Here is a 228,421-nt window from a genome sequence, read left to right on the forward strand (position 1 = left end):
AGAAGAGGCTGTCGTCGCTCCCGGAGAGGATCCCGTCGTTGAGCTTCTCCAGCTGGTTGGCGCCGAACGCCTGCGAGGCGTAGCCGGTGACCGGTGCCCACATCTCGCCGTTCTTGTACGTGCGCTTGTACATGAAGTCACCGGAGTCGGTGGTCGTGGAGCCGGTGACCGGTTTGCCGTCCACGATGATGTTGCCGCGCGGGATGCTGTAGCGCTCGATGGCGACCCGACGGTTGTGCGGGTCGTTCTTCAGTTCGTCGGCCTGGACGAACTGGACCCAGTTGACGCGGACGAGCAGAGCGAGGATCAGCAGGCCGCAGAAGATCGCGACCCGGCGCAGGGGCTTGTTCACGGGCGGACCACCTGGGTCATCTCGGCGTCGGTGGACGGGGCGGGGGCCGGCGCGGGCCGCCGCGCGGTGTCGCTGATACGCAGCAGGATTCCGACGAGCGCCCAGTTGGCGATCACGGACGACCCGCCCTGGGCCAGGAACGGCATCGTCATACCGGTCAGCGGGATCAGCCCCGTCACACCGCCGGCGACGACGAAGACCTGCAGCGCGAACGCGCCGGACAGACCCACCGCGAGCAGCTTGCCGAACGGGTCGCGGGCGGCCAGCGCCGTACGGATGCCGCGCTGGATCAGCAGGGCGTACAGCAGCAGGACGCCCATCAGCCCGGCGAGGCCGATCTCCTCGCCGACCGTGGCGAGAATGTAGTCGCTCTTGGGCGCGATACCGCGGATGAGGCGTGAGTAGCCCTGGCCGAGACCGGAGCCGAGGATGCCGCCGGAGCCGAAGGAGTACATCGCCTGGGCGGTTTCCGTGACACCGCCGTCCTGCAGCTCCAGCGGGTTGAGCCAGTTGTGCACACGGGTCTGGACGTGCGACTCGAACGTGGCCACCGCGACCGCGCCGCCCGCGCTGAGCAGCAGACCGAAGACGATCCAGCTGGTGCGCTCGGTGGCGACGTACAGCATCACGACGAACAGGCCGAAGAACAGCAGTGAGGTGCCCAGGTCGGTCTCGAAGACCAGGATCATCAGGCTCAGCGCCCAGATGACCAGGATCGGGCCGAGGTCGCGGCCGCGCGGCAGGTAGAGCCCCATGAAGCGGCGGCTGGCCAGCGCCAGCGCGTCCCGCTTCACCATCAGATAGCCGGCGAAGAAGACCGCGATGATGATCTTCGCGAATTCGCCGGGCTGCAGCGAGCCGAGACCGGGAATCGTGATCCAGATCTTGGCACCGTTCACGCCGGGGAAGAACATCGGGGCGATCAGCAGGACCAGCGCCACGACCATGGAGATATAGGTGTAGCGCTGCAGGACACGGTGGTCCTTGAGGAAGATCAGCAGGGCCAGGAAGAGCGCCACGCCGAACGTCGACCACATCAGCTGGTTGGGCGCCATCGCCGAGCCCAGCGTGGGCTCCTGGTCGAGCCGCCAGATGAAGACCAGCCCCATGCCGTTCAGCAGGGTGGCGATGGGCAGCATCAGCGGGTCGGCGTACGGCGCCCACTTGCGGACGACGAGATGCGCCACACCGGCCAGCAGCCCCAGGCCCAGTGCGTAGCCCAGGACGCCGGCGGGCACCGAGTGGTCCTTCGCCAGGCCGACGTTGATGTACGCGAACACCGGGATCAGCACCGCGAAGACGAGCATCGCCAGCTCGGTGTTACGGCGGCTCGGGGCGCCGATGGTGCCGATGGTGGTGGTGTTGGTGGTACTGCTCATGAGATGTCCGGCCCCCTACGCCCTCACTGCTGGGTGCTGCAATTCTTTTCCAGCTTCCGCTGCTCCTCGGTGGGGGCCTGGCCGGTGGTGGGTGCGGGAGTGGCGGACGGGCTCGCGGCGAGCGTACCGGCGGTCGCGGAGGAGCTCGGCTTGCCGCTGGGCGCGCCGGGCTTGCCCGCGGGTGTCCCGGTCGTGCCGCCGGCCTGGCCCTCGCCCTTCTCCCGCGCGGCGTCGCGCTCGGCGGCCTGCCGCTGCTCCAGGATGCGGCAGGCGCTGGCCTGCTTGCCCAGCTCGATGACCTTCTCGCCGGCCCGGGCGCGGCTGTCGACCGCGATCGTCTCCTTGACCTGGTTGCGCTGGTACGGCGGCAGGTACTTGAGTTCGATCTCGGGGTGGTCCTCGTCCACATCGCTGAGCGAGATCCACGCCAGGTCCTGGCTGAGGCCCCGGTAGAGCGCGACGTGGTTGTCCTTGGCGCCGACGAAGTACTGCGTCTGCGTCCAGCGGTAGCCGGCGTAGAGCCCGCCGCCGACGACGGCCAGCACGAGGGCGATCAACAGCGACCGCTTGATCCATCTGCCGCGCTTGGGCTTGATGAAGTCCTCGTCCATGAACGCGCCGAACGAGCCCTGCGGCCCGCCGACCTCGGGACCGCCGCTTCCGGGCGGGCCGAAGGCGCCTCCGGGCGGCGCGGGCGGCTGGTCCCGGCGGCCGAGCTCGGCGGCGCGGGCGGCCGGCGTCTGCAGCGTGCTGGGGTCGTTGAGCTGGTGCTGGTTCTCGGCGACGGCACCCACGATGACCGGGGTGTCGTTGAGCTGGCCGGTCATCGTGTCATTGGCGTCCACGTCCAGGACGTCGGCGACGATGCAGGTGATGTTGTCCGGCCCGCCGCCGCGCAGCGCGAGCTGGATCAGCTCCTGGATGGTCTCGTGCGGCCCGTGGTAGCCGGCCAGGGTCTCTTCCAGCGTCTGGTGGCTGACGACCCCGGACAGCCCGTCCGAGCAGATCAGATAGCGGTCGCCGGCCCGCACCTCGCGGATCGACAGATCCGGCTCGACATGATCACCGCTGCCCAGCGCCCGCATCAGCAGCGAACGCTGCGGGTGGGTGGTGGCCTCCTCCTCGGTGATCCGGCCCTCGTCGACGAGCCGCTGCACCCAGGTGTGGTCCTGCGTGATCTGCGTGAGCACGCCGTCCCGCAGCAGGTAGGCGCGCGAGTCGCCGACGTGTACCAGGCCGAGCCGCTGCCCCGTCCAGAGCAGGGCGGTCAGCGTGGTGCCCATGCCCTCCAGCTGGGCGTCCTCCTCGACCATGACGCGCAGCTGCTCGTTGGCGCGCTGCACGGCGCTGCCGAGGGAGGTGAGGATGTCGGAGCCGGGCACATCGTCGTCGAGCTGGACGAGGCTGGAGATCACCTCCGAGCTGGCGACCTCACCGGCGGCCTGGCCGCCCATGCCGTCCGCGACGGCGAGAAGGCGGGGCCCGGCGTAACCGGAGTCCTCGTTGCCCTCCCGGATCATGCCCTTGTGCGATCCGGCGGCGAAGCGCAGTGACAGGCTCATGCGCACCTCACCCGTCGGTTCGGGGTACATCCGCACGGTGCCCACCCTCCGGTCGGGAGCACGCCGGGGTCCGCCGAGTGGACCGTCGCGGCTCGCTCGCTCCGCTCGCTCATTGTCGTACTACTTCCGCAGCTCGATGACGGTCTTGCCGATGCGGATCGGGGCTCCCAGCGGAATCGGTGTCGGGGTTGTCAGTCGGGTCCGATCAAGATACGTGCCATTGGTGGAACCGAGGTCCTCGACGATCCACTGGCCGTCACGGTCCGGGTAGATCCTGGCATGCCTGCTGGACGCGTAGTCGTCGTCCAGCACGATCGTGGAATCGTGCGCCCTGCCCAGGGAGATGGTCTGGCCTTGGAGGGCGACCGTGGTACCGGACAGCGAGCCTTCGGAAACCACCAGCTTGGTGGGGGCCCCGCGACGCTGGCGGCTGCCGCCGCGGCCGCCGTCCTGGCGCCGCTGCTGCTGGGGCGGCGCGGCCTGGCGCTGCGTACGCGCTTCCTGCCCGCCGCGCCGGGCGGCGCCACGCTGCGTGACACGCGTGCCGAACAGATCGCTGCGGATGACCTGAACGGCCACGATGACGAACAGCCACAGTACGGCGAGGAAACCCAACCGCATGACCGTGAGGGTCAGCTCTGACATTGCCCCCGCTTCACCCTTCGGCTTGCCGGTAAACGATGGTGGTGCTGCCCACGACAATTCGTGAGCCGTCGCGGAGATTAGCGCGAGTGGTGTGCTGCCCGTCCACCACGATGCCGTTCGTGGAGCCCAGATCCTGAATCGTGGGGGGCGGTCCGACCCGGATCTCACAGTGCCGCCGCGAGACACCCGGGTCGTCGATCCGTACGTCCGCGTCGGTGCTGCGGCCCAGCACCAGGGTGGGCCGCGAGATCTGGTGGCGGGTGCCGTTGATCTCGATCCAGCGCCTGGTCTGCGTGTAGGGCTGCGGCCCCGCGCCGGCCGGTGCGGCACGGGGTGCGGGGTGTGCGGCGCCGGGAGGCGGGGACGAGGGCATGGGGGGCGGGCCCACGTGACCGCCGCCGAGGCCGCCACGGGGCGCCACGGTGGCGCGCGCCGCCGCTGCCTGGCCCGGCTGCTCCTGCGACGTGCTGGCGGCGAGGGTGCGGCTGCGCACGCGGTACAGGCCGGTGTCGAGATCGTCGGCCTTCTCCAGGTGCACCTTGATCGGGCCCATGAAGGTGTAGCGCTGCTGCTTGGCGTAGTCGCGGACCATGCCGGAGAGCTCGTCGCCGAGCTGCCCGCTGTAGGGGCTGAGCCGCTCGTAGTCGGGAGCGCTCAGCTCGACGATGAAGTCGTTGGGGACGACCGTGCGGTCGCGGTTCCAGATGGTCGCGTTGTTGTCGCACTCACGCTGCAGCGCCCCGGCGATCTCAACGGGCTGCACCTCGGACTTGAACACCTTGGCGAAGGTGCCGTTGACGAGACCTTCGAGACGCTGCTCGAAACGCTTCAGTACTCCCACGGGGCACCTCCTTCCTCAGTCTTCGTCGGGGTCGGCCTGGTACTGCTTACTGATCGTATCCACGCGGCGGGAAATCGGCTGGTTCCCCTTTCCCGCCTGGAGGACGAGTGTCGCCCCTCACAAGGTTGCCCGGTGCTGATGTCTCCCTGCTCACTGCTTGCCCACTGCTTGTGCACTGCGATCGTAGATGTGCCCCGGAGACAGTGTCCCGCAACCGCAGACCTCGCCCGCCGGGAGGGGAACCGGAGCCTTCCGGCCGTGCCCGGTCCGGTGATCCTTCCGGCGGCCCGCGTCCCCGGGGCCGGTGGTCCTTCCGGCGGCCCGCCGTCCTGGGATCGGAGATCCGTCCGGCGGCCCGTGTCCTCGATGGCGGACACCGTGAGTGTGAACCCTCGCCGGGTCGCCTGGCGAACCCCCGGCGAACGGCGGCCGCCCGCCCCGGTACGGCCCGCAGGGCGGGGACCGGGGGAAAGGCGTGTGAAGGCACCCTCGGCACCGTGCTAATCTTCTGGATGTCGGCAGGCGCTCGCACAAGACCCGGACGGAACAGTCCGGATCATGTGGGAGAATCCATCGGCAACACCCATGCGCGGGTGGCGGAATAGGCAGACGCGCTGGATTCAGGTTCCAGTGCCCGAAAGGGCGTGGGGGTTCAACTCCCCCCTCGCGCACTGAGGAGCACCGTAGGTGCTTCTGAGCAACGAAGAAAAGGTCCTCATCGTGACGATGGGGACCTTTTCGTTTTGGCTTCTGTGTGGGCTTCTCGGCTTCGCGGCGGCTTCGTCGTGGCGCTCATGCGCTCCCTCCGGCAAGCCGGGGAATTGCGCGCAGGCTGTGGTCGCAGGCGGCCCGGCTCTGCAACCGGCCGGGATGAAGGATGAGCCCGCCCAGGGGTGAGGCCGATGAGGGATGAGTCCTACGTCACATCCGGGATTGCTGTGTCACGGATGGTGGCCCGTGATGGTGGCCGGGGGCGCACCGTAACGGCCGGCGCCTCGCGCGGCATCCCTCACCGCGGCCGGCCGCGGTGAGGGATGCCCGGCTCCGTGCCCTTCTGTGGACGGCGGGCTGGGCGGCGTGTGCGTGGGCGGTGCTTGAGGCGTACTTGGGCGTCGGCCAGACCCTGCCACGCGGCTGACCTTGCCATTCGGCAGCTCCGGTCTCTCCTCGCCCTCCCGTTCCCGCTCCCCACCCTCCCCCTCCGCGCACATTTCCCCTCTTCCTCCCTTCATCCTCCGTCCTCCCCCCGGCCCCTCCGCGGAGAGTTATCCACAGGCTCTGACGGACGGCGGCGGCTGTCGGTACCGTCGTCGCAGTCGATTCGGAGTCGGCCGGCAGGCCGGTCAGGTGCAGGTCGTGAAGGGGGAGGTGGCCCGCGATGTCGCGTGTGCCGTACGTACCGGGGTTCGCGGAGGCGGATGCGGAGGGACCGTCGGCCAAGGGTGTGGGCAAGGCGCTGCGGGAGCGGATCCCCCGGAGGGAGCAGGCAGCGCTGTCGCTCTCGGCCGGGCGGCCGGACGCGGTAGCGGCGGTAGAGGAGTCCAACGCGGGGCGGCTGCCGGAACTGACCCCGATACGGGTCGGACGGATGGCCGCCAGCCCCTTCGCCTTCCTCCGCGGCTCCGCCGGCCTGATGGCGTACGACCTGGTCGGCGCGCCCGTGACCGGCATCGGTGCGCAGATCTGCGGGGATGCCCACGCGGCCAACTTCGGCCTCTACGGCGACGCCCGCGGTGGCCTGGTCATAGACCTCAATGACTTCGACGAGACCTTGTACGGGCCGTGGGAGTGGGACGTGAAGCGGCTCGCGACATCGCTGGTGCTGGCGGGCCGGGAGGCGGGTGCCGCGGAGGACGAGTGCCGGAAGGCGGCGCAGGACGCGGCGGGCGCGTACCGGCGCACGATGCGGCTGCTGGCGAAGCTGCCGGTGACCGAGGCGTGGAACGCGATCGCCGATGAGGAGCTGGTCTCCCACACCGACGCCCGGGATCTGCTGGGGACGCTGGAGCGGGTCGCCGCCAAGGCGCGCAAGAACACCAGCGCACGGTTCGCGGCCAAGGCCACGGAGCGGACGCCGGACGGCGGTCGCCGTTTCATGAACGCACCGCCGGTGCTGCGGCAGGTGCCGGACGAGGAGGCGGCGGCAGTGGCTTCGTCGCTAGCCGGCTATCTGGAGACGCTTCCGGAGGACCGGCTGCCCCTGCTGGCCAGGTACGCCGTGCACGATGTGGCCTTCCGTGTGGTGGGGACGGGCAGCGTGGGACTGCGCTCGTATGTGGTGCTGCTGCTGGACCACCGGGGCGAGCCGCTGGTGCTCCAGGTGAAGGAGGCGCGCGGCTCGGTGCTGGCACCGTTCGTGGAGAAGGCGGGCTTTGAAGTGCCGTCGGTGGCCCACGAGGGGCGCCGGGTGGTGCTCGGGCAGCAGCGGATGCAGGTCGTCAGTGACACGCTGCTGGGCTGGACGACGGTGCCGGATGTGGCGGCGTCCGGCGTGTCGGATGTGGCGGGGTCCGGCGGGCGCGGCATAGGCATGGGGAACGGCCGTAGGGAAGGGCTGTCGTTCCAGGTGCGGCAGTTCAGGAACCGCAAGGGCAGCGTGGACCCCGCCGAGCTGTCCGGTGACCAGATGGACGACTACGCACGGATGACCGGTGCGCTGCTGGCGCGGGCACACGCGCACAGCGCCGACCCGCGGGTGGTGGCCGGCTACTGCGGCAAGGGGGAGGAGCTGGACGAGGCGATGGCGGAGTTCGCGGTCTTGTACGCGGACCGCACGGAGGCGGATCACGCGGCCCTGGCCGCGGCGGTGAAGAGCGGCCGCATCGCGGCAGAGATGGGGGTGTGACGGAGCCTGGCCTGACATGGCCCGGTTGTACGGCGGGCTGATACGGGTTACAGGTGTGGCGATTTACAGGTGGCGATCCGGGTTATCCGGGATTGGTGGGCGCGGGTGGGCTTGGCGGGGGCCTGATCGACGCGTGGGGTCCGGCGGACGTCAGCCGGGGCCGGTGGCTGCCGGGCCGGCCGTGGGGTGGGCCTCGGGCTGATGCGGCGGGGCTGATGTGGGGATGGGGGGTGGTGGGTGGGGCGGGGGGAGGGGAGGCCCCCGGGGAACGGTTGGGCGGCTGCGGCTGTGGAGTGCGTCGCCCTCCATGGGCCGTACGCTGACCGGGTGACGAACTCGCACGCGGAGAACGCGCACGACGGCCAGGACGCCCCGACCCCTCACGATGCCGAGGGCGCCGCGGACCACCAGGCGGCCCAGGACGCCGCGACCCGGCGGCTGGCGAAGGCCGTGCTGGCGGCCGAGCAGGCGCTGATCGAGTTTGAGATCGCGGTGGAGACCTTCCGGGTGGAGGTGGAGAACTTCTCCCGTCTGCACCATCAGCGGCTCGGCCCGATGTACGCACGGCTGGATGAGCTGGACGCGCAGATCGCTGAGGCCGTCGCGGCGCGTACGGGGGCGTCCGAGGACATCCGTAAGGCCGAGGAGGCGCGGGCCTCGGTGCTGCCGATGCCGGATGTGGAGGAGCTGTTCCACGGCTGGATCGGGTCGGAGGGGCTGTTCCCCGAGTCGCAGGCGATGCTCACCGAGCAGTCGGTGCGGCCGCCGCAGAAGGTGCGGCCCAGTGAGGAGGCCCGCAAGGTCTACCGCGACCTGGTGCGTCAGGCCCATCCGGACCTGGCGCGGGACGATGCGGAGCGGGCCCGGCGGGACGCGTTCATCGCGCGGGTCAACATGGCGTACGCCCAGGGCGACGAGGCCGCGCTGCGGGAGCTGACGCGGGAGTGGGCGGCCGGTCCGGCGCCCGCCGAGGCGCGGCTTTCCGAGAGTGAGGAGCTCTACGCGCGGCTGGAGTGGCTGGCCGAGCGCAAGGAGCTGCTGGCGGCCGTTGCTGCCGAGCTGGAGCAAAGCGCGATCGGCGCGATGATCAAGATGGCGCCGCAGGATCCGGACGGACTGCTCGATGAGATCGCCGAGAAGCTGCTCGCGGATGTGGCGGAACGCGAGGCGTATCTCGCGCAGCTGGTCGGGTAGCGTCGGAGACATGCAATTCGGTTCTGTGCCCACGGTCGGTGTCGACGCTCTGACGTTGGAGGACTTCCTCCTGGACGTGCGTGAGGACGATGAGTGGGAGGCGGGGCACGCCGAGGGCGCGCTGCACATCCCGATGAGCGAATTCGTCGCCCGCTACGGTGAATTGGCCGAGGCGGCGCCCGCGGACGGCAAGGTCTATGTCCTGTGCCGGGTCGGCGGTCGTTCGGCGCAGGTGGCGCAGTATCTGATCCAGCAGGGTGTCGACGCGGTGAATGTCGCCGGCGGTATGCAGGCATGGGAGGCCGCCGGCCGCCCCGTGTCCGACGGCAAGGGCGGCTCGGGAACGGTCGTCTAGATCTTGACGGTGAGATCTTGACGGTCGGATCTCCACGGTGGGATCTCGGTTGTAGATCTACAAGATCTTGTCGATCTCGATGGTCTGGTGGACGGTCCGCTGAGGGCGGGACTGCTGCCGGGGCGGACCCTCGCCCTGTTCGAGCGGTGACCGCGCGCCGATGAAGGGCGGCCTCCTCGCTCCGGCGGAGCGCCTTCCTCAGCTCAATGGCGCGGGCTCTTCAGCCCCCAATGGATGCGCCGCGAGCAGATCGCCGAGAGCCTCTTCGTGTGCGGCGGCCGGGCGCAGGGAAAGTTCGAGTCGCTTGGCCCAGGCGTGGTAGCGGTGCAGCTGGTAGCCGGTGTCGGCGCCGAAGCCGCCGTGCAGGTGCTGGGCGGTCTGGACGACGCGGCGTACGCCCTCGGAGGCCCAGATCTTGGCGACGGCGACATCTCCCGCGGGTGGTAGTGGGCCGGCCGCGTCGGTGGTGATGTGCCAAGCGGCCTGCCAGAGCGTGGCTTCCATGGCGCGCAGGTCGATGTAGCGGTCGGCGGTCTGGACGGCGACGGCCTGGAAGGTGGCCACGGGGAAGCCGAACTGTTCGCGTTTGCTTGTGTAGTCGCTGGTCATGGCGAGGACGCGTTCCCCGAGGCCGAGGGCGAGTGCGCAGGTGCCCGTGGTGAGGATGTTACGCAGTGTGTCCCAGGCGGCGGGGGTGTTGATCATCTCCTGCGCGCTGATGCGTACGGAATCCAGCCGGACCTCGGCGAGGCGCTCTCCGTTGGTGGAGATCTGGTCGTCGAGTGTGACCCCGGGGTGGGTGCGGGGGACGAGGGCGAGGACGGCGTGGCCGTCGGGTGTGTGGGCGGGGAGCAGTATCCGGTCGGCGGTCTGGGCCCAGGGGGCGGTGGTCTGGGTGCCGTCGAGGATCCAGTGGGTGCCTTCCTGGTGGGCGGCCACGGCGAGTTCGGCCGGGTCGTGTCCGGTGCGGCCGCCGACGGCGACGGTGATGACGAGGTCACCGGTGGCGATGCCGGGCAGCACCTCGGCTCGTAGTCCGCTCGTCGCGTGGTGCTGGAGGGTGAGCGCGGCGGCGCTGGTCTCCAGGAGTGGGACGCGGGCGAGCACCTTGGCGGATTCGCGCAGCACCAGGCAGAGCGCGATCGGGTCCAGTCCCGCGCCGCCGTGTTCGGGTGCGATCAGCAGGCTCAGCAGGTCGGCGTCGGCGAGCTTGCGCCAGAGCGTGCGGTCGAAGTCGTCGGCGACGGCTCCGGGGGTGAGCGCCGGGCTGGGCACGCTGTCGGGGGCGACGCCCCCGAACACGGCTTTTGCCGCCTCGGCTGCGGCCTGCTGCTCCTCGGTGAAGGTGAAGTCCACTGGTCTGTCCTCCCACGCGGCCGCTGAACTGACGCCGCGTCAAGATAGAACAAGTTGCAGGAATTGGGAATGGCCGCCGGTGAGGCCGAGGGGGCGGTGCGCATCAGGAACCCGCAGCGAACAGGGGACGCCGAGGGAATCGATCCGAAGCAAGGGAACCAAGGAGCCGGAGGGGACCGGGCGCATCAGGAGACTGAGGAAGCCGGAGGAACCGAAGGAACTCAGAAAACCGAGGAAACCGAGGGATCGGAGCCGTTGCAGCGTCGATTGCCTTGGACGCGTGGGAGCGCCGATTGCCCCGGATCCTTCGCAGTGCCCGTTGCCCCGGCCCCACCGCACCCGGTTGGCCGCCGTGTCAGCGGTCGAAGTCCAGCTCGACCTTTTCGGTGACCGGGTGTGACTGGCAGGCCAGTACGTACCCGGCGTCGACCTCGTCCGCCTCCAGCGCGAAGTTGCGATCCATGCGTATCTTGCCGGAGACCAGGAACGCCCGGCAGGTACCGCACACTCCGCCCTTGCAGGCGTACGGGGCGTCTGCGCGATTGCGCAGCACCGCGTCCAGCAACGATTCGCCGTCGTGCACCGGCCAGTTGCCGGAGCGTCCGTCGAGGGTCGCGGTCACGGTGCTGTGTGCGGGGGCGGAGGCGGCGGGGACCGGTGGTGCGGCAGCAGCGCCGTTGTCGACGTGGAAGATCTCTTCGTGGATGCGGCTGCGGGGCACCTTCAGGGAGCGCAGGGCGCGCTCGGCGCCCTGGACGAGGCCGAAGGGGCCGCACAGGAACCAGCCGTCCACCGACTCGACCGTCAGCAGCGCGGGCAGCAGAGACCGCAGCCGGTCTTCGTCGAGCCGGCCGGACGGCAGCCCGGCCTGCTGCTCTTCGCGGGAGAGGACGGGGATGAGCTGGAAGCGCTGTGGACAGCGGTCCTTCAGGTCGGCGACTTCCTCCAGGAACATCGTCGAGGCCGCGGTGCGGTCGCTGCGGATGAGGCAGAAGCGGGCGTCCGGCTCCTGGGCGAGGAGCGTGGAGACGATGGAGAGTACGGGGGTGATGCCGCTGCCGCCGACGATCCCCACGAAGTGGCCGGGGCGTGGTTCGAGGGTGAACCGGCCGGCCGGGGGCATGACTTCCACTGTGTCGCCGACCGCCAGCTCCTTGAACGCATAGGTCGAGAACGCGCCCTCTTCGATCAGGCGGATGCCCACCCGCAGCACGGGCTCGTCGGTGGCCGGGGTGCAGATGGAGTAGGTGCGGCGGACCTCCTGGCCGTCGACCGTCCTGCGCAGTGCGATGTGCTGCCCGGGGGTGTGCCGGAAGGCCGCGCGCAGCTCGGGCGGTACGTCGAAGGTGACGGCCACCGCGTCGTCCGTGAGCCGCTCGGTCTCCCGGACCCGGAGCGGGTGGAACATCACAACTCCTTGAAGTGGTCGAAGGGTTCGCGGCAGGACTCACAGCGGCGCAGTGCCTTGCACGCCGTGGCGGAGAACCGGCTCAGCAGGGTGGTGTCGGTCGATCCGCAGTGCGGGCAGCGGATCGCGAGGTCGACGGCGACCGGTCCGGGCGCGGGGCCGGTGGGGCGCGGTGGTGCTATCCCGAATGCGGCCAGTTTCCGGCGGCCTTCGGCGGTGATCTCGTCCGTGCTCCAGGGCGGGCTGAGGACCGTACGGACCTCGACCTCGGGTATGCCGTGGTCGTGCAGCACGCGCTCGATGTCCGCGGACATCGCCTCGACGGCGGGGCAGCCGGTGTAGGTGGGGGTGAGCCGCACCTCGACCCGGCCGGGGGCGGTCAGCCGCACCTCACGCAGTACGCCGAGCTCGGCGAGGGTGAGGACCGGCAGCTCGGGGTCGGGCACGGAGCCGGCCAGCGCGCGCAGTTCCTCTTCGAGGGCTGTGGTGGTCACCATGTCGCTCCCGGGTGGCTGCGGTGGAGGTGCTGCATTTCGGCGAGCATCCGCCCGAAAGGCTCGGTGTGCAGGCCCTGGCGTCCGGCGCCGGCGGTCCATGCCCCGCGCTGTGGGCCTTCGGGGGCGCTGAGTGCGGCGCGCTCCAGGATGCTGGTGATGCTTGCCGTCCAGTCGTCGTGCAGCGCGGACCAGGAGACGTCCAGCCCGGCCACCGGCTCGAACAGCTCGCCGGTGAACTGCCACAGGGCGTCCAGACCGCGCCGCATCCGGGCGTGGCTCTCGTCGGTGCCGTCGCCCAGGCGCAGCGTCCACTGCTCGGCATGATCGCGGTGGTAGGCGGTCTCCTTGACCGCCTTCGCGGCCAGTGGTGTCAACTCACTTTCCTGTGCCGCGAGTTGGGTGAACAGCAGCTCCTGGTAGGTGGAGAAGTAGAGCTGGCGGGCGATGGTGTGGGCGAAGTCGCCGTTGGGCTGCTCGACGAGCTGGAGGTTGCGGAACTGCCGCTCCTCGCGCAGATACGTCAGCTCGTCCTCGTCGCCGACGAGGGAGAGCAGGACGCGGGCCTGGCCGAGCAGATCAAGGGCGATATTGGCGAGGGCGACCTCTTCCTCCAGGACGGGCGCGTGCCCGGCCCACTCGCCCAGGCGGTGGGAGAGGATCAGGGCGTCGTCCCCGAGGGGCAGGGCCGGGGGGACCGTGGCGTTCGTCACAGGTGATGCACCCCGTCCGGGATGTCGTAGAACGTCGGGTGGCGGTAGGGCTTGTCGCCGGCCGGTTCAAAGAACGCGTCCTTCTCGTCCGGGGAGGAGGCGGTGATCTGGGCGGCGGGCACCACCCATATCGAGACGCCCTCCGAGCGACGGGTGTAGAGATCGCGGGCGTTGCGCAGCGCCATCTCGGCGTCCGGCGCGTGCAGGCTGCCGGCGTGGGAGTGTGAGAGTCCGCGGCGGCTGCGGACGAAGACCTCCCACAGCGGCCATTCGGCGGGCCGCGCGGTCGTCCCGGCGGCCGTCTGCGCGGTCGTCCCGGCGGCCGTTTCCGCGGTCGTCCCGGCGGTGGTGTCGGCAGCGGTCCCCGGGGTGGTCCCGGCCGGTCGTGATGTCGTCATCGGGTCGCCTCCCGCTGCTTGGCCGCGTGCGCGGCGGCGGCCTCGCGCACCCAGGCGCCGTCCTCATGAGCCTGTCGCCGACGGGTGATCCGGTCTTTGTTGCAGGGGCCGTTCCCCTTGAGGACGTCCCAGAACTCGGTCCAGTCGATCGGGCCGAAGTCCCAGTGGCCCCGCTCCTCGTTCCAGGTCAGATCCGGGTCGGGGAGGGTGAGGCCGAGGGCTTCGGCCTGGGGGACGCAGATGTCCACGAAGCGCTGCCGCAGCTCGTCGTTGGAGTGCCGCTTGATCTTCCAGGCCATGGACTGCGCGGAGTGCGCCGATTCGTCATCCGGCGGGCCGAACATCATCAGCGACGGCCACCACCAGCGGTTCACCGCGTCCTGCGCCATGGCGTGCTGCGCTTCGGTGCCGCGGCTGAGGGTCAGCAGGAGTTCGTATCCCTGGCGCTGGTGGAAGGACTCCTCCTTGCAGATGCGGACCATCGCGCGGGCGTACGGGCCGTAGGAGCAGCGGCACAGCGGGACCTGGTTCGTGATCGCCGCGCCGTCCACGAGCCAGCCGATGGCGCCGACGTCGGCCCAGGTCAGGGTCGGGTAGTTGAAGATCGACGAGTACTTCTGGCGGCCGGAGTGCAGCTTGTCGAGGAGTGCGTCGCGGCTGGTGCCGAGGGTCTCGGCGGCGCTGTAGAGATACAGGCCGTGGCCCGCCTCGTCCTGCACTTTCGCCATCAGGATCGCCTTGCGGCGCAGTGACGGGGCGCGGGTGATCCAGTTGGCCTCGGGCTGCATGCCGATGATCTCGGAGTGGGCGTGCTGCGCTATCTGCCGCACCAGCGAGGAGCGGTAGCCGTCCGGCATCCAGTCCCGCGGCTCGATGCGCTCGTCCGCGGCCACGGTGGCCTCGAACACGGCCTCCGGTGCGGTGTCTTCCGGCGCGATCGTCGTCATGTGGTGCCCCCTCGCTCCCGACCGACCGATCGTTCGGTTCAATGGTGAGTGGGGTGCCCTGCGGTGTCAACCCTGTGGATAACCCGCGGTGCCAACTCTGTGGATAACCAGGGGAAGGTGTGCCGGGCGGGGCCGCGTAGGTACCGTTCCGTGGCGGAGTCATCCAAAGGATTTCTGGGAACGGGGCGGGAATGCAGTCATACGGGGACGAAACGCGGCCTTTGGCCGCGCTCTCGCTGCCCTCGCGGATCGTCATAGGCGTCGCGGCCTGCGCCGTCGCCGCAGTCGTCGCGATTCATCTGGCCATGATGTTTCTGCACGTCGCGCCGGCGAACACGCTCAGCAAGCACCAGAGCGAGCTGATCGGCGACTACGTCTATCCCGAGTACGAGCAGAACTGGAAGCTGTTCGCGCCCAATCCCCTCCAGCAGAACATCGCGGTCCAGGCCCGCGCGCGGCTGCGCACCGAGGACGGCACCACGCGGACCACCGGATGGATCGATCTGACGGCCCGCGACGGACAGGCCATCGTCCACAACCCGTTGCCCAGCCACACCCAGCAGAACCAGCTGCGCCGCGGCTGGGAGTTCTTCCTCAACTCGCACAACGCGCAGAACCGCCCCACGGGCATGCGTGGCGAGCTGTCCGAGCGCTACATACGGCGCATCGTGATGCACCGGCTCGACGGGGAGTGGACCGCCGCGGGCGGGCGGGTCGAGCAGATCCAGGTCCGCTCCAAGACGACGGCCGTCAGCCCGCCGCCGTGGAGCACGGAGAAGATCAGCGACAAGCCCACATTCCGCGTGCTGCCCTGGTGGCAGGTCACCGCAGACGACCTGCCCGAGGGGGCGACGAACCAGTGACCTCACCGACGCCGAAGCAGCCGACGGAAGCGTCCCGGCAGACGCAGACGCCGCAGGCACCCCAGGCACCCGAGGGACCCCAGGCATCCCTGACACCCCAGGCATCCCCCGACGCTCCCCAGCCCGCCCCCGCCCAGGACGACGTGCTCGAGGAGACCCGTATCGAGCGCGCTATAGGCCGCGGCTTCGCGCGCGTCAGCAGCCGGGCGATGGGCCCGTACCAGAGCGCCGTCATACGGATCGGCTTCGCCGCGACCTGGCTGCTGTTCCTGCTGCGGGAATGGCCCAACCGCGATGCCCTCTACGGGCCCGACAGCCCGTGGGACCTGGACATGGCGCGCCGGCTCCTCGGCTCCAACCACGCCTTCTCCGTGCTGCCGTGGTCGGACAGCAGCGGCTGGTTCGAGTGCGTCTACATCCTGGCGATCGTGGTCAGTGTGCTGCTGATGCTCGGCTGGCGCACCCGCACCATGTCGGTGCTCTTCATGGTCGGTGTGCTCTCGCTGCAGAACCGCAGCATCTTCATCGGGGACGGCGGCGACAACGTCATCCACCTGATGTCGATGTATCTCGTGCTGACCCGGTGCGGGCAGGTCTGGTCCCTGGACGCGCGCCGCGCGAAGCGGGCGGCCGCCGGCACCCCGGGTGAGGTCACCGCCGGCCGGGACCTCCCCGGCATCGTCCTGTGGACCGTGCTCGGCCTCGCTCTGGCCACGGCCCAGCTGCTCGGCCGTGACGGCCTCACCTGGTTCGAGCACGGCCCGTTCCCGCACGTCGGCTGGGCCCTGATGTTCTGGGCCCTGTGGGCGACGCACGGCCTGTGCTGGGCGGTGCGGCGGTACGCTCCCGGGGAGCCGCGGGTCGTACTGGACACCCTCGCCAAGCTCGCCCACAACGGCGCACTGCTGGTGATCATGGTCGAGGTCTGTCTGATCTACGCGACCGCCGGCTGGTACAAGATCCAGGGTTCGCGCTGGCAGGACGGCACCGCGGTCTTCTACCCGATGCACCTGGACTACTTCTCCCCGTGGCCGGCGCTGTCCGAGGCGCTGGGCAGCAACGGGCTGATGGTCATGCTGATCACCTACGGCACCGTGATCGTGCAGGTGGCCTTCCCGTTCACCCTCTTCAACCGCCGCCTCAAGAATGTGCTGCTGGTCGTGATGATCTGCGAGCATCTCTCGATCGCGTTCCTGCTCGGGCTGCCCTTCTTCTCGCTCGCGATGATCACGGCGGACGCGGTCTTCCTGCCGACGAACTTCCTGACCTGGCTTTCCGCCCGGATCTCGGGCCTGCGCAGGCGGTTGTTCCCGGCGGCCGGGGCCCCAGGGCCGGCCGGCGAATCCGAGGGCGGTGCGGCACAGGCCCGTACGCATTCCGGCGGCGGTGGCCCTACGCTCGTGGGGTGAGCAGCGAGACCACCGCCCCGAGCAGCGAGAAAGCCGTCCAGGGCGGCGAGACCACCATCCAGGACGGCGAGCAGACCGTGCCCGGCGCCGCCTCCGTCGGCGCGCAGCGGGCCGCCGCCGAGCAGCGGGCCCCGGCCGAGTCGGTCCAGTACGACGAGGGCTACGGCCCCGAGATCGGCGTCGGCCCGTATCCGGAGCCCTGGCCGCAGGACGACCGCTACGACCCCGAGCTGCTCGCCCACGGTGACCGGCGCAATGTCGTCGATCCCTACCGCTACTGGACGCGCGAGGCGATCGTCGCCGACCTCGACACCCGCCGCCATGACTTCCATGTGGCCGTCGAGAACTGGGGCCATGACTTCAACATCGGCTCGGTCGTACGGACCGCCAACGCGTTCCTGGCCAAGGAGGTCCATATCGTCGGGCGGCGCCGCTGGAACCGCCGCGGCGCGATGGTGACCGACCGCTACCAGCACCTGCGCCACCACCCGGACACCGCGGACCTCACCGCCTGGGCCGCCGCCGAGGAGCTGCCGATCATCGGGATCGACAATCTCCCCGGCGCCGTCCCGCTGGAGACGACCGCGCTGCCGCGCCGCTGTGTGCTGCTGTTCGGGCAGGAGGGGCCGGGGCTCACCGAGGAGGCCCGCCGGCACGCCTCCCTGGTCTGCTCGATCGCGCAGTTCGGCTCGACCCGGTCCATCAACGCGGGTGCCGCGGCCGCCATCGCCATGCACTCCTGGATCGTCCGTCACGCCCGTATCGAGGCGCCGGGCGCACCCTGAGGCACGGGGCCGGCTTACGGGACGACGGGGGCTCCCGGCCGGTGCGGGCCACAGCCCCCACGCCCTCACACATCCCGGCGCAGGTCACAAGCCCCCACGCTGCCCGGCGCAGGACACAAGCCGCCATGCCGTTACGCCTCCCGGCGCAGGTCACAAGCCCTCACGCCTCCCGGCGCACCTCCACCGTCCGGAAGCGGTTCGCCACGAACGCGTCGTCGCACAGCGCCGCGTTGGCCGCCGGATTGCCACCGGAGCCATGGAAATCGGAGAACGCCGCGGTCTGGTTCACATAGACCCCGCCGGTCAGGTTCAACGACAGCTGGGCGCACTCCTCCAGGCAGGCTTCCTCGATCAGCTGCTCCACCTCGGCGGACGTGGTGTACGCGCCGACCGTCATGGCGCCCTTCTCCCGGACCGTGCGCCGCAGCAGGTCCACCGCGTCGGCCGCGGAGTCGACCGCCACCGCGAAGGACACCGGGCCGAAGCACTCCGACAGATACGCCGCCTCGGCGTCCGGCTTGCCGCCGTCCATCTTGACGATCACCGGCGTCCGGACCGTGGCCCCCGGGAACTCCGGATGGACCACCTCACGGGAGGCCAGCGCCACCTCACCGAGCCCCGGCGCGGCCTCGATCCGCTCCTTGACCTGCGGGTTGACCAGTGCGCCCAGCAGTGCGTTGGCCCGTGCGTCATCGCCCAGCAGCCCGCTCACCGCATCCGCGAGATCGCTGACCACCTCGTCGTACGCCTTCGGCCCGGCGTCCGTGGCGATGCCGTCGCGCGGGATCAGCAGATTCTGCGGGGTGGTGCACATCTGGCCGCTGTAGAGCGACAGCGAGAAGGCGAGATTGCTGAGCATGCCCTTGTAGTTGTCCGTCGATTCGATGACGACGGTGTTGACGCCGGCCTTCTCCGTGAAGACCTGCGCCTGCCGGGCGTGCGTCTCCAGCCAGTCGCCGAAGGCGGTCGAGCCGGTGTAGTCGATGACGCGGACCTCGGGGCGGACGGCCAGCGTCTTGGCGAGGCCCTCGCCCGGCTTGTCCACGGCCAGGCACACCAGGTCGGCCGGGAAGCCCGCCTCCTCCAGGACCTCACGCGCGACCTTGACGGTCAGCGCCAGTGGCAGCACGGCCCGCGGATGCGGCTTGACCAGTACCGGATTGCCGGTGGCCAGCGAGGCGAACAGGCCCGGGTAGCCGTTCCACGTCGGGAAGGTGTTGCAGCCGATCAGCAGCGCGACGCCGCGCGGCACGGGGGTGAAGGTCTTGGTGAGCTCCAGCGGGTCGCGCTTGCCCTGCGGCTTGGACCACGGCGCCCGCTCCGGGGTGCGGACCTGCTCGGCGTAGGCGTACGCCACCGCCTCCAGGCCGCGGTCCTGGGCATGCGGCCCGCCCGCCTGGAACGCCATCATGAACGCCTGTCCACTGGTGTGCATCACGGCCTGTGCGAACTCATGGGTGCGCGCGCTGATCCGCGCCAGGATCTCCAGGCACACCGCCGCGCGCGCCTCCGGGCCCGCGTCCCGCCAGACGGGCAGCGCGGCCCGCATCGCCGGCAGCAGCACCGCCACATCCGGGTGCGGATAGCTGATGCCCAACTCGGGGCCGTACGGCGAGACTTCCTCGCCCGCCCAGTCGTCCGTGCCGGGCTGGTCGAGCTCGAACCGCTTGCCGCGCAGCGCCTCGAAGGCGGCCAGGCCGTCGGCGGCGGCGTTCTCGCCGTATGCCTTCGGATGCTCGGGGTGCGGGGACCAGTACGCACGGCTGCGGATCGTTTCCAGCGCCTGGTCAAGGGTCGGGCGGTGCTTCTCGATCAACTGCGCTGTGGTCACTTCGGCGGCCATCGTTGACCAACTCCTCGTCGAGCCGGGCGGAAAGCGGATGGGGCGGTGCGGAGAGGACGGAGCGGACGGAGAGAGAACGGATGGGGGGTCGGGGGCTGGGAGCGGACAGGTAACGGAGTTAGAGTAACCGAACGATCGGTCGGGGCAAGAGGGTCCGGCGGGCCTGTGGACAACTCGGTCTGGGAGGATCAGTCGGCATGACGGCAATCGAGACCAGCGGGACCGTGGCCGTGGTGGGCATCGGCACCATGGGACAGGGAATTGCGCAGGTGGCGCTGGTCGCCGGCCACCGAGTACGCCTCTACGACGCGGCGCCCGGGCGCGCCGAGGAAGCCGCTGCGGCCATCGTGCGGCGGCTGGATCGGCTCGTGGAAAAAGGCCGGATCGCTACGCATGAGCGCGACGCCGCCCGCGACCGTCTCTCCCCCGCCGCCGCCCTCGCCGAGCTGGCCGACGCCGCGCTCGTCATCGAGGCGATCCTGGAAGATCTCCCCGCCAAACAGGAGCTGTTCACCGCCCTGGAGGAGGTCGTGCCGGCGGACTGCCTGCTGGCCACCAACACCTCCTCGCTGTCCGTGACCGCCGTCGCGGGCCGGCTGCGCCACCCCGGCCGCTGTGTGGGACTGCACTTCTTCAACCCCGCTCCGCTGCTCCCCCTGGTCGAGGTGATCAGCGGCTTCGCCACCGACGAGGCGGCCGCCACCCGCGCCCACGAAACCGCCGCGGCCTGGGGCAAGACCCCGGTGCGCTGCGCCGACACCCCCGGCTTCATCGTCAACCGGATCGCCCGCCCCTTCTACGCCGAGGCACTGCGCGCCTACGAGGAGCGGGTCGCCGACCCCGCCACGATCGACGCCGTGCTGCGCGACGGCGCCGGCTTCAAGATGGGGCCCTTCGAGCTGACCGACCTCATCGGCCAGGACGTGAACGAAGCGGTCACCCACTCGGTGTGGACGTCCTTCTTCCAGGACCCGAAATTCACGCCCTCGCTGGCGCAGCGGCGGCTGGTGGAGGCCGGGCTGCACGGCCGCAAGTCCGGGCGCGGCTGGTTCGACTACGCGGACGGTGCAGAGCGTCCGGCGCCGCGGACCGCCGCGCCCTGTCCCGCGCCCGAGACCGTCGGCCTGCACGCCAGGCTCGAAGGCCCCTCCGCGGTGCTGTGCGAGCTGATCGAGGAAGCCGGCATCAAGATCACACGTGACCGCACGCCAGGGGAGTCCGAGGGCTTCATCGGGCTGCCCGGCGGGGCCCGTCTGGCCCTGACCGACGGCTGTCCGGCGACGAGCGACGTCCACGGCAGGTACATCCGCTTCGATCTCTCGCTCGACTACCGGGCCGCGACCCGGATCGCGCTCGCCCCCTCGCAGGCCGCGTCCGAGGCGGACCTCGCGGAGGCCGTGGGGCTGTTCCAGGCGCTGGGCAAACAGGTCAGCGTGATCGAGGACGTCCCCGGCATGGTCGCCGCCCGTACTGTCGCGATGATCGTGGACTTCGCCGTGGACGCCGCGGCCCGCGGGGTCGCCACCCCGGAGGACATCGACACCGCGACGCGGCTGGGCGTGAACTACCCCGGTGGCCCCATGGAGTGGGCCGAGCGGCTCGGCGCCCGGTGGGTGCGGGATCTGCTGGACTCGATGCACCACCAGAACGCCGGCGGCCGCTACGCACCCTCCTGGGCGCTGCGGCGCCGCGCGGACCTCCAGGGACAGGTGGTCTAATCATGCCCATGACCAAGCGCGACACCTATACGCCCGATTCGCTGCTCGCGGTCGCCGTCCAGGTGTTCATCGAGCGGGGCTACGACGGCACCTCCATGGAGCATCTGTCCAAGGCGGCCGGCATCTCCAAGTCCTCGATCTACCACCATGTGCGCAGCAAGGAGGAGCTGCTGCACCGGGCGATAAGCCGCGCCCTGGACGGCCTCTTCGGGGTGCTGGAGGAGCCGGGCGCCACCGAGGGGCGGGCGATCGAGCGGCTGGAGTACGTCACCCGGCGCGAGGCCGAGGTCCTGATGGACGAACTGCCCTACGTGACGCTGCTGTTGCGGGTGCGCGGCAACACGGACACCGAGCGCTGGGCCATGGAGCGCCGCCGCGAGTTCGACCACGAGGTCGCCGCCCTGCTCAAGCAGGCGGCCGCCGATGGTGATCTACGGGCAGACGTCGACATCCGGCTGGCCACGCGTCTCCTCTTCGGCATGATCAACTCGATTGTGGAGTGGTACCGGCCGGGGCGCGGCGGTGCGGCCAGCCGGGACGAGGTCGCCGAAGCCGTGGTGCGGACGGCGTTCGCGGGCCTGCGCAAGCCCTGAGCCGCCCGTAGGAGGACACCCGCCCGCCACTCGGGTTCCTAGCCCTGCTCCGGCCCGAGATCGGTCTCCTCGAAGACCAGCAGGGTGCGGGTGCTGAGCACTTCCGGGATGGACTGGATACGGGTGAGGACCAGTTCCCGCAGCTCCCGGTTGTCCTTGGTGTGGACGAGCAGCAGCACATCGAAATCGCCGCTGACCAGCGCGATGTGGGTGGCCCCGGGCAGCGCCGTGAGCTGCTCGCGCACGGTCCGCCAGGAGTTTTGCACGATCTTGAGCGTGACATACGCGGAAGCGCCCTGGCCTGCGCGTTCCTGATCGACGCGGGCGCCGAAGCCGCGTATCACGCCGTCGTCCAGCAGCCGGTTGATCCGGGCGTAGGCATTGGCGCGCGAGACATGGACCCGTTCGGCGACGGAGCGTATCGAGGCCCGGCCGTCGGTCTGCAGCATGCGCAGGATCGAGCGGTCGATGGTGTCCAGGGGGCGGGCGGGCGGCGCGGGCGGGGAGGAGGCCGCCGGTGACTGTCCGCCGGGATTGGCCATCTGTTCGTCCTGCATATGGTCCCGCCTCCCCTTGGTGGACGTCCTGTCTTCATCTCAAGCTGTGGAGAACCGTTTGTCCACAGGCTTTGCCCGCCTGTAGCCAAAATGCATCAGCGACCGAACAATCGGTAGGGAAGGCTCACCCGCCCGACCGGTTCCATCCTGCCCAACCGTCGTCCGCCCGCCACCCCATATGAGGCGCTTCGCGCCACCCCTTCGATTCGAGGAGGTGCTCGTCATGACGGTCCTTGAGCAGCCCGGCAGCAGCAGGAACACGAGCGACCTGCCCGGCCCGCCGCCCGCCTGGCGGCCGCGCGTCGATCCGGGGCCCCTCCTGCCCGACGCCGAGCCGTACCGCCTGCTGGGGACGGACGCCGCCGGCCGGCTCGACCCCGGCCTGCTGACCCGGCTGTACGCCCAGCTGGTCCGCGGCCGCCGGTACAACGCCCAGGCCACGGCGCTGACCCGGCAGGGCAGGCTGGCGGTCTACCCGTCCTCCACCGGGCAGGAAGCCTGCCAGGTCGCCGCCGCGCTCGCGCTCGAGGACCGGGACTGGCTCTTCCCCAGTTACCGCGACACCCTCGCGGCGGTGGCCCGTGGTCTCGACCCCGTACAGGCGCTGACGCTCCTGAGGGGCGACTGGCACACCGGCTACGACCCGCAGGAGCACCGCATCGCCCCCCTGTGCACCCCGCTGGCCACCCAACTCCCGCACGCCGTCGGCCTGGCGCACGCCGCCCGCCTCAAGGGCGACGACGTCGTGGCGCTGGCGGTCGTCGGTGACGGCGGCACCAGCGAGGGCGATTTCCACGAGGCGCTGAATTTCGCCGCCGTCTGGCAGACGCCGGTCGTCTTCCTCGTCCAGAACAACGGCTTCGCCATCTCCGTCCCGCTGGCCAAGCAGACCGCCGCCCCGTCCCTCGCCCACAAGGCGGTCGGCTACGGCATGCCCGGCCGCCTGGTCGACGGCAATGACGCGCCCGCGCTGCACGAGGTCCTCACCGAGGCGGTGCGGCGGGCCCGCGGAGGCGGCGGCCCCACCCTCGTCGAGGCCGTCACCTACCGCATCGAGGCGCACACCAACGCCGACGACGCCACCCGCTACCGCACCGACTCCGAGGTCGAGACCTGGCGGGAACACGACCCGATAGCCCTTCTGGAGCACGAGTTGAGGGACCGTGACCTGCTGACCGAGGAGTTCGTCCGGACCACCCAGGAAGGCGCCGAGGAGCTGGCGGCCGGCCTGCGGGACCGGATGAACGCCGACCCGGAGCTGGACCCGATGGATCTGTTCACCCACGTCTTCGCCGAACAGACCAGCCAACTGCGCGAGCAGGCGGCCCAGTTGCGTGCCGAGCTGGCCGCCGAGGCCGCCGGACACCCCGAGCACACGGAACACGGCGCCCTCGCCGGAGAGCCGGCGGCCGCCGGCCGGTCCGCCCAGGAGACCAGGCCATGACGACCACCGCCCCGGAGACCGCCCGCAAACCCGCCACGATGGCGCAGGCGCTGACCCGCGCCCTGCACGACGCCATGGCCGCCGACCCGTCCGTCCACGTCATGGGCGAGGACGTCGGCACCCTGGGCGGCGTCTTCCGGGTCACCGACGGCCTGGCCAGGGAGTTCGGCGAGGACCGCTGCAGCGACACGCCGCTCGCCGAGGCCGGCATCCTCGGCACGGCCGTCGGCATGGCCATGTACGGGCTGCGGCCGGTCGTCGAGATGCAGTTCGACGCCTTCGCCTATCCGGCGTTCGAGCAGCTCATCAGCCATGTCGCACGGATGCGCAACCGCACCCGCGGCGCCGTTCCGATGCCACTGACCATGCGCGTCCCGTACGGCGGCGGAATCGGCGGGGTCGAGCACCACAGCGACTCCTCCGAGGCGTACTACCTCGCCACCCCCGGCATCCAGGTCGTCACCCCGGCGACCGTCGCGGACGCCTACGGGCTGCTGCGCGCCGCCATCGCCTCCGACGACCCGGTGGTCTTCCTCGAACCCAAGCGGCTGTACTGGTCCAAGGACGACTGGTCGCCCGACGCGCCCACACAGGTCGCCCCCATAGGCCGCGCCGAGATCCGGCGCCCCGGTGCGAACGCCACGCTGATCACGTACGGCCCGTCGCTGCCGGTCTGTATGGAGGCCGCCGAGGCCGCCCGTGCGGAGGGCTGGGACCTCGAAGTCGTCGATCTGCGCTCGCTGATGCCGTTCGACGACGACACGGTGTGCGCCTCGGTGCGGCGCACCGGGCGCGCGGTGATCGTCCATGAGTCCAACGGGTTCGGCGGTCCCGGAGGGGAGATCGCCGCGCGGATCACGGAGCGCTGCTTCCACCACCTGGAGGCGCCGGTGCTGCGCGTCGCCGGTTTCGACATCCCGTATCCGCCGCCGATGCTGGAGCGGCACCATCTGCCGGGCGTGGACCGGATTCTGGACACAGTAGCCCGCCTCCAGTGGGAGTCGGACTGGACCGAGGGGTGTGGTGCGTAATGGCCGTGGTCCGTGAATTCACCCTCCCCGACCTGGGGGAAGGGCTCACCGAGGCGACGATCGTGCGCTGGCTGGTGGAGGTCGGCGAGGTGGTGGCCGTCGACCAGCCGGTGGTGGAGGTCGAGACGGCCAAGGCGATGGTGGAGGTGCCGTGCCCCTACGGGGGCGTGGTCACCGCCCGCTTCGGCGAGGAGGGGGCCGAGGTGCCGGTGGGCGCACCGCTGGTGACGGTCGCCGTGGGGGCGGCAGCGGACGCCCCGGAGGGAGGCCGGGCGGAGCCGGGGGGCAGCGCGGCGGGGGCGGCGGATGCCGGGGCCGCGGACTCCGGATCGGGGAATGTGCTCGTCGGGTACGGGACGAGCGCGGCCGCGGCGCGGCGGCGGAGGATCCGGCCGGGGAGCGGCGGGGGGCCCGCGGCGGCGGCCGGGGCTTCCGGGGCTGTGAAGGAGGCGGCTGGCGATTCGGAGGCGCCAGGCGAGTCGCGAGCTCCGGACGGGTCTTTCGGCTCCGTCGGGCCGGAGGCGCCGGGTGAGCGGGAGGCGCCGGGTGAATCGCCGGAGCCGGACGGGTCGGGGGCGCCAGGCGGCCCGGACGCGCTGGACGGGTCGGGGGCGGCGGACGCGGAAGGCCGTATGGTGGCCGCGGAGAGCCGTACGGTGGCCGTCATCTCGCCGCTGGTGCGGCGGATGGCGCGGGAACACGGTGTGGATCTGCGGGAGTTGACGGGCTCCGGGCGGGACGGGCTGATTCTCCGTACGGACGTCGAGCGGGCGATCCGGGCACGGGAGACGGCGGGAGCGGCGGGCACGGCGGGAGCCGGTGGGGCGGCAGCGGTGGGGGCCGCGCCCGTCTCCGGGGCCGCGGCCGCCACCGGCGCCGTACCGGACGGTGAGCGCATTCCGCTCCGGGGGATGCGGGGTGCCGCCGCCGAGAAGTTCAGCCGCAGCCGTCGGGAGATCCCGGACGCGACCTGCTGGGTGGACGCCGACGCCACCGAACTCCTCGCCGCCCGTAGGGCGATGAACGTTCCGGGCGCCCCCAAGGTGTCGCTGCTCGCGCTGTTCGCCCGGATCTGCACGGCCGCGCTCGCGCGGTTCCCCGAGCTCAACGCCACCGTCGACACCACGACCCAGGAGATCGTCCGGCTGCCCGCCGTCCATCTGGGCTTCGCCGCGCAGACCGACCGCGGCCTCGTCGTACCGGTGGTACGGGACGCGCACGCCCGGACGGTCGAGGAGCTGTCCGCCGAGATCACCCGGCTCACCGACACCGCCCGCTCCGGCGGGCTGTCCCTCGCCGAGCTGACCCACGGCACCTTCACCCTCAACAACTACGGCGTCTTCGGGGTCGACGGCTCCACGCCGATCATCAACCACCCCGAGGCCGGCATGCTCGGTGTCGGCCGAATAGCCGCCAAACCCTGGGTGCACAACGGCGAGTTGGCCGTCCGGCAGGTCGTCCAGCTCTCGTTCACCTTCGACCACCGGGTGTGCGACGGCGCCACAGCGGGCGGTTTCCTGCGGTTCGTGGCCGACTGTGTGGAGCAGCCCGCAGTGCTGCTGCGCACGCTGTGACGGCGTGCACCTCACTCCGTGCACCGTGAAAGCTCTGGCTCCGAGAACCACACTCCGTGCGCGGGCAAAGCTCTGACACCGTGACGGCTGTGTGATCGCGGTGTTCGCGGTGATACTCATGGGGTGAGCGACCACACCGACTACGACGCCATCGTGCTGGCCGGAGGCGCGGCCCGCCGGCTCGGCGGGGCGGACAAACCCGCCCTGTCCGTCGGCGGCCGCCCGCTTCTGGACCGGGTGCTCGCGGCCTGCGCCGACGCGGCGATCACCGTCGTCGTCGGCCCCAGACGCCCGGTCGCCCGCCCCGTCGTACGTGCCCTTGAGGACCCGCCCGGTGGCGGCCCGCTCGCCGCGCTGGACGCCGGCCTGCGGCACATCACCGCCCCGACCGTCCTCGTGCTCTCCGCCGACCTGCCGTTCCTGAACCCGGCCACCGTACGGAGCCTCCTGGCGGCGGCGACCCGGCCACAGCGGGACGGGGCGTTGCTGCAGGACGCGGAGGGCCGCGACCAGCCGCTGGTGGCCGCCTACCGGGCCGAATCGCTGCGCCGCGAGCTGGCCCTGCTGCGCAGCGAACACGGCACCCTGACCGGGCTGCCGCTCCGCGCCCTCTCGTCCGAGCTGGTGCTCGAACGGGTCCCGGACGCCACCTCCATGGCCTCCTTCGACTGCGACACCTGGGAAGACATCAGCGCGGCACGCGCGCGGATCAGGGAGCATGGCAACGTGTTGGACGAATGGATCACCGCAGTCAAGGCCGAGCTGGGCATCGAACTCGATGTCGACACGGCGGTACTTCTCGACCTCGCGCGGGACGCGGCGCACGGCGTGGCCCGCCCGGCCGCACCGCTGACGACCTTCCTGGTCGGTTACACGGCGGGCCGGCAGGGCCGGGATGTGACGGAGCTTTCCCGCAGGGCGGCCGAGCTGGCCAACCGCTGGGCCGCCGAGGACGCGGACACGGGCGGCGCCGGCGGCGCCACGGGTGGCGAAGCGAAGCCCGCGGAATGACCGAGGGGGAGTTCGACGCCGCGCTGGATGCGCTCGCGCCGGCCAACGGCGGGGCGGGCGGTCCGGTCAGCCGCCCCGGTGACCGTATGCATACCCACCCGCGCGTGCACACGGACGCGGATACGTATGTGCATACGGACACGTATGCACATACGGGTACGCATGGGCATACGCCTCAGGACACGGTGGCGGGCATGTCCGCGACGTGCGCCGCACACCACGCATCCGGCTCCGGAGAACCGTCCGGCACCGGCCCCGGCGGACCGTCCGGCACCGGCCCCGGCGGACCGTCCGGGACCGGCACAGGCCCTGGCGGACCGTCCGGGACCGGCCCCGGCCCCGGGGTACCGTCCAGCCCTGGCGACCGGTCCGGCCCCGCCCCCGGCTCCGGCGACCCCGCGCGTCCGAAAGCCCCCACCACCTCCGGTCCACGCCCACCCCGCCCCATCCCTCCCGGGCCCCGTGCCCACTCCACCCCCTGGCGGACGGCCCGTGAAATCGCCGGGCGTGCGGTGTCCGGGCCGCCCGTGCCCACCGCATCGCTGCTGGCCGACGCGCTCGGCCGGACGCTCGCCGAGCCCCTCACCGCCCTCAGCGACCTGCCGTCCTTCGACACCTCGGCGATGGATGGCTGGGCGGTCTCCGGCCCCGGCCCCTGGTACATCGACCGCCCCGGGGGCGACCGGACAACGGCCGAGGCCAAGCAGCCGACGGACGCGATCAAGGAGCCGGCCGACAAGACCGCCGACACCACCGACACCACCGACAAGACCGCTCACGACACGGCTCACGACACCGCCCACCCGGGGATCCTCGCCGGACACGCCCCCACCGAACCGCTCCCCGATGGTCATGCGATCCGGATCGCCACCGGCGCGCGCGTCCCGCCGGGCGCCACCGCCGTGCTGCGCAGCGAGCACGGCGAGGTCCGTGACCTGGCCGACGGCCGGACGCGACTGTACGCGCCGCGGCCCGTGTCGCCGGGCCAGGACATCCGTCCGCGCGGCCAGGAGTGCCGCCGCGGCGACCAACTGCTGCCCGCCGGCACCCTGGTGACCCCCGCAGTCCTCGGTCTGGCCGCGGCCGCCGGCTACGACGAGCTGACCGCGTACCCCCGCCCGCGCGTGGAAGTCCTCGTCCTGGGCGATGAGTTGCTGCAGCACGGACTCCCCCAGGAGGGCCGGATCCGCGATGCGCTCGGCCCGATGATCGCCCCCTGGCTGCGTGCCCTGGGAGCCGACGCGGCCCCGGCACGCCATCTCGCGGACGACGCCGACACGCTGTACGCCGCCATCGCCACCTCCACCGCCGAGGTGCTCATCACCACCGGGGGCACGGCGTCGGGCCCCGTCGACCATGTGCACCCCACGCTGCGCCGCCTGGGCGCGGAGGTGCTGGTGGACGGGGTGGCGGTGCGCCCCGGGCACCCGATGCTGCTCGCCCGCCTCGGCCCGCGCCGTCATCTCGTCGGCCTCCCCGGCAACCCCCTCGCCGCGGTCTCCGGCCTGCTCACCCTCGCCGAACCGCTGCTCCGCACGCTGGCCGCACGCCGTCCCGCCGCGGCGCGCCGTACACCACTGTTCGGCTCCGTGCACGGTCACCCGCACGACACCCGGCTGGTCCCGGTCGCCCATCGCGACGACGCCCGCTACGGCCTGACGGCGGAGCCGCTGCGCTTCCACGGCCCGGCCATGCTCCGCGGGATCGCCGCCGCCGATGCGCTGGCCGTCGTCCCGCCCGGCGGCGCGGACCGCGGCACCGAGGTCGAACTCCTTGAACTCCCCTGGTCAGCAGGCGGATTGACGGACTGGTCCAGCTCCGACGGATGGTCCAGCTCCGACGGGTGATACGACCCCGGCGCCCGCACGGACCCGGAGGATTCCACCGGAGACGCCGGGGGAAGCTCCCGTCCCAGGAAGCCGCGGCGCAGCGTCCTGCCGGCGATCAGCATCCTGCGCGCGCTGTCCGACCCCGGCGACGACGAGACCCCCTTCCTGGTCGGCTTCCTGATGAAGGGCGACGGCCTGATGCGCCTGTACGTGCAACACCCCGGCCGCACAGGCACCATCGGCGCCGACATCCACCTGACCGACATGCTCACCGCTGATCGCCTCACTCCCTCCCTCATCGAGGAAGAGGAACGCCACCAGCCGGCCCCGGACGGCCCGCACTGCGATCTCCTCGTGGACCTGACCGCCTGGTAGGGCTACTGCACCTCGACCCAGCGCTTTCAACCCATCCTCTTGTTCCACTCATGCGCGAAGATCCGGTACGCGGTCATCCGCCGCGAACCGGACCCGTCGAAGCGGGGCACTGCCGCCGGTCGGCACTGTTTCGAGCTCAGACCGCGCGGTCGCTCGACGCAGCAGCCCGCCGAATGGTGATGAGCCGGTCCGTGAGCTGGAGCGTCGCGGCCTCCGGATGGGTGTAGTCCAGCACCCTGTGCCCGCGTACGACGGCCACGACCAGGTCATCGCACTCACGGGGGGAACCCCCTGCCTCGGCCTTCGTCACCGGACGCTCTTTGAGGTCCAGTCCGCCGCCGGAGGTCATCAGATCTTCCAGGACGGTGCCTGCGTGCGGACTGGCCATCGACACACCGAGCAGGCGACCCGCTGAACTGGAACTCGTGACCACCGTGTCGGCCCCGCTCTGCTTCAACAAGGGAACGTTCTCGTCCTCCCGGACCGCCACCACGATGGAGGCACGCTTGTTGAGCTGGCGTGCCGTGAGCGTCGCCAGGGCTGCGGTGTCGTCTCGCTGGGCTGCGATGACGATCTTCGAGGCCCGCTGCAGCTCCGCCCTGCGAAGAGTCTCGGAACGGGTCGCATCCCCGAGGACGCCCACCAACCCGTCGGCGCTTGCGGCATCCACCACCTTCTGCTGAGGATCGACCACGACGATCTGTTCCTTGGGAACGCCCTGACCGACCAAGGTTTCTACGGTGTGGCGACCCTTGGTCCCGTACCCGATGACAACGACGTGATCTCGCATACGGGACCTCCAGCGGTGAACACGTACCTGCTGCCGAGTACGTTCGGTGAGCACTTCGAGCGTGGTGCCGACCAAGATGATCAGGAACAGGATGCGCAGTGGCGTGACCGCCAGGGCGGTGATCAGTCGTGCACCGTCGCTGACGGGTGTGATGTCACCGTAGCCCGTGGTCGACAGGGACACGGTCGCGTAGTACACCGCATCAAGGAGATCGACATCCCCGTCGGCGTTGTCGTGGTACCCCGCTCGGTCGATCCACACGATAACCGTCGTGAGCGCCAGGACCAGGAGTGCCATGACAAGCCGACGGAGGACCTGTTGGAGCGGTGGCGTCAGGCGTTGGACGGGCATGACGATGGACCGCCCGGCCTCGGTCGCTTCCTCTGTCTCGGTGCGTGAGCGGGACCAGAGCGAGCGGAAAGCAGAGAATCTACCCGTCCTGAGCGGCGGCTTTACTTGTCTCATCCAGCCAACTCCTCGGGTGTGGCGTGAGGCAGGGAGGTCTGAGTGCACGGCATGCCGCCATGCTCTGGGATGCAGATTGCCGATGCCTGATGCAGACGTTGTCGCGGCGCGTCTCGCCGGCCGGCGGTTTGGCCGTGCTCCAGGTACTGGGGGTGAGCCTGGGCCCGCGCCGTAATTGCCGCCTTCACTCGGCGGGAGAGTCGCGGGATCAAGAGGTGAGCCCAGCTCTTCCTTCACCTCACGCTGACAGACGGCCAGCGGCGACTCTCCGCGCTCGATGTATCCGCCGGGATCTCCCACATGGGCTTGTACGAAGGCTTGACCAACAGGACTTGGTCTTGACTGTTGGAGAACAGCGCGCCCGCTGCCATGCGCGGGGTCGCCATACGTCGCACCTGCTCGCTCTCGGCCATGAAGCGACCCTACCGGCCTGCTCTCGGCGCCTCTGAGCTGCCTTGTCACCTCGCCGATGCGTTGCGCGTCCACATCGAAGACCTTCAGGGCGCTCCGGCCCTGCGCGGTGTCGGCCGACTGACGTACCGTCCGCCGCGCGACTCGACGAACGACCGGTTGTCCTTCTCCTGCTCGTCGCGGCTCTTGATGTCTCGGCCGGTCATGGGCCGGAAGGCGGACGTGGCCTCGGTAGCGTCGTTCTCAGCGGTAGCGGGGCCCTCGTCGGCCTCGAAAGCCAGGCGGACCAGGCCGCCCAGTTCTGATCTTTGAGATCGCCCCAACGGGCATGCTGCACAAGCTCGTTGTCCCTGAACTTAGGTTGCTTTCGTCAAAATGCTGGAGATACGCCTTGCGTGACCACACCGTCGTCGTCGGCTTCGGCACCAAGGGCCGGTCCGCCGTGCAGACCCTCTGCGCCACGGGCACGAGCCGTGACCGCATCGTCGTCGTCGATCCGCTCCCCAAGGTAGTAGAGGCGGCGGTGGCCGAGGGCTTCGCGGGGGTGGTCGGCGACGCGACCCGCAGCGATGTGCTGGTACGGGCCGAGATCCAGCGTGCCCGCCAGGTCGTGATCGCAACCCAGCGCGATGACACCGCCGTCCTGGTCCCGTTGACCGCCCGTCAGCTCAACAAGGAGGCCAATATCGTCGCGGCGGTGCGGGAGGAGGAGAACGTCCCACTGCTGCGGCAGTCCGGCGCCGACGCCGTGATCACCTCGGCGAGCGCGGCGGGACAGCTGCTGGGGCTCTCCGTCCACAGCCCCAGCGCGGGCACCGTGCTGGAGAATCTGATCCAGCAGGGCAGCGGTCTCGACCTCATGGAACGGCCGGTGGTGAAGGCCGAGGTCGGCAAGTCCGTCCGGGAGACCGACGACCTGATCGTCGCCGTCCTGCGCGGCCACCGGTTGCTCGGTCACGACGATCCGGCGGCCGGTCCGCTGCAGACCACGGACCGGGTGATCGCCATCATCGGTGCGCCGGTGACGGAAGAGCCGGACAGCACCGGCGGGAAGGCGGCCAGGCCGAGGCTTCCCGGCACCGGCGTCGCCCCCATGCGCCGGTCGGACGGGTGACCCGGGCGTCGGACGGGTGACCGGGTGCGGGGCCGGGCAGGTGCCCGCGCACCGGGGCAGACGTCGTCCGGCGCCCCTGTGGTCCGTACCCCACGCGGTGGCCACCGGCCCCCGCACCGTCGCCTCGTGCGCGGGCGGCGAGTAGCCTCGCGCTCATGCGAGCGATCACTATCCCCGAGCCCGGTGGCCCCGACGCACTTGTCTGGGCGGACGTGCCCGATCCGCAGCCCGTCGAGGGCGAGGTCCTGATCGAGGTCGCGGCCGGCGCCGTGAACCGCGCCGACCTGCTGCAGCGCCAGGGCTTCTACGACCCGCCGCCCGGCGCCTCCCCGTACCCCGGACTGGAGTGCTCCGGCCGGATCGTCGCGCTCGGCCCCGGTGCGCACGGCTGGGCCGTCGGCGACGAGGTGTGCGCGCTGCTGGCGGGCGGCGGCTACGCGGAGCGGGTCGCCGTCCCGGCCGGGCAGGTGCTGCCGCTGCCGACCGGTCTCGATCTCGTGTCGGCCGCCGCGCTCCCCGAGGTCGCCTGCACGGTCTGGTCCAACGTCTTCATGGTCGCGCACCTGCGGCCCGGTGAGACGCTGCTGGTGCACGGTGGCGCCAGCGGCATCGGCACGATGGCGATTCAGCTCGCCAAGGCGGTCGGCGCGCGGGTCGCGGTCACCGCGGGCGGCCCCGAGAAGCTGGCCCGCTGTGCGGAGCTGGGTGCGGACATCCTCATCGACTACCGCGAGCAGGACTTCGTCCAGGAGATCCGCAAGGCCACCGACGGCAAGGGCGCGGAAGTCATCCTCGACATCATCGGTGCCAAGTATCTGCAACGGAACGTGAAGGCGCTGGCGGTCAGCGGACGGCTCGCGATCATCGGCCTGCAGGGCGGGGTGAAGGCGGAGCTCAATCTCGCCGCCCTGCTGAACAAGCGTGCCGCGATCACCGCCACCAGCCTGCGGGCCCGCCCGCTGAACGAAAAGGCGGCCATTGTCGCGGCCGTACGGGAGCATGTCTGGCCGCTGATCGGCAATGGCCAGGTCCGGCCGATCGTGGACCGTACGCTCCCGATGGCGCAGGCCGCGGAGGCGCATCGCGTGGTGGACGCGAGCGTGCACGTCGGCAAGGTCGTGCTGACGGTCTGAGCCCTGCCCCTCCCGCCCCGGCAGCCAGGGGCCTTCCGACCCTGACCCTCGGATATGCCCCATCGGCCAGGCCCTAACCCGACCGCCATACCCAAAGTGCCGGGATGGTCGCGCCGTGTGAATCTGAGCATGTCACTCGACGGCTCGGCACGGGAGGGGCAACGGCTGTGGCTCCACGATTCCGTTCGCGCATCACCACCGGTCTGCTGGTGGCCGCCACCGTCCTGCCCGTCCCGCTGGCAGCCACCGCGGCAACCGCCTCGGGCGGGTGGGCGACGCCGGTCGACCGCCCTCCGGACCTGGTCCGCCCGCAGGTCTCCCGTCCCCACGTCCCGCCCGACACCTATGCGGAAGAACCACCGCTGGCCGGCAGCCTTGCGGGGGCCGGCCGGCGCCACCCCGGCCGTCCGGAGACGACGGCGCACTCGGCACAGCGGCCGGACTCGGACGCCGTCTCCGCGCGGCCCGAGGTTCCCGGCCGGGCGGAGAACCCGGAGGGGCTATCGGACCGCCCGTCGCACGTCCCGGATGAGCCGTCCGCGCAGGCACTGCGCCCCGAGCGCCCGCCGCCCCCTTCCGGACCGGACGCCACCGAGCCCTCCCCGTCGCACACCGCTCCGGAGCCGAGCGACTCCGCCACCGGCGTCCCGGACTCCCCGGACCTGACGAGCCCGCCCGCCGGCGAAGGCGCGGAGCTCCCACCGAGCCCCTCCGCCCCTTCGCCGCCGGCCTCCGACGAGGCCGCGGAGCCGTCCGCACAGCCGCCCCCCGAAGAGCACCGGGATCTCTCCGGCCGTCCGGTCCAGAGCCCCTATGAGCCGCTGTCCCCGCCGCAGTCGCTCACCACCCCCGAGCAGCGGTCCGGCTCCGCGCCGGCGACCAGGGACAACGAACCGGCCGCCACGGCAAGCCCCTACGCGCTGGACGCCCCGGCCTCCCGCGTCGAACGTGTCCTCCCGCTGGGCGCCGGCCTCGCTTTCACCGGCCTCGGCCTCGCCTTCCTCGGCCTCCGGCTCCGCCGCCGCTGACTCCTGCCGTTTCACGTGAAACCACGTCGAAAACGTCCCGCCGTTTCACGTGAAACCATTTCGACATCATGTCGCCGTTTCACGTGAAACCAGCCTCGAAGCGGCAACTCCCGACCTGGCAGCCCCGCCGTGACGGAGCTCGACCTGGCGGACCCTGGAACGGCCTCGACACGGCGCCCGGCACGCCGCATCGTCGCCCCTTGGAAGGTGGATCACCCTGTTCTGGGGGCACCACCGTTCTTGAGCGCCGATACGAGAGAATGGCGGCATGGATATGCCGATGAACGAACGGTCGCAGGAGAACCCGCACGTCCTGGTTGTCGGCCCGGACGGCATGGCGCTCGGCAGCGCCGGCTCCGGTGGCGGGGAAGAGGGGGAGGAATCCCGCGAGATTCCGGTGACGGAGATGGTTGAGCAGCCTGCGAAGGTCATGCGCATCGGCAGCATGATCAAGCAGCTGCTGGAAGAGGTGAAGGCCGCTCCCCTGGACGAGGCCAGCCGGGTCCGGCTCAAGGAGATCCACTCCAGCTCGGTCAAGGAGCTGGAGGACGGACTGGCGCCCGAACTGGTGGAGGAGCTGGAGCGGCTCTCCCTCCCGTTCACCGACGAATCGGTGCCGACGGATTCGGAACTGCGGATCGCCCAGGCCCAGTTGGTGGGCTGGCTGGAGGGCCTCTTCCACGGCATCCAGACCGCGCTGTTCGCCCAGCAGATGGCGGCCCGCGCCCAGCTGGAGCAGATGCGCCGTGCGCTGCCGCCGGGTGCCCCGATGAACGCCGATGAGGAGGGCCTCGGTCACGGCGGTGCCCGCTCGGGCCCGTACCTCTAGCGACCGGTAGCAAGGCCTCCCGCGCCCCGCAGCAAGAAAAAGGGGCCGGCACGCAGGGTGCGTGCCGGCCCCTTCCGTATGTGTACGCCCGGGTCAGCTGGGGTCTTTTCCAGTGGCGACGGTCAGCTGGACCGTCTCACCGCTCTTCGGGTCCCACCGGTCAATGCCGCGGGGCGACTGGTCCAGGATGTAGTTCCTGGCGGAGAAGGTGTCGTCCTTCTCGATGATCTTGTACTTCCAGCCCGCGGCGTCCAGGCACGCCTTCACCGAGTCCAGGTTCTTGCCCCGGAGGAACGGGAAGTAGATCTTGTCCGGCTCGCTGTAGGGATGGTCCGGATTGGTGCACTTGGTCGTAGGGATCCGCGGCGAGATGGTGTCCACGGCCCGGGTGCTCGCGCTCGGCGAGGCGGATCGGGTGTACGCCGGGCCGTCGTCGGGATCGCCGCTGCTGCTGCCGCCGGCGCTCAGGCCGATGCCGATGGCTATCGCGGTGACCACGACCACGCCGACGATCGCCGAGACGACGATCACCGGGGTGTTGTTCTTGCGCGGCGCGGGGCCGCCGGGGCCACCGGTCGACGCCATCGAGGCCGTCACGGGCGGCGGGGTGTACGGCGCGGGGGTCTGGAAGCCGCCGTTGTTGAACGGGGTGGGCGCCGGCGCGGGCGCCGGGAAGGCGTTGTTCACCGGCGGCGGCGTCGAGGGGCCGAAGGGGGCCGCCTGCGTCGGCTGGTAGGGCTGCTGCACGTTCGGCGGTGCCGGGGTGTTCGGATTGCCGCTCGCCGTCGGGAACACCGCCGAGGAGACCGACGAGCCGCTGGTGCGCGCCTTCGGGCCCTCGCCGATGATCAGCGGCGTCGCCCCCGACTGTGCCGAACCGGCGATGCGCAGACATTCGTCCTGCATCGCCTCGGCGGTCGGAAACCGTTCGTTGGGGTTCTTCTTCAGCGCGCGGGCCACCAGGGCGTCCACGGCCGGGGGCACCGAGCGGTTGATGCTCGACGGGGCCGGCGGCTCCTCCTGGACGTGCGCGTAGGCGATGGCGAGCGGGGAGTCCGCGTCGAAGGGCAGCTGGCCGGTCAGCAGCTCGAAGAGCATGATGCCGACCGAGTAGAGGTCGGAGCGGGCGTCCACACCACGGCCCAGCGCCTGCTCGGGCGACAGATACTGCGGGGTGCCGACGACCATGCCGGTCTGCGTCATGGACGTCACGCCGGACTGCATGGCGCGGGCGATGCCGAAGTCCATGACCTTGACGACATTGCGCTTGGTCATCATGACGTTGCCCGGCTTGATGTCCCGGTGGACCAGGCCCATCTCATGGCTCGCCTCCAGGGCGGCGAGCACATCGGCGGTGATTTTCATCGCCTTTTCCGTCGGCATCGCGCCGTGCTGGGCGATGTCGGCGTCGAGCTCCGAGCGCAGCGGCTTTCCGGAGACGTACTCCATGATGATGTACGGGACCATGCCGCCATCGAGCTCGTCCTCGCCGGAGTCGAAGACCGAGACGATATTGGTGTGTGTGAGTTTCGCCACGGACTGTGCCTCGCGGCGGAAACGCTCGCGGAATGCCTGCTCGCGCCCGAGTTCGGTGTGCAGTGTCTTGATCGCGACCTCGCGATCGAGCACAGTGTCATAGGCGAGGTGCACGGACGCCATTCCGCCGACCCCGAGAAGATCACGAAGCTGGTAACGTCCTCCGCCGACCGAACGGCCCTCGTATGGGCCTTGAGCGCCGTCCTGGCTCATGGTTCCGTTTCCCCCTGGGCGCACTGCCCGTACATATAGCGATCAAAGTCTGGAATTCCGCAGCCAAGTCTGCCCGAGGGCACGGACACGTCAAGCTGTGTGCCCGTTCCGTGACCAGATGTGCAAGATCCGGTCACGGTGGTGAGACGTTTCGCGGCTTCGATTACCCCTGGTGAACTTGCCACACCTGGGATCGGGAAGGTTTGATGGCCGGTCCGCGACGGACCGGCGGGTGTCGCGGAACCTGTAGCGTGCTCTAGCGAAGACCGAGACCTTACCGCTGTTACGCGGATCGATTCGACGGCGAGGACCGATGGCACCGACGCAGAGCCCGCAGGGGCCGTCCGATCCTGATGCCACCGGCGCCAACGTCCCGGATTCACCGGAGATGTGGGGCAACGGCGGGCTGGTCGGTGACGGCCGCTACCGGCTGACGCGCCGACTCGGCCGGGGCGGCATGGCGGAGGTGTTCGCCGCCGAGGACGTACGGCTGGGCCGTACCGTCGCGGTGAAGCTGCTGCGCGCCGATCTCGCCGAGGACCCGGTGTCGAAGGCCCGCTTCACGCGTGAGGCACAGTCCGTGGCCGGGCTGAACCACCACGCGGTGGTGGCGGTCTACGACTCCGGTGAGGACCTCATCGGCGGCAACACCGTGCCGTACATCGTGATGGAGCTGGTCGAGGGCCACACCATCCGTGATCTGCTGCTCAACGCCGAGGCTCCGCCGCCGGACCAGGCGCTGATCATCGTCTCCGGTGTGCTGGAGGCGCTGGCGTACAGCCATCAGCACGGCATTGTGCACCGTGACATCAAGCCCGCGAACGTGATCATCACACACAGCGGCGCGGTCAAGGTCATGGACTTCGGCATCGCCCGCGCCCTGCACGGCGCGCAGTCCACGATGACCCAGACCGGCATGGTCATGGGCACCCCTCAGTACCTCTCCCCGGAGCAGGCGCTCGGCAAGACCGTCGACACCCGCTCCGACCTCTACGCCACCGGCTGTCTGCTCTATGAACTGCTGGCGCTGCGCCCGCCGTTCACCGGTGAGACCCCGCTGTCGGTCGTCTACCAGCATGTGCAGGACATGCCGGTGCCGCCGTCCGAGGTCGCCGATGCGGTGCCGCCGGAGCTGGACGGCCTGGTCATGCGGTCGCTCGCCAAGGACCCCGACGACCGCTTCCAGACCGCGGAGGAGATGCGCGGACTGGTCCAGTACTCGCTGCAGATGCTGCAGGAGCTCGGCGGGCACACGGGCACCTGGAACACCGGGCCGGTCGCCGTGCACGAGGGTGGCAACACCCCGGCCATGGGCACCGCCGCCACCACCGCGCTGCCGCATCCGGAGGCGGGGACGACCGCGGCGAGCCCGATCCTGCCGAACGGTATGCGGGCGGACGACGGCGGTTTCGAGGGCGGGCCGCAGCCCGGCAAGGGCGGTCGCGGCAAGCTCTGGCTGATCGCGGCGCTCGCCGTGATCGCCATCGTGGTGGGGGTGGCGTTCGCGCTGCAGAACACCGGCGGTACGGACAAGAAGACGGAGACCCCGGCCTCGCAGTCTCCGTCGCCGTCGAAGGAGGACAAGTCCAGCGAGCCGTCGACGGAGCCGCCGACGACGCCGGAGACCCAGCCCGGCAATGTGTCCGGTGGCCCCACGTACTCCGAGCCGCAGACTCAGCCGCCGACCACGCCGGAGACGTCGGAGCCACCCACGTCGGAGCCGCCGACGTCGGAGGCGCCCACGACGCCGGACCCCTCCGAGAGCAGCGACGGCGGGACCACCGACGGCGGCACCACGACCGGGAGCACGGACGGTGGCACCACGACCGGGACCGACGCCGGGACGAGCGCCGGCCAGGAAACCGGCTCGACGACCGCCGGCCAGGACTCCGGCTCGACGACCACCGGCACCGGCTGACCGGGGACAGCGGTCCGCGAACGGCGGGCCGGGCTCCAGGAACTCCCTGGGCCCGGCCCGCCGTTCCGTTCATCCGGGCCAGCAGCCCGTGAACGCGTCCCGCACCGCCGCGTACTCCCTGGTCCACCACACCGCCAGCGCGGCCGCCGCCGGGAACTGCGGATCGGTGCGCCGGTCGCCCAGGCGGTAGCGCCAGGTGAGCATCCAGAAGTCGTTCAGCCGTTCCCACCAGACCCGGTGGACGGCCGCCGCCAGCTCGTCGGCGCCGGCCCCGCAGGCGCTGCGGTAGGCGCCCGCGTACGCCGCCACCTTGGCCAGGTCGAGGGTGCCGCAGGGGCGTACGAAGAAGATCGCGGCGGCGCGTACCGCCTCCTCGGCGCGGGGCTGGACGCCCAGCCGGTCCCAGTCGACGATCGCGGCCGGCTCCGCGCCCCGGTAGAGCACGTTCAGCGGGTGGAAATCGCCGTGCACCCAGCCCGCGGCGGGTTCGCCGCCGGCCGCGGGGCGCCGGTGGGCCTGCCGTGCCAGCAGGGCCCGGCGCTCCAGCAGCCGGTGCTCGGCGAGCTCGTCGAAGCTGGTGCGGGGGCGGGCACCGCGGGCCAGCGCCAGCAGCTCGTCGATCATCTCGAAGGTCCGCGCGGGATCGGCGGCGGCGTCCGCGTACGGCGGCTTCGGCGGGTGCGGGGCGTCCGCCATGACCTGCTCCAGGGCGGTGTGCACCAGTCCGAGCAGGGCCCCGAGCCGGCGGGACTGGCCGCGGGTGAGCGCGGCGCCGCCGAGGTGCCGGCCCTCGACCCAGGGATGCAGCGCGTAGCAGCGGCCGTCGAGGACGGTGACGGTACGGCCGTCCGGGTCGGCGACCGGCGGGGCGACCGGCAGGCCGAGGGCGGCGAGCCGGAGGGTGGCGCGGTGCTGGCGGGTGATGGCGGAGCGGTTGCCGTCGAGGTGGTGCTTGAGGAAGTAGCGGCCGCGGGTGGTGGCGAGGAAATAGCCGTGGTTGAGCAGGCCCTCGGCGACCGGTTCGCACGACAGCGGCTCCCCGGCGCCGGGGTAGCGGCGCAGCAGGGATCCCAGGGCGTGCTTGTCGGGCGTCGCCGCCGTCCGGACTACAGATGAGCGCAGCACGCGCCAGATGTTAGATCAACGGCGCCAGGCGGAGGAGGTATAGCGCAGAGCCTCACGCAGCGTGGCCGTAGGGGCCGGTCTTACGCGGACTCCGAGTACCGGAAGACGGGCACGTCAGTAAGGCGGTGCAGGGTCACGAACTCGGGCGTGAGGCGCAGGAAGACCGGGTCGAAGGGCACTCCGTCGGCCAGCCGGGGGGTGCGGCCGAAGAGTGCGCGCTCGGCGGGGGCGGGGGTGACCACATGGGCGGTACCGGTGAACTGCACGGTCCAGGCGTCGCTCGCACCGGTGTCGGCGTTGTCCGCCTCGTAGGCGACGACGCTGCCGTCCAGATGCCGGTGGTAGCCGTAGCCGCGGTGCAGCCGCAGGACCAGCCCGCCGTCCACGACGAGATGCCGGGTGACGGTGGTGAAGGGCAGTGCCCGGCGGCTGGCCGAGACCCGCCCGTAGGGGGTGCGGCTGAGCAGCTCGATGGCGCGGAGGTCGTCCGAGAGCATGATCCTCAGACTGGCGGTCGGCATCGGTCGAAAGTAGGGGCCGGGGCCCCGAGAAGGAGGGACGTTGGTCCCGAATGCCGCGCGCGGCAATGCCGTCACCGCGGCCGTACTCGGGGCGGAAAGGTCAGGTCATCCCCGGTCCACAGGCCAGGTCCGCGCCCTGTTCACACGCGAGGTCGGCTCCGGATCAAAGGCGAGATCGGCCCCGGTTCAGTGGCTGCTCAGCGCTTTTCCGCCTGCATGCGCGCTACATACGCCGCGGCTTGGGAGCGGCGTTCCATGCCGAGCTTGGAGAGCAGGCTGGAGACATAATTCTTGATCGTCTTTTCGGCGAGATGGAGCCGCTCGCCGATGGCGCGGTTGGTCAGCCCTTCGCCGATCAGATCGAGGATCTTGCGTTCCTGTTCGGTGAGGTTCGCGAGCCGGTCGTCGCCCTTCGCGGTATTGCCGTCGCGCAGCCGTTCCAGGACCCGGGCGGTGGCCACCGGGTCGAGCAGCGATTTTCCGGCCGCCACATCGCGTACCGCGGACAGCAGTTCACTGCCGCGGATGGCCTTGAGGACATAGCCGGCCGCGCCTGCCATGATCGCGTCGAAAAGCGCCTCGTCGTCCGCGAACGAGGTCAGCATCAGACACTTGATGTCCTCGTTCTGCGAGCGGATCTCGCGGCAGACCTCGACGCCGCTGCCGTCCGGCAGCCGGACGTCGAGTACCGCGACGTCGGGGCGGGTCGCGGGGATTCTGACCAGGGCGTCCGCGGCGGTGCCGGCCTCGCCGACCACCTCGATGTCCTCTTCGACGGACAGCATTTCGTGGACCCCGCGCCGGACGACTTCGTGATCATCGAGCAGGAATACCGTGATTTTTCCATCTTCGGGCACGGGCCCAGTCTCACACACGAAGTCTTCCCGTGGTCCAGGTCACCGATATAACGTGCCGTTGTCCCGGCGGCCTGCGACGCTGTGACCAGGAGTTGTTCCCAGCCCCTCGCGATTTACTTGGAAATCCAAGCAAAATCGCAGGTCAGGGCCGTTTCCGCTTAGGCTTTGACAATGGGTAACGTGCAATGAGCAGGCCGCTTCCGGGGCGCTTTGTTCCATCCGGATCCGGCCGCGTTCGCACACACCCCGTGCGCCGTATCGGATACCGGGTGAGCCGCAATACGGCCACCGGCGGACCCCGGGGGCCGGACAGACGGAGGAGCAGCACGTGACCGTGGAAGGCACTGCCCAGCGGAATACCACCCGCGCCGGCAGCAAGCGCACCACCGCCAAGAAGGCGTCGCCGGCCAAGAAGGCGGCCCAGGCCAAGGCCAAGAACACCGGCCACACGGACCAGGCGGAGCAGGACCAGCTCGTACAACTGCTGACCCCGGAAGGGAAGCGGGTCGAGCACCCGGACTACGCGATCGACCTCGCCCCCGAAGAGCTGCGCGGTCTCTACCGGGACATGGTGCTGACGCGGAAGTTCGACGCCGAGGCGACCACCCTCCAGCGCCAGGGCGAGCTGGGCCTGTGGGCCTCGCTGCTGGGCCAGGAAGCCGCCCAGATCGGCTCCGGCCGCGCGCTGCGCGACGACGACTATGTCTTCCCGACCTACCGTGAGCACGGTGTGGCCTGGTGTCGCGGCGTCGACCCGGCGAACCTGCTGGGCATGTTCCGCGGGGTCAACAACGGGGGCTGGGACCCCAACAGCAATAACTTCCACCTCTACACCATCGTCATCGGTTCGCAGACGCTGCACGCGACCGGATATGCGATGGGCGTGCAGAAAGACGGCACGGATTCCGCGGTCATCGCCTATTTCGGTGACGGAGCCTCCAGTCAGGGCGATGTCGCGGAAGCCTTCACCTTCTCCGCGGTCTACAACGCCCCGGTCGTGTTCTTCTGTCAGAACAATCAGTGGGCGATTTCCGAGCCCACCGAAAGGCAGACGCGGGTGCCGCTCTACCAGCGCGCCCGTGGCTTCGGCTTTCCCGGCGTACGGGTCGACGGCAATGACGTCCTGGCCTGTCTGGCGGTGACCAAGGCCGCGCTGGAGCGGGCGCGTACCGGCCAGGGGCCCATGCTCATCGAGGCGTTCACCTACCGCATGGGCGCGCACACCACCTCCGACGACCCGACGCGGTACCGGGCCGACGAGGAGAGGCTGGCCTGGGAGGCGAAGGACCCGATCCGGCGGCTGCGGACGTATCTGGAGGCCGAGGGCATCGTCGACGACGCCTACCTCGCCGCCATCGACGAGGAGAGCGAGGCCCTGGGCAAGCGGGTCCGTGACGCCGTCCGGGCGATGCCCGATCCGGATGTCATGGCGATCTTCGAGAATGTCTATGCCGACGGGCATGCGCTCGTCGATGAGGAGCGCGCGCAGTTCGCCGCGTACCAGGCGTCGTTCGCCGACGCGGATGCCGTCGCGGAGGGGAACTGACCATGGCCGTCTTCGAGAAGATCACCATCGCCAAGGCGATCAACGAATCGCTGCGGACCTCCATGGAGGCCGACCCCAAGGTCGTCGTCATGGGCGAGGACGTCGGCAAGCTCGGCGGCGTCTTCCGCGTCACCGACGGCCTGCAGAAGGACTTCGGCGAGGACCGGGTGATCGACACCCCGCTCGCCGAGTCCGGCATCATCGGCACCGCGATCGGCCTGGCCCTGCGCGGCTACCGCCCGGTCGCCGAGATCCAGTTCGACGGTTTCGTCTTCCCCGCCTACGACCAGATCGTCACCCAGCTCGCGAAGATGCACGCGCGGGCGCTGGGCAAGGTCAAGGTGCCGGTCGTCATCCGCATCCCGTACGCGGGCGGCATCGGTGCGGTCGAGCACCACTCCGAGTCCCCCGAGGCGCTGTTCGCGCATGTCGCGGGCCTCAAGATCGTCTCGCCCGCGAACGCGTCGGACGCCTACTGGATGCTCCAGCAGGCCATCGCGGGCGATGACCCGGTCATCTTCTTCGAGCCCAAGCGCCGCTACCACGACAAGTCGCGCCTGGACACCGAGGCGATCCCGGACCCGCTGCACAAGGCCCGGGTCACCCAGGCCGGTTCGGATCTCACGCTCGCTGCCTACGGGCCGATGGTGAAGGTCTGCACGGACGTCGCGAAGGTCGCGGCGGAGGAGGGCAAGTCGATCGAGGTGCTGGACCTGCGCTCGATCTCGCCCATCGACTTCGACACGATCCAGTCCTCGGTCCAGAAGACCGGCCGACTGGTCGTGGTCCACGAGGCCCCGGTCTTCTTCGGCAGCGGCGCGGAGATCGCCGCCCGCATCACCGAGCGCTGCTTCTACCACCTGGAGGCCCCGGTCCTGCGGGTCGGCGGCTTCCACGCCCCGTATCCGCCGTCCCGGCTGGAGGACGAGTACCTTCCGGGACTGGACCGGGTGCTCGACGCCGTCGACCGTGCGCTGGCGTACTGAGGGTTAGAGGAGAGTCGTGACCATGACTGCAGGAACCGCCGGCGCCGCGAACACACAGCGCTTCCGCGAGTTCAAGATGCCGGATGTGGGCGAGGGCCTCACCGAGGGCGAGATCCTCAAGTGGTACGTCCAGCCGGGCGACACCGTCACCGACGGCCAGGTCGTCTGTGAGGTCGAAACGGCCAAGGCCGCCGTCGAACTGCCCATTCCGTACGACGGGGTGGTGCATGAGCTGCGCTTCGGCGAGGGCGAGACCGTGGATGTCGGCACCGTGATCATCACGGTGGACACCGACCCCGGTGCCGGGCCCGTCCAGGAGCAGCCCCCGGCGCCGCCGACGGCCGAGACCGGGCCCGCCGCGTCGGCCGAGGAGGACGCGGAGCCGCAGGGCCGGCAGGCGGTGCTTGTCGGCTACGGCGCCGCCCCGTCCTCGACCAGGCGCCGTGCACGCAAGCCGCAGCCCGAGGTGCCGACGCAGCCGGAGCCGGTACGCGGCGGGCCGCAGGCGGAGCTGAACGGGCACACGGCGGGCGCGTCGGCCGCTCCGGCGCCGGTGGCCACCCCGTCCGGTGGGCGGCCGCTGGCCAAGCCGCCGGTGCGCAAGCTCGCCAAGGACCTCGGCATCGATCTGGCGACGGTCGCGCCGACCGGGCCGGACGGCACCATCACCCGCGAGGACGTGCACGCGGCCGCCGCACCGGCTCCGGCGCCGTCCGTTGCCGCGCCGGTCGCCGAGGCGGCCGCCCCGGCCGAGGGGCCCACCTTCGACACCGCCGCCCGCGAGCGCCGGGTACCGGTCAAGGGCGTACGGAAGGCCACCGCTCAGGCGATGGTCTCCAGCGCCTTCACCGCGCCGCATGTCACGGAGTTCATCACCGTCGATGTGACCCGCACGATGAAGCTCGTCCAGCAGCTGAAGCAGGACCCGGACATGGCCGGTCTGCGGGTGAACCCCCTCCTCCTGGTCGCCAAAGCCTTCCTGGTCGCCATCAAGCGCCACCCGGAGGTCAACGCGGCCTGGGACGAGGCGCGGCAGGAGATCGTCCACAAGGACTATGTGAACCTCGGGATCGCGGCGGCCACCCCGCGCGGGCTGATCGTCCCGAACATCAAGGACGCGGGTGTCAAGACCCTCCCGCAACTGGCTCAGGAGCTGGGCGAGTTGGTGTCCACCGCCCGCGAGGGCAAGACCTCTCCGGCGGCGATGTCCGGCGGTACGGTCACCATCACCAATGTCGGCGTCTTCGGCGTCGACACCGGCACCCCGATCCTCAACCCCGGGGAGTCGGCGATCCTCGCCTTCGGCGCGGTCAAGCTCCAGCCGTGGGTCCACAAGGGCAAGGTCAAGCCGCGCCAGGTCACCACGCTGGCGCTGTCCTTCGACCACCGCTTGGTCGACGGCGAACTGGGCTCCAAGGTCCTCGCGGATATCGCGGCGGTGCTGGAGCGCCCGAAGCGGCTGATCACCTGGGGCTGAGCCGGCCCGGCCACGGCATAGGGCAGCAGGGGCGGTGTTTCACGTGAAACAGTTTCACGTGAAACACCGCCCCTGATCGTTGTCCGTCAGATGACGACGGGCGATCGCCCCGGTCCCGCCCCCGCTCCCCGGTTCCCGGAGGCGATCAGCCCCGGATGAGCTCCACCGCACGGCTGAAGTGCGCCACCGGTCCGGTCGGGCCGGACTCGTCGGCGTGCGCGGCGCCACGGGTCAGCGTTGCGGCGGCCCACAGCGCGGCGACGATCAATGCCACCACGACCGCGTTCCGTGTACGACGGCCGGCGTTCGTCCTGGGCTGCATGGTCAACTCCCCTTGGATTGCGGAGCCTCCCGGCCCCTGCCTCCATTCACCCATGGGATGCGCCCCGGATCCGTACGCGTCAGGTACGGACTCTCGTCAGACTTGAGTCTGACGCGTCATACCCCTCCGGTCAGATGCAGTGCGCGCCCGCCCGCGCACGCCGTTTCTCCGAGGCATGGGCTTCACGGAGCGCGCGCGGCGGGTGGACGCCGGACGGCCAGGTGCTGATCGCCTTGGAGCGCCCCACCCCGAAGACCGTGTCATGGCTGCATATGCGCGAGGGTCGGCTGCTGAGCGTGCGGACCCCCGGGGCAATGACATGTTCTCCCCACCCGGCGGCAAGAGGCGCGTACCCGCCGCCCGTCCACAGCGGAGCCGGCGGGCCGTCCACGCAGAGCGGGCGACAGGCCCGTCCACACAGAGCGGACGGGCCGCCGCAAACCGACCGAACGGGGAGCAAGAGCAGCTCTACCAGGACAAACGCCCTATTGACCGTCCGCATCGCGGGACGGAATGCCAACGCATACCTGTTGTATCTATGCTGTGCACATGTCGCCCGTACCCGCTCCCGCCCACCCCGCGCCTGCCAAACAGCCCCCCGCCGCCGAGCGGGTCTACGCCCATGTCAAGGACGCCGTCCTGGACCGCCGCTACGAGGGCGGAATGCTGCTCACCGAGGGGGAGCTGGCGGAGACCGTGGGCGTCTCGCGGACACCGGTGCGGGAGGCGCTGCTGCGCCTGGAGGTCGAGGGGCTGATCAAGCTCTACCCGAAGAAGGGCGCACTGGTGCTGCCGGTCTCCGCGCAGGAGATCGCCGATGTCGTCGAGACCCGGCTGCTGGTGGAGAAGCACGCGGCGGCCAAGGCGGTCCCCGCGAGCGAGGCGTTGCTCGACGAGCTCACCGAGCTGCTGGACACCATGCGGGAGCAGGCCGCGTCCGGCGACCTGGCCGCCGTCTCCGTCGCGGACCGGGCCTTCCACGCCGCCATCGTCCGCAGCACCGGCAACCAGATCCTGGACCGGCTCTACGAGCAGCTGCGCGACCGGCAGCTGCGCATGGGCGTCGCCGTCATGCATGCGCACCCCGACCGGATCGCCAAGAACATCACCGAGCACGGGGAGATCCTTGAGGCGCTGCGGGCCGGTGACGCGGACGCGGCGACCGAATCCGTGCACCGGCACGTCAGCTGGGTGCGCAACCTGGCCCAGGGGGACGTGCGGTGAGCGAGCGCAGCATGGGGGTCCCCTCGGCCGGAGTCCCCCGGCTACCGCTGGGGGACTCCGGCCGAGGGGACCCCAGGGGGACAGTCATGGAGAGGTACGCGCCTCGCGCACGCGGTGCCTCGCGTAGCGAGGTGTCGGCATGAGCGGAGGCGGAACCACGGGTGGGTCCGCTCGGCTGCTGCCCTCGGATCCGCCCGGTGGCCGCAGGGCCATGGCCGTCTGGGGCATCGGCGTCGCGGTCTACTTCGTCGCGATCACCTACCGTACGAGCCTGGGTGTGGCCGGCCTGGACGCCGCCGAGCGGTTCCACATCAACGCCTCGGAGCTGTCCACCTTCTCGATCCTCCAGCTGCTCGTGTACGCGGGCATGCAGATACCCGTGGGCCTGCTGGTCGACCGGCTGGGGGCCAAGAAGGTGCTGACCCTCGGGGCCGTGCTCTACACCCTCGGCCAGTTCGGCTTCGCGCTCTCGGAGACGTATGCCATGGCGCTCGGCTCCCGCGCGCTGCTCGGTTGCGGTGACGCGATGACGTTCATCAGCGTGCTGCGGCTGGGCTCACGCTGGTTCCCGGCCCGTCGCGGCCCGTTGATCGCCCAGATCGCCGCGCTCGTCGGGATGGCGGGCAACCTGATCTCCACCCTCGTCCTCGCCCGGCTGCTGCATTCCCTCGGCTGGACCCCGACCTTCGCCGGCAGCGCGGTCGGCGGCATCGTCGTCCTGGCCGTGCTGCTGGTCTTCCTCAAGGACCACCCCAAGGGCTTTGAACCGCCGCCCGCGCCCGCCCGGCACACCGGTGCCGCGTTCGTCCGCCGCCAGATCGCGGACGCCTGGCGCGAGCCCGGCACCCGGCTGGGTATGTGGGTGCACTTCACCACCCAGTTCCCCGCGATGGTCTTCCTGCTGCTGTGGGGCCTGCCGTTCCTCGTCGAGGCGCAGGGCCTGTCCCGTGGCGCCGCCGGTGACCTGCTCACCCTCGTGGTGCTCGCCAACATGGCCATCGGCCTGATCTACGGCCAGGTCATCGCCCGCCACCACGCGGCCCGTACGCCGCTGGCGCTCGGCACCGTCGCGGCCACCGCCCTGATGTGGGCGCTCACCCTGGCCTGGCCGGCCGATCACGCGCCCGTGGCGCTGCTGACCGCACTCTGTGCGGTGATGGGGGCCTGCGGTCCCGCCTCGATGATCGGCTTTGACTTCGCCCGGCCCGCGAACCCGCCGGAGCGCCAGGGCACCGCCTCCGGCATCGTCAACATGGGCGGCTTCACGGCGTCGATGACGACCCTGCTCGCTGTCGGCGTGCTGCTGGACGCCACCGGTGACAACTACCGGATCGCGTTCGCCTCGGTCTTCGTCCTGGAGGCGCTCGGCGTCTCGCAGATCCTGCGGCTGCGCCGTAGCGCGGCGCGACGCGAGCGGGAACGGATGGTCGTGAGCCGGGTCGAGGCCGTCCACGTTCCTGTGTGACGACGGACCGGCCCCTTATGCCGCCGTCGTCGCCGTACGGGCCGGTCCCCTGTGGCGCGTCGGCCGCGCGGTGCCCAGGAGGCTTTCCGGTGGTGCCCCGGACCTTCCGGTCGTCCTCCAAGGCGCTGTATCCGGCGCCCAGTTGGCGAGGACGCCGGCAGTGGCGTTGTTTCACCTGAAACGGTCCACCGCGTTTCACGTGAAACGGCCCACCGCGCGGTCGGCCATGGCGCTGATGGCGTCCCGCATGGCACTCCGCCTCCCGGTTCTCCCTACGGCGTGACGGCGAAGTTGTCCAGGATCCGCCCGGCCAGCTCGCGATCGCCCTCGATCTTGACCTGGTCGGCGACGGCCGCCAGGCGGCACCGGCCGCAGGCCAGCCGCATGAAGGTCTCCCAGTCCAGGGCCAGCGTCACGGTCGGGCCGAGCGAGACACTGCCGTTGATCGTGCCCTTCCCCTCGGCGTCCACCCGGACCGTCCGCATGAACTCCACCGGGCCGCTGACATCGAAGACCACCACGGAGTCCGCGGGCGCCTGGGCCCGCTCGGCGACGACGCCGGGCAGCACCTTCATCAACAGATCGCGCGTCACATGCGCGCCGGGGGAGTCGAGGTTGCCGGGCTTGCCGAGCGCCCGCCGCAGGTCCTGCTCATGCACCCAGACGTCGAACGCCCGCTGCTGCAGAACGAATTCCAGCGTCCGGTCCTCGTCGAGCGGACTGCGCACCACGGCGTCCGGTCGACGGGACTCGTTACGCAGCTGCCGGGAACGGCGGATGACGGTGTATTCCAGCTCGCTGAGCATCTCCGGCGCGGTGTGGTGACGCCGGACGTCCACCTGCACCTCCATGCGGCGGGCGGACTCGGTGCGCACATGGTAGAGATCGCGCGGCAGGGTGTGGATCGGACGCGGGTCGCCGAGCATCTCGCATTCCAGGCCGATGACATGCGAGATGATGTCGCGGACGGACCACCCCGGGAGGTCCGTCGCCCTGTTCCACTCGCCCTCGACGAGTGGCGTCACCAGCTCGGCTATCGCTTCTATGGAGTGCGTCCAGGCATCGATGGAGGACTGAAGGCTGGGATGGACGGTCACGGGACCCCTCGGACGGTTCGTACGCGGGCATGCTGTCTGTGCAGTTAAGTTACGCTGCGCACGGGCACCCCGGCAGTGCTTTTGGGGGACCATCGTAGGTGGATGTTTGACTGACGGCCCGGTTCGAATGCTTAGGCGGTGGTACTGTGCGCGCCTCACTGATCCAGATGGGTGTGGATCCGGCGGAATCGGTCAATTCCCGGCGTGAAAGGGCGGCTTCGCTCGTCCGCGCACGGGCGGCCAGCGACCTCGTCGTCCTCCCCGAGCTGTGGCCGGTCGGCGCGTTCGCCGCCGATCTCTTCGACGCCGAGGCGGAGCCGCTGACGGGGCCGACGCATGCGGCGATGTCGGCGGCCGCGCGGGACGCCGGGGTCTGGCTGCACGCCGGATCCATCGTCGAGCGGGCCGCGGACGGCACCCTCTACAACACCTCGCTGGTCTTCTCCCCCGACGGCCAACTCGTCGCGTCCTACCGCAAGATCCACCGCTTCGGCTTCGACCAGGGTGAGGCCGTGCTGCTGGGCGCCGGTGACCGCGCGGTCACGGTCGCCTTGCCGCAGACCACGCTGGGCCTGGCCACCTGCTACGACCTCCGCTTCCCGGAACTCTTCCGGCAGCTGGCGGCGGACGGCGCCCAGATGCTGGTCGTGCCCGCCGGATGGCCGGCCCGCCGCCGTGCGCACTGGTCGCTGCTGGCCCGCGCCCGCGCCGTGGAGAACCAGACGTATGTGCTGGCCTGCGGCACCGCGGGTACCCATGCCGACGTCGAACAGGCCGGCCACAGCGTCGTCGTCGACCCCTGGGGCGAGGTGCTCGCCGAGGCCGGGCCGGACGAAGAGGTGCTGACCGTGGACCTCGATCCGTCCGAGGTCGCCAAGACCCGCGCCGACTTCCCCGTCCTCCGCGACCGCGTGCTGGGCCTCGACCGCCCCTGACGCCCGTAACCGGGGCTCGGGCCCGGGCCCTCATCGGAGCCCCTGTGGAATGTGCGGGCACCTGAGTGACGTTGAATGTCCACATGGCTTCTCGTGCGCGCGTCCGGGCCCCCGAGCTGATCGGCAAGGGCGGCTGGCTGAACACCGGCAATAACGATCTGACCCTCTCCGATCTGCGAGGACGCATTGTCATCCTCGATTTCTGGAAGTCCTGCACACTGTGAGGAACTTCCGGGAGGGGACGTGCACCACCACACGTTTGCTGATCTCTACCTCCGACTGTCGCTAGACAGGGACGGGAAGACAGCGATCGAGCGCCAACAACACGACTGTGAGGAGTAGGCCAGGAGGAACGGCCTGTCGATACGACAGGTGCACATCGACCGTGGACGGTCCGGATACAAGCACGTCACCCGCAAGGGGTTCGACGCCGCCAAGGCCGCCTTGGCTGCGGGCGTGGTCGGAACGTTGATCGTCTGGAAGCTGGACCGCCTGTCGCGCAAGGGCATGGGAGAGATCGGGCTACTGCTGGACCAGCTCGACAAGGCGGGCGGCCGGCTGATCTCCGTCGTGGACGGCTTGGACTCCAGCAAGCCGAACGCCCGCCTGATCATGGCCACACTGTCGGAGCTGGCGCGTGCGGAGTCCAAGACACTCGGCGAACGCGTCGGGCATGCGAAGCAGTACCTCCGGGGCCAAGGCCGATGGATCGGCGGACAACCCCGTACGGGTTGATGATCGACCCGGAGACAGGACAGCTCACACCTGATCCTGAGACAGGCGTCTACGCGCGACTCATCGCGGACGAAGCCCTGGCGGGTGTGCCGCTCGTCAAGGTCGCCCGACTGTTGAACGAATACGAGATCCCCGGGCCCCGTGGCGGACTCTGGCAGGTCAACACGCTCTCCCAGTTGCTCCAGCAAGACGTACGCGCGCTAGGTGTGATCCTATTTTTTTGAGCGGTGCTTGCTCGCTGACCAGGGGGCATGTTCCGAAACGTGGTCGAGAACGACCTCGTGAAGGGGACAGTAACGCCCCCGAGCGCCCTGTGAATGGCCTGGCAGTCACGCCACGTTGTCGAGTAGGGCGCGCACTTCGGGCACGTCCTTGAACGCTTCCAGCCGTGCGAGCACGACTCGTACCCGCTCCGATGTCCGCTCGCTGGCCACGTCGGCGGACAGCGTGATGACTCGCTCCGCTGTAGACGCCGCTTCCTCCGGCTCATTGGCGTCTGCGAGAGCGACGGCAAGCCAAGACAAGTAGAGCGCGAGTTCCCGCGTGTGCGTCGCGTCATACCGGCTGAGTACGTCCCGCAGCAACGGCACGGCCCGAAGCGGTCGGCGTAGCTCGGTGTAGACGCGGGATTCCATGACCTGTAGCTCCCCGGCATCCACCCAATACAGGTAGGCAGGTTCTTCCTCCCCGTCGTGCTGGGCGAGCGCTTCGCTTGCTTCCCCGAGTGCGCGCATGGCGGGCTGAGCCTCCCCAGTCTGCGTGTGGGCCCACGCCACGCGATCGAGGTACAGGGCGCGCGCCCGTGGCGGGGCTTCGCTGGCGTTTACCAGTGCTGCCCGAGCCATGGTGAGCCCTTCCTTCACATCCCCTGTGTTTGTCCGCTGGTAGGCCAGGGAGCCGAGTAGATGGCCCGCCAGTGTCGCGTCACGGGCCTTGTCCGCTGCCGACAGGCCTAGGCGGTAGATCCGCTCTGCCTCCATGTGCTGCCCGGCGTCACTCGCAATCCATCCCGCAATTTGCGCCAACTCGACAATTTGGATGAGGAGTTGACGGCCTACGTCCTCAGTGTGTGTGGCTTCCCGGTAGATACGTACGGCCGACCGGAGTTCCCGTAGTGCGGGGCGCATGAGGTCGCCCCCGGCTAGTACGTCATCGGCGAGTCGAAGGCCGTGGGCACGCTTCTGTAGATCGTCCGCCGTGCCGGCTCCGATGCGTCGCCCCGTACGGGCGCTGAGAGGGGCCAGCGGGTCTTCCTCGGGCAGGAAGTCGGCGAGCGTCGGCAACGGGGTCTCAGTGGGCGCCTGTGGTGCCGTGAGCGCTTCTGCGGAAACACCGAGGGCGGCAGCGAGGAAAGGAAGCCACTCACGCGGCGTGCGCTTCCCGGTCTCCCACCGGCTGACTTCCTGGCGGCCGACGGGTTCGCCCTGGAGGCCAGCGACCCGGCAGACCTCCCGCGCCAGGCGTGCCTGGCTCCACCCGCGCTGTTCGCGCAGATGTCGGATGTTGGCCCCGATCGTCCCGGTCATGGGTCAAGTCTGGCCGACAGTTGGCCTACACGGGGCCGCTAGTCGTAGATGCGCTCCGGGCGGAGGCTGCCGACATGACAGAGCCGACGAGATTCCTCACGGCGCCGGTAGAGCTGCCGTTACGGAGGGACCTGGAGCCCGTGCCCGTGGACGGCTGCGATGTGTGTGGCGCGCTGGCCAGGGAGCGGGAAGCTGCATGGCTCGCCGGAGACGGCTCGAAGGTCTCTGACTGCAATGTGGAGATCAGGAAACACCCGCACGCCAAGCGGCGGCGCCCGTGATCTTGGAAGGGGACATTGGCAAGCGCGTCCAGGACTCTGCTGGACGCGTGGGCATCCTGCGCGACGTAATCCTGGACTACGTAGACCCCGCCGACCCGCCCCAGGAGCGCCGCAAGCGGCCTACGGCCTTCCTGTGGCCCGAAGGTGGGGGCGCTGAGTGGCTGGTCTCACCGGACACCGTGAGACCGGCCTAGACAGTCCCCGGCCGGACAAGCCCTGAGCGCGGGCAGACGTGCCCAATCTGAGCTGACGGGCTCAGGCTCTCGCCCCAATCCGCCCCTTAACTGGGGTGCTGCCCTAGGCAGTGAGGAAAGCCGCTTCGGACCTAGGGCAGCCGAAGCACCCAAGCACCCGCCCCGGTTGGTGGAAACCCTGGACAGGTCGAGCAACCGGGGCGGGCCATTGAATCCACACCAGGGAGGAAACGCACATGAATGATGTACGCGAATTACTCACCCCTGCTGCGTTCGGGGGAGTCGTCGCAACAGTCCTCGACAACAACCCCGGCATGGACGAGCCTATGGCCGCTCGGATCGTGACGGAAGCGCTCAAGTTCGTGGACGCTGCTGCGAAGTTCCCCACGATGAAGATCGCCCCATCGCAGGTGGTGGACGAGGGCTGACACGCGCTGATCCTGCACACAGGGCCGTACGCCAAGCTGTGTGAAGGGCTCGGACGGTTCGTCCACCACTACCCCGAGCGCCCGGACCCGGAGCGCCACCACCCGCAGGTGCTAACGCGGACTGTGGCCCTGATCGAGGAAGCCGGACACGAGGTAGACAGCGAGCTGTGGACGGGGCCGGACAAGGTCTTGGTGTCAGTCGCAGCGAACTGCAACCACACCCCAAAGCCCGGAGGCTGCGGCCCCATCAACCCGGGGAATTGCGCAACGCATGGCGGTGGGGGTAGCTAGGCTGCCCGGCATGAACGCGGAAGAAGCCCGGCAGGTGGATACGGCGTTGAGGCGGCTGGGTGTCCCCGGAGTGGTCGCGCCGGAAGATCCAGACAACCCGGCGGGGGAATGGCGCGTGTACGACACGGCCGACCCCACGACCCGCAAGGACACGACCGCTAATGCCCTGGTGGCCGTTGTGGCGAAGTTCCGGGATGCCAACCCGGAGCCCACCCGACGCGGACCCACGCGTGGCTTCATCATCCCGCCCGAGGAAGACTGACTGCTCGAACCGGCCCCGTCTGTGCGCTCCCCATGGTGCGTGGGCGGGGCTCTGCCATGCCCCGGTCCGCTGTCCGCAGATGGCCCGTGCATCCTGGACACATGAGCAACCAGGAACAGCCGACGGTCCGCCGCCGTCCCCGCGTCCGCGCCCCTGAGCTGATCGGCAAGGGCGGATGGCTGAACACGGGCGGAAAGAACCTCACGCTGGCCGACCTCCGAGGTCGTTGCGTCGTGCTAGATTTCTGGACCTTTTGCTGTGTGAATTGCCTGCATGTCCTGGACGAACTGCGGGAGCTGGAGGAGCGGCACCGCGACACCGTCGTGATCATCGGGGTGCACTCGCCGAAGTTCGTCCACGAGGCCGAGCACCAGGCGGTCGTGGACGCCGTCGAGCGCTACGGCGTCGAGCACCCGGTGCTGGACGATCCGGAGCTCGCCACCTGGAAGCAGTACGCGGTGCGGGCCTGGCCGACGCTCGTGGTGATCGACCCCGAGGGGTATGTCGTCGCCCAGCACGCCGGTGAGGGCCATGCGCACGCCATCGAGAAGCTCGTCGAGGAGCTGACGGCCGAGCATGCGGAGAAGGGCACGCTGCGACGTGGATGGGGGTACCGCCCATGCCATGAAGGCTATGGGGGAGGGCCGTATGTACCGCCCGAACCGGTGGCCACCGATCTGCGCTTCCCCGGCAAGGCACTGCGGCTGCCGGGTGGCACCTTCCTCGTCTCGGACACCACCCGGCACCGGCTCGTGGAGCTGGCGGCGGACGGCGAGCGGGTGCTGCGCCGGATCGGCAGCGGCGAGCGCGGCCTCGGCGCGGACTCCTTCAACGAGCCGCAGGGCCTGGCGCTGCTGCCCGACGGCAGGGTCGCCGTCGCGGACACGGTCAACCACGCCATCAGGGTGTTCGACCCCGGGAGCGGCGCCCTGGAGACGGTGGCCGGCACCGGCAAACAGTGGTGGCAGGGCTCGCCGACCTCCGGTCCGGCCCGCGAGGTGAACCTCTCCTCGCCCTGGGACCTCGCCTGGTGGCAGGACCGGCTGTGGATCGCTATGGCCGGGGTGCACCAGCTGTGGACGTACGACCCGGCCGCCGGCACGGTCGAGGTCGCGGCCGGTACCACCAGCGAGGGGCTGGTGGACGGCCCGGCCGCAGAGGCGTGGTTCGCGCAGCCCTCGGGGCTCGCGGCGGCCGGCGACCGGCTGTGGGTCGCGGACTCGGAGAGCAGCGCGGTGCGGTGGGTGGAGCGCTCCGAGGAGGGGGACGGATATGTCGTCCGTACGGCCGTCGGCACCGGTCTCTTCGACTTCGGGCACCGCGACGGCGCCGCCGGTCAGGCGCTGCTGCAGCACCCGCTGGGCGTGACGGCGCTGCCCGACGGCTCGGTCGCCATCGCGGACACGTACAACCATGCGCTGCGCCGCTTCGACCCGGCGAACGGTGAGGTCACGACGGTGGCGACGGATCTGCGCGAGCCGTCGGGCGCGGTGCTCGCCGACGACGACATCGTGGTGGTGGAGTCGGCCCGGCACCGGCTGACCCGGCTGCGGCTCCCCGAGGAGGCGGTCCGGGTCGAGTCGGTGGCGCACCGAACGCAGCGCGCGGCCACCGAGATCGCGCCGGGCACCCTCCGTCTCGATGTGGTCTTCCAGGCACCGGCGGGCCAGAAGCTCGACACCAGGTACGGGCCCTCTACGCGGCTGCTGGTCAGCGCGACACCGCCGGAGCTGCTGGCCGAGGGCGCGGGCGCGGACACCGACCTCAGCCGCGACCTGGTGCTGGCGGACGGCGTGACCGAGGGCGTCCTGCATGTCTCGGCGATGGCCGCGTCCTGCGATGACGATCCGGGCATCGAGTACCCCGCCTGCCATGTGCACCAGCAGGATTGGGGTGTACCGGTCCGTGTCGTCGATGACGGGGCGGCCCGGCTCGGGCTCGTGCTGGCGGGGCTGGACGCCGGGTAGCCGAAGCCGGGCGCGTGGTCGGGCGGTATGCCGGATGGGGCCGACTACTTCCCGGCCTCCGCCTCGGCGCCGCGGAGGCTGGAATTCCAGTTGGTGACCTTGGTGTTGCCGACGGAGATCGCGTCGCTGTTGTGGCCCCGGCCCGTCCCGAGCTTGATGTCGGCGGTCATGTTGGCCGAGGTGTCGCTGTCATCCACGCCGCCCATGAAGGTGACCTTCACGGTCTTCTTCTCGGTCCCCTTGGCGGCGGCGGTGCTGGTCGGGATGACCGCGTACGCCTTGCCCTTGGGGGGAACGGCGATGCTGTGTCCCAGCATGCCCTTGTCGTCGTTCACCAAGGGCAGCGGCTTCGCGGCGTTGTCGAAGCGCAGCAGCGGTGCGTCGTAGAGCCTGCAGGGGCGGCTGAGGCTGTTGACGAACTTCACGATCACGCGGCCATTCGGGTTCGCAATCTGCGAGAACCGGACCTTGTACGAGCTGGGCTTGCAGGTGGTCGTCCTGCGCGATGCCGCGCCCGCCCCCGCGCCCGCCGCGGTCCCGCCGCCACCGATGATCTTGCGCTTCTTGCTCTTGGACGATGACGAGGTCTTCTTCGACTTCTTGGATGTGCTGCTGTTGCAGCCCGTCAGCGCGAGCGAGCCGCACAGGGCCAGGGCGAGCGCGGCGTACGCGGCGGTGCGGCGGCGGGAGCGGCGTGCGGTCATGGGTGGGTCCCCCAGTAGGTCACTGCGATCAGCACAGCGTGTCTGTCATGGCACCGCCACGATATCGATGGCCGCCAGATAGGCCAGGGCGGGTTGGGCGACGGCGAATCACCGCAGGCAGAGGGGTGTTGGCGACAGTGCGCGGCATTCTCGGCGAATCGGGATCAGTCCGGGTGGCCAGGATGGGGACCAGTCCGGGCAGCGACGATCGGGATCAGCCCGGGCAGCTGGGCAGCGAGGTGTTCTCCATCTGCTCCGGCCGGATGCGGATGCCCGGCACCCAGGCCCGCTCGCCGTCGTTCTCGACCCGGAACCACAGGCTGCTGTGCCCGCCCACCTCATCGGTCACCGTGATCCCGTTGGCGACACGGCAGACGGCGTGCAGCACATCGCCGTGCCAGACATGGCCGACGACGTTGGAGCGGCGATAGGGCAGGAACGGGTCGCGGGAGAGGCCGAGCGCGCAGTCCCTGGTGCGCTTGTGCTGACAGGCTTTCTCGACGTTGTGGACGGTGATCCGGGCGGAGCCGGTGCCCGACTCGGAGGTCTGTGAGCCCTGAATCCCCTGCGTCCGACCGCCGTTCGCCGATCCGTCCGTCGAGCCGCCCTGGTCCCCGCCGGTCAGTGCCGGAACGGCGATCGCGGTGGCGGCGAGGACGGCGGCGGTGCCGAGCCCGGCGAGCACCAGCCTCAGCCGGCGCCGGACGGGCGGCACCTGGGGCGTGTCCCGTGGAGCCGTCGGCTCCTCGTCTGTCCGCTCCGTATGCGGCGGGTCGTCGTGCTCGCCCGCGTCCGCCGCCTCGTTGGCGTGGTGCAGCAGTTCGACGAGGGCGGGCAGCCGGTCCTCGCCCGTGAAGGAGAGCTTGCACCACTGCACCAGTAAGCGTTCGTCGGGCAGGCTCTGGCCGCGCAGGTAGCGCGACAGGGAGGAACGGCTGGCAGGTAGCCGGCCCTCCAACTCCTTGAGGCTGTAGCCGAGTTCGCCATGCATATGGCGCAGGGCGGCGACGAAGTCCCGTGTGGGTCCGGAGAGTTCTTCGGGAAGGGGAGCCAGTGGTTTTCGACGGATGTTCGCGGCGTGGTTCGGATTGCCAGACACGTCTCGCATTCCAGCACAGCCACCATGCCCGCACGAGGGGCACTTCCGCTCCCCTGCGACGGAAGTGCCCCTCGTCACACGATCCGGATCGGACCCGGATCAATCCGTGAAATCTCTGCGGCTGGTTACCTTGCTGTGGGTCAGGTCCTGATGAATCAGGTTCCTGATGAAATGCGGCGGGCTCAGTCGCCGAACTGCACAGGGCGGTACGGCTTGAACTCCGCGTCGCCGCCCGGCAGCCCGTAGGTCAGCGTCCGGTGATCGGTCCCGTGTCCGCCGCGCTGCTCGAAGGCGGTGTACGACGTGTGCGCGTCGTTGTTCCACTTCTCGAAGATCACGGCATGCCGGTTGTTGTTGTCGCCGGCCGCGTCGATGAGCAGGTCACCGGGCTTCAGCTCGCCCACCGAGATGGGCCGCGTGATGCTGCGGTTGGTGGCGAGGCCCACGGTGTTGGTGCCGGGCGTCGGCAGGCCGAGCGCCATGGACACATAGCCGGAGCAGTCCTGTCGGTAGCCGTCCTTCCAGACCTTGGCCTGGCTGTACGGGACTTGGGCACCGTTGTTGGCGGTGAGCCAGGCGGCGGCGCGGTTGAGCATCTCCTGCCGGGAGCCGCTGGGCTGCGGGGGCGGCGGGCCGTCCTGGACCGGCACGCCGGGCAGCCGGTCCTGCGGTATGTCCACCGCCACGACGCTGAGAAAGCCCTTCACCGGGCCGGTGATATGGGCCATGAAGGTCGAGCAGGCGTTGCCCTCGCACACCTTGCGGCCGGTGTCGACCTGGTAGTCCGCGGTGATCCGGTCCTGCCCGGGGGCGGACTTGTTGATCATTCCTACGGAGGGCGAGTGGACGTCCGCGCTGGCGTGCACCACCCAACGGGTGCCCCAGGTGGGGAAGTCGGCGGCCGCGGCCTGGCGTATGGAGCCAATGTTCGCGCCGCGGGCGGTGGGGGTGGAGACGGTGTCGCGGGAGAGCGCGGTCTTGGTCCCCGTCCGTCCGCCGGCTGCCGTGTCGGACGGCTCGCCGCCATGGGCGAACCCCGCGAACCCGGCGACGCCGATGCCGGCCGCGGCGACCGTGGGGAGCACCTTGCGCAGCACGGTCCTGCGCAAGGGGGAGCGGCGTCGGTGGGCCCGGCCGTCCGTGCTCCGCATGGTGTCGGCAGGACTTGTGGTGTCCACCGGCTGCGTGGTGCTGTGCTCGTGCATGACGATTCCCCTCCACGTCTGGCTGTTGGACGCCGCCCGGTCGGTGGCGGCGTTTCACGTGAAACATCGCCGGTCACGTGAGTCGTCGCCGGACGGTCGGGGCCGCGGCGACGGGACCCATCGTGTGGTGGGGTACGGCAGTTGATCGGCGTTTCCGTGTCCCATGGGACGTCCCATCCGCGCGCACATCTGTGACCTGCGAAGGCGTCAGGAGCGCGGGTCGAGCGTGGGACGCCGGACCCGGGCCGGCGGGACATGACGGGACGGCCCGCCGCAGGGGGGAGCCGTCCGGACACGCCGAAGGGCGCCTGTTAGGGGATACGGGCGCCCTGGTTCGTGGAGGTGTCGGCAGGTGATCTACCACTATCGACTGCTGACCTACGGCGGATCTGCGGGGGATCTACGGCGGATCTGCCGCCGGTGGCCTACCAGCTGGCGGCGTCGCTCGGGTTCGGCTGCCAGTACGTCACCCATGCGCTGTCGTCGACGTACACCGAGCCGCCCGGCAGCGGCACGTGTGCCGAGCCGCCGACGCTGCCCTTGCCGTCGCGTCCGGGGAGGCCGGCCGTCAGCGACGTCCTCGTGCCGCCGTGGTGGCCGGAGCCGTCGGCGGCGGAGGTCATCACCGCCGCGTAACCGCTCTCGCCGGGGGCGAGGGTCACCACGGCCTGCGGTTTGCTCTCGGGGAGATCGGCGACGGACGCCTGTGCGTCGTCGAACCGCAGGCGCGGGTAGCCGTAGAGGTCGCAGGCGGTGCCGGTGGTGTTGGTGGCCTCAAGCAGCACGTGGTTGACCGGCCGGGGCAGCCGCTTCGCCACGATGCGCATCGTGGCGGCGTCGCAGGCGGAGCGCCGGGTGGTGGCGGTCTGGGCACGGTCGTCCTGGCCGCTGTGGTACCCGGCCGCTGCCGGCTCCGCCCCGGCCGCCGTCTCGGCTGCCGGGTGGAACGGCTTGGCGGGTGCCGTCTTGAGTGCGTCCTCCTGGCTGCCGCACGCGGTGAGGGTGAGCGCGGCGACGGCGGTCAGCCCGGCCACGGCGGTGCGCAGCACGCGGCGGCGGACGGTCCGGCCGGTGCGGGCATCACAAGTGGTACTGGCGGTGGCGTCGGTGCGCGGCATTCCGGCCTCCCCTGTAGGCGATACGTCCTGCGGAACGGCGCAGCCCCGCATGGTGTCCACAAGGCCGTGTCCCCGAGGCTGCGTCGACAAGGCTGCCGCCCGCCGCTGCCGTGTCACTAACGCTTGCCTAACGCCCCGTGCGACCCGCGTGCCGAGGCCGTCGTACAGAGCCGGTCGCACCGTGTCCGTTGCACCGGGGCCGGTCGTACGGAGTCCGTCGCACCGAGCCCGCCGCCCCCGCCGGTCACTTCGCCACGTCGCCCCCGCGCCCCTCGCCCCGCTCGTCCCGCGCGAACAACTGGGTGAGCGTACTGATCGTGTAGACATCGGTGGCCTCTTCGTCGACCAGGTGCATCTCCGCCAGCCGCTCCAGGCCGTCCTGCGTACGCTCCGGGTCGTACCCGGCGAGCGCCGCCGCCACAGAAGCGTTGAGGTGCCCGTCCGCGCTGGTCGCCAGCGCGCTGAGCAGCCGTGCGTCGTCCGCCGACAGCCGGGCGACGGACATCCGCAGCGCCTTCGCGATGCCGGTGTCCTCTGCCGACAGCAATGCCAGACGCCGCCGTTCGTCGCGTAGCGCGGCCGTGAGCCGGGCCAGCCGCCAGCGCGGCCGGGCGGTCAGCTGAGCGGCGGCGGCCCGCAGCGCCAGCGGCAGACCGTCGCACAGATCGACGAGTTCGCGCGCCGCGGCCGGGTCCTCGTCGACCCGCTCGGGGCCGAGCATCGCGCCCAGCAGCGCGGCCCCTTCCTCGTGGCCGAGCACCTGGAGGCCGACCGGCCGGGCGCAGTCGGTGGCGACCAGGCCGTCCAGGCGACTGCGGCTGGTGACGACCGTGGCGCAGTGCGGGCCGCCCGGCAGCAGCGGCCGGACCTGCGCCGAGTGGCGGGCGTTGTCCAGGACGACCAGCAGCCTGCGGTCCGTGACCAGCGATCGGAACAGCGCGGAGGCGGCCTGCGCGGAGGTGGGTACCCGCTCCGGCGGAGTGCCGAGCGCGAGCAGGAAGTCGCGCAGGATCTCGGTCGGCGGGGCTTCGTCGCCCTCGCCGAAGCCCCGCAGATCGGCGAAGAGCTGGCCGTCCGGGAAGGCCGCGGCATGCAGATGCGCCCACTGCACGGCACAGGCGGTCTTGCCCACGCCGGCCGGTCCCGCCACCACCGCGAGGGGGCTCTCACCGGTCGTACGGTCGGACAGCGCGTCGGTCAGCACGGCGAGTTGGTGTTCGCGTCCCAGGAAGCGGGCGGGGGGTCTGGGTAGCAGCCGCGGCGTCGTCCCGGCCCGCCCGGCCCCTTCGCGCGCACCGGCCGTCCCGCCCTCCGTACCAAGGGAGACACCCCCACCGCGAGCGGCGTCCACCCCACCGGCATCCACCCCACCGGCGGCATCCACCCGCGCCGCGCCCGCCGCAGGAGAGACGCCCACCCCGGCGCCGCCGCCCTGCACCGGCACCCGCCGGCGCTCCCCGCCCGCCACGGAACGCCCGCCGGCCGTGGCCCCGGCCGGCCGCCCGCTCGCCGCCTCCGCCCGCAGAATCTCCTCGTACGCGCCGCTCAGCCGCTCGCCGGGATCGACGCCCAGCTCCTCGTTGAGCAGCCGGCGGGTGCGGTGGAACCACTCCAGCGCGTCGGACTGCCGCCCCGTACGGAACAGCGCCCGCATCAGCGCCGCGATCAGCCCTTCCCGCAGGGGGTGGTTGACCGCGGCGGAGTAGAGGATGGCCGCGGCCTGCTCATGCTCGCCGAGCGCGCCGTGCGCCCGCGCCAGTGCCTCCACGGCGGTCAGCCGGCGCTCCTCCAGCGCATGCGCGGCGGCCGCGAACGGCGGGCTGGTGACCGTGCCGGTCAGCGCCGGGCCGCGCCACAGCCCCAGCGCCTCGCGCAGCAGCGGGACGGCATCGCCCGGCGCCTGCTCGGGCCGGGCCAGCGTCACCAGCTCCCCGAACCGGTGGGCGTCGATCAACTCCTCGGGCAGCCGCAGCAGATACGCGGAGCCATGCGTGGTGAGCTCGATGCCGTACCCGTTCGCGCCGCCCTCGGCGAGCGTCGCGCGCAGTCGTGAGACATGCCCCTGGACGACCGTACGGGCATGCTCGGGCGGCTCGTCCTCCCACAGGGAGTCGATCAACTGCTCCAGTGGAACGGTCGTGTTGGGCTGCAGCAGCAGCAGCGCCAGCACACTGCGCCGCTTGGCCGGCCCGAGCGACAGCTCCCCGGAGCCGGTCGTGACGGCGATCGGGCCCAGCAGTGAGAATTCCAACTCAGCACTCCAGGAAGGCCGTCAGGGCGTTCGCCAGCAGATACGGGTCGTCGGCGCCGCACAGTTCCCGTGCCGAGTGCATGGAGAGGATCGCGACGCCGATGTCGACGGTCGCGATGCCGTGCCGGGCGGCGGTGATCGGTCCGATCGTCGTCCCGCACGGCATCGCGTTGTTGGACACGAAGGACTGCCACGGCACGCCTGCCCGCTCACAGGCCGCCGCGAACACCGCCCGGCCGCTGCCGTCCGTCGCGTACCGCTGGTTGACGTTGACCTTGAGGAGCGGGCCGCCGTTGGGCAGCGGGTGATGGCCCGGGTCGTGCCGCTCGCTGTAGTTGGGGTGCACCGCGTGGCCGGTGTCGGACGACAGGCACACGGTGCCCGCGAAGGCTCGGGAGCGGTCCTCGTACGAGCCGCCGCGCGCGTAGACAGAACGTTCCAGCACCGTGCCGAGCAGCGGGCCGTCCGCGCCGGTGTCGGACTGGCTGCCGCTCTCCTCGTGGTCGAAGGCGGCCAGCACCGGGATACCGGCCGGCGCGCGGTCGGCGGTGGCCGCCGCGGTCAGTGCGGCCGTACCGGCGTGCACGGACAGCAGGTTGTCCATCCGCGGTCCCGCAACCAGCTCGCGGTTCCGTCCCAGATAGGCGGGTGGCTCCACGCTGTGCACCATCAGGTCCCAGCCGAGCACCTCCCCGGCCGGGACGCCGATCTCCTCCGCGACGAACGCGATCAGCTCGCCCTCGGCCACCTCGCCCAGGCCCCAGACCGGCGTCATATGCCGCTGTTTGTCCAACTTCAGGCCCTCGGTGTTCACCGTCCGGTCGAGATGCACGGCCAGCTGTGGCACTCGCAGCAGCGGCCGGTCGACATGCATCAGCCGGTCGCTGCCGTCCCGCAGGGTCACCCGGCCGCTCAGCCCGAGGTCGCGGTCGAGCCAGGTGTTGAGCAGCGGCCCGCCGTAGACCTCGACGGCGATCTGCCGCCAGCCGCGGGTGCCGGTGTCCGGAATCGGCTTGACCCGCAGATTGGGAGAGTCGGTATGAGCCCCCACAATCCGGTACGGAGTCGTCGCGGCGGCACCCTCCGGTACGTACCACGCGACGATCGCGCCGCCCCGGAGCACATACTTCCCGCCGCTGCGCCCGTCCCATGAGTCGGTCTCCGCGACCTGCCGGAAACCGGCCTTCTCCAGGCGCTCCGCCGCGTTCGCCACCGCGTGGTACGGCGAGGGACTGGCCGCGAGAAAGGACATCAGGTCGTCGGTGTGGCCGCGATCGAAGCGGGAGGAGTGGCTCATGTCTTCAGCATAAGGAGCCATCCCCCGCATTCCTCGTGCCTGCGCAACGTGAGGCCGCTTCCTTCCGGCCACGATTCCTGCGACCGGTACCGGATCCCCCACCGGAACCCGGGATTCCGGGGCCGGCCGGCCGCCCGGCCTCTCGACCGCCCGGCCGTCCGGGGCGGGCTTCCGCGCACACAACGATGCCCGTCTGCCCGGGGGAAGGGAGGCGGGCATCGTCATTGTGGGCGTCGATTCTGAGAGCCCTCTCAGAACGTGCCGGCAGGGCGCGTGCCCAGGACGCGGAGGGCTCGTCAGAAGCGTTCCGAGAGGCTCAGAACGCGGCCTCGTCCAGCTCCATCAGGGACTGGTCGACGGACTCGGCCAGCGAGCGCTCGACGGCGACGCCCGGCAGGACGTTGTGCGCGAAGAACTTCGCGGCCGCGATCTTGCCCTGGTAGAACGCCTTGTCCTTGGAGGACGCGGTCGCCAGCTTCTCCTGGGCCACCGCGGCGCCCTTCAGGAGGAGGTAGCCGATGACCACATCACCCGAAGCCGTCAGCAGGCGGGTGGTGTTGAGGCCGACCTTGTAGATGGATTTGACGTCTTTCTCGGTGGCGGCGAGGTCGGTCAGCATCGCGCCGACGATCGCCTCCAGGTCGGCGGCGGCCGTGGCCAGCTCGCCGCGGGCGCCCTCCAGCTCCGCACCGCCGACGGCGTCGGCCAGGAACTTCTTGATGGTCTCGGAGAGCTGGGTGAGCGCCGCGCCCTGGTTGCGGACGATCTTCCGGAAGAAGAAGTCCTGGCCCTGGATCGCGGTGGTGCCCTCGTAGAGGGTGTCGATCTTGGAGTCCCGGATGTACTGCTCGATCGGGTACTCCTGCAGGTAGCCGGAGCCGCCGAAGATCTGCAGCGACTGCGCCAGCTGCTCGTAGGACTTCTCCGAGCCGTAGCCCTTGACGATCGGCAGCAGCAGGTCGTTCAGGGCGTTCTCGGCGGAGGCGTCCTCACCGGCCGCCTCCTTGATCATGATCTCGTCCTGCACGGTGGCGGTGTAGAGCACCAGCGCGCGCATACCCTCGGCGTACGCCTTCTGCGTCATCAGCGAGCGGCGCACGTCGGGGTGGTGGGTGATGGTGACCTTCGGCGCGGTCTTGTCGGTGAAGGCGGCCAGGTCCGGGCCCTGCACCCGCTCCTTGGCGTACTCCAGCGCGTTCAGGTAACCCGTCGACAGGGTCGCGATGGCCTTCGTGCCGACCATCATGCGGGCGAACTCGATGATCATGAACATCTGGCGGATGCCGTCGTGCTTCTCACCGATGAGCCAGCCCTTGGCGGGGTGCTTGTCGCCGAAGGTCATCTCGCAGGTGTTGGACGCCTTCAGGCCCATCTTGTGCTCGACGTTGGTCGCGTAGACGCCGTTGCGGGCGCCCAGCTCGCCGGTCTCGAAGTCGAACTCGTACTTCGGGACGAGGAAGAGGGAGAGGCCCTTGGTGCCCGGACCGGCGCCCTCGGGACGGGCGAGGACGTAGTGGAGGATGTTCTCCGTCATGTCGTGCTCACCGGAGGTGATGAAGCGCTTCACGCCCTCGATGTGCCAGGAGCCGTCCTCCTGCTGGACGGCCTTGGTGCGGCCCGCGCCGACGTCCGAACCCGCGTCGGGCTCGGTCAGCACCATCGTGGAGCCCCAGCCCTTCTCCACGGCGATCTTGGCGATGTGCTTCTGCTGCTCGGTGCCCTCCTCGAAGAGCACACCGGCGAACGCGGGGCCGGAGGAGTACATCCACAGGGCCGGGTTGGAGCCCAGGATCGTCTCGGCGAAGCCCCACAGCAGGGAGCGCGGCGCGGTGGTGCCGCCGATCTCCTCCGGGATGCCCAGACGCCACCACTCGGCGTCCATGTACGCGTGGTAGCTCTTCTTGAAGGAGTCCGGGATCGGCGCGGTGTTGGTCTCCGGGTCGAAGACCGGCGGGTTCCGGTCGGCGTCGGCAAACGAATCGGCCAGCTCGTTCTCGGACAGCCGGGCGATCTCGGACAGCACGCTCTTGGCGGTGTCGACGTCCATCTCCGCGAACGGTCCGGTGCCGTACACGCTGTCACGGCCGAGCACCTCGAAGAGGTTGAACTCGATGTCGCGGAGATTCGACTTGTAGTGCCCCATGGGTACGGCTCCGTAAGGATTCGGGGAGGAAGGCACCTCGAAACGAGGCGGTGACCTCAAAACGCAATACCAGCAAGTAGCCAAGATAATGCTACCCGCCGGTAATAAGAAGCAACCCCTAACCACCCATCTGTGACGAGCGTCCCCCGCCACACCGCCGAATCAGTACGCTGTGCCGCATGTACGGCTACGACCAGAACACGGGTGCCGGGCAGCAGTACGGTGCGCCGCCGCCCCCGCCGCAGCAACCGTCCCCCGGGGGCTACGGCGAGCAGCCGCTGTATCCCGAGCCGTCCCCGCCCTCCCTCGCCGACGCGGTGCGCGCGTTCACGACCGGCTCGATGTCGGCCGAGGACTTCCAGGGCATCTTCTCGACGTCCAAGATCTACTGCCCGCGTGGCGAGAACCCCGGCTTCCTGGCGCTGCACAACACCCAGCAGCCGGTGATCCCGATGTTCACCTCGCTCAAGGAGCTGCGGCGGTACGCGGGCAAGGAGTCCAAGTACTTCGTGATCACCGGCGCCGAGGTGCTCGACCTGCTGCCGACAGGCTATGGCTTCGTCCTCGACATGGAGGGTGACCACCGGATGGTCTTCGACGCGAAAGCCGTCGAGGAGATGGTCGACTTCGCCATGCGGCGCATGTACGGCTAGGGCCCGTCCGAGGGGCGGGGCCGGAAGGCACTGGCTCGTCCGCCCCTGGTCCGTCCTCCTCTTCCCATCCTTCCGGCCTGCGGAAACGCAGGCGGGAAGGTGGCCTGCCTTGCTTTTCGTTAAGGGTTCAACTAAATTGGACGAGCGACCGAGGAGGCCGTCATGCCCGCAGTGACCGTAGAGAATCCGCTGAGCCTGCCGCGTGTGGCCGCCCCCGTCGCGTCGCGTACCCGCCCCGTCACGGACGTGGTCACCGCGCCCAGCGGATTCGAGGGGGAGGGCTTTCCGGTGCGCCGGGCGTTCGCCGGCATCGACTACCAGCACCTCGACCCGTTCATCATGATGGACCAGATGGGCGAGGTGGAGTATCGGGCCGGGGAGGCCAAGGGCACCCCCTGGCACCCGCACCGCGGCTTCGAGACGGTCACCTATCTGATCGACGGGACGTTCGTGCACCGGGATTCGCACGGAGGCGGCGGCGTCATCAACGACGGCGACACCCAGTGGATGACGGCGGGCTCCGGTCTGCTGCACATCGAGTCGCCGCCGGAGTCCCTCGTGGTGTCCGGCGGCCTCTTCCACGGCCTCCAGCTGTGGGTGAACCTGCCGCAGAGCGACAAGATGATGGCCCCCCGCTACCAGGACATCGGCGGCGGCAAGGTGAAGCTGCTGACCTCCGCTGACGGCGGCGCGCTGCTGCGTCTGATCGCCGGTGAGATCGGCGGCCACCGGGGACCGGGTATCACCCACACACCGATCACGATGACGCATGTGACGCTGAATCCGGGCGCGGAGCTGACGCTGCCCTGGCGTGCGGACTTCAACGCGCTGGCCTACGCCCTGGCCGGGCACGGCACGGCGGGCGCGGACGGACGGCCGTTCCGGATGGGCCAGTCGGTCGTCTTCGGTGGCGGGGGAGACTCGGTCAGGGTCCGGGCGCACGAGACCCAGGAGTCGCGCAGCCCGAACTTCGAGGTCGTGCTGTTGGGCGGGCTGCCGATCCGCGAGCCGATGACGCATTACGGACCGTTCGTGATGAACACCCACGCCGAACTGGCCCAGGCATTCGAGGACTTCCAGGCCGGTCGTCTCGGGACGATCCCGGCCGACGCGCACTGAGGACAACACGGCGGCGGGGGGCGAGGTTTCACGTGAAACCTCGCCCCCCGCCGTGATGTCGTGCCCGATCCGGAGGACCCCGTACGCCGCGCATTCCGGTCGCCCGCCGCTGCGCCGTGGTGGACTGGCCAGGTGCGAAACGACTCGGATCAAGACCGGCGCGGCCCCGGGCACGGTCAGCCGCTGCTCCCGATCGAGGCCCGGCGGGCCGCGGCCTGGTGCGGGGTGGTGCTGCTGGTCGCGGCCGTGGTGGCGCTGGCGGTGTGGCTCGCCGTCTGGCTGAGGGCGGCGGTGGTGCCCGTGCTGCTGGCCCTGCTGGGGAGCGCGCTGCTCGGGCCGCTGTACCGGCGGCTGGTGGCGATGAGGTTCAACCGCTCGCTGGCCTCCGGACTGACCTGTGCCGCCTTGCTGGTCGTGGTCGGCGGCGTGGGCTACATCGTCGGCAGCGCGCTGGTCGAGAGCGGAGACCAGATCATCGCCTCGCTCAAGGACGCCGCCGAGGGCGTCTCCAAGTACTTCGGCATGGCCGGCACCTCACTCGACGACCTTGCCTCCAACGCCAAGGACCTGGCCAGCAGGTTCGGCAGCAGCGCGGCGTCCGGGCTGCTGACCGGTGTCAGCGTCGTCGGCCAGGCCATCGCCGCGGCGGTGCTCGCCCTGCTGCTGACGTTCTTCTTCCTGCGCGACTCGGGCAAGGCGGTACGTGCCCTGCACGGCTGGGCGCCCGGCGAATCGGCACCGCTGCTGGAGCGGATGGCCCGTCGTGGCTTCCAGTCCATCGAGGGCTTTATGCGCGGCACCACCTTCATCGCGCTGATCGACGCCCTGTTCATCACCGTCGGCCTGCTGATCCTGAAGGTGCCGGGGGCGTTCGGCCTGGGCGCGCTGGTCTTCGTCGGCGCCTACATCCCCTACCTCGGTGCGTTCATCTCGGGCGCGGTGGCGATCCTGGTGGCGTTCGCGGACCGCGGCTTCGTGATCGCGCTCTGGGCGCTCGGCGTCGTCCTCGCCGTGCAGGTGCTGGAGGGCCATGTCCTGCAGCCGGTGATCCAGAGCCGTACGGTCCAGATGCATCCGGCGACGGTGTTGCTGGCGATCACGGCCGGCGCGAGCGTCGCCGGGATCCTCGGCATGCTGCTGGCGGTACCGCTGACCGCGGCCGTCTCCGGAGTGCTCCACGAACTGCGACTGCACTACGCCGCGGGCTCGGGCACCGGCTCCCCGGGATCGGACGGACCGGCGGGGCCGGACGGACCGGAAGGCCCGTCCGGCCCCCATGGTCCCGCCGACGCGGCACCGTCCGGGGACACCGGCCCGGCGGCCGCTCCCCCGTCGCCCCCGTCCTCGTAGATCTCGAACCACGTCGACTTGCCGTCTCCGCGCGGTTCCACCCCCCACGCCCCGGCCAGCAGCTCCAGCAGCACCAGACCGCGTCCCGAGGACGCCAGTTCGCCGGGGCTGCGGCGGTGCGGCAGCTCATCGCTGCCGTCGGCGACGTCCACACGGATGCGCCGGCTGCCCCGCTCGCCCGAGATCTCGGCGACCAGCAGCGCGTCCCCGTCCGTGTGCATCAGGACATTGGTGACGATCTCGGAGACCATCAGCACCGCGGAGTCGACCTGGTCCGCGTCGGCCCAGTCGTGCAGCACGTCCCGGATCTGCCGGCGCGCCTCGGCTATCCGCTCCGGTTCGGCCTGCGCGACGGTCAGGACGGTACGGCGTACGGGCTGCCGCGGCCGCGGGCCGCCGGTGCCCACCGCACAGCTGCCACCCTCACGGAGCAGCAGCAACATCGCGATGTCGTCCTCGCGGCGGTCGGCCAGCGGCCCGGTGGTGTGGTGCGAGGACGGCCCGTGCACCGCCTGGACCAGGGCATCGGCCAGCCGCTCCAGGCTGTCGGCGTCCTCCCCGCCGTCATACGCCTCGATGATGCCGCGCAGCCGCGCCCAGCCGGTCTCCAGGTCGTGGCCGCCGGTCTCGATCAGCCCGTCGGTGCACACCATCATGGTTTCGCCGGGCTCCAGCACGAACCGGGTGGTGGGGTAGTCGGCGTCCGGGTCGATGCCCAGCGGCAGCCCGCCCGCGGTGGGACGGATCAGCATCGTGCCGTCGCTCATCCGGATCGCCGGCTCGGGGTGGCCGGCCCGTGCGATGTCCAGCAGCCCGGTCGCCGGGTCCACCTCGACGTAGAGACAGGTCGCGAAGCGCGGATCCTCGCCCTGGCCACGGGCCGCGGTCTCGTTGATCCCGACCAGGAAGCGGGAGGCGCGGGAGAGTACCGCGTCGGGGTGATGGCCCTCGGACGCGTAGGCCCGCAGCGCGATCCGCAGCTGCCCCATCAGGCCCGCGGCCCGTACGTCATGCCCCTGGACATCCCCGATGACCAGCGCGATCCGGCCGGACGGCAGCGGGATCATGTCGTACCAGTCGCCGCCGACCTCCAGCCCGCCGCCGGTCGGGACATAGCGGGCCGCGACCGTCATCCCGGGGATGTCCGGCTGCACCGTCGGCATCATGCTGCGCTGCAGTCCGACCGCCAGCTCCTGCTGCGACTCCTGCACACCGGCCCTGGCCAGCGCCTGGGCCAGCATCCGGGCGACGGTGGTCAGCACCGAGCGCTCGTCGGGGGTGAAGGCGACCGGATGGCCGAACCCCGCCATCCAGGCGCCGATCGTCCGGCCCGCGTTGACCAGCGGCAGAAACGCCCACGAGGTGCGGTTGAAGGGGGCGGCCATCGGCCAGGTGGCGGGGTAGCGGCGGCGGTAGTCCTCGGGCGTGGGCAGATAGACCGCCCGGCCGGTCCTTATCACCTCGGCGGCCGGATAGTCGGTGTCCAGCGGCATATCCAGAAAGGGCCGCTCGTCACCCGGCTCATGGCCGTGGTGGCCGATCACCGAGACCCGGTCGCCCTGTATACCGAAGACCGCCAGGCCCTCCGGCATGAACCCGGGCATGGAGAGCCCCGCCGCCACCCGCAGCACCTCGGCGGTGGACCGCGCCTCCGCCAGCGCCCGCCCGGCGTCCAGCAGGAACGCCTCACGGGAGCGCCGCCAGTCGCCGGTGATCGGGGTGTGCGCGGCGGAGGTGCCGGGCTGCGGCTCGGGGACCTCCTGGAGGGTGCCGACCAGCTCGTAGTCGCCGTCGACCATCCGGGGGCGGGAGCGGGAGCGGACGATACGCAGCACCTTGCCGTGCTCGTCGACGATGCGCAGCCGGGCCTCGGCGACCGTCTCCTCGGCCACCGCGAGCTGGATGACGCCGTTGATCTCGGCGAAGTCGACGGGATGAAAACGGGAGCGCACGGTCGCCGCGCTCAGCTCCACCGGCACGGCGGGAAGCCCGAGCAGCCGGGCCGCCTCGGCGTCGAGGGTCACTCGTCCCGCTGCGTTGTCCCAGCGCCACAGGCCGGTCGCGATGGCGGCCAGGAGGTCCTTGGTGCGCATTGCCTTACTTTAGGCAGATGCGAAGGGGCCGACCAATGAGCGGAACGTGACCGAGGGTGACCGGGCGCGACCATGGGGGCAGCTGTGGCCCCTGACCCACTTCGGCTCGGCCGTGCTGGGCATCGGGGGCGGCCGTGATGGTACCGGGACGACCGCGACGGCACGTGAACGGCCGTGACCGGCACCGGGCGACCGTGATGTGTATATGTCAATGAACGGCGCGGGGCCGGGACGGTAACCTGGAGCGGTTATGTCAATCCTGGGGTGGCCTTTCCGGTGATCCGGGTGCTCCGGGTGACACAGCGGGTGACCGGGCGAAGGCCCCGGCGTGCGCGGTGTCTCCCGCCTCTCCCCGTATCCCCCGGCAACTTCTCAACTCCCCACCTCGACTCGCGACGACTTGGATGAGCGATGCATCGGTACCGGTCCCATAACTGCGGCGAGCTCCGGGCCGCGGACGTCGACAAGGACGTTCGCCTCAGCGGCTGGCTGCACAATCGACGTGACCTGGGCGGCATCCTCTTCATCGATCTCCGCGACCACTACGGCATCACACAGCTCGTCGCCCGCCCCGGCACCGCCGCGTACGAGACCCTCGACAAGCTCAACAAGGAGTCGGTCGTCCGCATCGACGGCACGGTCAGCTCCCGTGGCGCCGAGAACATCAACCCCGAGCTGCCCACCGGTGAGATCGAGGTCGAGGTCTCCCAGGTCGAGCTGCTGGGCGGCGCACAGCAGCTGCCGTTCCAGATCAACACCGACGACGGGGTGGGCGAGGAACGGCGTCTTGAGTACCGCTTCCTGGACCTGCGCCGCGAGCGCATGCACCGCAACATCATGCTGCGTACGGCGGTCATCTCGGCCATCCGCCAGAAGATGACCGCGCTCGGCTTCAACGAGATGGCGACCCCGATCCTGACCGCGACCTCCCCCGAGGGCGCGCGCGACTTCGTGGTGCCGTCCCGGCTGAACCCCGGCAGGTTCTACGCGCTGCCGCAGGCCCCGCAGCAGTTCAAGCAGCTGTTCATGATCTCGGGCTTCGACCGCTACTTCCAGATCGCGCCCTGCTTCCGCGACGAGGACGCCCGCGCCGACCGTTCGCCGGGCGAGTTCTACCAGCTCGACGTCGAGATGTCCTTCGTCGAGCAGGAGGACGTCTTCCAGCCCGTCGAGAAGCTGATGACCGAACTCTTCGAGGAGTTCGGCAACGGCCGCCACGTCACCTCGCCCTTCCCGCGGATCCCGTTCCGCGAGGCCGTGCTGAAGTACGGCTCCGACAAGCCGGACCTCCGCGCCCAGCTGGAGCTCGTCGACATCACGGACGTCTTCGAGGGCTCGGAGTTCAAGGCGTTCGCCGGGAAGCACGTGCGCGCGCTGCCGGTGCCGGACACCGCCTCCCAGACGCGGAAGTTCTTCGACGGCCTCGGCGACTACGCCGTCGAGCACGGCGCGAAGGGCCTGGCCTGGGTGCGGGTCGGCGAGGACGGCTCGCTGACCGGCCCGATCGCCAAGTTCCTCACCGAGGAGAACGTCAAGGTCCTCACCGAGCGTCTGTCGCTCGCGCCGGGCCACGCGGTCTTCTTCGGCGCGGGTGACTTCGACGAGGTCTCGAAGATCATGGGCGCGGTCCGCGTCGAGGCCGCCAAGCGCGCGGGCCACTTCGAGGAGGACGTCTTCCGCTTCTGCTGGATCGTCGACTTCCCGATGTACGAGCGGGACGCGGACACCGGCAAGGTCGACTTCTCGCACAATCCCTTCTCCATGCCGCAGGGCGGCCTGGAGGCCCTGGAGACCCAGGACCCGCTGGACATTCTGGGCTGGCAGTACGACATCGTCTGCAACGGTGTGGAGCTGTCCTCCGGCGCGATCCGGAACCACGAGCCCGAGATCATGTTCAAGGCGTTCGAGATCGCCGGGTACTCGAAGGAGACCGTCGAGCACGAGTTCTCCGGCATGCTCCGCGCCTTCCAGTACGGCGCCCCGCCGCACGGCGGTATCGCCCCGGGCGTCGACCGCATCGTGATGCTGCTCGCCGACGAGCCCAACATCCGCGAGACGATCGCCTTCCCGCTCAACGGCAACGCCCAGGACCTGATGATGGGCGCGCCGACGGAGCTGGAGGAGGCGCGGCTGAAGGAGCTGCATCTGAGCATCTACCGGGGGCCGGCCAAGCCGACGCCTTACAAGCCGACGAAGTAGGCGCTGCGCCCGGCTCGCGCCGACGTGGTGGTCCGCTGCGCCTGGCCCGGGCCGACTTGGTCGCTCGCCGTTTTCGGTTGGCCCGCCGTGGGGGTTTCGCCTGCGGCGGGCCTCGCCGTGTTCGGCTTTCCCTCCGTGGGGGTTGCTGTGGCTGTGTTCCGCTGCGCGGGGCTGTTCGGCAGAGGTGCCGGAACTCCGGACTCCGTCGTGCGGTCCGGCACCTCCCGAGGGTGGATGGTGGAAGACGGTGGGGGCGTGCCTCGGCCGCCCCTCGCGGGCGTCCGCCCATGGCGATGCCCCTGGACCGGCCTCGGTCCAGGGGCATCGCCAGTGGTTACGGGTGCCGGTTACGCGTCCCCGTCCTCGCCCCCGCCGAACTGCTCCCGGTAAGCCGCCAGATCATCCTCGGTGATCTTCGCGAAGAGCACCGGCGGCACCGTGAACGGCGTCCCGGCGGGCACCGACGACAGCGTCTGCGCCTCCTCCTGGGACACCCACACCGCCGTGTCGTTCTCCAGCGCGAACGCGCTCCGCATCGCCTTCGCCGAGGAGGGGATGAACGGCTCGGACACGATCGCGTACAGATGGATCAGGTTCATCGCGGTCCGCAGCGTCAGCGCCGCCGCGTCCTTGTCCGTCTTGATCTCCAGCCACGGGGCCTTCTCCTCCAGGTAGGAGTTGCCCGCGCTCCACAGGGCACGCAGCGAGGCCGCCGCCTTACGGAACTGCAGGGCCTCCATGTGGCCCTCGTACTCCGCCAGCAGCCCCGCGATCTCCTCGCCCAGCTTCTGCTCCGCGGCACCGGCCGGCGCGCCCGCCGGCACCTCGTCCCCGAAGCGCTTCCGCGAGAACGAGAGCACCCGGTTGACGAAGTTGCCGAGCGTGTCCGCCAGGTCCTTGTTGACCGTGGAGGCGAACAGCTCCCAGGTGAAGGAGGTGTCGTCCGACTCCGGGGCGTGGGCCATCAGGAAATAGCGCCAGTAGTCGGCCGGCAGCAGCTCCAGTGCCGCGTCCGTGAAGACCCCGCGCTTCTGCGACGTCGAGAACTTCCCGCCGTAGTAGTTGAGCCAGTTGAACGCCTTCAGGAAGTCGACCTTCTTCCACGGCTCGCGGGTGCCCAGCTGCGTCGCCGGGAACATGACGCTGTGGAACGGCACATTGTCCTTGGCCATGAACTCCGTGTACCGGACGTCATCGGCGTCGTACCACCACGACTTCCAGTCGCGGTTCTCCGGGTCGACGTCCGCCCACTCCTTCGTCGACCCGATGTACTCGATCGGCGCGTCGAACCAGACGTAGAAGACCTTGCCCTCGGCCGCCAGCTCCGGCCACACATCGGCCGGCACCGGAACGCCCCAGTCCAGGTCGCGGGTGATCGCGCGGTCCTGGAGGCCCTCCGTCAGCCACTTGTGCGCAATGGAGGAAGCGAGCGTCGGCCATTCCTTGCTGCCGTTGCCGTCCAGCCAGCCCTCGACCTCGTGCTGCAGCTTCGACTGGAGGAGAAAGAGGTGCTTGGTCTCGCGTACTTCCAGGTCGCCGCTGCCGCTGATCGCCGACCGCGCGTCGATCAGATCCGTCGGGTCCAGCACCCGGGTGCAGTTCTCGCACTGGTCACCACGCGCCTTGTCGTAGCCGCAGTGCGGACACGTGCCGACGATGTAGCGGTCCGGCAGAAAGCGCTGGTCGGCATTCGAGTAGACCTGCCGAATGGCGCGCTCCTCGATGAAGCCGTTCTCGTGCAGCTTCCGCGCGAAATGCTGGGTGAGCTCGACATTCTCCGGCGAAGAACTCCGGCCGAAGTAATCAAACTCCAGCCCGAATCCCTCGTAGATCGCCTTCTGCCGGTCGTGCTGCTCGCCGCAGAACGCGTCGACCGACCGCCCGGCCTCCTTCGCGGCCAGCTCGGCGGGGGTGCCGTGCTCGTCCGTCGCACAGATGTAGAGGACGTCGTGCCCGCGCTGCCGCATATACCGGGCATAAACATCGGCCGGGAGCATGGACCCCACCATGTTGCCCAGGTGCTTGATCCCGTTGATATACGGAAGGGCGCTGGTGATGAGGTGTCGAGCCATTGCCGGCTGCTCCCAAGTCGCTACGGTGAGTGAGTATTTGCTTTACGGAACGTCAATATCGTACTGGACCGGGCGGGGGGTGGCGGCGCGGGCGGCCGTACGGGCTCGCCGTGCGGGAGGCGGCCGGTGCCGCCGAAGCAGGCGGGGTGGCGGATGAACTCTTCGGGGCGAGGGGGGAATCCACCGCCCGGGCCGACTTCCTCATACCCGCCGCCGGTCGCTGACCGGCGGCTCCTCCTCCGTCACCGGGCCCTGCTTCGCCGTCCGGGTCGTGATCATCAGGCCGGCGATCACCGCGGCCAGCAGCATGATCAGCGAGCCGACCCCGATCGCCACGTTGAACCCGTGGACGACTCCCTCCTTCACGACGGCGTCCCGCAGGGCCGGCGTCAGACGGCCCTCATTCCTTCGCGCGGCGTCCGCGAGGCGGGACGCGATGTACGTTGCGCCGGTCGATGTCGCGATCGTGTTGAGCAGCGCCGTGCCGATCGAACCGCCCACCTGCTGCGCCGTGTTGACGGTCGCGGACGTGACGCCGGAATCGCGTAGCGCCACCCCGCCCGTGGCCGTTGCCATCACCGGCATGAAGATCAGGCCCATGCCGAGGCCGAAGAGGAGTTCGGTGGGCAGGACGTGCGAGGCGTACGCGGGGCGTGCGGTCAGGAACGTCAGCAGAAACAGGCCCACGGCGGCGGTCAGCGCCCCGGGAACCATCAGCATCCGGGGCGCGACGCGGTGCAGTAGCCGCGCCGAGATCTGCGTCGCTCCGACGACGATCGCCGCGACCATCGGCAGGAACGCCAGTCCCGCCTTGACCGGCGAATAGCCGAGCACGACCTGGAAGTAATAGGTCATGAACAGGAACATTCCGAACATCGAGATGACGGCCAGGCCCATGGTCAGGAAGGCGCCGGCGCGATTGCGGTCGCGAACGATATGCAGCGGGAGCAGCGGGTGGCGGGCGCGCGTCTGCCACCACGCGAAGACGCCCAGCAGCGTCACGCCGCCCGCCAGCAGCCCGAGGACCCGCCCGTCGTCCCAGCCGCGCGGCTGCGCCTCGCTGCATCCGTAGACGATCGCGACCAGGCCGGCGCAGCCCAGCGCCGCGCCGCGTACGTCCAGATGGGCGGGGGCGCGGACCGGCTTGTCGTGCAGGAATACGGCCGCGCCGGCGAACGCGAGGGCCGCGATGGGGACGTTCACGTACAGACACCAGCGCCAGTTCAGGTACTCGGTCAGCAGCCCGCCCGCGATGAGGCCGATGGCGGCGCCACCACCCGCGATCGCGCCGTAGATACCGAACGCTTTGCTCCGCTCTTTCCCGATCGTGAAGGTCGTGGTCAGCAGTGAGAGCGCGGACGGGGCGAGCAGCGCGGCGAAGGAGCCTTGCAGGGCGCGCGACCCGAACAGCATCCCGGGGCTGGTGGCCGCACCGCCCAGCCCGGAGGCGAGGGCGAACCCGACCAGCCCGATCATGAAGGTCCGCTTCCGGCCCACCAGGTCCGCGATCCGCCCGCCGAGGAGCAGCAGGCCGCCGAAGGCGAGGGTGTACGCGGTGATCACCCACTGCCGGTTCGCGTCCGACACTCCGAGGGCCCGCTGGGCCGACGGCAACGCGATATTCACGATGGTCGCGTCCAGCACCACCATCAACTGCGCGATCGCTATCACGACCAGTCCCCACCAGCGACGCGGATCAGCCGCGGGCTGGGTGGGCCGGCTGGGGGTGACCGGTTCACCCTTCACCCATTCAGCGTAGGCGGGGTGGCGGTGGGGCGCCTGGTGGTGCGGGGGTGTGCCGGGGCGCGGCCTGGCTCCCGGCTCCCGCATCTCGACTCCCGGATCTCGGAATCCGAGCCCCGAGATCCGAGCTCTCATTCGTTGGTCTTTGGTCGGGTTTGGGGTTGGCTGGTAATGCCCCACAACCAACCCCAACGGGCGTGCCTACCACGGCGGATCACTTTTCGTCACTGAGCAAGGACGACGGCCGTGGTGGGCCCGATGGGGCCCACCACGGCCGTGGGATGGAGAGTTGAGCGCTGTGGGGTGGGTCAGTTGTCCTTGAGGACGCCGGTGGTGCGGGCCTCGGTGAGCCACTCGGGGAACTCGACCATCAGCTGCTGGTAGAGCTCGTCGGCGGAGAGGCTGCGGGGGTCGCGGCCGGCGTGGAAGAAGCCGGCGTTGTCGACGACGCGCTTCTCCGGGACGGCCAGGTCGTCCAGCTTGCGGAGGAAGTCGAAGCCCTTTGCGTCCGGGTCGCCGAAGCCGATGAACTGCCAGAAGATGGGGAGTTCGGCGGCCTCGCACAGGGCCTTTTCGGCGGCCGGCTTGGAGGTCGGCGCGCCGTCGGTCTGGAAGATGACGAACGCCGGGGCCTCGGAGCCGGACTTCTTGTAGTGCTCGACGACGGCGTTGATGGCCCAGTGGTAGTTCGTACGGCCCATGTGGCCGAGGCCGGAGTGCAGTTCCTCGATGCGGCCCTCGTAGTTGGTGAGGTCGAGGTCGGTGGTTCCGTCGACGTCGGTCGAGAAGAACACGACCGGGACGATGCCGTCGTCGTCGAGGTTGGCGGAGAGGCCGAGGGCCTGCTCGGCAAGGTGCTGGACCGTGCCGTCCTTGTAGTAGTTGCGCATCGAGCCGGAGCGGTCGAGGACCAGGTAGACGGCGGCGCGCTGGGTGGCGAGGCCGTGCTTCTGGAGGGTGACGCCCGCGGACTTGTAGAGGCTGACGAGGCCGGGGGCCGTGGACTCGACCTTCGTGAGGGAGATGGCGGGAGTGGCGGACGCGGTGTCGGGGGTAGTGGCCTTTGCGGGGGTCGGTTCCGGCGCGGGGGCGTGCATTGGCTCCGCCTCCACCATCGGTTCCGGCTTCGGCTTCGGCTTCGGCTCCGCCTTCGCCGGTTCGGTGGCAGGCTCCGGGTCGGCCGCCACCGGTGCCGGGTTGTCGAACGCCCGGCTCACCAGATCGGAGATGGTGTCGGCCTTGGGCTCCACAGCGATCTCAATGGGCGACGCGGACTTGAGCTCCTCAGTGGCCTCAGCGGTTTCAGCTGCCTCAGTGGCGTGAGTTGCCTGAATTGCCTCAAGAGGCGCTACGGGCTCCTCGGGCGCATCGGCAGCCGGGATGGCGGTCGAGGAGGCGGTCGCAGCCGTGCCGGCGGTCGCGACGACCTCCTCCGTCTGCCCCACCCCCTCCGTGGCGGCCGTAGCCGCCGTAGCCGCCGTCGTCTTCGGCTCCGCCGTCCCGCTGTCCACCGGGCTGCCCTGTGCCGGGAGCGTGGCGGTCGTCGGCGTCGGCTCCGGCTCCGGGGCGGGGCTCTCGGCGGGAGCCGTGCGGGCGGCGGGTACCTCGGGTTCCGGGGTCGGGGTGGCGGATACCGGCGTGGACTCCTCGCGGGCCTCCGGGATCGTCGCCGACTCCGGCGTATCGGCGCTGCTCGGTGCCGCGCCGGTCTCTTCACGGGTCGCCTTCGAGCGACCGAAAGCGTTGCGCAGCAGACTCCGAATGCCCATCGGCGAACCTCTCTTGCGTGTGGTGGGTGCGGCGAATGTCCGTGAAGCACAGACATGTCCCTGACCAGGACGGATACGTAAGGGTAGCGGCCTGCACCGGGCTCATCGTGGGACCCCGCGCCTTGTGTGGTGGGCCATCCGGGGGGCTGATGGCGGGATGCGGTTTCGGCCAGGGGGTGTGCGTTGTGGCGGTTCGGTGAATGGCCGACGGGCCGGCTGCGTTGCACCTGGTCGGAGGTGGGGCCGGCCGCCTGCGTCGTGCCTGGTCAGCTCGCTGCGTTGGGTCTGGTCGGAGGTGGGGCAGTCGGCCATGGGTCCCTCGGGCTCGTAGTCCCCTCGGATTCACCTTCAGTTCACGCTCACGATGCCGTCCGGCGGGCCGGCGCCCTTACCGTCACGGCGAATCGAGCGAAGCGAACAAACTGAACGACGCGGATGGCGCGTTCGGCGCGTATAGCGCGTTACGGAGGAGAAAAGCGTGCGCAAGTTTCTGCCGCTGATCGGCTCGCACCCCGGCGGGCGTTCGGCCATGACGTGCCGGTACCGCTGCGGCGACGCCTGTTTCCATGAGACGCCCAATGTGAGCGACAACGAATATGTCGGTGATGTCATCGCCGGTGCGCTGTCGCGGCGTTCCATGGTGCGGGCGGCCGCGGTGGTGACGGTCGCGGCCGCGACCGGCGGTGCCGTGTTGACCGGGGCGGGGGCACCGCAGGCCGGCGCCGCGACCGCCGCGGGCCCCGGCGACCTCCGTGGGAGGGGCGGGAAGAGCGGGAAGGCCGCGCGTGGTCTGCGGTTCCCGGTTGTCGCGCCGAATACCGTCGACGATGTCACGGTGCCCGAGGGGTATGCGCACAATGTCGTCATCCGATGGGGTGACCCGATCCTGCGTGGTGCCCCGGCCTTCCGTCCCGATCAGCAGTCGGCCAAGGCGCAGGCGGGGCAGTTCGGTTACAACAACGACTACATGGCCGTGCTGGAGGTGCCGGGTGAGCGGCACCGGCAGCTGCTGGTGATCAATCACGAGTACACGGACGAACAGTTGATGTTCGCCGGGTACGATCCCGAGAAGCCGACGCGTGAGCAGGCCGAGATCGGCTGGGCGGCGCATGGTCTGTCCATACTCGTCGCTCAGGAGGAGCGGCGCACCGGTCGGCTGACCGCGGTGACGCGTCACCACCTCAACCGTCGGATCACCGGGACCACACCGTTCGAGGTCACCGGCCCGGCGGCGGGCAGCGAGCTGCTGAAGACGTCTGCGGATCCCGAGGGCACCCGCATTCTCGGCACGCTCAACAACTGCGGTGGCGGTATCACGCCGTGGGGCACGGTGCTGTCGGGCGAGGAGAATTTCCATCAGTATTTCGCCAATGGGGATTCCGTCACCGATCCGGTAGCGGCGGCCCGGCTCAAGCGGTACGGGGTGGCCGGGGCCGCCAGTGAGCGGAAGTGGGAGCGGTTCGACAAGCGCTTCGATGTCGCACGCGAGCCGAATGAGGTGAACCGGTTCGGGTGGGTCGTGGAGATCGATCCATTCGATCCCGAGTCGACGCCGCGGAAGCTGACGGCGCTGGGACGGTTCAAGCATGAGGCGGCCGAGCCCCGGCTGACGGACGATGGCCGCCCGGTGCTCTACATGGGCGACGACGAGAAGTTTGATTACTTCTACAAGTTCGTCTCCGCGAAGCGGATGAAGCGGGGCAGCACACCGCACGTCCGGGAGCACAATCGGACGCTGCTGGACGAAGGCACGCTGTACGTCGCCAAGTTCACCGGCGACAGCGCCGGGGAGATCGACGGCTCCGGGAAGCTGCCGGAGGACGGCGAGTTCGACGGCTCCGGGAAGTGGATTCCGCTGGCCAGCGGCCGTAGGTCGTATGTGCCGGGGATGACGGCGGAAGAGGTGTACGTCTTCACGCGGATGGCCGCCGACAAGGTGGGCGCCACGAAGATGGACCGGCCGGAGGACGTCGAGCCCAGCCCGCGCACCGGACGGGTCTATGCCGCCCTGACGAACAACAGCGACCGCGGAAAGGACGGGAAGGCCGCCGCGGACGAGGCCAATCCCCGGAACGCCAACAAGCACGGACAGATTCTGGAGTTGAGCGAGCACTGCGGCGATCCGTCGTCGGAACGCTTTCACTGGAATCTGTTCCTGGTCTGTGGCGACCCCGAGGACCCGGCCACGTACTTCGGTGGATTCCCGAAGGATCAGGTCAGCCCGATTTCCTGTCCGGACAACATCACGTTCGACGCGTACGGAAATCTGTGGATCTCGACCGACGGCAATGCGCTGGGCAGCCATGACGGGCTGTTCGGGGTGGCGACCGCGGGCGAACGGCGCGGTCAGGTCTTGCAGTTTCTGACCGTGCCGAAGGGGGCCGAGACCTGCGGGCCGATCGTCCAGGACCGCAGGGTCATGATCGCCGTGCAGCATCCGGGCGAGGTGGACGGCGCGAGCGTGGAGAAGCCGGCGTCGCAGTGGCCGGACGGTGCCGGGGCGCTGGTCCGGCCGTCCGTGGTGAGCGTGTGGCGGGAGAACGGGCGGGACATCGGGGTGTGAGCTCCGGGTCCGTAGGGCCATAAGGCCCGTAGGCCGCAGGGCCGTACGGCGCGTAGGCCCGTGAACCGCCGATGATCTGGGCGCCCCTTTTGCGGGGGGGGGGAGGGGCGCCCACCGGCGTACATCTGCCCCGGCATCACATCGCGCCGTGGAGCCCCGGCCGAAGAGTTCGTTCAGTCAGTTCGTTTCGTTCAGTCAGTTCGTTCGGATAGTTCGTTCAGCTATCCGATGCGCAGTCGTGCCCGTTTTCTCCGGTGACCATTGTCCGGACCCGTCCGTTGTGCCACTAGGCGGCCGATATGAAGGCAAGAAGCCTTTCTGGGTGACGGGAGATGTGGGCGCATGGGGCTGACCAGTCAGTCGCTCGGATACACGGGGATCGTGCTGGCATTGGCCTGCGTGGCCGTCACGGTGTGGCTGTGGCCCCGGTTGGCACGGCAGGGCCTGCGGCCCGTCCTGGGCAGGCTCGGCGCCATCGTGATGACCCAGCTCTCCATCCTGTGCGCGATCGGCATCGTGGTGAATTCCCACTTCGAGTTCGTCGGCACCTGGGATCAACTGCTGGGCAATAACGACAAGGGCCCGGTGTCCGTGAACGAGGGTGGCGGGGGATACGCCGCCGTCGGCGACATGAAGGGCGGTTTGGTCCAGCCGGCCGGTCCGCAGGGTCTCGATCGGGTGACCGGGCTGCCGCAGGGTACTCCCGACAAGGTCGGCAAGGTCGAGTCCGTACGGTTCATCGGCCGCCGGTCGCGGGCCATCAACCCGGGATTCGTCTATCTTCCGCCGCAGTATTTCCAGCCGCAGTTCCAGCGGCAGCGGTTTCCCGTCATGGTCGTCATCAGCGGATATCCCGGCGGAATCATGAATCTCGCACAGCATCTTCAGGTGCCGCAGAACGCGGGCAGACTGATTGCGCAGGGCAGGATGCAGCCGACGGTGATCGTGATGGTCCGGCCGACTATCGCGCCGCCGCGGGACACCGAGTGTGTGGATGTGCCGGGCGGGCCGCAGGCCGAGACGTTCTTCACCAAGGATCTGCCGGACGCGCTGAAGTCGGCCTATCGGGTGGGCCGTGACCCCAGTGCCTGGGGCGCATTCGGCTATTCGTCCGGTGGTACCTGCTCGCTCCAGCTGGCGATGCGTAATCCGACGGTCTACACGTCCGCGGTGTCGCTCTCCGGTGACTTCGTCGTCAAGGACGACCTGACCACCGGCAGTCTTTTCGGTTCCGGTAAGGCCGCCGCGCAGCGGCGGCGGGAGCACGATCTGCTGTGGCGGCTGAAGCATCTGCCGGCGCCGCAGATTTCCGCGCTGGTCGCCAGCAGCCGCAAGGGCGAGCAGGGATATGGCGACACGATGAAGTTCATTCGTGCGGCGAAGGCGCCGATGCGGGTCGACTCGATCATCCTGCCGCAGGGCAGCCATCAGTTCACGACGTGGCGGCGGGAGGTCGTCCCGGCGCTGGAGTGGCAGAGCCGCCAGCTGACGTTCCCGCAGGACACGGAGCCCGTCCCGCCGAGCACGCCGCAGCCGAGTCCGGGTTCGGAGAAGGGGGCGGATTCGAAGAAGGGGTCGGGTTCGGAGAAGGGTTCGGATTCAGGGAAGGAGTCTGATCCGGAGGAGGAATCGGATCCGGAGTAGGAGTCGCGCGCGATGGCCTCGGCCTCCCCGCCTCACGGCCGGTAGACCATCCCCGGCTCCGGCTTCGCGGGTGACAGCAGCTGGGAGACCGTGACGATCGTGAAGCCGCGCTTCTTGAGCTCCTTGAGGATGCCCGGGACGGCCGGCACGGTGCCCTTGTAGATGTCGTGCAGCAGGATGACGCCGTCCCGCTCGGTCTGCTCCAGCACCCGCTTCGTGATCAGCGCGGAGTCGGTGGTCTGGTAGTCCTTCGCGGTCACGCTCCACAGCACCTGCGCCAGACCGAGCTCGCGGCTGATCTTGGAGACCTCCTCATCGGTCCTCCCCTGCGGCGGGCGCATCAGCGTGGGCTTCTTGCCGGTGATCTTCTGGACCGCATCCTGGGTACGGGACAGCTCCCGCTTGGCTTCGGCCGGTTCGATGTCGGTCAGGATCTCGTGCGACCAGGTGTGGTTGGCCAGTTCGTGGCCCTCGGCGTCGATCCGCCGGACGTCGGCCGGGCGCTTGACGACGTGGTTCTTGCCGAGCATGAAGAAGGTGGCGTGCACCTTCTCCTTCTTCAGGATGTCCAGCAGCCGGGGCGTGTTCTCGCTGGGGCCCGCGTCGAAGGTGAGCGCGACGCACTTGGCCTTGCGGCAGTCGACGTCGTCGCCGTCCGCGCTCTTGCCCTGCGCGGCTGCGCCCTTACGTCCACCGCTCCGGGCGTCCTTGGCCTTGACATGGGTGGCCGAGGCGTTGTCACGCGCGTCGGCCGGTGCGGTGACGTCGTAGGTGGCGCAGCCGCTGAGGGCCAGGACGAGGGAGGTGGCGGTCAGCAGTCCGGCCAGGGATGCACGGCAAGGCGTGGATATCTGCTTCGGCTGCTTCGGTTTCTTGGGCTTCTTCGGCATGCGAGGCACTATACATAGTGAGTATGCATCGCTTGTATACATAGGGTGTGTGCAGGGGGTTTACGCAGGGTGGGTGCGGGGAGGCGTATGCCGGCGCCCCGGCCACCCCGATCGGACGCGCCCCGCGCGACACCCCGTCCCCGCCCGGGATGGACTCGTACCGTGACCGCCCCGCCGGACGACTGCCTGGCCCGTAACGACTGGATCTGCGGCGACTACCTGAGCACCCGCCGCGAGATCCTGCTCGACGCGGTCGTCGAGCATGTGCAGCTGACGGCGACCGCTGTGGGTCTCGGGCTGGCCGTCGCGGTTCCGCTGGCGTTGCTGGCCCGCCGCAGACGCTGGACGGCCGGGCCGGTACTGGGCCTCACCACCGTGATCTACACGATCCCGTCGCTGGCGATGTTCTCGCTGCTGCTGCCGCTCTACGGGCTCTCCGGCACGCTCGTCGTGGTCGGCCTCGCCCTCTACTCCCTCACACTCCTGGTACGGAACCTCCTGGCGGGGCTGGCCGGCGTCCCGGCCGAGGCCGAGGAGGCCGCGCGCGGCATGGGCTACGGCCCGATGCGCCAACTGCTCACCGTCGAACTGCCGTTGGCGGTGCCGACCGCGATGGCCGGGCTGCGGATCGCCACCGTATCGGCGGTCTCGCTCGCCACCATCGGGGCGATCGTCGGACATGGCGGCCTGGGCAACCTGATCTACGCCGGCATGAACTCCTTCTTCAAGGCGCAGGTGCTCACCGCGTCCGTGCTGTGCGTGATCATCGCGGTCGTCTTCGACGTCCTGCTGCTCGGTGTGGAGCGACTGCTCACGCCGTGGCGGCGGCAGTCGCGGCGCAGGAGCCGGCCGCGCGTGCGGACGGCGGGTCGGAAGCCGCCGGTCACCGCCGGTATGGCTGCCGGCGGTACGGCCCCCGACGGTGCATCGTCCCACCGACCGCCGCCCCCCGACGGTGCATCGTCCCGCCGACCGCCGCCCCCCGACGGCACGGCTCCCGGGCGGCGCACATGAACACCCTCTCCGAGGTGTGGTCTTGGCTCACCACCGCCGCCAACTGGTACGGCGAGAACGGAGTCTGGAACCGGCTCGGCCAGCACCTCCTCCTGACCGTCGTCTGCCTCGTCATCAGCTCCCTGATCGCACTGCCGATCGCGGTCACCCTCGGCCACCTCGGGCGCGGCGGCGCGCTCGCCGTCAACCTCGCCAACATCGGCCGCGCGGTGCCGACCTTCGCCGTCCTGGTGCTGCTTCTGCTCACCCCCATCGGGCGGCACGGGGAGTGGCCGACGGTCATCGCACTGGTGCTGTTCGCCATCCCGCCGCTGCTGACCAATGCCTACGTGGGGATGCGCGAGGTCGACCAGGACGTGGTGCGGGCGGCGCGGGGCATGGGGATGACCGGTACGCAGCTGGTGCGGCGGGTGGAGGTGCCGCTCGCGTTCCCGCTGGTGCTGACCGGCGTACGGATCGCCGCCGTCCAGCTTGTCGCGACCGCCACACTGGCCGCGCTGGTGGGCGGCGGCGGGCTCGGCCGGATCATCACCGCGGGCTTCAACCTGGCCAGCACTCCGCAGGTGGTGGCCGGTGCGCTGATCGTCGCGGTGTTCGCGCTGCTCATGGAGGCCGCGTTCGAGATCGGTGAGCGGTGGGGCACGCCGCGGTGGGCGCGGGGGAGGAATCGGTGAGGCCGGGGAGGTGGGCGCGTTACGCGTGCGCCGCGCTACTGCTGCTGCTCACCGCCTGTGCCGTCGGCCCCTCACTGGAGAACCGTGGTGCGGTCACCGCCCCGCCCGGCGACAGTCGTCAACTGTCCATCGGCTCGGCCGGCTTCACCGAGAGCGAGCTGCTCGCCCAGATGTACGCGGCGCTGCTCGACGACGCCGGGTACCGGACCGACATCCTCACGGTCGGCAACCGGGAGCTGTATGAACCCGCCCTGGAGAGCGGCCAGATCGATGTCGTGCCGGAGTACGCCGCCACCTTCGCGGACTGGCTCAACGCCAAGGTCAACGGGCCGAAGGCGGCCCCGGTGGCCTCGTCCGACCTTGCCGCCACCATGGCCGCGCTGCGCAGGCTGGCCGCCCCGCGCGGCCTGACCGTCCTCCCGGCGGGCCGCGCCGTCGACCAGAACGCCTTTGCCGTGAGCGCCGCCTTCGCCGCCAAGCACCGCCTCAAAACCCTCAGCGACCTGGGCCGCGCCAAGCTGCCCGTACGGCTGGCGGCGGGCGATGAATGCGTTCAGCGGCCGTCCTGCGCGCCTGGGCTGAAGAAGACCTACGGCATCGAGGTGACCGCTGTCGATCCGAAGGGCGTCGGGACCACGCCCGCCAAACAGGCCGTCCAGAACGGTCAGGACCAGATGGTGCTGACGACCAGCACGGATGCCACCCTCGACCAGTTCGGCCTGGTGGTGCTAGCCGACGACAGGAAGCTGCAGAACGCCGACTATGTCGTCCCCGTCGTCAACCGTGCCCGTGCCGGCGGCAAGCGGGTCGCCGCCGCACTCAACCGCCTCAACACGGTGCTGACCACCGCCGACCTGGCGCGCCTCAACGAGCAGGTCGACAGCTGGCGGCGGCTGCCGGCGGATGTGGCCCACAACTACCTTGAGGAGAAGGGACTGTTGGAGAAGAAGTGAGGGACCTGCGGGCGGTGGACCGGCCAGCGGAGGACCGGCCGGGGGGCCTGCGGGCGGTGGGCGAGCCGGGGGCGGCCGGGCCGGGGGCGGTCCTGCGGGTGGCGGGTGAGCCGGCTGCGGGATATGCGCGGGTTGATCATTCTGCGGCATCCGTCCGTCGGCGCGCCGTCCGTGCCCCGTCGCCCATCCGGTAGCCCGCGCCCGGGACGGTTTCGATCACCGGTGGCTCGCCGAGCTTGGCGCGCAGTTTGCCGAGCGTGACGCGGACCGCGTTGGTGCGGTAGCTGGTGTGCTCCTCCCAGACCTCCTCGATCAGGTCATCGCCGCTGACCACCGCCCCCTGGGCGCGCACCAGCACCTCCAGGACCCCGAACTCCTTGCGGGAGAGGGCGAGCCGCCGGCCGTCGCGGACGGCGAGCCGACGGGCCGTGTCGACGCAGACACCGGCCCGCTCGATGACCGGCGGCAGCGCGGGCCGGGCGCGCCGGCCGAGCGCCAGGACCCGGGCGAGCAGCTCCTCGTACGCGAAGGGTTTGGTCAGGTAGTCGTCGGCGCCCAGGTCCAGGCCGTCCACCCGGTCGCGCACCGTGCCGGACGCGGTGAGCATCAACACGCGGGTCTGCAGCCGCTGTTGGACGAGGTGGCGGTAGACCTCGTCACCGTGCGGACCGGCCAGATCGCGGTCCAGGACCAGTACGTCGTAGGCACCGAACCGGAGCTTGGCCAGCGCCTCGCGGCCGTCGTGGGCGACATCGGCCGCGATCGCGTCGCGGTGCAGCCCCTCAGCAATCATTTCGGCGAGGAATTCCTCGTCCTCCACCAGCAGAACGCGCATGGCGTCATGTGTACCCGAGGACCACCTTTCGTTGAGGTAAGCATCGCCTTTGTCTGTGCGTTTCCTTTCCCTGCCCTTTTTCCCCTCACTGTCCGCTTGCTGTCCCCCGCCTGTGTCATTCCCGTCCGCTCCCGCCCTCCCGTTAGAAAAAGGAAATGCGGCCCGGTGCCGGCCTCTGCCACGTCGGTCGCATCCGTATTCGACGTGGAGGAAAACCATGAGGCAGCGCAGGGCGTCGGACGCGGCGGCATCGTTGACGGCGGATCTGGCGATATGCGCCACGATCCGTCCTCGGCGTTCCAGGCCAAGGCGGCGACCGAGGGCGCGTTCACCGGTCTGCTGCTCGGGCTGGGCGCGGTGGCGCTGCCGGTCCTGCAGGCCGCGTAGGGCGTACGGGGACGGGGCGGGGCGGGGCGGGGCCGGGCGGGCGAGGTCCGGGCCGGGTGTGGGGCCGGTGTGGGGGCCCGGTCCGGACCTCACCCGAGGGGCGGGCCCGGTCCGGAAGCCGATGGCATGTACCTGACCTCATGGAGTCGGCGTCCTGGTGTCGGCATGTACGTCCCATCGAACGGCCGCCGGATCGGTCCCGGACGGGGGGCCGTACGAGTTGCTTCCGTGGCACCGCCTCCCGTCCTGCCGCATCCGGCCCCACCGCCGTGCTTACGATCCACACCGGCCACCGGTCGGAAGGGTGGAAGGGAACGCCACGATGAGAGCCGTAGCAGTCAGCGCATTCGGCGAACAGCCGCAGCTCATGGATCTGCCGCAGCCCGAGCCAGGGCCGGGGGAGGTTCTGGTGCGGCTGGCGGCCGCCGGACTCAACCCCGTCGACTGGAAGATCGCCGACGGGATGTTCGGCGACGCCAAACCGGCCTCCTTCCCCCTGGTCCTGGGCACGGACGGGGCGGGCGAGGTGGTCGGGATCGGCACCGGCGTACGGCGGTTCACGGTCGGCGACGCGGTCTTCGGCCAGTTCCAGCGCCCGGAGCAGGGCGGCGGCTCGTACTGCGAACTGGCGGTCGCCGACGAGAACTCCATCGCCCCGGCGGCCCGCAGCGTCACCTACGCCACCTCCGCCGCCCTGCCGACGGCAGGCATGACCGCGTACAACCTCGTCGAGGAGACCCGGGTCAGCGAGGGCCTGCGGGTGCTGATCGTCGGCGCGACCGGCGGCGTCGGCACCCTCGCCACCCAGCTAGCGCACGGCCGCGGCGCCGACGTGATCGCCACCGCCCGTCCCGTCAACGCCGATCTGATGATGACGCTGGGCGCCACCGAAACCGTCGACCACACCCAGGGCCCCGTCGCCGACCAGGTCCTCGCCCGCCACCCCGAAGGCGTCGACGTCCTCCTCGATCTGACCAGCGGCCCCGAGGAGTTCGACGCCATGACCCGGGCCGTACGGGACGGCGGCACGGCCGTCTCCACCATCGGTTCGGCCGACGCCGACGCCCTGACCGAGAAGAACCTCCGCGGCTTCAACTTCGCCAACCGCCCCTCGCCCCAGCTCCTGGAGATCCTCGCAGGCCAGGTCGACGCGGGTCGTCTGACGGTTCTGGTGGGCCGCGAGGTCCCGTTGGAGGAGGCCCCCGACGCCCTGGAGCTCAGCCGCAGCGGCCGGGCGCGGGGGAAGACGGTACTGGCGATCACGGGCTGACGGGCTGGTGATACGGGCTGAGGCGTCTGGCGGTTACGGGCTGACCTGCCGCCCGGGGATGCGCACCCCTTGCTCGGCCGGTGCCGCCTTGAGGTAGCCGGTGACGCCGGGCCCGGAAGCGGGTGTGACCGGTGCGGCCGACGTGCCGCAGGCACCAGTCCTGGGGCCCGCCCAGGCGTCGTCCCGGCCGGAGGACGCGGCGCAGACGGGTGCAACCACACCCGCCCCGGAGCGCGATTCGACCCCGCCTTATGTGCCGGAAACTGCGCGATCTGCGGCCGGACCGTCGGTGCAGAGCCCGGTCAGCCAGTGGCGCAGCACCAGAAGCCGGACGGCGGCAACGAGATGTGCCCCGGTTCGGGCACTCCGGCTGTCTAGGCAGGAGCCTGTGAGGACCTCGGTTGTGGCTGGGGGCTTCCATGCGCCCGGACCTTGTGTGTGAGGTCTCCTCGGCGAGGTCAAGAAGAATCGTCAGGCCGTGACGGCGGCGGGCCGGTGTCACGCCACCGCTCAAGCGTCGGGTCCCGGCGCGCGTCGTACACACCACTGCCCCGGCAGTGTTTGCATTCGGCCGCGCGGTGGACGGTCTCGGCCGGGCCATGGAACGGGTCCACGCCGGAGGAGTACGCCAGTGCCCGCGTGACATAGCCGGTGCCGCCGCACCAATGGCACATCGTGTCGGCCGGTTCGGGGGTGTTCTTGCGGTCGTTCATCGCGCTTGCCCTCCAACGTCACCCAGCGTAGAACGCCGCGCGCCAGGTGAGGCGATCGCGCCGACGTCGTGCGTGCGGCTAGGCGCGCCGGGCGCGCGTCCGGGACGGCGAACGCAGTGCACGGGCGATCGGCGGTACCACGGCGGCCAACGTCGCCGTCAGCAGCGCGATGAAGACGACGACCCAGATGCCGGTGCGCAGGGAACCGGTGAGCACGTCGAAGCACGCCTCGGCGGCCGGGCGGGAGACCACGGCGGGCAGGGCGTCCAGGGTGCGGGTACGGATCAGTGCGAGCGCCGCGGCCAGCAGCGCGGCCGCCGTCGCGCAGATCGACGCCGTCCAGATCAGGGCCCGTCGTCGGCGTCGCGCCAGCAGCAGCCCGGACAGCAGACAGAGCGCGGCGACCGGTGGCAGCATCACCGCGCCGCTGCGTACGGCCTGGTAGGCGGCGCGGACGCGGGGGATGTCCGGGGACTTCAGCAGCACGACCCGGGTGCCGGTGCGCGGCACCCGGCGGGCGATGTCGATGCCCAGGCCGTTCCCGGACAGCTGGTGTTTGACGCGGGCGATGACCGGTGTGAAGTCGAGCGTCACGGGTGTGTTGCCGGACGCGGTCAGGGTGTCGTCCAGGGCCTGGTGCGCGGTGCGGTGCACACCGTTCCAGACGCTCGGGAAGGAGCGGCTGGTGACGACCTGGCGCACTTGTCTGTCGACGAACTCGCGGATGCCGCGGGTGAAGCGCAGACGCTGCGCGGGCCGTTCGGCGCGCGGGATGACCTTGAGCAGCCCGTCGAGCCGGACGTGCTGCATCACCCCGGTGGTGACGTGATCGACGATGGCGTCCTGGACGGCGTGGTTCGCGGCGAGCGGGGCGACCGTGTTCACGTAGCGCTTGGTGTCGGTGAGTTCGGCGCGCGCCCACGCGGCGGGCAGGCTCAACGGCAGCAGCAGCGCCCCGATCAGCAGCAGCATCCCGACGCCGAGCGCACGTCCGGGGCGCCGGGTCCGCGTCGGCAGGCGTTCCGCCTCCACCTCCTGCCCACCGGCGCGTACCGGTGCGCTCGCTGACATCGCGTCGTCCTCCCGTGAGCCTGGCCCTGCCGTACGGCCACCTCCCAGGCAAGTCCGTACGGTGCCCGTCCGCGAGCGGGGCGGTGCCAATGGGTGACCGGAGGGCGGCGGCGGGCTCAGCGTGACTCTGGCCGGTGTGGTCGGCGCCGGTGTGGTCAGTGACGATGCGGTCGGTGCCGATGTCAGTGCAGGTGCGGACCCGGGCGGTGTACCGGGCCGTGGGTGTCCTCGCAGTAGTCGGGGTCGGGCTGCGCCGTGTCGGGGCCGGGGCGTGGACTCAGCGTCAGGACATCGTCCGTGTCGCCGTTCTCACCGACGTGGTCGACCTGGAGGGTCGCGTGGGTGATGCCGTACCGCCGGCTCAGCAGCTGCTGCAGGCCGCGGCGGACCTTGTGGCAGTCGCCGCCGGGCGCCACCAGGATGTGCGCGGAAAGCGCCGGCTGCCCGGAGGTGATCTGCCAGATGTGCAGATCGTGGACCTCGACGACCTGGTCCTGGGCGACCAGATGATCTCCTATCGCGTCCGGGTCGATGCCGGCCGGTGCGGCCTCCATGAAGATCCGGCCGGACTCGCGGACGAGACCCGTACCGGCCTTCAGCATCAGCGCGACGACCACCAGCGTGGCGATCGCGTCGGCACGGGCGAAGCCCGTCGTCATCACGACCAGACCGGAGACGGCGGTGGCGATGAAGCCGAACAGGTCGGTGAGGATGTGCTGGTAGGCGCCCTCGATGTTCAGGCTGGAGCGGTTGGCCTTGGAGATCAGCCAGACGCAGATCAGGTTGATGACGATGCCGGAGAGCGCGGTGACCAGCACCAGTCCGCCGGTCACGTCGGGCGGCGCGATCAGCCGGTCGACCGCCTCGTAGGCGAGCCAGACCGACAGCAGCAGCAAGGTGATGCCGTTGGCCTGCGCGGAGAGGATCTCGGCGCGCTTGAGGCCGTAGGTGTAGCCGCCGCGCGCCGGGCGGGCCGCCAGCCGCATCGCGATCAGGGCCAGCACAATGGAGACGGCGTCGGTGAGCATGTGGGCGGCGTCCGAGATCAGCGCCAGGGACTGGGCGATGACGCCGACGGCGACCTCGACCGCCATGTAGGCGGTGAGCAGGATGAGCGCGGCACGCAGCCAGCGGCGGTCGGCGTCCGCGGAGAGGCCGTGGGTGTGGCTGTGCGCGTGGCCGCGGGACTGACCGTGCGAGTGGCCGGGGGACTGGCTGGGCGAGTGGCCGTGGGAGTGGTTGTCCGTCTGGCCGTCCCCCCGGCCGTCCGCGTGGCTTTCCGTGGGGGCCTCGTTCCCGTCGGTCCCGTGGGCGTGCTTGGTCATGGCGCGCTCCTTCCTGGGTCGTCGCAGCGAAGCAAACCGCACTTCCGCGAAAGATCCAAAGGCTGCAGCGGTGACCGTTGTCATTACCGTCGAACGGGCTATCGTGCCTGGTCAGAGCGGTGCGTCAGGGAATGGGAAAGGGACGGGGAGGGGCAACTCTACGCAATCGTGTGGTAGTTGAGAGTGACCGGGCTTCTTCGGGTACGGGTATGCACCCACACTCATACCCATACCCGCAGCCGCTGACCTGGGGTCGTGACCGGAAGGAGCGCCACCGTGCCCGACGCCAACATCCGCGTCCCCATCGACCTGAGCCCATGAGGACCTGAGCCCATGAGGACCTGAGCCCATGAGGACCGTCCGCCTCTGAGGCCCCTCCGCCCCTCAGATGGTCCGTGTCCCGATACCGGCCATCGAACGTCCCGCCGAACGTACCCCCGAACTTCCCGCCCCCGGATGCAACGCCGCATACTCCAGCGGCGCCGACGGGTCGATCGAAACGTCCAGCGGGGCGGGCTCCGCGCCCGCGCGAACCAGCAGGTCGCCGACCGCGGCGATCATCGCGCCGTTGTCCGTGCACAGCCGCAGCGGCGGTACGCGCAGCGTGATGCCCGCCGCGGAGCAGCGTTCCTCGGCCAGGGAGCGGACGCGGGAGTTGGCCGCCACACCGCCCACCACGACGAGGGTCCGTACGTCGTGTTCGGCGCAGGCGGCCACCGCCTTGCGGGTGAGGACATCGGCGATGGCCTCCTGGAGCGAGGCCGCGCCGTCGGCGAGCGGCAGCGGCCGGCCCGCGGCGCGGTGGGCCTCCGCCCAGCGGGCGCCCGCCGTCTTCAGGCCCGAGAAGGAGAAGGTGAAGCGGTTCGCGGGTGCGCCCGTGGTGAGCGGGCGGGGAAACGGGACAGCGCGCGGATCCCCCTCGCGCGCTGTCCGGTCGATGGCCGGACCGCCGGGATACGGCAGCCCGAAGACCCGGGCGACCTTGTCGAAGCACTCTCCCGCGGCGTCGTCCAGCGTGTCGCCGAGGTGGGTGATCGGGTCGCGGACCAGGTCGCGGACGAGCAGCAGCGAGGTGTGGCCGCCGGAGACGATCAGCACCACGCAGGGGTCGGGCAGCGGGCCGTGTTCAAGGGTGTCGGCCGCGACATGACCGGCCAGGTGATGGACGCCGTACAGCGGGACACCGAGCGCGTACGCCAGCCCCTTCGCGCCGGCCAGCCCCACTTGGAGCGCGCTGGACAGCCCCGGCCCCGTCGTGACCGCGACCGCGCCGATGTCGGCCGTCCGCAACCCCGCGTCGGCGAGCGCACCGCGTACGACCGGGGTCAGCGCGTGCACATGCGCGCGGGCGGCGATCTCCGGCACCACCCCGCCGAACCGGGCGTGCTCGGCCATGCTCGACGCCAGGGCCCGACCGAGCAGTCGGCCGTCCCGCACCAGGCCCGCGCCCGTCTCGTCGCAGGACGATTCGATCCCCAGTACCACCGGTGACCCCACAGCGGACCGCTCCTTCTTGCCCCTCGACCCTTGACGCTTATTGCAATCTATATGCAATAAGGGCCGCTTGCCCATGAGGGTCGTGCTTTCTGCCGTGAGGGGTGTGTGCCTTCTCCCGTGAGGGGTGCGTGTCTGCTGCCGTGAGGGGACGCGCTTGCTTCCGTGCGGGGTGGGCGGGGATGAGCCCGCCCCCGGGGATGCCGCCGACCGCCCAGTAGAGTTCGGCTGCCGTCCACCGTCCCCGCCGCCCGTCCGTCCCCTCCCGACCTCTGAGGTACTCGGCAGTGAGCCCCGCACCACCCCTTCCGCACCCGCTCACCGTCGTCGGCATCGGGGCCGACGGCTGGGGTGGACTGCCCGCCGCCTCCCAGCAGGCGCTGCGCGAGGCCGAGGTGCTGATCGGCGGCCCGCGCCAGCTCGCCCTGCTGCCCGGTGAGTGCGGCGGCGAGCGGATCCCGTGGCCCTCGCCGCTGCGCCCCGCCGTCCCCGGACTGCTCGCCGCGCACGCCGGCCGCCGGATCTGCGTACTGGCCAGCGGCGATCCGCTGTTCTACGGGATCGGGCGGACGTTGACGGAGGTGCTGGGGGGCGGGGCGCCGACGGGTGAGGTGCCGGCGGGTGAGGCGGCCGCCTACGGAACCGAACGCTCCCAAGGGGCCGAACGCTCCGAAGGGGCCGCGTCCGGGGCGTCGCTCCGCGTCCTCCCCCACCCCTCCTCCGTCTCCTACGCCTGCGCCCGGCTCGGCTGGCCCGTGGAGGACACCGAGGTCATCACGCTGGTCGGCCGGCCCGCCGAGAGCCTGGCCGCGGCGCTGCACGACGGCCGACGGCTGCTGGTGCTGTCCACCGGTGCCGGCACCCCCGCCGAGGTCGCCGCGCTGCTGCGTGCCCACGGCTTCGGCCCGACCCGGATGCGGGTCCTCGAACAGCTCGGCGGGGAGCGGGAGTCGACGGCCGAGGGCACCGCGGCCGACTGGGCACGGCCGCCCGGCGACCCGCTGAACGTCATCGCCCTCGACTGCGCCCGCGAGCCCGGCGCGCTGCGGCTGTCGGCCGTGCCCGGTCTGCCCGACGCGGCCTACGAGCACGACGGCCAGCTCACCAAGCGCCATGTCCGCGCCGCCACGCTCGCCGCGCTCGCGCCCGCGCCCGGCGAACTGCTGTGGGATGTCGGCGGCGGCTCCGGCTCCATCGCGATCGAGTGGCTGCGTGCGCACCGCAGTTGCCGGGCGATCACCGTCGAACGCGATCCCGTACGCGCCGAACGGATCGGCCGTAACGCACGGTCGCTCGGCGTACCGTCGCTGCGCGTCGTCCACGGTCCCGCGCCCGCCGCGCTGGACGGCCTGCCGACGCCGGACGCGGTCTTCATCGGCGGCGGGCTGACCGCCCCCGGCCTGCTGGCCGCCTGCTGGGAGGCGCTGCCGCCGGGCGGCCGGATCGTCGCCAACACGGTGACGCTGGAGTCCGAGGCGCTGCTCACCGACTGGTACCGGCGGCACGGCGGCGAACTGGTCCGGCTGGCGGTCGCCCATGCGGTGCCGGTCGGCGGCTTCACCGGCTGGCGACAGGCGATGCCGGTCACCCAATGGGCGGCGGTCAAGCCTTCGTCGTCCCGGTCCGCCCGTCCCACGGAAGACGCCAACGCCACGGAAAACTGAAAACGCCGACCCCATGGAACACGCGCATCCACATACCACGCATATCGCGCACATTCCGTGGACCTGGAACCCGTTCAGGAGCCCCAAGAACCATGACCGTTTACTTCATCGGCGCGGGCCCCGGCGCCGCCGACCTGATCACCGTGCGCGGCGCCCGCACCCTCGCCGCCTGTGGGGTCTGCCTGTACGCCGGCAGCCTCGTGCCGCGTGAGCTGCTCGCCGAGTGCCCGCCCGGGGCCCGGCTCATCGACACCGCGCGGCTGGACCTCGACACCATCACCGCCGAGCTGGTCCGCGCCCACCGGGAAGGCCGAGACGTCGCCCGGCTGCACTCCGGCGATCCGTCCGTCTTCAGCGCGGTCGCCGAACAGATGCGGCGCCTGGACGCGGCCGGTGTGCCGTACGAAGTCGTGCCCGGCGTCCCGGCGTTCGCCGCCGCGGCGGCCGCACTCAAGCGCGAGCTGACCGTCCCCACCGTCGGCCAGACCGTCATCCTCACCCGCGTCGCCCAGCGCGCCACCCCCATGCCCGAGGGCGAGGACCTCGCCACCCTCGGCCGCAGCGGCGCGCTGCTCGTACTGCACCTGGCCGCCATGTACGTCGACCGTGTCGTCGACGAACTCCTCCCGCACTACGGCGCCGACTGCCCGGCCGCCGTCGTCGCGATGGCCTCCCGCCCGGACGAACTGGTGCTGCGCGGCACGCTCGCCGACATCGCGGACCAGGTGAAGGCCGCGGGTGTGGTCCGTACGGCCGTCATCATGGTCGGCCGCACCCTCGGCGCCGAACAGTTCCGCGACAGCCATCTGTATTCGACGGAGCGGGACCGGGGGGATTGCGGAACGGCGGCCCGGGACCAGGGCGGGACGGCGGCCCGGGACTAGGGCGGGACGGCGGCCCGGGACGGGCCTGTCCGGTGGAATACGCCGTGCGGCCGCCGCGTTGTGGCCTGCAAGGTGCGCCCGCACCCCTTAGGGGATCTGTTCGACTACGCCCCTAAGGGTTTTTGCCCCCACCCCCTAAGGCTCGTTCCCCCACTCCTAGCTCCCTCCCGGCCCCCGCGCCTCCGCCTGGCCCACCACCATCCCCGCCCGGTCGATGCAGATGACATCGACCGCGACCGGTGCGCCGCGCAGCACGGCCAGCGCCTCGTCGCGCGCCGCGGCGGCCACCAGGTCGCCGAGCGGGACGCCGGCCGCCGCGCACAACTGGAGCGCGGCGAGGCCGGTGTTGGCCTCGGCCACCGCCCTCGCCAGCGTCTCGTCCGCGCCGCCGCGCCGGGCCAGCTCGGCGAGGAACTCCTTGTTCACCTGGGACCGCGCGGAGTGCAGATCCAGATGCCCGGCCGCCAGCTTGGACAGCTTGGCGAATCCGCCGCAGACGGTGAGCCGTTCGACGGGATGGCGGCGGATGTACTTGAGCACCGCGCCCGCGAAGTCCCCCATGTCCAGCAGCGCGTCGTCGGGGAGCTTGTGCACCGCGACGGCGACCTTCTCCGACGTCGAACCCGTACAGCCGGCCACATGACGCCGTCCCGCCGCACGTGCCACATCCACCCCGCGCCGGATGGAGTCGATCCAGGCGGAGCAGGAGTACGGGACGACGATCCCGGTTGTCCCGAGGATCGACAGACCGCCCAGGATGCCCAGCCGCGGGTTCCACGTACTGCGGGCGATCTCCTCGCCGTGATCGACCGAGACTTCGACCTCGACGTCCCCGTTTCCGCCGTACCGGGCGGCGACCTGCGCGAGGTGGTCGCGGATCATCTGCCGCGGCACCGGGTTGATGGCGGGCTCGCCGACGTCCAGCGGCAGTCCGGGTCGGGTGACGGTACCGACGCCGGGCCCCGCCTTGAAGACGACCCCGGAGCCGACCGGGAGCGCCCGCACCGTCGAGCGGATCAGCGCATCGTGCGTCACATCCGGATCATCACCGGCATCCTTCACCACCCCCGCCGTCGCACTGGTCCGCCCCGCCGCCAACTCCTCCACCGCGAGCGCGAACGACGGCGTCTGCCCCTTGGGCAGCGTGATCGTCACCGGATCCGGGAAATCGCCGCTCAGGAGGGCGGTGTACGCGGCCGTGCTCGCCGCCGTCGCACAGGCGCCGGTCGTCCAGCCGTGCCGCAGGCCGGTGTGCGCGAGCTGGGCGCTGCGGCCTCCCGCGCCTCCCGTAGCCTTCGGTTGCGCCTCAGCCATGGAAGAACCCGCCGGCGACGGCCGACAAGACGAAGGCCGGGAAGACATAGGCCAGGAAGGCGAAGGCCAGCAGGACGTAGGCCGGCAACCCGTCGAAGACGATGACCGGGAACCCGCCGACGAAGGCCGACAGCCCGCCGAAGACGATGACCAAGGACCCGCGAACGATGACCGAGGACCCGCTGGCGATGACCGATGACGCCCGGTCGGCGTGCCTTCCTGCCCACGTCTCCGACCGGGCCTCCGCAAGTGCCCCCGGGCGGCGCCCCGGCAAGGCCCCCCACGTGCTGATCCTCGGCGGTACGACCGAGGCCCGCCGCCTGGCCGCCGAGCTGACGGCGGCACCACCCTCGCCCAAGCTCTCAACTCCTCCCCCACTCCCCACTTCGTTCGAGCGGGGGGACCCCCATGAGCAGGGGGTGCTTCCACCGCGGTTCCACGTCACCACCTCCCTCGCCGGCCGCGTCGCCGCGCCGCGGCTGCCCGCCGGGGAGGTCCGCATCGGAGGGTTCGGCGGCCCCGAGGGCCTCGCCCGCTGGCTGCGCGAGCACGCGGTGGACGCGCTCATCGACGCCACCCATCCTTTCGCCGGCACGATCAGTTTCCATGCGGCGCAGGCCGCCGCCACCGCCCATGTTCCCCTGCTGGCTCTGCGCCGACCCGGCTGGGTACCGGGCCCGGACGACACCTGGCACCCGGTCGCCTCCCTGGATGAGGCCGCCGCCGCCCTCCCCGCCCTCGGCACTCGTGTCTTCCTCACCACCGGCCGCATGGGCCTCGCCCACTTCGCCCACCTCACCGACCTCTGGTTCCTCGTACGCTCCGTGGATGCCCCCGAGCCTCCGCATCCGCCCCGGATGGAGACCCTTCTCGACCGTGGCCCCTTCACCGTTGCGGGTGAACGGGACCTCCTCCGTCGCCATCGCATCGACGTCCTGGTCACCAAGGACAGCGGCGCCGCCGCGACCGCCGCGAAACTGACGGCAGCGCGTGCGGCGGGCCTCCCGGTCGTGGTCGTCCGCCGCCCGCCGGTCCCGGAGGGTGTACCCATCGCGGCGGATCCGGCGGAGGCCGCGGCCTGGGCGCGCCGGCTCCTCGGCTGACCGTCCTCGGTGTCGCCTTGCCTTGGAGCGCACTCCACCTCCTAACGTCAGACGCACGACGACCCGGCATCAACTGCCGGCAGCCGGCAGCCGGCAGCCGGCAACCGGCAACCGGCATCCGGCAAGCGGCGGCCGAGCTGAGTTGATGGCGCCTCAGGTCTCGCCTCACCTGACGAAAGGGAACGGGAACATTTCGTGCGTTACACACTTTTCGGCAAGACCGGCCTGCGAGTGAGCGAGCTGAGCCTCGGTGCGATGACCATCGGCGGCGACCAGGGCACTCCCAAGGACACCAGCGGCCGCATTCTCGATATGTACGCCGACGCGGGCGGCAACTTCGTCGACACCGCCGACATCTACACAGGCGGCGCCTCCGAGACGCTTCTCGGGGAGCTGCTCGAAGGCCGTCGGGACACCTTCGTACTGGCCAGCAAATACACCTGCGCGACCCGTCCCGGCGAGGTGAATTCGGGGGGTAATCACCGCAAGAATCTCGTCCAATCGGTGGAGGCGAGCCTGGCCCGGCTGCGTACCGACCGGCTTGACGTCCTGTGGGTGCACGCCCGGGACAACTTCACGCCGGTCGAAGAGGTCATGCGGGCGCTGGACGATCTCGTACGTACCGGAAAAGTGCTCTACATCGGGGTTTCCGACTGGCCCGCCTGGGAGATCGCACAGGCGAACACCCTCGCCGATCTCCGGGGCTGGACTGCCTTCGCGGGCTCACAGCTGCGCTACAACCTGCTGGAGCGCACGCCGGAGCGCGAATTGCTCCCCCAGGCCCGCGCCTTCGACCTGGCGGTGCTGGCCTGGGCCCCGCTCGCGGCGGGCAAGCTCACCGGCAAATACCGCCGTGGTGAGACGGGCCGACTGGACGCGGAGGGTGCGGGCAACCGGGCGGACGGCCGCGAGGACGCGGTCATCAGCGCGGTGCTGGAGATCGCCGAGCAAGGTGGCTGGAGCCCGGCCCAGGTAGCGCTGGCCTGGCTCCGCGAGCAGCCCGGCAACATCATCCCGATCACCGCCGCCACGAAGGAGAGCCAGCTCGCGGACAATCTCGCCAGTGTCGGGGTCACGCTCGACGCGGCTGCCGTCGCACGGCTCGATGAGGTCAGCGCGGTGCCGCTCGGATTCCCGCACGCGTTCCTGGCGGACCCGGCGGTACAGCAGAACGTCTACGGCGACCGCGGGCCGGACATCGAGGACCGCCGCTCCACGTACCGCCGCACGATGACCGCGATCCGCTAGCCCGACAGGGCACAGGTCAACAGGGCACAGGTCGACAGGGCTTGGGCCGGCGCCGTCCACACAACGTTTCTGCGCCGGCTGTGCCGCTCACCCCGAACACCTGCGCAGCACCTCCGCGAGCCGGCGGGCGACCTCGGGTGCGCAGCGGCCCAGGTCCACGAGCGGACGGGGGAAGTCCCCGGCCAGCGAGACCGCGTCAAGGGACAAGGACGGCAGGGTGATTCCCACCCCTTTCAAGGCAGTACGGAGTTCGTCACGGGCCTCCTGGGCTTCCCTGATCTTTCCGGTGGCCGGACGACGTTCTGCCATTTCCATGCCTGCTGCTCCGTTCTCGTCCTGACTGGTCTGTTAATGCCCCTTGCGGGGTACTTCAGTCGCCCCTCGCAAGCAGCTCGACAGGTGCTTGGTGCCTGCTGTTGTCACCGCACGGGCCGACAAGGGGAGTTGACGTGGTCGAACGAATGTACGAGATCGAAGCCTGGCTCGTGCGGCGCCGGCCCGCCAACTCCGTCGGCTGGCTGCGACAAGTGTCAGGGAAGTAACTGGCGCAGTCGGCCGAGGACACGAGCTACGGCCTCACCTATCCGTGCGGAATCACCAGGTCCTGCGGACGTCTCCCCGCTGTCTCTTGCGGATGCGGGGGCGCCGACGCGGGGCCGCGGCCCGTCCGCGCACCCCGTGCGCCACGGCCCCTGCTCCCGAGGCAGGGGCCGCCGCCGGTCCCTACCCCTCCGGATACCTCCGTGGCGTCCACACGACCTCCGTGCCGTCGTCGCGCCGTACCGCCCGGGTCTGGGAGGAGCCGACCAGCAGGATCGTGCGCATATCGACCTGGGTGGGGTCGAGGTCGGCGAGGCGGACGGTGCGTACGGACTCCTCGGGGCCGCCGATGTCGCGGCCGAGAACCACCGGGGTGTCGGGTGCGCGGTGTTCCAGGAGGAGTTCGCGGGTCTTGCCGACCTGCCAGGTACGGCTGCGGGAGCCGGGGTTGTAGAGCGCCAGGACCAGATCGGCGGCCACCGCGCGGCGCAGGCGTTCGGCGATGACCTCCCAGGGCTTGAGGCGGTCGGAGAGGGAGATCACCGCGTAGTCGTGGCCGAGCGGGGCGCCCGCGCGGGCCGCGGCGGCGTTGGCGGCGGTGACACCGGGCAGGACCCGCACGGGGACCGAGCGGTAGGGGGACTGGCAGGCCACTTCGAGGACGGCGGTGGCCATGGCGAAGATGCCCGGGTCGCCGCCGGAGACCACGGCCACCCGCCGCCCGCGCCGGGCCAGGTCGAGGGCGAGTTCGGCGCGCTCGGACTCCACCTTGTTGTCGGAGGCGTGGCGGCGCTGGCCGGGGCGGACGGGGACGCGGTCGAGGTAGGTGGTGTAGCCGACCAGGTCCTCGGCGGCGGCGAGGGCACCGCGGGACTCCGGGGTGAGCCAGAGGGGGCCGGCCGGGCCGGTGCCGACGACCACGACCTCGCCGGGGGACGGTGAGCGGTCCGCCGGGGCCGGTTCCGGTTCCGGGGCGTCCAGGGCCGGGTTCGGTTCCGGTTCCGGAGTGTCCATGGCCGTGGCCGCATCCCGGGGCACGGCCGGTGTCCGGCTCTCGCCCTGCCGCTGCTTCTCGTGCGGCCCTTGGTTCTCGTCCTGCTCCCGGCTCTCGCCCTGCCCCTGGTTCTCGTCCTGCCCCCGGCTTTCGTCCTGACCCTGGCTTACGCCTTGTTCCTTGCCCTCGTCCCGCCCCAGGCTCCCGTTCGCGATGCGGCTGGGGAGGACCGCGACCGAGAAGTACGGCACGGTGTCCGCGTCGATGGCGGCCAGGCGGTCGGTGCGCTCGCCGGGCATGGTGGCACGTTCGACGTAACGGGCCTCCGGCATCCGGCCGGAGCGTTCCATGGCGCGGCGGACGGTGGGGAAGGTCCGGCCGAGCTTCATCACGACCGCGGCGTCGGTGGCGGTGAGACGGGCGGTCAGTTCCTCTTCCGGGAGGGTGCCGGGGAGGATCGTCAGCACCTCGTCGGCCTCGGCGAGCGGGGTGCCCAGGCGGGCCGCGGCGGCGCTGACGGAGGTGACGCCGGGGATGACCTCGGTCGGATAGCGGTGGGCCAGCCGCTTGTGCATGTGCTGGTACGAACCGTAGAACAGCGGGTCGCCTTCCGATATGACGGCGACCGTGCGGCCCGCGTCGAGGTGTGCGGCGAGCCGGGCGGCCGCCTCCTCGTAGAACTCGTCCAGCGCGCCCCGGTAGCCGCCGGGGTGATCGGTCGACTCGGTGGTGACCGGGTAGACCAGTGGTTCCTCGATGTGGTCGGCACGGAGGTGCCCGGCGGCGATGGAGCGCGCGATCGAGCGTCCGTGCCGGGCGCTGTGATACGCCACCACATCGGCCGCGGCGATGACCTCCACGGCCCGTACGGTCATCAGCGACGGGTCACCGGGGCCCAGCCCGACGCCGTAGAGACGGCCGGTGGGGTTGGTAGGACCTGTGGGGTTGGTAGGACTGGTGGGGTTGGTGGGATCGACGGGCGAAGCGTCCGTCGTGCCGCTGTTGGTGGTCCGGCCCTCGCCCATGGCGTCGCCGTGGGCCTGCTGCTCGCTCACGCTTACTCTTCCTCGCTCGCCAGGGCGTTGATCGCGGCCGCGGTCATGGCGCTGCCGCCACGCCGCCCGCGCACCACGATGTGGTCCAGCTTCGACGGGTGGGCGATGAGCGCGTCCTTGGACTCGGCCGCACCGATGAAGCCGACGGGGATCCCGATGACGGCGGCGGGGCGCGGCGCGCCCTCCTCGATCATCTCCAGAAGGCGGAAGAGGGAGGTGGGTGCGTTGCCGATCGCGATCACCGCGCCCGCCATGCGGTCGCGCCACAGCTCCATGGCGGCGGCGCTGCGGGTGGTGCCCATACGGGCGGCCAGGTCCGGGACGGACGGGTCGGCCAGGGTGCACAGGACGTCGTTGCCGGCCGGCAGCCGCTTGCGGGTCACGCCGCTGGCGACCATGGTGGCGTCGCACAGGATCGGGGCGCCGGAGCGGAGCGCCGCGCGGGCGTTCGCCACCACCTCGGGGGTGTAAGCGAGATCGCGTACGAGGTCGACCATGCCGCAGGCGTGGATCATCCGGACCGCGACCTTGCTGACGTCGGCGGGCAGGCCCGTGAGGTCCGCCTCGGCGCGGATGGTGGCAAAGGACTGGCGGTAGATCGCCGCCCCGTCCTTCTCGTAGTCGAACACTGTCACTGTGCCTTCGGGGTGGTGGGTCGGGAGGTGGGTACGGGGTTGGTGGCGGTAGCCGCAGTTGTTGCTGCGGCTGTGGTTGGTGGCGCGGTTGGCGCGTCTGCGTTCGCTGCCCTTGTCGCCGCCGCGATGGCCGTGGCGACAAGGGGGAGGGGGACGTCCTCCGGTGGCAGGTGATCCGGCCGCACGTCAGGTCGTACCTCCTGCCCCACCGCGGACACCCGATAGCCCTCGCCCGTCGCCAGGACGTCGATCCACCTGCCCTGCGGATGACCGCACCGGCGTTCGCAGCCGGACCAGTGGACGGGGAGCCGGCGGGCGCCCTCCACCGGCATGCCGCTGCCCTCCACCGGCATGCCGGCATCCTCCGTCGGCGTGTGGGTGCCCTCCGCGGACGCGCGGGCGCCCTCCGCCGACTCGGCGGCCGTGGCCCGACCGAGGGCGGCCGCCGCGTCCGCGCGTACGTCGGAGCGGGACTTGACGCACCCGGGGCGGCCGGTGCAGGCGCCGATCCGGTGCCAGGGGGAGTCGGGGTCGATGATCAGCCCGGCGGCGGCCAGTTCGTGCAGCCGGGGTCCGGCAGTGGCGGCCGTCAGCCCGGGGACGAGCACACCGCGCCAAGGGGTGACCCGCAAGTCGCCGCAGCCGTCGGCGGCCGCTACGGCGGTCAGCAGGCGCCACTGCGCGACGGTCAGCCGGCCGAGCGGTGCGAGGACGCAGAGCGCACGGCGGCCACCGGGGCCTTCGACGACGCCGGGAAGGGGGCCTCCGGGGGCAGCGGCAGGCACCGGCTCGGCCCCCGCCGCAGCGACGTACTCCACGCCAACTCCCGCCTTCCGCAGCCCATCCGCCACATCACGTGCGTTCAGGGCATATCCGGCAGGGAGTTCGCGTACACGCCACGCGCCCGTGCCGCTCGCCTCGGCGGCGGTGAGGAAGGATTCGGCGGCGATGAGCGCCGTGCGCGGTACGTCCGGGCCGGCGATCCGTACCGCCGCCGGATCGTCGCCGATACGCAGCAGCGCCCCGCCGCCTCCGGAGCCGTCCGCTTCTGCGACCAAGGTCACATCCCCGCCGAGCGCCGCCACATCGCCCCGTCCGTCGTCCAGGACGAACAAAAAACGGCCGGAAAGGGCAGTCGCGGACGCGCTCGCGCACAGCAGCGCGTCCAGTCGTCGGGCCCACAACTGCACGTCAGAGGGGGTGTGCTGGTCAAGGCCGGCCAGCGGGGAGGCGAGGATGTTGCGGATGCGTTCATGGCGCGCGGAGGGCAGCAGGCCGGCCTCGCGCAGTACGGCCGCCAGCTCCTGGCCGCAGGCGTCCGGGAGGCCGCGGAGTTCCGTGTTGCCGCGTGAGGTGAGGGAGAGGTGGCCGTCGCCGAGACGCTCCGCGGCGTCGGCCAGCGCCGCTGCTTGACGTGACGTCAAACAACCGGCAGGTAGCCGCACTCGCGCGAGATGACCGTCGGCGGCGGAGTGCAGCCGCAGCGCTCCCGGGCAGGCGTCACCGCGATCCCGTACGGGCGGTTCGGCCCCATGGGGGCGCGGCAAGGGGGAGGGCGGCATGGCGGCGAGCATACCGACGTCGGGGAACGCCGGATCCGCGCTCCGACGGACGGAGAGCTGAACGGAGATCCGGCGGAGATATGGAGGAGATTCGGGCGGAGATACGGCCTTTCCGCCCGGAAGAGACGGAGATACGGACGTTCCATCCAGAAGATACGGACTTTCCGTCCAGAAGAGGTGTCCGTCCCACCCGAGACGGGGCGCCCTACCCACCCAAAGCGCCGGGCGAAGAGCCGCGCACCCCCAACCGGGCAGCCGCACACCCCCTACGCCAGGCGCCCCCGCCCACCCGTTCCCACGACCCCAGGGCCCCCTCCCCCGCCCCGCCCCCAGCCCTTACTATGCAGGTCGGTGGGTCAGCTGGCCCGCCGACGCCAGCGACGGCGCCGGGCCCTACGGCCCAAGGGAGGAAGCCCGGTGAGAATCCGGCGCGGTCCCGCCACTGTGAACCCGGCCACCACCGGGTGAGTCAGGAACTCCCGCCGTCCTCACGACCACCCGGGGCGCGGACACCCCGAGGAAGGCCTGCGCTCGCATGCTCCTGCTGCTGTCGACCTCCGACACCGACCTGCTCAGCGCCCGCGCTGCCACCGGTCCCGTGCCGTACCGGCTCGCCAACCCCGCCCGCCTCGAACTCGACGAGCTGCCCGCGCTGCTGGACGGCGTCGATCTTGTCGTCGTACGACTCCTCGGCGGTATCCGCGCCTGGCAGGAGGGCCTCGATCTGCTGCTGGCCGAGGACCAGCACCGGCCGGTCGTCGTCCTCACGGGTGAACAGGCCCCCGACGCCCAGCTCATGGAGGCGTCCACGGTCCCGGTCGGTATCGCGGCCGAGGCGCACGCCTACCTGGCGCACGGCGGCCCCGCCAACCTCGACCAGCTCGCCCGCTTCCTCTCCGACACGGTGCTGCTGACCGGCCACGGCTTCGAGCCGCCGGCCCCCGCCCCCACCTGGGGACGCCTGGATCACACCCCGCTGCCCGGCGTCGCCGCGGACGCCCCGCTCGTCGCCGTGCTCTACTACCGCGCCCACCACATGAGCGGCAACACCGGCTTCGTACGGTCCCTGTGCGAGCAGATCGAGCGCGCCGGCGGCCGGGTCCTGCCGCTGTTCGTCGCCTCGCTGCGCGCCCCCGAGCCCGAGCTGATCGAGGAACTCCGCGCCGCCGACGCCATCGTCACCACCGTCCTCGCCGCCGGCGGCACCAAGCCGGCCGAGGCATCGGCCGGCGGCGACGACGAATCGTGGGACGCGGGCGCGCTTGCCGCCCTGGATGTGCCGATCCTCCAAGCGCTCTGCCTGACCGGAACGCGCGCCGCCTGGGAGGAGAACGACGAGGGCCTGTCCCCGCTGGACGCCGCGAGCCAGATCGCGGTACCGGAGTTCGACGGGCGCCTGATCACCGTCCCGTTCTCCTTCAAGGAGGTCGACGAGGACGGTCTGCCGGTGTATGTCGCCGACCCCGAGCGCGCCGCCCGGGTCGCCGGGATCGCCGTACGCCACGCCCGCCTGCGCCATATCCCGGCCGCCGACAAGCGCCTGGCGCTGGTCCTCTCCGCGTATCCCACCAAGCACTCCCGTATCGGCAACGCGGTCGGCCTGGACACCCCCGCCAGCGCCGTCGCCCTCCTCCGCCGCCTCCGCTCCGAGGGCTACGACTTCGGCACCGAAGAGGTGCCCGGCCTCGCGTCCGGCGACGGCGACGAGCTGATCTACGCCCTTATCGAGGCCGGCGGCCACGACCAGGAGTGGCTCACCGAAGAGCAGCTGGCCCGCAACCCGGTCCGTATTCCCGCCGCCGACTACAAGCGCTGGTACGCCACGCTGCCGCAGGAACTGCGCGACGCCGTCGAGGAGCACTGGGGCCCGCCGCCCGGCGAGATGTTCGTCGACCGCAGCCGGAACCCCGAGGGGGACATCGTCCTGGCGGCCCTCCGCCGCGGCAACCTCCTCATCCTCATCCAGCCGCCGCGCGGCTTCGGCGAGAACCCGATCGCGATCTACCACGACCCCGATCTGCCGCCGTCGCACCACTACTTGGCGGCCTATCGCTGGATCGCCGCCGCGCAGCGGGACGGAGGCTTCGGGGCGGACGCCATGGTCCACCTCGGCAAGCACGGCAACCTGGAGTGGCTGCCCGGAAAGAACGCGGGCCTGTCCGCCGCCTGCGGCCCCGACGCCGCGCTCGGCGACCTCCCCCTCGTCTACCCGTTCCTGGTCAACGACCCGGGCGAGGGTACCCAGGCCAAGCGCCGGGTGCACGCCACCCTCGTCGACCATCTCGTCCCGCCCATGGCGCGCGCGGAGTCGTACGGCGACATCGCCCGCCTGGAACAGCTCCTGGACGAGTACGCCGCGATCTCCGCCATGGACCCGGCCAAACTGCCCGCCATCCGCGCGCAGATCTGGACCCTCATCCAGGCCGCCAAGCTCGACCACGACCTGGGCTTGGACGAACGCCCCGACGACGACGGCTTCGACGACTTCCTGCTCCACGTCGACGGCTGGCTGTGCGAAGTCAAGGACGCCCAGATCCGCGACGGCCTGCACGTCCTCGGCAGCGCGCCGACCGGAGAGGCGCGGGTCAACCTCGTCCTCGCCATCCTGCGCGCCCGCCAGATCTGGGGCGGCACCTCCTCCCTCCCCGGGCTGCGCGAGGCCCTCGGCCTGGACGAGTCCGGGGCGACGCGCACCACGGCCGACGAGGCGGAGGCCACGGCCCGCGCGCTGGTCCAGGCGATGGAGGACGCCGGCTGGGACCCGACTGCGGTGGCTTCCGTGACCGCCGGCCACGGCCAACAGGTCGCCGACATCCTCGACTTCGCCGCCCGCCAGGTGGTCCCCCGCCTCTCCTCGACCACCGACGAACTCGACCACGCCGTGCACGCGCTCAACGGCGGCTTCGTCCCGGCGGGCCCGTCCGGCTCCCCGCTCCGCGGCCTGGTCAACGTCCTGCCGACGGGCCGTAACTTCTACTCCGTCGACCCCAAGGCGGTCCCGTCCCGCCTCGCCTGGGAAACCGGGCAGTCCCTGGCCGACTCCCTCCTGGAGCGCTACCGCACGGACAACGGCGACTGGCCGGAGTCCGTCGGCCTCTCCCTCTGGGGCACCAGCGCCATGCGGACCTCCGGCGACGATGTCGCCGAGGCCCTCGCCCTGCTGGGCGTCCGCCCCGTCTGGGACGACGCCTCCCGCCGCGTGACCGGCCTGGAGCCCATCCCCCTCCCCGAGCTGAACCGCCCCCGTATCGACGTCACCCTCCGCGTCTCCGGCTTCTTCCGCGACGCGTTCCCGCACGTCATCGGCCTTCTCGACGACGCCGTACGGCTCGCCGCGTCCCTCGACGAGCCCGCCGCCGACAACCACGTCCGCGCCCACACCCAGGCCGACCTCGCTTCCCACGGCGACGAACGCCGGGCCACCACCCGCATCTTCGGCTCCCGCCCGGGGACCTACGGCGCGGGCCTGCTCCAGCTCATCGACAGCCGCGACTGGCGCACGGACGCGGACCTCGCCGAGGTCTACTCGGTGTGGGGCGGCTATGCCTACGGCCGCGGCCTGGAAGGTCGTCCGGCACGCGACGAAATGGAGACCGCCTACAAGCGGATCGCCGTCGCCGCCAAGAACACCGACACCCGCGAACACGACATCGCTGACTCCGACGACTACTTCCAGTACCACGGCGGCATGGTCGCCACGGTCCGGGCGCTGCGCGGCCACGCCCCCGAGGCGTACATCGGCGACTCGACCCGGCCCGAAACCGTCCGCACCCGCACCCTGGTGGAGGAAACCTCCCGCGTCTTCCGCGCGCGCGTCGTCAACCCCCGCTGGATCGAGGCCATGCGGCGCCACGGCTACAAGGGCGCCTTCGAACTCGCCGCGACCGTCGACTACCTCTTCGGCTACGACGCGACCACGGGAGTCGTGGCCGACTGGATGTACGACAAACTCGCCCAGACCTACGTACTGGACCCGGAAAACCGCGCCTTCCTTCAGGACGCCAACCCCTGGGCCCTGCACGGCATCGCCGAACGCCTCCTGGAGGCCGAATCCCGCGGCATGTGGGAAAAGCCGGACGCCGAGACACTGGCGGCGCTGCGTGAGGCGTTCCTGGAGACGGAGGGGGACTTGGAGGGGGAGGACTGAGGACGGCTGGGGCTCCGGGGGGCGGGAGTTTCGCCCCCCGGAGCGCCGGAAGTCCTAGGGGGCGGCCGTGCTGAGTCAGCGGAGGCCGCTACTCGACCGGGTACATGACCCCGGTGGGCCTCCGCACCCAAACGCGCTCGCTGGTCTTGGTGACCGTCAGCCCCATATCAGCATCGGTGGGACGATCCAGCTCGTCCCACTCGCGCCAGACCGCCTCCACGTCACCCCACAAGCTGCACTCCCCGAACTCGGTGACGGTGCCGTCGGCATCCGCGATGGCACCCGAGCCTCGACTGTCGTGCACCCACACGCGGGGGTCTGTGCCCTGGCTCCCTTCAGTACGCCCTTCAATGAGCGTGACGTCGGGAAGGCGGGCGCCCGCGTACAGCGCGAATCCGAGCGTGAGCGTCTCCTGAGGAAGGACCTCGGTGGACCGCGAGCGGGGCGAGGAGGTGTCCGGGGTGACGCCGGTGGTGCCCCGGTGGGAGCGCATCGGCATGTAGGCGGCACTCCCCGCGAACGAGCCCGACGCGGTGCCGTCCTCGTCGGCGGTGGCCTCGTCGGCAGTGAGGCGGACCAGGGCGCCGCACCAGAAGTCGCCCATTCTGGGCGCCACCAGCACCCCACCCGGCCGTAGTTGCTGGACCAAGGCGTACGGAACATGTCGCAGAGCGCAGGTCGCGATGATCCGGTCGTACGGCGCGCCGGCCGGACAGCCGTGCTCCCCGTCGGCGACGACCAGCCGCGGCCGGTATCCGGCGGCCGACAGATAACGCTCCGCGTGCGCCGCCAGTGACGCGTCGATCTCGACGCTCGTGACGCGGTCGTCGCCGAGCCGGGCCGACAGCAACCCGGCGACGTGGCCGGTGGCGGTGCCGATCTCCAGGACCTGCTGCCCGTCGCGCACATCGAGCAGGCCCAGCATTCTCGCCACCATCGACGGCATGCTGTTGGACGAGGTGGCGACCCCGGGGCCGTCCGCCGCTCCGTCGTCGACCTGCGTGACGACTGGTTTATCGGAGGACACCAGGGCACCGCGCTCTTCGGCCGTCGTGACCGGACGGCATCGGTCGGGGTCTTGCCGCCAGACCTGCTCAGGCAGATACGCCTGACGCGGGGTGCGTTCCCATACGGCGCGCCACTCGGGGGTCAACAGGCCGCGCTCGTCCAGAGACCGGACGAGCGCGGCGTGCCCCTCTTGGGGGTCGGTCATCGGCTCATGCCACCTTGGGCCGGTCGCCGTCGGGTGACGGCGGGGTGGGCGGAGGCGTCCACGGCTTGTCCTCCGGCGGACCGCCGTGCCTGCCGCTGTCCGACATCTGTGTGAAGTGCACGATCTCCTCCTTCTGGTTGGGGTTGCTCACTTCTGGTTGGGGTTTGATTGCTGCCCGGACGCGCAGAGCGCTGGCGGTCGGGGGACGGCGGTGGGGCCGCAGCCCCATGTGCGTCGTCACGGTGTCGAGCATCTCCCGCAAGGGGAGGCTGTTCTCCGCCTGGAGGACTTCGTGCAGTTGGACTGCCAGCAGAGCGCATTCGGGGCAGTGACCAGGGTCGGTGGAACCAGGCGCAACGTAGACGTCGGCTGCGGCCTCGCTGTTTTTCCGCGTGTTGGTCGTCAACGGCGCACCGTCTTCGGGTGGGGGTGGCTGCGGATCTCGATGTTGTAGTCGGTCGCTTTCGACTTGTCCCCGACGGCGTGCGCCTTGGCGCGCTGTTCGGCCAGGGCCATGCACACATCGCACCCGGCGACCGGCACCGGCTCCGACGCCGGTTCCTTGAGGTGAACGGGGTGGCAGATGCGGGCCATCAGCTCACCACCTGCACGCTGTGAATCCAGCGCGGGCCTGCGTCGATTCCGTGGACGGCCAGCCACAACACCCGGCGCCGCTTGCGTCGCAGCCGCCGTTCCTGAAGCTCCTCTCTGGTGAGCACGTACGGCCGGACGAGGGGCGAGTCCTCGCCACGTAGTAGTACAGGCTGCCGGACAGGTACGTGGCTCGGGTGCGGTGGCGGTACGTCTTCGTGGCGCGGGGCACGCAGTGAGCCCACCACCCGGTGGCGCCCGCGCGCGGGCAGTAACAGCCGTAGCAGTAGCTCGATGAGCCTTCGGCTAGGCTCGCTCATGTCGTCAACCTCCAGGGGGTTGGTGGCCACGCCCCCGGACCGGTCGCGCGGTTGCGGGGGTCATGTGTGTGGCGCGTGTTTTCGTTTGGAAGTGAGTCATGCTCACGCACGCATCGAGAAGGCGCAGTTGTCAGTGCAGGCCAAGGTTTTCCTGTGGTCCTGGCGCCTGACGGTCATTGCAACTGTGGTCGCAGCGACCGCCATCGGCTCGATGACATGGGGGAGTTGAGGGCATCGGTAGTCGTGTGCGCACTCTGCGTATGTGCGTGACTCCACACTGGACCGGTGGACCGGTCCAGTCAAGATGTGCCGTCAGCTTTCCTCGCCCATCGGGTAGGTGTCGGTGCGTTTCCAAAGGGCGGAGGGTGTGACGCCCTCCTCGCAGACCAAGGCGCTGCCGTGCTGGTCGTGAGCGGTATGGAGGTCCACGGCGACCGCGGCGGGACGTTTCACCCCCAGGAGTTCCGCTTCGTGCTTCGTTGCGAGGCGGACGGTGGTGATGTCCGTACCCTGCACCGGTCCGCGGCCGGTCTCACGGCGCACATAGTGTGTGGTGCCTTCGGCGATGGGCCCCGACTGTGCGAGGCGGGGGCAGACTTCGGCGATGTCCGGAGGGAACCATGCGACCACGTACGACATGGGCGTGCCGTCATCGTTGAGCACGAGCCGGGCGCGGTGCAGGGCCTTTTGCCGTGGGGAGAGTGTGAGTGCGTCGGCGATGTGAGCCGGAGGTGTCAGCATCTCCGGATTTCCCAGTCGGCGGAAAGGGCGCCCTCCAGTAGTGCGGCTGGTGCCGGCACGCCGGGAGCCTGCTGGTCGGGCGAGCGGAGTTTCGGTGACCGTGAATCCACGCCCTTGGTGAGGGATGACAAGGCCGTCGCCCCGCAGTATCTCCATGGCCTTGATCGCTGTGGCACGGGAGACGCGCCACTGTTCGCACAGGTCACGGCTCGATGGGAGGAACTGACCGGGGGCAAACTCGCCGTCGGCGATCCGCGCGCGAAGGGACTCAGCGATCTGTTCGTACTTGAGTTGCGGCATGCGGGGCTGCACTTCCGTAGGAGGGCTGACCGGTCAACCGGTCAGGTTAGGGTCTGGCGTCGGCTGTGGACCAGTGGCCAGACTGCGTCCATGACCACACAACGAGACCGCCTCGCCGTCGCTCCCGAAATCCTGGAGTTCTATGGCGAGACCAGCAACGAAGCCGAGCGGCTGACTGGGTCCGCCGACGGTGTTCTGGAGATGGTCCGCACCCAGGAACTGCTTCGGCGCTTCCTGCCTGAGCCGCCCGCTCGTGTGCTGGATGTCGGGGGCGGCCCGGGGGCGCATGCCCGATGGCTTGTGAAGGACGGCTACACCGTGCATCTGGTCGACCCGGTGCCGAGGCATGTGGAGCAGGCCAAAGAGGCCGGGGCCACGGTGGAGCTGGGGGACGCGCGGGAGCTGACCGCCGATGACGATTCGTACGATGCCGTGCTGGTCCTCGGCCCGCTCTACCACCTGCTCGACCGTCGCGAGAGACTGAAGGCCCTTCGAGAGGCGCGCCGGGCGGTACGGCCGGGTGGCCTGGTCGCCGCTGCGGCAATCGGCCGGTACGCCTCACTGTTCGAGCACACGGCTACCACATGGCTCGGCACAAAGGACCGGGTACGTGATGCGGTGGTGGACATCCTCGCGTCCGGTCGTCACGACCCGGGTCGCAAGGGCTTCACCGCCGCGTACTTCCACACGGCTGATCAACTCGCCGAGGAGATGACCGCCGCCGGACTGGCGGGGGTGACGGTGCATGGGATCGAAGGCCCCGCGTGGGGGGCGCTGAAAGCCACAGAGCAACACACCGGCCAACACCTCGCGGACTCTTCGTTGTTCGATGCTGCTCTTGAAGCGGCGAAGCTGGCGGAGCCGTACCCTGAGCTCCTCGCCGCTTCATCGCACATGCTCGCCGTGGCGCGGGCATAGAACCATCCCCCTCTTAGCGGCAGCGGGCCACGGCGGACGCGGTCGGGCCGACGAGCGGTCTCTGTTCCCGGACTCGTTCACCATGCGCTTGCGGGACAGACTTGGCGCCACTGGAAGGAGTGCTGATGAGCGAAGGTTTCGCGCTGTTCGTTCGCTTTACGTTGCGCGACCAGGACGCGGCAACTGCCTTTGATGATCTGTGTGCTCGCACCTTGGAGGGGATCAAGACGCAGGAGCCCGGCACGCTCGCGTACGTCACCCACATCCCCGTGGATGAGCCCCTGATCCGCGTTTTCTACGAGCTGTACGCCGATCGCGCCGCGTTCGAGGCACATGAGGCGCAGCCGCACACCAAGCGGTTCCTGGCCGAACGCGAGCAATACCTGTCCGGTGTCGAAGTGACGTTCCTGGACACCATCGCGGGGAAGGTGGCGACGGTCTAGCCCCCCACTGCCGCGAAGTCCGGCCCCACCGTCAGCGTGACCTCCCCCGCCGTCGCCTCCGCCGACCGCTTCAGCTCAGTGTCGGGGAAGCGGGAGGCCAGCACCTGGGCCTGGGGCTTGAGCGGGGCGGGGTAGCCGATGGTGGTCTTGTCGGTGGCCGGGGCGTTGCCGGTGGCCGTGACGGTGAAGCCGAGTCCGCGCAGGCGGGCGGCGGCGGTGGCGGCCTGGCCCGCGACGCCGGTGCCGTTGAGGACGCGGACCCGGACGGAGCGCGCGGTCACCGGGTGCTTGGCGGCCTCGGCGAGCTTCTTCTTCCCCGCGGGGCCGATCTCGCGGTCGTGCGCGACGTCGCTGAACAGATCGCCGGCCTGCGGGTATTGCCAGATGACATTGGCCTTGTCGGTCGGGACGTCGGCCTCGCGGTAGTAGTTGGGCACGGTCAGGAAGGTGAGGCGGTCGCTGGGGATGTCCTTGACCGTAGCGGCGAGGTCGTAGAGCGGCTTGAGTCCCGCCAGATCCTTGTCGGTGGTGATCGACTTCGTTGCCGAGTCGAGGAAGCCGTAGAGATCGCCGGGGCTGGTGAGTTTGGCCTGGGCCTTGGTGAGCAGCGCCTTCATGAACTCCTGCTGGCGACCGATGCGGCCGAGGTCGGATCCGTCGCCGACGCTGTAGCGGGTACGGACATAGCCGAGGGCCTTCTCGTCCCGGACGGTCTGGCAGCCCGCGTCCAGGTCCAGATGGGCCTTCTTGTCGTGGATGGCGTGCTTGGGGCAGACCTCGATGCCGTCCAGTGCGTTGACCATGCCCTTGAAGCCCTGGAAGTCGATCGAGGCGAAGTTGTCGATGCGCAGGCCGGTGTTCTTCTCGACGGTCTTGATGGTGCAGGCGGCGGCCTTGCCGATGTCGCCGCTTTCGCCGCCGATCGAGAACGCCTCGTTGATCTTGAAGTGGTGCGGGGTGGACCGCGAGCCGTCGCCGCGCTCGCAGGCGGGTATCCGCACCCAGGAGTCGCGCGGGAAGGACAGCGCGGTGGCCCACTTACGGTTGGCGGCGATGTGCAGCAGCATCAGGGTGTCCGACTGCATGGTGGTCAGGCCCTTGCCGTACTTGGCGTTGGCGCCCGCGCGGCTGTCCGAGCCGACGACCAGGATGTTCTTGGAGCCGGGGCTGAGGTTGACGGGCCGGTCGCCGTCGAGCCCGATGTCCGCGCCCTGGATGTTGCCGTCCAGTGTGAAGTAGACCCAGGCGCCGACGCCGGCCGTGCCGAGCAGCAGGACGCCGAGGAGGCCGCCGGTCCAGGCGACGATCCGGCCGCGGCGGGTGATCCGCAGCTTGCCGTTGCCGGAGCCGGTACGGGGGCCGGTGCCGTTGCCGGATGCCCGGCCCGCCCTCCGGGAGCCGCCGGCGGCCCTATGGGACGGGGCATCGGCCCTATGGGACGGGGCGTCGGCCCTGCGGGAGTTGGGGCCCGCGCTTCTGCGGCGGGGCGCGCCGGACGTATCCGCCCCGTCGCCCGGGGGCCCGGTGCCCCGCCGGGGCGTCGCCTGCCTCTGCGGCTGCCCCTGCGATTGCCTTCGCGGCTGCCTGCGCGACTGCCTCTGTATTTGCCTGTCATGCACGCCGGTGGCCCTTCTGGTCCTTCACATGCTTCGTGGGGGAGGGAGCGGCATCGGCGGCCGGAGGCGGCAGCAGGGGCGAGCTCGGAGAGCTCGGCGGGAGGGGGCCGGGGGTCAGATGCCGGTGCTGGGGAGGAGTCGTACGGACTCGGAGTCGTAACGGAGCCATCGCGGACGGGGGCCGCCGGAGAGGGTGCGCAGCCGGCACCACTCGTCGCCGGTGTCGTCCGTCCACCAGGCGCTGATCCGTCCCAACTCCCATGTGCCGTCGGGGTATTGGACCTCCACGGGCTGGTATACCCATCGCACCTCCGCCTCTGGAGGCGGACAATCCCAGGTCAGGAGTCCGCGTTCCGTCGCCATCTCCCCCTTCGGCCGCGCCTGTTGCATGTGTCCGACGCAAATTCTACCGATCGTATCTACAGTGTTGTAGAAGTTGTCCGATTGTGCAGTGGATCACAGTCGAGGAGGCGGATCGCTGCTCAGGGCAGTGGATCACAGCCTAGGCTGCGGAGCGTCAGGTGTTCAGGCACAGTCGGTGGGCCAGTTGTGGATCAGCCCGAACGTGGACCGGCCTGAGCGTGGACCAGCCCGATAGCGGAAGCCCGAACGTGGATCAGTCTGCCGTCGCGACGGCGTCGCCGCCTTGAGAACGACGAACAGTGCGGGCGGTCAGCTGCCGCCCCGGCCGGGGCTCTGGCCGGGCTCCTGGTCGGTGTCCTCGGCGGTGGCGCGGTCCAGGAGGGTGCGCAGCAACTGCTCGTCGTGCGCCGAGAGCGCGGAGACGAAGCTGGTGAGGACGGCGTCCCGGTCCGGTTCGCCGTCCAGGACACGGCGCATCCGCAGCGCGGCGAGCCCGGCCTCGTCGGCGGCCGGGGTCCATACGTACGCGCGGCCGGCGCGCTCGCGGGTGACGGCCTGCTTCGCGTGCAGCCGGGACAGGATCGTCACCACGGTCGTGTACGCGAGATCGCCGCCGAGCCGTTCCTGGACCCACGCGGCGGTGACCGGGCCGGGTGAACGGTGCAGCGCGGCCAGCACCTGGGCCTCCAGCTGGCCCTGCCCGCGCCGGCGGCCGCGGCCGTGTCCGGCGGCCTTGAACCGCCCGCCGAAGTCGGCACCGCCGAGCGAGTCCCCGACCGAATTGCCGGGGGCCTTCCCGAGGGGCCTGCCGCCCATGCTGTCGCCTCCCGTCGCGCCGGGTGCCCCGCTGGCCGGGACGTCGGGGCATTTTACTGAGCGCCCGGGTATGCGGAGGGGGTCCGTACGGCATGTTCCCGGCGCGGCCTCTCGCCTGGCACGCACTCGTCATCTCCCCGCGGCCACAACTTCTACGCTCCTGTAGATTTCAGGTTCCTGCACGCGGACGCGATGCCCGGACGTGGGTGCGGCGCCTGGACGTGGGGCCGGCTCCCCGGACGTAAAGAGACGTGGGGCCGGCTCCCCGGACGCGAAGAGGGGGTGGCCACGGCCACCCCCTCTCGTCCGTCCCTCGGAGGTCGAGCTCAGAGATCGAATTCGGCCGGCGCGATGCCCAGCGCGAAGCACACCTCACGCACCAGCGCCTGCTCCGTCTTGTCGAAGTCGCCGTCGGCGCCGCCGATCACGATGCCGATCTGGATCACGGCTCGCGCCTCGACCGGCTTCTTCTTCACCTTGCCGACCTCCTGCATGACGGCGACCTTGCCGAAGTCGAAGTCGGCGGTCAGCTTGTCGAGATAGCCGTCGAAGCGCAGCTGGAGATCGTCCGCGGGGAAGTTCTGCAGCACCTCGTTCGTGGCGATGAGCTGGGCCACCCGCCGGCGCTCCGACGCGTCGACGGTGCCGTCCGCGGCGGCCACCAGGGCGCACATCGCCATGCTCGCGTCCCGGAAGGCGCCGCTCTTGAGGTCGTTCTTCTTGGCGACGAGCTGGTTCTGCATCGTCTGGGCGGATTCCTTGATCCGGTCCCACAGGGCCATGGGGTTCTCCTAGGTCATCGTCTGTGAACACGGGTCATGCGCAAGCAAAATCTACAGGCTTGTAGAAGTTACCCGACGGGATGGTCCCCACCTGGGTAGATCGGTAGGATAATCGTCTCTTTTGTGGTGATTTGGCGGTCCGGGTTCGCGTACGGTGGAAGCATCGAAGGGAATTCGTATTCCGGCGGCCGCGCCGGACTCGTCGCAAGGTGCCAGAGGTGAGCACCCATGCAGACTTTTTTGACCGTGATCGTGCTGCTCGCGCTGGTCGCTCTGGGGATCCTCTTCCTCATGAGGGTCAACGCCCAGACGACCGGACGGCCCGTCCACCACCACAGGCACCCGTCCCCACACCCGTCGTTCCGCCTGCGGCCACACAAACGGTCACGCGGCGACACCACCCACGCCGGGTCGCGTGAGGCCGGGCCACCGCCCCCTACTCCTAAGGCAGGCGACGACTTGTGACGTCCACCGCACGCAGCGCCCCGTCCAGCCGGCCGTACGACGGGACGTCGCCGTTCCCGACCGAAGACCATGTAGCCCCGCCGACCGGCGGCCGCCGGATGTATATGGCGATCACCGGCATCATCGTCATCGCCCCGTTCGTGGGCCTCGCGCTCGCCATCCCCCTGCTGTGGGGCAGCGTGGTACGCCCCACCGACCTCGTCCTCGCCGCCGTGTTCTACGTCGTCACGGGCCTCGGCGTGACCGTCGGGTTCCACCGCGGCCTCACCCACGGCAGCTACACCGCGACCCCCGCGCTACGGATCGCGCTCGCCATCGCCGGGTCGCTGAGCTTCCAGGGCGATGTCATCGACTGGGTCGCCACCCACCGCCGCCACCACGCCTTCACCGACCGCCCCGGCGATCCGCACTCTCCGTACCGCTACGGCACCAGCCTGCGCGGACAGCTGCGCGGGCTCGTCCACTCGCACATCGGCTGGCTCTTCGGCGACGACCCCACCTCGCATGAGCGCTACGCGCCCGATCTGCTCGCCGACCGCGGCATCCGCGCGGTGGACCGGGCGTTCCCCGCGCTGTGTCTGCTCACCCTCGGCCTGCCGTTCGCGCTGGGCTGGGCCATCGGCGGGTCATGGGTCACCGGCCTGACCGCCCTGCTGTGGGCGGGCTTCATCCGGATCGCGCTGCTGCACCATGTCACCTGGAGCGTGAACTCCCTCTGCCACGTCATCGGTGCGCGGCCGTTCCGCACCCGGCGCCACGATCGGGCCACCAACCTCTGGCCGCTCGCCCTGCTCTCCTTCGGCGAGAGCTGGCACAACCTGCACCACGCCGACCCGACCTGCGCCCGGCACGGCGTCGACCGCGGTCAGGTCGATCCGTCCGCTGCCCTCATCCGGCTCTTCGAACGCGCCGGCTGGGTGCGCGATGTGCGCTGGCCGGACCCGGCCCGGGTCGCGGCCCGCCGCGTCCAGGCGGCGGGCTGAGGGGTGTTGGCCGTGCTGCGCCGCCCGTGACGCACCGCCCGTGACCTCCTGCCAGGAGCACACCATGACCACCGCCTCCGGTGCTCACCCCGAACACCCGGCCCCGCCGCCCGTCGCCCGCCTGGCCATCGCCCCGCACAGCGGGACCGCACGCCGGATCGACGGGATCTGGTGGCCGCACTCGACCGATCTCGTCACCGAACTGCCCGAGTTGCTGGCCGCGTTGCCCTTCGACTGGCCGCGGATGACCCATGTCACGGTGAACGGCGCGAGGTGGCCCAAGCTGCCCTGCCACATCCTCGTCGGGGGCCATGTGGTCCGGCTGCGCAGAACCGCCAACCGGCCCGGCCCGGACACCGTCTGCCTGGTCTCCACCGGCGTCGGGCGGTGGGATCTGCTGTTGCTGCCGCCGGATACGCCGGAGGCGGAGGCCATTCGGGCCATGTCGGATGTGGCGGGCCTCGCGGGGCGGTAGCCCGCTCGGTTGCTCGCCGTTGTCGGCCGTCCGGCCCCGGGGGGCGCCTGCGGCCGGCCTGCGCCCCACGTTGTCGGCTTTCCCGGCGGGGGGGGGGGGGCGCCTGGCCTGCGTCGTCTTCGGCTCTCCCGCCGTTGCGCCGTTGCGCCTGCGGCGGGCGTTGTTTTTCGGGTGCGGTGACGGGCCTCCGGACTCCGTCCTGCGACCGTCCCCTCCCGACTGTGGATGGAAAGGCCGGTGGGTACGCCTGATGCCGATCCGTGGTGCATACGGGTGGGTTTTGTCCGAAGAACGCCACCCCGGGGCGTCGCTCCCCGGTTCCTCGCATTGCGTACTCATCATAAGAAACCGCAACAGATCTTCCCGTCGGCGAGATCTCTACCGAAAGCGAGGGGCCGTGGCTGCGACCAAGGTCATGAAGTTCTGGGCGGTGTGTCTTGCCGTACTCGGCAAGCTGCTGGCCTCGCTGGGGGTCTCCGCCGCGGCGTCGGCGGCGCGCCGGGAGGCGGCGGTGTACGAGGACGGTGTGAGGGACACTGCGCCGGACGCCGCGGGGGACACCGAGCCGGACCGTGACCGTATGCCGCTTGACGGCCATCCCCCCTTCGGCCGACGGACGGTCGGGGTCGATGCGCAGCTGCCGCCCACCATCAAGCAGCGCATCCGCGCCGAGGCGCACGGTGCCTCGCCCACCGCGCGTACCCGGCTCGCCACCGACGTCGAGCCGTTGCACACCGTCCCCGCGGGGGCCGTGCTGGACACCGGCACCGACGCGGACAAGATCCCCGCGACCATCCCGGCGGCCCGCCGCCGTACGCCCGCGAGGATCCTGGCCTGACGGATCGCGAGGACCCGGCCCCGGTTGCACGAGGGCCCGGCCCCGGCTGTGCCCGCAATCGTGTCCACAGGGTGTGGATCGGTGCCGGCCCAACGGCCGGCACAGTGAATCCCGTGGTCGGACAGGGTGAATGCGGGGAACCGGCCGCTGGTCACGCTTGGTGGATTCCGGGGTGCCCAGTAGCAGGACCGCGGGTATCAACCCCGAGGGGCAGGACCACACCGTGACGAAGAGGGAGGCGTTTTCGTGCGGTGAGTTGTGGTGGGTTGCGGTGGGCTATGGTCCGCTGCGGTGGGTGGCGTAACCCTGTCAGAGGGGGAGGAGCTGGCGGCCGTGACGGTGGCCGGGACCGTGACCGTCGACGATCCGCTGGATGTCGCTGCTGCCCACCTGGCCGCCCTCGACCGAATGGGCGCTGTTGGTGGACCCGTTGGTGCTTTCGATGTTTCCGCTGTCGTTCGGGTTCCCGCGATTGAGGAAGTTGTTGCTGTTCACGCTGAAGCAGGCGAGTGGCCGGCTTACAGGTGGGCAGCTTGCTCACAGCAGCAGGCGCTCCGGCATCGGCTCTTCCACGCCGTCCAGCTCCAGCGTGCAGTGCGGCGGGGCCGGGACGAGGCGCGGTTCGCGGATCCAGACCCGGAACGGGCGGACGGGGTCGTCGGGCAGCTCGCCGGTCAGCGCGGTCGTCCCCCGGCCGTGCTCCTTCTGGTACGCGACCACTTTGCCGTCGACCAGGAGCTCGATCTCTCCGTCCCGGCCGGGCCCGATGTTCACGGTGATCGAGTGGGCGGCCCGGTCCAGATGGAAGTGGTGGCTGTGTCCCATGACGCACCTCCGGCAGCGCCGTCCCGTCGGCAGTGCCGTCCGTCCAGCCGTGCCGTCCGTCCAGCCGTGGTGTTCGCCCAGCGGTGGTGTCGTCCGGCAATGCCGTCCGTAGAGCAGTGATGTCCGTACGTTCCAGAGTAGGGCGTGCGCGCCGAAATACGCCGGGTCGGGGCGCCGGCCGAGCGGTGCGGCGGGGTGCCGGTCAGGCGGCCTTCTGCCAGGGCATGGATCAGGCCGTGGCGGGTGTCGTCGGTCGTGGTGTCGGCAGATCGTCGGGCAGGTCGTCGGTCCACCCCGGCGGCGGCACGGAGGACTTCCGAGGGACAATTGTGGTGGACGGGAGAGGTGATGAACGGGTCGGTCCGTGTAGGACATGTTGTCGGAGTACCGCTGCGGATGCACTGGAGCGTGCCGCTGCTGGTGGGCCTCTTCGCGTATGGACTCGGCAGCCGGACCCTTCCCGTGTGGACTCCGGGGCGCTCGGACACCGTGTACGCCCTCGGCGGCGTCGCGGGGGCCGCGCTGCTCATGGGCAGCCTGCTGCTCCACGAGGCGGCACATGCCGCCACCGCCCTGCGGAAGAAGATCTCGGTCGAGGACGTGACGCTGTGGGCGCTGGGCGGGATGACCCGGATGGGGCGTCCGAAGACCGCCGGTGCGGCCTTCCTGGTGGCCGTCAGCGGGCCGCTGACCAGCCTTGTCATCGGCGGCGCCGCGCTCGGCGCGGGCCTCGGGCTGCATGCGCTGGCCGGCTGGGCGGCGGTGCCCGCCGTCGTCCTGGTGTGGCTCGGCTGGGCGAATCTGTTCCTGGGGGTGTTCAATATGCTGCCCGCCGCGCCCCTCGACGGGGGACGGGTGATACAGGCACTGCTGTGGTGGCGTACCGGGGACCGGGACCGCGCGGAGCTGGCGGCCTCCCGGAGCGGCCAGGTCATGGGTGTGCTGATGGTGGCCTTCGGCTGGATCTCGGTGCTGCGCGGGGCGCCGGGCGGACTCTGGATCGTCTTCGTTGGGCTCTTCATCATGATCATCGCCGGGGCGGAAAAGCGCCGCACCGCGATGAACACCGCCGTGGGGGACGTACGGGTGGGCGAGGCCATGTCCAGCCCGGTGGCAACTGGCGCCGACTGGCTGACCGTCCAGCGCTTCATCGACGAGGTGGCGGTGCCGGCCCGCCATTCCGTGCTGCCGCTGCTCGACTTCGAGGGCCGGCCCAGCGGAATCGTCCAGGTGGGCAGGCTTGCGGGGATTCCGGAGGTGCGCCGGGAGACGCTGCGGGTGCGTGAGGTGGCGACACCGCTGTCCCAGTGCGCCGTCGCCGCTCCAGACGATCTGCTGAGCGAGGCGCTCGACAAGCTCAACATGCGTACCGGCATGCGCATCCTCGTCGTGGACGCGGGGCACCTGGTGGGGATCGTCACCGGGAAGGACATCGACCGGCTGATGCAGCGGCACACGCTGGGCGGCAGGTGGACGGGCAAGGGGGACGGCGGCAGCGGGACTGGTGAGGGGACCGGCTGGGGGTTCGGCAAGCAGCCGCCCGGTGACGGGACCGGCTGGGGGTTCGGCAAGCGGCCGCCCGGTGACGGGACCGGCTGAGTCCGTGGGAGGGCGATGCGAATGCGGTATGTAACGGTCACTGCGCTGAGTCATCCCGGGCTGATGCGTGAGCACAACGAGGACAGCCTGGTGGTCGGTCCGTGGACGCTCTGCGGCACCGTGACGGAGAACCCGCAGACGCTGGTCTTCCCGCTCGGCAAACCGCTCGTCGTCGCGGTCGCCGACGGAATGGGCGGGCAGCCTGGGGGCGAGGTGGCCAGTGCCCTCACCGTCCGGCACCTGGCGGCGTACGGCCCGTCGTTGGACAGCGAGGAAGCCGTCCGGGACGTCCTGAAGCTCTGCAATCACGCGGTGTACACGGCCGCCGACCGCGATCCGGAGCTGACCACCATGGGCACCACCGTCGCGGGCGCCGTCGTGCTGCCGGATTCGACGCTGGTGTTCAACGTCGGCGACAGCAGGGTGCTCGACGCCCGGGACGGCCTGCGGCAGGTCAGCGTGGACGACAGCCCGCCGCTGCCGCCGGGGCAGCGCAGCACCCCCGTCATCACCCAGTCACTGGGCGGCTCGACCCGCTTCAACGCCGTCACCCCGCATGTGCGGACCTCGCCCCTGGCCACCGGCGATCGCTATCTGGTGTGTACCGACGGCCTGACCGACCCGGTACCGGAGGACGATGTCGCCGGCCTGCTGCGGGCCCACGACAACGGGAGGGCCGCCTTCGAGCTGTGGAAGTCCGCCATCGAGGCGGGCGGCCCGGACAACATCACGCTGGCGCTGATCGGGATCGGGGGGACATCGGAGTGACGGGGGCGGGGCAGGGTATCGACGTGCTGCTCCAGCCTGGTGGCATGGGCGGTGATGTGATCACCGTGTTCCTCTGCGGTGATGTGATGCTGGGCCGCGGCGTCGACCAGATCCTCCCGAATCCCGGTGACCCCGCGCTGCGGGAGTGGTACGTCCACGACGCCCGGGACTATGTCGCGCTCGCGGAGGCGGTGAACGGCCCCATCCCCCGGCCGGTCGACTTCGCGTGGCCGTGGGGAGAGGCGCTCCAGGTGCTCGATGACGCCGCGCCCGCCGCCCGAGTGGTCAATCTGGAGACCAGCGTCACGGGGGACGGCATCTTCGCCCCCGGCAAAGAGGTCCACTACCGGATGAGCCCCGGCAACCTCCCCTCCCTGGCAGCCGCTCGCCCCGACGTCTGCGTACTGGCCAACAACCACGTCCTGGACTTCGGGCACCGCGGACTGGACGAGACGCTCGACGCCCTGGCGGGCGCGGGTCTGCGGACGGCCGGCGCGGGCCGCGACGCCGAGGCGGCCGGCCGTCCGGCGATCGTGCCCGTCGAGGGGGGCCGCCGGGTCGTGGTGCTCTCCTTCGGGATGCCGTCCAGCGGTATCCCGGGCACCTGGGCCGCGACCGGACGCCACGGCGGGGTGGACTTCGTGCCCAGGCCCTCGGACACCGCCGCGGACGCGATCCTCGCCCGGATACGGCAGGTGAAACGGCCCGGCGACATCGCGGTGGCCTCGGTCCACTGGGGCTCCAACTGGGGCTATGAGGTGCCCCGTGACCAGGTCGCCTTCGCGCGTGCGCTGATCGACGGCGGGGTGGACGTGGTGCACGGGCACTCCTCGCACCACCCCCGTCCCCTGGAGGCGTACCGGGGAAAGCTCATCCTCTACGGGTGCGGCGACTTCATCGACGACTACGAGGGCATCACCGGCTACGAGCAGTACCGGGACGATCTGCGGCTGGTGTACCTCGCCTTGCTGGAGCCGGACACCGGCCGGCTCCGTGACCTGCGGATCACACCGCTCCAGGCCTGGCGGATGCGGCTGCGGCACGCGTCGTCGGAGGACGCGCGGTGGCTGCGGGCGCTCTTCGACCGGATCGGCTCCGGCTTCGGCCCGTGCGGGACGGGCGAGCCGGAGGGGACGCTCGTACTGCGGCCGGCCTGAGCGGGCCGGCGGGGACCTCGACGACCGAGGTGATCCGATGCCGCACAGCCGCACAGTTCACCACCCACCATCCGGTGTGTCAGCACCCGCCATCCGGTGTGTCAGCGCGTTCCTGCGGTGTGTCATCGCGTTCAAACGCCAGCCGGTCGACCACCTCCACCACCCCGTCCACGCTCTCGCAGAGCCGTACGACGATGGGGATCAGGCTCTTGCGCTCCAGGGTGCCGCTGAGCGTCACCTTGCCGTCGGTGACGTCGACCGTGAGGGCGGCCGGCGACAGGCCGAGGGTGCAGGTCAGGATGTCCTCCAGGATCTCCTCCTGGATCGCGCGGTCACGCCGCAGGAACAGCTGCAGGATGTCCCGGCGGCTGATCACGCCGATGAGGCGGCCGGAGTCGTCGACCACGGGAAGGCGCTTGATCTTCTTCTCGTCCATGGTCCGTGCCGCGAGCACCGCGCTCCACTCGGGCCGCGCCACGATGGCGGGGCTCGTCATGAGTGTCGCGGCCGTGCTGGGCCCTTCCTTCGACTGTCTGCGCAGCAGATCCGCCTCGGACACCACGCCCACCGTCCGCTCGTTCTCGTCGACGACCGGTACGGCGGTGATGCCGTATTCGTCGAGCAGGCGGGTGATCTCCTTGAACGTGGTGCCGGGCTGGGCGGTGACCGCGTTCGGCGTCATCAGGTCGGCAACGCTGCGGTTCCTCATCGCTGGCCGTCCCTTCGAGGCGGCGGGTGTCCCGTACGGAGGCGTGCGTGGGACTCGTGCATGGCAGGTGTCCCGTATGTACGAGCCTGCACCGCACGTCGGCCCGCGGGTAGGGCCGAGCGGACCGCGCGCCGGACGTGCCCCGGACGGACCACCGGGCAGGGCACGCGCCGATCGCCGGATGTGTACTTGCTGGAGAGCCTTGGAACTGGAGAGCGCTGAGGAACGCACTGAGGAATGCGCCGAGGAACGCACTGAAGGACCCATGCCGGTAAGCGAGAACCCATGCCGGTAAGCGAGGGGAGCGGCCGTGTCGTCGTCGGATGCCGCTGCTCACCCGGCCAGGCCCGACCAGATGTTCAACCGGGAGGCCGAGTGGGACGCCCTCGCGCGCTTTGTGTGCGACGAGCGCCCGGGGGCCACGCTCGGCCTCGTCTCCGGACAGCGCAGACACGGCAAGACCTACCTGCTGGAAGCCATGATCAAGGCCACCGGCGGGTTCTACTTCGACGGCCAGGCCGCGGCACAGGCCGAGTCCCTGCGCCGTCTCGCCGACCGTCTTGCCGCATACACCGGTGCGCCGCAGCCGCCCGACTGGCGCCGGTGGGAGGAAGCCGTCGACGCGCTGCTGGCGCTCGGCGATGAGCGCCCCGCCCCCGCCGTCATCGACAACTTCCCCGACCTCGTCGGCCAGAGCCCCGCGCTCCCCGCCGTCATTCACAGTGCGTACCGCCGCCTGCACAAGGAACGTCCGCACAACCGGGCGCGCTTGATCCTCAGCGGCGGCAGCCCCTCCATCGTGACGAGACTCTTCTCGGGCCCCTCCTCGCTGCACGACCTCGCCACCTTGGAACTCGTGGTGCGGCCCTTCGACTTCCGGAAGGCGGCGCGGTTCTGGGGCATCGACGACCCGCGACTCGCGGTTCAGGTCCATGCTGTGGTGGGCGGAACTCCCGCGTACCGGGGCGACTTCGTATGCGACGACGCGCCCGCCGGCCCGGACGACTTCGATGCGTGGCTGTGCAGAACCGCTCTCAATCCGCGGGTGCCCCTCTTCTGGGAGGCGCGCCATCTGCTGGAGGAGGAGGCGGACCACGCCGACCGGGCGCTGTGCCACTCCGCGCTGGTCGCGATCGCGTCCGGCTGCTCCACCCGTGGTGAGATCACCGAATGCGTCGAGGGCTCGCTGAACGATGTGTCCCATGTGCTGGCGGTGATGGAGAACCGTCATCTGCTGTACGGCGAGCCCGACGCGTTCCGGCCGGGCCTGACGCACTACCGCATCGCGGAGCCACTGCTGGCCTTCGAGCACGCCGTCGCCTGGCCCAACCGTGTGTCGCTGGAGCAGGAGGACGTGGCCGAGGTCTGGCGCCGGGCCCGTTCGGGCTTCGACTCCGCCGTGGTCGCACCGCACTTCGCCCAACTGTGCCGGAACTGGGTAATGGAGTACGCCGCCTCGGACACCTACGGTGGCGTCCCCGAAGCGGCCGTATGCGGCACGGTCCCCGATCCCGCGCGGCACGCCCGCCTCGATGCCGATGTGGCGGTACGCGGGATGACCGACGGACGGCCCGGGGTCCTGCTGTCGATCGGGCTCGCCCGCTGGGACGAGACCATGGACCTCCGCCACCTGGACCGCCTGCGCCATATCCGCACCGTCCTCGCCGCCTCCGGGGAGGACACCGGCCAGACCCTCCCGGCCTGCTACAGCGCGACCGGTTTCACCCCGGAACTCCGCGCCGCGGCGGGCGAGGGCGAGGTGCTGCTGGTCGGGCTGGAGCGGTTGTACGGCGGGGAGTGAGGGTCCAGGGGCCGGGGGGCTGATGGTGGGCGGGGCTGGCGCCGGTTCGGTGATGCGTGGTGCCACCATGACGCCGCGAGCGCCACCCTGGCGCCCCAATTGTGCCCGCCCTGACGCCACGTGCGGCCCTGACGCCATGTGGCGCCAGCCAGGCGCCATGAAGGCTTGCGATGGCGCCATAGCTGGTGCCATGATGGGGCCATGGACCTCACGCCGTACGTCGACAACCTCCGGGACGAGCTCGCGGTCGCCGCGGACGCGGGCGGGGACGAAGCCCGCGCCCTGGCCGAGCGGCTCACCACACCCCTGGAATCGGCCGCCCGCCTCACCTTGCTCAACGCCCTGTCCGCCGCCATGGGGGAGGTCACCCGCGAACTGGCGCCCGGCTCGGTCGACGTACGGCTGCGCGGGCTCGACCCCGAGTTCGTGGTGATGATGCCGCCGGGCCATGAGCCGTTCGAGGAGGCGGAGGCCGAGGAGCGGGAGAGCATGCCCGCGCCGCCACCGGTTCCCTCGGCGGTGCCCCCGGAGGGTGACGAGGGCGGCACCGCGCGCATCAACTTCCGGCTCCCGGCCCACCTCAAGGCCCGGGTCGAGGACGCCGCCGGACAGGAGGGCCTCTCCGTCAACGCCTGGCTGGTACGGGCCGTCGCCACCGCCCTGGAACAGCCCGGCGAGCGGACGCGACCAGCCGCCCGCAGCCGCCGGCGGGGCCAGCAGGGCTTCACGGGCTGGGTCCGCTAGCCCGCACCGCACTACCGGCCCACCCTCCGGCCCCACGTCCTTACGCACTCCCCGTACTTACTCATTCGCCCGCCTGACCAGCGGGAACTCACACCACAGTCATGAGGACGGCACAGCCATGCCTGATTTCGACACACCCGAACCGATCTCCGTCACCCTCGAATTCGACCTGGGCACCGCCCGCGTCACCGCGAGCAAGCGCACCGACACCGTCGTCGAGGTGCTGCCGAGCGATGGCGCCGACGACGTCGACGTACGGGCCGCGCAGCAGACCAAAGTCACCTGCTCGGGCGGCAAGTTGCTGGTCAAGGGGCCCAAGAAGCGCTCCCTGTTCGGCAAGAGCGGCTCGCTCGACGTGACCATCGAGCTGCCGGCCGGCTCGGACCTCCTCGGTGTCTCTCCCATGGCGGACCTCGTCTGCGAGGGCCGGCTGGGGGAGTGCCGGCTCAAGACCTCGCTCGGCGACATCCAGGTCGACGAGGCGGCAGCCGTCGATCTGCGGACCGACCACGGCGGTATCGGCGTGAACCGTGTGACGGGAGACGCGGAGATCGCCGGGGCGGGCCGGATCGACATCGGCGAGATCGCCGGGGCGGCGCTGGTGAAGAACCTCAACGGCGAGTCCGTGATCGGCGAGATCGCCGGTGACCTGAAGGCGAGCTCGTCCAACGGCCGTATCTCCGTGGACACCGCGCGTGCCTCGGTCGAGGCCAAGTGCGCCAACGGCGCCATCCGCATCGGTGAGGCGGCGCGTGGCCGGATCATGCTCCAGGCGGCCGTCGGGGATATCGAGGTCGGCATCCCGGAGTCCACCGCCGCCTGGCTCGACGTCCAGACCCGCTTCGGCAAGGTGCGCAATTCCCTCGGCCCGTCCGAAGGCCCCGGCGACGCCGGCAGCACCGTCGAGGTACGCGCCCGCACCGGCGTCGGCGACATCATCATCGGCCGGCCCTGACCACATGAGCCGGGGGCACCTCCCATGCCCGTTCAGGCTATGGGGGAGGCTCCCGCCCGCGTGATCCGCCCGCTCCGGCCTGCCACGACAACAGCACAGAGAGGGACCTGTCATGACCATGGCTTCTACGCAGGGCGCCGCGTCGATGCCCACGTCCGCATCCGTGACCCCGCCCACGCCCGCCGTCCCGCCCGCGATCACCGTCACCGGGCTGGCCAAGTCCTACGGCGACACAGTGGTGCTCGACGGCATCGACCTGCACATCCCCGAAGGCACGATCTTCGCGCTGCTCGGCCCCAACGGCGCCGGCAAGACCACCACCGTGCAGATCCTCTCCACCCTCATCCCCGCCGACGCCGGCCAGGCCCGGCTGGCGGGTCACGACCTGGTCCGCGAGGCCGATGCGGTACGCGCCGCGATCGGCGTCACCGGCCAGTTCGCAGCGGTGGACAACCTGCTCACCGCCGAGGAGAACCTGCTCCTCATGGCGAATCTGCTCCATCTGCCCCGACGCGAAGGCAGACGGCGCGCCGCCGACCTGCTGGGCCGCTTCGAGCTGACCGAGGCGGCCGGCAAGCCCGTCTCCACCTTCTCCGGCGGTATGCGGCGCAAGCTCGACCTGGCGATGACGCTGGTCGGCAAGCCGCGCATCATCTTCCTTGACGAGCCGACCACCGGCCTTGACCCCCGCAGCCGCCGCACCATGTGGGAGATCATCCGCAGCCTGGTCGCCGACGACGGCGTCACCATCTTCCTGACCACGCAGTATCTGGAGGAAGCAGACCAACTCGCCGACCGCATCGTGGTGTTGGACCACGGAAAGCTGGTCGCCCAGGGGACGGCGGACGAGCTGAAGCGGCTCATCCCAGGCGGCCACATCCGCCTTCAGTTCGCCGACACCAACGCCCTCGAATCGGCCGCCACCCTCTTCGGTTCCACCGCGTACGACAGTGAATCGCTCACCCTGCACCTCCCCGGCGACGGCGGCATCCCCACCCTGCGAGCTGTCCTCGACCGCCTGGACCACGCGTCGATCGAGGCCGAGTCGCTCACCGTGCACACCCCCGATCTCGACGATGTCTTCCTCACGCTCACCGGACGTCCCCAGCGGTCCGATGACGCGGCCAACTCCCAGAAGGAGAACGTCCGATGAGCACCATGTCCCACACCGACACCACGTCCCGCGCAGGCACCATGCCCCACGCCGGCGGTATCTCCGACGCCGCCAGAGACTCGATGACGATGCTGCGGCGCAATCTGAAGCACGCGCTGCGCTATCCGTCCATGACGGTCTCGGTCGTCGCGATGCCGCTCGTGATGCTGTTGCTCTTCAACTATGTCTTCGGCGGCGCCCTGGGCAGCGGCATCGGCGGTATGCCCACCGGCAGCGACGACTACATCGACTATGTCGCCCCCGGCATCATCCTGATGGCCGCCACCTCCGGCTCCCTGTCCGTCGCCGTCAGCGTCTGCTCCGACATGACCGAAGGCATCGTCAACCGCTTCCGCACCATGTCGATCTCCCGCGCGGCCTTCCTGACCGGACATGTTCTCGGCGGCGTCCTCCAGACCCTGGCCAGCATCGCACTCGTCGTCGGCGTCGCCCTCCTGATGGGCTTCCGGCCCCACGCCGCCCCCGTGGAGTGGCTCGCGGCCGTCGGCTTCCTCACCCTGCTCGTACTGGCGCTCACCTGGCTCGCGGCCGCGATGGGCCTGGTGGCCAAGAACGTCGAGACCGCCAGCAATATGCCCATGCCGCTGACGTTCCTGCCCTTCCTCGGCAGCGCCATCGTCCCGCCGGAGTCGATGCCCACGGGGCTGCGCTGGTTCGCCGAGTACCAGCCCTTCACACCTGTCATCGAGACCCTGCGCGGTCTGCTCATGGGCACCGGCATCGGCAACAGCGGAATCGTCGCGCTCGCCTGGTGCCTCGGCCTCACCCTGGCCGGCTACCTGTGGGCCCGTACGGCCTTCGACCGCGGCGCCAAGCGGTAAGCGGCCCGCCGCTCAAGTCCCCATGCGCACAAGCCACGTGCCCCTGGCGGCGCACCGCGGCTCGCCGCACGTCCCTGCGCACAAGGACGTCACTTCTTACCCGGCACGTCACTTCGTACCAAGCACCGGAGGACACCATGAACGACGCACCGTCACCGTCACCGTCCACCACCACCGCCGGACCGGCCCCGATCGACGGACTCCCGACGAACCGCACCACGGGCCGCCGATCCATGCTCCGCGCGGCACTGGAGGACGTCGAGGTGGACGGCCGGGTGATCAAGGCCGGGGAGACGGTCGTCTGCTCGGTCCAGGCCGCCAACCGCGACGCCCAGCGGTTTCCCCGACCCCGACACCCTCGATCTGCACCGCAAGGCCATCGGCCACCTGAGCTTCGGCCACGGCGGCGGCCGGAGCTGGAGCACCTGTGCGGCCGGGCCACATCCGACGCCGCGAGCCGTTCGTACAGCCGAGAGCCGTTCGTACAGTGGTAGAACGATCGCAGAGCGATCGGAGAGCCGCGTTCGAGCGATCGCGTCGAGTGGCCGCGTCCGAGCGACTGGAGCCCGCGTCCGAGCGACCGGAGACCGCGCGCGGAGCGCAGAGAACCACAAAGAACCGCGGAGAACCACGGAGAACCGAGGCCCCATGGCACCCCAGAAGGCATCATCCCGCCTCGCCCGGGGCGACCTCGTTCTCATCCTGCTCGGCCTCCTCGTGACAGCCCTGGTGGTCGGCGGAGTGCTGTGGGCGAGGGGCCACACGACATGGATCAAGGAGAAGGCGGGCGGGAGCGCCTGGTACCTCACCTATGAGGGCGAGTCCGTGAGTGGCGAGCCCCGGGCCACCGCCGTGCGCTACCGGCACAACCCCGACCGGTACGAACCGGAGCACCGTGTCGAGCGGCTCGGCCCCACCAAGCTCCCGTGGAGCACGAAGGTCACCGTCAACACGGGCGAGGAGGCCCGCGTGGAGGTGACCCCTGCCAGAGACGGGATCGCGTCCTGCCGCATCCTGCTCGACGGCGTGCGGGTGGTCGCCGAGGGTAGGTCCCCGGGCCCCGGAACGCCCGCGGTCTGCCATGTGGTCACCAGCAGTACGCCCGAGAAGTGGCCGCGATGAGGCCGTAGCGGACCGATGCCGGTAGGGCTGCCGGTACGACGCGCCCTAGCAGGGGCTGGCCGTCACCGCGGCGGCCCCATGTGGTGAACGTCTGACCACGCGCACGCTCATCACCCTGCCACGTCACCTCAACTTGTACCGAGAACTTGACACAAGATCCCGGCTGCGGGCATCTTGTGCTCAGTACTTGATACAAGTGCGGGCTGAGCGCGGCTTGCGGCAAGCAGCGCCCGCCGCCCACTGGCCACCACTGGGCACACGCCGCGCAGCCATCACCACTCACGGGGTCCACACATGCTCGATATCGTCCCGCCCGAAGCCCGTCTCCGCGCCCGCGCCGACCGCTACGCCCGCTGGTCCGGTCTGGCCGCCGGCGCCGTGGTCGCACAGCAGCTGGCCACCATGGACGGCACCGGGCTCGGCGTGACCTTCCTGTACGCCCTCGCCGGCTTCGGCCTGTGCGCGGTGGGCGGCGTCCTGCTCGGTGACGCCCTCACCCCCCGCCCCCGGGAAGCGGTGCGCACCGCCGACCTCGCCCCGCGCCGGGTGCGAGACCATGTGCCGCCCCGTATGACCCGCCTCCTTCTCCTCCAGACGGCGTCCCTCGTCGTACTGCTGGTGACCGCGGCCGCCGTGGCCTCTCCCGACGACCTGGGCCGGGCGGGCCGGGCCTTCACCGTCACCTGCGGCGGTGTGACCGAGGGCCACGGCCCCTGGCCCGGCAGCCACTACGGCATCCCGATCCTCACCTCACTCGCCGCCGGAACCGTCGCCTGCGCCTGGGCCCTGCGCCGCATCGCCCACCGCCCCGGCGGCGAACAGCAGCGCCGCGACCGCTCGTCGGCGATCACCGCGGCCTGGGGGCTGCTGGTCTCGGCCCAGTTGCTCGGTGTCATCGTGACCATCACCGGCGCACTGACGAGCACGGCCTGCGACGGCACGGTGGGCACCGTCGCCACCTGGCTGCTCTACTCCTTGGGCCTGCTCGCCCTGCCCACCCTGGCCTGGTCCCTGCTCACCGTGGTGTCGCCCCGGGGGGCCCGAGGATGACCGGCCCCGCCGTCCGCGTCGACACCACCAGCCCGGTACCTCCGTACGAGCAGATCCGCGCCCAGCTCGCCGCCCTGATCACCGCAGGCCGACTGACCGAGGGCGAGCGCCTGCCGACCGTGCGACAGCTCTCCGCCGACCTGGGCCTGGCACCGGGCACCGTGGCCCGCGCCTACCGCGAACTGGAGACCGCTGAGCTGATCCGCACCCGGCGCGGTGCGGGCACCCGCGTCGCGCCGCTCCCGCCCCGACCCACGCGCTCCAGTCCAGCCCAACTCGCCACACTGGCCCGCGACTTCACCACGGCCGCCCGCGCTCTGGGCGCCGACACCGAAGCCATCCTGGCCGCCGTGCGCAAGGCCCTGGACTAGCTAGTAGGGCTCCGTTAGGTCGGTGTGGGTCTTGGCGGGCGGCGTCTGCCTGATCGTCTGGGCAGGGGGCGGTGGCAGGTGGTGCAGGTGCCGGTCCAGCAGTTCAGCAGGGTCTGGAGGGCGTCCAGGACCTGGTAGAGCGTGAGGCCGGTGTGCGGGCTTTTGGGGAGAGCCGCTGTTCGGTGAGGAAGGCGTGGGCGGCGGTGACCAGGGTGACGTGGTGGTGCCAGCCGTTCCAGGAACGTCCCTCGAAGTGGTCCAGGCCCAGGCCGTGCTTGAGTTCCCGGTAGTCGTGCTCGATGCGCCAGCGGATCTTAGCCAGGCGGACCAGTTCGGCGAGCGGGGTGTCCTCGGGCAGGTTGGACAGCCAGTAGTCGGTCGGCGCTGCGGCGCCTTCGGGCCACTCGACCAGCAAGGTGACCTCGGGCAGGACACCGTCCCAAGAGCCGTGCCCGGCGACGGCGGCGGACTGGGTCAGACGACGGACCCGCACTCCGGCCGGCCGGACCCGCAGGGCCAGGAAGCGTGAACGCATTGGTCCGCGTGAGCCTTCACGCCAGGTAACGTCGGTGAAAGCCTGCCGTCCATGGCTGGTGGCGAGTGCGGCTACTGGGGGCGGCTTGTCGCGGTAGCGGGGCTGCGGTTTGCGGCCGTTGCCGGACCACGGCGGTGCGGTGGGCACCGCATCGTGCGGGTGGACGGTCACATCCGAGCGGATGGCGACGACGTACTTGATGCCGCGGCCCTCCAGGCCGTCGCGGAAGTCGGCGTTTTGGCCGTAGCCGGCGTCGGCCACCACCACCGGCGGCGCCAGGCCCCACCCGGCCAGCTCGTCCAGGATGTTCAGGGCCAGGCGCCACTTCTCCTGGTGCCCGATGTCCTCGGGGATCCCCGTCTTGTGCCGCCGGTCGGCGTCTGCGGCCCACTCTTCGGGCACGAACAGGCGCCACTGCAGCGGGCACGACGCGGTGTCGGTGACTGCGTGCATGCTCACCGCGACCTGGCAGTTGGCCTGCTTGCCCAGTGCACCGCAGTACTGGTGGGCGACCGCCACCGACATCCGGCCGTCCTTGGGGAACGACACGTCATCGACTGCCCAGGCATCCGGGCCGATCAGCGGCACCATCCGCTGCGCGATCCGTCGCCGCACCGGCACCGGATCCCAGGTGGACTGGTTCACGAACTGCTGCAGGTTCTGCTCGTTGCCGTCCGGCAGCCGCTCAGCCATCGGCTGGATCGACTTGCGCCGCCCGTCCAGCATCAATCCCCGCAGATAGCAGTCCCCCTTCGCCCGCTGATCCTTCCGCGGCACCGATGCGAACACATCCGCCACAAACGCTGATAACCCCGCCCGCAAACCCTGAACCTGCCGCACGTCCATCCGACCAACATGCTCCCCCCGAACTTGATCGGGAAGACCTAACGGAGCCCTACTAGGGCCTGTGTCGGAAGTCCGGCCTGCCCCGCGGCGCGGCCTCGGGTGCGGGAGACGCCGGTGGCCGGGAGGATGGAGGTGTGCCCGATCCGAGGAACACCGAGCGGTTGCGTCGTTACTGGGACAAGCACGCCCGCTCGTACGACCGGCAGATGCGGTTCTTCGACCGCACCCTGTTCGGTGAGAGCCGCGCCTGGGTCTGCTCCCAGGCCAGTGGCGACGTCCTGGAGGTCGCCATCGGCACCGGCCGTAACCTTCCCCGCTACCCGCCCGGCGTCCGGTTGACCGGGATCGAGTGGAGCCCGGAGATGCTGGCCCTCGCCCGCCGCCGCGCCGACGAGCTCGGTCGGACGGCTGACCTGCGGGAAGCCGACGCGCAGGCGCTTCCGTTCCCCGACGCCTCCTTCGACACCGTGGTCTGCACGCTGTCCCTGTGCGCCATCCCCGACGACCGGCGCGCCGCCGACGAGATGATCCGCGTACTCAAGCCCGGCGGCAGGCTCCTCCTGCTGGATCACGTCCCCAGTACCGCCTGGCCCGTCCGCGCCTTCCAGAGGATCACCGAACTCGTCACTGTTCCGCTCGGCGGCGAGCACTTCCTGCGCCGCCCCCTTCGGCGCGTGCAGGAGGCGGGCCTGGAGATCGAGCAGCGGGACCGGTTCAAGCTCGGCATCGTCGAGCGCCTTGCCGCCAGGAAGCCCGTCGGTACGCCGTAGCACAGGCCCGCGAGCCCCTCCGCGCAATGCGACTCGCTTCCCTGAGGCCTCAGCCGCCGCGGCGCCCGGCATCGCCGCCTGACGTGGATCTTATCGAGCCTTTATGTACCCCTTCACTACCGTCAGGTAAGTCCGATTTGTGGCATGAGATGTCTCTGTGTGATGCGACAGCCACTTACAAGGAGATTCAGTGCATCTGTCACCCGACCCTGACCCGCCCGCCGACACCACGAGGTCCGCCCGTCGCCGCATCCACCCGATCGCGCTCCTGGCAGGGGCCGCGGCCGCCGGCTTCGGCGCTCTTTACGTGGCGGGTCTGCTGGCTTCCGGTGATGATGTGCCGGCGGGCACGCGGGTGCGCGGCGTGGACATCGGGGGGCTGAGCCGCTCACAGGCCCAGGAGAAGCTGGACCAGCAGATAGGCAGGACCTGGACGGAGCCGGTGACGGCGCGCATCGGCGACCGTACCGCCACCATCGACGCGCGTGCGGCCGGCTTCTCCCTGGACAGCGCGCAGACCGTCGCCCATGCCGCGCGAGCGGGCGCCGACCCGCTGACCGTGATCGGCCGCCTGTTCACCGGCGGTGACCGCGACATCGAACCGGTGATCCGCGCCGACGAGGCGAAGGCCCGCGCGATGCTGACCAAGACGGCCGAGCGGTACGACAGTACGCCCCGGAACGGCGCGATCTCCTTCGAGCAGGGCAAGCCGGTGCCCGTAGAGCCGCGCGACGGGCAGTCCCTCGATATGCGCGGCGCGGTCGAAGCGCTGCGCTCGGCAGTCCTCAGCCGGCAGGCGGGACCGGTCGCGCTGCCGGTCCGGCAGCGCGAACCCTCCGTCGACACGGCAGAAATGAACCGCGCCATGACGCAGTTCGCCAGGCCCGCGATGTCGGCCCCGGTCACGGTGACGGTGGGCGGACGGCAGATCCCCATCAGCCCCGTGACGGTCGGCAAACACCTCACGATGAAACCGGACAAGACCAACCGGCTCACCCCCGAACTCGACGGCAAGGCGCTCCTGCGGGATCCGGCGGTGGCCCGCCCCCTGGCACCGGTCACCGGCAAGATGGCCGAGGCCGAACTGCGTCTGGACGGCGACCGGGTGGTGGTGGCCTCGGACGGCAAAACCGGCCGGGAGGTCACCGCCAAGGGGATCGAACAAGCCGTGCTGCCCCTGCTGACCAAGACCGGCGCGGCCCGTACCGCAGCGGTGGCCGCCAAGGAGACACAGCCGAAGCTCACCCGTGACACCATCGGCGCACTGGGCATCAAGGAGAAGATGTCCACCTTCACGGTCAACTTCGAGCGTGCCCCGTACCGCACGACGAACGTCGGCCGCGCCGCGGAACTGATCAACGGGTCGGTCGTGCTTCCCGGCGAGACCTGGAGCCTGAACCGCACGGTGGGCGAGCGGACCAAGGCCAATGGTTTCGTGGACGGCACCATCATTCTGAACGACCAGTACACGAAGGCGTCCGGGGGCGGCGTCTCCTCCGTCGCCACCACCGTCTTCAACGCCCTCTTCTTCGCCGGCGTCAAACCCGTGGAGTACGGGGCCCATTCGTTCTACATCGAACGCTACCCGGAAGGCCGGGAGGCGACGGTGGCCTGGGGCAGTCTCGACCTGAAGTTCACCAACGACTCGGGCAACGCCCTCTACATCCAGGCGAGTGCTACGGACACCTCCGTCACCGTCACCTTCCTCGGCACCAAGAAATACGACTCGGTCGAAGCGGTCACGGGCCCTCGCACCAACGTGAAACAGCCGGGAAGCCGCCCGGGGGCCGCGAAGGACTGTGTGCCGCAGACCCCGCTCGAAGGCTTCGACGTCAACGTCGACCGGGTCTTCCGGTCCGACGGCGAGGAAGTCAAGCGAGAGACGTTCAAGACCCGCTACGTGCCCCGCGACGAAGTCACCTGCGGGCCGGAAACCTCCGACTGACCGGCCGACGACGACCGCCCGACGACGACCGCCCGACTGCTTCCCCACACGAAGGCCGGCGGAGCGGCCGGAGCCGGGCCTGGGAGGTGAGTGGGCGACCCGGCGAGCGCGGTGCACGGGGCCCGGGGGCGGGCGGAAGGCGCTGTGGCGGCGGGGGCGGCGCGTCCGGCCGTGCGGCCGACACGGTCGGGGCACGGTGCGCGGGTGACGGGCCGACCGGGATCGTCGGAGCATGACCTGTGGGTGACTGTACGGGCACGGCATGGGACGGGCCTCCCCGTAGACGGGGGCGCCCTTCGCGGCGTACGCGGCGACTCGCCCGAGTGCGAAGACGTCCGCTGCTGGCCGAGTTCCCGACCGGCGGCCTGCTCGGGCGACAGGCAGGCGGGCGTGCCGACAGCGGCACCCGTATGCGGCACCAGGTCCCCGGCCGACCCGTTCGGCGGCCATGGCAACCAGCCCACCGCGGTACGAACAGTGTCAAGGCGGTGTGCAGTGTGCCCGGCGGCCGTAGCGCACTGCGGCGGTGGAGGGAGAGGGATGAGCTGACGTGAGGGTTCCGGCTGCGGGCGCGTGGGGCACGGTGCTGGGGCTTCCGGTCGCAGTGGCCCGTGTGGCGTCGGTGCTGGCCGTAGGGGGTGCGGTGTCCGGCGCAGCCACGTCGGCGCGGATTGCGGTTCGGGCGGGTGAGCAGGCCGCCGAGATCGTCTCGGCAAGTGCCGGTATGGCGGCTGCCGCGCTTCCGTTGGCGGATGCGGTTCCCGGGCTGCTTCGTCCGCCCGGCGTCCGCGTGCCGTCGTCCGCGTCATCTGCTGGGCGTACGGGCTGGTCGGCCGTGCGAGATCTGACCGAAGGCCGGTTGCAGGGGGTGGGGCGTGCCGTAGGAGCGCTGCGGCATCTGGCGGATGGCAAGCGGCGGCGGGTGTGGGCGCGGGCCGGTCGTGCGCATATCCAGGCGCACGGTCTGACCGGGAACGGCGAGCGGCACCACCTCTACGTGCGCGCGCTCACCGGGGCACTGCACCGGATCGAGGGTGTTCGCTGGGCCGAGGTGAACGCGGTCACCGGGCATGTGCTCGTTGCCTACGCCGAGGGCTCGGTCGGTCTTGACCGTTTGGTGGAGACGATTGAGGCGGTGGAGGAGGCGCACGATGCGCAGCGCGCCGTCGCGGATACGGACGGGCGGCCCCCGGACAACGATCTGGCCGCCTCGGCCGCGGCGGTGGCGCTTGCCGCGGACTGTCTGGGAATGGGCGCGGCACTGCTGTGCCGGCGGATCGCGCTGCCCGTTGTCCCCAGTCCCGTACGCGCCGCGGTGGCGCTGGTGGATGCGCTGCCGCGGGCGCGGCAGCTGCTGGAACGGCGGATGGGGCGCACACGTACGGACGTGCTGCTCGCTGTCGTGAACGCGGCCGTGCAGGGGACGGCTTCCGGCGTGACGCCGCTTGCCGTGGATGCCGTGTACCGGGGGTTTCAGCTCTACGAGATCCTGGCGCGTCGGCGGGCCTGGAGTCTGCGTGAGCCGGAGTTGGTCGCGCCGGGCGGTGCGGCGCCGCCACAGGAGTGCGTGGGGCGTACCCGGAGGCCCCGTCCGCTGCCGCCCGGGCCGGTGGAGAAGGCCGCCGGCCGTACCGGGCTGGGGCAGCTGGTGGGCGGCGCCGCGGTCTTGCTCAGGACCCGTGATCCCGGCGCGGCGGGGGACGCGATTCTGGCCACTGTTCCGAAAGCGGCCAGGCTGGGGCGTGAGGCGTTCGCCACTGTGCTCGGCCATGACCTCGCCCGGCGCGGTGCGGTGGTGCTCAATCCGGACGCGTTGCGTCGGCTGGACCGTATCGACGCGGTGGTCATCGACTCCTCTGTGCTGTGCGACGGGGAGCTGCGGCTGCTTTCCGCCGTCTCGACGAGTGAGGCGTTGGACGATGCGGAGGTGTGGAGGCTCGCGAGCGGCCTGTTGGGCGCCTGCGGGGAGGCCGACCTTCGTGGCGACGGCCCCTGGCCGGAGCAGAGCGGGTCCGACGGAGGCGTGGGCGACTGCCCGGATGTCGGGAAGAGCGGTGGCTGGCGGCTGGCGCGGGCGAAGGACGCGCCGTCGGGCGGCGGCCCGGCTCATCCGGCCGGGGTCACGCTGGATCTGGTGGACCGTGCCGGACGGCGTGGCGGCCGGGTGCGGGTGGGCACCTGTCTCGATCCGCTGGCGGAGGCGGTGCTCTCGGCGGCGTACGAGGCCGCGGGCACCGTCGTCCTGACCCAGCACGCCAGCGTGGCCGAACTGCTCGCCTGGGGCGATGAGTCCGCGCCCGACGCCGACCGGCTCACCGAGCAGGTCCAGGCCCTGCAGCGGGACGGCCACGGCGTGCTGGTGATCGCGCACGACAAGCAGCGGGCCCTGGCTGCCGCCGATGTCGGCGTGCACGTACTGCGTCGTTCCGGGGCGACCGACTGGGGCGCCGATCTGGTGTCCGGGCCGGGTCTCGCCGAGGTGTGGCGGCTGGTGGACGCCGTGCCCGCCGCGCACCGGGCTGCCGGGCGGGCCGCCCGGCACTCGCTCAGCGGCTCGGCGCTCGGCGCACTGCTCGTCGCCGGTCGACGACGCCGCCACGGCCGGGGACCGATGCGGACGGTCCCCTCATGGCGCGACCTCTCACCGGCGCATGCCGCCTGCCTGACCGCCATGCTGGCCAACGCCCTCACCGCCCGCCGACTGGATCACCGGCCGCTGCCCCCGCCCGTGGTCCGTGACGCCTGGCACGCGCTTGACGCGCACGAGGTGTACCGCCGACTGCACCACTGCGGTACGGCAGCGGAGTCGGACGTCACGGATGCCAGGGGGCCCGCGACGGTCCTACGGAACTGCGTCCACCGGATCGTGGAACGGTGCGGAGCCGGCACCGTGTGGGGCTGGGCCGTGCTCACTCCCGTCCGCGGTGCGGTGCGGCTGGCCGCCGCCGCGCGCCAGGAGCTCGATGACCCGTTGACTCCCGTACTCGCGCTCGGTGCCGGCGCATCGGCCATCGTCGGTTCCGGTGTGGATGCACTCCTGGTCGTCGGTGTGATGGCCGGCAACGCGGTGATCAGCGGAGCTCAGCGCATGCGGGCCGAGCGGGCCCTCGGGGAGCTGATGCTCGGTCAGCAGGTGACGGCGCGGCGGCTGCAGCCGGACGAGCGGGAGGGCCTGCGGCAACCGCTCGCGCCTCTCCTCCGCGCACCGTGCGAACGGATCCCCGCCGAGCAGCTGCGGACCGGCGACCTGATCGCGCTGCGCGCCGACGACATCGTGCCGGCCGACGCCAGGCTGCTGTTCACGGAGGCGCTGGAAGTCGACGAGGCGGCGCTGACCGGTGAGCCGGTGCCGGTGGAGAAGACTTCCGAGCCGGTGCCGGGCGCCGATCCGGCCGAGCGTCGTTGCATGGTCTACGAGGGCACCACGGTGCTGGCCGGCAGCGGTATCGCCGTCGTCGTGGCCACCGGCGCGGCCACCGAGGCAGGGCGAGCCACCACCGTCGCCGGGCACGTCGATGCCTCGTCCGGTATGCAGGCCCGGCTCGCCGAACTCACCCGGATCGCCCTGCCCGCCACCGGCGTCGCCGGCGCCGTGGTGACCGGCCTCGGGCTGCTGCGCGGACTGCCGCTGCGCCAGGCACTGGAGTCCGGGGTCGCGGTGGCGGTGGCCGCTGTGCCCGAGGGGCTTCCGCTGGTCGCCACCGTCGCGCAACTGGCCGCGGCCCGTCGGCTGTCCCGCAGCGGTGTGCTGGTCCGGTCCACCCGGGCGCTGGAGGCGCTCGGCCGGGTGGACACCCTGTGCTTCGACAAGACCGGCACGCTCACCGAGGGCCGGCTGCGGGTCACCCGGTTGGCCGGGCCCTTTGCCCCCCAGCCGCCCGACGGGCCGGTGGGCCGGCGTGTGCTGCGCAGCGCGGCCAGGGCGTGCCCGCCGACCGAGCACCGGGCCCCGCCGCTTTCCCACGCCACCGACCGGGCCGTCGTCGCGGCCGCCCACGACGCCGACGACGACACCGCCTGGACGCTCGTCGAAGAGCTGCCGTTCGAAACCGGCCGCGGATACGCCGCCTCACTCGGTCGGGACGGTGATCCGGCGGTGCTCGCGGTGAAGGGCGCCCCCGAGGTCGTCCTCGCGCGCTGCACCCGAGTAGCCGGACCCGGTCACGGCCACCGGGAGGAACAACCGCTCACCGTCCTCCGACGCAGAGCCGCCACGCGTACCGTGGGCCGCCTGGCCGCCCAGGGGCTGAGGGTGCTGGCCGTCGCCGAACGGACGGTCCCCGACATCGAATCGGTCCGCGGCCGGCTCACCGAGCATGTGGACGAGCTGACACTGCTCGGATTCGTCGGCATCGCCGACCCCTCGCGGTCAACCGCGCAGGACACCGTGCAGCGGCTGAGCGAGGCCGGGATCCAGGTCGTCATGATCACCGGCGACCACCCGGACACCGCCACCGCCGTCGCCACCGAGCTCGGCATCCCGCACGCCGAGCGGGTCCTCACCGGCGCGGAACTGGAGCTGCTGCCCTCTCCCGACCGCATTGCCGCGGTCACCGAGTCCGCCGTCTTCGCCCGGGTGTCGCCCGCGCAGAAGGTGCGGATCATCAAGGACCTGCGCAAGGCCGGCCGCGTGGTCGCGATGGCCGGGGACGGCGCGAACGACGCCGCCGCCATCCGCCGCGCCGACGTCGGCATCGCGGTCGCCGGGCGCGGCTCCGGTTCCGCCCGCACGGCCGCCGACCTCGTCCTCACCGCCGCCGACACCGGGCTCGTCCTGGACGCGCTGCGCGAGGGCCGCGCCCTGTGGGACAGCGTGCGCGACGCCGCCGCCATCCTGGTCGGCGGCAACGCGGGCGAGGTCGCCTTCACCGTGCTGGGCACGGCCCTCGGCGGACGTGCACCACTGGGCTCCCGTCAACTCCTCCTGGTGAACATGCTCACCGACATGCTCCCCTCCCTGGCCGTGGCCCTCACCCCCGCCAGACGCGGCGGCCCGCCCGAAGACCGCCCGCTCGGCTCGGGCCCGGCACGCGGCTTCGCCGGCACGGACATGGCCCGCGCCCTGGCCGTACGCGGCGGCGCCACCGCGCTCGCCGCACTGACCGCCTGGCAGATCGGCCGCCTCACCCGCCTTGTTCCCGGCGGCAGCCGCCGCGCCTCCACCATGGGCCTGGCCGCACTCGTCGGCGCCCAGCTCGGACAGACACTGCTCACCCGCTGGCACAGCCCCCTCGTCCTCGGCACCAGCACCGCTTCCGCAATCGTGCTCCTCGCCCTCATCGAAACGCCGGTGGTCAGTCAGTTCTTCGGGTGTACGCCGCTCGGGCCGTTCGCCTGGGCGGTCGTCACCGGTTCGGCTACCGCCGCCACCCTCGGAGCGGCCCTCACCTCGCGGCGTCTGCCGCAGAACTGAGCGCCGACAAGCCGGTGGACACGCGGTTGCCCGGTGGCCGGCTCGCGCTGCGCGTCGGTACGTACAGGTAGCCGACCCGGCGCGTCGTTGCTGCGGCCTGGCTTCGTTACCTCGTTGTGCGTGTTGCGATCGTGTGCCGTTGCACGGTTGTGAGGCCGGTGAGAAGCACGCTCCGTAGCGTTCATTTCGTCCTTCCGAACACCGAACACTCAGGAACTGGTATGAACATCGCGCTCCTCAAGCGTCCTCGGGTCCGGCGTATAGCGGCTGCGTCACTGATCGCCGCCACGGCACTCGGCACGACGGCCACCGCCGTCCACGCCGCGACATCCTCCACGGACCACACCCCGGCCCGTACGGTCGCGGCCAAGCCCTCTGTCTCCTCTTCTCCGGGAGGCAAGCAGGAGACCGCCGAGCGCTCCCAGGGACAGGACGGTGTCACGGGCACGCTGTCGGGGACGTTGACGTACCTGGCGCCCGGGAAGCTGACGGTTGTCTCGGATTCCGGGGAGGAGCAGGCGTTCTTCGTCTCCACCGACACCAAGGTGCGCTACGGCACGGAGTCGCCCACTCTCGCGCAGCTGGAGCAGGCCGCCAAGCAGGGCGGCGTCGAGGTCCGCGTGCACGTCGTGGATGGGGTGGCCACCGACATCACCGAGCGCTGACACCCCTGAGTCATCCCGGCGGGCTTGCGTGCCGCCCTCCCTCTGCCACTGCCGCCGCCTCGGTCCTTCGCCGGGACGTGCCGAGGTGGCGGCCTGGCGGCGGGCGAGGACGGCCATCAAGGGGCGGTGGCCCGGCGTCCTTGATGCCGGCACCCCGTGCACGGCCTGGCCCCTGGGTCAGCAGCGTGCCGTGTACTGGTCATCCATGCTGCGCCGGGCAGCAGCCCGGTCCGGACTCTGCCCTTCAGGGGCTCTGGGAGGTAATGGAACCCTTTCAGGTGTTGCTGTAGATTCACTGCGTCTTGCTCCGAAATGGGAATTCCGTGCTTTCGCTCTCTTCGGTCGCGCAGGTCAGACGCCTGTTTCTCCTGCCGGCGGTGCTGGCCGCGCTGGCCGGTGCCGCGGTGGCCGGCTGCGGATCCAGCGGAGAGCTGGTGAGCGACGGGAAGGCCGCGCCTGTGGCACCGCCCGAGCGGTTGTGGCCCCACCGGTCTCCGGCGCCGATGTCGACGGAGCAGGCCGACGTGACGGTGGCTCCTCTGAAGATCCCCAACGTGCGCGGAGCCGCTGCGGGCAACGTCCGTGCCCTGGTCCCGTCCGATGTCTTCGCCGCGGAGGTCGCCGCGACGACCGAAGGCCCCATGAACACCTTGGAGCCGTATCTGGACAAAACCGTCTGTACCGCGGGCAAGCCGGGCTGTCCGGTCCTGGAGCCCGTCTACCACGACCTGACCGGTGACGGTGAAGAGGACCTCATCCTCGGCTTCAGTCTGGAAGACCCCATTCTGAACGTGCGCTGCTACGCCTTCTTGGACGGCCGGCTGACCCGCATCCTCGACATCGGGGTAGCGCCCCGCTCGGTGGAACTGGCCGACGGCAAACTGCTCGTCAACCAACCCGCAGACGCCCCGGGTTACGTCATGCGCACCGAGTACGTCTGGGACGCGCACCGGGGCTCGATGACATCCAGCACCGACGAGATCCGACGCGCGGACAAAGGCGCCACGCCCTCCCCAGGCGCCACGCCGTCCCCAGGCGCCACGCCGTCCCCAGGCGGCCACCGATGACGCACAGCTCGTCCGGCGAGCACGGGCCCCGTCCTGACGGCCCTGAGCGCGACGCGCCTCGCGCCGGCCGTGCCGAGCGGCGCCGCCTCCCGGCGCGTTGGCCGGCAGGCATCCGGCCTCGCTCATTGCGCTGGAGATCGGTGCTGTTCCTGGCGGCCGTGTGCTGCCTGGTGGCCGGGCTGCTCGGCGTCCTGGTCCATGTCATCGTCACCGGGCAGACCGTCAAGCAGGCCCGCACCCAGGCCCTGACCCGCCTCGAAGCCGCCACGCGCGCCTACACCAACGGCGCGCCTCTGCCGGCGCACGCCTCCCTCGACCCGCCCGCCCTGCCCACCCAGCTGCGCGCGCTCGCGCACCGCGGTGAGCGCGGCACCGCCCTGGGCACCTTCGCCCAAGCCCCGACCATGTGGGCTGCCATCCCGGCGCGCGGCGGCAAGGCGCTGGCTGCCCGATACGACTACACCGCAGGCGCCGCAACCATCCGGGGCCTGGACCAGGCCATCGGCCTGTCCGCCGCACTCGCCATCGCCACCACCGTCGGCGTGGGCGCCTTCGCCTCCTCCCGCGTGACCCGTCGCCTGCACCACACCGCCGATGTCGCCCGCCGGATCAGCGCCGGCGACCTCGATGCCCGCGTCGCCGACCCGAGAACCGACAACGGCGCAGGCCGGTGCCTGGACGAGATCGCCGCGGTCTCCGCCGCCCTCGACGCGATGGCCACGACCCTGCAGGGCAAGCTGCACAGCGAGCAGCGCTTCACCGCCGACGTCGCCCACGAACTGCGCACCCCCCTCGCCGGCCTGCACGTGGCCGCCGGCCTGCTGCCTCCCGGGCGCCCCACCGAAATGGTCACCGAGCGGATCCAGTCCCTGAACCAGCTGACCGAGGACCTCCTGGAGATCTCCCGCCTCGACTCCCAGACCGAGCAGGCGGAACTCGACTTCCACCAGATCGCGGACATCGCCGAACGGGCCGTACGGGCCTCCGGGACGCCGACCGAGGTGCGCATTCTGCGCGGCGCCTGGGTGGAGACCGACCGGCGCCGCCTGGAGCGCGTACTGGGCAACCTGATCATCAACGCCCATCGCCACGGCACACCGCCGGTCACCCTCACCGTCGACGGACCGGTCCTCACCGTTCGCGACCACGGCGCCGGCTACCCCGACTACCTCCTGGAAAGCGGCCCCCGACGCTTCCACACCTCCCGCCGCGGCAAAGGCCACGGCCTCGGCCTGACCATCGCCACCGGCCAAGCACGCCTCATCAACGCCGAACTCCACTTCGCCAACGCCCCCGACGGCGGCGCCCTCACCACCCTCACCCTCCCCACCCCCACCGACACGCCACAACCACCACCCGAGCCAGGTACGTGACGGCCAGGGCACGGAGCGGCGAAGGCCGGACGCGCGAGAGGTCACGCCTGAGAGGTCACGCCTGAGGGAGGGCTTCGACGGTCTTCGCCCGGCTGACACGACTCCGTTTCTACGACCTGCGGCACACCGGCAACACCCTGGCGGCGGGGAAGACCGGAGGCCTCAGCTGGGCCGACGAGCAGTCGGCCCAGCTGAGGGGCGCCCGGCTGTGATCTCGGCGCTTCGTCATCGGCGTAGTCGCGCGGGGGGAAGACGGCCCAGATACGCCCTCCCCATCGGGTGCGCTCTGGCGCGCCTGAGTCGTCGGCTCCGCCTGGCGGGCCGAACGGAGGACACGGCCTCAAGGACGGAAGATCATGCAGGTGGTGGTGGCGTGGGCGACCAGCTTGTGCTGGGCGTCCAGCACCTTGCCTTCGGCCGTGGCCGTGCGGCGGCCCGTGTGGATGACGGTGCCTTGGGCGGTCAGTTTCCCGGCGTCCAGGGGCACGGTGCGGATGTAGTTCACCTTGAGTTCGAGGGTGGTGTAGCCGACGCGGGGCGGGAGGGTGGTGTGGACGGCGCAGCCCATCACCGAGTCGAGCAACGTGGCGGCGATGCCGCCGTGCACGGTGCCGAGCGGGTTGGCGTGATCGGGCTTGGTGTTCAGGGACATGACGACGCGTCCCTCTTCCGTCTCGTCGATCTCCATGCCCAACAGGCGTCCTATGGAGGGGAAGGTGGGCTGCTCCTGCTGCTTCTTCTGTGCCCAGCGCAGGAATTCCAGTCCGGACATGGCAGCGGTGTCGGCGGGTGGCATGGCGGGTTGTCTCCTCGTTCTCAGGGATTGACGGTGAGTGTGCGGGGCGATCGGGCGTCAGAGTTTGCCGAGGAAGCGGGCGTGGTCGAGTTCGGCCGGGCCGCGGGTCTGGGTGCCGAGTTCGAGCAGGCGGCGGAGGCGTGCCCGGGTCTGTGGGCGGGCCAGGGCGAGCTTGGTCTGCCGCCACTCCTCGGCCAGTGCGTTGCTGTCGGGCAGAGTGATCGGGTCGACCATGCCTTTTGCGGCGGCGACGGCTTCGGGTGGGAAGGAGGCGATCCGGCGGGCGAGGCGGTCGACGAAGGCGTTCAGTTCGGCGTCGGGCAGGGCGCGGTTGATCCAGCCGTAGCGCTCGGCGAGTTCGGCGTCGAAGTCCTCGGCACCAAGAATGATCTCCAGAGCACGGGCCCGGCCGGCCAAGGCGGGGAGCCGCTGGGTGCCGCCGCCTCCGGGGATCAGGCCCACGCTCACCTCGGGCTGCGCCAGGATGGCCCGCTCGGCGGAGGCGAACCGCATATCGCAGGCCAGGGCGATCTCGCTGCCCGCGCCGCGGGCCCGGCCGGCGATCTTGGCGATCGAGACCTTCGGCAGTGCGGCCAGCCGCTGGAGCACCTGCGGCAGGGGCGGCAGGTCGTGCGGAAGGGCCTCGCCCACGGCGGTCAGGTCCCAGTGCGCGAGGAAGAACTCCGGGTGGGCGCTGTCCAGGACGATGACCTGCACCGCCGCGTCGTCGGCGGCCTCGTCCACCAGGCGGTCCAGGTCGAAGACCATGGCCGGGTCGACGAGGTTGATCTCCGGGTTGTCGAAGGTCGCCCACAGGACGCCGTCGGCGACCCGGGTGCGCAGCGTAGTCAGCTCATATCCCATGCCTCGCTCCTCTCCACGCCCCCATTCACTATCTATTCGATAGCTACTGTTTTGAGGATAGCCGCGTGGGGCGGATGCGCAAGCCGGCGCGTCGTCCCTACGGTTCGGCGCCATCCGCTATCCGGAAGATAGTTACTCTCGGAGGGGGGATGGATGAAGACGAGGGAAAAAGGAGGAGCGCACATGGACGACGCATTGCGCCCGTACTGCCCGTACTACGCCAAGGCCGTCGAGATGATCGGACGCCGCTGGGCGGGCGCGGTGCTGCGCGCACTCCTGGCCGGCTCCGCCCGCTTCAACGAGATCGCCGCCGCGGTCCCTGGCATGACCGACAAACTGCTCTCCCAGCGACTGAAGGACCTCGAAGCGGACGGACTGATCACCCGACGGGTCCACGGCACCACCCCCGTACGGATCGAGTACGCCCTCACCGACAAGGGCGCCGCCCTGGGGCAGGTGCTCCTCGCTCTGAACCGCTGGGCCGTCGAGTGGATCGAGCTCCCCGAGGAGGCCGGGCGCCCGGCTCGATCCGGCTGACCGTCAGTCCGGCCGGATGTACGGGACTTCGTCGCCGCCCTCTGGGGTCCGGCCCGCTGATCAATGTCTGCGAATCTGCACGCCTCCATGGTCGGGTGATGCAGGTCACGCAAAATGCGGGTCACGATTCGAGGCAAGTCGGCCTGGGGGGTGCTGTCTTCACGCGCCGACGGCTCGTCGAGCAGGGCATTCGGGCGAGTTGGGGCACGCGGAGGTCCGGCGATCCCGATAAAGGCCGGGGCAACGAACCAGGCCCAGGTCTCCGACCTGGGCCTTCGCCATGGAGCGGGTGACGGGAGCCGAACCCGCGCTCCGAGCTTGGGAATCACAGCGGCTCCGGATGTGTCACTGCAGGTCAGCGGAGTGTTGTGCTGCCGAGCACGGCCTGCCGGGGGCGTCTGCGCCCCGGTTGCCCGTGGCTGACCGTCCCTACCGGTGCGGCAGTGGTGCGAGGTGGATAAATGCCGCTGTGGCCCGGCTGCTAGGAGCCGCCGGACTCACGCGGGCCGAGAAGCCGATAGCCACAGTTGCTCCAGCTCAGCCGACCCGACGGAAACAGGGAGGCCGGGTTCCAAGCCGTGGTCGGCCTGGGCGGCCGTGCCACGAGCCGCTGATCCGTGCTCGCGTTCACTGGATCGGCCGATTGCATGAGCCGCCGCCGTCGGCGTCCGATGGCCCGCATAGGCCAACTGTGCGTAAATCGTTCTCATACGGCACGTGTCGTCATCGGTTGTGTGCAGATGGCCCGAGGTTGCCTGGAGGCGCGGATGAATACGGCCGAAGGTGCGGGGTGGCTGCGCTGATGGCCGACGACCTGGTTGCGGGGACGCTCCGGGCCGGCCGCGGCGATTGGTCGCCTGCGGGTGGACCGCCGGGGCCGCGCGCCGCCGTCGGTCGGTGTGGCCGCGCCGGGCGGGTGGCAATGCCCTGCATCGGGCGGTTTCCGGGAGCGCACTGCTGCTTGTGGTGCTGCTGAAGGTGGCGAACCGATACCCCGGTTCCGGCTCTCGGCGGCTATATGCGTGGTACTCACAACCGCTGGCCCACAGGGCCCCGCACGCTCGCCCACCATGACCGGACGCTGTGCCGGCCGTCATTGAGGAGCACGTTGCGATGCCAAAGGATCAGGATCGGCAAAGCCCGCGGGACGAGGAGCCGGTGCCCGATGTGTCGGTGGTCGTCATCGTCTACAACGATGCCGATCGCCTGCCTCGGGCAGTGCGGTCGGTGCTGGAGCAGTCGCTTCGCAATCTGGAAGTGATCGTCGTCGACGACTGCTCGACCGACAGTACGTCGGCTGTCGCGGAGGAGTTGAAGGCGAGCGACCCCCGGGTCCGCTACCTCCGGTTGGCACAGAACAGCGGGGGGTGCAGTGCACCGCGTAACGCGGGTGTCGCAGTCGCACGGGCGCCGTACGTCATGTTCCTCGACAGCGACGACGAACTCCCCAGGCACTCCTGCAAATCGCTGCTGCTCACGGCGGAACGGACCGGAGCGGACTTCGTCACCGGCGAGACGACCCGGATTTTCGAGGAGACCCATACCAGCGGGCTGTGGTACCCGGAACTCTTCGACACCGTGCGCCTCGTCCAAGGAGTGCGCGAGGCGCCGGAGTATTTCCACGACCACCTCTCCACGAACAAGCTGTACCGGGCGGCCTTCCTCGCTCGCAACGGACTGCGCTTCCCTGAAGGCATCCACTACGAGGACCAACTGTTCACAGCCAGGGCCTTCACACTCGCTCGCAGCTTCGCTGTCGTCCCATGGCCGGTCTACATTTGGCGACTCGCGGCGGATCCGGCCTCTCTCTCCATCTCCTCCAGCCGCCACAAACTCCAGAACGTGAGGGACCGGGTCGCGGTGGCCCGACTGATCGACAGCTTCCTCGAAGAGAGCGGAAACGCCGACTTGCGCCCGGCGAAGGACGAGAAGTTTCTCCGTCACGACCTGCGCCTCTACCTCGGCGACCTCCCCTTCCGCAGTCGGGAGTGGACCGAGCGGTTCGCCGAGGTGGTGACTCCCTATCTTGGTGAGATCACAGCGGAGGCAGTCGGCGCGCTCCCCCGCGAACAGCGCATCTGCCAGCACCTGTTGCGCTCAGGACGCCTCGACGAGGCGATCGAGTGCGCCCGCAGTCTCGACCGCCCGAGGATCGCCCCTCGGCGGGTGACCAGGGAGGCGGGACGCGTGTTCTGGGGCCGTTCCGTCCCGGACGGCGACAGCACCGACGCGCTGGACATCAGCGAGTGGCGGCTGGACGATCAGCCCTTCGAGTCCGCACCCGTCCGGCACGAGGTGGACACGCTGGCACCGGCAGGCCCCGTGGTGCGCCTGTCGCTCCGTACGTATGACCCGGCGCGCCTGCTCGCCGACCCGGCGGAGGTGACCGCCCAGATGTGGCTCTCCGCGACCGGTGAACCGCTGAAAATCCCGTTCCGGTACACCCCCGACCCGGGCGAGCCGGATGTCTACACCGCAGAGATCGAGCTCGACCTCCGTCGCATACCCCTGGGCTCGAAGGGGTTCAAGGGGCGTCGGCATCCCGTAGTGGCGCTCACGCGAGTGGGCACCACCCGCACCGACATGGTTCTCGCCACGGGCGACGTCCCCGCGCTGTGCGCGCACCTGCCGCTGCACGGCTCGCTCGCCGGGCACGTCGTGCGGGTGGGGTGCGAAGGCAGGGGCGCGGGACGGCTGGAGTTCACCTGGACGCGGTCCGGCGCGCTGGCCCTCGCCGAGGTCCTGGCGCCTCGCCTGGAGCCGGTACGCCGCAAGGCCCGTCGGGTGCAGCGCAAGCTCACCGGGCCGGGGGCGAAGGCGATGGCCTATCACGAGCTGCTGAGACTCCCTGTGGACAAGGAGCTGGTCCTCTTCGAGGCCCTGGAAGGCCACGGCTACGCCGACAGCCCCCGCTACATCTACGAAGAACTGGTCCGTCGAGGGCTGCCGCTACGCCCTGTCTGGTCCTACTCCGGCGACCGTTCCTCCTTCCCGGACGATGTGCGCCTCGTCGAGCGCGGCAGCTGGGAGTACGTCCGCACCTTGGCCCGGGCCGGCTACTGGGTGGACTCGCACGGCTTCCCCTCCACCTACGCCAAACGGCCCGAGACCCGCTATCTCCAGACCTGGCACGGGCAGGCGATCAAGTACATGGGCTTCGACGCACCGGAGCTGCGCTTCGGCGGCCAGGAGCGGCAGCAGCAGCACCGGGACATGATTTCCCGGTGGGATGTCCTGATCTCGCCCAGTGAAGAATTCGTGCGGACCTTCGTCCGGGCCAACGAGTTCACCGGTCGGCTGCTGAGGTGCGGACTTCCGCGCAACGACGTGCTCGTGCGCTGGAACGAACCCGAACAGCGCGACCGCGCCGCAGCCGTACGCGCCCGGCTGCAGATCCCGGACGGGCGCAAACTGCTCCTCTACGCACCGACCTTCCGTGACGGGGAGCGCGGCACAGGCCGATCCATCCGGGTGGACCTGGTGGAATTGGCGGAACTGGTGGAGAGGTCCGGCCGCGAGTGGACCGTGGTCGTGCGTCCCCACTACTACGAACGCTTCGCCATACCAAGGGAGTTGGCGCACGTGTTGCGTGACGGCCGCCCGTTCTGCGACATCAACGACCTGCTCCTCGCGTCGGACGCGCTGGTCACCGACTACTCATCCGTGATGTTCGACTACGCGAACCTGGGGCGTCCCATCCTGCTGTTCACCGACGACTACGAGGAGTACAGCAACAGTTCGCGTGGCATGTACTACAGCCTGCCCGACATCGCGCCCGGCCCGATGCTGACCACCACGCGGCAACTGGCCGAGGCGCTGCGCGATCTGGACCGCGTACAAGAGGAATGGGCCGACCGGTACGCCCACTTCCAGACCATGTTCAACACCCACGAAACGGGGCGGGCGAGCAAAACCGTCGTCGACTTGTTCTTCGAAGGTGGCCACCGATGAACCGTCACATCCGTCACACCGGAAGCCCCCGCAATGTCTTCATCATCGGCATCGACGTCGATTCGATGGGCGGATCGCAGCGCGTGCTGCACACCCTCGCCCAGGGCTTCGCCGAGCGCAACCATCGCATCGACCTCATCGGTATCCGCCCGAGCTCCGAGCCGCACCGGTACCACGAAACGCCGGCGTACCGGCACACCACCCTCTACAGCCGTCCCCCGGACCCGCCCTGGCACGCCAGGCGCCTCGGTGAGCGGCTCAGTCCGGCCCAGCTGCGCCGCGCCCGCGCCGCCCGCGCCGAACGAGACCGGGCACGGACGCGTCTGAGGGTCCGGTTCGGCGCCGTGGAGGACGGTTACCTCATCATCGGCTCGCCCTGGGCCGCGGACTGGCTCGCCGGGGTGAGGTGGCCGCATCTCAAGGGCATCGGCCAGTACCACGAGTCGTTCCTCCAGGCCCAGGATTCGGCGAACCTCCGCCTGATTCACCGTCACTACCCCCGGCTGGAGAAATCGGTCTTCCTCAGCGAGGGCGATGCCGCCGAATTCCAAGCACGGCACCTGCCGAACGCCGACGTCATTCCGAACCCGCTGCCCTTCCACATCGAAGCACCGGCCCCGCTGAACACGCAGCGCATCGGGGCAGTGGGCCGCCTGGATGCGGTCAAACGACTGGACCGGCTGATCGACGCGTTCGCTACCGCCTGCGCCGATCGGCCCGACTGGGAACTTCACCTCTTCGGCGAGGGCCCCCAGGAAGCCACGCTGCGCGAGCACGCCACCCGCCTCGGTCTCGGCGAGCGGGTCCGCTTCCGCGGAAGCGTCAAGGACATGGCCGCCGCTTACCGAGAACTGTCGGTCCTGGCGCTCACCAGCGAGCGCGAGGGACGGCCCATGGCACTCGCGGAGGCGGCCGGCTGCGGCGTGCCCTGTGTGAGCTTCGACCTGTCCGCAGGAGTACGGGAGCTCATCGACGACGGCCGCACCGGCACGTTGGTGCAGCCCGGCGACACCACCGCATTCGCCGCCGGGCTACGGCCCCTCGTCGACGACACGGCATTGCGCAAGCGTTACGGCGAAGCAGCACGCGACCACGTCGCCTCACTCGAACTGCCCGTCGTACTCGACCGCTGGGAGGCGCTGTTCGACGAGATAGACCGCTAGCCTCCGCGTTTCACTTGCGGCGCGCCCGCATGGCGAGGGCGCTGCCCCTCGCCCGGCATCGGGCGAGGGGTGACAGTGGATGGGGCTTGAGTGGATGACTTTCGCAAGCGTCCCGATGTGGTTCCCCGCTGTTGTGCCCAGCTCTCCAGTGTGATGCGGCAGGCGTGGTCGAGGTGGCGCACCTCGGAGAGGTCGAGTTCGACCGGGAGGTTGTGGGGGAGCGCTTCGAGGGTTTCGCGCATGCGGGGCAGCCGGAGGAAGGTGGCGGACCCGGTGAGGGTGACGAGGAGCCGGCCGTCGGTCGGTCGTCGTACCCGCCTCGACTGCGCCAATGCCAGGGGAGTGTTCGCAGGTGCATCGTTGCAGACCACTCAGTGGCACGGGACGCAGGTCACGCAAAATGCGACTCATGATTCGAGATAACGGCCGGTCGAATCATCGGAGGGGCTTGCGGATGCCAACTCCGTGCATTAATCGGCCCCTTATGGCACGCGAATGGCACGCGACCCAAAAAGGTCTAGACAACAAGTAAGGCCCAGGTCACTGACCTGGGCCTTCGCTATGGAGCGGGTGACGGGAATCGAACCCGCGCTCTGAGCTTGGGAATCCTGTGGCGGGAGGGTGCCATGCGCGGCCCTGGCCTGTGAAAACGTCCACCTTCGTGCATGGCGGACCGCTTGATTGTTGTCCGTTGGTGACCGCTGTATACCGTCTTCAGCGACTCGGTCGCCCATTCCGGTACCGGCTTCTCAGGCTGGCCGCGGAGTCGTCGTACGGGCCGTCGGCGCCCACGCCTCGGTCACCGCGGTGGTCGGTCCGGACCTGCCGAGTGCGACCAAGGTCATGGCGTCCACGGGGAACAGTTCGCCGCAGGCCGCGGCGACTTCGTCCGCCGTCGCCTGGTGGAGCAGGTCCGGCAGGCGCTCGGCCCAGTCGACGGGTCTGCCAGCGGACACGCAATCGCGCAGCAGGTCGGCCTTGGCGGCCGGAGAGTCGAAGGCTCCGAGCAGCTGGGCGGCGCAGAAAGTGCGCATCGGTTCCAGCTCGGCTGTGCTGACCGGGTCGGTGCGGAACGTCCGCAGGGCCTCTTGGACGCCCACGATGCCCTCCGCCGCGCCCTCCTCGGGCAGGGCCGCCCTGATGTAGGCGCGGGAGGCGCCGAGACAGATGTCACGCGCGGCGTAGAGCGCGTGGTCGAGGTCGGCGCCGAGTGGCCCTGCCGGCATCCGGGACCGGTAGTGGGTGCCGACCACCGCTGTGGCCAGGTAGCGCGCCGCTGCGGTGATGTCGCCTGCCGGTTCCGGCGAGCTCAGGGTGATGTGCACCTCGTCCGATGCGTCGTGATGGAGGGCCAGCAGGCCGCCGGCCGGCGGCACGGTCCCCACGGCCGCCGCGGCCGGGCGGGTCGGCTGTCCAGAGGGCCAGGTGGATAGTGCCCGTTCGATGTCGGCGGTGAAGCGCTCGGGATCGAGGGCGCCGACGGCCACCAGCCAGCCGCCGCCGCTCCGCAGGATCGTCCGGTGCACGGCGCCGAGGTCACCGGGGGCGGCTATCGGCCGGGCGCCGCCGAGCCAGTGCCGGCGCAATGCGGTGTCCATCAGGACCTCGGGGTCGCGATGCCACAGTGGTCGTGTCTGCGGTAGCAGCACGCCGTCCACCGGCGTGGACAGTTCGCCGAGCCGCTCCAGCCATGGGCCGACCGTGCCCGAGGTGGTGTATCCGGTGACGTCGAACCACTGGCCGTCGGTGGCCACATGGAAGCTCCCGCCCACGGCCTCCGTACGGGCTGCCGCGCCGTCACGCCCGGCCAGCAGACGGACCAGGACATCGGCCTCGTCCGGCCGCTGCCACCCCAGCTCGCCCAGTGGCAGCCGCAACCGTAGCTCCACCAGGGGGGAGCGACGGTCCTGGACGGCCACGACGCGGGTTCCCCCCGCGAGCGTGGTCTCGCACCAGGGACCATGCCGGGGTGCCGGCTGTACGGCCAGCGACGGCACCGGACGGGCGCTCATCGCCGCACCGCCCGACGCCGCTGGCGGGGTGACGGGATCAGCTGCCACTGCCGCGGTCTGCGCGGGAGCGGACCCCGGCGCCGTCTGCCCGGAACCGGCGTCGCGGACCGGGGCGGGGCGGGTCCGCGTGGTCCCGGGAGCCATGATGAGGATCCCCTTGGCTGTCGTGCCCATGTGCCGGGCGGCGTCGGCTACCTGCTCCGGGGCGACGTCGGCGAGCAGGGCGGGGTACTCGTCGAGCAGCTCGGCGCGGCCGAGCAGGAGCTCCAGGCGGCCGAGGGCGCGGCTGCGGGTGTAGGCGTCGGCGTGCTCGCGGTGATGCCGCGTGATCAGGCGTCGCACCGCCTGAGGCTGTGTCCGCGCGAGGTCCGGTGCGTCCGCCCAGGGGGCCCACCGTTCGGTCATGGTGCCCACCGCCTGCCGCGGCGGGACCATCGGGGGCACCAGCGCGGTGATGACCAGGAGGTCGGGGTCCTTGGCGTCGAGCATGCCGAAGACACCGCAGGCGGCCGACACCGCCTGGAGGCCGTCCAGCCCGTCATGGCTGATCATTTCGGCCAGCACGGCATGTGCCAGGTAGCCGGTTATGTCCGTGCGGGGGTCGGGCAGCCGGTAGCCGAGCGCGATCGCCGCGGCGGTCACCGCAGGTTCGGTGCATGTCTGCCAGCGGTCTTCGGTGAGGCCGGGCTCGCGCAGGTCCGGCGAGGGCGCGAACGGGCGCGGCGGTATGTCGCCGAAATGCCGCTCGACCAGGTTCAGCAGTTCGTCGGGGTCGTGGTCGCCGACGACGGTGAGCACCGCGTTGCCAGGCGCGTAGTGGGTGTGGAAGAACTCCTCACACGCGGCGACGGTGGCCGTACGGAGCTGGTCCATCCGTCCGTAGCCGTCATGTGCGTTGGCGAAGCGGTCGAAGACCGCGCCGGGCAGGAGTGGCCACGGCAGCCCCCCATACGGGCGCGCCGTCACCGCCTGGTGGATCTCCTCCTCGATGCCGTCCAGCTGCTCGGCCAGTGTCTGCTCGGTGAACACCGGTGCCCGCATCCGATCGGCCTCGCTGAACAGCGCGCGCTCCAGCGCCGCCGCAGGGACGAGCTGGTGGTAGTCGGTGTAGTCCTGGTGTGTGGTTCCGTTGGACCGACCGCCCAGGGGATGGATGTGCTCGAAGAAGCGGCCGGGCGGCAGGCTGGCGCTGCCGCGGAACATCAGGTGCTCGAAGAGATGGGCGAAGCCCTCCCGTTCGGGCTCCTCGGACCGGTAACCGACGCCGTAGTGGACGCAGACCGCGGTGCGCGGAGATCCCGGATGGCGTTCGAACACCACCCGCAGGCCGTTCCGGAGGGTTACCTTATGCACTTTGCCCGCGACCACAGAACCCTCCTCTGTCAGAGATCGATGAGAAATCGAAGGAAATCGCAGTAGTGATCGAAGCCGTGGTCGAAGTCGTCCAGGTAGGCGGCGATGTCATGGACGTGAAGCAGGATCCGCAGGGCGGCGATCTCCTTCCACTCCGGGCCCAGGTCGCGGCCGTACCCCTCGAACAGCGCGTCGGTGAGCGACTGCCACGCTCCCTTGTCGCCGCCGACCTGCCACTGGAGCTCGACCAGCTCACCGACCACCCAGCCCAGGTCGACGTACCACGGCGCCATGCAGACGTCCTCGCCGATGAGCAGGTCGACGCCGCCTGAGTCGCGGTCGACGACGAGCGACCCGAGGCCGGCCGCACCGTGCGCGAGCGTGGTGCCGGAATCGGTCACCGTCCGGTGGTGCCAGGCGAGCACCTGGGCCCAGCGGGCCTCGCCGAGGCTCCGACGCACTTGTCCTTGGACACAGGCCGCGCGGGGGTCTGCGGCACGGCCGGCCAGCCAGTCGCCGAGCCGCGTCAGTCCGCGGGAGGGCCCGGTCCCCGGCCCCGCGGGGGGCTCCAGATCGTGGACGGCACGCAGCAGGCGGCCCATGTCGTGCAGGGGCTCCGCCAGTTCGGCGCCGGGTTCCCGGCGCAGGAGCAGACGTGCGGCGGTGACCTCACCCCGTACGTCGTAGAGCCGGACCGCGCCATCGGCGTCGCCCAGTGTGATCCGGGACTTGCCGAAGTCGCCGATGGCGCCCAGGAGTCGGTACACCTCGCCCCCGGCGGCCTGGAACGGGTTCGGAGCGAGCGGGCCGGGCACGCGGCGCCAGCGCCGGCCACCGGTGGGCAGTTCCTGGACGGACGTCCTCAGAAGGCCGGTGCCGAACTCGGTGCCAGCCGGCGGGTGCTCAAAGGTCAGATGCTCGGAGCTCAGGTGCTCAGGGCCCGGGTCTCCAGGGGTTCCGGCGGCTTCCCCGGCCCGGTGCTCCACGATCAGCCGGAGCGCCTCGGGCAGCGGCGGCGGCACCCAGGCGTCCTCGCGGCCCGTGGTCAGGCTCCGTCCGGCGACGGGCGGCACCAGCACGACGTTCGGCCGGGCCGCCAGGGCCGCCCAGTGCTGCCGCACCGCGGCGCCCTCCAGGGCGCCCGGCGGCAGGGCGGGCGCCACGGCGACCGGCGCCCGGGTGCACTGAGCCGCCAACAGGGCCGGGCCGTCCGCCAACCCCAGCGCGAGGCGTGCCATGAAGTGCAGGGTCGCCGGGTAGACGAGGATGGCCTCGGCCCACTCCGCCCACTCGACGTGCAGCGCCGCGGCCTCGTCCTCGGGCCAGGTATCGGCGAAGACGGCGCCGTCCACCCGCGCGCTGACGGCCTGTCGTGTCACGAACCGTTCCGCGCTGCGCGTCAGGACGACACGGACCTCCAGCCCAGGGCAGTGCTGACGCAGCAACTCCAGCCAGTAGGGCGTGGACCAGGCGTAGGCGGACCCCGTGACGACGACGAGAAGCCGGTTCAGGCCCAGGTCGGGAACCTCGGCATACGGCTCGTCCATCATCGAGCGACCGCCTCCAGCAGGGTTTCCAGCTCCGTGAGGGAGGCGCGCTCACCGTATTTCATGTGCACCCCGGTGACGTTCAGGACGATCTCGTCCGCGCCCGCGTCCACGTACTCCCGCAGCCGGTCGGCGAGTTCTGCCTTGTCGCCATAGAGGAAGGCATCCCCGGCCAGGAGCGCCTCGGCGTTGCCGCGTGGATCCTGGGTCGACGTCTCGATGCCGGACCGGCGCAGCATGTCGGCGTAGTGCGGCAGCATGGTGTGGCCGGTGTTGCTGATCGCCGCCAGCTCGACCGGGTTCCGCTCCGCTGCCGCGAGTGCCAGCGGGACCATCACCACCACCCGGGGCACGGGGCGTCCGGCGGCCTCGGCCCCGGCCCTGAGCGCGGGCACCACGACATCGCGGACGTACCCGGCCGGCGTCAGCCAGGTGATCGCGACGTCGGCGACCTCCCCGGCCAGCCGGGCCATGCGGGGGCGGAGGACCCCCAGGCCGATCTCCACCGGTGGCCGGGGCGCGGCGGGGAGCTTGGAGTGGCAGGTGAAGTACTCGCCGACGTGCTCGACCTCGCTCTTCTCAAGCAGGGCGCGCATCACGGAGACGTATTCGCGCACGGCGCCGAGCTGGCTGCGGTACGGGGACCCCATGAGGTTCTTCTGGAACACGACCGCGCCCGGCCCGAAGCCGGCCACTACCGGATGGCCGCTGGCCACCGCCAGTGAGTGGGCCTGGATGGCGGCCTGTTGGGGGTGGCGCAGGGGCATCAGGGTGACGCCGGTGCCGGTGGGCACGCGGAAGCCGCAGGCAGCTGCGTGCGCGAAGTCCTGGAACGGGTCGTTGCCCAGAGCCTGGCCCTGCCAGATCCGGTGCGCGTCGCTCCACTGTGTGAGAGCGGCGTACGGCAGCAACTGCTCCGGGCGGAAGGGGACGATCGGGGCCATGATCGAGTACGTGGTCATCGGTTGCCTCCAGTCAGGACTGCGGTCGTGTTCTCGAAAGTCCCGTTGCCGGAAGTCCCCAGGGCCTGTCCGCGGACCAGCTCCGCGTACATGGGACTCGTGCGCATCAGGTCCTCGTGCCGGCCCTGGGCGGTCACCTGCCCGCCGTCCATCACGATCACGTGGTCGGCGTGGAGCACGGTGGAGATGCGGTGGGCGACCACGAGCACGGCCCGGTCCCGGCTGATGTCGTCGACGAGCTTGCGCAGCCGCAGTTCGTTGATGCTGTCCAGTTGCGAGGACGGTTCGTCGAGCAGGACCAGCGGCGCGTCCGACAGGCTCGCCCGGGCCAGCGCCAGCCGCTGCCGCTGGCCACCGGACAGGTCGTGGGTACCGCCCAGGACCGTGTCCAGCCCCTCCGGCAGCCGGGTGATCTCCGCTTCCAGGCCGACGTCCCGCAGCGCACGCAGCAGGACCTCGTCGGATGCCGGCTGCTCCTGGCCGAGCGTGAGGTTGTTGCGCACGGTGTCGCGCAGCAGGGTGGCGCCCTGGTCGACGTAGGCGAGCCTCCCGCGCAGTTCGGCCAGGGACCACTGGTCCGCGCCGCGGCCGAACACCTCGATGCGCCCCTGCCGCGGGACCATGAACCGCTCGACCAGGCCGAGGACGGTGGACTTGCCGGAGCCGGAGAGCCCGACCATGGCGGTCAGCCCGGTGGCGGGGACGGTCAGATCGACCTGCCGCAGGACGGGCTCCTCGCCGTAGGCGAAGTCGACCTTCTCGAAGCGTACGGCGGGGGCGCCGGCCACCGGCGCCCGGGAGTCGCCGGGGGCCTGGGAGCCGCCGGGCGCCTGCCCGGCGGAAAGCTCCTCGGACGGGAGGGCGAACAGGCCCTCGAAGCGCTTACGGGCCGCCAGGCCCATCTGGATCGTGCTGGTCGCCGATATCGCCATCATCAGGGGCGCGGTCAGCTGGAAGAGGTAGAGCAGGAACGCCACGAACGTGCCCAGTTCCAGGTCACCGCTGGTGATCCGGGCGCCGCCGCCCAGGATGACCGCCACCAGGGCGATCTGCTGGCCCAGGTTGATGATGGGCACCATCAGGGCTTCCAACGCGGACGCGCCGACCTCGAACCGGGCGACCCGCTCGGCGCGGTTGGCCAGCTCGGCCGACACGATGCGCTCCGCACGGTGCGCCTTGATCACCGTCAGCGCCTCCATCGTCGCGACGAAGTGCTCGGTGAGCGAGCCGACCTGGTCCTGGATCGCCACGTACTTGCGGCGCAGGGCGACCACGACGACGGCGACCACGGCCAGCGCCACGAGGAAGGCCCCGAGCGTGATCAGGAGCAGCACCCAGTCCAGCACGCCCATGATCACCATGGTGCCGACCAGGGTGACCAGCGACATCGGGAGCTGGATCGGGGCGATGTCGACGATGCTCTTGACCGCGGAGGCGTCGGCGGTGAGCCGCGTCGCGAGGTTTCCGGTGCCCTCCTGGCGGGCGGCGTGCAGCCCCAGGCCGATGGAGTGGCGCATGCTGCGGACCCGCAGCCGCCCGATCAGCTGGTGGCCCATGCGGGAGAGCAGATAGGTGGCCACGGCGCTGGCGGCGGCGGAGCCGAGGCCGACCGCGACCATCAGCCACGTCCACGTGGTGAGGCCGTCGTCCTTCTGGATCGCCTCCAGCAGCTTGCCGACCGTCCACGGCAGCACCAGCGTCGCCGCCGTGGCGGCCAGGGACAGCACCAGGACGCCCGCCAGTTGGAGGCGTCGGCCGCCGAAGATCTCGCGCAGCAGGAGCAGCCGCTCGGGGGACCCGTCCGTGTTCGTGACCGGCGCGCTCATGCCCGGGACTCCTGGACCGAGAACTCGATCAACGACCTGACCGGGGTCACCGGCCCCTCCCATGTCACGCGCAGGCCCGCCTCGTGCCCGAGTCTCCTCAGCTCCTCGACGGTTCGTACCGGCGTGGGCATCATGGCGCGCAGCAGCAGCTCCATCCGGGCCGCCCGCTCGCCCCGCATGACCATCTCCAGGTTGACGTCGGCCAGCAGGACCTTTCCGGTCTCGCCCGCGGCCTCGGCGCAGCGGCGCAGAATCCGCACCGCCTGCTCGTCGTCCCAGTCACCCAGGATCGCGGAGAGCAGATAGACGTCCCGGCCCGCGGGCAGCGGGTCGAAGAAGCTGCCGGGCGCCACCTCGCACCGGTCTTCCAGACCGGCGCCGGCGATGTTCCCGGCGGCCACCCGCGCCACGCTGGGCAGATCGACGAGCGTGCCCCGCAGATGCGGGTGGGGCCGCAGCAGGCTGGTCAGGATCGCGCCGGTGTTGCCGCCCACGTCCACGACGCTGCGCACGGCCGACCAGTCGTAGGCGTCGCGGATGAGTTCCGCGTCGAACACCAGCTGCCCCAGACCGGCGCGCTCTATGGCCTCGACGTGGGTGGCGTCCTCGTTGAGGCTGTCCCAGTAGCCGCGGCCGAACAGGCCCACGTGCGCGGGCTCGCCGGTCCGGACCGTGTGGACCAGGCCCAGCAGCGCCGTGTCCGATCTGCCGGTCACGCCGTCCAGGCGCAGGGCCTCGCGCAGGGAGAGCGGGTGATCCGACAGCAACGGCGCTGCCGCGTCCCGCAGCACGTACCCGCCGTTCCCGTCGCGGTCCAGCAGCTCGAGCGAGGCCAGATAGCGCAGCAGGCTGTCGAGCACGTCGGCGCGGGTTTCGCACCGCCGTGCCAGGCCCGTGGTGTCGTGCACCCCGGCGGCGATGTGGTCGGCCACGCCGAGCGTCGCCGCCGTACGGATCGCGGCCGGTCGCACGAGGTCGGCCAGCTCCGCGAGGTGCTCGACGCGAGCGAGGTCGTCCATGGTCAGTGCCCCCAGGTGTGTTGCGGTGACGACGGTGTACGAGGGCCGGGTGCGGGCCGCGTGGCGGCGGCCCGCACCGGCGGATGACCGGGTGTCAGTTCCGGTCACCGGAGGGGATGCTCAGCAGCCGTCCCTGACGGTCTTGGCCGAGAACATGCTGGCCGCCCACGAAACGGTCGCGGCCCCGCAGACCGGGGTGCTCGCGGGAGCGTCGGCGTTCGCGTCGATCTGCAGCTCGTCGGAGTCGGCGTATGCCTCGTAGCCCGCGACGAGTTCCATGATTGCGGTGGTCTTCATCTGTTCACTCCTTTCGGCAGTGCGCAGTGGTTGAGATGGAAGGTGCGATGGGGACCGCTCAGCAGGTCCACTCGTAGGTGGCACCGCTGGCGGCGCTGACGGCGGCGCTGCACTTGACCGAGCTGGTGCGGGAGATGGCCACCGAGGCGCAGATGTAGGTGGTGGCCGGGGCGCCCGCGGCGGCGCTGACGTTCAGCTCGCCGGCCTCGGTGTAAGTGCTGTATCCGGCGACGAGGTCGGTGATGACGGTGCTCTTGTTTTCCATGAATATCCCTTTCAACGGATTCTGAGGTGAATCCAGGAGGCGCGATCACGCCCCCTGGAAAGCACCTCAGCTCGGGGACTGATCGGTTGTGTGGGGGGTGCGGTCCGGGTCGGGGGAGTCCGCGTTCCGCGACGGGTCGGCCGGGTCGATGTTGGCCTCGACCAGGCGGTCGTGGAGGACCTCGGCGAACGAGCCGGGCCTGTCGGCCGTCTCCACCAGGGCCTTCGCCAGCACGCTGGCCCGGTGCTGGCCGAAGCTCAGGCTGCCCATGCCGGGCGAGGTGTCACGCGGTTCCCACGCCATGGCCACCCCGGGACGGAGCCGGCGGGTGAAGACCGAGGTCTCCGTGCCGAGGCCGGGCAGGTCACCGACGGCTTCGGCGAGCCCCCGCGCGGCGTGGGCGTCCCGCTCGTCCAGGTAGACGACCAGGGCGTCGCGCCGCGGGTAGAGGAGCTTGCTGGAGACCACCTTCGCCCGGTAGGTGCACTGGCGCGCCTCCAGATGCTCCAGCGCCGTCTGCCACACCGTGCGCGCTGCGGTCCACTCCGTGATGTGGAGGTAGACGCGCAGCAGGTCGGCGGATCGGTGCGGCCGCTCCCCCTCGACCAGGAAGAATCCCGGTGAAAGGCCGGGCCGCATGGAGGTGTTGACCACGTCGACGACGCTGCCGGTGGAGACCGTGCCGTCGGCGTGGACCCGGTCGGCCGGTACCCGTACGCGCACCCCGCCGAGGTCGACCACGTGGGCGTTCCGGCCGGTCTCCCGTACCAGGCCGCGCGCGGTCGTCCTCCGGTGCGGCACGCCCTTGGCGAGCTCCGCTTCGAACGCGGCGTCGCGCAGCCGGAAGGGGAGCGATCCGTTCTCCAGGGACAGCCCGGCGTGCAGCTCGTGGTAGAGCGCGTCGGACAGCAGCCGCCGCAACTCCCTGGGCGTCTCCGCCTCGATCCGCCGCTCCCCCACGGTCGCCCAGGAGCGGTCCGGGGCTACGTGGACGGCGGCGGCCTCGAGCAGCGCGGGGGCAACGGGAATGTCACTCATGACGCTGCCTCAAATCCGAGAACGATGGCGAACCTGTGCGGGGTGATCAGCGCGCCACGGCCGATTCCCGCGGCGGCTCGCTCGATTCCGGACAGCCGCTGGGCCTGAGCGGCACCGGCGACCAGTCGATCGAGCAGATGCCAGCCGGCGAATGCCGTGGCCCGCGCGCCGAATCCCGGGTCGGCGGCGCGCCGCGTCAGATAGCCGCGCCAGAATTGACGAATGAGGGGGAGCAGGCGCTCGATCTTCTCGGCCCCGCGCGAGAGGACCTGCTCATGGGTCAGCTCGACATCGGGGAACTGCACATCACCGTCGCCCCGATTGGTGACGATGTCGAGAACCGAGCGGTAGAGCCATTCACCAGCGAAGGCACCGACATCACGGGCCGGATCCGCGAGGCGGAACTCCTCCCAGTCCGCGATGACGGGAGTTCCGCCGTCCACCAGGAGGAGTTGGTCCACCCGGAAGTCGCAGTGGGAGGGGACGCGGGGAGCCTCGTCCTCCCACTTCCGCAGGTTCTCCAGGCCCTCGCGGAGCGCGGCGTCCTGCTGCATGAGCCGCCACGCCTCCAGCTCGGCGAAGCTGAGTTCGTTGTAGGTGGCCAGGGGAAGCGCATGGAGCAGGCGCGGGTCCGGCAGTGCGGGCAGGGTGTCGTCCATCTCGCCGGCCGGGGAGGCGGCGTGCAGCGCGCCGATCTTCTGCCCCACGGTGAAGGCCAGTTCCTCGCTGAAGGTCTCGTCGACCATCAGCTCGGCACCGCTCTCGGCCTCGATGTGCTCGAAGGCCACCAGCCCCGCGTCCTCGTCGTGGCCGAGCAGCGCCGGAACGTGGCCGGTCAGCTCGGAGACGGTCCCGACGAAATGCTCGAATGCCAGCATCCGCCGCATCCGGGCCCGGATATCCGGCTCGGCCCCGACAAGGTGTTTCACGAACACCCGGCGGCCGCTCGCGGTACGCCCGGACCATGCGTGGTTCCGACCCACGGGCGCGGACACCGAAGTACGGTCGAAGGCGCCGAAGCCCAGCCGGTTGAGCAGGGCATCCACTTCGGGGAACGCGTCCAGATCCACCGGCCGGAATGTGGGTGTGACCTTCGTCTGCGTTTCCTTTGGGTCCGCAGTGCGGGTTCCATCGGGCCCGCCCAGGTCAAGTCCCGGCATTTCTCCCCCGTTCTCATGAGCTTGCGGTCGGCTCTGCAAGCTCATTCCTTGTTGCTGCGACAAGTATTTCCCGGTGCCGGTGTGCCGGACCAGCCGCCATTGGTCGGTTGTCGCCAGCCAAGTGGCGGTGAAATGGGGAGAGATGGCGTCGGTCGACTGGTGTGCCGGAACCACTGGCCGGCCGCGGGCCCCCGGAATGCGGTGAGCTCCGGACGGTGTCACCGCCGGAGCTCACAGGACGTGCGCTGTGCTGCCCTAAGACAGCGCGGGGGCGCTGCCGTCAAGCAGCGCTGGTCGTCGGGGGAACGCCCATGGGCAGCCGCGCCCGATAGGCGATCACCGCCGCCTGTACGCGGTTGACGACCCCGAGCTTGTTGAAGATGTCGCTGACGCAGTCCTTGACCGTCCCGGTGCCCAGCGTGAGCCGGCGCCCTATGTCGGCGTTGGACAACCCCTCGGCGATCATGGTCAGCACCTCGTGCTCCCGCGCGCTCAGCGACGCGGTCATCCGGCGGGCCTCCAACGAGGCGTCGGAGTGCTCCACTTCTTCCTCCAGTTCCGCCATCAGGAGGGAAGCGGCAAGGGTGGACAGCACGGTATTGCCGACAGCGAGCGCACGTACCGACGTCAGCAGCTCCTCGGGGCCGGTGTCCTTCAGCAGGCAGCCCGCTGCCCCGATACGCAAGGCGGTGAGAACGGACTTGCCGGCGGCGGGCGAGGACAGTACCGCCACACGGGGCGGGTTGGGCAGCTCCAGCAGGTCTTTGAGCAGTGCGAAGCCGTTCGTGGCCCCCATCCGGATGTCGAGCAGGACGACGTCGGGGCGGCAGCGCCGCGCCTCGGCGAGGGCCTCGGCTCCGCCCGCGATCTGGGCCTCAAGGTCGTTGGCCGACTCGATGATCATCCGAAGTCCGGCCCGCAGCAGAGGATCGTCATTGACGATGAGAATGAGGGTCACGACCGTCTCCTGGCAGCTCGAAAGCGGCTCATCGCCGTCTGCACGACAAGGCCGCCGACGATGACGGCCAGGGAAATCCACACTGCCTGATCTGTGATGGTCTCGGCGATCTCCACTGCCGGCTGTCCGATGGCGTAACCGAGGCCGGTATAGAGCCCGGTCCAGGCGGCCGCGCCGATCAGATTGAGAAAGAGGAAAGTCGGCAGGCGCATGCCCACCCAGCCGGCCGAGGCAAACACCAGCGGACCCGGCACCATCGGTACCTTTTCCAGCACGACGGCCGCGCCGATGAGCCACCGCCTCGCCGGTGTGTCACGGGTGAGCAGGCCGAGGCGGCGCTTGGCTCGACCTTCCTGCGCGGGACCCGCGAGGAGCCGCAGCATGTTCTCGCCCCACAGCCGGCCTGCCAACCAGAACACCCAGGCAAACTTCATCATCCCGAAGATCCCGGCGGCCACAGCCAGGGCCAGGGGGGCTTCGCCGACACGGGCGAACGCGCCCGCGGCGGTCATGGCGCTCTGCGCGCCGGTCATCGCCTCCAGCAATACGGGGTTTGTGCCGATCAACCATGGCTTGAGCGGCCACATAGCGAACGAATAGGCAAATACCAGCCAGATGCCGTACCAGCAAAAAAGGTCTTTCGACGAAGGTGCACCGCCCCACGGCAGCCAAGACTTGTCGAGAGGACGGGATTTGCCGACACGATCGCGCTGGGTCTCGGTGGTCAAGCGGGACCTCGCAGTACGAACGTATGTGAAGCGAAGTCAGTTAGCGCGGTCACGGCAGCCGTGCCCTACTGTTTCGCTAGAAGATTTCACGCAGCCAGGAATGCGGCAGAATGCTCGGAATAGTGATCGATGTGATCACTCACCGCGAGGCCCCTGGCTGGAAACGCTTCAGAGGGCGGCAAGTGTCAGAGAGCGGCAAATGGCCGTTGGCGACGTGCTCCGCACCAGTCCATCTGTGACAGTAAAACAAACATGCTTCAGCGTCCCCCACTTGCTCTTACCAGATGAAGCATTGGTCGCGGTCATACGGCATTCGAGATGTTCGCATATGCGTAAGGGTGACTCCAACGCCTTTTCGGTCACTTTGACGCCCGTTTGTCACTATCCTTGAGTGCCACCTCGGTCGCAAAGCGTACACCAAGCGATCGCAAAGTATACGCCAGGTCGCCTCGGTGCAGCGTGGTCATCGCCCGCGCCGACACCGCCACTCGCCATGATGGAAAGTGTCTTGTAGTGTTTTCCATCATGGAAAACACTTCACGCAACTCCCGTGGCCTGGACGCCGGTTCCGCACGCGAGGCCCTCGACTCCGTCGCCGCGACCCGGGCCCAGGCAGCGATACACGTCGCCAGCCCCTGGTGGTACCACGTGGGGATAGGGGTCACGCTTGCGCTGCTGTTCCTCTCGATGAGCCTGCGCATGGCCTCGTGGGCCGTTCCTCTGCTCGTCGGTGTGGTGGTCGTCCTCGGTCTGGCGGTCCGGCGGGCGACGGGCGTCTCCTTCGACCGCTATACGGCCACTCCCGGAGCCACCAGGCTTTTCGGCATCTACGCGCTGACCTCCCTGCTCGCCGTCGTGACCGGGATGTACCTGGAGTGGGGCACGGGGGTGCACTTCGCCATCGCTGGCGCCGGGCTGGTGGTCGGGGTGCTGACCATCGTCGTGGGGTACCGCGTCGACGCGGTCGCGCGGCACGACATCGAGGCAGGACGATGACTGACCCGGCTTTCGACGAGGTAATTCACGCGCCGAACCGGTTGCGGATCTGCACCACCCTCGCCGCCGTAGACGCCATGGAATTCTCCGTAGTCCGCGATGCGCTCATGGTGAGCGACTCGGTGCTGAGTAAACATGTCAAGGTCCTGCAGGTGGCCAGCTATGTCTCCGTTACGAAGGTCCGTGGCTCTCATCCGCGTACCTGGCTCGCGCTCACTCCCGAAGGCCGACAGGCACTGGCCGGGCACATCGCGGAACTTCGCCGCATTGTCGAGATGGCACAAGCGGACCAGTGAAAGCCCCGATGCCTTGACCGGGACGCTTCAGCAGCGAGCCCTCGCGAGTACCTTGCGGCAGGCCGGCCGCGAGTCCGGTGGGCACGGCCACGGCGGGAACCCCCACGTACGTCGTCGCGGTCGGCAGCCGCATCGGCGTCATCGTCGCGTCGTGCTCCTCCGGGGTCCGCGGTATCACAGGTTCGGGTGCCGGCTGTGTGGACACCGGCCCGAGCAGCAGCGGGCAGTGCTCGAAGAAGCGGGCCCACGCGCGCTGGACGCCGAGGCGTACGCCGGTCTGCCGGAGGTACTCCTCCAGGCCGACGGCCGGGTGGCGTTGCGTGTCCAGCTCGATGCGGCGGGCGCTGTCGTCGGTGAGCAGACGCCTGAGCATGGGCCAGGCCAGGGAGAACTCGGTCCGCAGGAGTGCGCCGTAGCCGTCGAGGGCGTCCTGCAGCCGTGGCACCTCCACCTCCTTGACCGGGTGCCCGGCGTCCTCCAGGGCGGCCGCCGCCGCCTCGATCGCCGCGCGCACGTCCGGGTGGACGTCACCCCGGCCGCCGGGGTCGGTCACCACGCCGACCCGCACCGGCGCCTCCGGCCGCGGCCCGTACAGCGGTGCCGGAACAGCCCGCGGGTCCTGCGGGTCCGTGCCGGCCAGCACCTCGTAGGCCGCCCGCAGGTCCGCCACCGACCGGGTCCGTCCACGGGGAAGAGCTGGTGGCTCCACCCGCACGGTTCCAGCCCCAGCAGGACGATGTAGAAGGTGAGCGAGCGCTCGATGTCCGCGACGTTCAGGACGAGGTGGTCGAGGGCGATCACGCGTAGGGGGGTCTCCGCGGGGTCGGGGCGCCGGGCGCCGGTGGTGGTACGGCGGGGCCCACGGCCCCGGACCTCGCCGGCCGAGGGCGGTGGCTGGTCGCTGACTGCTGTGGCCCGTCGTTGACTTCAGCATTGCTGAGCAGGCATCCATCGGTCCAACACATGATTGTCATCCGGTCCATGGTGTTTCACGATGGGCCAGTGGATCTTCAGCAGATGCGCTACGTGCTCGCGGTGGCGGAGACCGCGAGCTTCACCCGCGCCGCCGAGCGGTGCCACGTCGTCCAGTCCGCGCTCAGCCACCAAGTGCGCCGGATGCTGCGTCGGCCGAGTGGAAGATTCGTAGTGCTGTCGCGGGGCGGGCGGTGTCGGTAAGACAACGTTGGCCGTGGCCTTCGCGGGGCGGGCAGAACGCGAGGGCTTCGCGGTGTTCTGGATCCGCTGGGTGACTCGACTGGTCTGGCCGAACACCTGACACAAGTGGCAATCGCGTGTGGCTGCCGCGCGACGTGCTGGAAGCGGCACAGGCTGGGCAGGACAATCTGTCGGATGTGGTGTGGGGACAGCTGGCTCTGGCTGCTCGGCGCAGAGGACCCCAACGCCACTGACCCGAAGGTGGCCCGGACGCTCGTCCGGTACACCTGGGAGTTGTCGCTGGACCAACTTGACGATGAAAGCCGGCGGTTGGCACAGCCGTTACTGCGGCTGCTGTCACTGATGGCTGAAGTCCCCATTCCGCTGTCTTTGCTTACTCCGAGCCTGCTGGAACAGGCCACCGGCGAGAGCGTCACCCAAGTTGCCTTGGACACCGCCCTCTTCGGGCTGGAGCGTTATGGGCTCATCGACGCCCCGGAGAAGGGCGAAGCCCCAGCGTGGCCCTCCAGCCGCTGATCCGCGAGATCAACGCTGTTGCCTTCACCGAGACCACGGCGGCCTCGATGCCTGGCGCTGTGCCCTCTGCGACCGCCCCACTGCGGCTGTGGACGAAGTCCGCCGGGCAGGGCGCCGAGGCTTGCCCACTGCACGTCTCCTCGCGCCCCACCTGACCATGTTCCTCGAAAGCAAAGCCAGAGGGGTAGCGCACGAGGCGGCGCGCAAGCGTCCGGAATCCTGGGAGACCCCGTACTGGAGTAGGTCCTCGCCGGCGGCCAGGGGCCGGGGCGACGAGCAGTCGGCCCGGCCTTCGTCGTACCTGCCTCGGTCGTGGCAGTGCCAGGGGGAGTGTTCGCAGGTGCATCGTTGCAGACCACCCATCGCTACGTGACGTAGGCCAGAAAAACTCCGTTTCGCGACTCGAGATGCCAGCCAATCGAATAGTTCAGGAGGGGCTTGCGGATCCCAACTCCGTGCGTTGATCGGACCCTTATGGCACGCAAATGGCACGCGGCCTCAAAATGGTCTAGACAATAAGCAAGACCCAGGTCACTGACCTGGGTCTTCTGCTTGGAGCGGGTGACGGGAATCGAACCCGCGCTCTGAGCTTGGGAATCACAGGGGCTTGGGTGTGTCACCGCAGGTCAGAGGTCATGGCGTTGTCAGGCGCGGCCTGCCGGGGCTGTTGTCTGCGCCTCCGGTTGTTCGTGGCTGACCGCCTCTACTGGTGCGGCAGTGGTGCGAGACGGATAAATGCCGCTGTGGCCCGGCTGCTAGGAGCCGCCGGACTCCCGCGGGTCGGGAGGTCGATAGCCGGCAGTCGTAGCGGGGCGGACTTGAACCGGCCACCTCTTCGTCCCGGATGAGGTTCGGGCGTATACCGGGTGTCGTTCGTTATCGGATGGGGCGGCGACCGGTGCGCTGGGACCAGCGCACGGCGACGAGACCCAGCGCAGCCACAAGGACCACGATGCCGATGATCAACAAGTAGCCCAACCCCTCCGCCACAACTCCGATGATTCCCAGCACGACGGCGACCAGAACGAGAAACAGCAAGAGGGCCATGACGTGTACGCCTCCCTTGGGCGGCTGAGCGCGGGCGATCTAGCGGCGCGCGAGCTGCCGCTCGCCGCCTGCGCCCGTCTGGTAGGGCATGTCGTAGTGCTGGAAGATCGCTTCCTCTGACTCGGCGGGCAGGATGTCGTCCATGCCGACCGAGGGCGCTTTCTTCACCAGCGTCTTGGTGTAGGAGACCTTGACGTAGTCCGGTCCGAGGGTCGCCTCGTCGAGGGGGACGAAGGCCAGGTGGTGGCGGGTGGGGAGTCCGGTGCGGACCGTGGCCATGGCCGGTTCGTCGGTGGTGGTGTCGACGTAGACCGCTTCGAGTGCGCCGATCTTGTGGCCCTTCGGGTCGACGACGCTGCGGTTGCGCCACTCGCGGATATCGGCTGAATGGATCATGGCTTGCCTCCTGAGCCGTTGATCAGGGCCGGTGCGAGCCGCCCCCTGCGAACAGTCGCCGCGCGCTGAGCTCGGTAGCCCTTTGTTCTTCCAGGTTAATCCGGGGATCTCTGCGTCGTGCCCTCGCGCGGCAAGGGTTTCGACCGTGGTAGTCGACAGGCATGCTGATGAAGCCTTCCGGTGCCGCGAACCGTTCATCTTGGTTCGGTCGGCTACGTCGCGTGATCGGTCGTTCACCCGGCCAGGACCTGCGGACCACGACCGCCCTCGCCGCTTTTCGCCGTGTTCGGCCTGACCTTGGCGTGGCTCGGCGTCCTCACCGGATACCTCTTCGTCTCCGCCACCACCACGCTGCGGCGCGAACCCCTGGCAGGTGGGGCCGTGGCCTCGCTGATCGCTGATCGCGACGGTGAACATGGCTGCTGTCCTTGGCTCTCGGTTCGCACGTCGGTCTGCTTCATTTCCGTCAATTCCTGTCTGTCCCTTGGGTGTTGGGGTCGGCCGGGTGGTGCCCACTCGACGTGGGCACCACCCGGCGCGCATGTGGTCAGCGCCTGAACGCGTCCTTGGCCTTGTCTCCGGCCCGCTTCAGGCTTCCGGAGACCCGATCGGTCCTGCCTTCGCGCTGCAGTCCCCGATTGCAGGTGGTCCGGCCGATGCGTTCGGTGATCCGGCCCTTGAATTCCTGTGTCTTGTGCTTGATCGTCTGTCCGATGCTCATGACTGTCCTCTGTGTGTCGGCGGTTGGAGGGGCTCCCGGGCGTGATCGCCGTACAGGCCGTCGTTCCCGCGGGGTGAGATGGGGCGTGGAGTGGATTACCTGCGGCCGCGGCTGTACCGGCGGCGGCCACCGCTGCGCCCGCGCTTGGCGAAGCCGACGATCCAGAGGACCAGCAGGACGGCCGCGACCCACCACAGGATCTGCGTCGTGAAGCCGAACCCGAAGACCACCAGGATCAGCAGAAGGAGAAGAATCCAGAGCATTGCCGGGCCTCCAGATCGCGGGGGTGCCTTGATTCCGCGGGGTCCGGGCGAAGCGGGAAGGTGGAATGCTGCAACCGAATGATCCGGAGTGGCATAGCCCTACGCCGTGCTGCCAGTCAACGCCCGGCAACGTCCCTTGTCAACGCAGTATCGATACTGAGGAGTTCTGGGGGCTGGGCAGGGGCCGCTGGGGTGAACGGAGCCTCGGCGAGGGCTTCGACCGGCCCGGCCGGCGGCGTCGGCAGGATGTGGTCCTCCCACCAGGACAGGCCCAGCACGGTGGCGAGCAGGACGAAGGGGACCGAAGCGGGAACGATCAGCGCGTACATGTGTACCGCCTGGTGTGGGATGTGCGCGACGTGGCGGGCAGCAGATCGGTGCCCGCTCGGGGCGCATCGGGGCGTGCCGGGATCGCGTGACGATGGGCGCGTACGGGGAACAGCCTCGCTCGTGACGCGGCGGGTTCCGGCACCGATGCGCAGGGTGCGCCCTCGGGGGGCGCGTTGGCGGTGCGACGCTGCCGGGGGCAGGGGCGGCCTGTCCCACGCTAGCCCTGGCAGCAGTTCCCCGACAGGTGTCAAGTAGCCATCCCTGCCGGACAGGACGCGCTGACGTCGCACGGTATACGCATCCTTTGGGGAGTACTACGCTGTGGGGTGAGGCCCCAGACCCCGGTATCGACGCTGTGTCACGCTCCCGGGGAGGCCCTCTGTGTTCGTCCTGCTTCTCGTCCTCATCGTGGCCCTGTTCGGCTTCGGTTTCCTCAATCCCATCTGGTGGGTGGTGGCCGCGGCGGCGCTGGTCTACGGCGTCACCCACCACGGCCGTGATCGTGGCGGAGGCCGGAGCCGTAGCGGCAGTTCCGATCTCGGGGACTACCGGGACTACCGGGAGCGCCGGGATCGTCTGGAACGCTGGGACCGCCGCTACAGCCGTCAGAACCAGGCGCGTTGGCGGCGCGAGGACCGTCGGGACCACGAACGCCGCGGGTGAGCCGTGGAGTGGACCGGCAGCCACCGGCTCCAGCCAGGCAAGGACGTCGAGATCGTCAAGGGGTGCATGCCATGCAACGCACAACCGTGATCCCACAGGAGTGGTGGGATCTGCGGACCGAGGCCACGTGGGGGAACGCACCTGCGGGAGAGGACGTCGTCGCACTGCGCGCAGAGAACGATCAGCTGCGGCGGGCGCAGGCGGGCCGTGCGGTCATCGACCAGGCCCGCGGCATGATGATGGTCCTGACCCCCTGCCGCCGCGGGCCGGCCAGGAACCTGCTGGTGGATGTCTCACGGCAGTGCGACGCCGGACTTCCGGAGGTGGCCGCGGCCCTGGTCGCCGCCTGGGAGGGCAAGCCGTTCCCGGAGCGGATGGAACGGGCGCTGCGTCGTACGCTGCGGCGATTTCACGTGGAAAACCAGGGGTGCGACTCACGGCCCTCAGGCCAGTCGTCCAGGCAGGGAGAGGTCATGATTCACGCAGCCGACGTCCGAGAATGGCGCAACCGCGATGTCGTCGACACCGAGTCGCACAAGATCGGTGTCCTCGAAGCGGTCTATGTGGACACCACCACCGATGAGCCGGCCATGGCCACGGTACGGACCGGACTGCCCACCCGGCACCGTCTGGTCTTCGTACCTCTCGATGATGCGGTCGCCGGGCCGGACTATCTCAGGGTCGGCTATGTCAGAACGTTGGTGAAGCAGGCCCCTTCGATCGGCACCGACGACGTCCTGCCCGCCGAGCAGGAGGAAGCGATCTTCAAGCACTACGGACTGGCCTACAAGCCCGGTGCGGCCGGAGAACGGCAACTGGCGCGCCGCTGACCACCTATGGACGGCTGTGCCTTCGGCGGGGCTCGCGGCTCTGCTGGCCGAGGTCGTCGAACTGCGCGCCAGAAGCGAGCAGGTGGGGCGGGCGCTGGCGAGCCGTGCGGTGATCGACCAGGCACGCGGCATGGTATGGCCCTGGCGCCGTATTCCAACGCCCGGGCCTGGGAGGCGCCTTCATGCGGCGGACCGGAGATGACGGCGCACGCGCCCAGCGGACGGCACTGGGAGCTGTGAGCTCAACTCGCCGGTGCCTTCGTCCAGGACGGCCGTCGGCACGCGTGGGAGCAGGAGGTACGGCTGGGCGAGGGGGGCGCTGTAGCTTCACCGCGGTGTCCCTGGACGCTGTACCCGGCCGCTCCGAGCACAGCTACCCACTGACCGACACTCTCGGTGGCACGGAGCCCGGCTTCGACGTGATCGTCAACCGTGAGGCGCTCCGCCCGCTGCTGCGGGCGCTGCCCGAACGCCCTGGCAGTCCGGCGCCGCCCCGCTTCAACGAGCAGGAGTTGGACCAAGACCAACACCGAGCTCACGCGAGCGATCCACGTCATGACCGGAACTGGGGCGGCTCCACCGTCGTCTGATCGAGGACGGCGCAGAGCAGTCACGGTCCCCCGCCGGGGCGTGGGTCAGGACCCCAGCCCGGCGAGGGGTTCGGAGTCGTCGATGAAGGCGCGGGCCACGTCGGCCAGGCGCCGGTTGTGGGCGCGGGCGTAGCCGCGCAGCGCGCTGAACGCCTGTTCCATGTCGATGCTCTGGCGTTCGGCGAGCTTCCCCTTGGCCTGTTCGATCAGCACCCGGCTGTTCAGCGCCGTCTGCAGCTGTTCGTTGAGCACCGTGCTGCGGTGGACGGTGCGTTGTTGCAGCAGGCTGATGGTGGCGACGTCGGCCAGCGCCTGACCGATGAGTGTGGCGGGCGGGTTGAAGGGGCCGGGCGCGGCGCGGAAAAGGTTCAGGGCGCCCACGGTCTCGTCCCGCAGACGCATGGGCAGGGCCTGGACGGCCCCGAATCCGCTGCGGTGGGCCACCGTGACGAAGCGCGGCCAGCGATCGATCTCCCGGGTCAGGTCGTGGATGATCACCGGTGCGCCGGTGCGGAAGCAATCGAGGCAGGGGCCTTCGGCGTTCTGGAGCTGGAAGAGCTCCAGCAGGCGTACCTGTTCGTCGGAGGCGGCCATGACGCGGAGTTTGCCGTCCCGGTCGGCGAGCAGCACCCCGGCGGCGCTCGCGTCGAGCATGCCGACGCAGCGGTCGGTCAGCAGGCGCAGGAAGTCGATGAGGTCGAAGTCGGCGACCAGATTGTCGGCCAGCTCGACGAAGGTCTTGGCCAGAAGCTGTTGATCCATCGTGGGCACCCTTGATTGAGACTAGTCCCTGCCTGAAGGGGCGGGAAGTACGGCACGTTTCTCGGTCGGCACCGATCGGTCAGGATTCCTCATCGGCCTGGTCCGGCTCCGCATCCGGTGAGAAACGGAGCCGATGGGCCACCACGTCCGCGGCCACGTCGGCGAGCCGGCGTCCCTGTGCATAGGCGTAGGCGCGGAGCCGGACGAAGGCTTCTTCGATGCCGACGCCGAGCTGGACGGTCAGGATGCCGCTGGCTTGGTCGATCTCCGCCCGGTACGCGCCCAGGTCCTCGACGGGGCCACCGCGCGGCCCGCCCGTCTCGTCGATTCGCGCGGCGAGCAGCACCAGAGTCGCGAGATCGGCGAACGCCAACGCGTCCGCCAGTTCCTCTGCGTTCAACCGGACCGGAACGTGGGCGTACAGGTCCAGAACTCCCCGGCTGATCGCCCCCATCTGCAGAGGGAGCGCGAACACCGCGCGTGCCCCGGCTTCCAGGGCCGCCTCGGCGAACACCATCCAACGGTCCTGCAGGTCACGGGTGAGCAGATCGGGTGTCAGTACGGCCGAGCCGTGCAGGAAGGCGTCCACGCAGGGCCCCTCGCCCAGCGTGAGCTGGAGCTCTTCCAACCGCTCGCTGATGTCGTCGGTGCTGCACAGCGGGTGGCTCGGCGCGGCGTCGGACATCGCCGACAGCCCGGCCCCGCCGACCGGCAGCGCGGCCACGGCCGCGGTGCACACGTCCACCACACCGATCCGGGCACCTCGTCGGGCCGCCTGCTCGGCCACCAGCATCCGAATGCGGGTCGACCGGCTGTCAGGGCCCACCCGGGTCACCGCCTCCAGGCATCGTGACAAGGCCCTCCAGCCTCGCCGTGGTGCGTTCCCCGAGGGGAAGTACCAGCGCGCGGAACGTGGTGGCGCCCGCCGGCCTGCGAAGCTCTCCGATGTCCAGCCACCCCCAGGAGCGGAGTGCGGCGAGGGCTGGGCGATCGGCCGGGTCCACCAGGGTGGCGCCGAGCGATGCCTGATGCCCGGTCAGCAACCGCTCCTGCACACGACGGGCGAGGCCCCGGTCCTGCGGGTGCGGCCGGATCAGGATGTCACCGAACGCGAAGGCCCTGCCGGACACCGTGAGTTGATCGATGCTGCGCGGCAATGCTCCGTCGAAGCCGAACCACCAGGAGCCGTCGCCGCGTACCGGGAATCCGAAGGCGCATCCCATCAGTCCGTCCATCTCGGCGATCACCACGGCGAATCCCGGTCGGCGCATGTACGTGGTGAGACGGTTCAGGAAGTCCTGGCGGCTGGGACGGCGGTATGGATCACCCGGCGCCGTTGCGCGGGACTCCACATACAGATCCGCCAGATCCTCACGCAGGTCCTCCACCAGCCAACGGTTCAGCCGACGCAACCGCGCCGGAGCCATGGCGGAGGGCTCACCGTCCCCCGGCTTCCGTGACTGTCCCCGCCCGGGTTCGGCCGTCATCGGACATCACCCGAGAGGACAGGAACCAACTGGACAGACCCGTGCGGCGGGGCTGGGGCGGGCGTGGCCGGGGTGTCCCCGAGAGGAGGTGGCAGGTGGCCGAACGGAAGGCCGAGGAGGAGGAACCCGCAGCCGGTGAGGTCGAGAATCCGAGCCAGCATCGGCGGCGGATGGTGCAGTCGCAGGGTCCCGCCGACCACGGTGGTCTGTTGCGCAGCGTGGAGGAATGCGTTGAGCCCGCTGCAGTCGCAGAAGACGACGGGGGTGAGGTCGACGTCGATGGCGCGGATACCGTCCCGCAGGCACCGTTCCAGGGACACGCGCACCAACGGCGCGGATTCGAGGTCGATTTCACCGGCCAGGGTGATCAGCGCCCGTGTCCTTCGGTCATGGCGGTGGACGGCGAGCTGTGGCAAGGGCATGATGCCTCGGTTCGGAAGACCATCCGGCAGCGGGCACGGTGGGCCGGAGTTCTGGCCCTGTGGAGCGCTCCCGGCAGGGGCGTATTTTCGGCGGAGGCAGAGCAACGGCCGGTCGGACAGCCTGCGCAGCAGGACAGAAGACCCACCCAGTTCCCTCCAGGGACGCGCCGGGTGACAGACGAAGAGTCCGCACCCCGCAGCCATCTGCGTTCAGTAACAGCATGCCGCCGGGGTCTGGGACGTCTACACAGCAGCGTAGTCCTCGCGTCGCTCGATGGGAGGCTCGAAGCTGCCCGATCCCAGAATGTGGACGGTGCAAAGAACGCGGTGGCTCGCGCATGTCCGAGGCATCGCAACGGCAGTCGGACGGAAAGCACTCATGACGGCCGCCCGAGTACGGCACCCCGTGCACCGCCCCAGGAGGTGGCTCGCATGACGGAGTCGAACAGTTCGACTCCGCAGGATCTGGTCGTGTGATTCCCCAGGGCTGGCGTCACGTAATTCGGTAATCCCTGTTCCCTCAGGTCGCGTTTCTGACGTGGGGGGCTCGTGAGGGCCCCAGTTCCGTGCGGCCGTGGTCAGGGGCGCACCGGCGGACGGCCAGGGGCGAGTGCGCACCGAGGTTGGCCAGGCAGCGGGTCCCTGTGGCGTCGGTCCTGTCTTCGGTGGTGCGGTTGTCGGCTCACTCAAGGAGCGCGAGGTGGTCGGCGGCGCCCCCTCGCCATTCGATCAGGAAGAGGGTCGCGTCGTCGGTGGTGCGGCCGCCCCGTTGCTGCTTCAGGGCGTGGGAGAGTGCGCGCACCACCGCTCGTACTCCCTTCGCTGTGTGTTCGATCCGGTTGACCCAGTGGATGAGTTGTTCTTCGCCGAATTGTTCTTCGCCGGCTTCGTGCTCCTCGATCAGGCCGTCGGTGAAGCACAGCACTCGGTCGCCGCGTTGGAGCATCTGCCCGCAGATCCGGGGCTCTTCACCGCCGAAGCCGACGGGCAAGGTGGTCGGGCCTCCCAGTTGCCGGACGACCTTGTGGTCACGGATCAGCAGCGGTGCGGGGTGGCCCGCGTTGACCCACTGCAGGTGGCCCGTCGCGGTGTTCAGATGCATCATCTGGGCGGTGACGAAGTGGTCGGGCCCGAACTGCTCGGCGATGGCCCGATCCATGAACGTGTAGATCTCGGACAGGCCGATGTCGGCACGTCTGGCGTGCCGATAGGCCCCGACGGCGACGGTCGACATCGTGGCGGCGTCCAGGCCGTGGCCCATCGCATCGACCATGGCCACGTGCAGGGTGTCCTCGTTGAGGGCGTAGTCGAAGCTGTCGCCTGCGACATCGTAGGCGGGCTCCAGGATTCCGGCCACCGCGACCTGCGGGACGGACATCGCCAGCGGCGGCAGCAGGGACCACTGGATCTCCGCGGTCAGGCTCATCGGTTCGCGGCGCCGGGCGAGGAAGAACTGATCGGTGTAGCTGTGCTTGGTGACCAGCATGTCGGCGACCAGGCCGGCGAGCCTGCGCAGCAGCCGCCGGTCGTCGTCATCGACGGCGTCCAGGGTGAGGGCCATCACGCCCACCTGGTCGCTGCCGTCCAGCAACGGTAGGTACATCCGGATGCCATCGAGCTGCGGCACCTCGACAGTGGTCGCGTGCAGAAAGGCTGTGCCGGCGGGAGAGTCACCGATCGGCTCAGGCTCGCCGACCATCAGCCGCCGACCCGGCAACGGCACCAACACCAACTGGCCATAGTCCTGCAGGAGGATCGAGACGTCGCGGCCACCGACCCTGGCCACCTCTTCCGCGATCAGCGGGGCGATCAGCTGGGGCGGCATCTCGTGTGCCCGGTCAATGAGCACCCCCAGCAGTCGCTCACCGAACCCTTCCGACCGGTCCAGCATGCCCTCGTCAGATCGGCGCTCACCTTCCGCCATAACCGCACCCCCGCACCGGCGTCGTCGAAGCTTCGGTCACCATGTCCATGCTCACCTCGTGCCGCGAATCCAGCGCCCGCACCGGCACGCGCGGTCCGTCCTGGGGCCACGGCGGATGCGCTCGACCCGCTCACGTGATCTGTGCACACGGGTTCCCGAAACGACCGCGATCAACCCGCACACAGTGACGCGGTCGGCCACCCCGAACAGCCCATTACGCCAGGCGCGGGCATGTCGCACACGGTCAGAACAGATGACTCTCCGTATCGTTGCGCACCACAGCTCTCCCGGAGCCATCACAGGACCAGAAGATCGGAGCCGGTATCCGCGAGGAGCCATGCGGTCTGCGGGAACGGGTGGTGCAGCCGCAGGGACGCGTGGGTCTCGGCGGCGTGCCGCGACGCGCCGAGGAAGACGCTCAGGCCGCTGTTGTCGCAGAGGCCGACGGTGGTCAGATCGACGTCGATGGTGGTGATGCCGTCATTCAGGCACCGCTCCAGAGCGGCGCGCACCTGGGGCGCGGTGGCCGGGTCGTTCTCACCGGCCAGGGTGATCAGTGCCCGCCTGCCCCGGTCGTGCCGGTAGATGTTCAGCTGCGGAAGAGTCATGACGCCTCGGTTCAGACGCCTCGGTTCATGGGTCCCGGCCGCTCCTCGCGCGGTCCATGGCCCGGGAGTATGTTCCCGGGCGCACTCGACGTACAGATCCGCCAGGTCCTCTCGGAGCGTGTCGGCCTGCCAGCGGTTCAGGCGGCGCAGGCGCGCCGTGTCCAGGGCGGAGCGCTCGTGGCCCGGACCGGAGCAGGCGGCCATCATCGCGCACCTGCCGACAGGGCGCGGCCCGCCGCGGGGCGGGCGTGCCCCCGGTGCGGCTCGCCGGTGTGCTGTCGAGCAGGAAGGCGCAGCCGGTGAGGGGGAGGATCCGCCGCAGCGAGGGCGGTGGGTGGTGCAGTCGCAGGGCTCCGCCTGCCCTGGTGGCCTGCGCGGAAGCATCCAGGAAGGCGTTGAGCCCGCTCATGTCGCAGAAGGTGACGGCGGTCAGGTCGACGTCGAGCGTGCGCATACCCCCGTACAGACACTCCCGCAGGGACGCGCTGGCCAAAGGTGCCGTCTCAAGGCCGAGCTCGCCGGCCAGGGTGATCAGCGCCCGGCTCCGCTCGTCGTGCCGGCGGACTTCAGATGGGACAGGGACATGGCGCCTCCGGTTCCGGGCGACCGGCCGGGCGGAGGCCGGCGGTGCAGGCTGAGAGCCCGGCAGGTGTGTGCTCAGCAGCAACGCGCCGTCGGGGTCTGGAACGTCGACGTCCTGATGTGAGGGTAGTCCCGGATCCACCGGGGCGGGAGACGGAAAGAGCCCGCAAAACCCTTACCTGCGCAGGAGTTCAGGTGCGGCGGGCGGCGATGCGGTCCGGGGTGGGCCAGCGCACGTCCCGTACCCAGCCGAGGCGTTCGAGGAGGCGGATGACGGCGGCGGAGGGGTCGAGCTGGCCGCGTTCGACGCCGTGGCGGGCGCTGGTGGGGTCGGCGTGGTGGAGGTTGTGCCAGCTCTCACCGAAGGAGAGCAGGGCCAGTGGCCACAGGTTGGTGGCCCGGTCATGGCGCCGGGTGCGGAAGGGGCGTCGGCCGATCACGTGGCACAGGGAGTTGACGCTCCAGGTCACGTGGTGGAGCAGCGCGATGCGCACAAGCCCCGCCCACAGCAGGGCGGTGGTGGCGTGCAGCCAGGTGCCGCCGATCGCCCAGCCGAGCGCGAAGGGGAGAGCTGGCGTGAGTACGCACAGGGCTGGGAAAGCCCGGGAGACGGCGCGGATGTCGCGGTCGGCGAGCAGGTCGGGGGCGTAACGCACGGCGGGAGTGGGGTCGTCGCGGAACAGCCAGCCGACGTGGGAGTGGGCCAACCCACGCAGCTGGCCGCGCAGGTGGGTGCCGGTGGAGGTGAAGGCCCGCCACAACGGGAAGCCGAGGAACTCCCGGTCAGCGAGTACCACCATGCCCGGGCCGGTGGAACGGACCAGGCGAGCAGACAACGTCAGCTCCCCGACACGGCAGCCGTCCAACTCCGCATCCAGCACCGCATGTGTGCCGCACTCCACCAGTGCGGCCATCCGCACCTGCGGAAACGCTGCCTTGTCCGGGCCACGAGCGTTGCCCGGACGGTCGAACTCCTTCTCATTTGCGGGACTGTCGGCCGCATCCCAGCAGCTGCCGTCCACTGCCACCAGCCGCAGCCCACGCCAGAACGTTCCCGGCGTCCGCACGTCCGCCAGCGGCCCGGCGGTGGCGGCGAACAACACCCGCAGCGGCTTTGACCCCAGTCGCTCCCTCGCCCGAAACAGTGAGGACTTCGCCGGGACCCGCCATGACCCCAACAGCCCGGCTCCCCGCAACCCCTCGGCCAGATGCCGCAGCACCTCCAGATACGGCGCCGGCGAGAATAGCGCCAAGCCAAGGAAGATCCACCATCTTGAAGTCGCTGGTCACGGGGCTGGTGTGGGTCGTGTTTCGTGTACTCGTGCTGGTCGGGGTGGTTGCCTGGCGTCGAGATCGTCTGGCAGCGTGCGATTTCGATGTTGGGCAGGACGAGCGGGGCGCGCAGAAGCGTGGTGGCGTGACGGACCTGGAGGCGGGGCTTGGTGAGGATCCGCCAGTTCTTCAGGTGCGCGAAGGCGTGCTCGCAGACTGCGCGGACGGACGCGATCAGCTTGTTGACCTGCTTCTTCGCCGGGGTGAGTGGCTTGGTGCGGGCGGCCTTGTAGCCAGTGATGATCACGGGGTTGTCCAGGTCGTTGGCAAGGACACCGCGGGCCTGATCCGGTACCTGTTCGACACGAAGAAGGCCAAGGACCACACCGACCCGCACCTGGTCGCCTCCTGGGACGGCTTCGCCCCCGACTCCGGCCGCGCCGACGACTTCCCTCGATGCCCTGTGCGCCTTGATCCACGAGTGGCGGGGCTGCTGGCCTGCGCGGCGGGCTTTCTCCTGTTCGGCGCGGGACGGGCTGCTGTTCGTGGGTGAACGAGGCGCGCCCTTCCGGCGCTCGACCTTCGGGCGCAAGTGGCGCAAGGCGCGCACCAAGGTCGGTCTGCCGGAGAACTTCCGCTTCTACGATCTCCGCCACACCGGCAACACGTTCGCGACCCAGTCCGGCGCCACGCTCAAGGACGTCATGGTGCGCGCGGGCCAGTCGTCGGAGAAGGCCGCACTGATCTACCAGCACTCGACGTTGGCCCGGCAGAAGGAGGTCGCGAACGGACTCGACGCCCGGGTGAGGGCCGAGCGGCAGCAGGCTGCCGGCGAAGACGCGGAGACGCAGCCGGATGCGGCGCACCACTCAAGTGGTGCGCGAGTGGTGCGCCGCCTCTGAGCCGACTTCGGAACGCCCAGCGGGGGCCGACACGTCACGTGCCGGCCCCCGGCTTCGGCTGCTCAGCGGGGCATCGGTCACTCAGCGACAAGATCTCTACGGACCTCAGGACGCGCCAACCGCCTTAATTTACAAGGGCGTTAGGGAGGGGTCCAGTCCGGAGGCTTTACGTGGAGCCTCAGCCGCCGACGAGAAGGGCAGCCCAAAGTTGGTGGCGCGGATCACAGAAAGTCCGTCTCGGAATGCAAGATCGATATCGAATGATGATCGAGTCCCCTCTGGGGGAGGGTTCCTGCGGGGCGATTTCCGTCGCCAAGTGGGTGCGCAAGTGGTGCCCGGGCTCGCGAGAGGTCTAAACAACAACCAAGGCCCAGGTCACTGACCTGGGCCTCAACTATGGAGCGGGTGACGGGAATCGAACCCGCGCTCTGAGCTTGGGAATCAGGGTGCATTCGCGCACCTAGTGCCGTCCTGACCTGCGAAGACGCCGCAGCTGGCGTAGCGGTACCCACTTGACTTTCTGCCCCTTGGTGACCGTTGTTTACCGGCCTATCTGGCACGACACTGGCACGGCGGGCGATGCGGCCCCGGACCGAAGTTCCTCCGCAGGCGCTGGAGCGTTGCCTTCACGGGCGCCGCTGCCGGGTCGCTGTCCTTGCGGGTCAGCACCACCCGGCTTTGGTACTCGGTCCTGCTTCTGAGGGCTCATGCTTCACCGTCCGCTCACGCATGGCGGCCTGCTGACTAGGCTTCAGGCCGGCGAGCGGAGCAGCAGGACTCGCCGTCGGGCCGGACCGCTCCTTCGAGCCAGGCACCCGAACCTGCCGCAGGTGCACTGACCGCCCAGCAGCAACAGATGGGCGGACCGACGGGCAGCGCATCCGAGACGCTGAATTGGCCCCGACGAGCTGTGCTGCACGTGCAGCACAGAACACGATCGAGAGGGATCAAGACAGGGGCCAGCCGGATCCAAACGCACCCCTTTGTCCGGTTCCCCGGCAAAACCACAGGTGAGAAGCATCATGTTGACGGGTTCAGCCAACGACCTCGGCGAAGGGGCAGGAAGGGGTCACGAGAGGGTCCAGCGGGGGCCGGAGGGGGTGTCCTCGATGACGAGGCCGGATTGCTGGAGCTGGTCGCGGATGGCGTCGGCGGTGGCGTAGTCCTTGCGGGCGCGGGCGGCCTGGCGCTGGTCCAGGACGAGCCGTACGAGCGAGTCCACCACGCCGTGCAGCTCGGCGCCGCGCTCCGCGTCGCCGTCGGCCCAGCGTTCGTCGAGCGGGTCGAGGCCGAGTACACCGAGCATCACGCGCAGCTCGGCGAGCCGGGCCACCGTCGACTCCTTGTCGTCGGCCGCCAGCGCGGCGTTGCCCTGGCGGACGGTGGTGTGCACGATCGCCAGGGCCTGCGGGACGCCCAGGTCGTCGTCCATGGCCTCGGCGAAGGCCGGCGGCACCTCGGGCGCGGGCTCGACGGCGCCGGCCTGCTCCACGGCCCGCTGGACGAAGCCCTCGATCCGCGCGAACGCGGCCTCGGCCTCGTGCAGCGCTTCCTCGCTGTACTCGATCGTCGAGCGGTAGTGCGGGGTGCCCAGGTAGTAGCGCAGCACGATCGGGCGCCGGCGCTTGACCATCTCGGAGACGAGCACCGAGTTGCCCAGCGACTTGGACATCTTCTCGCCGCTCATGGTCACCCAGGCGTTGTGCGACCAGTAGGCGGCGAAGTCGTCACCGAACGCCTTGGCCTGCGCGATCTCGTTCTCGTGGTGCGGGAAGACCAGGTCGACGCCGCCGCCGTGGATGTCGAAGGCCGAGCCCAGGTACTTGTGGGCCATCGCCGAGCACTCCAGGTGCCAGCCGGGCCGGCCGCGGCCCCAGGGGGTCTCCCAGCTGGGCTCGCCGTCCCGGGCGGCCTTCCACATGGCGAAGTCGCGCGGGTCCCGCTTGCCGGTCTCGCCCTCGCCGGACGGCTGCAGCAGGTTGTCCAGCTCCTGGTTGGACAGCTGGAGATACTCCGGGAAGGACTTCACGTCGAAGTAGACGTTGCCGTCAGCGGCGTAGGCGTGGCCCCGCTCGATCAGGCCGCGCATCATCTCGACCATCTCGGGGATGTGACCGGTGGCGCGCGGTTCATAGGTCGGGCGGAGGCAGCCGAGGGCGTCGTAGGCCGTGTTGAAGGCGACCTCGTTCTCATAGCCGATCGACCACCACGGTCGGCCCTGCTCGGCCGACTTCGCAATGATCTTGTCGTCGATGTCCGTCACGTTGCGCACGAACGTGACGTCATAGCCGCGGTAGTCGAACCAGCGGCGCATGATGTCGAAGTTCAGTCCCGACCTGATGTGCCCGATGTGCGGGGCGGCCTGCACGGTCGCGCCACACAGGTAGATCGAGACACAGCCCGGCGTCAGCGGGATGAAATCACGGATCTGCCGGGCGCTGGTGTCGTACAGGCGAATCGTCATAGAGCGCTCTTCCGGATAGGTCGATGGGACGGTGTTATTGCAGACTCTTGCTGGGATTTAAAATCCCCAATAAAAGAGCCGGGTGCTCCTGCGCGCGCAGGAGCACCCGGAACGGCCTCGCTGAAAGCGACCCTAATTACTTGCTGATGTGGCAGCCCTGGGTGCACTTGGCCGTGGTGCAGCCCGCGGCGGTGACGCAGCCCGGGGTGCACAGCGAGACGCTCGTGATGTACGGGGTCATTTCGCCGGCGTCGTCGGCAACAACCTTGGCGTCGAGGTCGAAGTCAGACATATTTCCACCTTTCAAATATGTACCCATGCCGGGTCGGCAGGAACGGCTTGCCCGTTCGCTGAAGAGCAGCCTGCCAGCCAAAATTCACACACCGATCACACGGCGCTCACGTCGAAGTTGGTCGGCTCGGCGCTTTGGACGCCGCTGGTGAAGCGGCGCGAGTAACGACTACGCCGCGCCAGAAAGCTACCGGCTGGCCGGTTTTTTGTGTGAGTGTGACGTCCGCAATATCTGCTTGACGTGTGATCATCTTGCGAATAGCTTGTAACGAGCATGCGAAATAATCCCCTTATGGGGAAGTCGGTTGATTTTGACCAGATCGACCTTCATGAGTGATTTGTGTTCATGTGCAACGGGGGAGGGGTGTAATGCCTGGTATGGCGTTAGCTGGCCACGTGGGGTGCGAAAGTGAAGGTTTCGCTCCACCTGAAGTGCCGCATTTTGATTTCGACGCACAGTTGGCGGCGGATGTTCCGTCCGGAACGAAAATCAACGTCCTGGGGCGCTTTGCCGTAGACGGCAAGCCAGTAGCCAGCAGTAAGACGATGGAATTTGTTACAGCGCTGGCCTCGGCCGGCGGGTCGATGAGCCGTGACGGCCTGCATCACCGCATCTATGAACGTGACGTTTCCGCGTCCACGCTGCCCACGTTGGCATACCGGGCGCGAAAGCTGGGAATCGATGTCCGTTACGAGACGCTGGGGCGCCGGTACGTGCTGACCCAGTCGGTCTCGGTGGACGCATTGATGGTGCTCGGCCTCCTGAAGGCAGGTAAGCCGGCCGAAGCGCTGATCCTGTATCAAGGTCCATGTCTCCCAGAATGTGACAGCCCTTTTGCGGTCTCGTTGCGTCAGAAGCTGGAGAGCCAGCTTGTGCGGTCCGTATTGGATTCTGGTGATCAGGACCTGATCAGGGCAGCCAGCCGGCTCATCGATCATTGGGAATTGGCGGAGCCCGCTGCGGCAGGAGACGATCCGTTATCCGCGGTGCTATCCCACTCATATCTGAGGAGCATGGGCCTGTCGCCGGCAGGACAGAGATGAAGCTGTCCCTCCTGATACCGACGGTGCCTGCCACAGTTGAGCAGGCAGTGCCCTTCGCTCGCCAGGTGGCCCATGGCTCCCAACTCAGCCGTCTGTGGCAAGGCCAAAGCTACGGTCTGGAGCCCGCTGCGACCTTCGCCTATCTGGCCGGCGCCGGCTACCCGGTCCCGGCCGGCACGTGTGTGCTGGTCACCCCCTTGCGACATCCGGCCCAGGCCGCGCTGGAGGCCCGAACCGTTGCTGCAGTCACCGGGCACACCGCCATCATGGGATACGGGCCGGGCAGCCAGGTGACGCAACGGGCCAGGCTCGGTACGGTCTACGAGAAGCCTGTTGACGCAAGTGTGGAGTTTGTACGGGCCGCGCGGAGCTGCCTGGCGCAGCCATGGGATCCCATGGTGCACAGAGCAAGCCCTGAATCCCCGCCTCGGTATTTCCACTCGGGTGAGGCACTGCCTCCGGTAGTGCACCCAGGAGTGCAACTCGGATTGGGTGTTCTCCGGTCCCGAATGGCCCGAGTGGCGGGCAAGGTAGCCGATGCTGCGATCACTTGGCTGGCGCCGGCCAGCTATTTACGGCAAGTGGTGGTGCCGGAAGTGGCCGCGGGCGCGAAGTCCGTTGGCCGCCCCCGTCCTTCCGTCGTTGCGACGGTACAAGTGGCAGTGGCACGGCGAGGGCGCAGCCCCGTCGACCTGGTCCACCTCTCTGCCGGCGGACACCTCGTTCTGCCGCACTATGCCGACATGCTGATACGCGCCGGGGTCGACGCACCGACGAACGATCCCGTCTCTGCCGCGAAGGCATTGATATCCGGCGGTGGATTCCTCTACGGCAGCCCATCCGATATCGCAGCCGATCTGACCGAATACGCGGAAGCCGGCGTGGATGAAGCGATTCTCAACCTGACCGGTGTGCACACTCGGTACGGAACGGACGAGGCATTGCTGGACCTCAACGAAATTCTGGCCGCGACGGCTTCAGTGCATTGGTGACAGAGATTTTATAATGGTACATTCTCGCTACCGGATACTGGACCGCGTACTACTCCGGTCTCCTATTCATTCCACCAACTTCTACCCCCACCGTCCTGCCGAGAGCAGCCCGATCGAAGGGATTCGCGCGCTCTGGGCGGATGAAGCGTTCCGAGAGTCTGTATACGTGGCCAGTCCCGTACTGGCTGATCAAGTGGACGCCTTATTGCCCACCGCAGACGGAGCCGAAGGCGGCAACCGTAAGGGGCAGGAAAAGAAAGTCCAAACCCTTTACCGAGCGCTGTTGAAGTATGCGATTCGCATCTCCACCCGCACGACCCCCTTCGGGCTCTTCGGGGGCAGCGCAATGGTTGGCCTCGGCGATGAGCCCCTTGTGCTGGGACCAGAGGGCGATCACCAAAAGCACGCCCGTGTCGGATTCACCTATCTCAAACACATCACTGATGCCGCGGTCGCTGATCTCGGCGACCGGTTGCGTGTGGTGACCAATCCGACGGTGTATCTGGCCGGAGATCGGATTGCGGTGATGGCGAATCCCCAGTCAGCGGACGGGAAGGTCGAGACGTTCAGCATCAGAAATACACCTCCGGTGCGGCACGTCATCAGCATGGCCCGCGAGCCCGTCGCACTTTCGGCGATACACCAGAGTCTGGGCAAGACCTTTCCGGACGCCCAGCGGGAGGTGCTCAACCGCTTCATCAATGAGCTGGTCGAACGCGGGATCCTGATCACGGAATTGACCCCCTCGGCGTTCGACACCAGCCCGATGGACCGCTGGATGCGTGCCGACCTGGACAGTGATGGTCAATTGGCACAGCAGTTGCGAGCAGCGCAGGATGCCATCGCCGCGTACCGCGACACCGCCATCGGCAAGGGAATCGATGAACTGCGGGCGGTGTACTCGGCCCTGCGCACCGATGCCAATGCCGGCCAGGAGCAGCTTCAGGTCGACCTGTCCTTGGCGATGTCGGGACAGATACCCGCCCACGTGGCGACCAAGGTCGAAGCCGCGGTGAGCGTAATGATGCGCGTCACCGCCATGCCGGTGAACTTCCCGGAACTCCAGCGCCACACCGAACGGTTCACTGACGTCTTCGGCCAGTCTCTTGTTCCGTTGCACCGTATGTTCGACCCTGAGCAGGGCATCGGCGCACCTTCCGGATACCCCTCTTCGCGGCACCCGGCAAAGGAAGGGGCGACCACCCTTGAGGAGACTTTCCGCGCCGGCCGCCGGCTACGGGCCGCTCTGATCGACCGCGCCCGGCGAACCGGGAAACATACTGTGGCGATCACCTCCAGCGACCTCGCCGCGTTTCCTCCCGTTCCCGGGATACCGCCGACGACCTATGACGTGTTCTTCCAGCTCGACCAGGGTGACAACGACGAGATCAGGATCACTCAGTCCCCGATCGGGGTGGTGATCCATGGAGGTAAGGCGGGCGGCCGATTCGCCTACGGGGACCCCGCCATCGACGCACACGTGCGCGACGTGGCCGACGCCGAGAAGGCAGCTCACCCCGAAACCATCCTGTGCGAGCTGGACTATGTCAGCAATCGTTCGCGAGTGAACAACGTCGTTGCCTCGCCCCGTGTTTACGACTACCAGCTGAAGGTGACCACCGGCGCTTTCGATACCGATGAGCCGACCGTGGAGCAGATCGCCTTTGCCGACCTTCTCGTCGGCGTTGAGGACGGCCGGTTCCACCTGGTCCACGCCGCCACCGGCAAGCGGGTGCTGATCCACACGGCCAACTTGGTCAACCCGGAGATCAACATCGACGTGATCAGGTTCCTCCATGAAATCTCTCTGGACGGAACCAACCGACCCGCCTGGACCTGGGGCGAACTGGAGCCGTTGGCGGAATTCCTGCCAGGTGTGGAATACGAGGGGGTGACCCTGTCGCTACCGAAGTGGCGTATTCCGCCGCTGTCCGGCGCCCCCGAGGACCAGGATGGCCAACTGCTGCGATGGGCGACCGAAGTTGAGCTCCCCGAGTACATCTACGTTGGAACGCTCGACAATCGCCTCCTGCTGCACATGGTCGATCCGATCCACCGAGACCTGCTGCGCCGAGAAGCCGCTGACGGAGTGGAGTTCGTCACGGAAGCGCCGGCACCCGGTCAGATGGGTGCAGTACGCGGCCGCGATGGCCACCGGTACGCGAGCGAGGCGGTGTTCTCTGCCGTGGCGCGACGCCCGGTGTCAGCTGGGCCACCACCGCTCGCGCCCCACTTCGACACCACGGTCGACTCCGAGCGAACCCTGCCGCCGGGCACCGAATGGTGGTACCTGTGCGTGTACGGGGAGCGGGAGGACCAGAACGAGATCCTGTCCCGACTGGGGGCCGCCGGCGATACGTTCCCGGGCAATTGGTTCTTCATCCGTTACGCGGATCCGGATGACCATCTGCGTATCCGAGTCCGCTCTGCGGCAGCGGCCTTCGACCGGGTACGTGAGGTGATCAGCGGATGCGTGCGTGACGGGCTGGCCCAGCGCTACACCGTCGACACCTACGTCCGGGAGATTGAGCGGTACGGCGGAGTCGACGCCATGCCGATCGCAGAACGGATCTTCTGCGCCGAATCCCAATTCCTCGCTGTTCACCCGACGTTGTGTATGCCGGCCGAGGCGATGCGAACAGCACACCGGCTGGACGACAAGGGGACGCTCAGTGGCACGCTGAGCCGGATCGTGCGGGACGCCGCGCACCTGATGGACCACTATCTGGCGGCCTTGGGGCTGGACGACGAGGAAGCAGACAGTCTGCTGGAGATCATCGCCAGCGGTTACCGGTCGGAGTTCTCCGCGCACAGCCCTGCCCTCCGGAAGGCGGTCCGTCCTTTGGTGCGACAGCAGCCGTCGGACGCGGCCATCGCCGCAGGACCACTGCTGCACTCCGCGTTGCTCCCCGACACCCAGGCGTTCAACGCGTCTCTCGTCAAGGCCGATGGGCCGTGGCGACGGCGGGCCATGACCCTGCAGAGCCTTCTGCACATGTTCGCCAACCGGATGGGCCTTCCCCGGAGCCGTGAATACCAGGCGCTGTTCCTCCTCAGCGTCATCAGGCGATCCCAGGCCCACAGGAAAGGACAGTCCGGCCGTGCATAACGAGGAACTGATGACGTCTTCACCGATCAGCGACGCGACCAGGAAGGAGGCGGTGAACACCGGCTGGGAGATTCTGAACCGGATACGTGACTTCCGTGGTGATCTGGCCGACCTCCGGATTCCCGACCCGTTCACGAAGGAACCGATCAAGGCTTGGAATCCGCTCAGTACGGACCCCGGCGATCTCGGTATGGCCCTGGTGTACTCGGCCGCTGACGAGCTGTGCCCGGACGACGGCTGGGATCGGCTGGCGTTTGAGTACGCCCGGAAATTGATCGACTTCTATACCCGCACACCGGATCTCGGAGTGGGGCTGGTCAACGGCACGGCGTCCGTGGCGTATGCCCTGCGAGCCCTCTCCCGCGGCGGGGAACGCTATCGTCAGGCGCTTCACGACGTGGAAGCCACGCTGATCACACGAGTCGAGGACAGGCTGGCTGCGCTGCCCCCCTCCGGAGGAGTGGCAAGCAGCGACTACGACGTGATTTCCGGGTTGGCCGGGGCTGCTATACACCTGCTCGCCTCCGGAGGCGCTGATGAGCGTCGGCGGAATGCGGCTGACCGCATAGTGGAGCAGTTCTGCCGCCTGGCTACGGTTCCGCCGCCGCTGGGGCTGTGGACGCCCCCTGGGAAGATCACGTCAATTGAGCGGAACGGGTCTCCTCATCTGCACGACGGCTATCTCAACCTCGGTTTTGCCCACGGGATTTCCGGTGTTCTCTCCGTCCTGGGCACGGCGGCGAGCAGGGGCACGGCGTCGCCGGTGCTGACCGGAACGGTGACCACACTCGGAGAGCAGATCACCGACCGTCTGGTGGAAACCGACTACGGACCCGATCTGCCGTATTTCATGCTGCCCTCGGACCGGCAGCGCGAGCAGACTGGTCTGGCACGGTCGGCGTGGTGCTACGGCAACCTCGGCGCGGCGGTCGCGTTGGCCAACTGTGCGAGCGTGGACCTCAGATTCCTCGACACCGCAATCCGTCTGCTGGAATCCGTGGAGCGACGGCCGGTCGAGTTGCGGTACATCGACAACCCATCCTTGTGCCATGGTGTCGCGGGTCAGGTCACCGTTCAGCGCTACGTCGCCGCCGTGGCCGCGTCGTATGGGCGAGGCTGGGCCGGGCCGAACCAGGCCGTGGTCGAGCAGCTCCTGACGATGGTCGACCCGGACGCGACATTCGGGCTGCGGAACAACGTTGTTCCGGGTGCCCAGACCGACTCCCCGGGTTTCCTCACCGGATCGGGCGGAGCCGCGGTCGCCCTCATGTCTCTGGGCCACGACGGGCTTACCGCTGCGGAGCTCATGCTGTGCGGAGGTGTGGCATGTTGAGCGTGGAAGACGTGACGATGTCCTACCGCAAGGCCACGACTCCCGTGCTGACCGATGTGGGGTTCACGGTGCCCGCTGGGCATCTCGTGCCGGTACTCGGTTCCAATGGGGCCGGCAAGACCACACTCTTGAAGATCTTGTGTGGTCTGATCACGCCCACCTCGGGCTCGGTGAGCGTGGCCGGCTGTGACATCGTGCGCCGTCCCACGGCGGCGCGGGCACACGTCGGCGTATCCCTGTATCCGGAACGCAGCTTCTACTTCCGGCTGACGTGTGTGCAGAACCTGCGGTATTACGCCTCACTGCGGAACCTGTTCGGCGCCCGGGCGAAGAAGGAGATCGGGCAACTACTGGACCGGGTGGGGTTGGCGGAGTACGCCGATACACAGTTCATGCGGCTGTCGTTGGGGCAACGTAAACGCCTGGGACTTGCCCGCGCATTGCTGGGATCTCCACCGCTGCTCCTGCTCGACGAGCCGACGGCGAATCTGGACACCGAGAACGTCGCTCGGTTTCACGAGATCATCAGTGATCACGCCGAGGGCGGTGGTTCGGTCCTGTTCTCCACCCATAACGAAAGCGATCTGGCCACGGCCACTGAACAGTTCCTGCAGATCAAGAAGGGGCACGTCGACGCGACGCAGGAGCATGGCATATCCGACCCGGCGCCGGGCGATTCGGTCCGTAACCGAGCCGAACGGGTAGCCCTTCAGGAGGCGCAGTGAACATCATCCGTCAACTCGGAGTCCATATTCTCCGGATCTACTGGGAGCGCCGCACCTACAAGACCGCCATAGCACTGGGCACTGTCACCGCGCTGATTTCCTTGGTTCAGTTCCTTCTGATGGGCAAGTTCCTGGAGGACGGCAACACCTTCGCCGGCATTCAGGGATACGGTGGCAACATCATCAGCTTCCTGATGTCCGGCTCGGTGTTCACGGGGTTTGTCGCCGTCAGCCTCGGTGCCTTCAGTAACCATCTCCAGATCGAGCAGCGGACCGGCACATTGGAGTCGGTGGTGGTGATGCCGGTTCCGCTGACCCGGGTAATGCTGTATTCGGGAGTAGTCGGTCTGATCGGCACCGCGCTGGGCTCGGTGGTCATGTTCGGTCTGTTCGGGGTGGTCTTCGACATCCCGATCTCGATAAACGTGCTTGCGACCCTGGCGGTTCTCGCGCTGCTGGTCATCACCTTGGGCAGCTTCGGGCTGGCGGGCTGTGGCGTTCTTCTCATCACCAAACGTGGGGATCCGGTGCGTTGGGGCATCACCACGCTGACCACCCTGCTCTCCGGTGTGATGTACCCAATCTCGATCTTCCCCGACTGGCTGCAGTCCGTGGCACAAGCGCTGCCCACCACCCAGGCTCTGGACGGGATACGCAAATCGCTTCTGGTCAACGCGGACCTGTCGCAGGTGGCGCCGGCGCTGCTGCACATGGCGATCTGGTCGGCGGTGATGCTTCCCATCGGGATGGCGACCTTCTCCACCGGGATGTCCCGGGCGCGGCGGACAGGTTCGCTCGGCGAGTACTGACGTGGCCGTCCCCGGCGATGAACTGCTATGCTCTGTAGCATGTCGTCGTTGCGAGATGGTCGAGGTCTAGCGGCCCACTTCGGGCCCCTTGAGCTGGCGATTCTGGACGTGATGTGGTCGGCGGGTGAGATGGACGTCGCCACATGCCTCCGACGTCTCGACGGGGGGCAGGCGTACACCACCGTGAAGACGGTAATGGAACGCCTAGCGGTCAAAGGGATGTTGGATCGGCGCAAGGAAGGTCGGCAATACGTCTACTGGCCGCAGCAGACTCGACGCGAAGTCGAGCAGCGCGTCGCGGCCGAACAAGTGCGGCAAGTTGTGGACGGTTTCGGCGACCTGGCAGTGGCGAACTTCGTTCAGGCGGTGAGTGGCGATGCCGGCCAGCTCGCGCAGGTGCGTGCTCTGCTGGCCGGCATCGCCGATCCGTCCGCTGGTTCTGACGCAGGTGAGCCCGGAGGAACGCCAGGGGGCAGTGCGTGAGTGTGAGTTGGCTGGGCTATCCGCAGGTGATGCTCGCGTGGTGGTGTCCGCTGGCCGCCGTCGGCCTGTGGCATCTGCTGCGCCGGGGGTCGATACGTTTACCGGCCCGCGAACGGTTCGTCCTCGCCGTGGCCTGCGCACTCACTCCCCTCCTGGCAATGGCGGTTCCGTATCTGCCGCACAGCCCGTTGCGTGATGCGCTGCCATGGCGGGCGCCCGTCGCCTGGGGGATCAGCAACGGCATCGCGGACATTGATCATGGGCATGTGTTGTCGGTCATCGCGGCGCAGCTGATGTTCGCGATGTCGCTGGTTCCGCTGGCCTCCATGGCCGTCTCCTTCCTTGCCGGTGCCTTTCAAGTCGTACGTACCGGCCGGGTTTTCGCGAGACTGGAGCCCCAGCAGTGCGGTGACGTCTGGATCGCCCGCGCATCGGGGCCGGCCACGCGGGGTCTGGCCAGTACGGTCGGTCTGGTGCGGCCCCGGATCGTTCTGGGTGCGGAGGTGGCTGCATCGGCGGAGGCGTCCGCGATCATCCAGCATGAGCGTGCCCACGCGGAGGCCCGCCACCCGCTGTGGATCTTCCTCGCCACCTGCGCCCTGCGGTCGTGGTGGTGGATTCCCGGGCGGAAGACGGTCCTTGCGGAGGTGCGGCTCGCTGCAGAACTCTGGGCCGACCAGTCCGCGCGGGAGACCGACGGTGCCGCAGCCGTGGCCAAGGCGCTGTGCGCACAGATCGATGCCGCGTCCCCTCGTCACGGTGGCGTGGCCGCGGGAGGCAGTGCCGCGTTTCTCGACCCAGGAACCGAACTCACGTGTCGTGCCGAGGCGTTGGCCTCTCCGGCCCGGGTCATTCCGGTCTGGCAGGCATGGGCAATCCGGGGCACGACGGTAGTGATGGTCGGCGCCGTGACGCTGCTGCTGTGACGGGCCTCTCCGGGCCGTATTGCCTGACTGAGTAAGAGAGTAATCGGGTGTGTGGTGCAGACCTCCGCATACCCATACCCACAAGTGCTACATCGCGTAGCAGAAAGGAGTGCCATGTTCGCGGCACCTGGCCAGAAGACGGCCATCGCGGGCACACCGGTGATCGAGACCCGGGGGCTGTCCAAGACCTTCCGCAGCTCGACCGCGGTCGACGAGGTCGACCTCACCGTGACCTCGGGCCGGATCTACGGCCTCCTCGGCCCCAACGGGGCGGGCAAGTCCACCACGCTGAAGATGATCCTTGGGCTGCTTCCGCCCACCGCCGGGGAGGTGCGGCTCTTCGGCCGGCCCTGGGCCCGGGATTCCCTCTCCGGCATCGGGGCGAGCATCAACGGCCCCAGCTTCTATGGCCATTTGTCCGCCCGGCGGAATCTCATGGTCCACGCACACCTGCTCGGCCTTCCGGAGTCCGAGGTCGACCGGGCGCTGGCCGCGGTCGAACTGACCGGCACGGACCGAAAGAAGGCCAAGAGCTTCTCCACCGGTATGAAGGGCCGCCTGGCCCTGGCGATCGCCATGCTGGGCACCCCGGACGTGCTCATCCTGGACGAGCCGCAGAACGGCCTCGACCCGGAAGGCATCGCCGCACTCCGCACGATGATGCGCCACTTCACCGACACCGGCCGCACCATCGTGCTCTCCAGCCACCTGTTGGGCGAAGTAGCCGCCATCGCCGATGACATCGGCGTCATCGTGACGGGGCGGTTGCGCTACCAGGGCGCCATGGCCGACTTCGCACCGGACGGTGACCTCGAACGCGCCTACTTCACGCTGACCGGAGGCTCCCACATGGACCGGACGGTGAGTTCATGACCACCCTCGCGTACCCGGCGCCGCTCCCCGGCCTGCCCGCCACCTTACGGGCCGAGTTCGCCACCTGGCGACGGAGCACCGTGGCGTATCTGCCGCTGGGCGGGCTGGCATTCGGACTGGTCAACACCGCGCTCTTCCTCTCGACCGGGCCCGGCAAGGACTGGCGGGACGTCCTCGGCTACCTGAACCTGTGGGCGATGTTCGTCGGCCCTATGCTGGTCGCACTGCTGGCGGCTACGGCCGCCCGCATCGACCAGCGTGCCCGCGGCGGAGCCACCTGGTACCGGCCGGTGCGCCCGGCCCATCGGCACCTGAGCCGGTTCATCGTCCTGGCCACCCAGTCACTGCTGCTGAACCTGTTGGGTGCCGGCACTCCCCTGGCGATCCTCGGGCTGATGTCCTCTGCACAGCAGGTCCCCATGGACCGCGCTATCCAGGCCGTTGTGGTGCCGTGGGTCGCTCAACTCGGCATGCTGGCCATGCTGCTGTGGCTGGCCCGGCAGACCTCGTGGGCCGTCGCGCTCGGCGCGGGTTTCGGGTGGACGGTGCTGGCCGTGGTGAACGCCGAGTCCGCCGCTTGGCCGGCCCTGCCCTTCACCTGGGTGGACCGCGGTGTGCTGCCGGTGATCGGTACCCACGCCAACGGCGTCGCCCTGGAGGTCCATTCCCCACTGGCACACGCATCCCCCTGGCTGCCCACCCTCATGGGCGCGGCGCTGGCGTTGCCCTTCCTGCTGCTTCCGAAGCTGCGGCGGCGCGGCTCACGAACTTCCCAGCACCGGGCTGCTGTTGCTCCGGGCAGCGCGCCGACCGCAGTGCCGGATCCGGCGATGGCTGTGTACTCCCGCCCGGGCACTCCCCGTGTGGCGGCTGCGGTGGCCGGTACGCTGCGTGGTACCGCGTTGACGTGGCTGTGCCCCGCCGCGGTCCTCCTGATCGCGGTGTGGCTCTCCTGGCACGACCCGAACTCCAGCATCCAGTTGTTCACACTGCTGGTCCTTCCCATCGGCAGCCTGGTGCTAGGACTGGTGGCCTGGAACGCCGCGGGGCGGGGCTGGCGGGCGGTCGCGTCCCGCACCCCCGGCGCCGGCAGGCCCGCCCTCGTACTCACCGGCATCACGGTCGGCATCGCGGTGGCTCTGTCCGTGATCATCGCCTTGGTCTATCTCCTGGCGGGGATTCCGTTCGGTCACGCCTGGCCGCTCGCGCTCACCAGCGCGCTGGTCGGCGCGATGCTCACCTCGTTCGCCCTCTGGCTGAGCGTCCGGACATCACTGGCAGTGGCGGTGGTAGTCGGGATCATCGGCATCCTTTGCGGAGTGCTCATCGGCGGCACCGACCTCCAGCAGGCGCTGTGGCCGGTGACCCCCTACTCCTGGGCCAACTACCTCGACCTGCAGCGCATGTCGCTGACGCTCCCCATCAGCGTCGTGGTCACGGTGTTCTTCACCTTCGGCATCACTCGTGCAGCACGTAAGGCGGCGGGAAACTCATGAACACTGCTCCTCATATGGCCCGAACCCGCTTGCTGCCCATGGCAGGTGCGCTGCTGATCGGCGGTCTGCTCATCTCGGGTTGTGGCGCTTCGGAGCGCGACGCGGTCACGAGGTGGCCGGGGGTGGAGCACAATCCGCAGGCCGTCACCGCGGACCAGTTCGGCGCCGCCTGGCCGCTGAAGCCCGAGAAGGGGACGGTGGCCTGCCTCGCAGTTTCGAACAGCGGTTACGCCATCACCTTCACCACTCCCGACGGCAAGGCTTACGCGCTCAACGAAGTCGCCGAGGACGACAAGGGCTATCCCAGCGCAGAGACCATCAAGAACTCCTCGGGGAAGATGTGGCGGCTGCGATCGTACGGGCTACAGGTCTGCAGCGTTGATGAGTACAAGCGGGACGGCGCCTCCGCATCGCCCCGGCCGACTTCTTGATCCGTGCCGCTGTCGAAACGGCGGTTCCTTGACGGGGCGGAGCCCCACGGCTGGGCCATGTGCCGCGGCTCCGCCCTCGCCAGCCTCCACGTCGAACTCGGCAGTGAAAGACACCACTTATGCGCGCACGAAGGATGCTGGCTACGACTGCCACAGTCATAGCTACGACGATGCTGACGGCCAAGGTCACGAATGCGGCACAAGGCTCCCCGAGCGCGGAGAACAACGGCCGGGCCTGCTCGCCGTATGTCTCGGTCGCCGGTTTCTCCGACGCCTTGGACAAGACCACCTTCCAAGGCCGCTATGTCGGCAACCTCTCCGCACTGGCCGCCGCCCCCGACGGTCGGGTCGCCGCCCTGTCCGGCCGCTCCGAGCTGTTTACGCTCGACCCACGGCGCCGGCCCGAACGCGTGGTATCACTGGCCGATGAAAAGGGTGGAAAACTGGACTCCGAGGGCCTGGTAGTCGACCATGACGGCAGCTACCTGGTCACTGCCGAGACGGAACCATCCATCCGCCGTTACGACCGCGAGGGCAAACTTCTCGGGTCCTTGCCCGTTCCGGAAGAACTCCGGGTTGCACCGATCGGAAAGGCCCGGCTCAACCAAACCTTCGAGGGCCTGGCGCTCCAGCCAGACGGCCGAACGCTGATCGCGTCGATGGAAGGACCCCTCGACGGGGACCCGATGGACGGTGAAGGGCGGCAGCTGGTGCGCTTCCAAACCTGGCACCGGCCGAACACCACAGCGGACTTCCAGCCGAGCGGACAGTACACCTACCCCGTTGACAAGTCGCTGGGTATCTCCGAAATCACCGCTACGGGACTGGTCCTCGAACGGGGCCTCACCGAAGACGCGGGGCTGACGGACCGTCTCTACTACGCAGATCTCACGCACGCGAGCGGTGGGCGAGTGGTCTCGAAGGCGCTGTTCGCCGACCTCTCCGCGTGCCCTTCCTTGGGTGCGCGGCACCCGACGCGGCTGCCCAACCCTCTCCTGGACAACATCGAGGGGATGCTCGTCACGGGCCGGGAGGAGGACGGACGGCTGAAGGCGCTGATGGTGAGCGATGACAATCAGAGCGACCGGCAGGTTACGCGGCTGTACGAATTCAGCACCCGGACGCCTGAGGCGGACTGACACCCCGTCCTGTCGCAGCACGCGGTAGGTGGTGCGACAGCGTTCAGTCTTGCCCAAGGGGGTCGGGCGTTGCTTTGGTCGTGATTCTTGAGACGTGCAGCCTCTGCTGCTCCTCTCCGACGCTGCTCGCCGTGCTGCCCTGCTCCTCCGTACGGCGCAGCATTTTCCACGGCCCAGGCAGCGCTGGAGCGGCAGGAGGGGGCACCGGTGAGAACCGGCGCCCCCTCCTCGTGCGGGGTTGCTACGTTTGCTTCGGGTAGTCGTCGTGCAGGCACCACTCAACGGGGTGGTACACCGGCTCGTCGGTGTCCGTGCGCTCGAAGACCGTGCAGTAGACCGCGATGACGGGCCGGGCGAGGTTCACCCACATCTGCACGTGGGTGGCCAGGTCATCGGCGATCGCCGGGCCACCGATGAGGTGCACGTCGCCGGTCCGTTGGATCCATGCCGTGCCGCTGCCGGGCTCGTGGAGGCAGGCCATGCCCTGAGCGGGGTCCAGGCCATCGACGTAGGTCGACGAGCAGTCGGCCCGGCCTTTGTCGTACCCGCCTCGGCGGTGGCGATGCCGGGAGCGTTCGCAGGTGCATCGTTGCAGGCGACCCAGCAGCACGTGATGCAGGCCACAAGATTGCGTCTCGCGATTCGAGTCGACGGACGATCAGGTCGCTCCCGAGGGTCTTGCGGATGCCAACTCGGTGCGTTAATCGGTCCCTTATGGCACGCGGCCCAAACATGGTCTAGACAATAAGCAAGCCCCAGGCCACTCACCTGGGGCTTCTACATGGAGCGGGTGACGGGAATCGAACCCGCGCTCTGAGCTTGGGAATCAGGGGGCTTTCCGGCGCCCACTGCCCGTCTGACCTGCGAAGACGTCGCATTGGGGGTGCGGTTTCCAGTGAACCCTCTGGGCCCCTGTTGACCGTCGTTTACCGCTCGATCTGGCACGGGAGTGGCACGACGGGTGGAGTTGCCACTGAAGGGGCTTGCGCTGTACCCGAGGGCTTTGCTCGGAGGGTGTGCGCAAGGGCGGTTCGGAGTCGACATTGCTGCCGCAAGTGGGGGCTTGTCCTGCAAGGCTGGGCGGCGTGACGTACGCAGTGACAGTGGATACGCAGATCGCGAGCGGCGCTCCGGAAATGGACGAGCTGCAGCGGGTCGGGGCCGGGGCGCTCCTGGAGCAGGGCTTCGACTCGGTCGAGTCGATCGACGGTCCGGATGGTGTGGAAGTGGAGATTGCCGACACATGGGTGGGCGTCCATCCCGGCGGTGCACTACTGAAGGTGTTCGTGGTCGCGCCGGCGCTGGAGTTCGCCGAGGAGGCGGTCCGTGCGCTGGTAGAGGAACTGCTTGAGCGCTCGGAGCTGCTCGCCGACTGGACGGTCGAGCGGTGTGAGGTCGAGCTGCACCCCGACCTCGCGAAGGAGAGCCTGGAGGCGGCCGACGGCCCGGATGCCCCGCCGGACGATCTCGCCTCGCGGCGTGCCCGACTGATCGAGTCGGCCGCTGGCGATGCCGCCGTTGGCACGACGAGCGACGCTGTCGATACCGAGGCGGCGCAACGCAGGATGCGCTCCATGGCCGCCCGGCTGCGGTCCTTCGGGCCGGAGATGTTCGGCGTCCCCGATGAGGAAGAGAAGGACGACGACCTCGCCGAGTACGGCTCCCGGGTGGCGGCCGATGACGCAGAGCTGGCAGCCGGGGCGTTGGTGTGGGCGACGGATGTCCTCTTGGACGAGCTGTTCCAGGATGCGTATGCGCTGGCTGCGGAGGAGACGAACGTTGCTGAGTGCGACCGGCCGATGTGGCTGCTCGATGAACTGCCTCCGCACTACGTCCTTCAGTACGACGCCCGTTTCGCCCGGCGCTTCCTGGTGACGGCCGTTGCCCTGACCACACGCTTCACGGGGGGCAGCTTCGAGCAACTGAGCTGTGTTGCGGAGGAGCTGGTGCTCAGGCTCCTTCTCGACCGGGCCGAGGTGACCCTTGAAACGTTCGGTCTCCTCGATGAGGGGGTCTCGTCGGCTCTGGAGTGCTTTGCCGCGATGGTCTACGAGGACATGGACCACGAGTGGTTGTACGACGACTCGAAGGACGGCATCGACGAGAGCCCGGTGGGCGAGTACCTCGGCGTCGCGCCTATGGGGCTGGCGAGTTGGTTCAAGCCGTTCAACGACGACCGGTACGTCCATCCCTACGCAGGGGATGAACCCTTCGCTGAGGAGCGCTGACGAACGGGAGAGGGGGCGCAGGTACGGGTTGGCGGCAAGGAGGCAGACAGGCAGTCGGCGACGGGGGCTGCCTTGAACCGGCGACCTCTTCGTCCCGAATGAGGTTCGGACAGCTGCTCTACCTGCCCGAGCTTCTGTTTGAGCAGGTCAGGATGTCACCTTCTTGCAGGGTGCTCGGAACGTGTATGTGGTTCCGTCCGGCCCGGTCTGACTTTCCCAGCCACCGGTGACCGCGATGTTCCAGCCGCGCTGCTCGCTCATCTGGTCTGCGAACGTGCGCCTGTCCCGGACGACGCATCCGCAGGCGAGGCGTACAACGATGCGGAGGTAAGGGCCCTGCGTGACCTGCCGGTCCTTGTGCACTTTGGCGCTGCCCCACGTTACGACGCGCGTGCCGGGCACACTCGACGCACGAAAGAAAGAGATGGGGCTTGACGAATGCCGGACGCCGGGCTGTGAGCACGGGAATACTCGTGGCCACAGCCCAGCGTCCCGGACCTTGGACGAATATCCAGGTCTGCTGGTTCAGCCCCGGACAGACCTGGCCGCGAGGTCAGCGCTGAGGATCGTTGCGCTCGTTCTGCTGGCGTTTCATGTATTTCAACGTCACCCATGTAAGCGCGAGGGACGCGCTGCCGATGGCCAAGAGAGTAATCCTCGTGGTGAGGCCGCTGTTGGTGACGGCACCGACGAATCCCGCAACTGTTCCACAGCAGCCGAGGAGCAGGGAACGCCAGCCGAGGAACATGTTACCGAGCATTTCGCCGAGACCGGCAGCGGATCCTTTTATGAAGCCTCCGCCTTTCAGCGAGTTCAGCCAGTTTTCCTTGTTCGTCATTTATTTCACCCTCATGTGATGGGAGCGATGGGGCGTCGCTGGAAAGGACCGGGCTCGATATACCGTACCGGACCGCCTTCGGGCAGTAGGTAGTCGACGACCGTCGCGCCGAGGGCCAGCGGCCATCCGAAGAGCCTGGTACCGGCCCTGCCGATGACTCCGACCCCCTTGCCCATCTCGGCGGCAGAGCCGCTGACGTAACCCCCGAGCTGCCCCGCGAAGAACGGGCCGATGAATCCCTTGAAAGACTCCTTGGCCTCGTCGGTACGACCGAGCACGGTGAATGCGACGGCGTCGAAGGCTCCGCGTAGACTGAAGAATCCGACGACGTTTCGCACGCTGTCGGGGATTCCGGCGTTGCTGTGCTTGTCGAATACGACGTCGTCATTCTTGGGGTCATCCTGGGGGCGGTAGTTGTTTTCCGCGTTCTTCTGTGCTTTTTCCCGGGCTGCTTTCGCTTCAGCCTGCTGCTCCTGGCGGCGTTTCTCGGCGGCGATGCCATATGCGTCGCGCGCGGCCTGGCCGGCCGCGGCGGCGTCCTTGCCCGCGTCCAGCGCAGCCTGCCGGGCTCGACGGGCGGATGTGGCCGCGTTGCTGGCCGAAATGCTCGCTTGGGCAGCGGAGGCCGTGGCCTGGCTGGCTGAATAGTTCGCGGCCCGGCTGGCCTTACGTGCTGCAGCAGCTGCGGACTTGGCCCGGGCAGCGGAGACTGCCGCAGCGGTGGCGGATTGGTCGGCGGTCTGCGAACTCTCGCGTGCCCGTGCGGCGTGGTCGCCTGCTTCCCGTGCAGCCTGTTTCGCCTGCTTGGCGTAGACGTTCGCCTCGTCAGCCTTTCCTGCGGCGTGGGCGGCCGCCTCGGCGGCGGTGTTGGCGTCCTTGGAGGCAGTGGCAGCGGCCTTGGCGGCGATGCTGATCTGTGCACGGACGGCTGCGACATGGGCGGCGGTGTCCTGATCGGCCTGTGCGGCCTTGTACTGGATACGCGTCACGAAGACGCCCAGCATCCAGCGGGGTCCGGCCATGGCTATGCGGGCCGCAGACTTAACGTGCGGCCCCCCCTTTTCCATGATCCGAAGGGTCTCAACCCGGTCGTCTTCGGCCTGGGCTTTCGGGTATCCGCTGAGGAGGAAGGCGTTGAGAGCCTTGGCCGAGCCATCGTCCATGGCTGCGTTGCCCGCCGTAGTTACCGCCTTGCCTGCGTCTTCCATCGCCCGCAGGGTCTGGATGCGGTACTCGTCGCGCTGACTCTCCACCACTCCGTCCGTCAAGAACGCTTCGATTGCCTTAGGGCCCTGGGTAAGTGCAGCCTCGGCGGCGGCAGCAGTCTTAGGTGTGCCGATGCGGGCCAGGTGGAGGGCAGTCTCGCGATCGTCTTCCTGCTGCGCGGTGACGCGGTCGGTCGTGAGCCAGGTGAGCATGTCGCTATCGCTGCCCGACAGGGCCTGGCCGGCAGCCTCACTGGTCCAGCTGCCGTTGCTGCTGAGGAGGTTGACCGCGGCCTTGCGGGCAAGGGCAGATGCCGCCGCAGGGTCCGACTTGGCCTTGCCCGCCGCCTCGGCGAGAAGCTTCTTGGTCTCCTCGTCCATGCGGGCAGCCTGCGTCCGCGCGTACTTGTTGGTGGCCCTGGCCTCGTCGTCGAGAGACTTCAGCAATTCGGCGTCCGCGATCGCCTTCGCCTCCTCCTGCTCAAGCAGGTACTGCTCAGCCTCGCGGGCAACCTTCGCGACCTGTCGGGCCTGAGTGGTTGCGGACGCGGCTTGTTTCGCTGCCTTGAGGGCGGCGTTGGCGTGTGCGGTGGCCTTCTTCCCCTCAGCGTCGGCCTCACCGGCATGCTGAGCGGCGTCCTCCGCCGCCTTCGCAGCTGCCTCGGCGTGGCCGGCCGAAGAGTTGGCGGCCTGGCGGGCCGCACGAGCCGCCGCAGCAGACTGGTTGGCCAGCTTCTGGGAGCGGCCAGAGGCTTTGGTGGCCTGCGTGGCTGCTGAGCGGGCCTGGGCGGCGGCCCGTCGTGCACGTGCGGCCTCGCTGTTGGCGACGCCGGACTGCTCGCCTGCGGCCGCTGCGGCCTCGGCGGCGGCAGCAGCGTTCTGCCCGGCGCGGGCAGCGGCAGCGGCGGAACTCCCGGCGGCTGCACTGGCGTCCGCGGCGTGAGAGGCAGCCTTTGCTGCGGTGCGGGCGCCGGCGGCGGCATCGCGGGCTACCTGGGCGGCCTTTCGCGCGTTCGCGGCCTGATTGCGATCTTTGATGGCGGCATTCGCCGACCGGTACGCCCTAGCGGCCGCCTGCCCCGCCGCAGTAGCGGCATGCGCGGCATTAGCGGCAGCTTGTGCTGCGGTGCGCGACGCGGTCACCGCAGCGTTCGAAGCCTGGATCGCGGTACGGGCCGCTGCCGCTGCTCCTTCGGCGGCTTGGGCGGCGCGGGTGGCGGCACGCCCAGCTTTGTCCGCATCCCCCTTCGCCGCCCGTGCCTCATCCGCCGCCTTCTCCGCAGCCTCCTTGGCCAAGGCTGTGGCCTTGTCGGCACGGCCGGCGGCCTCCTTGGCCTCTTCGGTCTCGACCTTGGCATGTTTCCCCGCCGCGGTGGCAGCTTCCGCGAGTTGGGTGGCCGTCATCAGCTCCTGGTCACGGGCACGAGCCAAGTGCTGCCCGGTCTCCAGGAACTGAACTCTGTCCTGCGGCGTACCGTTCATTGCCCGTTCGCCGGCCTGCTTCACCGCTCGACCGCCAGAGTTCATCAGGGCCAGCACCCGGACCCGATTGTCCTCGTCCTCGGCCTGGGGCCGGGCCTTATCGAAAAACTCCTCCAGCGCCTTGGCCGAACCATCGTTCAGGGCCTTCTGGCCCTCCCGGTTCACGGCCTTACCGCCCTCGTTCATCGCCCGTAGCACGGCAACGCGCCGGTCATCCTGCAAGGGCTTCTCGAACCCGGACTTCACGAAGTCGAGAACATCCTGGTCGCTTCCGGACAATGCCTTCTGTCCCGCTTCACTCACCCCCTTACCGGCGGTAGGGAGCAACTTGAGGATCGCGATGCGTGCGTCGTCGACGGTGGCACGATGGAGTCCCCGCGTAACGAAGTCCTGCAGATCCGCATCGGTTCCGGTCAGGGCCTTGGCAGCGGCGCGCTTCACTCCCGCATCGCCGTTCATCCAGGCGTCGACGGCCTGAGCACGGGCATTGGCCGGTAGCGCTGCCGGCGCTGGGGCTGCCTCCGCGACAGCGGTCCCGAAGAGGACTGCAGAGACTGTCAGAGCGGTGAGAGCAGTGAATCTCTTCCCACCGGGGCGCGGTTGGCCGCGCATCAAGTCTGTCCGTTTCATGTCAAGTATTCGCTACCGGCTTCTCGCGTTAATAGTCGTTTCCTGGGGCGCTCTTGACGCCGGGTTCGATGGTCACATGCGACCTGAAGGGGCTAAAACCAAGGTAAAATAGGGCTAAAGTCCCGATGCGCATCGGTGATCATCTCCGATGAGTGGGGAATTCCCACCAGGAGAAATGAAGTTCGGCTCGGGACTTTAGTCCTGACTGCGACTTGGGGTAGGGACGGGAAATCCCTCAATGCGACCTTCGTCACGCCGCGAGAATTGTCGATCCGACACGCCTGGTGATAGGTGTTTAGCTCTGCCGGTTCGGGGGGCTATAGCCCCGACGCAAACCCTCGGCGGACTGGCCCCGTACTCCCGCATGTCTATCTCCGCCATGAGCTGGTGGCAGACGGGCTGTATCTCATTGAAAGAGCTGTAGATGAAGACCCCTTCGCGCCTGCTGGCCCTGGCTTTGGCCGGCGGCACTCTGCTGCTGGCCGGGGCGGCCCACGCGGCCGGCACCCGGACACCGGCAGCGCCTGCGCCTGCGCCAAAGGAAGCTGCCCAAATGCCCCTCGCTGTTGAGGACTTCTCCTATCCCAACGCGGCGAAGATCCTTGCAGAGAAGAACCTGAAACTTAAGCGGGGCGACGGCAACATCACTCTGGCCAAATGTGGCAGCTCTCGCGACCTGTTGCATTTCATTGCCCGCGATCGGGATGATTTCTGTTTCCGTGTCACGGGCAGCAAGGGCTACCTCAGCCTCGAAGTCCCTGCCGTGACCGGAGTGCAGACCAAGGATCACACTGCCCACGTCGAGATGACCGTCGACGACAAGACCAAGTCCTACGACATCGGCAAGAACAAGTGGCAGGGCATCGGTGAGACTACCGACCCGGCAGGGCGCGACCACGTACTCGTGGAGATCGCCACGGGGAAGTAGATCCCGCCCAGTTGCCGAGCGCCTGCTCCGCCCGCCCGGCATGCCCAGGCTGCTTGCGGCACGCTCGGGACAGCCACACGAACACAATCAAGGAATTCACATGCCTGGAAGGCGTTCACGCTCCGCGTGGACTACAGGTCTTCTCGCCGCGACTACTCTGGCAAGCGGCCTCGCCACCGCCGCTCCCGCGACCGCCCTGCAGGGCACTGTCGTCAAGGATGAGACCTACGCGTTCACTGCGAAGATCAACGTAGCGGACGAGCAGGCTTGCTCAGGCGTGCTGGTGGACCCGCAATGGGTGCTCAGCACCAAGAGTTGCTTCGCGAACGGCGGCAAGCCGGTCCAGGCCGGCAAGCCGACCTCCAAGACCACCATTACCGTGGGCCGCACCAACCTGACGCAGAAGGGCGGGAAGGTGGTGGAGGCGGTTGAACTCGTGCCGCACCCCGATCGCGACGTAGTGATGGTCAAGCTCGCCCGCCGCGCCCTGGGCATCGCCCCGGCCAGGCTCGCCGCAACTGCTCCGACCGCGGGCGAACAGCTGACGGTGGCGGGCTTCGGCCGCACCAAGGCCCAATGGGTGCCCGACAAGCTGCACTCCTCTGCCTTCACTGTGGGCTCCATCACCGGCAGCGCGGTCAACCTCAACGGTTCCGCCCAGGCCACGATCTGCCAAGGTGACGCCGGTGGTCCCGCCCTGCGCGTCAAGGACGGCATCGCGGAGCTCGTCGCCGTCAACAGCCGCTCCTGGCAGGGGGGCTGCCTGGGCACCGACGCGAAGGAGAAGCGCACCGACGCGGTCGATGTGCGTGTGGACGATCTGAGCGAGTGGATCCGCAAGACCGCCTTCCGCGTCCAGGACGACGTCACCAGCGACGGCATCGCCGACCTCGCCGGGATCTGGGCGGACGGCACCCTCCACCTGTACCCGGGCGACCCGGCCAAGGGGCTCAGCGGAGAGAACATCACACAGCCCGGCGGAAACAGCTGGAAGACCATCAAGCAGGTCGCCAAGGGCGACTTCACCAACGACGGCATCGCCGACCTTATGGCCGTCTGGGGTGACGGCACCCTCCACCTATACAAGGGCGACGGCAAGGGCAAGTTCTCCAAGGAAATCACCGTCACGCAAGGCGGCAGCACCTGGGGCACGGTCAAGCAGCTGACCGCCGGCGACTACGACGGCGACGGCATCGCCGACCTCATGGCGGTTTGGACCGACGGCGCCCTGCATCTGTACAAGGGCAAGGGAAACGGGCAGATCAACTCGCAGGTCAAGGTCAACACTGGCGGTGACACCTGGGGCACCGTGAAGCTGCTGCCAGGCGGCGACTTCAACGGCGACGGCATCGCCGACCTCATGGCTGTCTGGTACGACGGCACCCTGCACTACTACCCCGGTGACGGCACCGGACAGGTCGGCAAGCAGGTCCCGGTCCCGGTCGGTGGCAGCACCTGGGGCACCGTGCGGCAGCTGACCGCCGGCGACTTCAACGGCGACGGCATCGCCGACCTCATGGCCATCTGGACCGATGGCACCCTCCACCTCTACAAGGGCGACGGCAAGGGCGGCATCAACACCGCCACCTCCATCCCCTTCGGCGGCAGCACCTGGAAGACCATGCTCCAGCTCGCCTGACCGAAGCTGGCAGGGAAGAAGTACTGCTCCGGGCCCGGCATACCACCGGGCCCGGAGTGCCTCGCACAGATGAGGGTCGGGCCTGACCTGGAGGCTCATGACGAGGACGGTCCGTTGTCAATGACGTGTGATGCAGGCCATAAAGATTGCCTCTCGCGATTCGAGGGGGCAGCCGATCAAGTCGCTCAGTAGGGGCTTGCGAGTGCCCAACTCGGCGCGTCAATGGGTGCCTTATGGCACGCGAATGGCACGCGTTCCAAAATTGGTCTAGATAATAACCAAGCCCCAGGCCGCTGACCTGGGGCTTTCGCATGGAGCGGGTGACGGGAATCGAACCCGCGCTCTGAGCTTGGGAAGCTCATGTTCTACCATTAAACTACACCCGCGTAATCCCGCCCGATCCGAGGGCGGAACATCGCCGCACACTCTACCCCATCGCCGCCCCGCGGTGTATTTGGCGTGCTCGGAGTGTGGTCGGGCAGGGCTCGCCGGGGCGGGATGCGGCTGCGGGGCGCGGGAGTTGAGGCGTACGGTTGGGCGTCGGAGTGCCGCGTGAGGTGGCGCCCAGTTCATCCCCTAATGTGGCAATTGTTGTCCGCGCACTTGGGAGAGGGACTTGATGGAGCGCACCGTCGTACGTTGTGCCGAGGGGCATGTGTTCAGCACCGCTTCGTTCCCGATGCAGACCACCGGCCGGCTCGGCCCGGGGCGGCTGCTGCGCTGCCCGCGGTGTGCCCGGCTGCGGCATGCGGTGCCGGTGGAGAGCACGAAGCGGTAGCGGCGCAGGGCGAGAGCTGACGTAGAGCACGAGCAGACGCAAAGACATAGAGCGCGAGCAGACGCGGAGCAAGAGCGGCTGTGGAGCGAGAGGAAGCGAAAGCTTTGGGTGCGGGCCCGGTCCCAGGTGGGGCCGGGCCCGTGGCGTGCGGCGCGGGTGGTGTGGGCGCGTATCCTCGTCTGCGTGCTTCTCTCAGACAAGGACATCCGGGCCGAGATCGACGCCGGTCGGGTGCGCATCGACCCCTATGACGAGTCGATGGTGCAGCCGTCGAGCATCGACGTGCGGCTCGACCGCTATTTCCGGGTGTTCGAGAATCACCGCTATCCGCACATCGACCCCTCCGTCGAGCAGCCCGACCTGACCCGTGAGGTCGTGCCCGAGGGCGACGAGGCGTTCATTCTGCACCCCGGTGAGTTCGTGCTGGCCTCGACGTACGAGGTCATCAGCCTGCCGGACGATCTCGCATCGCGGCTGGAGGGGAAGTCCAGTCTCGGGCGGCTGGGGCTGCTGACGCATTCGACCGCCGGATTCATCGACCCCGGGTTCAGCGGGCACGTGACGCTGGAGCTGAGCAATGTCGCGACGCTGCCGATCAAGCTGTGGCCGGGTATGAAGATCGGGCAGCTGTGCATGTTCCGGCTGACCTCGCCGGCCGAGCACCCCTACGGCTCCGCGCACTACGGCTCCCGCTACCAGGGGCAGCGCGGCCCGACGCCGTCCCGGTCGTTCAAGAACTTTCACCGTACGCAGGTGTGACGCGGGGCGGCTGCGACGCGGGCGGCTGCGATTCGGGTCGGGCGTGACAGGGGTCGGGTGTGACTCCGGTGCGGGGAAGCGTCGCCGGTGGACGTGTGGGCAGCGAAGGTCTGAGAGAGCTGAAAGATCTGAGAGAGATACGTGCGTGACATACGGGAGAACCTGACGTACGAGCGCTTCGGCGGAGCGATCCGCGAGCTGGCGCAGACGATCGCCGACGACGGGTACGAGCCCGATATCGTGCTGTCGATCGCCCGGGGTGGCGTGTTCGTCGCGGGCGGTCTGGCGTACGCGCTGGACTGCAAGAACATCCACCTGGTGAATGTGGAGTTCTACACGGGCGTCGGCACCACGCTGGAGATGCCCGTGATGCTCGCGCCGGTGCCGAACGCGATCGACTTCTCGAAGAAGAAGGTGCTGATCGCGGATGACGTCGCGGACACCGGGAAGACACTGAAGCTGGTGCACGACTTCTGCCTGGGGACCGTGGCGGAGGTGCGCAGTGCGGTGGTCTATGAGAAGTCCCACTCGCTGGTGAAGTGCGAGTACGTGTGGAAGCGCACGGACGACTGGATCAACTTCCCGTGGAGTGTCGAGCCGCCGGTCGTACGGCGGGAGAACCAGGTGCTCGACGCCTGACGACGCCCCGACAGGGGCGGTTCAGCGGATCATGATCGGCTGGCGACGTGGCCCGGCGGGCGGGTGAAGACCCGCCCGCCGTTGGTGTGTTGGCGTGTCGGCGAGCGATGGCCGTCCTCTTGCGCGTTTTTCGGCCAATCCCGTTCCGGGTGTTCCACCGGTGCCTTACTTCCGAGTAAATACCGGCGGTAACAGCAGACCGGAGGGGAGGCCCCAATGGTGCGTGCGAGGCATGGGCGGTGGTCGGTACGTGGCGGGCGGCGGGTACGCGGCCGGCGGCCCTTACATGGACGTCGGCTGGTGGACGGACGACGGCCGGTCCGCGGGAGGCGGCTGCGGGCGGGAGCGGTGGCGTTCGGTGTGGCGGCGGCCGTGGCGATGGGGACGGCAGGCGCCGCCTCCGGGGCCACCGCGCCCGGAGCCCCCGACGCCTCTGGAACCGCCGTGGCGTCCGGCCGGGCACCGTCCGCCGAACCCCTGGCGCCCGAGCTGGAGAAGATTCGGGCGCAGGAGGCCGTCAAGCTGTACGGCGCCCCGGGTGAGCGGCCGATCGACGAGCGCAAGACCGCGTTGATCTCGCTGGGCGACAGCGAGATCTCGGGCGAGGGCGTCGGCACGTACGAGCCGGGGACCGACGGGCCCGACAACTGGTGCCACCGGTCGCCCGACGCGGCGATTCACCGCACCGGGATCGCGGCGGAGGTGACCTACAACGTCGCCTGCTCGGGCGCGTACACCGGGAACATCGTGATCGGTGGGACCAAGCAGTACGCGGACGAGCTGGTGCAGAGCGACAGCCTGGCCATCGCGGCACGTAACACCAAGCTGAAGATGGTGCTGCTGGTGGCGGGGGCCAATGACGATCTGCAGTTCGGGCCGGTGATGACGGACTGCGTGACGCGATGGTTCCTGTTCCAAGGCACCTGCGAGCCGAAGTACCGGCCGGGGTGGCAGGCGCGGGTCGACGGGCTGGTCCCGAAGGTCGAGCGGACGGTGCACGACCTGCGGACGGTGATGCGGGACGCGGGCTACGCGGACGGCGACTACCGGCTCGTGGTGATGTCGTATCCGAGTCCGATCGGGCCGGATGTGGAGGACAACCCGGACTTCCCCGGGAAGCTGCCGGGCGGCTGCACGGGCTACACCTCTGACGCGGGCTGGGGACGTAACGCGGCCGTGCCGGCCTTCGAGCGGGGCATACGGAAGGTCGCCCAGGAAACCGGCGCCACCTATCTCGACGCCTCGCGGCTCTTCCACGGGCACGAGGTGTGCATGGAGGCGACCTGGGCCCGCGGCCTGTACGTCGATGTCGCCAACCCCTTCCCGCCGGATGCCAATTCCGTACGCCAGTCCTTCCACCCCAACGCCGCGGGCCACGGCGCCTTCGCGACCTGTCTCACCCAGCTCTACGCGGCGCCGGGGCTGCGCGAGGCGTCCTGCGCGGATCCGGCGAGCACCGGACGGCCGAAGCTGTACGCCGGGGCCTGGGACGATGCGTACCGACCGCTGAAGAACGCGGGCACGGGCAGCTGTGTGGACGCGGCCGGCGGCGGCACCCGGAACGGCACGGTGGTCGGCGGCTGGGACTGCACCGGGCAGCGCCATCAGAGCTGGTGGTACGACCCGGAGCAGCGGTCGGTGCATAGCGAGCTGACCCAGGACCGGTGCCTGGACGTGCCGGAGGGGCGCTATGAGCCGGGCGTCGGCCTGGTGCTGTGGAACTGCTCGGGCGCGGCCAACCAGCAGTTCGTGCGGGCGGACGGCGGTACGGTCCGGCCGGCCGTCGCGCAGTCGCTGTGCCTGACGCTGGCCTCGACGAAGGACGCGCTGCGGCTTCAGCCCTGTGATGGCTCGGATACGCAGCGTTTCACGTGAAACATCGTCGTACGCCGAGGAGTTCGGGCCGGGAGTTCGGGCCGGGAGCTTGGGCGACGACTGCCTACGTGGTGAGCAGTGTGTGGGCTGTGAGGAGTGTGTAGGTGGTGAGGGACGCACGGGCGGTGTGCAGTCCGTAGGCGCGGTGAGTAGTACGCAGGTGGTGCGTAGGCCGTACGCGGTGAGCAGGGAAGTAGGTGGCAGGTAGTCCGCGTAGCGCGCACCTGGCGAAAGGCATCCGGCGAGAGGCGTCTGGCGACCAGTCCGTACGCAGACATGGAAGGGCCCCGCTCCGAGCAATGCCGGAGCAGGGCCCTTCCATGTCTGCGTACGGGCGTTACAGCGTGCCGAGCTTGACCAGGGCGAGCAGCGCGACCAGCTGGATCGCGGCGGCACCCAGCGCCTTGGGCCAGGGCAGGTCGTGCGACTTGCTGACCATGGAGGTGAAGAGATAGCCGGCCGCGAGCCAGGTGAGCCAGCCGATGACCTGCACCAGGGTGCTGTCACCGCCGAGGAACATCGCGAAGATCAGTCGGGGTGCGTCCGAGACCGACATGATCAGCATGGACAGGCCGATGGTCGGCGCCCAGGCGCCGTCGCCACCGAGCTGGCGGGCCATGGTGTGGGTGACCGCGCCCAGGATCAGACCGCCGATGATGAACATCACGCCGGTGATCAGCACCCACGGGATGCTGTTGCCGAGCGTGGCGTTCAGCACATCCTCGCGGGCCTTGTCGAATCCGAAGACGGCCAGCAGACCGTAGAGGAAGGTGACGGTCAGTGCCGGGCCCCACACGGTGTGGTCCCGCATCTGCCAGAAGGTGGGTGCGGGGCGCAGCACGATGCCGGACAGCAGCTGCTTCCAGTGCAACCGGGGGCCGGCCGGCGGGGCGGTGGTCTGGCCGGCGCGGTAGGTGCCGCCGTCGGCGTACTGGCCGTCGGGGCCGTGGCCGCCGTTGTACTGGTCCGGATACGGTCCGTACGCGTCCGGGGCCTCGCCGACGCGGAACTGCTGGGTGTGGCCGGGGGTGTTGTCATTGGCGTACGGCGCGTAGGACTGCTGCTGAGCCTGGTAGCCGCCGTCGCCGAAGTACTCGGGCTCGTCGTGCTGTCCGTGCGGCCGGCCGCTGTATTGCTGCGGTTGCGGAGAGTGCTGCCACTGCCCATGCGGCGGCGGGGGCTGCTGCCCGTACGGTCCCTGCTGTCCGTACGGGGCCTGCTGCCCCGGCTGCTGCCCGTCCTGCGCGGTGCGGGGATCCCGTCCGCGACCCATCCTGAATCCAGCCACGCCTTCGAAAGTACCTGGTCTGCGCGGCCGCGGTGGCGGAGCGGGGCACTGGGCGGGGGTTTGCTGCTGAGCTGTGACATCCCCTAGGGGTAACCCTTAAGGGTTGGTCAAAGGGGGCCCTTAGGGGTTGTGTGGACCCCTTGCAGGCCACAACGGGGTGGGCTCGGGGTGGTATTCCCGCTCGGGGCGCTGTTTCCGTCTGGGGTAGGTGCTTCCGCCCAGGAGGGTGTTTCCGCCTGGGATGGTGCTTCCGTCTCGGGGTGGTGCTTCCGTCTCGGGGGGTGCTCCCTCGAAGGGGGCTGCCCGGGGTGCGGTCTGGCCTCAGGCGCGGCCTGGGTTCAGGGGCGCTCTCTGCCGTGCCGTCACCTGCCATGTCGTCAGGCTCGGTGCGCGGCAGGGCTTCGGCAGCCGCATCAAGACGTAGGTATGCGCCAACACGGCGGCCGACAAAGCCCGTTCAATCCCGCAACCCGCTCAACCCGCTCAACCCGCTCAACCCGCTCAACCCGCTCAACCCGCTCAACCCGCTCAACCCGCTCAGCTCGGTGAATGCCTGATACGGCTGCTCGCTGCCGCGAGCGCTGGCCGTTCTGCATGCCGTTCTACAGAGGGCACTGGCCCGGGTAGACGGAGTGGGCCGTGAATTCGAGCCGGCGCACGGTCTCGCCCTGGTCGAGCTGATGGTGAATGCCCCGGAAACCCATGCCCTCGAAGAAGCACCAGGGGTACGCGGTTCGGTTCTGCGCGCTCTGGACGCCGTAGGGGATGAAGCCGTCATCGGCGAACAGTGGCCTCAGCTGTCCGCTACCGCCTGGCCCGGTCCACGTGCAGACCGTGTAGACAAAGGGGCAGTGCAGCGGGGCGTCGGCCTGTGCCTGGCTCGCCGGGACGACGGCCATCCCTAGAGCCGCGGCGGCAACCGCGGAAAACGTCGTCAACTTCCGCAACATGCGCTTCATTTACGTGTCCCCTCCTGTCGTGTGCGCCCATCTGGGGCGTGACGGTGGGTACGTTAATGAATGCGTACAGTGCGCACTCGGGGTTGTGGGCGGCTCACACGAATGAGTCAAGGGCCGCTGTTCAAACCCGGAGAAGGGGCGTGGCAGGCGTTTCCAGCCATAACACCCATTAACCGCGTCCCATCAACCACGCCTCATGAACCACGCCTCATGAACCACGCCCCATGAATCACGCCCCACCCTCCGCCCCAAACTCCCCGGCCCCAGCTCCCACCCCACCACACACCAAACGGCCGGCCCCGCACTCCGCAGGACCGGCCGTTCCGATGACGTCGCGCCGCTACTTCACCGGCTCAGGCTGCGGCGCGTCCTCCGACTCCGGCTCGCCCGCCGGGTCGAGGGGGGTCCTGACGGACTCCAGCAGCAGCTGGGCCACGTCGACGACCTGCACCGACTCCTTCGCCTGGCCGTCGTTCTTCTTGCCGTTGACCGAGTCGGTCAGCATGACGAGGCAGAACGGGCAGGCCGTCGAGACGATGTCGGGGTTCAGCGACAGCGCTTCATCGACGCGCTCGTTGTTGATGCGCTTGCCGATGCGCTCTTCCATCCACATCCGCGCGCCACCGGCGCCACAGCAGAAGCCGCGCTCCTTGTGGCGGTGCATCTCCTCGTTGCGCAGGCCCGGCACGTTGGCGATGATCTCGCGCGGCGGGGTGTAGACCTTGTTGTGGCGGCCCAGGTAGCAGGGGTCGTGGTAGGTGATCAGACCCTCGACCGGGGTGACGGGGATGAGTTTGCCCTCGTCCACCAGGTGCTGCAGCAGCTGCGTGTGGTGGATGACCTCGTACTCGCCGCCGAGCTGCGGGTACTCGTTCGCGATGGTGTTGAAGCAGTGCGGGCAGGTCGCGACGATCTTCTTCGACGACTTCGGCTTCTTGGTCGACTCGTCCTCGTCGTCCTCGCCGAAGGCCGCGTTGAGGGTCGCCACGTTCTCGGCGCCGAGCTGCTGGAACAGGAACTCGTTGCCCAGACGGCGCGGGGAGTCACCGGTGCACTTCTCGTCGCCGCCCATGATGGCGAACTTGACGCCCGCGATGTGGAGGAGTTCGGCAAAGGCCTTCGTCGTCTTCTTGGCGCGGTCCTCCAGGGCGCCGGCGCAGCCGACCCAGTAGAGGTACTCGACCTCGGTGAGGTCCTCGACGTCCTTGCCGACGACCGGGACCTCGAAGTCGACCTCCTTGGTCCAGGCGAGCCGCTGCTTCTTGGCCAGGCCCCAGGGGTTGCCCTTCTTCTCCAGGTTCTTGAGCATCGTGCTCGCCTCGGACGGGAACGACGACTCGATCATGACCTGGTAGCGGCGCATGTCGACGATGTGGTCGATGTGCTCGATGTCGACCGGGCACTGCTCGACGCAGGCGCCGCAGGTGGTGCAGGACCACAGGACGTCCGGATCGATGACGCCGTTCTCCTCCAGTGTCCCGACCAGCGGGCGCTCGGCCTCGGCGAGGGCCGACGCCGGGACGTCCTTCAGCTGCTCGGCGGACGCCGTCTCGTTGCCTTCCATGTCCTTGCCGCCGCCCGCGAGCAGGTACGGGGCCTTGGCGTGCGCGTGGTCGCGCAGCGACATGATCAGGAGCTTGGGGGAGAGCGGCTTGCCGGTGTTCCAGGCGGGGCACTGCGACTGGCAGCGGCCGCACTCGGTGCAGGTGGAGAAGTCGAGCAGGCCCTTCCAGGAGAAGTGCTCGATCTGCGAGACGCCGAACTGGTCGTCCTCGCCCGGGTCCTCGAAGTCGATCGGCTTGCCGCCGGTGGTCATCGGCTGCAGCGCGCCGAGCGCCACATCGCCGTCCGCCTCGCGCTTGAACCAGATGTTGGGGAAGGCCAGGAAGCGGTGCCAGGCGACGCCCATGTCGGTCTTGAGGGCGACCGTGATCATCCAGATGAAGGACGTCGCGATCTTGATCATCGCGAAGAGGTAGGTGAGGTTCTGCAGGGTGCCGACGCTCAGCCCCTTGAAGAACGCGACCAGCGGATACGAGGCGAAGAACGCGGGCTCGTAGTGGTCGACGCCGTGCTGGGCGCCCTCCAGGGCGTGCAGCGTGACGATGCAGATGCCGACGATCAGGATGACGGCCTCGACGAAGTACGCCTGACCGGTGTTGGAGCCCGCGAAGCGGGACTTTCGGCCCGCGCCGCCCGGCCGGTTCAGCTGCCGGATGACGATCAGGGTGAGGATGCCCAGGGTCGTCATCATGCCCATGCCCTCGACCCACATCTCCCACGGCAGCCAGGTACCGATGAAGGGGATCACCCAGTCGGCCTTGAAGAGCTGGCCGATGGCGTTGGCGATGGTCAGCAGCAGGGAGAAGAAGCCCACTGCCACGAACCAGTGCGCCACGCCGACGATGCCCCAGCGGTTCATCCGGGTGTGGCCGAGGAACTCCCTGACCACGGTGACGGTGCGCTGCACGGGGTCGTTGGTCCGGGAACCGGCGGGTACTGGCTGGCCAACGCGCATGGAGCGGTAGATCTGCGCGATGGCACGGCCGAACAGCGCGACGCCTACCGCGATGAGGACCAGCGACACGATGATCGCGGCGAGTTGCATGGACGGCTCCTCGTGCCTGCGAGAGCGGAAAACTAAGCGGAACTACTAAGCGGTAACTTTTCGGGTCTGCGCTGAGGTTACCCAGTATCCGGGGCCCCATGAAGTCGCCCGGCCGGTGATCTGCGTCGCGCAGGCAACCCTCTGTTGGCCCCTGGCGTCTACGGTTGGCCCTGGCGTCTATGGTGGCAAGTCGGTGGACGGTAAGGCCGACATAAAAGTTGAGTCACTCTGGCTCACCTCTGTTGACAGGCTTCCATCGATGCTGCACTCTTGAGCCTGTTCCACTCAAGTCAGCTGGAGGAATTGAAATGGCACGTGCGGTCGGCATCGACCTGGGCACGACGAACTCCGTCGTCAGTGTTCTCGAAGGCGGTGAGCCCACCGTCATCTCCAACGCCGAGGGCGCCAGGACCACGCCGTCCGTCGTCGCCTTCGCCAAGAACGGCGAGGTGCTGGTCGGCGAGGTCGCCAAGCGCCAGGCGGTCACCAACGTCGATCGGACCATCCGGTCGGTCAAGCGCCACATGGGCACCGACTGGAACATCGACATCGACGGCAAGGGCTTCAACCCGCAGCAGATGAGCGCTTTCATCCTGCAGAAGCTCAAGCGCGACGCCGAGGCGTACCTGGGCGAGAAGGTTGTGGACGCGGTCATCACCGTCCCCGCCTACTTCAACGACTCCGAGCGCCAGGCCACCAAGGAGGCCGGCGAGATCGCGGGTCTGAACGTCCTGCGTATCGTCAACGAGCCTACTGCGGCCGCCCTGGCCTACGGCCTGGAGAAGGACGACCAGACCATTCTGGTCTTCGACCTCGGTGGCGGTACCTTCGACGTCTCGCTGCTGGAGATCGGCGACGGTGTCGTCGAGGTGAAGGCCACCAACGGTGACAACCACCTCGGTGGTGACGACTGGGACCAGCGCGTCGTCGACTACCTGGTCAAGCAGTTCCAGAACGGCCACGGCGTCGACCTGGCCAAGGACAAGATGGCGCTGCAGCGTCTGCGCGAGGCCGCCGAGAAGGCGAAGATCGAGCTGTCGTCCTCCACCGAGACGACGATCAACCTGCCCTACATCACCGCCTCCGCCGAGGGTCCGCTGCACCTGGACGAGAAGCTCACCCGGGCGCAGTTCCAGCAGCTGACCTCGGACCTGCTGGAGCGCTGCAAGACCCCGTTCCACAACGTCATCAAGGACGCCGGCATCCAGCTGTCCGAGATCGACCACGTGGTCCTGGTCGGCGGCTCGACCCGTATGCCGGCCGTCGCCGAGCTCGTCAAGGAGCTGACCGACGGCAAGGACGCCAACAAGGGCGTCAACCCGGACGAGGTCGTCGCCATCGGCGCGTCGCTGCAGGCCGGTGTCCTCAAGGGTGAGGTCAAGGACGTCCTGCTGCTGGACGTCACCCCGCTGTCCCTCGGTATCGAGACCAAGGGCGGCATCATGACCAAGCTGATCGAGCGGAACACCACGATCCCGACCAAGCGGTCCGAGATCTTCACCACCGCCGAGGACAACCAGCCCTCCGTGCAGATCCAGGTCTACCAGGGCGAACGCGAGATCGCGGCGTACAACAAGAAGCTCGGGATGTTCGAGCTGACCGGTCTGCCGCCGGCTCCGCGCGGCGTCCCGCAGATCGAGGTCGCCTTCGACATCGACGCCAACGGCATCATGCACGTCGCGGCCAAGGACCTCGGCACCGGCAAGGAGCAGAAGATGACCGTCACCGGCGGCTCTTCCCTGCCGAAGGAAGAGGTCGACCGCATGCGCCAGGAGGCCGAGCAGTACGCGGACGAGGACCACAAGCGCCGCGAGGCCGCCGAGTCCCGTAACCAGGGCGAGCAGCTCGTCTACCAGACCGAGAAGTTCCTCAAGGACAACGAGGAGAAGGTTCCCGGCGAGGTGAAGACCGAGGTGGAGACCGCCGTCGACGAGCTGAAGGAGAAGCTCAAGGGCGACGACACCGCCGAGATCCGCACCGCCACGGAGAAGGTCGCGGCCGTCTCCCAGAAGCTGGGCCAGGCCATGTACGCCGACGCCCAGGCCGCGCAGGCCGCGGCCGGTGGCGCCGAGGGTGCCGCCGGTGCCGCGGACGGTCAGGCCAAGGCCGAGGACGACGTCGTCGACGCCGAGATCGTCGACGACGAGAAGCCCCGTGACGCGAAGGGCGGCGCGGCCTGATGACGGAGGAGACCCCGGGCTTCGACGAGAAGCCTGACGTCGCCTCCGACACCGGGTCCGCAGGAACTCCTGACGACACGGCGCAGGGTGCCGAGTCCGCCGAAACGGCGGGCTCGGCCCCGGCCGGGGCCGACAAGCCGGGCTCTCAAGAGCCCCAGGACACAGCTCTCCTGGCGCAGCTGGACCAGGTGCGTACGGCGCTCAACGAGCGTACGGCGGACCTCCAGCGGCTCCAGGCGGAGTACCAGAACTACCGCCGTCGGGTGGAGCGGGACCGGGTCACGGTCAAGGAGATCGCCGCGGCGAACCTCCTGTCCGAGCTCCTTCCCACCCTCGACGACATCGGTCGCGCCCGCGATCACGGCGAGCTGGTCGGCGGCTTCAAGTCGGTGGCCGAATCGCTGGAGACCGCGGTCGCCAAGCTCGGTCTGCAGCAGTTCGGAAAGGAGGGCGAGCCCTTCGACCCGACGATCCATGAAGCGCTGATGCATTCCTATGCACCGGATGTCACAGAGACCACGTGCGTTGCCATCCTGCAGCCCGGGTATCGGATCGGTGAACGAACGATCCGCCCTGCGCGGGTCGCCGTCGCCGAGCCGCAGCCGGGCACGCAGACCGCCAAGTCCGGATCCGAGGATGACGCCAAGGGTGCCAAGGCCACGGACGAGGAGAGCGGTGGCCCGGACGAGGGCTGACGTGACAGCACGAGAGAGAACCGCGCGGAAGGAGGGACGTCGGGGATGAGCACCAAGGACTTCGTGGAGAAGGACTACTACAAGGTCCTCGGCGTCCCGAAGGACGCCACCGAGGCGGAGATCAAGAAGGCGTACCGCAAGCTCGCCCGGGAGAACCACCCGGACGCCAACAAGGGCGACGCCAAGGCCGAGGCGCGCTTCAAGGAGATCTCCGAGGCCAACGACGTCCTCGGTGACCCCAAGCGGCGCAAGGAGTACGACGAGGCGCGGGCGCTGTTCGGCAACGGCGGCTTCCGGCCCGGCCCCGGCGGGGGTGGCGGCAGCTTCAACTTCGACCTGGGCGACCTCTTCGGGGGCACTCAGGGCGGGGGCGCCGGCGGCTTCGGCGGCGGGCTCGGGGACGTCTTCGGCGGCCTGTTCAACCGCGGCGGGGCGGGTACGCGTACCCATCCGCGCCGTGGCCAGGACATCGAGTCCGAGGTGACGCTCAGCTTCACCGAGGCGGTCGACGGCGCCACGGTCCCGCTGCGGATGTCCAGCCAGGCGCCGTGCAAGGCGTGTTCGGGCACCGGCGACAAAAACGGTACGCCTCGGGTCTGCCCGACCTGTGTGGGCACCGGTCAGGTCAGCCGGGGCGCGGGCGGCGGCTTCTCGCTCACCGACCCGTGCGCCGACTGCAAGGGCCGCGGTCTGATCGCCCAGGACGCATGCGAGGTCTGCAAGGGTAGCGGGCGGGCGACGAGTTCCCGCACCATGCAGGTCCGCATCCCCGCGGGCGTCTCCGACGGGCAGCGCATCCGGCTGCGCGGCAAGGGCGCTCCCGGTGAGCAGGGCGGCCCGGCCGGCGATCTGTATGTCGTGGTGCACGTCGACGCCCACCCGGTCTTCGGCCGCAAGGGCGACAACCTCACCGTCACGGTGCCGGTCACCTTCCCGGAGGCGGCGCTGGGTGGTGAGATCAAGGTGCCGACGCTGGGCGGCCCACCGGTCAAGCTGAAGCTGCCGGCCGGCACACCCAACGGACGCACCATGCGGGCCCGCGGCAAGGGCGCGGCCCGTAAGGACGGCACCCGGGGTGATCTGCTGGTCACCATAGAGGTGATCGTCCCCAAGGACCTCGGCGACGAGGCGAAGGAATCGCTGGAGTCCTATCGCGAGGCGACCGCGGGAGTGGACCCGCGGGCGGAGCTGTTCCAGGCCGCGAAGGGAGCTTGAGATGGACAGCCGGGGCGGGCAGCGTCGTAACCCGTATGAACTGACCGATGAGTCGCCGGTGTACGTCATCTCCGTCGCGGCTCAGCTCTCCGGCCTGCATCCGCAGACCCTGCGGCAGTACGACCGGCTGGGCCTGGTGTCGCCCGACCGCACGGCCGGGCGGGGCCGCCGCTACTCGGCCCGGGACATCGAACTGCTCCGTACGGTGCAGCAGTTGTCCCAGGACGAGGGCATCAACCTCGCCGGCATCAAGCGCATCATCGAGCTGGAGAACCAGGTCGCGGCCCTGCAGCAGCGGGTCGCCGAGCTGCAGGGCGCCCTGGAGGGCGCGGCCAGCGCGATGCAGCAGCGGGAGGCGGCGGTGCACGCCTCGTACCGCCGTGACCTGGTGCCGTATCAGGATGTGCAGCAGACCAGCGCGTTGGTGGTGTGGCGGCCCAAGCGGTCGTCGGAGTAGCGCGCGAGCCGGGCCGGTGTCAGGGACACCGGCCCGGCTGTGTGCGACTCAGCCCGGTGTGGTGGACGCCTCGACTGCCGAGTCGGCGAAGGGCCGGGGAAACCCGGCCCTCTTGCGGGCTTCGCGCTTCTGCTTCGTGCTTGTGCGGCGCTTCGCCGCTTCCGCTCAGCAGCCGTTGTAGCCCGCCGTCGGCATCGAGAGGCGGCGGTGCACATGCGATTTCATCGCCAGTGTGTAGACCGGCTCGTCGAGGTCGGCGGTCTCCAGGCGTACGCCGGCGGCGGCGCAGCGCGCGGTGAATTCGTCGGCCCCGTCGATGGCGTTCTCCAGCGCCCGGCGGTTGGGCGTCACGAACACATCGACCAGTCCCTCCTCCACATCGCTCCACAGCGCGCTGTGGTCGGCGCGCAGCTGGTGCAGGGTGAGCTGGCAGGTGAGGTGGTAGTCACGGGCCGCCGCCCACTTTTTGCACATGTCGTGCTGGCTGCGGTCGTCGACCAGGAACGGATCCTCGTCCAGTTCGGACAGCGGCATCAGGCAGGCGATCGCCGTCACTCGGACCGAGTTCATCGTGCCCTCCGGGGCGTGGCGACTGTGGGGGCGACGATACCCCCGCAGACGGCCCGGGGTGGAGGGGCCGTACCGGGTGGCGAGGCATAGCCGCAGGCGTGGCAGATCTTCCATCCGTCCTGGTTGACCGCGAGTTGGCCGCCGCAACGCGGGCAGAGCTCGGCGCGGGGCCGCGACCGGGCGGGGTCGGGGCGTCGGGGACGGATCGTCGCGATGCACAGTGCCGACGCCATGCGGTCTCCAGCTGCCGTGATGTGACCGAGAGAGGTCCGAAGAGGTCCGCTGTCTGCGCGGGGCTGTTCGGTTTCCTTCCGTTCCTGGGTACCAGGTGAGGGCCGGGCGACGGATGCAAAGCGGCGGTTTTCGGCCAGGTACGGACCAGTGAGTGCCGGCGCCGGGTCAGGCCCGGCCGAGCGCCTTGGTCACCGCGATCTCGATCATGACGCGGTCGGGGTTGGGCGTCGGTGTCCGCCCGTAGCGCGCGGCGTAACGGCGTACCGCGTCGGCGACGGACTCCGCGTCCGTACGCACCCGTGCGAGGCCCTCCAGCGTCGCCCAGCGGCCGCGGTCCACCTGGCACACGGCGACGGCGGCCCCGCCGGGACCGGCGGCGAGGATGTTCTTGACCTTGGTGCTGTCCTTGCGGGTGATGACCCGCGCGATCCGCTGCCCGGCGTCGAAGGTGACGCCGACCGGGACGACGTGCGGGGTGCCGTCCGCACGCAGGGTGGTCAGGGTGGGCATGAAGTACTCGTCCCAGAAGGCGAGGTACGCGGGGGTGAGGGCGGAGAGATCGTGGGCCATGGGGCAAGGGTAGGCCCGCGTCCCCTATGGGTTCTCGGGCCGTTCCTGGAAGTCGGAGGAGGTCGGTGGTGTCGAGGTCGAAGGAGAAGGGGGCGGGGAGGGGGATGGGTTTGCCGAAGGGGGCAGTGGTGCTGCCCACGTAATCTTCCACGGAAGGTTCGCCGAACAGCGTGATCGTGGACTTGCTCCGGTCAACGAGCAGGTAAAGCGGGATGCTGGCGCGCGTAGCAGTGACGCCTGGCCACTCGGTCGCGATCGGGTTTGCTTGAGGTCACGTCGATGACCAAGGCGACTCCATCACTGGGCATCCAGGACTCGGCGCCCCGGAACAGATGCAGCTCGACGGCCGAAGGTCAGTGTGGGCGGGTGGGTCGCCGGCGAAGGGAAGTTCGGCCGGGTTCACTCCCAGGTGGGATGTCCGTATGAGAGGACCGGCACGCCCCTACGGCGTTGGAGCCGCCTTGAGTGGAATAGACTCAATTTATCGCACGTTGGCGTGAGCAGGGTACGAGTACGAGGAGGAGTACGGGGACGTGGACGCCGATCTCACCAACAAGAGCCGGGAGGCGCTGAGCGCCGCCAATGAGCGGGCGGTCACCGCCGGGCACGCGGACATGACGTCCGCGCATCTGCTGCTCGCGCTGCTGGCCGGGCAGGACAACGAGAACCTCATGGACCTGCTGGCGGCCGTCGAGACGGACGCCGCCGTGCTGCGCAACGGTGCCGAGCGGCAGCTCGCCGGGCTGCCCAGCGTGCAGGGCTCCACCGTCGCCCCGCCGCAGCCGGACCGCGAGCTGCTCGCCGTGCTCGCGGACGCCTCGCAGCGCGCCAAGGACCTCGGCGACGCGTATATCTCCACCGAGCACCTGCTCATCGGCATCGCGGCCAAGGGCGGCAGGACCGGCGAGCTGCTGGCGCAGCAGGGCGCCACCGCCAAGAAGCTGCTGGCCGCCTTCGAGGCGAGCCGGGGCGGGCAGCGGGTGACCACCGCCGACCCGGAGGGCACGTACAAGGCGCTGGAGAAGTTCGGCACGGACTTCACCGCCGCCGCCCGCGAAGGCCGGCTCGACCCGGTCATCGGCCGGGACCACGAGATCCGCCGTGTCGTCCAGGTGCTGTCGCGGCGGACGAAGAACAACCCGGTGCTGATCGGCGAGCCGGGCGTCGGCAAGACCGCCGTCGTCGAGGGGCTCGCCCAGCGCATCGTCAAGGGCGATGTCCCCGAGTCGCTGCGCGACAAGCGGCTGGTCGCGCTCGACCTGGGCGCGATGGTCGCCGGCGCGAAGTACCGCGGTGAGTTCGAGGAGCGGCTGAAGACCGTCCTGGCGGAGATCAAGTCCAGCGACGGCCGGATCATCACGTTCATCGACGAGCTGCACACGGTCGTCGGCGCGGGAGCCGGCGGCGACTCCTCGATGGACGCCGGCAATATGCTCAAGCCGATGCTGGCCCGCGGTGAGTTGCGGATGGTCGGCGCCACCACCCTCGACGAGTACCGCGAGCGGATCGAGAAGGACGCGGCGCTGGAGCGGCGCTTCCAGCAGGTGCTGGTCGCCGAGCCGACCGTCGAGGACACCGTCGCGATCCTGCGCGGCCTCAAGGGGCGCTACGAGGCGCACCACAAGGTGCAGATCGCCGACTCCGCCCTGGTCGCCGCGGCCACCCTCTCCGACCGCTACATCACCTCCCGCTTCCTGCCCGACAAGGCCATCGACCTGGTCGACGAGGCCGCGTCCCGACTCCGTATGGAGATCGACTCCTCACCCGTGGAGATCGACGAGCTCCAGCGCGCCGTCGACCGCCTCAAGATGGAGGAACTGGCGCTCAAGAACGAGACCGACGCCGGGTCCGTCCAGCGCTTGGAGAAGCTGCGCAAGGACCTCGCCGACAAGGAGGAGGAGCTGCGCGGACTGACCGCCCGCTGGGAGAAGGAGAAGCAGGGCCTCAACCGGGTCGGTGAGCTGAAGGAGCGGCTCGACGAGCTGCACGGACAGGCCGAACGCGCCCAGCGGGACGGCGACTTCGACACCGCCTCCAAGCTGCTCTACGGCGAGATCCCAGGCCTGGAAAGGGAGTTGGCGGAGGCCGCCGAGGCGGAGCAGGAGGCGGAGGCGTCCAAGGACGCCGCGGGTGCCAAGGGGCCCATGGTCAAGGAGGAGGTCGGCCCGGACGACATCGCGGACGTCGTCGGCTCCTGGACCGGCATCCCCGCCGGCCGGCTCCTCGAAGGCGAGACACAGAAGCTGCTGCGCATGGAGGACGAGCTCGGCAAGCGGCTGATCGGGCAGGACGAGGCGGTACGCGCCGTGTCGGACGCGGTACGCCGCACCCGCGCCGGCATCGCCGACCCGGACCGGCCCACCGGCTCGTTCGTCTTCCTGGGCCCGACCGGCGTCGGCAAGACCGAGCTGGCCAAGGCGCTCGCGGACTTCCTCTTCGACGACGAGCGGGCGATGGTCCGTATCGACATGAGTGAATACAGCGAGAAGCACAGCGTCGCCCGGCTGGTCGGCGCGCCGCCCGGCTATGTCGGCTACGAGGAGGGCGGTCAGCTGACGGAGGCGGTCCGCCGCCGTCCGTACAGCGTCATCCTGCTGGACGAGGTCGAGAAGGCGCACCACGAGGTCTTCGACATCCTGCTCCAGGTCCTCGACGACGGCCGGCTCACCGACGGCCAGGGCCGCACCGTCGACTTCCGCAACACCATCCTCATCCTGACCTCCAACCTCGGCTCCACCATCCTGATGGACCCGCTGCTCAAGGAGGACGAGAAGAAGGAAAAGGTCCTGGAGACGGTCCGCGCGTCCTTCCGCCCGGAATTCCTCAACCGCCTCGACGACCTGGTGGTCTTCCATCCGCTCGGCACGGACCAGATGGAGCGGATCGCCCGGATCCAGATCGGCCACCTCCAGCGGCGCCTCGCCGACCGCCGCCTCACCCTGGACGTCACCGACCGCGCCCTGACCTGGCTCGCCTGGCTCGGCCAGGAACCGGTCATCGACGCCCCGGCACCCGACCTCTCGTACGGGGCCCGCCCGCTGCGCCGCCTGGTCCAGACGGCCATCGGCGACCAGCTCGCGCGCGCCATCCTCGCGGGTGAGGTGCTGGACGGGGACACGGTGCGGGTGGATGTCGACGGCGACCATCTGTCGGTGGCGGCGGCCCGGTCACCGGAGACGGCCGGGGCGGGCCGGTAGCCCGGGGCGACGGCCCGAGCGGTGGCGCTTTCGGTGCCTTGGGGGGCCGGCGGGCTCCGGCGGAGCGGGGGCGCTGGTGGTGCCGTGTCCGGACGGGGACCCGGCTGGTGGTGTGTCCGGACGGGGGATCCGGCCGAGCGGTGGCTCTCGGCCGGAGCTGCCGGTCGTCCGCTGACCACAAAGCCCTGGTCGTCCCTTGATCAGAGCCCCTCGACGTCCCCCCGGCCCGGCCCCGCGCCGTTCTCCTCCCCTCTCCTCCCCACCGCCTGATCGGGGGCATGCTCGCCCCCCTCCGGCCTGGGCTTGCCAGAACGGGGCGGGGATGGGGGAGGATGGCAGTGACCATACGAAGGGAATTCCACGGTGAGCATCGACCCGTCCTCGATTCCGAATTTCGGGGGCCAGCCCGAGCCCGAACCGCAGCCGTCGGGTCCTGAGGGGCCCGTCGTGCCCGACCAGGACCTGGTCAAGCAGCTCCTCGACCAGATGGAGCTGAAGTACGTAGTCGACGAGGAGGGTGACCTCGCCGCCCCGTGGGAGCAGTTCCGCACGTACTTCATGTTCCGTGGCGAGCAGGAGCAGCAGATCTTCTCCGTGCGCACGTTCTATGACCGTGCCCACGACATCGACGACAAGGTCAAGCTGCTGGAGGCGATCGACGACTGGAATCGCCGGACCCTGTGGCCCAAGGCATACACCCACACCCACGACGACGGCACCGTCCGACTGATCGGTGAGGCATCGATGCTGATCGGCACCGGCGTCTCGCTCGAACACTTCGTTTCGAGCACGGTCAGCTGGGTCCGCGCCTCGATCGAGTTCGACAAGTGGCTTGTCGAACAGCTCGGCCTGGAGGCCGAGATCGAGGGCGACTCGGACGACAAGCCGGGCGACGACGAGGGCTGAGCCCCGTCCGTCCGTAAGCCCTGCTGCGCGGGCCCCTGGAGCTTGGTTCCGGGGGCTCGCGTCTGTGTGCCGGAATACGTCTGTGCGCCGGAATATCTTCTACGTGCCGGAATTCCGTGCCGGAATTCGCTCACAGCAGCTGAAGGCGTCCGACGGCCTCCTGCAGCACCTTTTCCTGTTTGCAGAAAGCGAAGCGGACGAAGGGAGCGCCCTGGTCACGGTGGTCGTAGAAGACCGCGTTCGGGATGGCGACCACACCGGCGCGTTCCGGGAGGGTGCGGCAGAAGGCGAAGCCGTCGGTTTCGCCGAGGGGGCGGATATCGGTGGTGATGAAGTAGGTGCCGGTGGGGCGGTAGACCCGGAAACCCGCTTCGGTGAGGCCGGTTGCCAGGATGTCGCGTTTCGTGCGGAGGTCGTCCCGGAGGCCCGTGTAGTAGCTGTCCGGGAGGGCGAGCGCCTCGGCGAGGGCGTATTGGAACGGGCCGGCGGAGACATAGGTCAGGAATTGTTTCGCGGAGCGGACGGCGCTGACCAATGCGGGTGTGGCGGTGACCCAGCCGACCTTCCACCCGGTGAAGGAAAAGGTCTTGCCAGCCGAACTGACGGTGACGGTGCGGTCGCGCATTCCGGGGAAGGACGCGAGGGGGAGGTGAGCGCCCTCGAAGACGAGGTGTTCGTAGACCTCGTCGGTGATGACGAGGAGGTCGCGCTCCACCGCCAGCCCGGCGATGGCGGTGAGTTCGTCGCGGGTGAGGACGGTGCCGGTGGGGTTGTGCGGGGTGTTGAGGAGGATGAGGCGGGTGCGGTCGGTGACGGCGTCCCGGAGTTCGTCCAGGTCGAGGGCGTACGCGCCGGTCTCCGGGTGCGGACGCAGGGTCACCGGGACACGGGTGCCGCCCGCCATCGCGATGCACGCGGCGTACGAGTCGTAGTACGGCTCCAGCGCGATGACCTCGTCGCCCGGTTCGAGGAGGGCGAGCAGGGAGGCGGCGATCGCTTCCGTGGCGCCGGCGGTGACCAGGACCTCGGTGTCGGGGTCGTAGGCCAGGCCGAGGTGTCCGTAGAAGCGCTTCTGGTGCGCGGCGACGGCGATACGGAGTTCGGGGATGCCGGGGCCCGGCGGGTACTGGTTGCCGCGGCCGTCGCGGAGCGCGCGGACGGCCGCCTCGCGGATTTCCTCGGGGCCGTCGGTGTCCGGGAAGCCCTGGCCGAGGTTGATGGAGCCGGTCCGTACGGCGAGTGCCGACATCTCGGCGAAGATCGTCGTGCCGAACTCGGCGAGGCGGCGATTGAGCAGCGGTCGGTCCATGCGTGTCATCCTCCGCCGAACCTCAGGACTTCCTCAACTGTGCTTTGAGCTCTTTCCGGCCAGGGCATCAGCCCGCACGAAGGACAACCACGGTCGCGACGGCGGCCGGCGGCGCACGGCGCCGAAACGGCGCACGGGGCGCCGGACGAAGCGGATGCCTCGCTTCGGGGGAAGGAAGGTGTGTGAGGCAGATGGGGATTGTTGTTTTTCTCGTGATCTGTGTGGTGGTCATCGCTCTGGTGGCCGCGGCCTCGCGGAGCGGCACCGGCTCGGGACGCAAGGGCCGCGGCCGGTACGTGAACTCGGCCGGCTCGGCCGGCGGTAGCTGGTGGGTCGCCGGTGGCGACTCGGGGTCACACCACCACGGTGGCCACTCGTGCGGCGGTGGCTCGTCCTGCGGTGGCGGCTCCTCGTCCTGCGGCGGTGGCGGCGGTGGCGGCTGCGGTGGCGGCGGCGGTTGCTGAGCGGGCCACGGCGTCTTCTGCATAGCGGGCCACGGTGTCTTCTGCCGAGCGGGCCGCGGCGTCTTCGCGCGGTCGTCCGCGCGGCGTGGTGGACGGTCTGGTGAACGGCGTGAGCACGGCCGAGGGCGGTCGCGGACGGTCGTCGTGACGAGGGGTGCACGACCCCGTCCGACGACCACCCTCACGTCGTCCACAGGACCGCTGCGCTGGCCGTCCGCACGCCGTCCTCAAGACCGTTGGGCGAGCTCCTCACCATCGTCTGCGGGACCGTTGCGCGACCGTCCGGTAACCGCGCTCGGGACGGCTCTCGCGACCGCCCCCGCGACCGTTTTCGCCACCGCCCACCCGACCTTCCCGCACCTCTCGGCACCGCCGTGAAGTCCCTCCCGAACTGCACACATGCACGCGGCTCATGCCCCTTCGCATATGCTCCCGGCGGGCGTCGGAGGCAGCTCCGACGAGCTTTGTGTGATTGGCAGTTGAACAATTGAACTGTAGGGCCCTCTAGGGGATGGAAACCCGGCGAAGATGGGTAAAACCGCTGTGGGTGAAGCCCCTTTCATGATTCCCTCTTCCTTGAGAATCCCCCAGTTCTCGGACCCCACGTGGGCACGAGCCGGCAGGCAGTCATACATCCCTGATCCCTTTCGGGCGGGCCGGCCCACCATTCCACTGCGTGCTTGCGGAGCCGACCCATGCTCACCACCCTGAAAACGGCTTACACCGATACCCGTGCATCCGATCTGGCCTGGGCCCTGGGCAGGGAACCCCTGCCGGCGCTCGCCGTACTGGACCTCCAACTCGACGAGGCACAGGTGCAGTTGAGGCT

General features: G+C 69.8%; 201 protein-coding genes, 2 tRNA genes, 12 pseudogenes and 1 riboswitch (2 of these 216 cut by a window edge). Of the genes and pseudogenes, 112 read left to right on the forward strand and 103 right to left on the reverse strand.

Annotation, left to right across the window (positions count from 1 at the left end):
• The 5 genes from K9S39_RS22695 to K9S39_RS22715 all read right to left on the reverse strand — a co-directional run.
• Positions 1-352, reverse strand: partial view of a peptidoglycan D,D-transpeptidase FtsI family protein gene (locus tag K9S39_RS22695; protein ID WP_248865180.1) — the beginning only. 1,121 nt of this gene lie to the left of the window's left edge; 352 of the gene's 1,473 nt are visible here — the first part of the coding sequence; the start codon lies at positions 350-352; the stop codon falls past the left edge of the window.
• Positions 349-1,731 carry an FtsW/RodA/SpoVE family cell cycle protein gene (locus tag K9S39_RS22700; RefSeq protein WP_248865181.1) on the reverse strand — a complete coding sequence of 461 codons (1,383 nt, stop codon included), beginning with the start codon at positions 1,729-1,731 and terminating at the stop codon, positions 349-351. Before K9S39_RS22700 ends, K9S39_RS22695 begins: the two co-directional genes overlap by 4 nt.
• Positions 1,732-1,754: 23 nt before the next feature.
• Positions 1,755-3,293, reverse strand: coding sequence for a PP2C family protein-serine/threonine phosphatase (locus K9S39_RS22705; protein ID WP_248865182.1), 1,539 nt, complete (start codon positions 3,291-3,293; stop codon positions 1,755-1,757).
• Between the two features lie 120 nt (positions 3,294-3,413).
• Positions 3,414-3,938, reverse strand: a complete 525-nt coding sequence (locus K9S39_RS22710) for an FHA domain-containing protein FhaB/FipA (protein WP_248865183.1) — start codon at positions 3,936-3,938, stop codon at positions 3,414-3,416.
• Positions 3,939-3,948: 10 nt separating this feature from the next.
• On the reverse strand, positions 3,949-4,779 hold the full coding sequence (locus tag K9S39_RS22715) for an FhaA domain-containing protein (protein ID WP_248865184.1): 831 nt from the start codon (positions 4,777-4,779) through the stop codon (positions 3,949-3,951).
• 587 nt (positions 4,780-5,366) lie between these two features.
• Between K9S39_RS22715 and K9S39_RS22720 the strand changes: the two genes are divergently transcribed.
• The 4 genes from K9S39_RS22720 to K9S39_RS22735 all read left to right on the forward strand — a co-directional run bounded on the left by K9S39_RS22720 (position 5,367) and on the right by K9S39_RS22735 (position 9,173).
• Positions 5,367-5,450 (forward strand) — tRNA-Leu (locus K9S39_RS22720).
• 707 nt (positions 5,451-6,157) lie between these two features.
• Complete coding sequence (locus tag K9S39_RS22725) at positions 6,158-7,624, forward strand: DUF2252 domain-containing protein (RefSeq protein WP_248865185.1); 1,467 nt, start codon at positions 6,158-6,160, stop codon at positions 7,622-7,624.
• 327 nt (positions 7,625-7,951) lie between these two features.
• Positions 7,952-8,818, forward strand: a complete 867-nt coding sequence (locus tag K9S39_RS22730; protein ID WP_248865186.1) for a J domain-containing protein — start codon at positions 7,952-7,954, stop codon at positions 8,816-8,818.
• A 10-nt stretch (positions 8,819-8,828) separates the two neighbouring features.
• Complete coding sequence (locus tag K9S39_RS22735; protein WP_248865187.1) at positions 8,829-9,173, forward strand: rhodanese-like domain-containing protein; 345 nt, start codon at positions 8,829-8,831, stop codon at positions 9,171-9,173.
• Between the two features lie 198 nt (positions 9,174-9,371).
• Here the strand turns inward: K9S39_RS22735 and K9S39_RS22740 are convergent, their stop codons facing one another.
• The 6 genes from K9S39_RS22740 to paaA all read right to left on the reverse strand — a co-directional run bounded on the left by K9S39_RS22740 (position 9,372) and on the right by paaA (position 14,489).
• Entirely contained in the window at positions 9,372-10,529 is a 1,158-nt protein-coding gene (locus K9S39_RS22740) for an acyl-CoA dehydrogenase family protein (RefSeq protein WP_248865188.1), read from the reverse strand.
• A 355-nt stretch (positions 10,530-10,884) separates the two neighbouring features.
• On the reverse strand, positions 10,885-11,937 hold the full coding sequence (gene paaE, locus K9S39_RS22745; protein WP_248865189.1) for a 1,2-phenylacetyl-CoA epoxidase subunit PaaE: 1,053 nt from the start codon (positions 11,935-11,937) through the stop codon (positions 10,885-10,887).
• On the reverse strand, positions 11,937-12,434 hold the full coding sequence (paaD, locus tag K9S39_RS22750) for a 1,2-phenylacetyl-CoA epoxidase subunit PaaD (RefSeq protein ID WP_248865190.1): 498 nt from the start codon (positions 12,432-12,434) through the stop codon (positions 11,937-11,939). The genes paaE and paaD overlap by 1 nt, the downstream gene beginning before the upstream one ends.
• Positions 12,428-13,144, reverse strand: a complete 717-nt coding sequence (paaC, locus tag K9S39_RS22755; RefSeq protein WP_248865191.1) for a 1,2-phenylacetyl-CoA epoxidase subunit PaaC — start codon at positions 13,142-13,144, stop codon at positions 12,428-12,430. The genes paaD and paaC overlap by 7 nt, the downstream gene beginning before the upstream one ends.
• A complete protein-coding gene (paaB, locus tag K9S39_RS22760) occupies positions 13,141-13,407 on the reverse strand; it encodes a 1,2-phenylacetyl-CoA epoxidase subunit PaaB (RefSeq protein ID WP_248868916.1) in 267 nt (88 codons plus the stop codon). The genes paaC and paaB overlap by 4 nt, the downstream gene beginning before the upstream one ends.
• 131 nt (positions 13,408-13,538) lie before the next feature.
• On the reverse strand, positions 13,539-14,489 hold the full coding sequence (gene paaA / locus K9S39_RS22765; RefSeq protein WP_248865192.1) for a 1,2-phenylacetyl-CoA epoxidase subunit PaaA: 951 nt from the start codon (positions 14,487-14,489) through the stop codon (positions 13,539-13,541).
• A gap of 191 nt (positions 14,490-14,680) precedes the next feature.
• Between paaA and K9S39_RS22770 the strand changes: the two genes are divergently transcribed.
• The 3 genes from K9S39_RS22770 to K9S39_RS22780 all read left to right on the forward strand — a co-directional run bounded on the left by K9S39_RS22770 (position 14,681) and on the right by K9S39_RS22780 (position 17,546).
• A complete protein-coding gene (locus K9S39_RS22770; RefSeq protein WP_248865193.1) occupies positions 14,681-15,352 on the forward strand; it encodes a DUF5819 family protein in 672 nt (223 codons plus the stop codon).
• Entirely contained in the window at positions 15,349-16,761 is a 1,413-nt protein-coding gene (locus K9S39_RS22775; protein WP_248865194.1) for an HTTM domain-containing protein, read from the forward strand. The genes K9S39_RS22770 and K9S39_RS22775 overlap by 4 nt, the downstream gene beginning before the upstream one ends.
• Positions 16,762-16,838: 77 nt before the next feature.
• On the forward strand, positions 16,839-17,546 hold the full coding sequence (locus tag K9S39_RS22780; RefSeq protein WP_248868917.1) for a TrmH family RNA methyltransferase: 708 nt from the start codon (positions 16,839-16,841) through the stop codon (positions 17,544-17,546).
• A gap of 160 nt (positions 17,547-17,706) precedes the next feature.
• On the opposite strand, the gene paaN is transcribed toward K9S39_RS22780, so the two are convergent.
• Positions 17,707-19,389 (reverse strand): phenylacetic acid degradation protein PaaN, encoded by a 1,683-nt coding sequence (paaN, locus tag K9S39_RS22785; RefSeq protein ID WP_248865195.1) that lies wholly within the window; start codon positions 19,387-19,389, stop codon positions 17,707-17,709.
• 197 nt (positions 19,390-19,586) lie between these two features.
• On the opposite strand from paaN, the gene K9S39_RS22790 reads away from it, so the two are divergent.
• Together K9S39_RS22790 and K9S39_RS22795 are read left to right on the forward strand one after the other, a co-directional pair.
• A complete protein-coding gene (locus tag K9S39_RS22790; RefSeq protein WP_248865196.1) occupies positions 19,587-21,107 on the forward strand; it encodes a 3-hydroxyacyl-CoA dehydrogenase in 1,521 nt (506 codons plus the stop codon).
• 2 nt (positions 21,108-21,109) lie between these two features.
• On the forward strand, positions 21,110-21,700 hold the full coding sequence (locus K9S39_RS22795; RefSeq protein ID WP_248865197.1) for a TetR/AcrR family transcriptional regulator: 591 nt from the start codon (positions 21,110-21,112) through the stop codon (positions 21,698-21,700).
• 38 nt (positions 21,701-21,738) lie between these two features.
• On the opposite strand, the gene K9S39_RS22800 is transcribed toward K9S39_RS22795, so the two are convergent.
• Positions 21,739-22,257 (reverse strand): Lrp/AsnC family transcriptional regulator, encoded by a 519-nt coding sequence (locus tag K9S39_RS22800; protein WP_248865198.1) that lies wholly within the window; start codon positions 22,255-22,257, stop codon positions 21,739-21,741.
• Between the two features lie 223 nt (positions 22,258-22,480).
• Between K9S39_RS22800 and pdhA (K9S39_RS22805) the strand changes: the two genes are divergently transcribed.
• From pdhA (K9S39_RS22805) to K9S39_RS22830, 6 genes are all read left to right on the forward strand, one after another.
• On the forward strand, positions 22,481-23,701 hold the full coding sequence (gene pdhA, locus K9S39_RS22805) for a pyruvate dehydrogenase (acetyl-transferring) E1 component subunit alpha (RefSeq protein ID WP_248865199.1): 1,221 nt from the start codon (positions 22,481-22,483) through the stop codon (positions 23,699-23,701).
• A complete protein-coding gene (locus K9S39_RS22810) occupies positions 23,698-24,732 on the forward strand; it encodes an alpha-ketoacid dehydrogenase subunit beta (protein ID WP_248865200.1) in 1,035 nt (344 codons plus the stop codon). The genes pdhA (K9S39_RS22805) and K9S39_RS22810 overlap by 4 nt, the downstream gene beginning before the upstream one ends.
• Complete coding sequence (locus K9S39_RS22815) at positions 24,732-26,306, forward strand: dihydrolipoamide acetyltransferase family protein (protein WP_248865201.1); 1,575 nt, start codon at positions 24,732-24,734, stop codon at positions 26,304-26,306. The genes K9S39_RS22810 and K9S39_RS22815 overlap by 1 nt, the downstream gene beginning before the upstream one ends.
• A 123-nt stretch (positions 26,307-26,429) precedes the next feature.
• A complete protein-coding gene (locus K9S39_RS22820) occupies positions 26,430-27,317 on the forward strand; it encodes an NTP transferase domain-containing protein (RefSeq protein ID WP_248865202.1) in 888 nt (295 codons plus the stop codon).
• Positions 27,314-29,164, forward strand: a complete 1,851-nt coding sequence (locus tag K9S39_RS22825) for a molybdopterin molybdotransferase MoeA (RefSeq protein WP_248865203.1) — start codon at positions 27,314-27,316, stop codon at positions 29,162-29,164. The genes K9S39_RS22820 and K9S39_RS22825 overlap by 4 nt, the downstream gene beginning before the upstream one ends.
• Positions 29,165-29,344: 180 nt before the next feature.
• Positions 29,345-29,521, forward strand: a complete 177-nt coding sequence (locus K9S39_RS22830) for a hypothetical protein (RefSeq protein WP_248865204.1) — start codon at positions 29,345-29,347, stop codon at positions 29,519-29,521.
• A gap of 136 nt (positions 29,522-29,657) precedes the next feature.
• Here the strand turns inward: K9S39_RS22830 and K9S39_RS22835 are convergent, their stop codons facing one another.
• Both K9S39_RS22835 and K9S39_RS43055 read right to left on the reverse strand, forming a co-directional pair.
• Complete coding sequence (locus K9S39_RS22835; protein WP_248865205.1) at positions 29,658-30,776, reverse strand: potassium channel family protein; 1,119 nt, start codon at positions 30,774-30,776, stop codon at positions 29,658-29,660.
• 261 nt (positions 30,777-31,037) lie between these two features.
• A pseudogene (locus K9S39_RS43055) lies at positions 31,038-31,262 on the reverse strand (hypothetical protein); the annotation flags it as partial.
• A gap of 298 nt (positions 31,263-31,560) precedes the next feature.
• Between K9S39_RS43055 and K9S39_RS22845 the strand changes: the two are divergent.
• The 4 genes and pseudogenes from K9S39_RS22845 to K9S39_RS22860 all read left to right on the forward strand — a co-directional run.
• A pseudogene (locus K9S39_RS22845) lies at positions 31,561-32,301 on the forward strand (potassium channel family protein); the annotation flags it as partial.
• A 155-nt stretch (positions 32,302-32,456) separates the two neighbouring features.
• Positions 32,457-33,434: an NAD(P)H-quinone oxidoreductase gene (locus K9S39_RS22850; protein WP_248865206.1), complete on the forward strand. Its 978-nt coding sequence runs from the start codon at positions 32,457-32,459 to the stop codon at positions 33,432-33,434.
• A gap of 167 nt (positions 33,435-33,601) precedes the next feature.
• Entirely contained in the window at positions 33,602-34,462 is an 861-nt protein-coding gene (locus tag K9S39_RS22855; RefSeq protein WP_248865207.1) for a hypothetical protein, read from the forward strand.
• Positions 34,463-34,730: 268 nt separating this feature from the next.
• Complete coding sequence (locus K9S39_RS22860; RefSeq protein ID WP_248865208.1) at positions 34,731-35,291, forward strand: bacterial proteasome activator family protein; 561 nt, start codon at positions 34,731-34,733, stop codon at positions 35,289-35,291.
• A 93-nt stretch (positions 35,292-35,384) separates the two neighbouring features.
• Here the strand turns inward: K9S39_RS22860 and K9S39_RS22865 are convergent, their stop codons facing one another.
• Entirely contained in the window at positions 35,385-37,040 is a 1,656-nt protein-coding gene (locus tag K9S39_RS22865) for a protein kinase domain-containing protein (protein WP_248865209.1), read from the reverse strand.
• A 313-nt stretch (positions 37,041-37,353) separates the two neighbouring features.
• Here K9S39_RS22865 and K9S39_RS22870 point away from each other — a divergent pair, with 313 nt between their 5' ends.
• Positions 37,354-38,958 carry a protein kinase domain-containing protein gene (locus K9S39_RS22870; RefSeq protein WP_248865210.1) on the forward strand — a complete coding sequence of 535 codons (1,605 nt, stop codon included), beginning with the start codon at positions 37,354-37,356 and terminating at the stop codon, positions 38,956-38,958.
• A gap of 69 nt (positions 38,959-39,027) precedes the next feature.
• Here K9S39_RS22870 and K9S39_RS22875 read toward each other — a convergent pair whose 3' ends face one another.
• From K9S39_RS22875 to K9S39_RS22885, 3 genes are all read right to left on the reverse strand, one after another.
• The gene (locus K9S39_RS22875; RefSeq protein ID WP_248865211.1) at positions 39,028-40,083 is read right to left on the reverse strand and encodes a phosphotransferase; all 1,056 of its coding nucleotides are present in this window, start codon (positions 40,081-40,083) and stop codon (positions 39,028-39,030) included.
• Between the two features lie 80 nt (positions 40,084-40,163).
• On the reverse strand, positions 40,164-40,580 hold the full coding sequence (locus tag K9S39_RS22880) for a pyridoxamine 5'-phosphate oxidase family protein (protein WP_248868918.1): 417 nt from the start codon (positions 40,578-40,580) through the stop codon (positions 40,164-40,166).
• A gap of 221 nt (positions 40,581-40,801) precedes the next feature.
• Positions 40,802-41,461: a response regulator gene (locus K9S39_RS22885; protein ID WP_248865212.1), complete on the reverse strand. Its 660-nt coding sequence runs from the start codon at positions 41,459-41,461 to the stop codon at positions 40,802-40,804.
• Positions 41,462-41,789: 328 nt separating this feature from the next.
• Between K9S39_RS22885 and pdhA (K9S39_RS22890) the strand changes: the two genes are divergently transcribed.
• The 3 genes from pdhA (K9S39_RS22890) to K9S39_RS22900 are packed head-to-tail and all read left to right on the forward strand — an operon-like array spanning position 41,790 to position 45,470.
• On the forward strand, positions 41,790-43,007 hold the full coding sequence (gene pdhA / locus K9S39_RS22890) for a pyruvate dehydrogenase (acetyl-transferring) E1 component subunit alpha (protein ID WP_248865213.1): 1,218 nt from the start codon (positions 41,790-41,792) through the stop codon (positions 43,005-43,007).
• A 2-nt stretch (positions 43,008-43,009) separates the two neighbouring features.
• Positions 43,010-43,993, forward strand: coding sequence for an alpha-ketoacid dehydrogenase subunit beta (locus K9S39_RS22895; protein WP_248865214.1), 984 nt, complete (start codon positions 43,010-43,012; stop codon positions 43,991-43,993).
• A 22-nt stretch (positions 43,994-44,015) separates the two neighbouring features.
• Complete coding sequence (locus K9S39_RS22900) at positions 44,016-45,470, forward strand: dihydrolipoamide acetyltransferase family protein (protein WP_248865215.1); 1,455 nt, start codon at positions 44,016-44,018, stop codon at positions 45,468-45,470.
• 145 nt (positions 45,471-45,615) lie between these two features.
• On the opposite strand, the gene K9S39_RS22905 is transcribed toward K9S39_RS22900, so the two are convergent.
• Positions 45,616-45,792 (reverse strand): hypothetical protein, encoded by a 177-nt coding sequence (locus K9S39_RS22905; protein ID WP_248865216.1) that lies wholly within the window; start codon positions 45,790-45,792, stop codon positions 45,616-45,618.
• Between the two features lie 549 nt (positions 45,793-46,341).
• Here K9S39_RS22905 and K9S39_RS22910 point away from each other — a divergent pair.
• Both K9S39_RS22910 and K9S39_RS22915 read left to right on the forward strand, forming a co-directional pair.
• Complete coding sequence (locus K9S39_RS22910) at positions 46,342-47,016, forward strand: GntR family transcriptional regulator (protein ID WP_248865217.1); 675 nt, start codon at positions 46,342-46,344, stop codon at positions 47,014-47,016.
• Positions 47,017-47,155: 139 nt separating this feature from the next.
• Entirely contained in the window at positions 47,156-48,481 is a 1,326-nt protein-coding gene (locus tag K9S39_RS22915; RefSeq protein WP_248865218.1) for an MFS transporter, read from the forward strand.
• A gap of 272 nt (positions 48,482-48,753) precedes the next feature.
• On the opposite strand, the gene K9S39_RS22920 is transcribed toward K9S39_RS22915, so the two are convergent.
• Positions 48,754-49,578, reverse strand: coding sequence for a maleylpyruvate isomerase family mycothiol-dependent enzyme (locus tag K9S39_RS22920; protein ID WP_248865219.1), 825 nt, complete (start codon positions 49,576-49,578; stop codon positions 48,754-48,756).
• 146 nt (positions 49,579-49,724) lie between these two features.
• Between K9S39_RS22920 and K9S39_RS22925 the strand changes: the two genes are divergently transcribed.
• From K9S39_RS22925 to K9S39_RS22940, 4 genes are all read left to right on the forward strand, one after another.
• Positions 49,725-50,513, forward strand: coding sequence for a carbon-nitrogen family hydrolase (locus K9S39_RS22925; protein ID WP_248865220.1), 789 nt, complete (start codon positions 49,725-49,727; stop codon positions 50,511-50,513).
• An 83-nt stretch (positions 50,514-50,596) separates the two neighbouring features.
• Positions 50,597-50,737 (forward strand): thioredoxin domain-containing protein, encoded by a 141-nt coding sequence (locus K9S39_RS22930; protein ID WP_248865221.1) that lies wholly within the window; start codon positions 50,597-50,599, stop codon positions 50,735-50,737.
• Positions 50,738-50,870: 133 nt separating this feature from the next.
• Positions 50,871-51,248, forward strand: coding sequence for a recombinase family protein (locus K9S39_RS22935; protein WP_319949646.1), 378 nt, complete (start codon positions 50,871-50,873; stop codon positions 51,246-51,248).
• Positions 51,248-51,472, forward strand: coding sequence for a recombinase family protein (locus K9S39_RS22940; RefSeq protein WP_248865223.1), 225 nt, complete (start codon positions 51,248-51,250; stop codon positions 51,470-51,472). Before K9S39_RS22935 ends, K9S39_RS22940 begins: the two co-directional genes overlap by 1 nt.
• Before the next feature lie 105 nt (positions 51,473-51,577).
• Here K9S39_RS22940 and K9S39_RS22945 read toward each other — a convergent pair whose 3' ends face one another.
• Positions 51,578-52,774, reverse strand: coding sequence for a helix-turn-helix domain-containing protein (locus K9S39_RS22945; protein ID WP_248865224.1), 1,197 nt, complete (start codon positions 52,772-52,774; stop codon positions 51,578-51,580).
• A 74-nt stretch (positions 52,775-52,848) separates the two neighbouring features.
• On the opposite strand from K9S39_RS22945, the gene K9S39_RS22950 reads away from it, so the two are divergent.
• The 4 genes from K9S39_RS22950 (at position 52,849) to K9S39_RS22965 (ending at position 56,197) form a co-directional block, all read left to right on the forward strand.
• Positions 52,849-53,055, forward strand: coding sequence for a hypothetical protein (locus tag K9S39_RS22950; RefSeq protein ID WP_248865225.1), 207 nt, complete (start codon positions 52,849-52,851; stop codon positions 53,053-53,055).
• 430 nt (positions 53,056-53,485) lie between these two features.
• The gene (locus K9S39_RS42460) at positions 53,486-53,677 is read left to right on the forward strand and encodes a hypothetical protein (protein ID WP_319949574.1); all 192 of its coding nucleotides are present in this window, start codon (positions 53,486-53,488) and stop codon (positions 53,675-53,677) included.
• A gap of 301 nt (positions 53,678-53,978) precedes the next feature.
• The gene (locus tag K9S39_RS22960) at positions 53,979-54,230 is read left to right on the forward strand and encodes a hypothetical protein (protein ID WP_248865226.1); all 252 of its coding nucleotides are present in this window, start codon (positions 53,979-53,981) and stop codon (positions 54,228-54,230) included.
• Positions 54,231-54,331: 101 nt separating this feature from the next.
• Positions 54,332-56,197, forward strand: coding sequence for an NHL domain-containing thioredoxin family protein (locus K9S39_RS22965; RefSeq protein WP_248865227.1), 1,866 nt, complete (start codon positions 54,332-54,334; stop codon positions 56,195-56,197).
• 44 nt (positions 56,198-56,241) lie between these two features.
• On the opposite strand, the gene K9S39_RS22970 is transcribed toward K9S39_RS22965, so the two are convergent.
• The 7 genes from K9S39_RS22970 to K9S39_RS23000 form a co-directional block, all read right to left on the reverse strand.
• Complete coding sequence (locus K9S39_RS22970; RefSeq protein WP_248865228.1) at positions 56,242-56,901, reverse strand: DUF4232 domain-containing protein; 660 nt, start codon at positions 56,899-56,901, stop codon at positions 56,242-56,244.
• A gap of 214 nt (positions 56,902-57,115) precedes the next feature.
• On the reverse strand, positions 57,116-58,009 hold the full coding sequence (locus tag K9S39_RS22975; RefSeq protein WP_248865229.1) for a helix-turn-helix domain-containing protein: 894 nt from the start codon (positions 58,007-58,009) through the stop codon (positions 57,116-57,118).
• A gap of 173 nt (positions 58,010-58,182) precedes the next feature.
• The gene (locus tag K9S39_RS22980; protein ID WP_248865230.1) at positions 58,183-59,205 is read right to left on the reverse strand and encodes an NlpC/P60 family protein; all 1,023 of its coding nucleotides are present in this window, start codon (positions 59,203-59,205) and stop codon (positions 58,183-58,185) included.
• Between the two features lie 425 nt (positions 59,206-59,630).
• Positions 59,631-60,323 carry a DUF4232 domain-containing protein gene (locus K9S39_RS22985; protein ID WP_248865231.1) on the reverse strand — a complete coding sequence of 231 codons (693 nt, stop codon included), beginning with the start codon at positions 60,321-60,323 and terminating at the stop codon, positions 59,631-59,633.
• 244 nt (positions 60,324-60,567) lie between these two features.
• Entirely contained in the window at positions 60,568-62,574 is a 2,007-nt protein-coding gene (locus tag K9S39_RS22990) for an AfsR/SARP family transcriptional regulator (RefSeq protein ID WP_248865232.1), read from the reverse strand.
• A gap of 1 nt (position 62,575) precedes the next feature.
• Complete coding sequence (locus K9S39_RS22995; RefSeq protein WP_248865233.1) at positions 62,576-63,871, reverse strand: M18 family aminopeptidase; 1,296 nt, start codon at positions 63,869-63,871, stop codon at positions 62,576-62,578.
• A gap of 316 nt (positions 63,872-64,187) precedes the next feature.
• The gene (locus K9S39_RS23000; protein WP_248865234.1) at positions 64,188-66,014 is read right to left on the reverse strand and encodes an acyl-CoA dehydrogenase; all 1,827 of its coding nucleotides are present in this window, start codon (positions 66,012-66,014) and stop codon (positions 64,188-64,190) included.
• A 179-nt stretch (positions 66,015-66,193) separates the two neighbouring features.
• Between K9S39_RS23000 and K9S39_RS23005 the strand changes: the two genes are divergently transcribed.
• The 3 genes from K9S39_RS23005 (at position 66,194) to K9S39_RS23015 (ending at position 69,136) form a co-directional block, all read left to right on the forward strand.
• Positions 66,194-66,667, forward strand: coding sequence for an SseB family protein (locus K9S39_RS23005; protein WP_248865235.1), 474 nt, complete (start codon positions 66,194-66,196; stop codon positions 66,665-66,667).
• A gap of 162 nt (positions 66,668-66,829) precedes the next feature.
• Positions 66,830-67,786, forward strand: coding sequence for a pirin family protein (locus tag K9S39_RS23010; RefSeq protein ID WP_248865236.1), 957 nt, complete (start codon positions 66,830-66,832; stop codon positions 67,784-67,786).
• 132 nt (positions 67,787-67,918) lie between these two features.
• Entirely contained in the window at positions 67,919-69,136 is a 1,218-nt protein-coding gene (locus K9S39_RS23015) for an AI-2E family transporter (protein WP_319949575.1), read from the forward strand.
• Here the strand turns inward: K9S39_RS23015 and K9S39_RS23020 are convergent.
• Positions 69,091-71,229: pseudogene (locus K9S39_RS23020) on the reverse strand (ATP-binding SpoIIE family protein phosphatase); the annotation flags it as partial. The gene K9S39_RS23015 and the pseudogene K9S39_RS23020 sit on opposite strands and share 46 nt — an antisense overlap.
• A gap of 411 nt (positions 71,230-71,640) precedes the next feature.
• Between K9S39_RS23020 and aspS the strand changes: the two are divergent.
• Positions 71,641-73,428 carry an aspartate--tRNA ligase gene (gene aspS / locus K9S39_RS23025; protein ID WP_248865238.1) on the forward strand — a complete coding sequence of 596 codons (1,788 nt, stop codon included), beginning with the start codon at positions 71,641-71,643 and terminating at the stop codon, positions 73,426-73,428.
• A gap of 347 nt (positions 73,429-73,775) precedes the next feature.
• On the opposite strand, the gene metG is transcribed toward aspS, so the two are convergent.
• The 3 genes from metG to K9S39_RS23040 form a co-directional block, all read right to left on the reverse strand.
• Entirely contained in the window at positions 73,776-75,500 is a 1,725-nt protein-coding gene (gene metG, locus K9S39_RS23030; protein ID WP_248865239.1) for a methionine--tRNA ligase, read from the reverse strand.
• A 201-nt stretch (positions 75,501-75,701) separates the two neighbouring features.
• A complete protein-coding gene (locus K9S39_RS23035; RefSeq protein WP_406707997.1) occupies positions 75,702-77,330 on the reverse strand; it encodes an MFS transporter in 1,629 nt (542 codons plus the stop codon).
• A 221-nt stretch (positions 77,331-77,551) separates the two neighbouring features.
• On the reverse strand, positions 77,552-79,012 hold the full coding sequence (locus K9S39_RS23040) for a vWA domain-containing protein (protein WP_248865241.1): 1,461 nt from the start codon (positions 79,010-79,012) through the stop codon (positions 77,552-77,554).
• A 478-nt stretch (positions 79,013-79,490) separates the two neighbouring features.
• Here K9S39_RS23040 and K9S39_RS23045 point away from each other — a divergent pair, with 478 nt between their 5' ends.
• Positions 79,491-81,575 carry a PhoX family protein gene (locus K9S39_RS23045; RefSeq protein ID WP_248865242.1) on the forward strand — a complete coding sequence of 695 codons (2,085 nt, stop codon included), beginning with the start codon at positions 79,491-79,493 and terminating at the stop codon, positions 81,573-81,575.
• 342 nt (positions 81,576-81,917) lie between these two features.
• Positions 81,918-83,219 carry an alpha/beta hydrolase gene (locus K9S39_RS23050; protein ID WP_248865243.1) on the forward strand — a complete coding sequence of 434 codons (1,302 nt, stop codon included), beginning with the start codon at positions 81,918-81,920 and terminating at the stop codon, positions 83,217-83,219.
• Positions 83,220-83,251: 32 nt separating this feature from the next.
• Here the strand turns inward: K9S39_RS23050 and K9S39_RS23055 are convergent, their stop codons facing one another.
• Positions 83,252-84,109: a polysaccharide deacetylase family protein gene (locus tag K9S39_RS23055; protein WP_248865244.1), complete on the reverse strand. Its 858-nt coding sequence runs from the start codon at positions 84,107-84,109 to the stop codon at positions 83,252-83,254.
• 162 nt (positions 84,110-84,271) lie between these two features.
• Between K9S39_RS23055 and K9S39_RS23060 the strand changes: the two genes are divergently transcribed.
• The 3 genes from K9S39_RS23060 to K9S39_RS23070 are packed head-to-tail and all read left to right on the forward strand — an operon-like array spanning position 84,272 to position 86,750.
• Entirely contained in the window at positions 84,272-85,123 is an 852-nt protein-coding gene (locus K9S39_RS23060) for an ABC transporter permease (protein WP_248865245.1), read from the forward strand.
• Positions 85,120-85,797 (forward strand): ABC transporter permease, encoded by a 678-nt coding sequence (locus K9S39_RS23065; RefSeq protein WP_248865246.1) that lies wholly within the window; start codon positions 85,120-85,122, stop codon positions 85,795-85,797. Before K9S39_RS23060 ends, K9S39_RS23065 begins: the two co-directional genes overlap by 4 nt.
• A complete protein-coding gene (locus K9S39_RS23070) occupies positions 85,794-86,750 on the forward strand; it encodes an ABC transporter substrate-binding protein (protein ID WP_248865247.1) in 957 nt (318 codons plus the stop codon). Before K9S39_RS23065 ends, K9S39_RS23070 begins: the two co-directional genes overlap by 4 nt.
• A 136-nt stretch (positions 86,751-86,886) precedes the next feature.
• Here K9S39_RS23070 and K9S39_RS23075 read toward each other — a convergent pair whose 3' ends face one another.
• Positions 86,887-87,585, reverse strand: a complete 699-nt coding sequence (locus K9S39_RS23075) for a response regulator transcription factor (RefSeq protein WP_248865248.1) — start codon at positions 87,583-87,585, stop codon at positions 86,887-86,889.
• A 165-nt stretch (positions 87,586-87,750) separates the two neighbouring features.
• Here K9S39_RS23075 and K9S39_RS23080 point away from each other — a divergent pair, with 165 nt between their 5' ends.
• The gene (locus K9S39_RS23080) at positions 87,751-87,972 is read left to right on the forward strand and encodes a hypothetical protein (protein WP_248869242.1); all 222 of its coding nucleotides are present in this window, start codon (positions 87,751-87,753) and stop codon (positions 87,970-87,972) included.
• A gap of 322 nt (positions 87,973-88,294) precedes the next feature.
• Positions 88,295-89,242, forward strand: a complete 948-nt coding sequence (locus tag K9S39_RS23085) for an NADP-dependent oxidoreductase (protein WP_248865249.1) — start codon at positions 88,295-88,297, stop codon at positions 89,240-89,242.
• Positions 89,243-89,275: 33 nt separating this feature from the next.
• On the opposite strand, the gene K9S39_RS23090 is transcribed toward K9S39_RS23085, so the two are convergent.
• The 5 genes from K9S39_RS23090 to tsaD all read right to left on the reverse strand — a co-directional run bounded on the left by K9S39_RS23090 (position 89,276) and on the right by tsaD (position 93,848).
• On the reverse strand, positions 89,276-89,461 hold the full coding sequence (locus K9S39_RS23090) for a hypothetical protein (protein WP_248865250.1): 186 nt from the start codon (positions 89,459-89,461) through the stop codon (positions 89,276-89,278).
• A 239-nt stretch (positions 89,462-89,700) separates the two neighbouring features.
• Complete coding sequence (locus K9S39_RS23095) at positions 89,701-89,955, reverse strand: hypothetical protein (RefSeq protein WP_248865251.1); 255 nt, start codon at positions 89,953-89,955, stop codon at positions 89,701-89,703.
• Positions 89,956-90,033: 78 nt separating this feature from the next.
• Entirely contained in the window at positions 90,034-91,026 is a 993-nt protein-coding gene (locus K9S39_RS23100; protein WP_248865252.1) for a hypothetical protein, read from the reverse strand.
• Positions 91,027-91,208: 182 nt separating this feature from the next.
• Positions 91,209-92,351: a cation diffusion facilitator family transporter gene (locus K9S39_RS23105; protein WP_248865253.1), complete on the reverse strand. Its 1,143-nt coding sequence runs from the start codon at positions 92,349-92,351 to the stop codon at positions 91,209-91,211.
• A gap of 384 nt (positions 92,352-92,735) precedes the next feature.
• Positions 92,736-93,848 (reverse strand): tRNA (adenosine(37)-N6)-threonylcarbamoyltransferase complex transferase subunit TsaD, encoded by a 1,113-nt coding sequence (gene tsaD / locus K9S39_RS23110; RefSeq protein ID WP_248865254.1) that lies wholly within the window; start codon positions 93,846-93,848, stop codon positions 92,736-92,738.
• Between the two features lie 284 nt (positions 93,849-94,132).
• Here tsaD and cbiT point away from each other — a divergent pair, with 284 nt between their 5' ends.
• Positions 94,133-95,509, forward strand: a complete 1,377-nt coding sequence (gene cbiT / locus K9S39_RS23115) for a precorrin-6Y C5,15-methyltransferase (decarboxylating) subunit CbiT (RefSeq protein ID WP_248865255.1) — start codon at positions 94,133-94,135, stop codon at positions 95,507-95,509.
• 92 nt (positions 95,510-95,601) lie between these two features.
• Complete coding sequence (gene cobM / locus K9S39_RS23120; protein WP_248865256.1) at positions 95,602-96,393, forward strand: precorrin-4 C(11)-methyltransferase; 792 nt, start codon at positions 95,602-95,604, stop codon at positions 96,391-96,393.
• A 156-nt stretch (positions 96,394-96,549) separates the two neighbouring features.
• Here cobM and K9S39_RS23125 read toward each other — a convergent pair whose 3' ends face one another.
• Positions 96,550-97,707, reverse strand: coding sequence for a cobalt-precorrin-5B (C(1))-methyltransferase (locus K9S39_RS23125; protein WP_248865257.1), 1,158 nt, complete (start codon positions 97,705-97,707; stop codon positions 96,550-96,552).
• The gene (locus K9S39_RS23130) at positions 97,700-97,861 is read right to left on the reverse strand and encodes a hypothetical protein (RefSeq protein WP_248865258.1); all 162 of its coding nucleotides are present in this window, start codon (positions 97,859-97,861) and stop codon (positions 97,700-97,702) included. The genes K9S39_RS23125 and K9S39_RS23130 overlap by 8 nt, the downstream gene beginning before the upstream one ends.
• Positions 97,862-97,874: 13 nt before the next feature.
• Between K9S39_RS23130 and K9S39_RS23135 the strand changes: the two genes are divergently transcribed.
• Together K9S39_RS23135 and K9S39_RS23140 are read left to right on the forward strand one after the other, a co-directional pair.
• The gene (locus K9S39_RS23135; RefSeq protein WP_248865259.1) at positions 97,875-98,810 is read left to right on the forward strand and encodes a cobalt-precorrin-6A reductase; all 936 of its coding nucleotides are present in this window, start codon (positions 97,875-97,877) and stop codon (positions 98,808-98,810) included.
• 195 nt (positions 98,811-99,005) lie between these two features.
• Complete coding sequence (locus K9S39_RS23140) at positions 99,006-100,058, forward strand: aldo/keto reductase (RefSeq protein WP_248865260.1); 1,053 nt, start codon at positions 99,006-99,008, stop codon at positions 100,056-100,058.
• An 87-nt stretch (positions 100,059-100,145) separates the two neighbouring features.
• Here the strand turns inward: K9S39_RS23140 and K9S39_RS23145 are convergent, their stop codons facing one another.
• From K9S39_RS23145 to K9S39_RS23160, 4 genes are all read right to left on the reverse strand, one after another.
• Positions 100,146-100,373, reverse strand: a complete 228-nt coding sequence (locus K9S39_RS23145) for a hypothetical protein (protein ID WP_248865261.1) — start codon at positions 100,371-100,373, stop codon at positions 100,146-100,148.
• A gap of 408 nt (positions 100,374-100,781) precedes the next feature.
• A complete protein-coding gene (locus tag K9S39_RS23150; protein WP_406708152.1) occupies positions 100,782-102,617 on the reverse strand; it encodes a precorrin-2 C(20)-methyltransferase in 1,836 nt (611 codons plus the stop codon).
• Positions 102,618-102,649: 32 nt separating this feature from the next.
• On the reverse strand, positions 102,650-103,282 hold the full coding sequence (locus K9S39_RS23155; protein WP_248865263.1) for a precorrin-8X methylmutase: 633 nt from the start codon (positions 103,280-103,282) through the stop codon (positions 102,650-102,652).
• Positions 103,279-104,856 carry a cobalamin biosynthesis protein CobG gene (locus K9S39_RS23160; protein ID WP_406707998.1) on the reverse strand — a complete coding sequence of 526 codons (1,578 nt, stop codon included), beginning with the start codon at positions 104,854-104,856 and terminating at the stop codon, positions 103,279-103,281. The genes K9S39_RS23155 and K9S39_RS23160 overlap by 4 nt, the downstream gene beginning before the upstream one ends.
• A gap of 367 nt (positions 104,857-105,223) precedes the next feature.
• A riboswitch (cobalamin riboswitch) is annotated at positions 105,224-105,331 on the forward strand.
• Positions 105,332-105,379: 48 nt separating this feature from the next.
• Between K9S39_RS23160 and cobN the strand changes: the two genes are divergently transcribed.
• The gene (gene cobN / locus K9S39_RS23165; protein ID WP_248865265.1) at positions 105,380-108,991 is read left to right on the forward strand and encodes a cobaltochelatase subunit CobN; all 3,612 of its coding nucleotides are present in this window, start codon (positions 105,380-105,382) and stop codon (positions 108,989-108,991) included.
• An 88-nt stretch (positions 108,992-109,079) separates the two neighbouring features.
• Here cobN and K9S39_RS23170 read toward each other — a convergent pair whose 3' ends face one another.
• The 6 genes and pseudogenes from K9S39_RS23170 to K9S39_RS42470 form a co-directional block, all read right to left on the reverse strand.
• Entirely contained in the window at positions 109,080-110,204 is a 1,125-nt protein-coding gene (locus K9S39_RS23170) for a methyltransferase domain-containing protein (RefSeq protein ID WP_248865266.1), read from the reverse strand.
• Positions 110,205-110,208: 4 nt separating this feature from the next.
• Positions 110,209-110,610, reverse strand: a complete 402-nt coding sequence (locus K9S39_RS23175) for a hypothetical protein (RefSeq protein WP_248865267.1) — start codon at positions 110,608-110,610, stop codon at positions 110,209-110,211.
• A complete protein-coding gene (locus K9S39_RS23180) occupies positions 110,607-110,798 on the reverse strand; it encodes a hypothetical protein (RefSeq protein ID WP_248865268.1) in 192 nt (63 codons plus the stop codon). Before K9S39_RS23180 ends, K9S39_RS23175 begins: the two co-directional genes overlap by 4 nt.
• The gene (locus K9S39_RS23185; protein WP_248865269.1) at positions 110,798-111,115 is read right to left on the reverse strand and encodes a hypothetical protein; all 318 of its coding nucleotides are present in this window, start codon (positions 111,113-111,115) and stop codon (positions 110,798-110,800) included. Before K9S39_RS23185 ends, K9S39_RS23180 begins: the two co-directional genes overlap by 1 nt.
• A gap of 312 nt (positions 111,116-111,427) precedes the next feature.
• Positions 111,428-111,856, reverse strand: coding sequence for a UTRA domain-containing protein (locus K9S39_RS42465; protein WP_319949647.1), 429 nt, complete (start codon positions 111,854-111,856; stop codon positions 111,428-111,430).
• A gap of 108 nt (positions 111,857-111,964) precedes the next feature.
• Positions 111,965-112,156, reverse strand: a pseudogene (locus K9S39_RS42470) (winged helix-turn-helix domain-containing protein); the annotation flags it as partial.
• A 90-nt stretch (positions 112,157-112,246) separates the two neighbouring features.
• On the opposite strand from K9S39_RS42470, the gene K9S39_RS23195 reads away from it, so the two are divergent.
• Both K9S39_RS23195 and K9S39_RS23200 read left to right on the forward strand, forming a co-directional pair.
• Positions 112,247-113,074 carry a class I SAM-dependent methyltransferase gene (locus tag K9S39_RS23195; protein WP_248865271.1) on the forward strand — a complete coding sequence of 276 codons (828 nt, stop codon included), beginning with the start codon at positions 112,247-112,249 and terminating at the stop codon, positions 113,072-113,074.
• A gap of 125 nt (positions 113,075-113,199) precedes the next feature.
• On the forward strand, positions 113,200-113,517 hold the full coding sequence (locus K9S39_RS23200; protein WP_248865272.1) for a putative quinol monooxygenase: 318 nt from the start codon (positions 113,200-113,202) through the stop codon (positions 113,515-113,517).
• Here K9S39_RS23200 and K9S39_RS23205 read toward each other — a convergent pair.
• From K9S39_RS23205 to K9S39_RS23220, 4 genes are all read right to left on the reverse strand, one after another.
• Entirely contained in the window at positions 113,514-114,842 is a 1,329-nt protein-coding gene (locus K9S39_RS23205; protein WP_248868919.1) for an LCP family protein, read from the reverse strand. The genes K9S39_RS23200 and K9S39_RS23205 overlap by 4 nt on opposite strands.
• Before the next feature lie 405 nt (positions 114,843-115,247).
• Entirely contained in the window at positions 115,248-115,421 is a 174-nt protein-coding gene (locus K9S39_RS23210; protein ID WP_248865273.1) for a hypothetical protein, read from the reverse strand.
• A 384-nt stretch (positions 115,422-115,805) separates the two neighbouring features.
• The gene (locus tag K9S39_RS23215; RefSeq protein ID WP_248865274.1) at positions 115,806-116,312 is read right to left on the reverse strand and encodes a BlaI/MecI/CopY family transcriptional regulator; all 507 of its coding nucleotides are present in this window, start codon (positions 116,310-116,312) and stop codon (positions 115,806-115,808) included.
• Between the two features lie 326 nt (positions 116,313-116,638).
• Entirely contained in the window at positions 116,639-117,094 is a 456-nt protein-coding gene (locus tag K9S39_RS23220; RefSeq protein WP_248865275.1) for a tellurite resistance TerB family protein, read from the reverse strand.
• A gap of 461 nt (positions 117,095-117,555) precedes the next feature.
• Here K9S39_RS23220 and K9S39_RS23225 point away from each other — a divergent pair, with 461 nt between their 5' ends.
• From K9S39_RS23225 to K9S39_RS23235, 3 genes are all read left to right on the forward strand, one after another.
• A complete protein-coding gene (locus K9S39_RS23225; protein WP_248865276.1) occupies positions 117,556-118,542 on the forward strand; it encodes an acyl-CoA desaturase in 987 nt (328 codons plus the stop codon).
• A gap of 64 nt (positions 118,543-118,606) precedes the next feature.
• Positions 118,607-119,017, forward strand: coding sequence for a DUF5994 family protein (locus K9S39_RS23230; protein WP_248865277.1), 411 nt, complete (start codon positions 118,607-118,609; stop codon positions 119,015-119,017).
• Between the two features lie 397 nt (positions 119,018-119,414).
• Positions 119,415-119,855, forward strand: coding sequence for a DUF6344 domain-containing protein (locus K9S39_RS23235; RefSeq protein ID WP_248865278.1), 441 nt, complete (start codon positions 119,415-119,417; stop codon positions 119,853-119,855).
• Between the two features lie 309 nt (positions 119,856-120,164).
• Here the strand turns inward: K9S39_RS23235 and K9S39_RS23240 are convergent, their stop codons facing one another.
• Both K9S39_RS23240 and K9S39_RS23245 read right to left on the reverse strand, forming a co-directional pair.
• On the reverse strand, positions 120,165-120,350 hold the full coding sequence (locus K9S39_RS23240; protein ID WP_248865279.1) for a hypothetical protein: 186 nt from the start codon (positions 120,348-120,350) through the stop codon (positions 120,165-120,167).
• Between the two features lie 42 nt (positions 120,351-120,392).
• Complete coding sequence (locus K9S39_RS23245) at positions 120,393-120,680, reverse strand: hypothetical protein (protein WP_248865280.1); 288 nt, start codon at positions 120,678-120,680, stop codon at positions 120,393-120,395.
• Between the two features lie 348 nt (positions 120,681-121,028).
• Here K9S39_RS23245 and K9S39_RS23250 point away from each other — a divergent pair, with 348 nt between their 5' ends.
• Genes K9S39_RS23250 through K9S39_RS23260 form a run of 3 tightly spaced genes read left to right on the forward strand, consistent with a single transcriptional unit; the run spans position 121,029 to position 124,204 of the window.
• Positions 121,029-122,279 (forward strand): site-2 protease family protein, encoded by a 1,251-nt coding sequence (locus K9S39_RS23250; RefSeq protein WP_248865281.1) that lies wholly within the window; start codon positions 121,029-121,031, stop codon positions 122,277-122,279.
• Between the two features lie 21 nt (positions 122,280-122,300).
• Positions 122,301-123,047, forward strand: a complete 747-nt coding sequence (locus K9S39_RS23255) for a PP2C family protein-serine/threonine phosphatase (protein WP_248865282.1) — start codon at positions 122,301-122,303, stop codon at positions 123,045-123,047.
• Between the two features lie 44 nt (positions 123,048-123,091).
• On the forward strand, positions 123,092-124,204 hold the full coding sequence (locus tag K9S39_RS23260; RefSeq protein WP_248868920.1) for a CapA family protein: 1,113 nt from the start codon (positions 123,092-123,094) through the stop codon (positions 124,202-124,204).
• Between the two features lie 79 nt (positions 124,205-124,283).
• Here the strand turns inward: K9S39_RS23260 and K9S39_RS23265 are convergent, their stop codons facing one another.
• The gene (locus K9S39_RS23265; protein ID WP_248865283.1) at positions 124,284-124,913 is read right to left on the reverse strand and encodes a CBS domain-containing protein; all 630 of its coding nucleotides are present in this window, start codon (positions 124,911-124,913) and stop codon (positions 124,284-124,286) included.
• Positions 124,914-125,223: 310 nt separating this feature from the next.
• Here K9S39_RS23265 and K9S39_RS23270 point away from each other — a divergent pair, with 310 nt between their 5' ends.
• The 9 genes and pseudogenes from K9S39_RS23270 to K9S39_RS23310 all read left to right on the forward strand — a co-directional run bounded on the left by K9S39_RS23270 (position 125,224) and on the right by K9S39_RS23310 (position 132,951).
• Positions 125,224-126,714, forward strand: a complete 1,491-nt coding sequence (locus tag K9S39_RS23270) for an AAA family ATPase (RefSeq protein WP_248865284.1) — start codon at positions 125,224-125,226, stop codon at positions 126,712-126,714.
• Between the two features lie 201 nt (positions 126,715-126,915).
• Positions 126,916-127,458: a hypothetical protein gene (locus tag K9S39_RS23275; RefSeq protein WP_248865285.1), complete on the forward strand. Its 543-nt coding sequence runs from the start codon at positions 126,916-126,918 to the stop codon at positions 127,456-127,458.
• Between the two features lie 118 nt (positions 127,459-127,576).
• Complete coding sequence (locus tag K9S39_RS23280) at positions 127,577-128,413, forward strand: DUF4097 family beta strand repeat-containing protein (protein ID WP_248865286.1); 837 nt, start codon at positions 127,577-127,579, stop codon at positions 128,411-128,413.
• 145 nt (positions 128,414-128,558) lie between these two features.
• A complete protein-coding gene (locus K9S39_RS23285; RefSeq protein ID WP_248868921.1) occupies positions 128,559-129,566 on the forward strand; it encodes an ATP-binding cassette domain-containing protein in 1,008 nt (335 codons plus the stop codon).
• A gap of 41 nt (positions 129,567-129,607) precedes the next feature.
• On the forward strand, positions 129,608-130,408 hold the full coding sequence (locus K9S39_RS23290) for an ABC transporter permease (RefSeq protein ID WP_406708153.1): 801 nt from the start codon (positions 129,608-129,610) through the stop codon (positions 130,406-130,408).
• A gap of 236 nt (positions 130,409-130,644) precedes the next feature.
• Positions 130,645-130,813, forward strand: a pseudogene (locus K9S39_RS23295) (cytochrome P450); the annotation flags it as partial.
• Positions 130,814-131,056: 243 nt separating this feature from the next.
• A complete protein-coding gene (locus K9S39_RS23300; protein WP_248868923.1) occupies positions 131,057-131,530 on the forward strand; it encodes a hypothetical protein in 474 nt (157 codons plus the stop codon).
• 294 nt (positions 131,531-131,824) lie between these two features.
• Positions 131,825-132,580 (forward strand): hypothetical protein, encoded by a 756-nt coding sequence (locus K9S39_RS23305; RefSeq protein ID WP_248865287.1) that lies wholly within the window; start codon positions 131,825-131,827, stop codon positions 132,578-132,580.
• The gene (locus tag K9S39_RS23310) at positions 132,577-132,951 is read left to right on the forward strand and encodes a GntR family transcriptional regulator (protein WP_248865288.1); all 375 of its coding nucleotides are present in this window, start codon (positions 132,577-132,579) and stop codon (positions 132,949-132,951) included. The genes K9S39_RS23305 and K9S39_RS23310 overlap by 4 nt, the downstream gene beginning before the upstream one ends.
• Before the next feature lie 103 nt (positions 132,952-133,054).
• Here the strand turns inward: K9S39_RS23310 and K9S39_RS23315 are convergent, their stop codons facing one another.
• On the reverse strand, positions 133,055-134,332 hold the full coding sequence (locus tag K9S39_RS23315; RefSeq protein WP_248862323.1) for an IS701 family transposase: 1,278 nt from the start codon (positions 134,330-134,332) through the stop codon (positions 133,055-133,057).
• 134 nt (positions 134,333-134,466) lie between these two features.
• On the opposite strand from K9S39_RS23315, the gene K9S39_RS23320 reads away from it, so the two are divergent.
• The 6 genes from K9S39_RS23320 to K9S39_RS23345 all read left to right on the forward strand — a co-directional run bounded on the left by K9S39_RS23320 (position 134,467) and on the right by K9S39_RS23345 (position 145,565).
• The gene (locus tag K9S39_RS23320) at positions 134,467-135,102 is read left to right on the forward strand and encodes a class I SAM-dependent methyltransferase (RefSeq protein WP_248865289.1); all 636 of its coding nucleotides are present in this window, start codon (positions 134,467-134,469) and stop codon (positions 135,100-135,102) included.
• Between the two features lie 196 nt (positions 135,103-135,298).
• A complete protein-coding gene (locus tag K9S39_RS23325) occupies positions 135,299-137,047 on the forward strand; it encodes a VanW family protein (protein ID WP_454896447.1) in 1,749 nt (582 codons plus the stop codon).
• A gap of 550 nt (positions 137,048-137,597) precedes the next feature.
• Positions 137,598-142,460, forward strand: a complete 4,863-nt coding sequence (locus K9S39_RS23330) for a cation-translocating P-type ATPase (protein ID WP_248865290.1) — start codon at positions 137,598-137,600, stop codon at positions 142,458-142,460.
• Between the two features lie 221 nt (positions 142,461-142,681).
• Positions 142,682-143,125 (forward strand): hypothetical protein, encoded by a 444-nt coding sequence (locus K9S39_RS23335; protein WP_248865291.1) that lies wholly within the window; start codon positions 142,682-142,684, stop codon positions 143,123-143,125.
• A 323-nt stretch (positions 143,126-143,448) separates the two neighbouring features.
• On the forward strand, positions 143,449-144,192 hold the full coding sequence (locus K9S39_RS23340) for a hypothetical protein (RefSeq protein ID WP_248865292.1): 744 nt from the start codon (positions 143,449-143,451) through the stop codon (positions 144,190-144,192).
• A 125-nt stretch (positions 144,193-144,317) separates the two neighbouring features.
• Positions 144,318-145,565: a HAMP domain-containing sensor histidine kinase gene (locus tag K9S39_RS23345; RefSeq protein WP_319949576.1), complete on the forward strand. Its 1,248-nt coding sequence runs from the start codon at positions 144,318-144,320 to the stop codon at positions 145,563-145,565.
• Positions 145,566-145,905: 340 nt separating this feature from the next.
• Here K9S39_RS23345 and K9S39_RS23350 read toward each other — a convergent pair whose 3' ends face one another.
• Together K9S39_RS23350 and K9S39_RS23355 are read right to left on the reverse strand one after the other, a co-directional pair.
• Positions 145,906-146,361, reverse strand: coding sequence for a PaaI family thioesterase (locus K9S39_RS23350; RefSeq protein ID WP_248865293.1), 456 nt, complete (start codon positions 146,359-146,361; stop codon positions 145,906-145,908).
• A gap of 57 nt (positions 146,362-146,418) precedes the next feature.
• Positions 146,419-147,225, reverse strand: a complete 807-nt coding sequence (locus K9S39_RS23355; protein ID WP_248865294.1) for an enoyl-CoA hydratase/isomerase family protein — start codon at positions 147,223-147,225, stop codon at positions 146,419-146,421.
• 183 nt (positions 147,226-147,408) lie between these two features.
• Between K9S39_RS23355 and K9S39_RS23360 the strand changes: the two genes are divergently transcribed.
• The 3 genes from K9S39_RS23360 to K9S39_RS23370 all read left to right on the forward strand — a co-directional run bounded on the left by K9S39_RS23360 (position 147,409) and on the right by K9S39_RS23370 (position 152,876).
• The gene (locus tag K9S39_RS23360; protein ID WP_248865295.1) at positions 147,409-147,762 is read left to right on the forward strand and encodes a winged helix-turn-helix transcriptional regulator; all 354 of its coding nucleotides are present in this window, start codon (positions 147,409-147,411) and stop codon (positions 147,760-147,762) included.
• A gap of 1,113 nt (positions 147,763-148,875) precedes the next feature.
• Positions 148,876-151,713: a bifunctional glycosyltransferase/CDP-glycerol:glycerophosphate glycerophosphotransferase gene (locus tag K9S39_RS23365; protein ID WP_248865296.1), complete on the forward strand. Its 2,838-nt coding sequence runs from the start codon at positions 148,876-148,878 to the stop codon at positions 151,711-151,713.
• The gene (locus K9S39_RS23370) at positions 151,710-152,876 is read left to right on the forward strand and encodes a glycosyltransferase (RefSeq protein WP_248865297.1); all 1,167 of its coding nucleotides are present in this window, start codon (positions 151,710-151,712) and stop codon (positions 152,874-152,876) included. The genes K9S39_RS23365 and K9S39_RS23370 overlap by 4 nt, the downstream gene beginning before the upstream one ends.
• On the opposite strand, the gene K9S39_RS23375 is transcribed toward K9S39_RS23370, so the two are convergent.
• From K9S39_RS23375 to K9S39_RS23430, 12 genes are all read right to left on the reverse strand, one after another.
• Positions 152,873-153,118, reverse strand: coding sequence for a hypothetical protein (locus K9S39_RS23375; protein ID WP_406708154.1), 246 nt, complete (start codon positions 153,116-153,118; stop codon positions 152,873-152,875). The two genes, K9S39_RS23370 and K9S39_RS23375, sit on opposite strands and share 4 nt — an antisense overlap.
• Positions 153,119-153,625: 507 nt before the next feature.
• Positions 153,626-156,241 carry a M16 family metallopeptidase gene (locus K9S39_RS23380; RefSeq protein ID WP_248865298.1) on the reverse strand — a complete coding sequence of 872 codons (2,616 nt, stop codon included), beginning with the start codon at positions 156,239-156,241 and terminating at the stop codon, positions 153,626-153,628.
• A 29-nt stretch (positions 156,242-156,270) separates the two neighbouring features.
• Positions 156,271-157,791: a flavoprotein gene (locus tag K9S39_RS23385; RefSeq protein WP_248865299.1), complete on the reverse strand. Its 1,521-nt coding sequence runs from the start codon at positions 157,789-157,791 to the stop codon at positions 156,271-156,273.
• Positions 157,788-158,750 carry an LLM class flavin-dependent oxidoreductase gene (locus tag K9S39_RS23390; RefSeq protein WP_248865300.1) on the reverse strand — a complete coding sequence of 321 codons (963 nt, stop codon included), beginning with the start codon at positions 158,748-158,750 and terminating at the stop codon, positions 157,788-157,790. Before K9S39_RS23390 ends, K9S39_RS23385 begins: the two co-directional genes overlap by 4 nt.
• Positions 158,747-160,576 carry an ABC transporter ATP-binding protein gene (locus K9S39_RS23395; protein WP_248865301.1) on the reverse strand — a complete coding sequence of 610 codons (1,830 nt, stop codon included), beginning with the start codon at positions 160,574-160,576 and terminating at the stop codon, positions 158,747-158,749. The genes K9S39_RS23390 and K9S39_RS23395 overlap by 4 nt, the downstream gene beginning before the upstream one ends.
• Positions 160,573-161,703, reverse strand: coding sequence for a methyltransferase (locus K9S39_RS23400; protein WP_248865302.1), 1,131 nt, complete (start codon positions 161,701-161,703; stop codon positions 160,573-160,575). The genes K9S39_RS23395 and K9S39_RS23400 overlap by 4 nt, the downstream gene beginning before the upstream one ends.
• A 12-nt stretch (positions 161,704-161,715) precedes the next feature.
• The gene (locus K9S39_RS23405; RefSeq protein ID WP_248865303.1) at positions 161,716-161,892 is read right to left on the reverse strand and encodes an LxmA leader domain family RiPP; all 177 of its coding nucleotides are present in this window, start codon (positions 161,890-161,892) and stop codon (positions 161,716-161,718) included.
• 58 nt (positions 161,893-161,950) lie between these two features.
• Entirely contained in the window at positions 161,951-162,157 is a 207-nt protein-coding gene (locus K9S39_RS23410; protein ID WP_248865304.1) for an LxmA leader domain family RiPP, read from the reverse strand.
• Between the two features lie 66 nt (positions 162,158-162,223).
• A complete protein-coding gene (locus K9S39_RS23415; RefSeq protein ID WP_248865305.1) occupies positions 162,224-163,195 on the reverse strand; it encodes a T3SS effector HopA1 family protein in 972 nt (323 codons plus the stop codon).
• Positions 163,192-164,265 carry a class V lanthionine synthetase subunit LxmK gene (gene lxmK, locus K9S39_RS23420; protein ID WP_248865306.1) on the reverse strand — a complete coding sequence of 358 codons (1,074 nt, stop codon included), beginning with the start codon at positions 164,263-164,265 and terminating at the stop codon, positions 163,192-163,194. Before lxmK ends, K9S39_RS23415 begins: the two co-directional genes overlap by 4 nt.
• A 370-nt stretch (positions 164,266-164,635) precedes the next feature.
• On the reverse strand, positions 164,636-165,313 hold the full coding sequence (locus K9S39_RS23425) for a response regulator (RefSeq protein ID WP_248865307.1): 678 nt from the start codon (positions 165,311-165,313) through the stop codon (positions 164,636-164,638).
• Positions 165,310-166,041 (reverse strand): DedA family protein, encoded by a 732-nt coding sequence (locus K9S39_RS23430; RefSeq protein ID WP_248865308.1) that lies wholly within the window; start codon positions 166,039-166,041, stop codon positions 165,310-165,312. The genes K9S39_RS23425 and K9S39_RS23430 overlap by 4 nt, the downstream gene beginning before the upstream one ends.
• A gap of 525 nt (positions 166,042-166,566) precedes the next feature.
• Here K9S39_RS23430 and K9S39_RS23435 point away from each other — a divergent pair.
• Together K9S39_RS23435 and K9S39_RS23440 are read left to right on the forward strand one after the other, a co-directional pair.
• On the forward strand, positions 166,567-167,037 hold the full coding sequence (locus K9S39_RS23435) for a hypothetical protein (protein WP_248865309.1): 471 nt from the start codon (positions 166,567-166,569) through the stop codon (positions 167,035-167,037).
• Positions 167,038-167,114: 77 nt separating this feature from the next.
• The gene (locus tag K9S39_RS23440; protein WP_406708155.1) at positions 167,115-167,333 is read left to right on the forward strand and encodes a transcriptional regulator; all 219 of its coding nucleotides are present in this window, start codon (positions 167,115-167,117) and stop codon (positions 167,331-167,333) included.
• Here K9S39_RS23440 and K9S39_RS23445 read toward each other — a convergent pair.
• Entirely contained in the window at positions 167,251-168,003 is a 753-nt protein-coding gene (locus K9S39_RS23445; RefSeq protein ID WP_248865311.1) for an amidase family protein, read from the reverse strand. The two genes, K9S39_RS23440 and K9S39_RS23445, sit on opposite strands and share 83 nt — an antisense overlap.
• Before the next feature lie 44 nt (positions 168,004-168,047).
• Positions 168,048-168,134, reverse strand: a pseudogene (locus K9S39_RS23450) (VOC family protein); the annotation flags it as partial.
• Positions 168,135-168,296: 162 nt separating this feature from the next.
• Between K9S39_RS23450 and K9S39_RS23455 the strand changes: the two are divergent.
• The 4 genes and pseudogenes from K9S39_RS23455 to K9S39_RS23465 form a co-directional block, all read left to right on the forward strand.
• Positions 168,297-168,473, forward strand: a pseudogene (locus tag K9S39_RS23455) (helix-turn-helix domain-containing protein); the annotation flags it as partial.
• A gap of 28 nt (positions 168,474-168,501) precedes the next feature.
• Positions 168,502-168,609, forward strand: a pseudogene (locus K9S39_RS43060) (hypothetical protein); the annotation flags it as partial.
• A gap of 74 nt (positions 168,610-168,683) precedes the next feature.
• On the forward strand, positions 168,684-169,025 hold the full coding sequence (locus K9S39_RS23460) for a hypothetical protein (RefSeq protein ID WP_248865312.1): 342 nt from the start codon (positions 168,684-168,686) through the stop codon (positions 169,023-169,025).
• The gene (locus tag K9S39_RS23465; RefSeq protein WP_248865313.1) at positions 169,007-169,180 is read left to right on the forward strand and encodes a hypothetical protein; all 174 of its coding nucleotides are present in this window, start codon (positions 169,007-169,009) and stop codon (positions 169,178-169,180) included. The genes K9S39_RS23460 and K9S39_RS23465 overlap by 19 nt, the downstream gene beginning before the upstream one ends.
• A 721-nt stretch (positions 169,181-169,901) precedes the next feature.
• Here the strand turns inward: K9S39_RS23465 and K9S39_RS23470 are convergent.
• The 5 genes from K9S39_RS23470 to K9S39_RS23490 form a co-directional block, all read right to left on the reverse strand.
• Positions 169,902-170,072 carry a hypothetical protein gene (locus K9S39_RS23470; RefSeq protein ID WP_248865314.1) on the reverse strand — a complete coding sequence of 57 codons (171 nt, stop codon included), beginning with the start codon at positions 170,070-170,072 and terminating at the stop codon, positions 169,902-169,904.
• Between the two features lie 39 nt (positions 170,073-170,111).
• Positions 170,112-170,468: a PRC-barrel domain-containing protein gene (locus K9S39_RS23475; protein ID WP_248865315.1), complete on the reverse strand. Its 357-nt coding sequence runs from the start codon at positions 170,466-170,468 to the stop codon at positions 170,112-170,114.
• Between the two features lie 547 nt (positions 170,469-171,015).
• On the reverse strand, positions 171,016-171,189 hold the full coding sequence (locus K9S39_RS23480) for a CsbD family protein (RefSeq protein WP_248865316.1): 174 nt from the start codon (positions 171,187-171,189) through the stop codon (positions 171,016-171,018).
• 95 nt (positions 171,190-171,284) lie between these two features.
• The gene (locus K9S39_RS23485) at positions 171,285-171,452 is read right to left on the reverse strand and encodes a DUF5670 family protein (RefSeq protein WP_248865317.1); all 168 of its coding nucleotides are present in this window, start codon (positions 171,450-171,452) and stop codon (positions 171,285-171,287) included.
• Positions 171,453-171,568: 116 nt separating this feature from the next.
• The gene (locus K9S39_RS23490) at positions 171,569-171,781 is read right to left on the reverse strand and encodes a hypothetical protein (protein ID WP_248865318.1); all 213 of its coding nucleotides are present in this window, start codon (positions 171,779-171,781) and stop codon (positions 171,569-171,571) included.
• 382 nt (positions 171,782-172,163) lie between these two features.
• Here K9S39_RS23490 and K9S39_RS23495 point away from each other — a divergent pair, with 382 nt between their 5' ends.
• The 4 genes and pseudogenes from K9S39_RS23495 to K9S39_RS42475 all read left to right on the forward strand — a co-directional run bounded on the left by K9S39_RS23495 (position 172,164) and on the right by K9S39_RS42475 (position 173,865).
• Positions 172,164-172,445 carry a hypothetical protein gene (locus tag K9S39_RS23495; protein ID WP_248865319.1) on the forward strand — a complete coding sequence of 94 codons (282 nt, stop codon included), beginning with the start codon at positions 172,164-172,166 and terminating at the stop codon, positions 172,443-172,445.
• A 71-nt stretch (positions 172,446-172,516) separates the two neighbouring features.
• A pseudogene (locus tag K9S39_RS42155) lies at positions 172,517-172,774 on the forward strand (ANTAR domain-containing protein); the annotation flags it as partial.
• A 144-nt stretch (positions 172,775-172,918) separates the two neighbouring features.
• Positions 172,919-173,275, forward strand: coding sequence for a PRC-barrel domain-containing protein (locus K9S39_RS23505; protein WP_248868926.1), 357 nt, complete (start codon positions 172,919-172,921; stop codon positions 173,273-173,275).
• Positions 173,276-173,610: 335 nt separating this feature from the next.
• The gene (locus K9S39_RS42475; RefSeq protein ID WP_319949577.1) at positions 173,611-173,865 is read left to right on the forward strand and encodes a hypothetical protein; all 255 of its coding nucleotides are present in this window, start codon (positions 173,611-173,613) and stop codon (positions 173,863-173,865) included.
• A 45-nt stretch (positions 173,866-173,910) separates the two neighbouring features.
• Here the strand turns inward: K9S39_RS42475 and K9S39_RS23515 are convergent, their stop codons facing one another.
• The 9 genes and pseudogenes from K9S39_RS23515 to K9S39_RS42480 all read right to left on the reverse strand — a co-directional run.
• Entirely contained in the window at positions 173,911-174,627 is a 717-nt protein-coding gene (locus tag K9S39_RS23515) for a GAF and ANTAR domain-containing protein (RefSeq protein ID WP_248865320.1), read from the reverse strand.
• A gap of 79 nt (positions 174,628-174,706) precedes the next feature.
• Positions 174,707-175,453, reverse strand: coding sequence for an ANTAR domain-containing protein (locus K9S39_RS23520; RefSeq protein WP_248865321.1), 747 nt, complete (start codon positions 175,451-175,453; stop codon positions 174,707-174,709).
• Positions 175,443-176,015, reverse strand: coding sequence for a hypothetical protein (locus K9S39_RS23525; RefSeq protein WP_248865322.1), 573 nt, complete (start codon positions 176,013-176,015; stop codon positions 175,443-175,445). The genes K9S39_RS23520 and K9S39_RS23525 overlap by 11 nt, the downstream gene beginning before the upstream one ends.
• Positions 176,016-176,110: 95 nt before the next feature.
• Entirely contained in the window at positions 176,111-176,536 is a 426-nt protein-coding gene (locus tag K9S39_RS23530; RefSeq protein WP_248865323.1) for an STAS domain-containing protein, read from the reverse strand.
• A gap of 682 nt (positions 176,537-177,218) precedes the next feature.
• Complete coding sequence (locus K9S39_RS23535) at positions 177,219-178,460, reverse strand: PP2C family protein-serine/threonine phosphatase (RefSeq protein ID WP_248865324.1); 1,242 nt, start codon at positions 178,458-178,460, stop codon at positions 177,219-177,221.
• A gap of 296 nt (positions 178,461-178,756) precedes the next feature.
• Entirely contained in the window at positions 178,757-179,068 is a 312-nt protein-coding gene (locus tag K9S39_RS23540) for an STAS domain-containing protein (protein ID WP_248865325.1), read from the reverse strand.
• Between the two features lie 25 nt (positions 179,069-179,093).
• Positions 179,094-179,792 carry an STAS domain-containing protein gene (locus K9S39_RS23545; RefSeq protein ID WP_248865326.1) on the reverse strand — a complete coding sequence of 233 codons (699 nt, stop codon included), beginning with the start codon at positions 179,790-179,792 and terminating at the stop codon, positions 179,094-179,096.
• 49 nt (positions 179,793-179,841) lie between these two features.
• The gene (locus K9S39_RS23550; protein ID WP_248865327.1) at positions 179,842-180,903 is read right to left on the reverse strand and encodes a transposase domain-containing protein; all 1,062 of its coding nucleotides are present in this window, start codon (positions 180,901-180,903) and stop codon (positions 179,842-179,844) included.
• Between the two features lie 224 nt (positions 180,904-181,127).
• Positions 181,128-181,307: pseudogene (locus tag K9S39_RS42480) on the reverse strand (hypothetical protein); the annotation flags it as partial.
• A gap of 145 nt (positions 181,308-181,452) precedes the next feature.
• On the opposite strand from K9S39_RS42480, the pseudogene K9S39_RS23560 reads away from it, so the two are divergent.
• Positions 181,453-181,824: pseudogene (locus K9S39_RS23560) on the forward strand (tyrosine-type recombinase/integrase); the annotation flags it as partial.
• 1,069 nt (positions 181,825-182,893) lie between these two features.
• On the opposite strand, the gene cysS reads toward K9S39_RS23560, so the two are convergent.
• Together cysS and K9S39_RS23570 are read right to left on the reverse strand one after the other, a co-directional pair.
• Entirely contained in the window at positions 182,894-184,288 is a 1,395-nt protein-coding gene (gene cysS / locus K9S39_RS23565; protein ID WP_248865328.1) for a cysteine--tRNA ligase, read from the reverse strand.
• A 136-nt stretch (positions 184,289-184,424) separates the two neighbouring features.
• A complete protein-coding gene (locus K9S39_RS23570) occupies positions 184,425-184,580 on the reverse strand; it encodes a gallidermin/nisin family lantibiotic (protein WP_248865329.1) in 156 nt (51 codons plus the stop codon).
• A gap of 368 nt (positions 184,581-184,948) precedes the next feature.
• Between K9S39_RS23570 and K9S39_RS23575 the strand changes: the two genes are divergently transcribed.
• From K9S39_RS23575 to K9S39_RS23630, 12 genes are all read left to right on the forward strand, one after another.
• Positions 184,949-185,623 (forward strand): hypothetical protein, encoded by a 675-nt coding sequence (locus tag K9S39_RS23575; RefSeq protein WP_248865330.1) that lies wholly within the window; start codon positions 184,949-184,951, stop codon positions 185,621-185,623.
• Positions 185,620-186,615 (forward strand): LLM class flavin-dependent oxidoreductase, encoded by a 996-nt coding sequence (locus K9S39_RS23580; protein WP_248865331.1) that lies wholly within the window; start codon positions 185,620-185,622, stop codon positions 186,613-186,615. The genes K9S39_RS23575 and K9S39_RS23580 overlap by 4 nt, the downstream gene beginning before the upstream one ends.
• A gap of 13 nt (positions 186,616-186,628) precedes the next feature.
• Positions 186,629-189,724 carry a lantibiotic dehydratase gene (locus K9S39_RS23585; protein ID WP_283112703.1) on the forward strand — a complete coding sequence of 1,032 codons (3,096 nt, stop codon included), beginning with the start codon at positions 186,629-186,631 and terminating at the stop codon, positions 189,722-189,724.
• Positions 189,725-189,734: 10 nt separating this feature from the next.
• On the forward strand, positions 189,735-191,057 hold the full coding sequence (locus tag K9S39_RS23590; RefSeq protein ID WP_248865333.1) for a lanthionine synthetase C family protein: 1,323 nt from the start codon (positions 189,735-189,737) through the stop codon (positions 191,055-191,057).
• The gene (gene ccmA, locus K9S39_RS23595; RefSeq protein ID WP_248865334.1) at positions 191,051-191,782 is read left to right on the forward strand and encodes a heme ABC exporter ATP-binding protein CcmA; all 732 of its coding nucleotides are present in this window, start codon (positions 191,051-191,053) and stop codon (positions 191,780-191,782) included. The genes K9S39_RS23590 and ccmA overlap by 7 nt, the downstream gene beginning before the upstream one ends.
• Positions 191,779-192,591, forward strand: coding sequence for an ABC transporter permease (locus K9S39_RS23600; protein ID WP_248865335.1), 813 nt, complete (start codon positions 191,779-191,781; stop codon positions 192,589-192,591). Before ccmA ends, K9S39_RS23600 begins: the two co-directional genes overlap by 4 nt.
• Before the next feature lie 39 nt (positions 192,592-192,630).
• Positions 192,631-193,074: a BlaI/MecI/CopY family transcriptional regulator gene (locus K9S39_RS23605; RefSeq protein ID WP_248865336.1), complete on the forward strand. Its 444-nt coding sequence runs from the start codon at positions 192,631-192,633 to the stop codon at positions 193,072-193,074.
• A complete protein-coding gene (locus K9S39_RS23610) occupies positions 193,071-194,000 on the forward strand; it encodes a M48 family metalloprotease (RefSeq protein WP_248865337.1) in 930 nt (309 codons plus the stop codon). The genes K9S39_RS23605 and K9S39_RS23610 overlap by 4 nt, the downstream gene beginning before the upstream one ends.
• 114 nt (positions 194,001-194,114) lie before the next feature.
• Positions 194,115-194,873: an ATP-binding cassette domain-containing protein gene (locus K9S39_RS23615; protein WP_248865338.1), complete on the forward strand. Its 759-nt coding sequence runs from the start codon at positions 194,115-194,117 to the stop codon at positions 194,871-194,873.
• Entirely contained in the window at positions 194,870-196,369 is a 1,500-nt protein-coding gene (locus K9S39_RS23620) for a hypothetical protein (protein ID WP_248865339.1), read from the forward strand. The genes K9S39_RS23615 and K9S39_RS23620 overlap by 4 nt, the downstream gene beginning before the upstream one ends.
• Positions 196,366-196,800, forward strand: coding sequence for a hypothetical protein (locus K9S39_RS23625; RefSeq protein WP_248865340.1), 435 nt, complete (start codon positions 196,366-196,368; stop codon positions 196,798-196,800). Before K9S39_RS23620 ends, K9S39_RS23625 begins: the two co-directional genes overlap by 4 nt.
• A gap of 119 nt (positions 196,801-196,919) precedes the next feature.
• A complete protein-coding gene (locus K9S39_RS23630) occupies positions 196,920-197,939 on the forward strand; it encodes an esterase-like activity of phytase family protein (protein ID WP_248865341.1) in 1,020 nt (339 codons plus the stop codon).
• A gap of 241 nt (positions 197,940-198,180) precedes the next feature.
• Here K9S39_RS23630 and K9S39_RS23635 read toward each other — a convergent pair whose 3' ends face one another.
• Positions 198,181-198,549: a hypothetical protein gene (locus K9S39_RS23635; RefSeq protein WP_248865342.1), complete on the reverse strand. Its 369-nt coding sequence runs from the start codon at positions 198,547-198,549 to the stop codon at positions 198,181-198,183.
• Positions 198,550-199,024: 475 nt separating this feature from the next.
• Here K9S39_RS23635 and K9S39_RS23640 point away from each other — a divergent pair, with 475 nt between their 5' ends.
• Positions 199,025-200,167, forward strand: coding sequence for a hypothetical protein (locus K9S39_RS23640; RefSeq protein ID WP_248865343.1), 1,143 nt, complete (start codon positions 199,025-199,027; stop codon positions 200,165-200,167).
• 553 nt (positions 200,168-200,720) lie between these two features.
• Here K9S39_RS23640 and K9S39_RS23645 read toward each other — a convergent pair.
• Entirely contained in the window at positions 200,721-201,005 is a 285-nt protein-coding gene (locus tag K9S39_RS23645) for a hypothetical protein (RefSeq protein ID WP_248865344.1), read from the reverse strand.
• Positions 201,006-201,016: 11 nt separating this feature from the next.
• Positions 201,017-204,322: an ALF repeat-containing protein gene (locus K9S39_RS23650; RefSeq protein ID WP_319949578.1), complete on the reverse strand. Its 3,306-nt coding sequence runs from the start codon at positions 204,320-204,322 to the stop codon at positions 201,017-201,019.
• A 424-nt stretch (positions 204,323-204,746) separates the two neighbouring features.
• Here K9S39_RS23650 and K9S39_RS23655 point away from each other — a divergent pair, with 424 nt between their 5' ends.
• Positions 204,747-205,250 (forward strand): hypothetical protein, encoded by a 504-nt coding sequence (locus K9S39_RS23655; protein WP_248865346.1) that lies wholly within the window; start codon positions 204,747-204,749, stop codon positions 205,248-205,250.
• 100 nt (positions 205,251-205,350) lie between these two features.
• Positions 205,351-206,889, forward strand: a complete 1,539-nt coding sequence (locus tag K9S39_RS23660; protein ID WP_248865347.1) for an FG-GAP-like repeat-containing protein — start codon at positions 205,351-205,353, stop codon at positions 206,887-206,889.
• Between the two features lie 312 nt (positions 206,890-207,201).
• Here K9S39_RS23660 and K9S39_RS23665 read toward each other — a convergent pair.
• Positions 207,202-207,275, reverse strand: a tRNA-Gly gene (locus K9S39_RS23665).
• Between the two features lie 233 nt (positions 207,276-207,508).
• Between K9S39_RS23665 and K9S39_RS23670 the strand changes: the two genes are divergently transcribed.
• From K9S39_RS23670 to K9S39_RS23685, 4 genes are all read left to right on the forward strand, one after another.
• The gene (locus K9S39_RS23670) at positions 207,509-207,667 is read left to right on the forward strand and encodes a hypothetical protein (RefSeq protein WP_248865348.1); all 159 of its coding nucleotides are present in this window, start codon (positions 207,509-207,511) and stop codon (positions 207,665-207,667) included.
• 183 nt (positions 207,668-207,850) lie between these two features.
• Positions 207,851-208,426, forward strand: coding sequence for a dCTP deaminase (gene dcd / locus K9S39_RS23675; protein ID WP_248865349.1), 576 nt, complete (start codon positions 207,851-207,853; stop codon positions 208,424-208,426).
• A gap of 150 nt (positions 208,427-208,576) precedes the next feature.
• Entirely contained in the window at positions 208,577-209,065 is a 489-nt protein-coding gene (locus K9S39_RS23680) for a phosphoribosyltransferase (RefSeq protein WP_248868927.1), read from the forward strand.
• 378 nt (positions 209,066-209,443) lie between these two features.
• Positions 209,444-210,940, forward strand: coding sequence for a ricin-type beta-trefoil lectin domain protein (locus tag K9S39_RS23685; protein ID WP_248868928.1), 1,497 nt, complete (start codon positions 209,444-209,446; stop codon positions 210,938-210,940).
• Positions 210,941-211,277: 337 nt separating this feature from the next.
• Here K9S39_RS23685 and K9S39_RS23690 read toward each other — a convergent pair whose 3' ends face one another.
• The 3 genes from K9S39_RS23690 to K9S39_RS23700 form a co-directional block, all read right to left on the reverse strand.
• The gene (locus K9S39_RS23690; protein ID WP_248868929.1) at positions 211,278-212,213 is read right to left on the reverse strand and encodes a Yip1 family protein; all 936 of its coding nucleotides are present in this window, start codon (positions 212,211-212,213) and stop codon (positions 211,278-211,280) included.
• Positions 212,214-212,830: 617 nt separating this feature from the next.
• Complete coding sequence (locus tag K9S39_RS23695) at positions 212,831-213,187, reverse strand: peptidase inhibitor family I36 protein (RefSeq protein ID WP_248865350.1); 357 nt, start codon at positions 213,185-213,187, stop codon at positions 212,831-212,833.
• A gap of 340 nt (positions 213,188-213,527) precedes the next feature.
• The gene (locus tag K9S39_RS23700) at positions 213,528-215,795 is read right to left on the reverse strand and encodes a (Fe-S)-binding protein (RefSeq protein WP_248865351.1); all 2,268 of its coding nucleotides are present in this window, start codon (positions 215,793-215,795) and stop codon (positions 213,528-213,530) included.
• A gap of 308 nt (positions 215,796-216,103) precedes the next feature.
• On the opposite strand from K9S39_RS23700, the gene dnaK reads away from it, so the two are divergent.
• Genes dnaK through K9S39_RS23720 form a run of 4 tightly spaced genes read left to right on the forward strand, consistent with a single transcriptional unit; the run spans position 216,104 to position 220,342 of the window.
• On the forward strand, positions 216,104-217,975 hold the full coding sequence (gene dnaK, locus K9S39_RS23705; RefSeq protein WP_248865352.1) for a molecular chaperone DnaK: 1,872 nt from the start codon (positions 216,104-216,106) through the stop codon (positions 217,973-217,975).
• Entirely contained in the window at positions 217,975-218,670 is a 696-nt protein-coding gene (gene grpE, locus K9S39_RS23710) for a nucleotide exchange factor GrpE (RefSeq protein WP_248865353.1), read from the forward strand. The genes dnaK and grpE overlap by 1 nt, the downstream gene beginning before the upstream one ends.
• Before the next feature lie 45 nt (positions 218,671-218,715).
• Positions 218,716-219,885, forward strand: coding sequence for a molecular chaperone DnaJ (gene dnaJ / locus K9S39_RS23715; protein WP_248865354.1), 1,170 nt, complete (start codon positions 218,716-218,718; stop codon positions 219,883-219,885).
• A gap of 1 nt (position 219,886) precedes the next feature.
• The gene (locus K9S39_RS23720) at positions 219,887-220,342 is read left to right on the forward strand and encodes a heat shock protein transcriptional repressor HspR (RefSeq protein WP_248865355.1); all 456 of its coding nucleotides are present in this window, start codon (positions 219,887-219,889) and stop codon (positions 220,340-220,342) included.
• A 165-nt stretch (positions 220,343-220,507) separates the two neighbouring features.
• Here K9S39_RS23720 and K9S39_RS23725 read toward each other — a convergent pair whose 3' ends face one another.
• The 3 genes and pseudogenes from K9S39_RS23725 to K9S39_RS23735 form a co-directional block, all read right to left on the reverse strand.
• Positions 220,508-220,912: a hypothetical protein gene (locus K9S39_RS23725; RefSeq protein WP_248865356.1), complete on the reverse strand. Its 405-nt coding sequence runs from the start codon at positions 220,910-220,912 to the stop codon at positions 220,508-220,510.
• A 399-nt stretch (positions 220,913-221,311) separates the two neighbouring features.
• Entirely contained in the window at positions 221,312-221,716 is a 405-nt protein-coding gene (locus K9S39_RS23730) for a pyridoxamine 5'-phosphate oxidase family protein (protein ID WP_248865357.1), read from the reverse strand.
• A gap of 55 nt (positions 221,717-221,771) precedes the next feature.
• Positions 221,772-222,057 (reverse strand): annotated as a pseudogene (locus tag K9S39_RS23735) (Uma2 family endonuclease); the annotation flags it as partial.
• Between the two features lie 192 nt (positions 222,058-222,249).
• Here K9S39_RS23735 and clpB point away from each other — a divergent pair.
• Both clpB and K9S39_RS23745 read left to right on the forward strand, forming a co-directional pair.
• Entirely contained in the window at positions 222,250-224,913 is a 2,664-nt protein-coding gene (gene clpB / locus K9S39_RS23740) for an ATP-dependent chaperone ClpB (RefSeq protein WP_248865358.1), read from the forward strand.
• Between the two features lie 363 nt (positions 224,914-225,276).
• Positions 225,277-225,819, forward strand: a complete 543-nt coding sequence (locus tag K9S39_RS23745) for a type III secretion system chaperone family protein (protein ID WP_248865359.1) — start codon at positions 225,277-225,279, stop codon at positions 225,817-225,819.
• Between the two features lie 130 nt (positions 225,820-225,949).
• Here the strand turns inward: K9S39_RS23745 and K9S39_RS23750 are convergent, their stop codons facing one another.
• Positions 225,950-227,128, reverse strand: a complete 1,179-nt coding sequence (locus K9S39_RS23750) for a pyridoxal phosphate-dependent aminotransferase (RefSeq protein ID WP_248865360.1) — start codon at positions 227,126-227,128, stop codon at positions 225,950-225,952.
• A gap of 1,159 nt (positions 227,129-228,287) precedes the next feature.
• Here K9S39_RS23750 and K9S39_RS23755 point away from each other — a divergent pair.
• On the forward strand, positions 228,288-228,421 hold the 5' portion of the coding sequence (locus tag K9S39_RS23755; RefSeq protein ID WP_248865361.1) for a DUF2617 family protein. 388 nt of this gene lie beyond the right edge of the window; the window shows 134 of its 522 coding nt (coding positions 1-134); its start codon is at positions 228,288-228,290; its stop codon lies off the right edge, out of view.

Origin of the sequence: Streptomyces halobius (assembly GCF_023277745.1) — a bacterium.
GTDB lineage: Bacteria > Actinomycetota > Actinomycetes > Streptomycetales > Streptomycetaceae > Streptomyces > Streptomyces halobius.

What these genes read in the sequence shown, in the direction of transcription:
- K9S39_RS22700 (WP_248865181.1), bottom strand. Translation starts at nt 1,731, where the DNA reads ATGAGCAGTACCACCAACACCACCACCATCGGCACCATCGGCGCCCCG.
- K9S39_RS22705 (WP_248865182.1), bottom strand. Translation starts at nt 3,293, where the DNA reads ATGAGCCTGTCACTGCGCTTCGCCGCCGGATCGCACAAGGGCATGATC.
- K9S39_RS22710 (WP_248865183.1), bottom strand. Translation starts at nt 3,938, where the DNA reads ATGTCAGAGCTGACCCTCACGGTCATGCGGTTGGGTTTCCTCGCCGTA.
- K9S39_RS22725 (WP_248865185.1), top strand. Translation starts at nt 6,158, where the DNA reads ATGTCGCGTGTGCCGTACGTACCGGGGTTCGCGGAGGCGGATGCGGAG.
- K9S39_RS22735 (WP_248865187.1), top strand. Translation starts at nt 8,829, where the DNA reads ATGCAATTCGGTTCTGTGCCCACGGTCGGTGTCGACGCTCTGACGTTG.
- paaE (WP_248865189.1), bottom strand. Translation starts at nt 11,937, where the DNA reads ATGTTCCACCCGCTCCGGGTCCGGGAGACCGAGCGGCTCACGGACGAC.
- paaD (WP_248865190.1), bottom strand. Translation starts at nt 12,434, where the DNA reads ATGGTGACCACCACAGCCCTCGAAGAGGAACTGCGCGCGCTGGCCGGC.
- paaA (WP_248865192.1), bottom strand. Translation starts at nt 14,489, where the DNA reads ATGACGACGATCGCGCCGGAAGACACCGCACCGGAGGCCGTGTTCGAG.
- K9S39_RS22770 (WP_248865193.1), top strand. Translation starts at nt 14,681, where the DNA reads ATGCAGTCATACGGGGACGAAACGCGGCCTTTGGCCGCGCTCTCGCTG.
- paaN (WP_248865195.1), bottom strand. Translation starts at nt 19,389, where the DNA reads ATGGCCGCCGAAGTGACCACAGCGCAGTTGATCGAGAAGCACCGCCCG.
- K9S39_RS22790 (WP_248865196.1), top strand. Translation starts at nt 19,587, where the DNA reads ATGACGGCAATCGAGACCAGCGGGACCGTGGCCGTGGTGGGCATCGGC.
- K9S39_RS22795 (WP_248865197.1), top strand. Translation starts at nt 21,110, where the DNA reads ATGCCCATGACCAAGCGCGACACCTATACGCCCGATTCGCTGCTCGCG.
- K9S39_RS22800 (WP_248865198.1), bottom strand. Translation starts at nt 22,257, where the DNA reads ATGCAGGACGAACAGATGGCCAATCCCGGCGGACAGTCACCGGCGGCC.
- pdhA (WP_248865199.1), top strand. Translation starts at nt 22,481, where the DNA reads ATGACGGTCCTTGAGCAGCCCGGCAGCAGCAGGAACACGAGCGACCTG.
- K9S39_RS22810 (WP_248865200.1), top strand. Translation starts at nt 23,698, where the DNA reads ATGACGACCACCGCCCCGGAGACCGCCCGCAAACCCGCCACGATGGCG.
- K9S39_RS22815 (WP_248865201.1), top strand. Translation starts at nt 24,732, where the DNA reads ATGGCCGTGGTCCGTGAATTCACCCTCCCCGACCTGGGGGAAGGGCTC.
- K9S39_RS22825 (WP_248865203.1), top strand. Translation starts at nt 27,314, where the DNA reads ATGACCGAGGGGGAGTTCGACGCCGCGCTGGATGCGCTCGCGCCGGCC.
- K9S39_RS22830 (WP_248865204.1), top strand. Translation starts at nt 29,345, where the DNA reads ATGCGCCTGTACGTGCAACACCCCGGCCGCACAGGCACCATCGGCGCC.
- K9S39_RS22835 (WP_248865205.1), bottom strand. Translation starts at nt 30,776, where the DNA reads ATGAGACAAGTAAAGCCGCCGCTCAGGACGGGTAGATTCTCTGCTTTC.
- K9S39_RS22850 (WP_248865206.1), top strand. Translation starts at nt 32,457, where the DNA reads ATGCGAGCGATCACTATCCCCGAGCCCGGTGGCCCCGACGCACTTGTC.
- K9S39_RS22860 (WP_248865208.1), top strand. Translation starts at nt 34,731, where the DNA reads ATGGATATGCCGATGAACGAACGGTCGCAGGAGAACCCGCACGTCCTG.
- K9S39_RS22865 (WP_248865209.1), bottom strand. Translation starts at nt 37,040, where the DNA reads ATGAGCCAGGACGGCGCTCAAGGCCCATACGAGGGCCGTTCGGTCGGC.
- K9S39_RS22870 (WP_248865210.1), top strand. Translation starts at nt 37,354, where the DNA reads ATGGCACCGACGCAGAGCCCGCAGGGGCCGTCCGATCCTGATGCCACC.
- K9S39_RS22880 (WP_248868918.1), bottom strand. Translation starts at nt 40,580, where the DNA reads ATGCTCTCGGACGACCTCCGCGCCATCGAGCTGCTCAGCCGCACCCCC.
- K9S39_RS22895 (WP_248865214.1), top strand. Translation starts at nt 43,010, where the DNA reads ATGGCCGTCTTCGAGAAGATCACCATCGCCAAGGCGATCAACGAATCG.
- K9S39_RS22900 (WP_248865215.1), top strand. Translation starts at nt 44,016, where the DNA reads ATGACTGCAGGAACCGCCGGCGCCGCGAACACACAGCGCTTCCGCGAG.
- K9S39_RS22905 (WP_248865216.1), bottom strand. Translation starts at nt 45,792, where the DNA reads ATGCAGCCCAGGACGAACGCCGGCCGTCGTACACGGAACGCGGTCGTG.
- K9S39_RS22910 (WP_248865217.1), top strand. Translation starts at nt 46,342, where the DNA reads ATGTCGCCCGTACCCGCTCCCGCCCACCCCGCGCCTGCCAAACAGCCC.
- K9S39_RS22915 (WP_248865218.1), top strand. Translation starts at nt 47,156, where the DNA reads ATGAGCGGAGGCGGAACCACGGGTGGGTCCGCTCGGCTGCTGCCCTCG.
- K9S39_RS22930 (WP_248865221.1), top strand. Translation starts at nt 50,597, where the DNA reads ATGGCTTCTCGTGCGCGCGTCCGGGCCCCCGAGCTGATCGGCAAGGGC.
- K9S39_RS22940 (WP_248865223.1), top strand. Translation starts at nt 51,248, where the DNA reads ATGATCGACCCGGAGACAGGACAGCTCACACCTGATCCTGAGACAGGC.
- K9S39_RS22945 (WP_248865224.1), bottom strand. Translation starts at nt 52,774, where the DNA reads ATGACCGGGACGATCGGGGCCAACATCCGACATCTGCGCGAACAGCGC.
- K9S39_RS22950 (WP_248865225.1), top strand. Translation starts at nt 52,849, where the DNA reads ATGACAGAGCCGACGAGATTCCTCACGGCGCCGGTAGAGCTGCCGTTA.
- K9S39_RS42460 (WP_319949574.1), top strand. Translation starts at nt 53,486, where the DNA reads ATGAATGATGTACGCGAATTACTCACCCCTGCTGCGTTCGGGGGAGTC.
- K9S39_RS22960 (WP_248865226.1), top strand. Translation starts at nt 53,979, where the DNA reads ATGAACGCGGAAGAAGCCCGGCAGGTGGATACGGCGTTGAGGCGGCTG.
- K9S39_RS22965 (WP_248865227.1), top strand. Translation starts at nt 54,332, where the DNA reads ATGAGCAACCAGGAACAGCCGACGGTCCGCCGCCGTCCCCGCGTCCGC.
- K9S39_RS22970 (WP_248865228.1), bottom strand. Translation starts at nt 56,901, where the DNA reads ATGACCGCACGCCGCTCCCGCCGCCGCACCGCCGCGTACGCCGCGCTC.
- K9S39_RS22975 (WP_248865229.1), bottom strand. Translation starts at nt 58,009, where the DNA reads ATGCGAGACGTGTCTGGCAATCCGAACCACGCCGCGAACATCCGTCGA.
- K9S39_RS22980 (WP_248865230.1), bottom strand. Translation starts at nt 59,205, where the DNA reads ATGCACGAGCACAGCACCACGCAGCCGGTGGACACCACAAGTCCTGCC.
- K9S39_RS22985 (WP_248865231.1), bottom strand. Translation starts at nt 60,323, where the DNA reads ATGCCGCGCACCGACGCCACCGCCAGTACCACTTGTGATGCCCGCACC.
- K9S39_RS22995 (WP_248865233.1), bottom strand. Translation starts at nt 63,871, where the DNA reads ATGAGCCACTCCTCCCGCTTCGATCGCGGCCACACCGACGACCTGATG.
- K9S39_RS23000 (WP_248865234.1), bottom strand. Translation starts at nt 66,014, where the DNA reads ATGGGGCACTACAAGTCGAATCTCCGCGACATCGAGTTCAACCTCTTC.
- K9S39_RS23005 (WP_248865235.1), top strand. Translation starts at nt 66,194, where the DNA reads ATGTACGGCTACGACCAGAACACGGGTGCCGGGCAGCAGTACGGTGCG.
- K9S39_RS23010 (WP_248865236.1), top strand. Translation starts at nt 66,830, where the DNA reads ATGCCCGCAGTGACCGTAGAGAATCCGCTGAGCCTGCCGCGTGTGGCC.
- aspS (WP_248865238.1), top strand. Translation starts at nt 71,641, where the DNA reads ATGCATCGGTACCGGTCCCATAACTGCGGCGAGCTCCGGGCCGCGGAC.
- metG (WP_248865239.1), bottom strand. Translation starts at nt 75,500, where the DNA reads ATGGCTCGACACCTCATCACCAGCGCCCTTCCGTATATCAACGGGATC.
- K9S39_RS23035 (WP_406707997.1), bottom strand. Translation starts at nt 77,330, where the DNA reads ATGCGGGAGCCGGGAGCCAGGCCGCGCCCCGGCACACCCCCGCACCAC.
- K9S39_RS23040 (WP_248865241.1), bottom strand. Translation starts at nt 79,012, where the DNA reads ATGGGCATTCGGAGTCTGCTGCGCAACGCTTTCGGTCGCTCGAAGGCG.
- K9S39_RS23050 (WP_248865243.1), top strand. Translation starts at nt 81,918, where the DNA reads ATGGGGCTGACCAGTCAGTCGCTCGGATACACGGGGATCGTGCTGGCA.
- K9S39_RS23055 (WP_248865244.1), bottom strand. Translation starts at nt 84,109, where the DNA reads ATGCCGAAGAAGCCCAAGAAACCGAAGCAGCCGAAGCAGATATCCACG.
- K9S39_RS23065 (WP_248865246.1), top strand. Translation starts at nt 85,120, where the DNA reads ATGAACACCCTCTCCGAGGTGTGGTCTTGGCTCACCACCGCCGCCAAC.
- K9S39_RS23075 (WP_248865248.1), bottom strand. Translation starts at nt 87,585, where the DNA reads ATGCGCGTTCTGCTGGTGGAGGACGAGGAATTCCTCGCCGAAATGATT.
- K9S39_RS23085 (WP_248865249.1), top strand. Translation starts at nt 88,295, where the DNA reads ATGAGAGCCGTAGCAGTCAGCGCATTCGGCGAACAGCCGCAGCTCATG.
- K9S39_RS23095 (WP_248865251.1), bottom strand. Translation starts at nt 89,955, where the DNA reads ATGAACGACCGCAAGAACACCCCCGAACCGGCCGACACGATGTGCCAT.
- K9S39_RS23100 (WP_248865252.1), bottom strand. Translation starts at nt 91,026, where the DNA reads ATGTCAGCGAGCGCACCGGTACGCGCCGGTGGGCAGGAGGTGGAGGCG.
- K9S39_RS23105 (WP_248865253.1), bottom strand. Translation starts at nt 92,351, where the DNA reads ATGACCAAGCACGCCCACGGGACCGACGGGAACGAGGCCCCCACGGAA.
- cobM (WP_248865256.1), top strand. Translation starts at nt 95,602, where the DNA reads ATGACCGTTTACTTCATCGGCGCGGGCCCCGGCGCCGCCGACCTGATC.
- K9S39_RS23125 (WP_248865257.1), bottom strand. Translation starts at nt 97,707, where the DNA reads ATGGCTGAGGCGCAACCGAAGGCTACGGGAGGCGCGGGAGGCCGCAGC.
- K9S39_RS23135 (WP_248865259.1), top strand. Translation starts at nt 97,875, where the DNA reads ATGACCGAGGACCCGCTGGCGATGACCGATGACGCCCGGTCGGCGTGC.
- K9S39_RS23145 (WP_248865261.1), bottom strand. Translation starts at nt 100,373, where the DNA reads ATGGAAATGGCAGAACGTCGTCCGGCCACCGGAAAGATCAGGGAAGCC.
- K9S39_RS23150 (WP_406708152.1), bottom strand. Translation starts at nt 102,617, where the DNA reads ATGGGCGAGGGCCGGACCACCAACAGCGGCACGACGGACGCTTCGCCC.
- K9S39_RS23160 (WP_406707998.1), bottom strand. Translation starts at nt 104,856, where the DNA reads ATGCTCGCCGCCATGCCGCCCTCCCCCTTGCCGCGCCCCCATGGGGCC.
- cobN (WP_248865265.1), top strand. Translation starts at nt 105,380, where the DNA reads ATGCTCCTGCTGCTGTCGACCTCCGACACCGACCTGCTCAGCGCCCGC.
- K9S39_RS23170 (WP_248865266.1), bottom strand. Translation starts at nt 110,204, where the DNA reads ATGACCGACCCCCAAGAGGGGCACGCCGCGCTCGTCCGGTCTCTGGAC.
- K9S39_RS23180 (WP_248865268.1), bottom strand. Translation starts at nt 110,798, where the DNA reads ATGGCCCGCATCTGCCACCCCGTTCACCTCAAGGAACCGGCGTCGGAG.
- K9S39_RS23185 (WP_248865269.1), bottom strand. Translation starts at nt 111,115, where the DNA reads ATGAGCGAGCCTAGCCGAAGGCTCATCGAGCTACTGCTACGGCTGTTA.
- K9S39_RS42465 (WP_319949647.1), bottom strand. Translation starts at nt 111,856, where the DNA reads ATGCTGACACCTCCGGCTCACATCGCCGACGCACTCACACTCTCCCCA.
- K9S39_RS23195 (WP_248865271.1), top strand. Translation starts at nt 112,247, where the DNA reads ATGACCACACAACGAGACCGCCTCGCCGTCGCTCCCGAAATCCTGGAG.
- K9S39_RS23200 (WP_248865272.1), top strand. Translation starts at nt 113,200, where the DNA reads ATGAGCGAAGGTTTCGCGCTGTTCGTTCGCTTTACGTTGCGCGACCAG.
- K9S39_RS23215 (WP_248865274.1), bottom strand. Translation starts at nt 116,312, where the DNA reads ATGGGCGGCAGGCCCCTCGGGAAGGCCCCCGGCAATTCGGTCGGGGAC.
- K9S39_RS23220 (WP_248865275.1), bottom strand. Translation starts at nt 117,094, where the DNA reads ATGGCCCTGTGGGACCGGATCAAGGAATCCGCCCAGACGATGCAGAAC.
- K9S39_RS23230 (WP_248865277.1), top strand. Translation starts at nt 118,607, where the DNA reads ATGACCACCGCCTCCGGTGCTCACCCCGAACACCCGGCCCCGCCGCCC.
- K9S39_RS23245 (WP_248865280.1), bottom strand. Translation starts at nt 120,680, where the DNA reads ATGGGACACAGCCACCACTTCCATCTGGACCGGGCCGCCCACTCGATC.
- K9S39_RS23250 (WP_248865281.1), top strand. Translation starts at nt 121,029, where the DNA reads ATGAACGGGTCGGTCCGTGTAGGACATGTTGTCGGAGTACCGCTGCGG.
- K9S39_RS23255 (WP_248865282.1), top strand. Translation starts at nt 122,301, where the DNA reads ATGCGGTATGTAACGGTCACTGCGCTGAGTCATCCCGGGCTGATGCGT.
- K9S39_RS23260 (WP_248868920.1), top strand. Translation starts at nt 123,092, where the DNA reads ATGGGCGGTGATGTGATCACCGTGTTCCTCTGCGGTGATGTGATGCTG.
- K9S39_RS23265 (WP_248865283.1), bottom strand. Translation starts at nt 124,913, where the DNA reads ATGAGGAACCGCAGCGTTGCCGACCTGATGACGCCGAACGCGGTCACC.
- K9S39_RS23275 (WP_248865285.1), top strand. Translation starts at nt 126,916, where the DNA reads ATGGACCTCACGCCGTACGTCGACAACCTCCGGGACGAGCTCGCGGTC.
- K9S39_RS23280 (WP_248865286.1), top strand. Translation starts at nt 127,577, where the DNA reads ATGCCTGATTTCGACACACCCGAACCGATCTCCGTCACCCTCGAATTC.
- K9S39_RS23285 (WP_248868921.1), top strand. Translation starts at nt 128,559, where the DNA reads ATGCCCACGTCCGCATCCGTGACCCCGCCCACGCCCGCCGTCCCGCCC.
- K9S39_RS23290 (WP_406708153.1), top strand. Translation starts at nt 129,608, where the DNA reads ATGCCCCACGCCGGCGGTATCTCCGACGCCGCCAGAGACTCGATGACG.
- K9S39_RS23300 (WP_248868923.1), top strand. Translation starts at nt 131,057, where the DNA reads ATGGCACCCCAGAAGGCATCATCCCGCCTCGCCCGGGGCGACCTCGTT.
- K9S39_RS23305 (WP_248865287.1), top strand. Translation starts at nt 131,825, where the DNA reads ATGCTCGATATCGTCCCGCCCGAAGCCCGTCTCCGCGCCCGCGCCGAC.
- K9S39_RS23310 (WP_248865288.1), top strand. Translation starts at nt 132,577, where the DNA reads ATGACCGGCCCCGCCGTCCGCGTCGACACCACCAGCCCGGTACCTCCG.
- K9S39_RS23315 (WP_248862323.1), bottom strand. Translation starts at nt 134,332, where the DNA reads ATGGACGTGCGGCAGGTTCAGGGTTTGCGGGCGGGGTTATCAGCGTTT.
- K9S39_RS23335 (WP_248865291.1), top strand. Translation starts at nt 142,682, where the DNA reads ATGAACATCGCGCTCCTCAAGCGTCCTCGGGTCCGGCGTATAGCGGCT.
- K9S39_RS23350 (WP_248865293.1), bottom strand. Translation starts at nt 146,361, where the DNA reads ATGCCACCCGCCGACACCGCTGCCATGTCCGGACTGGAATTCCTGCGC.
- K9S39_RS23355 (WP_248865294.1), bottom strand. Translation starts at nt 147,225, where the DNA reads ATGGGATATGAGCTGACTACGCTGCGCACCCGGGTCGCCGACGGCGTC.
- K9S39_RS23360 (WP_248865295.1), top strand. Translation starts at nt 147,409, where the DNA reads ATGGACGACGCATTGCGCCCGTACTGCCCGTACTACGCCAAGGCCGTC.
- K9S39_RS23365 (WP_248865296.1), top strand. Translation starts at nt 148,876, where the DNA reads ATGCCAAAGGATCAGGATCGGCAAAGCCCGCGGGACGAGGAGCCGGTG.
- K9S39_RS23370 (WP_248865297.1), top strand. Translation starts at nt 151,710, where the DNA reads ATGAACCGTCACATCCGTCACACCGGAAGCCCCCGCAATGTCTTCATC.
- K9S39_RS23375 (WP_406708154.1), bottom strand. Translation starts at nt 153,118, where the DNA reads ATGCGCGAAACCCTCGAAGCGCTCCCCCACAACCTCCCGGTCGAACTC.
- K9S39_RS23385 (WP_248865299.1), bottom strand. Translation starts at nt 157,791, where the DNA reads ATGATGGACGAGCCGTATGCCGAGGTTCCCGACCTGGGCCTGAACCGG.
- K9S39_RS23390 (WP_248865300.1), bottom strand. Translation starts at nt 158,750, where the DNA reads ATGACCACGTACTCGATCATGGCCCCGATCGTCCCCTTCCGCCCGGAG.
- K9S39_RS23395 (WP_248865301.1), bottom strand. Translation starts at nt 160,576, where the DNA reads ATGAGCGCGCCGGTCACGAACACGGACGGGTCCCCCGAGCGGCTGCTC.
- K9S39_RS23405 (WP_248865303.1), bottom strand. Translation starts at nt 161,892, where the DNA reads ATGAAGACCACCGCAATCATGGAACTCGTCGCGGGCTACGAGGCATAC.
- K9S39_RS23410 (WP_248865304.1), bottom strand. Translation starts at nt 162,157, where the DNA reads ATGGAAAACAAGAGCACCGTCATCACCGACCTCGTCGCCGGATACAGC.
- K9S39_RS23415 (WP_248865305.1), bottom strand. Translation starts at nt 163,195, where the DNA reads ATGAGTGACATTCCCGTTGCCCCCGCGCTGCTCGAGGCCGCCGCCGTC.
- K9S39_RS23435 (WP_248865309.1), top strand. Translation starts at nt 166,567, where the DNA reads ATGGAAAACACTTCACGCAACTCCCGTGGCCTGGACGCCGGTTCCGCA.
- K9S39_RS23440 (WP_406708155.1), top strand. Translation starts at nt 167,115, where the DNA reads ATGGAATTCTCCGTAGTCCGCGATGCGCTCATGGTGAGCGACTCGGTG.
- K9S39_RS23460 (WP_248865312.1), top strand. Translation starts at nt 168,684, where the DNA reads ATGTGGTGTGGGGACAGCTGGCTCTGGCTGCTCGGCGCAGAGGACCCC.
- K9S39_RS23470 (WP_248865314.1), bottom strand. Translation starts at nt 170,072, where the DNA reads ATGGCCCTCTTGCTGTTTCTCGTTCTGGTCGCCGTCGTGCTGGGAATC.
- K9S39_RS23475 (WP_248865315.1), bottom strand. Translation starts at nt 170,468, where the DNA reads ATGATCCATTCAGCCGATATCCGCGAGTGGCGCAACCGCAGCGTCGTC.
- K9S39_RS23480 (WP_248865316.1), bottom strand. Translation starts at nt 171,189, where the DNA reads ATGAGCATCGGACAGACGATCAAGCACAAGACACAGGAATTCAAGGGC.
- K9S39_RS23485 (WP_248865317.1), bottom strand. Translation starts at nt 171,452, where the DNA reads ATGCTCTGGATTCTTCTCCTTCTGCTGATCCTGGTGGTCTTCGGGTTC.
- K9S39_RS23490 (WP_248865318.1), bottom strand. Translation starts at nt 171,781, where the DNA reads ATGTACGCGCTGATCGTTCCCGCTTCGGTCCCCTTCGTCCTGCTCGCC.
- K9S39_RS23505 (WP_248868926.1), top strand. Translation starts at nt 172,919, where the DNA reads ATGATTCACGCAGCCGACGTCCGAGAATGGCGCAACCGCGATGTCGTC.
- K9S39_RS23515 (WP_248865320.1), bottom strand. Translation starts at nt 174,627, where the DNA reads ATGGATCAACAGCTTCTGGCCAAGACCTTCGTCGAGCTGGCCGACAAT.
- K9S39_RS23530 (WP_248865323.1), bottom strand. Translation starts at nt 176,536, where the DNA reads ATGCCCTTGCCACAGCTCGCCGTCCACCGCCATGACCGAAGGACACGG.
- K9S39_RS23535 (WP_248865324.1), bottom strand. Translation starts at nt 178,460, where the DNA reads ATGGCGGAAGGTGAGCGCCGATCTGACGAGGGCATGCTGGACCGGTCG.
- K9S39_RS23540 (WP_248865325.1), bottom strand. Translation starts at nt 179,068, where the DNA reads ATGACTCTTCCGCAGCTGAACATCTACCGGCACGACCGGGGCAGGCGG.
- cysS (WP_248865328.1), bottom strand. Translation starts at nt 184,288, where the DNA reads ATGACGATTCGCCTGTACGACACCAGCGCCCGGCAGATCCGTGATTTC.
- K9S39_RS23570 (WP_248865329.1), bottom strand. Translation starts at nt 184,580, where the DNA reads ATGTCTGACTTCGACCTCGACGCCAAGGTTGTTGCCGACGACGCCGGC.
- K9S39_RS23575 (WP_248865330.1), top strand. Translation starts at nt 184,949, where the DNA reads ATGCCTGGTATGGCGTTAGCTGGCCACGTGGGGTGCGAAAGTGAAGGT.
- K9S39_RS23580 (WP_248865331.1), top strand. Translation starts at nt 185,620, where the DNA reads ATGAAGCTGTCCCTCCTGATACCGACGGTGCCTGCCACAGTTGAGCAG.
- K9S39_RS23585 (WP_283112703.1), top strand. Translation starts at nt 186,629, where the DNA reads ATGGTACATTCTCGCTACCGGATACTGGACCGCGTACTACTCCGGTCT.
- K9S39_RS23590 (WP_248865333.1), top strand. Translation starts at nt 189,735, where the DNA reads ATGACGTCTTCACCGATCAGCGACGCGACCAGGAAGGAGGCGGTGAAC.
- ccmA (WP_248865334.1), top strand. Translation starts at nt 191,051, where the DNA reads ATGTTGAGCGTGGAAGACGTGACGATGTCCTACCGCAAGGCCACGACT.
- K9S39_RS23605 (WP_248865336.1), top strand. Translation starts at nt 192,631, where the DNA reads ATGTCGTCGTTGCGAGATGGTCGAGGTCTAGCGGCCCACTTCGGGCCC.
- K9S39_RS23615 (WP_248865338.1), top strand. Translation starts at nt 194,115, where the DNA reads ATGTTCGCGGCACCTGGCCAGAAGACGGCCATCGCGGGCACACCGGTG.
- K9S39_RS23620 (WP_248865339.1), top strand. Translation starts at nt 194,870, where the DNA reads ATGACCACCCTCGCGTACCCGGCGCCGCTCCCCGGCCTGCCCGCCACC.
- K9S39_RS23625 (WP_248865340.1), top strand. Translation starts at nt 196,366, where the DNA reads ATGAACACTGCTCCTCATATGGCCCGAACCCGCTTGCTGCCCATGGCA.
- K9S39_RS23630 (WP_248865341.1), top strand. Translation starts at nt 196,920, where the DNA reads ATGCGCGCACGAAGGATGCTGGCTACGACTGCCACAGTCATAGCTACG.
- K9S39_RS23645 (WP_248865344.1), bottom strand. Translation starts at nt 201,005, where the DNA reads ATGACGAACAAGGAAAACTGGCTGAACTCGCTGAAAGGCGGAGGCTTC.
- K9S39_RS23650 (WP_319949578.1), bottom strand. Translation starts at nt 204,322, where the DNA reads ATGAAACGGACAGACTTGATGCGCGGCCAACCGCGCCCCGGTGGGAAG.
- K9S39_RS23655 (WP_248865346.1), top strand. Translation starts at nt 204,747, where the DNA reads ATGAAGACCCCTTCGCGCCTGCTGGCCCTGGCTTTGGCCGGCGGCACT.
- K9S39_RS23660 (WP_248865347.1), top strand. Translation starts at nt 205,351, where the DNA reads ATGCCTGGAAGGCGTTCACGCTCCGCGTGGACTACAGGTCTTCTCGCC.
- K9S39_RS23670 (WP_248865348.1), top strand. Translation starts at nt 207,509, where the DNA reads ATGGAGCGCACCGTCGTACGTTGTGCCGAGGGGCATGTGTTCAGCACC.
- K9S39_RS23685 (WP_248868928.1), top strand. Translation starts at nt 209,444, where the DNA reads ATGGGGACGGCAGGCGCCGCCTCCGGGGCCACCGCGCCCGGAGCCCCC.
- K9S39_RS23690 (WP_248868929.1), bottom strand. Translation starts at nt 212,213, where the DNA reads ATGGGTCGCGGACGGGATCCCCGCACCGCGCAGGACGGGCAGCAGCCG.
- K9S39_RS23695 (WP_248865350.1), bottom strand. Translation starts at nt 213,187, where the DNA reads ATGAAGCGCATGTTGCGGAAGTTGACGACGTTTTCCGCGGTTGCCGCC.
- K9S39_RS23700 (WP_248865351.1), bottom strand. Translation starts at nt 215,795, where the DNA reads ATGCAACTCGCCGCGATCATCGTGTCGCTGGTCCTCATCGCGGTAGGC.
- dnaK (WP_248865352.1), top strand. Translation starts at nt 216,104, where the DNA reads ATGGCACGTGCGGTCGGCATCGACCTGGGCACGACGAACTCCGTCGTC.
- grpE (WP_248865353.1), top strand. Translation starts at nt 217,975, where the DNA reads ATGACGGAGGAGACCCCGGGCTTCGACGAGAAGCCTGACGTCGCCTCC.
- dnaJ (WP_248865354.1), top strand. Translation starts at nt 218,716, where the DNA reads ATGAGCACCAAGGACTTCGTGGAGAAGGACTACTACAAGGTCCTCGGC.
- K9S39_RS23720 (WP_248865355.1), top strand. Translation starts at nt 219,887, where the DNA reads ATGGACAGCCGGGGCGGGCAGCGTCGTAACCCGTATGAACTGACCGAT.
- K9S39_RS23725 (WP_248865356.1), bottom strand. Translation starts at nt 220,912, where the DNA reads ATGAACTCGGTCCGAGTGACGGCGATCGCCTGCCTGATGCCGCTGTCC.
- K9S39_RS23730 (WP_248865357.1), bottom strand. Translation starts at nt 221,716, where the DNA reads ATGGCCCACGATCTCTCCGCCCTCACCCCCGCGTACCTCGCCTTCTGG.
- K9S39_RS23750 (WP_248865360.1), bottom strand. Translation starts at nt 227,128, where the DNA reads ATGGACCGACCGCTGCTCAATCGCCGCCTCGCCGAGTTCGGCACGACG.